211 protein-coding genes, 1 tRNA gene and 3 pseudogenes (2 of these 215 only partly in view) are annotated in these 230,686 nt (G+C 62.3%); 114 read left to right on the forward strand and 101 right to left on the reverse strand.

What is annotated here, in order from left to right:
- From EP376_RS10480 to cysQ, 5 genes are all read right to left on the reverse strand, one after another.
- A protein-coding gene (locus tag EP376_RS10480) for a glycosyltransferase family 4 protein (RefSeq protein ID WP_127655481.1) crosses the window boundary here: on the reverse strand, positions 1–201 show its beginning. 987 nt of this gene lie to the left of the window's left edge; only the first 201 of its 1,188 coding nucleotides appear in the window; its start codon is at positions 199–201; its stop codon lies off the left edge, out of view.
- Positions 202–228: 27 nt separating this feature from the next.
- The gene (gene galU, locus EP376_RS10485) at positions 229–1,122 is read right to left on the reverse strand and encodes a UTP--glucose-1-phosphate uridylyltransferase GalU (protein ID WP_127655482.1); all 894 of its coding nucleotides are present in this window, start codon (positions 1,120–1,122) and stop codon (positions 229–231) included.
- Positions 1,123–1,261: 139 nt separating this feature from the next.
- Positions 1,262–2,482: a glycosyltransferase family 2 protein gene (locus EP376_RS10490; RefSeq protein ID WP_127655483.1), complete on the reverse strand. Its 1,221-nt coding sequence runs from the start codon at positions 2,480–2,482 to the stop codon at positions 1,262–1,264.
- The gene (locus EP376_RS10495; RefSeq protein WP_127655484.1) at positions 2,479–3,276 is read right to left on the reverse strand and encodes a 3-deoxy-manno-octulosonate cytidylyltransferase family protein; all 798 of its coding nucleotides are present in this window, start codon (positions 3,274–3,276) and stop codon (positions 2,479–2,481) included. The genes EP376_RS10490 and EP376_RS10495 overlap by 4 nt, the downstream gene beginning before the upstream one ends.
- 5 nt (positions 3,277–3,281) lie before the next feature.
- Positions 3,282–4,082 carry a 3'(2'),5'-bisphosphate nucleotidase CysQ gene (cysQ, locus tag EP376_RS10500; RefSeq protein WP_127655485.1) on the reverse strand — a complete coding sequence of 267 codons (801 nt, stop codon included), beginning with the start codon at positions 4,080–4,082 and terminating at the stop codon, positions 3,282–3,284.
- Positions 4,083–4,275: 193 nt separating this feature from the next.
- Between cysQ and EP376_RS10505 the strand changes: the two genes are divergently transcribed.
- The 4 genes from EP376_RS10505 to radC all read left to right on the forward strand — a co-directional run bounded on the left by EP376_RS10505 (position 4,276) and on the right by radC (position 9,413).
- A complete protein-coding gene (locus EP376_RS10505) occupies positions 4,276–5,097 on the forward strand; it encodes an ABC transporter permease (RefSeq protein WP_127655486.1) in 822 nt (273 codons plus the stop codon).
- Between the two features lie 315 nt (positions 5,098–5,412).
- The gene (dnaK, locus tag EP376_RS10510; protein WP_127655487.1) at positions 5,413–7,317 is read left to right on the forward strand and encodes a molecular chaperone DnaK; all 1,905 of its coding nucleotides are present in this window, start codon (positions 5,413–5,415) and stop codon (positions 7,315–7,317) included.
- A gap of 85 nt (positions 7,318–7,402) precedes the next feature.
- Positions 7,403–8,551, forward strand: a complete 1,149-nt coding sequence (gene dnaJ, locus EP376_RS10515) for a molecular chaperone DnaJ (protein WP_127655488.1) — start codon at positions 7,403–7,405, stop codon at positions 8,549–8,551.
- Between the two features lie 76 nt (positions 8,552–8,627).
- Positions 8,628–9,413 (forward strand): RadC family protein, encoded by a 786-nt coding sequence (gene radC, locus EP376_RS10520; RefSeq protein ID WP_127655489.1) that lies wholly within the window; start codon positions 8,628–8,630, stop codon positions 9,411–9,413.
- On the opposite strand, the gene EP376_RS10525 is transcribed toward radC, so the two are convergent.
- The 3 genes from EP376_RS10525 to secA form a co-directional block, all read right to left on the reverse strand.
- Entirely contained in the window at positions 9,404–10,996 is a 1,593-nt protein-coding gene (locus tag EP376_RS10525; protein ID WP_127655490.1) for a phosphate ABC transporter substrate-binding/OmpA family protein, read from the reverse strand. The genes radC and EP376_RS10525 overlap by 10 nt on opposite strands.
- Positions 10,993–11,844 carry a hypothetical protein gene (locus tag EP376_RS10530; RefSeq protein ID WP_127655491.1) on the reverse strand — a complete coding sequence of 284 codons (852 nt, stop codon included), beginning with the start codon at positions 11,842–11,844 and terminating at the stop codon, positions 10,993–10,995. The genes EP376_RS10525 and EP376_RS10530 overlap by 4 nt, the downstream gene beginning before the upstream one ends.
- Positions 11,845–12,156: 312 nt before the next feature.
- On the reverse strand, positions 12,157–14,880 hold the full coding sequence (secA, locus tag EP376_RS10535; protein WP_127655492.1) for a preprotein translocase subunit SecA: 2,724 nt from the start codon (positions 14,878–14,880) through the stop codon (positions 12,157–12,159).
- A 176-nt stretch (positions 14,881–15,056) separates the two neighbouring features.
- Here secA and EP376_RS10540 point away from each other — a divergent pair, with 176 nt between their 5' ends.
- The 4 genes from EP376_RS10540 to EP376_RS22980 all read left to right on the forward strand — a co-directional run bounded on the left by EP376_RS10540 (position 15,057) and on the right by EP376_RS22980 (position 17,807).
- Positions 15,057–15,908: a peptidylprolyl isomerase gene (locus EP376_RS10540; RefSeq protein ID WP_127655493.1), complete on the forward strand. Its 852-nt coding sequence runs from the start codon at positions 15,057–15,059 to the stop codon at positions 15,906–15,908.
- A gap of 4 nt (positions 15,909–15,912) precedes the next feature.
- Positions 15,913–17,130: a bifunctional glutamate N-acetyltransferase/amino-acid acetyltransferase ArgJ gene (gene argJ / locus EP376_RS10545; protein ID WP_127655494.1), complete on the forward strand. Its 1,218-nt coding sequence runs from the start codon at positions 15,913–15,915 to the stop codon at positions 17,128–17,130.
- 5 nt (positions 17,131–17,135) lie between these two features.
- Complete coding sequence (mutT, locus tag EP376_RS10550; protein ID WP_127655495.1) at positions 17,136–17,534, forward strand: 8-oxo-dGTP diphosphatase MutT; 399 nt, start codon at positions 17,136–17,138, stop codon at positions 17,532–17,534.
- Between the two features lie 123 nt (positions 17,535–17,657).
- Positions 17,658–17,807, forward strand: coding sequence for a hypothetical protein (locus EP376_RS22980; protein WP_164744906.1), 150 nt, complete (start codon positions 17,658–17,660; stop codon positions 17,805–17,807).
- Between the two features lie 95 nt (positions 17,808–17,902).
- Here the strand turns inward: EP376_RS22980 and infB are convergent, their stop codons facing one another.
- From infB to pip, 6 genes are all read right to left on the reverse strand, one after another.
- Positions 17,903–20,392, reverse strand: a complete 2,490-nt coding sequence (gene infB / locus EP376_RS10555) for a translation initiation factor IF-2 (RefSeq protein ID WP_127655496.1) — start codon at positions 20,390–20,392, stop codon at positions 17,903–17,905.
- Positions 20,389–21,018: an RNA-binding protein gene (locus tag EP376_RS10560; RefSeq protein ID WP_127655497.1), complete on the reverse strand. Its 630-nt coding sequence runs from the start codon at positions 21,016–21,018 to the stop codon at positions 20,389–20,391. Before EP376_RS10560 ends, infB begins: the two co-directional genes overlap by 4 nt.
- A gap of 24 nt (positions 21,019–21,042) precedes the next feature.
- Positions 21,043–22,659, reverse strand: a complete 1,617-nt coding sequence (gene nusA / locus EP376_RS10565) for a transcription termination factor NusA (protein ID WP_127655498.1) — start codon at positions 22,657–22,659, stop codon at positions 21,043–21,045.
- Positions 22,659–23,276 (reverse strand): ribosome maturation factor RimP, encoded by a 618-nt coding sequence (gene rimP, locus EP376_RS10570; RefSeq protein WP_127655934.1) that lies wholly within the window; start codon positions 23,274–23,276, stop codon positions 22,659–22,661. Before rimP ends, nusA begins: the two co-directional genes overlap by 1 nt.
- 188 nt (positions 23,277–23,464) lie before the next feature.
- On the reverse strand, positions 23,465–24,997 hold the full coding sequence (locus EP376_RS10575; protein WP_127655499.1) for an ABC transporter substrate-binding protein: 1,533 nt from the start codon (positions 24,995–24,997) through the stop codon (positions 23,465–23,467).
- Positions 24,998–25,127: 130 nt separating this feature from the next.
- The gene (gene pip / locus EP376_RS10580; protein ID WP_127655500.1) at positions 25,128–26,117 is read right to left on the reverse strand and encodes a prolyl aminopeptidase; all 990 of its coding nucleotides are present in this window, start codon (positions 26,115–26,117) and stop codon (positions 25,128–25,130) included.
- 64 nt (positions 26,118–26,181) lie between these two features.
- Here pip and ubiG point away from each other — a divergent pair, with 64 nt between their 5' ends.
- Complete coding sequence (gene ubiG, locus EP376_RS10585; RefSeq protein WP_127655501.1) at positions 26,182–26,928, forward strand: bifunctional 2-polyprenyl-6-hydroxyphenol methylase/3-demethylubiquinol 3-O-methyltransferase UbiG; 747 nt, start codon at positions 26,182–26,184, stop codon at positions 26,926–26,928.
- Positions 26,929–26,934: 6 nt separating this feature from the next.
- Here ubiG and EP376_RS10590 read toward each other — a convergent pair whose 3' ends face one another.
- Genes EP376_RS10590 through EP376_RS10605 form a run of 4 tightly spaced genes read right to left on the reverse strand, consistent with a single transcriptional unit; the run spans position 26,935 to position 29,211 of the window.
- Complete coding sequence (locus EP376_RS10590; RefSeq protein ID WP_127655502.1) at positions 26,935–27,378, reverse strand: MarR family winged helix-turn-helix transcriptional regulator; 444 nt, start codon at positions 27,376–27,378, stop codon at positions 26,935–26,937.
- Complete coding sequence (locus tag EP376_RS10595; protein WP_127655503.1) at positions 27,378–28,208, reverse strand: carbon-nitrogen hydrolase family protein; 831 nt, start codon at positions 28,206–28,208, stop codon at positions 27,378–27,380. Before EP376_RS10595 ends, EP376_RS10590 begins: the two co-directional genes overlap by 1 nt.
- Positions 28,205–28,462, reverse strand: coding sequence for a glutaredoxin 3 (grxC, locus tag EP376_RS10600; RefSeq protein WP_127655504.1), 258 nt, complete (start codon positions 28,460–28,462; stop codon positions 28,205–28,207). Before grxC ends, EP376_RS10595 begins: the two co-directional genes overlap by 4 nt.
- A gap of 32 nt (positions 28,463–28,494) precedes the next feature.
- The gene (locus EP376_RS10605; protein WP_127655505.1) at positions 28,495–29,211 is read right to left on the reverse strand and encodes a ComF family protein; all 717 of its coding nucleotides are present in this window, start codon (positions 29,209–29,211) and stop codon (positions 28,495–28,497) included.
- Between the two features lie 30 nt (positions 29,212–29,241).
- Between EP376_RS10605 and EP376_RS10610 the strand changes: the two genes are divergently transcribed.
- Positions 29,242–30,072 carry a methyltransferase domain-containing protein gene (locus EP376_RS10610; RefSeq protein WP_127655506.1) on the forward strand — a complete coding sequence of 277 codons (831 nt, stop codon included), beginning with the start codon at positions 29,242–29,244 and terminating at the stop codon, positions 30,070–30,072.
- Between the two features lie 64 nt (positions 30,073–30,136).
- Positions 30,137–31,216 (forward strand): ferrochelatase, encoded by a 1,080-nt coding sequence (hemH, locus tag EP376_RS10615; RefSeq protein ID WP_127655935.1) that lies wholly within the window; start codon positions 30,137–30,139, stop codon positions 31,214–31,216.
- 4 nt (positions 31,217–31,220) lie between these two features.
- On the opposite strand, the gene EP376_RS10620 is transcribed toward hemH, so the two are convergent.
- Positions 31,221–31,415 carry a hypothetical protein gene (locus EP376_RS10620; RefSeq protein ID WP_127655507.1) on the reverse strand — a complete coding sequence of 65 codons (195 nt, stop codon included), beginning with the start codon at positions 31,413–31,415 and terminating at the stop codon, positions 31,221–31,223.
- 85 nt (positions 31,416–31,500) lie between these two features.
- Positions 31,501–32,094, reverse strand: a complete 594-nt coding sequence (locus tag EP376_RS10625; protein ID WP_127655508.1) for a L,D-transpeptidase — start codon at positions 32,092–32,094, stop codon at positions 31,501–31,503.
- A 202-nt stretch (positions 32,095–32,296) separates the two neighbouring features.
- Here EP376_RS10625 and dalA point away from each other — a divergent pair, with 202 nt between their 5' ends.
- Positions 32,297–32,809, forward strand: a complete 513-nt coding sequence (gene dalA / locus EP376_RS10630; protein ID WP_127655509.1) for a divisome-associated lipoprotein DalA — start codon at positions 32,297–32,299, stop codon at positions 32,807–32,809.
- A gap of 2 nt (positions 32,810–32,811) precedes the next feature.
- Here dalA and EP376_RS10635 read toward each other — a convergent pair whose 3' ends face one another.
- From EP376_RS10635 to hslO, 8 genes are all read right to left on the reverse strand, one after another.
- Positions 32,812–33,303 (reverse strand): L,D-transpeptidase family protein, encoded by a 492-nt coding sequence (locus EP376_RS10635; RefSeq protein WP_127655936.1) that lies wholly within the window; start codon positions 33,301–33,303, stop codon positions 32,812–32,814.
- A 112-nt stretch (positions 33,304–33,415) separates the two neighbouring features.
- Positions 33,416–34,579, reverse strand: a complete 1,164-nt coding sequence (locus EP376_RS10640; RefSeq protein WP_127655937.1) for a class I SAM-dependent RNA methyltransferase — start codon at positions 34,577–34,579, stop codon at positions 33,416–33,418.
- 38 nt (positions 34,580–34,617) lie between these two features.
- Positions 34,618–36,468, reverse strand: a complete 1,851-nt coding sequence (locus EP376_RS10645) for an ABC transporter ATP-binding protein (protein WP_127655938.1) — start codon at positions 36,466–36,468, stop codon at positions 34,618–34,620.
- A gap of 5 nt (positions 36,469–36,473) precedes the next feature.
- The gene (locus EP376_RS10650) at positions 36,474–38,327 is read right to left on the reverse strand and encodes an ABC transporter ATP-binding protein (protein WP_127655510.1); all 1,854 of its coding nucleotides are present in this window, start codon (positions 38,325–38,327) and stop codon (positions 36,474–36,476) included.
- Between the two features lie 4 nt (positions 38,328–38,331).
- Positions 38,332–40,191, reverse strand: coding sequence for an ABC transporter ATP-binding protein (locus EP376_RS10655; RefSeq protein WP_127655511.1), 1,860 nt, complete (start codon positions 40,189–40,191; stop codon positions 38,332–38,334).
- 169 nt (positions 40,192–40,360) lie between these two features.
- Positions 40,361–41,467 (reverse strand): CCA tRNA nucleotidyltransferase, encoded by a 1,107-nt coding sequence (locus tag EP376_RS10660; RefSeq protein ID WP_127655939.1) that lies wholly within the window; start codon positions 41,465–41,467, stop codon positions 40,361–40,363.
- A 47-nt stretch (positions 41,468–41,514) separates the two neighbouring features.
- A complete protein-coding gene (locus EP376_RS10665; protein ID WP_127655512.1) occupies positions 41,515–42,117 on the reverse strand; it encodes a CoA pyrophosphatase in 603 nt (200 codons plus the stop codon).
- A gap of 2 nt (positions 42,118–42,119) precedes the next feature.
- Entirely contained in the window at positions 42,120–43,118 is a 999-nt protein-coding gene (hslO, locus tag EP376_RS10670; RefSeq protein WP_127655513.1) for an Hsp33 family molecular chaperone HslO, read from the reverse strand.
- 78 nt (positions 43,119–43,196) lie between these two features.
- Here hslO and EP376_RS10675 point away from each other — a divergent pair, with 78 nt between their 5' ends.
- A complete protein-coding gene (locus EP376_RS10675; protein ID WP_127655514.1) occupies positions 43,197–43,646 on the forward strand; it encodes an NUDIX hydrolase in 450 nt (149 codons plus the stop codon).
- On the opposite strand, the gene EP376_RS10680 is transcribed toward EP376_RS10675, so the two are convergent.
- A complete protein-coding gene (locus EP376_RS10680) occupies positions 43,625–44,377 on the reverse strand; it encodes a hypothetical protein (RefSeq protein ID WP_127655515.1) in 753 nt (250 codons plus the stop codon). The genes EP376_RS10675 and EP376_RS10680 overlap by 22 nt on opposite strands.
- Positions 44,378–44,508: 131 nt before the next feature.
- On the opposite strand from EP376_RS10680, the gene EP376_RS10685 reads away from it, so the two are divergent.
- Both EP376_RS10685 and EP376_RS10690 read left to right on the forward strand, forming a co-directional pair.
- A complete protein-coding gene (locus EP376_RS10685) occupies positions 44,509–45,738 on the forward strand; it encodes an argininosuccinate synthase (protein WP_127655516.1) in 1,230 nt (409 codons plus the stop codon).
- Positions 45,739–45,820: 82 nt separating this feature from the next.
- Positions 45,821–46,501 carry a DUF6629 family protein gene (locus tag EP376_RS10690; protein WP_127655517.1) on the forward strand — a complete coding sequence of 227 codons (681 nt, stop codon included), beginning with the start codon at positions 45,821–45,823 and terminating at the stop codon, positions 46,499–46,501.
- Here the strand turns inward: EP376_RS10690 and EP376_RS10695 are convergent.
- Together EP376_RS10695 and EP376_RS10700 are read right to left on the reverse strand one after the other, a co-directional pair.
- Complete coding sequence (locus EP376_RS10695; RefSeq protein WP_240652450.1) at positions 46,468–47,169, reverse strand: sulfotransferase; 702 nt, start codon at positions 47,167–47,169, stop codon at positions 46,468–46,470. The two genes, EP376_RS10690 and EP376_RS10695, sit on opposite strands and share 34 nt — an antisense overlap.
- A 2-nt stretch (positions 47,170–47,171) precedes the next feature.
- Positions 47,172–48,104 carry a D-amino acid aminotransferase gene (locus EP376_RS10700; protein ID WP_127655518.1) on the reverse strand — a complete coding sequence of 311 codons (933 nt, stop codon included), beginning with the start codon at positions 48,102–48,104 and terminating at the stop codon, positions 47,172–47,174.
- A gap of 133 nt (positions 48,105–48,237) precedes the next feature.
- On the opposite strand from EP376_RS10700, the gene EP376_RS22985 reads away from it, so the two are divergent.
- A complete protein-coding gene (locus EP376_RS22985) occupies positions 48,238–48,408 on the forward strand; it encodes a hypothetical protein (RefSeq protein ID WP_164744907.1) in 171 nt (56 codons plus the stop codon).
- Here EP376_RS22985 and EP376_RS10705 read toward each other — a convergent pair.
- A complete protein-coding gene (locus tag EP376_RS10705; protein ID WP_127655519.1) occupies positions 48,405–50,660 on the reverse strand; it encodes an NADP-dependent malic enzyme in 2,256 nt (751 codons plus the stop codon). The genes EP376_RS22985 and EP376_RS10705 overlap by 4 nt on opposite strands.
- A 170-nt stretch (positions 50,661–50,830) precedes the next feature.
- Here EP376_RS10705 and mutS point away from each other — a divergent pair, with 170 nt between their 5' ends.
- Complete coding sequence (gene mutS / locus EP376_RS10710; protein ID WP_127655941.1) at positions 50,831–53,452, forward strand: DNA mismatch repair protein MutS; 2,622 nt, start codon at positions 50,831–50,833, stop codon at positions 53,450–53,452.
- Positions 53,453–53,455: 3 nt separating this feature from the next.
- On the opposite strand, the gene EP376_RS10715 is transcribed toward mutS, so the two are convergent.
- Together EP376_RS10715 and hrcA are read right to left on the reverse strand one after the other, a co-directional pair.
- Complete coding sequence (locus EP376_RS10715; RefSeq protein WP_127655520.1) at positions 53,456–54,031, reverse strand: nucleotide exchange factor GrpE; 576 nt, start codon at positions 54,029–54,031, stop codon at positions 53,456–53,458.
- Positions 54,032–54,042: 11 nt separating this feature from the next.
- Positions 54,043–55,107, reverse strand: a complete 1,065-nt coding sequence (gene hrcA / locus EP376_RS10720) for a heat-inducible transcriptional repressor HrcA (RefSeq protein WP_127655521.1) — start codon at positions 55,105–55,107, stop codon at positions 54,043–54,045.
- Between the two features lie 165 nt (positions 55,108–55,272).
- Here hrcA and rph point away from each other — a divergent pair, with 165 nt between their 5' ends.
- Genes rph through hemW form a run of 3 tightly spaced genes read left to right on the forward strand, consistent with a single transcriptional unit; the run spans position 55,273 to position 57,741 of the window.
- Positions 55,273–55,983: a ribonuclease PH gene (gene rph, locus EP376_RS10725; RefSeq protein WP_127655522.1), complete on the forward strand. Its 711-nt coding sequence runs from the start codon at positions 55,273–55,275 to the stop codon at positions 55,981–55,983.
- On the forward strand, positions 55,980–56,591 hold the full coding sequence (gene rdgB, locus EP376_RS10730) for an RdgB/HAM1 family non-canonical purine NTP pyrophosphatase (protein ID WP_127655523.1): 612 nt from the start codon (positions 55,980–55,982) through the stop codon (positions 56,589–56,591). Before rph ends, rdgB begins: the two co-directional genes overlap by 4 nt.
- Positions 56,584–57,741: a radical SAM family heme chaperone HemW gene (hemW, locus tag EP376_RS10735; protein WP_127655524.1), complete on the forward strand. Its 1,158-nt coding sequence runs from the start codon at positions 56,584–56,586 to the stop codon at positions 57,739–57,741. The genes rdgB and hemW overlap by 8 nt, the downstream gene beginning before the upstream one ends.
- Here the strand turns inward: hemW and EP376_RS10740 are convergent.
- The 7 genes from EP376_RS10740 to hemJ all read right to left on the reverse strand — a co-directional run bounded on the left by EP376_RS10740 (position 57,738) and on the right by hemJ (position 65,079).
- A complete protein-coding gene (locus EP376_RS10740; protein ID WP_127655525.1) occupies positions 57,738–58,619 on the reverse strand; it encodes a ParB/RepB/Spo0J family partition protein in 882 nt (293 codons plus the stop codon). The genes hemW and EP376_RS10740 overlap by 4 nt on opposite strands.
- 16 nt (positions 58,620–58,635) lie before the next feature.
- Complete coding sequence (locus EP376_RS10745) at positions 58,636–59,433, reverse strand: ParA family protein (RefSeq protein ID WP_127655526.1); 798 nt, start codon at positions 59,431–59,433, stop codon at positions 58,636–58,638.
- Positions 59,426–60,049, reverse strand: a complete 624-nt coding sequence (gene rsmG / locus EP376_RS10750) for a 16S rRNA (guanine(527)-N(7))-methyltransferase RsmG (protein ID WP_127655527.1) — start codon at positions 60,047–60,049, stop codon at positions 59,426–59,428. Before rsmG ends, EP376_RS10745 begins: the two co-directional genes overlap by 8 nt.
- The gene (gene mnmG, locus EP376_RS10755) at positions 60,049–61,926 is read right to left on the reverse strand and encodes a tRNA uridine-5-carboxymethylaminomethyl(34) synthesis enzyme MnmG (protein WP_127655528.1); all 1,878 of its coding nucleotides are present in this window, start codon (positions 61,924–61,926) and stop codon (positions 60,049–60,051) included. The genes rsmG and mnmG overlap by 1 nt, the downstream gene beginning before the upstream one ends.
- A gap of 3 nt (positions 61,927–61,929) precedes the next feature.
- Positions 61,930–63,213, reverse strand: coding sequence for a tRNA uridine-5-carboxymethylaminomethyl(34) synthesis GTPase MnmE (gene mnmE, locus EP376_RS10760; RefSeq protein WP_127655529.1), 1,284 nt, complete (start codon positions 63,211–63,213; stop codon positions 61,930–61,932).
- Between the two features lie 25 nt (positions 63,214–63,238).
- Positions 63,239–64,510: a transcription termination factor Rho gene (gene rho, locus EP376_RS10765; protein WP_127655530.1), complete on the reverse strand. Its 1,272-nt coding sequence runs from the start codon at positions 64,508–64,510 to the stop codon at positions 63,239–63,241.
- 119 nt (positions 64,511–64,629) lie between these two features.
- On the reverse strand, positions 64,630–65,079 hold the full coding sequence (gene hemJ, locus EP376_RS10770; RefSeq protein ID WP_127655531.1) for a protoporphyrinogen oxidase HemJ: 450 nt from the start codon (positions 65,077–65,079) through the stop codon (positions 64,630–64,632).
- Between the two features lie 411 nt (positions 65,080–65,490).
- On the opposite strand from hemJ, the gene EP376_RS10775 reads away from it, so the two are divergent.
- The 4 genes from EP376_RS10775 to dnaQ are packed head-to-tail and all read left to right on the forward strand — an operon-like array spanning position 65,491 to position 68,198.
- A complete protein-coding gene (locus tag EP376_RS10775) occupies positions 65,491–66,090 on the forward strand; it encodes a Maf family protein (RefSeq protein ID WP_127655532.1) in 600 nt (199 codons plus the stop codon).
- Complete coding sequence (locus tag EP376_RS10780) at positions 66,087–66,920, forward strand: shikimate dehydrogenase (protein ID WP_127655533.1); 834 nt, start codon at positions 66,087–66,089, stop codon at positions 66,918–66,920. The genes EP376_RS10775 and EP376_RS10780 overlap by 4 nt, the downstream gene beginning before the upstream one ends.
- Positions 66,917–67,510, forward strand: coding sequence for a dephospho-CoA kinase (coaE, locus tag EP376_RS10785; protein ID WP_127655534.1), 594 nt, complete (start codon positions 66,917–66,919; stop codon positions 67,508–67,510). The genes EP376_RS10780 and coaE overlap by 4 nt, the downstream gene beginning before the upstream one ends.
- The gene (gene dnaQ, locus EP376_RS10790) at positions 67,503–68,198 is read left to right on the forward strand and encodes a DNA polymerase III subunit epsilon (RefSeq protein WP_127655535.1); all 696 of its coding nucleotides are present in this window, start codon (positions 67,503–67,505) and stop codon (positions 68,196–68,198) included. Before coaE ends, dnaQ begins: the two co-directional genes overlap by 8 nt.
- Before the next feature lie 3 nt (positions 68,199–68,201).
- Here dnaQ and secB read toward each other — a convergent pair whose 3' ends face one another.
- Entirely contained in the window at positions 68,202–68,741 is a 540-nt protein-coding gene (secB, locus tag EP376_RS10795) for a protein-export chaperone SecB (protein ID WP_127655536.1), read from the reverse strand.
- A 59-nt stretch (positions 68,742–68,800) separates the two neighbouring features.
- Positions 68,801–69,307: an FxsA family protein gene (locus EP376_RS10800; RefSeq protein WP_127655537.1), complete on the reverse strand. Its 507-nt coding sequence runs from the start codon at positions 69,305–69,307 to the stop codon at positions 68,801–68,803.
- A gap of 105 nt (positions 69,308–69,412) precedes the next feature.
- Between EP376_RS10800 and EP376_RS10805 the strand changes: the two genes are divergently transcribed.
- From EP376_RS10805 to EP376_RS10815, 3 genes are read left to right on the forward strand one after another with little or no spacing between them, the layout of a single operon-like run.
- A complete protein-coding gene (locus EP376_RS10805) occupies positions 69,413–70,075 on the forward strand; it encodes a Tim44/TimA family putative adaptor protein (protein WP_127655538.1) in 663 nt (220 codons plus the stop codon).
- Complete coding sequence (mltA, locus tag EP376_RS10810; RefSeq protein WP_420837122.1) at positions 70,072–71,118, forward strand: murein transglycosylase A; 1,047 nt, start codon at positions 70,072–70,074, stop codon at positions 71,116–71,118. The genes EP376_RS10805 and mltA overlap by 4 nt, the downstream gene beginning before the upstream one ends.
- Positions 71,118–71,726: a Smr/MutS family protein gene (locus EP376_RS10815; RefSeq protein ID WP_127655539.1), complete on the forward strand. Its 609-nt coding sequence runs from the start codon at positions 71,118–71,120 to the stop codon at positions 71,724–71,726. The genes mltA and EP376_RS10815 overlap by 1 nt, the downstream gene beginning before the upstream one ends.
- Here the strand turns inward: EP376_RS10815 and EP376_RS10820 are convergent.
- From EP376_RS10820 to regB, 12 genes are all read right to left on the reverse strand, one after another.
- Positions 71,709–72,929, reverse strand: a complete 1,221-nt coding sequence (locus EP376_RS10820) for an MFS transporter (RefSeq protein ID WP_127655540.1) — start codon at positions 72,927–72,929, stop codon at positions 71,709–71,711. The genes EP376_RS10815 and EP376_RS10820 overlap by 18 nt on opposite strands.
- Before the next feature lie 63 nt (positions 72,930–72,992).
- Positions 72,993–74,300 carry an ATP-dependent protease ATPase subunit HslU gene (hslU, locus tag EP376_RS10825; RefSeq protein WP_127655541.1) on the reverse strand — a complete coding sequence of 436 codons (1,308 nt, stop codon included), beginning with the start codon at positions 74,298–74,300 and terminating at the stop codon, positions 72,993–72,995.
- 10 nt (positions 74,301–74,310) lie between these two features.
- Positions 74,311–75,360 (reverse strand): hypothetical protein, encoded by a 1,050-nt coding sequence (locus EP376_RS10830; protein ID WP_127655542.1) that lies wholly within the window; start codon positions 75,358–75,360, stop codon positions 74,311–74,313.
- The gene (gene hslV / locus EP376_RS10835; RefSeq protein WP_127655543.1) at positions 75,357–75,914 is read right to left on the reverse strand and encodes an ATP-dependent protease subunit HslV; all 558 of its coding nucleotides are present in this window, start codon (positions 75,912–75,914) and stop codon (positions 75,357–75,359) included. Before hslV ends, EP376_RS10830 begins: the two co-directional genes overlap by 4 nt.
- 112 nt (positions 75,915–76,026) lie before the next feature.
- Positions 76,027–76,347, reverse strand: coding sequence for a thioredoxin (gene trxA, locus EP376_RS10840; protein WP_127655544.1), 321 nt, complete (start codon positions 76,345–76,347; stop codon positions 76,027–76,029).
- Positions 76,348–76,405: 58 nt separating this feature from the next.
- On the reverse strand, positions 76,406–79,804 hold the full coding sequence (gene addA / locus EP376_RS10845; protein ID WP_127655545.1) for a double-strand break repair helicase AddA: 3,399 nt from the start codon (positions 79,802–79,804) through the stop codon (positions 76,406–76,408).
- Entirely contained in the window at positions 79,801–82,746 is a 2,946-nt protein-coding gene (addB, locus tag EP376_RS10850; RefSeq protein WP_127655546.1) for a double-strand break repair protein AddB, read from the reverse strand. The genes addA and addB overlap by 4 nt, the downstream gene beginning before the upstream one ends.
- Positions 82,739–83,422 carry a nucleotidyltransferase family protein gene (locus tag EP376_RS10855; RefSeq protein WP_127655547.1) on the reverse strand — a complete coding sequence of 228 codons (684 nt, stop codon included), beginning with the start codon at positions 83,420–83,422 and terminating at the stop codon, positions 82,739–82,741. The genes addB and EP376_RS10855 overlap by 8 nt, the downstream gene beginning before the upstream one ends.
- Positions 83,419–84,366 carry a phosphotransferase gene (locus EP376_RS10860; protein WP_164744909.1) on the reverse strand — a complete coding sequence of 316 codons (948 nt, stop codon included), beginning with the start codon at positions 84,364–84,366 and terminating at the stop codon, positions 83,419–83,421. The genes EP376_RS10855 and EP376_RS10860 overlap by 4 nt, the downstream gene beginning before the upstream one ends.
- Entirely contained in the window at positions 84,353–84,820 is a 468-nt protein-coding gene (tsaE, locus tag EP376_RS10865) for a tRNA (adenosine(37)-N6)-threonylcarbamoyltransferase complex ATPase subunit type 1 TsaE (RefSeq protein WP_127655549.1), read from the reverse strand. The genes EP376_RS10860 and tsaE overlap by 14 nt, the downstream gene beginning before the upstream one ends.
- A 44-nt stretch (positions 84,821–84,864) precedes the next feature.
- A complete protein-coding gene (locus tag EP376_RS10870; RefSeq protein ID WP_127655550.1) occupies positions 84,865–86,484 on the reverse strand; it encodes a PAS-domain containing protein in 1,620 nt (539 codons plus the stop codon).
- 66 nt (positions 86,485–86,550) lie between these two features.
- Positions 86,551–87,921 (reverse strand): sensor histidine kinase RegB, encoded by a 1,371-nt coding sequence (gene regB, locus EP376_RS10875; protein ID WP_127655551.1) that lies wholly within the window; start codon positions 87,919–87,921, stop codon positions 86,551–86,553.
- A gap of 89 nt (positions 87,922–88,010) precedes the next feature.
- On the opposite strand from regB, the gene EP376_RS10880 reads away from it, so the two are divergent.
- On the forward strand, positions 88,011–88,640 hold the full coding sequence (locus tag EP376_RS10880) for an SCO family protein (RefSeq protein WP_127655552.1): 630 nt from the start codon (positions 88,011–88,013) through the stop codon (positions 88,638–88,640).
- Positions 88,641–88,680: 40 nt separating this feature from the next.
- The gene (locus EP376_RS10885) at positions 88,681–89,244 is read left to right on the forward strand and encodes an ActR/PrrA/RegA family redox response regulator transcription factor (protein ID WP_127655553.1); all 564 of its coding nucleotides are present in this window, start codon (positions 88,681–88,683) and stop codon (positions 89,242–89,244) included.
- Between the two features lie 14 nt (positions 89,245–89,258).
- Here EP376_RS10885 and EP376_RS10890 read toward each other — a convergent pair whose 3' ends face one another.
- Entirely contained in the window at positions 89,259–89,756 is a 498-nt protein-coding gene (locus tag EP376_RS10890) for a GNAT family N-acetyltransferase (RefSeq protein ID WP_127655554.1), read from the reverse strand.
- 139 nt (positions 89,757–89,895) lie between these two features.
- Entirely contained in the window at positions 89,896–90,480 is a 585-nt protein-coding gene (locus EP376_RS10895) for an HD domain-containing protein (protein ID WP_127655555.1), read from the reverse strand.
- Between the two features lie 229 nt (positions 90,481–90,709).
- On the opposite strand from EP376_RS10895, the gene ahcY reads away from it, so the two are divergent.
- Entirely contained in the window at positions 90,710–92,104 is a 1,395-nt protein-coding gene (gene ahcY, locus EP376_RS10900) for an adenosylhomocysteinase (RefSeq protein WP_127655556.1), read from the forward strand.
- Positions 92,105–92,291: 187 nt separating this feature from the next.
- Here the strand turns inward: ahcY and EP376_RS10905 are convergent, their stop codons facing one another.
- Together EP376_RS10905 and EP376_RS10910 are read right to left on the reverse strand one after the other, a co-directional pair.
- Positions 92,292–93,236, reverse strand: coding sequence for a LysR family transcriptional regulator (locus EP376_RS10905; RefSeq protein WP_127655557.1), 945 nt, complete (start codon positions 93,234–93,236; stop codon positions 92,292–92,294).
- A gap of 51 nt (positions 93,237–93,287) precedes the next feature.
- Entirely contained in the window at positions 93,288–93,869 is a 582-nt protein-coding gene (locus tag EP376_RS10910; RefSeq protein WP_127655943.1) for an HD domain-containing protein, read from the reverse strand.
- A 216-nt stretch (positions 93,870–94,085) separates the two neighbouring features.
- Between EP376_RS10910 and EP376_RS10915 the strand changes: the two genes are divergently transcribed.
- A complete protein-coding gene (locus tag EP376_RS10915; RefSeq protein ID WP_127655558.1) occupies positions 94,086–94,427 on the forward strand; it encodes a DUF2853 family protein in 342 nt (113 codons plus the stop codon).
- Positions 94,428–94,617: 190 nt separating this feature from the next.
- Here the strand turns inward: EP376_RS10915 and EP376_RS10920 are convergent, their stop codons facing one another.
- Genes EP376_RS10920 through tsaD form a run of 4 tightly spaced genes read right to left on the reverse strand, consistent with a single transcriptional unit; the run spans position 94,618 to position 97,555 of the window.
- A complete protein-coding gene (locus tag EP376_RS10920; RefSeq protein WP_127655559.1) occupies positions 94,618–95,013 on the reverse strand; it encodes a DUF1761 domain-containing protein in 396 nt (131 codons plus the stop codon).
- Between the two features lie 41 nt (positions 95,014–95,054).
- Positions 95,055–95,474, reverse strand: a complete 420-nt coding sequence (locus EP376_RS10925) for an EVE domain-containing protein (protein WP_127655944.1) — start codon at positions 95,472–95,474, stop codon at positions 95,055–95,057.
- Positions 95,475–95,501: 27 nt separating this feature from the next.
- Positions 95,502–96,464, reverse strand: coding sequence for an NAD(P)H-dependent glycerol-3-phosphate dehydrogenase (locus EP376_RS10930; protein WP_127655560.1), 963 nt, complete (start codon positions 96,462–96,464; stop codon positions 95,502–95,504).
- The gene (tsaD, locus tag EP376_RS10935) at positions 96,461–97,555 is read right to left on the reverse strand and encodes a tRNA (adenosine(37)-N6)-threonylcarbamoyltransferase complex transferase subunit TsaD (protein WP_127655561.1); all 1,095 of its coding nucleotides are present in this window, start codon (positions 97,553–97,555) and stop codon (positions 96,461–96,463) included. The genes EP376_RS10930 and tsaD overlap by 4 nt, the downstream gene beginning before the upstream one ends.
- Before the next feature lie 77 nt (positions 97,556–97,632).
- Here tsaD and EP376_RS10940 point away from each other — a divergent pair, with 77 nt between their 5' ends.
- The 4 genes from EP376_RS10940 (at position 97,633) to EP376_RS10955 (ending at position 101,618) form a co-directional block, all read left to right on the forward strand.
- Positions 97,633–98,358 (forward strand): uroporphyrinogen-III synthase, encoded by a 726-nt coding sequence (locus EP376_RS10940; protein WP_164744911.1) that lies wholly within the window; start codon positions 97,633–97,635, stop codon positions 98,356–98,358.
- A gap of 80 nt (positions 98,359–98,438) precedes the next feature.
- Complete coding sequence (locus tag EP376_RS10945) at positions 98,439–99,884, forward strand: hypothetical protein (RefSeq protein WP_127655563.1); 1,446 nt, start codon at positions 98,439–98,441, stop codon at positions 99,882–99,884.
- A gap of 11 nt (positions 99,885–99,895) precedes the next feature.
- Positions 99,896–101,365: a heme biosynthesis protein HemY gene (locus tag EP376_RS10950; protein WP_127655564.1), complete on the forward strand. Its 1,470-nt coding sequence runs from the start codon at positions 99,896–99,898 to the stop codon at positions 101,363–101,365.
- A 177-nt stretch (positions 101,366–101,542) separates the two neighbouring features.
- Positions 101,543–101,618, forward strand: a tRNA-Thr gene (locus EP376_RS10955).
- A gap of 176 nt (positions 101,619–101,794) precedes the next feature.
- Here the strand turns inward: EP376_RS10955 and EP376_RS10960 are convergent.
- Positions 101,795–102,028 (reverse strand): annotated as a pseudogene (locus EP376_RS10960) (IS6 family transposase); the annotation flags it as partial.
- Positions 102,029–102,360: 332 nt separating this feature from the next.
- The gene (locus EP376_RS10965) at positions 102,361–102,921 is read right to left on the reverse strand and encodes a hypothetical protein (RefSeq protein ID WP_127655565.1); all 561 of its coding nucleotides are present in this window, start codon (positions 102,919–102,921) and stop codon (positions 102,361–102,363) included.
- 652 nt (positions 102,922–103,573) lie between these two features.
- Between EP376_RS10965 and EP376_RS10970 the strand changes: the two genes are divergently transcribed.
- Positions 103,574–104,452: a PaaX family transcriptional regulator C-terminal domain-containing protein gene (locus EP376_RS10970; protein WP_164744912.1), complete on the forward strand. Its 879-nt coding sequence runs from the start codon at positions 103,574–103,576 to the stop codon at positions 104,450–104,452.
- On the opposite strand, the gene EP376_RS10975 is transcribed toward EP376_RS10970, so the two are convergent.
- Complete coding sequence (locus tag EP376_RS10975) at positions 104,372–104,884, reverse strand: MarR family winged helix-turn-helix transcriptional regulator (protein WP_338068394.1); 513 nt, start codon at positions 104,882–104,884, stop codon at positions 104,372–104,374. The two genes, EP376_RS10970 and EP376_RS10975, sit on opposite strands and share 81 nt — an antisense overlap.
- 50 nt (positions 104,885–104,934) lie before the next feature.
- Here EP376_RS10975 and EP376_RS10980 point away from each other — a divergent pair, with 50 nt between their 5' ends.
- The 18 genes from EP376_RS10980 (at position 104,935) to EP376_RS11060 (ending at position 124,987) form a co-directional block, all read left to right on the forward strand.
- Positions 104,935–105,963 carry a cupin domain-containing protein gene (locus EP376_RS10980; RefSeq protein ID WP_127655567.1) on the forward strand — a complete coding sequence of 343 codons (1,029 nt, stop codon included), beginning with the start codon at positions 104,935–104,937 and terminating at the stop codon, positions 105,961–105,963.
- The gene (locus EP376_RS10985; RefSeq protein ID WP_127655568.1) at positions 105,960–106,655 is read left to right on the forward strand and encodes a fumarylacetoacetate hydrolase family protein; all 696 of its coding nucleotides are present in this window, start codon (positions 105,960–105,962) and stop codon (positions 106,653–106,655) included. Before EP376_RS10980 ends, EP376_RS10985 begins: the two co-directional genes overlap by 4 nt.
- A 76-nt stretch (positions 106,656–106,731) precedes the next feature.
- Positions 106,732–107,958: a 3-hydroxybenzoate 6-monooxygenase gene (locus EP376_RS10990; RefSeq protein ID WP_127655569.1), complete on the forward strand. Its 1,227-nt coding sequence runs from the start codon at positions 106,732–106,734 to the stop codon at positions 107,956–107,958.
- Positions 107,959–108,129: 171 nt separating this feature from the next.
- Positions 108,130–109,164, forward strand: a complete 1,035-nt coding sequence (locus tag EP376_RS10995; RefSeq protein ID WP_127655570.1) for a TRAP transporter substrate-binding protein — start codon at positions 108,130–108,132, stop codon at positions 109,162–109,164.
- An 85-nt stretch (positions 109,165–109,249) separates the two neighbouring features.
- Entirely contained in the window at positions 109,250–109,834 is a 585-nt protein-coding gene (locus tag EP376_RS11000; protein ID WP_127655571.1) for a TRAP transporter small permease, read from the forward strand.
- Entirely contained in the window at positions 109,831–111,321 is a 1,491-nt protein-coding gene (locus EP376_RS11005) for a TRAP transporter large permease (RefSeq protein ID WP_127655572.1), read from the forward strand. Before EP376_RS11000 ends, EP376_RS11005 begins: the two co-directional genes overlap by 4 nt.
- An 18-nt stretch (positions 111,322–111,339) precedes the next feature.
- The gene (locus EP376_RS11010) at positions 111,340–111,798 is read left to right on the forward strand and encodes a MarR family winged helix-turn-helix transcriptional regulator (protein ID WP_127655573.1); all 459 of its coding nucleotides are present in this window, start codon (positions 111,340–111,342) and stop codon (positions 111,796–111,798) included.
- Positions 111,791–113,581, forward strand: coding sequence for a feruloyl-CoA synthase (locus EP376_RS11015; RefSeq protein ID WP_127655574.1), 1,791 nt, complete (start codon positions 111,791–111,793; stop codon positions 113,579–113,581). The genes EP376_RS11010 and EP376_RS11015 overlap by 8 nt, the downstream gene beginning before the upstream one ends.
- Before the next feature lie 129 nt (positions 113,582–113,710).
- On the forward strand, positions 113,711–115,252 hold the full coding sequence (locus tag EP376_RS11020; RefSeq protein WP_127655575.1) for a benzoate-CoA ligase family protein: 1,542 nt from the start codon (positions 113,711–113,713) through the stop codon (positions 115,250–115,252).
- Positions 115,252–116,061 carry an alpha/beta fold hydrolase gene (locus EP376_RS11025; protein ID WP_127655576.1) on the forward strand — a complete coding sequence of 270 codons (810 nt, stop codon included), beginning with the start codon at positions 115,252–115,254 and terminating at the stop codon, positions 116,059–116,061. Before EP376_RS11020 ends, EP376_RS11025 begins: the two co-directional genes overlap by 1 nt.
- Entirely contained in the window at positions 116,058–116,480 is a 423-nt protein-coding gene (locus EP376_RS11030) for a DUF309 domain-containing protein (protein WP_240652451.1), read from the forward strand. The genes EP376_RS11025 and EP376_RS11030 overlap by 4 nt, the downstream gene beginning before the upstream one ends.
- Positions 116,481–116,622: 142 nt before the next feature.
- Complete coding sequence (boxC, locus tag EP376_RS11035; RefSeq protein ID WP_127655578.1) at positions 116,623–118,281, forward strand: 2,3-epoxybenzoyl-CoA dihydrolase; 1,659 nt, start codon at positions 116,623–116,625, stop codon at positions 118,279–118,281.
- Positions 118,282–118,365: 84 nt separating this feature from the next.
- Positions 118,366–119,817 carry a benzoyl-CoA 2,3-epoxidase subunit BoxB gene (gene boxB / locus EP376_RS11040; RefSeq protein ID WP_127655579.1) on the forward strand — a complete coding sequence of 484 codons (1,452 nt, stop codon included), beginning with the start codon at positions 118,366–118,368 and terminating at the stop codon, positions 119,815–119,817.
- 145 nt (positions 119,818–119,962) lie between these two features.
- Positions 119,963–120,127, forward strand: a complete 165-nt coding sequence (locus tag EP376_RS22990) for a hypothetical protein (RefSeq protein WP_164744913.1) — start codon at positions 119,963–119,965, stop codon at positions 120,125–120,127.
- 90 nt (positions 120,128–120,217) lie between these two features.
- Positions 120,218–121,399 (forward strand): benzoyl-CoA 2,3-epoxidase subunit BoxA, encoded by a 1,182-nt coding sequence (gene boxA / locus EP376_RS11045; RefSeq protein WP_127655580.1) that lies wholly within the window; start codon positions 120,218–120,220, stop codon positions 121,397–121,399.
- A gap of 78 nt (positions 121,400–121,477) precedes the next feature.
- Entirely contained in the window at positions 121,478–121,915 is a 438-nt protein-coding gene (locus EP376_RS11050) for an acyl-CoA thioesterase (protein WP_127655581.1), read from the forward strand.
- 73 nt (positions 121,916–121,988) lie between these two features.
- The gene (locus EP376_RS11055; protein WP_127655582.1) at positions 121,989–122,873 is read left to right on the forward strand and encodes a helix-turn-helix transcriptional regulator; all 885 of its coding nucleotides are present in this window, start codon (positions 121,989–121,991) and stop codon (positions 122,871–122,873) included.
- Positions 122,874–122,923: 50 nt separating this feature from the next.
- Entirely contained in the window at positions 122,924–124,987 is a 2,064-nt protein-coding gene (locus EP376_RS11060; RefSeq protein ID WP_127655583.1) for a 3-hydroxyacyl-CoA dehydrogenase NAD-binding domain-containing protein, read from the forward strand.
- A gap of 235 nt (positions 124,988–125,222) precedes the next feature.
- Here EP376_RS11060 and denD read toward each other — a convergent pair whose 3' ends face one another.
- Positions 125,223–126,182 (reverse strand): D-erythronate dehydrogenase, encoded by a 960-nt coding sequence (gene denD / locus EP376_RS11065; RefSeq protein ID WP_127655584.1) that lies wholly within the window; start codon positions 126,180–126,182, stop codon positions 125,223–125,225.
- On the reverse strand, positions 126,179–127,597 hold the full coding sequence (locus tag EP376_RS11070) for an FAD-binding oxidoreductase (protein WP_127655585.1): 1,419 nt from the start codon (positions 127,595–127,597) through the stop codon (positions 126,179–126,181). The genes denD and EP376_RS11070 overlap by 4 nt, the downstream gene beginning before the upstream one ends.
- 456 nt (positions 127,598–128,053) lie before the next feature.
- Here EP376_RS11070 and EP376_RS11075 point away from each other — a divergent pair, with 456 nt between their 5' ends.
- The 4 genes from EP376_RS11075 (at position 128,054) to EP376_RS11090 (ending at position 132,087) form a co-directional block, all read left to right on the forward strand.
- A complete protein-coding gene (locus EP376_RS11075) occupies positions 128,054–128,593 on the forward strand; it encodes a GNAT family N-acetyltransferase (RefSeq protein WP_127655586.1) in 540 nt (179 codons plus the stop codon).
- Between the two features lie 179 nt (positions 128,594–128,772).
- Positions 128,773–130,554, forward strand: coding sequence for an IlvD/Edd family dehydratase (locus EP376_RS11080; protein WP_127655587.1), 1,782 nt, complete (start codon positions 128,773–128,775; stop codon positions 130,552–130,554).
- 11 nt (positions 130,555–130,565) lie between these two features.
- Complete coding sequence (locus tag EP376_RS11085) at positions 130,566–131,303, forward strand: SDR family oxidoreductase (RefSeq protein WP_127655588.1); 738 nt, start codon at positions 130,566–130,568, stop codon at positions 131,301–131,303.
- Complete coding sequence (locus EP376_RS11090; protein WP_127655589.1) at positions 131,296–132,087, forward strand: hydroxypyruvate isomerase family protein; 792 nt, start codon at positions 131,296–131,298, stop codon at positions 132,085–132,087. Before EP376_RS11085 ends, EP376_RS11090 begins: the two co-directional genes overlap by 8 nt.
- A 6-nt stretch (positions 132,088–132,093) precedes the next feature.
- Here EP376_RS11090 and EP376_RS11095 read toward each other — a convergent pair whose 3' ends face one another.
- The 3 genes from EP376_RS11095 to EP376_RS11105 all read right to left on the reverse strand — a co-directional run bounded on the left by EP376_RS11095 (position 132,094) and on the right by EP376_RS11105 (position 134,892).
- Positions 132,094–133,017, reverse strand: coding sequence for an NAD(P)-dependent oxidoreductase (locus EP376_RS11095; RefSeq protein ID WP_127655590.1), 924 nt, complete (start codon positions 133,015–133,017; stop codon positions 132,094–132,096).
- A complete protein-coding gene (locus EP376_RS11100; RefSeq protein WP_240652452.1) occupies positions 133,014–133,976 on the reverse strand; it encodes a 2-hydroxyacid dehydrogenase in 963 nt (320 codons plus the stop codon). The genes EP376_RS11095 and EP376_RS11100 overlap by 4 nt, the downstream gene beginning before the upstream one ends.
- A 79-nt stretch (positions 133,977–134,055) precedes the next feature.
- Entirely contained in the window at positions 134,056–134,892 is an 837-nt protein-coding gene (locus EP376_RS11105; RefSeq protein ID WP_127655591.1) for an SDR family NAD(P)-dependent oxidoreductase, read from the reverse strand.
- A 137-nt stretch (positions 134,893–135,029) separates the two neighbouring features.
- Between EP376_RS11105 and paaG the strand changes: the two genes are divergently transcribed.
- The 3 genes from paaG to paaK are packed head-to-tail and all read left to right on the forward strand — an operon-like array spanning position 135,030 to position 137,560.
- Positions 135,030–135,821, forward strand: a complete 792-nt coding sequence (paaG, locus tag EP376_RS11110) for a 2-(1,2-epoxy-1,2-dihydrophenyl)acetyl-CoA isomerase PaaG (protein ID WP_127655592.1) — start codon at positions 135,030–135,032, stop codon at positions 135,819–135,821.
- Positions 135,818–136,246 carry a hydroxyphenylacetyl-CoA thioesterase PaaI gene (gene paaI, locus EP376_RS11115; protein WP_127655593.1) on the forward strand — a complete coding sequence of 143 codons (429 nt, stop codon included), beginning with the start codon at positions 135,818–135,820 and terminating at the stop codon, positions 136,244–136,246. The genes paaG and paaI overlap by 4 nt, the downstream gene beginning before the upstream one ends.
- A gap of 3 nt (positions 136,247–136,249) precedes the next feature.
- Positions 136,250–137,560 (forward strand): phenylacetate--CoA ligase PaaK, encoded by a 1,311-nt coding sequence (paaK, locus tag EP376_RS11120; protein ID WP_127655594.1) that lies wholly within the window; start codon positions 136,250–136,252, stop codon positions 137,558–137,560.
- A gap of 96 nt (positions 137,561–137,656) precedes the next feature.
- Here paaK and EP376_RS11125 read toward each other — a convergent pair whose 3' ends face one another.
- From EP376_RS11125 to paaA, 7 genes are all read right to left on the reverse strand, one after another.
- A complete protein-coding gene (locus tag EP376_RS11125; RefSeq protein WP_127655595.1) occupies positions 137,657–138,859 on the reverse strand; it encodes a cytochrome P450 in 1,203 nt (400 codons plus the stop codon).
- Positions 138,856–140,901, reverse strand: coding sequence for a phenylacetic acid degradation bifunctional protein PaaZ (gene paaZ / locus EP376_RS11130; protein WP_127655596.1), 2,046 nt, complete (start codon positions 140,899–140,901; stop codon positions 138,856–138,858). The genes EP376_RS11125 and paaZ overlap by 4 nt, the downstream gene beginning before the upstream one ends.
- Positions 140,902–140,913: 12 nt before the next feature.
- Positions 140,914–141,984, reverse strand: coding sequence for a 2Fe-2S iron-sulfur cluster-binding protein (locus EP376_RS11135; RefSeq protein WP_127655597.1), 1,071 nt, complete (start codon positions 141,982–141,984; stop codon positions 140,914–140,916).
- Positions 141,985–141,991: 7 nt separating this feature from the next.
- Positions 141,992–142,483: a 1,2-phenylacetyl-CoA epoxidase subunit PaaD gene (gene paaD / locus EP376_RS11140; RefSeq protein WP_127655598.1), complete on the reverse strand. Its 492-nt coding sequence runs from the start codon at positions 142,481–142,483 to the stop codon at positions 141,992–141,994.
- Complete coding sequence (gene paaC, locus EP376_RS11145; protein WP_127655599.1) at positions 142,477–143,220, reverse strand: 1,2-phenylacetyl-CoA epoxidase subunit PaaC; 744 nt, start codon at positions 143,218–143,220, stop codon at positions 142,477–142,479. The genes paaD and paaC overlap by 7 nt, the downstream gene beginning before the upstream one ends.
- Positions 143,220–143,504, reverse strand: a complete 285-nt coding sequence (gene paaB / locus EP376_RS11150) for a 1,2-phenylacetyl-CoA epoxidase subunit PaaB (RefSeq protein ID WP_127655600.1) — start codon at positions 143,502–143,504, stop codon at positions 143,220–143,222. Before paaB ends, paaC begins: the two co-directional genes overlap by 1 nt.
- A gap of 196 nt (positions 143,505–143,700) precedes the next feature.
- Positions 143,701–144,687, reverse strand: coding sequence for a 1,2-phenylacetyl-CoA epoxidase subunit PaaA (paaA, locus tag EP376_RS11155; RefSeq protein WP_127655601.1), 987 nt, complete (start codon positions 144,685–144,687; stop codon positions 143,701–143,703).
- Positions 144,688–144,881: 194 nt separating this feature from the next.
- Between paaA and araD the strand changes: the two genes are divergently transcribed.
- On the forward strand, positions 144,882–146,615 hold the full coding sequence (gene araD / locus EP376_RS11160; RefSeq protein WP_127655602.1) for an L-arabinonate dehydratase: 1,734 nt from the start codon (positions 144,882–144,884) through the stop codon (positions 146,613–146,615).
- Positions 146,616–146,987: 372 nt separating this feature from the next.
- Positions 146,988–147,332 (forward strand): Hpt domain-containing protein, encoded by a 345-nt coding sequence (locus EP376_RS11165; protein WP_164744914.1) that lies wholly within the window; start codon positions 146,988–146,990, stop codon positions 147,330–147,332.
- A 127-nt stretch (positions 147,333–147,459) separates the two neighbouring features.
- On the opposite strand, the gene EP376_RS11170 is transcribed toward EP376_RS11165, so the two are convergent.
- From EP376_RS11170 to EP376_RS11180, 4 genes and pseudogenes are all read right to left on the reverse strand, one after another.
- Entirely contained in the window at positions 147,460–147,837 is a 378-nt protein-coding gene (locus EP376_RS11170) for a response regulator (protein ID WP_127655604.1), read from the reverse strand.
- A 532-nt stretch (positions 147,838–148,369) separates the two neighbouring features.
- A complete protein-coding gene (locus tag EP376_RS23620; RefSeq protein ID WP_420837129.1) occupies positions 148,370–150,796 on the reverse strand; it encodes a PAS domain-containing protein in 2,427 nt (808 codons plus the stop codon).
- A 492-nt stretch (positions 150,797–151,288) separates the two neighbouring features.
- Positions 151,289–152,647 (reverse strand): annotated as a pseudogene (locus EP376_RS23625) (CheR family methyltransferase); the annotation flags it as partial.
- Between the two features lie 698 nt (positions 152,648–153,345).
- Positions 153,346–153,968: pseudogene (locus tag EP376_RS11180) on the reverse strand (IS6 family transposase).
- A gap of 126 nt (positions 153,969–154,094) precedes the next feature.
- On the opposite strand from EP376_RS11180, the gene EP376_RS11185 reads away from it, so the two are divergent.
- The 7 genes from EP376_RS11185 to EP376_RS11215 all read left to right on the forward strand — a co-directional run bounded on the left by EP376_RS11185 (position 154,095) and on the right by EP376_RS11215 (position 162,056).
- Positions 154,095–154,679, forward strand: a complete 585-nt coding sequence (locus tag EP376_RS11185) for a P-loop NTPase family protein (RefSeq protein WP_338068397.1) — start codon at positions 154,095–154,097, stop codon at positions 154,677–154,679.
- Positions 154,680–154,924: 245 nt separating this feature from the next.
- Positions 154,925–156,502 carry an ABC transporter substrate-binding protein gene (locus EP376_RS11190; protein ID WP_127655607.1) on the forward strand — a complete coding sequence of 526 codons (1,578 nt, stop codon included), beginning with the start codon at positions 154,925–154,927 and terminating at the stop codon, positions 156,500–156,502.
- Positions 156,503–156,589: 87 nt separating this feature from the next.
- Entirely contained in the window at positions 156,590–158,137 is a 1,548-nt protein-coding gene (locus tag EP376_RS11195) for an ABC transporter substrate-binding protein (protein WP_127655608.1), read from the forward strand.
- A 4-nt stretch (positions 158,138–158,141) separates the two neighbouring features.
- A complete protein-coding gene (locus EP376_RS11200) occupies positions 158,142–159,125 on the forward strand; it encodes an ABC transporter permease (protein ID WP_127655609.1) in 984 nt (327 codons plus the stop codon).
- A gap of 1 nt (position 159,126) precedes the next feature.
- A complete protein-coding gene (locus EP376_RS11205; protein ID WP_127655610.1) occupies positions 159,127–160,086 on the forward strand; it encodes an ABC transporter permease in 960 nt (319 codons plus the stop codon).
- Positions 160,087–160,107: 21 nt separating this feature from the next.
- Positions 160,108–161,094, forward strand: a complete 987-nt coding sequence (locus EP376_RS11210) for an ABC transporter ATP-binding protein (RefSeq protein WP_127655611.1) — start codon at positions 160,108–160,110, stop codon at positions 161,092–161,094.
- Positions 161,091–162,056 (forward strand): ABC transporter ATP-binding protein, encoded by a 966-nt coding sequence (locus tag EP376_RS11215; RefSeq protein WP_127655612.1) that lies wholly within the window; start codon positions 161,091–161,093, stop codon positions 162,054–162,056. The genes EP376_RS11210 and EP376_RS11215 overlap by 4 nt, the downstream gene beginning before the upstream one ends.
- Before the next feature lie 24 nt (positions 162,057–162,080).
- Here EP376_RS11215 and EP376_RS11220 read toward each other — a convergent pair whose 3' ends face one another.
- Positions 162,081–163,598 carry a fumarate hydratase gene (locus EP376_RS11220; protein ID WP_276317302.1) on the reverse strand — a complete coding sequence of 506 codons (1,518 nt, stop codon included), beginning with the start codon at positions 163,596–163,598 and terminating at the stop codon, positions 162,081–162,083.
- Positions 163,599–163,794: 196 nt separating this feature from the next.
- Between EP376_RS11220 and EP376_RS11225 the strand changes: the two genes are divergently transcribed.
- Positions 163,795–166,977, forward strand: a complete 3,183-nt coding sequence (locus EP376_RS11225) for a reductive dehalogenase (protein WP_127655614.1) — start codon at positions 163,795–163,797, stop codon at positions 166,975–166,977.
- 64 nt (positions 166,978–167,041) lie between these two features.
- A complete protein-coding gene (locus EP376_RS11230; protein ID WP_127655615.1) occupies positions 167,042–168,565 on the forward strand; it encodes a malonate--CoA ligase in 1,524 nt (507 codons plus the stop codon).
- Here the strand turns inward: EP376_RS11230 and bchO are convergent.
- Genes bchO through crtA form a run of 4 tightly spaced genes read right to left on the reverse strand, consistent with a single transcriptional unit; the run spans position 168,519 to position 172,786 of the window.
- The gene (bchO, locus tag EP376_RS11235) at positions 168,519–169,394 is read right to left on the reverse strand and encodes an alpha/beta fold hydrolase BchO (RefSeq protein WP_127655616.1); all 876 of its coding nucleotides are present in this window, start codon (positions 169,392–169,394) and stop codon (positions 168,519–168,521) included. The genes EP376_RS11230 and bchO overlap by 47 nt on opposite strands.
- 5 nt (positions 169,395–169,399) lie before the next feature.
- On the reverse strand, positions 169,400–171,031 hold the full coding sequence (locus tag EP376_RS11240) for a magnesium chelatase subunit D (RefSeq protein ID WP_127655947.1): 1,632 nt from the start codon (positions 171,029–171,031) through the stop codon (positions 169,400–169,402).
- 34 nt (positions 171,032–171,065) lie between these two features.
- Positions 171,066–172,070: a magnesium chelatase ATPase subunit I gene (gene bchI, locus EP376_RS11245; protein ID WP_127655617.1), complete on the reverse strand. Its 1,005-nt coding sequence runs from the start codon at positions 172,068–172,070 to the stop codon at positions 171,066–171,068.
- Positions 172,067–172,786: a spheroidene monooxygenase gene (crtA, locus tag EP376_RS11250; protein WP_127655618.1), complete on the reverse strand. Its 720-nt coding sequence runs from the start codon at positions 172,784–172,786 to the stop codon at positions 172,067–172,069. Before crtA ends, bchI begins: the two co-directional genes overlap by 4 nt.
- A 121-nt stretch (positions 172,787–172,907) precedes the next feature.
- Here crtA and EP376_RS11255 point away from each other — a divergent pair, with 121 nt between their 5' ends.
- The 5 genes from EP376_RS11255 (at position 172,908) to EP376_RS11275 (ending at position 177,519) form a co-directional block, all read left to right on the forward strand.
- Positions 172,908–174,455, forward strand: a complete 1,548-nt coding sequence (locus EP376_RS11255; protein ID WP_127655619.1) for a phytoene desaturase — start codon at positions 172,908–172,910, stop codon at positions 174,453–174,455.
- Entirely contained in the window at positions 174,452–175,501 is a 1,050-nt protein-coding gene (gene crtB, locus EP376_RS11260) for a 15-cis-phytoene synthase (protein ID WP_127655620.1), read from the forward strand. Before EP376_RS11255 ends, crtB begins: the two co-directional genes overlap by 4 nt.
- 33 nt (positions 175,502–175,534) lie before the next feature.
- Positions 175,535–176,014, forward strand: a complete 480-nt coding sequence (gene tspO, locus EP376_RS11265) for a tryptophan-rich sensory protein TspO (protein ID WP_127655621.1) — start codon at positions 175,535–175,537, stop codon at positions 176,012–176,014.
- Between the two features lie 166 nt (positions 176,015–176,180).
- Positions 176,181–176,762, forward strand: coding sequence for a hypothetical protein (locus tag EP376_RS11270; protein ID WP_127655622.1), 582 nt, complete (start codon positions 176,181–176,183; stop codon positions 176,760–176,762).
- 211 nt (positions 176,763–176,973) lie between these two features.
- The gene (locus EP376_RS11275) at positions 176,974–177,519 is read left to right on the forward strand and encodes a transferrin-binding protein-like solute binding protein (protein WP_127655623.1); all 546 of its coding nucleotides are present in this window, start codon (positions 176,974–176,976) and stop codon (positions 177,517–177,519) included.
- A gap of 35 nt (positions 177,520–177,554) precedes the next feature.
- Here EP376_RS11275 and EP376_RS11280 read toward each other — a convergent pair whose 3' ends face one another.
- The 3 genes from EP376_RS11280 to crtD form a co-directional block, all read right to left on the reverse strand.
- A complete protein-coding gene (locus EP376_RS11280) occupies positions 177,555–178,613 on the reverse strand; it encodes a dipeptidase (protein ID WP_127655624.1) in 1,059 nt (352 codons plus the stop codon).
- A 69-nt stretch (positions 178,614–178,682) separates the two neighbouring features.
- Positions 178,683–179,567 carry a carotenoid 1,2-hydratase gene (crtC, locus tag EP376_RS11285; protein ID WP_127655948.1) on the reverse strand — a complete coding sequence of 295 codons (885 nt, stop codon included), beginning with the start codon at positions 179,565–179,567 and terminating at the stop codon, positions 178,683–178,685.
- Positions 179,531–181,132, reverse strand: a complete 1,602-nt coding sequence (gene crtD, locus EP376_RS11290) for a 1-hydroxycarotenoid 3,4-desaturase CrtD (RefSeq protein ID WP_127655625.1) — start codon at positions 181,130–181,132, stop codon at positions 179,531–179,533. The genes crtC and crtD overlap by 37 nt, the downstream gene beginning before the upstream one ends.
- 81 nt (positions 181,133–181,213) lie before the next feature.
- Here crtD and EP376_RS11295 point away from each other — a divergent pair, with 81 nt between their 5' ends.
- From EP376_RS11295 to dxs, 14 genes are all read left to right on the forward strand, one after another.
- The gene (locus EP376_RS11295) at positions 181,214–182,095 is read left to right on the forward strand and encodes a polyprenyl synthetase family protein (protein ID WP_127655626.1); all 882 of its coding nucleotides are present in this window, start codon (positions 181,214–181,216) and stop codon (positions 182,093–182,095) included.
- Positions 182,092–183,231 (forward strand): methyltransferase, encoded by a 1,140-nt coding sequence (locus EP376_RS11300; protein WP_127655627.1) that lies wholly within the window; start codon positions 182,092–182,094, stop codon positions 183,229–183,231. The genes EP376_RS11295 and EP376_RS11300 overlap by 4 nt, the downstream gene beginning before the upstream one ends.
- A 112-nt stretch (positions 183,232–183,343) precedes the next feature.
- On the forward strand, positions 183,344–184,285 hold the full coding sequence (gene bchC, locus EP376_RS11305) for a chlorophyll synthesis pathway protein BchC (RefSeq protein WP_127655628.1): 942 nt from the start codon (positions 183,344–183,346) through the stop codon (positions 184,283–184,285).
- Positions 184,282–185,283 carry a chlorophyllide a reductase iron protein subunit X gene (locus EP376_RS11310; RefSeq protein WP_127655629.1) on the forward strand — a complete coding sequence of 334 codons (1,002 nt, stop codon included), beginning with the start codon at positions 184,282–184,284 and terminating at the stop codon, positions 185,281–185,283. The genes bchC and EP376_RS11310 overlap by 4 nt, the downstream gene beginning before the upstream one ends.
- Positions 185,270–185,410: a hypothetical protein gene (locus EP376_RS22995; RefSeq protein ID WP_164744915.1), complete on the forward strand. Its 141-nt coding sequence runs from the start codon at positions 185,270–185,272 to the stop codon at positions 185,408–185,410. The genes EP376_RS11310 and EP376_RS22995 overlap by 14 nt, the downstream gene beginning before the upstream one ends.
- Positions 185,407–186,975: a chlorophyllide a reductase subunit Y gene (gene bchY / locus EP376_RS11315; protein ID WP_127655630.1), complete on the forward strand. Its 1,569-nt coding sequence runs from the start codon at positions 185,407–185,409 to the stop codon at positions 186,973–186,975. Before EP376_RS22995 ends, bchY begins: the two co-directional genes overlap by 4 nt.
- 73 nt (positions 186,976–187,048) lie before the next feature.
- The gene (gene bchZ / locus EP376_RS11320) at positions 187,049–188,515 is read left to right on the forward strand and encodes a chlorophyllide a reductase subunit Z (RefSeq protein ID WP_127655631.1); all 1,467 of its coding nucleotides are present in this window, start codon (positions 187,049–187,051) and stop codon (positions 188,513–188,515) included.
- A complete protein-coding gene (gene pufQ / locus EP376_RS11325; RefSeq protein ID WP_127655632.1) occupies positions 188,512–188,736 on the forward strand; it encodes a cytochrome PufQ in 225 nt (74 codons plus the stop codon). Before bchZ ends, pufQ begins: the two co-directional genes overlap by 4 nt.
- A 142-nt stretch (positions 188,737–188,878) precedes the next feature.
- Positions 188,879–189,034 carry a light-harvesting antenna LH1, beta subunit gene (gene pufB, locus EP376_RS11330; RefSeq protein ID WP_127655633.1) on the forward strand — a complete coding sequence of 52 codons (156 nt, stop codon included), beginning with the start codon at positions 188,879–188,881 and terminating at the stop codon, positions 189,032–189,034.
- A gap of 15 nt (positions 189,035–189,049) precedes the next feature.
- The gene (pufA, locus tag EP376_RS11335) at positions 189,050–189,208 is read left to right on the forward strand and encodes a light-harvesting antenna LH1, alpha subunit (RefSeq protein ID WP_127655634.1); all 159 of its coding nucleotides are present in this window, start codon (positions 189,050–189,052) and stop codon (positions 189,206–189,208) included.
- Positions 189,209–189,335: 127 nt separating this feature from the next.
- Complete coding sequence (gene pufL / locus EP376_RS11340) at positions 189,336–190,166, forward strand: photosynthetic reaction center subunit L (RefSeq protein WP_127655635.1); 831 nt, start codon at positions 189,336–189,338, stop codon at positions 190,164–190,166.
- Positions 190,167–190,180: 14 nt separating this feature from the next.
- Complete coding sequence (pufM, locus tag EP376_RS11345; RefSeq protein WP_127655636.1) at positions 190,181–191,107, forward strand: photosynthetic reaction center subunit M; 927 nt, start codon at positions 190,181–190,183, stop codon at positions 191,105–191,107.
- A 14-nt stretch (positions 191,108–191,121) separates the two neighbouring features.
- Positions 191,122–191,364 (forward strand): RC-LH1 core complex protein PufX, encoded by a 243-nt coding sequence (gene pufX / locus EP376_RS11350; protein WP_127655637.1) that lies wholly within the window; start codon positions 191,122–191,124, stop codon positions 191,362–191,364.
- 197 nt (positions 191,365–191,561) lie between these two features.
- Positions 191,562–193,496 carry a 1-deoxy-D-xylulose-5-phosphate synthase gene (gene dxs, locus EP376_RS11355; protein WP_127655638.1) on the forward strand — a complete coding sequence of 645 codons (1,935 nt, stop codon included), beginning with the start codon at positions 191,562–191,564 and terminating at the stop codon, positions 193,494–193,496.
- A 15-nt stretch (positions 193,497–193,511) separates the two neighbouring features.
- On the opposite strand, the gene idi is transcribed toward dxs, so the two are convergent.
- From idi to EP376_RS23190, 6 genes are all read right to left on the reverse strand, one after another.
- Complete coding sequence (idi, locus tag EP376_RS11360) at positions 193,512–194,045, reverse strand: isopentenyl-diphosphate Delta-isomerase (protein WP_127655639.1); 534 nt, start codon at positions 194,043–194,045, stop codon at positions 193,512–193,514.
- 16 nt (positions 194,046–194,061) lie between these two features.
- Positions 194,062–195,243, reverse strand: a complete 1,182-nt coding sequence (locus tag EP376_RS11365; RefSeq protein ID WP_127655949.1) for a geranylgeranyl diphosphate reductase — start codon at positions 195,241–195,243, stop codon at positions 194,062–194,064.
- Between the two features lie 2 nt (positions 195,244–195,245).
- Complete coding sequence (locus EP376_RS11370) at positions 195,246–196,529, reverse strand: BCD family MFS transporter (protein ID WP_127655640.1); 1,284 nt, start codon at positions 196,527–196,529, stop codon at positions 195,246–195,248.
- 1 nt (position 196,530) lies between these two features.
- Positions 196,531–197,445, reverse strand: coding sequence for a chlorophyll synthase ChlG (gene chlG / locus EP376_RS11375; RefSeq protein ID WP_127655641.1), 915 nt, complete (start codon positions 197,443–197,445; stop codon positions 196,531–196,533).
- A 113-nt stretch (positions 197,446–197,558) separates the two neighbouring features.
- The gene (gene ppsR / locus EP376_RS11380; RefSeq protein WP_127655642.1) at positions 197,559–198,986 is read right to left on the reverse strand and encodes a transcriptional regulator PpsR; all 1,428 of its coding nucleotides are present in this window, start codon (positions 198,984–198,986) and stop codon (positions 197,559–197,561) included.
- A 35-nt stretch (positions 198,987–199,021) separates the two neighbouring features.
- Entirely contained in the window at positions 199,022–199,846 is an 825-nt protein-coding gene (locus EP376_RS23190; protein ID WP_127655643.1) for a cobalamin B12-binding domain-containing protein, read from the reverse strand.
- A 285-nt stretch (positions 199,847–200,131) separates the two neighbouring features.
- Here EP376_RS23190 and bchF point away from each other — a divergent pair, with 285 nt between their 5' ends.
- From bchF to EP376_RS11460, 15 genes are all read left to right on the forward strand, one after another.
- The gene (gene bchF / locus EP376_RS11390) at positions 200,132–200,632 is read left to right on the forward strand and encodes a 2-vinyl bacteriochlorophyllide hydratase (protein ID WP_127655644.1); all 501 of its coding nucleotides are present in this window, start codon (positions 200,132–200,134) and stop codon (positions 200,630–200,632) included.
- A complete protein-coding gene (locus tag EP376_RS11395; protein ID WP_127655645.1) occupies positions 200,629–201,912 on the forward strand; it encodes a ferredoxin:protochlorophyllide reductase (ATP-dependent) subunit N in 1,284 nt (427 codons plus the stop codon). Before bchF ends, EP376_RS11395 begins: the two co-directional genes overlap by 4 nt.
- A gap of 46 nt (positions 201,913–201,958) precedes the next feature.
- The gene (gene bchB, locus EP376_RS11400; RefSeq protein ID WP_127655646.1) at positions 201,959–203,509 is read left to right on the forward strand and encodes a ferredoxin:protochlorophyllide reductase (ATP-dependent) subunit B; all 1,551 of its coding nucleotides are present in this window, start codon (positions 201,959–201,961) and stop codon (positions 203,507–203,509) included.
- Positions 203,499–207,050: a magnesium chelatase subunit H gene (locus tag EP376_RS11405; RefSeq protein WP_127655647.1), complete on the forward strand. Its 3,552-nt coding sequence runs from the start codon at positions 203,499–203,501 to the stop codon at positions 207,048–207,050. Before bchB ends, EP376_RS11405 begins: the two co-directional genes overlap by 11 nt.
- Positions 207,051–207,147: 97 nt before the next feature.
- The gene (bchL, locus tag EP376_RS11410; protein WP_127655648.1) at positions 207,148–208,044 is read left to right on the forward strand and encodes a ferredoxin:protochlorophyllide reductase (ATP-dependent) iron-sulfur ATP-binding protein; all 897 of its coding nucleotides are present in this window, start codon (positions 207,148–207,150) and stop codon (positions 208,042–208,044) included.
- Between the two features lie 2 nt (positions 208,045–208,046).
- Positions 208,047–208,739 carry a magnesium protoporphyrin IX methyltransferase gene (gene bchM, locus EP376_RS11415; protein WP_127655649.1) on the forward strand — a complete coding sequence of 231 codons (693 nt, stop codon included), beginning with the start codon at positions 208,047–208,049 and terminating at the stop codon, positions 208,737–208,739.
- Positions 208,736–210,166 carry a PucC family protein gene (locus EP376_RS11420; protein ID WP_127655650.1) on the forward strand — a complete coding sequence of 477 codons (1,431 nt, stop codon included), beginning with the start codon at positions 208,736–208,738 and terminating at the stop codon, positions 210,164–210,166. Before bchM ends, EP376_RS11420 begins: the two co-directional genes overlap by 4 nt.
- An 18-nt stretch (positions 210,167–210,184) precedes the next feature.
- Complete coding sequence (gene puhA / locus EP376_RS11425; protein WP_127655651.1) at positions 210,185–210,967, forward strand: photosynthetic reaction center subunit H; 783 nt, start codon at positions 210,185–210,187, stop codon at positions 210,965–210,967.
- A gap of 63 nt (positions 210,968–211,030) precedes the next feature.
- The gene (puhB, locus tag EP376_RS11430; protein ID WP_127655652.1) at positions 211,031–211,675 is read left to right on the forward strand and encodes a photosynthetic complex putative assembly protein PuhB; all 645 of its coding nucleotides are present in this window, start codon (positions 211,031–211,033) and stop codon (positions 211,673–211,675) included.
- Positions 211,676–211,732: 57 nt separating this feature from the next.
- The gene (puhC, locus tag EP376_RS11435) at positions 211,733–212,152 is read left to right on the forward strand and encodes a photosynthetic complex assembly protein PuhC (protein ID WP_238928857.1); all 420 of its coding nucleotides are present in this window, start codon (positions 211,733–211,735) and stop codon (positions 212,150–212,152) included.
- Between the two features lie 51 nt (positions 212,153–212,203).
- Positions 212,204–212,500 carry an LbetaH domain-containing protein gene (locus EP376_RS11440; protein ID WP_127655654.1) on the forward strand — a complete coding sequence of 99 codons (297 nt, stop codon included), beginning with the start codon at positions 212,204–212,206 and terminating at the stop codon, positions 212,498–212,500.
- Complete coding sequence (gene acsF / locus EP376_RS11445) at positions 212,497–213,624, forward strand: magnesium-protoporphyrin IX monomethyl ester (oxidative) cyclase (protein WP_127655655.1); 1,128 nt, start codon at positions 212,497–212,499, stop codon at positions 213,622–213,624. Before EP376_RS11440 ends, acsF begins: the two co-directional genes overlap by 4 nt.
- Before the next feature lie 58 nt (positions 213,625–213,682).
- Positions 213,683–214,501 carry a putative photosynthetic complex assembly protein PuhE gene (puhE, locus tag EP376_RS11450; protein ID WP_127655656.1) on the forward strand — a complete coding sequence of 273 codons (819 nt, stop codon included), beginning with the start codon at positions 213,683–213,685 and terminating at the stop codon, positions 214,499–214,501.
- A complete protein-coding gene (gene hemA, locus EP376_RS11455) occupies positions 214,491–215,705 on the forward strand; it encodes a 5-aminolevulinate synthase (RefSeq protein ID WP_127655657.1) in 1,215 nt (404 codons plus the stop codon). Before puhE ends, hemA begins: the two co-directional genes overlap by 11 nt.
- A gap of 116 nt (positions 215,706–215,821) precedes the next feature.
- A complete protein-coding gene (locus EP376_RS11460) occupies positions 215,822–216,262 on the forward strand; it encodes a c-type cytochrome (RefSeq protein WP_127655658.1) in 441 nt (146 codons plus the stop codon).
- Positions 216,263–216,321: 59 nt separating this feature from the next.
- On the opposite strand, the gene EP376_RS11465 is transcribed toward EP376_RS11460, so the two are convergent.
- Genes EP376_RS11465 through EP376_RS11475 form a run of 3 tightly spaced genes read right to left on the reverse strand, consistent with a single transcriptional unit; the run spans position 216,322 to position 219,590 of the window.
- On the reverse strand, positions 216,322–217,374 hold the full coding sequence (locus tag EP376_RS11465; protein ID WP_127655659.1) for an AbrB family transcriptional regulator: 1,053 nt from the start codon (positions 217,372–217,374) through the stop codon (positions 216,322–216,324).
- Entirely contained in the window at positions 217,371–218,309 is a 939-nt protein-coding gene (gene trhO / locus EP376_RS11470; protein WP_127655660.1) for an oxygen-dependent tRNA uridine(34) hydroxylase TrhO, read from the reverse strand. Before trhO ends, EP376_RS11465 begins: the two co-directional genes overlap by 4 nt.
- A gap of 42 nt (positions 218,310–218,351) precedes the next feature.
- Positions 218,352–219,590 carry an Hsp70 family protein gene (locus EP376_RS11475; RefSeq protein ID WP_127655661.1) on the reverse strand — a complete coding sequence of 413 codons (1,239 nt, stop codon included), beginning with the start codon at positions 219,588–219,590 and terminating at the stop codon, positions 218,352–218,354.
- Between the two features lie 126 nt (positions 219,591–219,716).
- On the opposite strand from EP376_RS11475, the gene pncA reads away from it, so the two are divergent.
- From pncA to EP376_RS11500, 5 genes are all read left to right on the forward strand, one after another.
- Complete coding sequence (gene pncA / locus EP376_RS11480) at positions 219,717–220,313, forward strand: bifunctional nicotinamidase/pyrazinamidase (RefSeq protein WP_127655662.1); 597 nt, start codon at positions 219,717–219,719, stop codon at positions 220,311–220,313.
- 479 nt (positions 220,314–220,792) lie between these two features.
- The gene (locus EP376_RS11485) at positions 220,793–222,400 is read left to right on the forward strand and encodes an ABC transporter substrate-binding protein (protein WP_127655663.1); all 1,608 of its coding nucleotides are present in this window, start codon (positions 220,793–220,795) and stop codon (positions 222,398–222,400) included.
- A 154-nt stretch (positions 222,401–222,554) separates the two neighbouring features.
- Entirely contained in the window at positions 222,555–223,511 is a 957-nt protein-coding gene (locus tag EP376_RS11490; protein WP_127655664.1) for an ABC transporter permease, read from the forward strand.
- A 12-nt stretch (positions 223,512–223,523) separates the two neighbouring features.
- Positions 223,524–224,588, forward strand: coding sequence for an ABC transporter permease (locus tag EP376_RS11495; RefSeq protein ID WP_127655665.1), 1,065 nt, complete (start codon positions 223,524–223,526; stop codon positions 224,586–224,588).
- 2 nt (positions 224,589–224,590) lie between these two features.
- On the forward strand, positions 224,591–226,243 hold the full coding sequence (locus tag EP376_RS11500; RefSeq protein ID WP_127655666.1) for an ABC transporter ATP-binding protein: 1,653 nt from the start codon (positions 224,591–224,593) through the stop codon (positions 226,241–226,243).
- Between the two features lie 66 nt (positions 226,244–226,309).
- Here the strand turns inward: EP376_RS11500 and EP376_RS23520 are convergent, their stop codons facing one another.
- Both EP376_RS23520 and EP376_RS23010 read right to left on the reverse strand, forming a co-directional pair.
- Positions 226,310–226,435 carry a hypothetical protein gene (locus EP376_RS23520; RefSeq protein WP_255519598.1) on the reverse strand — a complete coding sequence of 42 codons (126 nt, stop codon included), beginning with the start codon at positions 226,433–226,435 and terminating at the stop codon, positions 226,310–226,312.
- A gap of 162 nt (positions 226,436–226,597) precedes the next feature.
- Entirely contained in the window at positions 226,598–226,822 is a 225-nt protein-coding gene (locus EP376_RS23010) for a hypothetical protein (protein WP_164744918.1), read from the reverse strand.
- Between the two features lie 311 nt (positions 226,823–227,133).
- Here EP376_RS23010 and EP376_RS11510 point away from each other — a divergent pair, with 311 nt between their 5' ends.
- From EP376_RS11510 to EP376_RS11520, 3 genes are all read left to right on the forward strand, one after another.
- On the forward strand, positions 227,134–228,303 hold the full coding sequence (locus tag EP376_RS11510; RefSeq protein WP_127655668.1) for a pyridoxal phosphate-dependent aminotransferase: 1,170 nt from the start codon (positions 227,134–227,136) through the stop codon (positions 228,301–228,303).
- 76 nt (positions 228,304–228,379) lie between these two features.
- Positions 228,380–229,882 carry a UxaA family hydrolase gene (locus EP376_RS11515; RefSeq protein WP_127655669.1) on the forward strand — a complete coding sequence of 501 codons (1,503 nt, stop codon included), beginning with the start codon at positions 228,380–228,382 and terminating at the stop codon, positions 229,880–229,882.
- Between the two features lie 34 nt (positions 229,883–229,916).
- Positions 229,917–230,686, forward strand: the 5' portion of a protein-coding gene (locus EP376_RS11520; RefSeq protein WP_127655670.1) for an NAD(P)-dependent oxidoreductase. Its footprint extends 130 nt past the window's final position; the window shows 770 of its 900 coding nt (coding positions 1–770); it begins with the start codon at positions 229,917–229,919; its stop codon lies off the right edge, out of view.

Raw genomic sequence — 230,686 nt, forward strand, 5'->3', positions numbered from 1 at the left:
GGCAGCGACAACGGTGTCGAGACCTCGCCTGTCCAGAAGCAGAAATCCAAGGGACGTGCGGACAAGGGCCCAGATCGGGTCACCGCGGGCGGAAAGCGCTGTCGCATAGGCCAGCTCGACCCGATCCACCCCGGTAAGGCCCCGGCCGGACCGTGAGACAAGTCGTGTCAGATCAAGAAGACGGGGCCGCGCCTCCGACATTGTCAGACCGGCCGGGCAGGATGCGCTCTATTGCGCTGCATTCGGCAGGGCCGCCATTTCGGACAGATAATGCGAGAACTCGTCCCGAAGTTCGGGGCGCGCAAGTCCGAAGGCGACAGTCGCCTGAAGGAAGCCCGCCTTTGAGCCGCAATCGAAACGCTGTCCCCGGAAACGATATCCAAAGACGTCCCGCCCCTGGTTGATCTCTTCCGCGATGGCGTCGGTCAGCTGCAGCTCGTTGCCGGCCGAGGGCTTGATCTTGTTGAGATTGCGAAGGACCTGAGGGGTCAGGATATAGCGCCCGATCACGGCAAGGTTCGACGGCGCGGTTCCGGCCGGGGGCTTTTCGACCATCCCCTTGACCGAAACAACAGAGCCGTGATCCTCGTTCAGGTCGAGCACGCCGTAGGAAGAAACCTTGACGTCAGGAACCTCCATCGCGGCCACCATCGAGCCGCCGGTTTCGGCATGCGCCTCGACCATTTGCTGAAGGCAGGGTGTCTCGGCGGCGATCACGTCATCAGGCAGCATCACGGCGAAAGGCTCGTTCCCGATCAGCCGCCGGGCACACCAGACAGCATGGCCAAGCCCCAGCGGCTTGTGCTGGCGGATATAGGCGATGGCACCGCTGTCCATGTTGGTGGACCTCAGGGTCTCGAGAAGCTCTTCCTTGCCGTCCTGCCGGAGCTTGTTCTCAAGCTCGGGCGCGTGGTCGAAATAATCCTCGAGAGCAGATTTTCCGCGTGACGTGACGAAGATGAACTCCTTGATCCCGGCGGCGCGCGCCTCGTCAATGGCATATTGGATAAGCGGCCGATCGACGAGAGTCATGATTTCCTTGGGGACGGACTTTGTTGCCGGGAGAAACCGAGTCCCCATCCCCGCAACCGGAAAGATCGCTTTCGTAACTCTCTTGCGCATAAAAATTCCTCGCCAGACAATGCTTTCCGCGTAACGACCCTTACTGCTTGCCGCCTTGTCAGGCAATGCACGCGACGGCTCTGTTTTTGACTACGCGCAATTAATGGCCTTTCAATGCAACTTTGTTGCAAAAATCAGGTCACGGCTCGCGGATTTCGGCCACTCTTGCCACTTCGCGGTCGATCCGATCCTGGAACCGCCAGTAACGGAATGCCGGATCGCGTCTGTCGGATGCTCCGAACAATCCACCCGACTGAAGCCAGAACCCGTCGGAGTGAAACACCACCCTGTGCCTGCGGATCGTCGGCGACAGGACAAAGGCACTTACACGGTGACCCTGTCTGACAAGTGATCGCGCCTCGTCCAGGATACGGGCCGATTGCCATGACCGGCCAGAGACAACGCGGTGCCCTCGTGATGTTGAGGTCGAAAACGGAACAAACCCCGCGTCGCCCTCGGGGATGCTTTCGGGTCGGGTAAACGGGCGACCCAATCCTGCCTTGCAGCCTTCATCGAAGGATTTCAGAAGCCGACTGACGTCGCGGGGTTCAAGCCGCCCGTCGATCAGGTGACGATACAGGCGTTTCGACTGTCGCTCCCGCTCTGCGTCGATCAGGGAGGCGACCTGCGCTTGCTCTGAATGGCGACGCAGAAACGCCGCAACACTTGCCCCGATCTCGAACAGTGTCAGCGGGACCCGATCTGCCGTCCGGCGCTTGCTGGCGGTGAAGCCGTGATGCACGACGGCGCGTGGCACGATCGCGGTCACGGCATCCTGCGCCGCAAGTCGGAGATTGAGGTCGGTCTCGTCGAGATAGAACCGAAACACGGGGTCAAACCCCCCGTTCATAAGCAAAATGTCCTTGCGAAAGGCCATGTTCGTGCCTTCAGTCTTGATCGCCTGCCCGGCACTGCCGCGATGAAACTCGGGCTTCGATCCGGTGATCGGCAAGGGCTCTGACGTGGCATCCGCAAGGGCGACGCGGGCACCCCATTGCAACGAAATCCCGTTGCGGCCGATCACATAGCCGCCTGCCGCAACGGCTGGCGACGCGAAGACCCCGCACAGATGATCAAGCCATGTCGGTTCTGGCACCGCATCGTCATCGATGAACGCCACAATGTCGCCTGCCGCCTGCCGGATCCCCAGATTGCGGGCGGCGGAGATGTTCTCCTCGTCGTAGCGGACAAGCTTGATCCGCCCCGACCACGGTGCCAAGGCCGTCTGGCCTTCGCGATTGGTGACGACGATGATCTCGAAGGTCGGATAGACCAGCTGCGACAAGCCCGTCAGACAGCGCGTCAGTGCCTGCGGCCGCCCCTGGCTGACCACGACGACGCTGACTGGCGCCAGGGTCACGCGATCCCCATTTTCGCCATCATCTTTTCGAGCTTGGGCACGTCCTCGGGATTGTTCAACTCCCAGAACTGACGCCCGCGAGCATCCACCTCGACGCAAAGGACATCGAGACCATTTTCGAGAAACCGGAGCTGTTCCAGACCCTCAAGCCGTTCCAAGGGCCCCTGCGGAAGCGTCGCATAGGCGCTCAGGGCATCAGGACGATAGGCGTAAACACCGACATGGTGGAAGACAGGCGTGGCTTCCGCGTCGGCATAGCTCTGGCCCATGTAGGGGATGACCTCTTTCGAGAAATAGAGCGCTCGTCCCCCAGCGCCGAAGACCGCCGTCGTTCCGCCGACCCGGCCGGCACGCCGATCCTCGAGCAGCCCGTTGAGAGCGGCACCTTCGGTGCGCAGGACCGGTGTCGCCATCTGGGCATCGGACCGGCCCAGCGCCTCGATCAGGGCCTCGATGAACCATGGGGGCGTCAGGGGTGCATCGCCTTGCAGGTTGACGACCATGTCGAAATCGCCACCCAAAAGGCCCAGCGCTTCCGAGCAGCGTTCGGTCCCATTGCGACATTGATCAGAGGTCCGGATCACCTCGGCCCCGAACCCCTGACAATGCTGATCTATCCTGTCGTCATCCGTTGCGATCACGACACGGCTCACGCCCTGCACCTCTTGCGCGACGTTCCAGGTTCTCTGGATCAGGCTGAGCGCCACGCCCTGCGCGCCACGCAACTCGACCAGTGGTTTGCCGGGATACCTGACAGAGGCATACCTCGCGGGGATGACGATCAGAACAGACATCCGGGTCAGGCGGGCTTGAGCTCGACCCCGGGCGCATAGGCGATGAAGAACGGATTTGCGAACCCGTCCTTGCCGTATTGCAGGGGTGTGTGATCGTCGAAACGCACGACATGGCCACCGGCGCCACGCAGAACGGCGTCCGCAGCGGCGGTGTCCCATTCCATCGTCCGGCCGAGACGGGGATAAAGGTCCGCCTCACCTGCCGCGATCAGGCAGAATTTCATCGAGGAACCGGCGCTCGTCATATCCTTGACGCCATATTTCCCGATGTAATCGTCCGTCGCCTGATCCCGGTGGGATTTCGACGCCACGACCATCAGGGCCGCGTTGTCGGGCGCCGTGTTCACGCTGATCGGACGCTGTTCGCCGACGACATCAACGGACTGATCCCCGATCTCTTCGACGGTCTGACCATCGGGGAGGGTGTAGAACAACCGGTTCTTGGCCGGCGCGTAAACGACACCCCGTGTCGGAACGCCGTTCTCGACATAGGCGATGTTGACCGTGAAATCGCCGCGGCGCTGGATGAATTCCTTGGTGCCGTCGAGCGGATCCACAATCAGGAAGGTCGAGACGGCCTGTCCGTGGCTGTCGGCCTGTTCCTCGGTGACAAGGGCGACATCGGGAAATGCCGCGCGCAGACCAGCCGAAATAATGGCATCCGCCGCCTCGTCAGCCGCTGTCACGGGGCTTTCATCGCTCTTGACCTTCACGTCGAAATCATCGGCGTTGTAGATCTCCATGATCTTTTCGCCGCCAAGCAGCGCCAAATTCCGCAACACGTCCATCAAAGTGTCGTAATTCATCAATAACCTCTTTTAGATTTTGCCCGGTCAAGGCGAATTTGTTGATCTGTGGTTTCGCGCTCCTTATGGTGCGAGCTTGGTATTTCGGCAAGGAATTCATGCAAGACCGGGCTGCCGCACGGCGTATGCGTTGACCGATGCGGGGGATGAACGGGATGCGGCGCACTGATGCCGCGAAAACGGGCAGGTTGGAATGTTGGATCTTTCTGGCAGACAAAGGCGCAGGCGCGGTATTCTTCCGATCCTTGACCTGATCTACCACAGCACCGTCCGGAACATCCGCAAGACCCACCGAAATGCGCTGGCCGGTCTGTTTCTGGATATCCTTCAGACGCTGGTCTTTGTCGCCGCATTCTTCATGATGTTCTCGATCCTCGGAATGCGCGGAAGCGCGATCCGGGGCGATTTCATGCTTTACCTGATGTCGGGCATCTTCCTGTTTCTTCTGCATACAAAGACGGTCGCCGCCGTCGTCAGGGCAGAGGGTCCGACCTCGTCGATGATGCAGCATGCGCCGCTGAACACGATGATCACGATCAGTGCCGCTGCCCTTGGCACATTGTATCTTCAGCTGCTGTCGCTTTTCGTGATCCTGTTCTTCTACCATGTCATCGTCACGCCGATCGAAATCTACCACCCGATCGGTGCGATGGGCATGGTCCTTCTGGCATGGGTCTGCGGCATCGGGGTCGGCATGTTGTTCATGGCGATGCGGCCCTGGGCGCCCGATTTCGTCACGATCGCCACATCGATCTATTCGCGGGCCAACATGATCGCCTCGGGCAAGATGTTCGTGGCCAATTCGCTGCCGGGCTACATGCTGGTGATGTTCGCGTGGAACCCGCTGTTCCATATCATTGATCAGTGTCGCGGGTTCGTTTTTATAAACTACAACCCGCATTTCACGTCGATCAGCTATCCGATCTGGATGTCGCTGCTGTTCCTGATGCTTGGACTGATGGGCGAGTTCTACACCCGCAAACGCGCCTCGGCGAGCTGGGGCGCAACACGGTAATTGCCCAAAGGGCGATCCCACTGAAGAACATCCTGGCCCGCCTGATGATCCCGGGCAGACCAAACGCGATGGCACGCCCTTTCCTGACAAAAGAGGTCGAACCTGCCAGATGCCATCCCCGCTGCCGGCGTTTGTGGCAGATAGTCAAAAAGAGATTGGTTTTGCTGTCACGAGCCCTTTTCGTGCGCTTGCAGCGACTGGGACTGCTCCCTATATACCCAACGATCGGCGCTGAGGCGCCACATTGAAGCCATTGGATCGGATGCCGGAACGGGTCCGCTCCGCTCAAACCGCCTGAAGAGAGGGATTTGAACTATGGGAAAAGTAATCGGTATTGACCTTGGTACGACGAACTCCTGCGTCGCCATCATGGACGGCTCCAAGCCTCGGGTCATCGAGAACGCCGAAGGCGCCCGGACGACACCGTCCATCGTGGCCTTCACCGAAGAAGAGCGGCTTGTCGGCCAGCCTGCAAAACGTCAGGCCGTCACCAACCCGGACAACACGATCTTCGCAGTCAAGCGCCTGATCGGTCGCCGTTTCGACGACAGCGACATCGAGAAGGACAAGAAGAACCTTCCGTTTGACGTCATCAACGGCGGCAACGGCGACGCATGGGTCGAAGCCCGCGGGGAGAAATACAGCCCCAGCCAGATTTCCGCCTTCATCCTGCAAAAAATGAAGGAAACCGCCGAGAGCTATCTTGGCGAGGAGGTTACGCAGGCCGTCATCACCGTGCCTGCCTATTTCAACGACGCTCAGCGTCAGGCCACGAAAGATGCGGGCAAGATCGCCGGCCTCGAAGTTCTGCGGATCATCAACGAACCGACAGCAGCCGCGCTTGCCTATGGCCTCGACAAGAAAGACAGCAAGACCATTGCCGTCTATGACCTTGGCGGCGGCACTTTCGACGTCACGATCCTCGAGATCGACGACGGTCTGTTCGAAGTCAAATCCACCAACGGCGACACGTTCCTCGGCGGTGAAGACTTCGACATGCGGATCGTCAACTACCTCGCCGACGAGTTCAAGAAAGAGAACCAGGTCGATCTGACGAAGGACAAGATGGCCCTTCAGCGCCTGAAGGAAGCTGCCGAAAAGGCCAAGATCGAACTGTCGAGCTCGAGCCAGACCGAAATCAACCAGCCCTTCATCTCGATGGGGTCGAACGGGCAGCCGCTTCACCTCGTGATGAAGCTGACCCGCGCCAAGCTGGAAAGCCTGGTCGGCGATCTGATCAAGAATTCGATCGCACCGTGCAAGGCCGCCCTCAAGGATGCGGGCCTGTCGGTCGGTGACGTGGACGAGGTTGTCCTTGTCGGCGGCATGACCCGGATGCCCCGGGTCAAGGAAGAAGTCTCGAAGTTCTTCGGAAAAGAGCCCCATCAGGGCGTGAACCCCGATGAGGTCGTGGCTCTTGGTGCCGCCATTCAGGCAGGTGTCCTTCAGGGTGACGTGAAGGACGTTGTCCTTCTCGACGTGACGCCGCTGTCCCTTGGTATCGAGACGCTGGGTGGCGTGTTCACCCGCCTGATCGACCGCAACACGACGATCCCGACGAAGAAGAGCCAGATCTTCTCGACCGCCGAGGACAACCAGAACGCCGTGACGATCCGGGTGTTCCAGGGCGAACGCGAGATGGCGGCCGACAACAAGATGCTGGGTCAGTTCAACCTCGAAGACATCCCGCCGGCACCGCGCGGCATGCCCCAGATCGAGGTGACCTTCGACATCGATGCGAACGGCATCGTCTCTGTCGGCGCCAAGGACAAGGCGACCGGCAAGGAGCAGACGATCACGATCCAGGCGTCGGGCGGTCTGTCGGACGACGAGATCGACCAGATGGTCAAGGACGCCGAGGCCAACGCGGAAGCCGACAAGGCCCGCAAGGAGCTTGTCGAGGCACGGAACCAGGCCGAAAGCCTGATCCATTCCACAGAGAAGTCGATGGAAGAGCATGGCGACAAGGTCGATCCGTCGACGATCGAGGCGATCGAGCTTGCCATTGCAGCGCTGAAGGACGAGCTGGACGGCGACAATCCCGAGAAGATCAAATCGGGCATCCAGAACGTGACCGAAGCCGCGATGCGGCTTGGCGAAGCGATTTACAAGGCCAGCCAGGACGAGGGCGAAGAAGCGACGCCCGCGGACGAGCCCTCGGATGAAGATACGATCGTCGATGCCGATTTCGAGGATATCGATGACGACAAGCGGAGCTAAGCTCCGGGTGTAACCAAGAGACAGGCCGGCCCCGCCGCTGAAAGGTGTCTGGGCCGGCCTTTCCGTCTCGGAAGGGAATCCTCGCATGTCCAAACGCGATTATTACGAAGTTCTCGGAATTTCCAGGGGCGCGAATGCGGACGAGATCAAGAAGGCCTACCGCCAGAAGGCGAAAGAGCTTCACCCCGACCGCAACGCCGACAATCCCGAATCCGAGGCCCAGTTCAAAGAAGCGAACGAGGCCTACGAAGTTCTGAAAGATGCCGACAAGAAAGCGGCCTATGACCGCTTTGGTCATGCCGCTTTCGAAGGTGGCATGGGCGGCGGTGGACGACCGGGCGGCGGGTTCCGCGGCCAGGGCGATTTCGCCTCTGCCTTCTCTGATGTGTTCGACGACCTGTTCGGCGACATCATGGGCGGCGGACGCGGCGGCGGACGAAACCGTGCCTCGCGCGGCAGTGACCTGCGTTACAATCTGCGCATCACCCTCGAAGAGGCCTATGCAGGCCTCCACAAGACAATCAACGTCCCCTCCTCGGTCGCATGCACATCCTGTAGCGGAACCGGCGCAGAGGGCGGCGCAGAACCACAGACCTGCCCCACGTGCTCCGGCATGGGCAAGGTGCGGGCACAGCAGGGATTCTTTACCGTCGAGCGGACCTGCCCCACCTGCAACGGCATGGGCCAGACGATCAAGAACCCGTGCAAGGAATGCCACGGCGCAGGCCGGGTCGAAAAAGAGCGCGCTTTGTCGGTCAACATCCCCGCGGGCGTCGAAACCGGCACGCGGATCCGGCTCGCTGGCGAAGGCGAGGCCGGTATGCGCGGCGGGCCGTCGGGCGATCTCTATATCTTCATCGAGGTTCGCGAACACACCCTGTTCAAGCGGGATGGAACGAACCTCTTTTGCCGTGTCCCCGTTTCGATGGCATCGGCGGCCCTTGGCGGCGATATCGAAGTGCCCACGATCGATGGCGGCAAGAGCCGGGTGAAGATCCCCGAAGGAAGCCAGTCTGGTCGTCAGATGCGCTTGCGCGGCAAGGGCATGCCCGCGATCCGCAGTTCCGAGGTCGGTGACATGTTCATCGAGCTGGCAGTCGAGACTCCGGTCAATCTGACATCCCGGCAAAAAGAACTTCTGCGTGAATTCGAGGATCTGAGCGCCGAGAACAATCCGCAAAGCGCGGGCTTCTTTTCCTCGGTCAAGAATTTCTGGGATTCGATGAAGGGCTGACCTTATGGGACGGCGCACGCCGCGCGCCGGTCCGCCGTTAACCTTGCAGTAAACAGAATCGCGCAACGATCCCGGTATGCAGGATCAGTTGTCATTCTCCGACTTACCGACGAGGCCCTATACGCAGCCTCACAAGGTGCCGGGTCCGGACCCGGACGAAACACCCGTCATCGCGGGGCGCGGTCGTCTGCCTTCCTATATCTCGGATCACCGCAAACGACTGAGAGAGCGGTTCATGTCGGGCGGTGCCGATGCCCTGCCCGACTACGAGCTTCTGGAACTCGTCCTGTTCCGGGCAATTCCCCGGCAGGATGTCAAACCGCTTGCCCGGCGCATGATCGACAAGTTCGGTGACTACAATGCCGTCCTGTCCGCCAACCCCCGTGAGCTTTCAAAGCTTCACGGTGTCGGCAACGCTGTCATCGTCGAGCTGAAGATCATCGAAGCCGCCGCCCAACGGCTCGCCCGATCCCGGGTGATGGAACGCCATGCAGTCTCAAGCTGGGACGCGCTGATTGCCTATTGCCGCACGATCATGGCGCACCGCGAAGTCGAACAGTTCCGCATCCTGTTTCTTGATCGGCGCAATGTCCTGATCGCGGATGAAGAACAGGCCCGTGGAACCGTCGATCACGTTCCGGTCTACCCTCGCGAAGTGGTCAAACGCGCGCTCGAATTGAATGCCTCGGCCATCATCCTCGTGCACAATCACCCGTCTGGGGACCCCACACCTTCAGAGTCGGATATCGTGATGACCCGTAGGATCGACGAGGCCGCGACGACGCTCGGCATCACGGTTCATGACCACATCATCGTGGGGCGCTCGGGCGAGTTGAGCTTTCGGGCAACCGGTCATCTATAACGCTCAGAGGTGGCCCATAATTCGACCCGTCGATTGACCTGTTGGCCCCAGCTCGTCTCGTCACAGCTGACGGGCATGACCTCACCCAGCGGCACGATATCGAGAACCTGTCCCTCTGGCAGCTTTCCCCCCAATGCCTCGAGGATGGCCTCCCTGACGGCCTCCGCCCGGGCCTCGGACAGAACCAGGTTCGTGCTTGCAGGGCCCTGCCCATCACTGAACCCCGCCAGCAGAAGATCCCGTCCCGCATAGCGGCCCTCTGCGATCGCATGCGCGAGGGCCCTGACCCGTGCGAGGGACGATGGATCAAGCGTGCTGCGCCCGGGCTCAAACCGGAATGTCGGGGTCAGCCGTTCCCGGCCCTCGATCACATCGGCAAGCGACAGGAGAGGCCCGAGACCCAGCTCATCCCCTGCCCTCTGGATTGCGCTGACGATCCTGTCACCCTGCTGGCCAACGGGGATGGGAGAGGCAACCTCGCCCGGCACACCAATGCGCCGCATGATCCGCTGCGCCTCGGCCCCCGACAACCAATCGATGAAGTCCCGTCCGAACGGGCCCAGCCTCCAGGGTGGCAGATAAAGGTAAAGCGGGACAGTCAGCGGATAATCCCCGGTCTTGACCGAATTCAGCGTCGCCACATCGAGAAGACCGCAGCGCCCCTCAAGAGGAAGCGCAACGGCATTTCCAACCCTCTCGAACGAGACGATCCCCATCGCGTTCGGGTCCGTCATGACGGCGGCAACCACGTCCCTGTCGGTTGGGTGCAGCGTGACATCGTCCGTCAGTTCATACCCCATCGGCGCAAGTACCGTTTCGATGAAATAGGCTGCAAGCCCGGTCTCGGACGGGCCCAGATGCAACGCGATCCGCGCGTCCGGGCCTCCTAGCTCCGACCAGCGGATGATCTCTCCTGAGAATATCCCGGCCAACGCGGTCAACGAAACGGGTCCCGCATCCGCACCCGGCGAGACGATCGGCACGACAGCATCATAGGCCAGAAGCCGGATGTGCCGGGTCGCGTCCAAACCGGATGGCAGAGGGCCCGCCCGCCCCAGATCCTCGGACTGAACGGGCCGGGCAGCCATGGCGATATCCGCGTCGCCGCGTTCAAGTGCCGACAAGCCTGCCTCGGTCGTTGTGAGATGGAAACTGAGCCGGACCCCGGGCTCTTCGCCCCGCGCTGCCAATTCGTAGACAAAGCGCCTGTCACCGGCCTCCCGACGCTCGGCAAGCAAGGCGTTCGAACGGGCATATCCTTCGACCAATGCAGGTAAGATCAGATCGCCTATGCGGCTCGTGCCAGCAAAGCGGATCTCCTCGACGAAGGTGTCAGGATCAGGACAGGCCGCACCCGTGCAGGTCACCTCGCGGTAATCCAGGGTCAGCTCTCCGTGACGGGTCTCGAGGCGAAGGTATTCTCCATCAAACCCAAGAACACTGCCCTCGATCTCGAGGGCCCCTTGCCCGGTTCTGATCGTGACGTCTTGGGCATTGACGAGAGGCGCACAAACGAAAAGTGCGGCGAAAATCGCCGCACTTCGATAGGCCAGCCATGAAAACCCAAACCAATCGCGCGTCATCTCGACGCGAGTGTCAGACTCTCAAGCATATTTTTCAATACAAGAAACTCACCAACAGCCTCACAACCCGGGAGGGTCATCGTCAGATCAAGGGCATATGGCACCGACCCCGGGGCAAGCTGGATCGTCTGGGCGGAAATCTCGCGCCCGCAGGTCGTCGGCAGGATTTCCGCCTCAACCGAAATCTCGACCTCGCCGGAACCGGCCAGCATGCCCGAAGGGAATGTATAGACCTCGGCGTAATAGGCGTTGTCCACCCCATCAGCGCCAAGCGAGACAAGGAAACCACCCTCTCCGTTGATCGCGGCCTCAGGGCTCCGTGACGAGGCGGACCAGACGTGGCCATCTTCCTCGTAGGCAGCACCAAATTCCAGCGCATGGATCTGAAGACCCGTCTCACCCTGCCACTGAAGGACAGCACGGTCGTAATTGGCAAGGTCCGGCACGGTGACGATGGCCGCCGCACCCGACCCACCCGGAAGCTCTGCGATGAAGACGGCATTGTCGGCAAGCGCAGGAACCTCGATCGTCGCCAGACCCGTCTCGTCGACAAACGTCGAAAAGATCATGCCCTGGTGATGGATCGTCGCGACGCTATTGGCCGAGCAGGGCGCGTCAAGCACGAGTGATACCATCGCCGCGTCGATCACTTCGGCATTCAGATCGGGAACGCAGACAAGGCCGCTTTCGGCGACATCCGGCATCGCGTCGGTCATCACTTCGCTGTCGCTCTGCGCGGCATCAGCCGCAGCTAGATCGACGGTGGGCACGGGCACATCCTCCAGCTGGGGGACAGCCACGACCGGCGCGGCTTCGCTGTCGATTGCAGGAACGTTTGGAATCTTCACGGCAACACTGGCCTGTTGGGGAAACTGCATCGGAGGAACAGGCCCCTGGGCCCGTTCATCGTCGCCAACCATGCGAGACGCCAGGGCGTCGCCGTTTTGCATGACGAATCCGATCGCCATCGCGATCGAGAAGGTACTACCGGCAATTGCGTATTTGCGGACTCGGGACACGATTCCCTCCCACTCCATAATGGATCAGGAGGAAGGTGCCCCAGAATGATGGCCCGGAGACGACGTTAAATGGGTAAGATCCTGCCCCGAATCTGTCAGAAAAAGGGCATCGTAAACAATAGGTTAAGAATCAGAGAATTGTCAGAATTTGCCGTGACAATGCTTGAACTTCTTTCCCGATCCGCAGGGACAAAGGTCATTCCGTCCCGGATTGCCCCAAGTGGTCGGATCGTTTTCATCGAACCCCTCGGCTGCGCCCTCGGTGGGTGTCGTGCCTGCTGAGGCGGGCGCCGCTGCGGCCGCCCCGCCTGCGGTGGCCAGCGCGGGGTTGGCGCGCCGTTGCTGCTCCATCACCTGCTGAAGCATGGCCTTCTGCTCTTCTTCCGTCATGGGACGGATCTGCGCGAGCTTGAGAGTGACCTCGTTGCGAAGACTGTCCAGAAGCCCGCCGAACAGCTGGAAGCTTTCGGTCTTGTATTCGTTGAGGGGGTCGCGCTGCGCATAGCCACGGAACCCCACGACCGAGCGGAGATGTTCTAGGGTCAGCAGGTGTTCGCGCCACTTGGCATCAATCGTCTGAAGCAGGATCTGCTTTTCGATGTTGCGCATGACGTCGCTGCCGAACGTGTCGGCCTTCTCGGTCATCTTCTTGTCCGACGCCTCTTCAAGACGCTCGCGGATGTCGTTGTCATCGACGCCTTCCTCGGCGGCCCATTCCGCGATGGGCAGGTCGATGCCCAACTGATCCCGGATCGCCTGCTGAAGGCCATCGGTGTCCCACTGGTCAGCATAGCTCTTTTCAGGCATGTGAATCGAGACAAGGTCGTCGATCACCTGATGGCGCATGTCGCGTGTGATCTCGGAGACGTCTTCGGCCTCCATGATTTCGCGGCGCTGGCCGAAGATCACCTTGCGCTGCTCATTCATCACGTCATCGAACTTGAGAAGCTGCTTACGGATATCGAAGTTCCGCGCCTCGACCTTGGTTTGTGCCCGCTCGAGGGATTTGTTGACCCAGGCGTGTTCGATTGCCTCGCCGTCTTTCATGCCAAGCGATGAGAGAACCTTGTCCAGACGGTCAGACCCGAAGATGCGCATCAGGTCATCTTCGAGGCTTAGGAAAAAGACCGACCGCCCCGGATCGCCCTGCCGGCCCGAGCGGCCGCGCAGCTGGTTGTCGATTCGCCGGCTTTCGTGCCGTTCGGTCGCCAGAACGAACAGACCGCCCGCCTCGATGACCTTCTTCTTGTCCTCGGCGTGTTCAGCCTCGATCCGGCTCCTCACCTCTTCGGGATCAAGTTCCGGATCGGCGGCGATCGCCTCGAGAACCTGAAGTTCGACATTGCCGCCAAGCTGGATGTCGGTGCCGCGGCCCGCCATGTTGGTCGCGATGGTCACAGCGCCGGGCTTGCCGGCATCTGCCACGATCTTGGCCTCCTGTTCGTGCTGACGCGCGTTCAGGACGTTGTGCGGTATGCCTTCTTTCTCCAGAAGACCGGACAGGAATTCCGATTTCTCGATCGAGGTCGTGCCGACAAGGATCGGCTGACCCTTCTTGTGCGCCTCCTTGATCTCTTCGACGACGCCGTCGAATTTCTCGCGCGCGGTGCGGTAGACAAGGTCGTTCTGGTCGACGCGGGCGATGGGCCGGTTCGTCGGAACCTCGACGACACCAAGGCCATAGATCTCCATGAATTCGTCAGCCTCGGTCATGGCCGTGCCGGTCATGCCGCCCAGCTTTTCGTAGAGCCTGAAGTAATTCTGGAACGTCACGGAGGCGAGGGTCACGTTCTCGGGCTGGATCGCCACGCCTTCCTTGGCCTCGATCGCCTGATGCAACCCATCCGACAGGCGGCGCCCGGTCATCATCCGGCCGGTGAACTCATCGATCAGCACGACATTCCCGTCGCGCACGATGTAGTCCTTGTCCCGCGTGAAAAGCTTGTGCGCCCGCAAGCCCTGGTTCACGTGATGGACAATCGTCGTGCTTTCCGGATCGTACAGACTTTGACCCTCGGGAAGAAGTTCGGCCTCGCGCAGCCGGTTCTCGAGGAATTCGTTGCCATCATCGGTAAAGCTGACGTTCCGACTTTTCTCGTCGAGATCGAAATGCTCATCCGAAATTTCGGGGATGAGCTTGTCGATCGCGACGTAAAGCTGGGATCTGTCCTGGCTTGGCCCAGATATGATCAGCGGCGTCCGCGCCTCATCGACGAGGATTGAATCGACCTCGTCCACGATCGCGAAATAGTGACCGCGCTGGTTCATCTGGCCCAGCTCGGATTTCATGTTGTCGCGCAGATAATCAAAGCCCAGCTCGTTGTTGGTGGCATAGGTGATGTCTGCGGCGTAGGCCTCTTTCTTTTCGGCCTCGGGCTGCTGCGGATAGATGACACCGGTCTTGAGGCCAAGCATGCCATAGACCTTGCCCATCCATTCCGCGTCTCGCTTGGCAAGGTAGTCGTTCACCGTAACCACGTGCACGCCGCGGCCGGTCAGCGCGTTCAGATAAGCCGGGAAGGTCGCGACAAGGGTCTTGCCTTCGCCGGTCTTCATCTCCGCGATATTGCCCTGATGCAGGAAGATGCCGCCGATCAGCTGCACGTCAAAGGCGCGAAGGCCAAGGGCCCGCTTGGCCGCCTCGCGGCAATTGGCAAAGGCCTCGGGAAGAATGTTGTCCAGATCCTCGCCACCCATGGCGCGCTTGGCAAGTTCTTCGGTTTTTGCCTTGAGGCCCTCGTCCGACAGCTTTTCGAATTCGGGTTCCAGCGCATTGATCTTTTCGACAAGGGGTCGAGCAGCTTTGACCTTGCGGTCATTCGTGGTGCCGAACACCTTTTTCGCGATCGATCCAAGTCCAAGCATTATCTGTCTTCTCCGACATGCGGCAAGAATTGCTGAGGAGGTTGCTTGCTGCCCAGGGGCCCGGAGCCTAAGTAAGGGGCGGGTTGCGGCCCCCTCGGAGCCCTTTGGCGATGTAAGGGGGCGCTGCCTGAGTGTCAACGTTGCCGTCCCAAGCGACAGAAAGAGGAAATGATTTCATGCAAAGACTGACCGCATCCCTAACCGGCTCCGTGCTGGCCCTTTTCGTGGCCGGAGCTGTCGCGGCTCAGGATGCACCGAACGCATCCGACGTCGTCGCGACGGTGAACGGAACCCAGATCACTCTTGGCCAAATGATCATCACCCGGAGCCAGCTTCCGCCCCAGTATCAGCAGCTTCCCGATGAGGTTCTGTTCAACGGGGTTCTGGATCAGCTGATCCAGCAGCAGGTTCTGGCGGATACCCTCGACGAGGAGCCGCTTCGCGTGACGCTGGCATTGGAAAACGAGCGGCGATCCTTGCTGGCCGGTGAGGTCGTCAACCAGATCAACACCGATTCGGTGACCGAAGATGGTGTGATGGCCCTTTACGACGAGATGATCGCCGACATGGGCCCGGCCGTGGAATACAACGCGGCGCATATCCTCGTGGAAACCGAGGAAGAGGCGCTTGCCGTGATTTCCCGGCTCGAGGCTGGCGAGGATTTCGCCGAGCTGGCGCGTGAATTGTCCACGGACTTCGGATCAGGCGCGAATGGTGGCGATCTGGGTTGGTTCGGGACGGGTGTCATGGTGCCCCCCTTCGAAGAGGCGGTTCTTTCGCTTGAAGAGGGTGAGGTTTCGTCACCGGTCGAGACTCAGTTCGGCTTTCACATCGTGACGCTGAAGGAAACGCGCGATGTCACGCCCCCCGCACTTGATCAGGTTCGCGCCGAACTTGAAGCAGAGCTGCGTCAGCGCGCGATACAGGATCGTCTGGCGAGCCTTCTCGACAGCGCGGAAATCGCCCGGCCCGAGGCTGGTGCCTTTGATCCTGCGGTCCTTCAGGACCTGACCCTTCTCGAGGAATAAGAAGATGCCGCCTGTCTCGCCCCTTGCTCCGGCCGGATTTCCGGATCTGCCCGTCATCGCCGGTGTCCGGTTTGCGACGGCGCAGGCCGGTGTCCGCTACAAGGGGCGGACAGATGTCATGCTGGCCGAACTTGCGGAAGGGACGTCGATCGCAGGGGTCTATACCCGGTCGGGGACGCGCTCTGCCGCGGTTCTGGATTGCCAGTCAAAGACGGGCGGCCCCAATGACGGCCGGGCCGCGATCCTCGTGAATTCCGGAAATGCGAATGCATTCACCGGCAGGAATGGTCAGGCCTCTGTCGATGCGATCTGTGCGGCGGTTGCCGAGCGTCTGTCGATCGAGCCGACGCGTGTTTTCACCTCGTCCACCGGCGTCATCGGCGAGCCCCTGTCCCATGACAGGATCATCGCAAAGATCGATGAACTGGCCGGCGCGCTGTCCGAGACCGGAGCCGAGGCGGCGGCCCGCGCCATCATGACAACTGACACGTTCGCGAAAGGTGCCTTCGCCGAACTAGAGGTTGGCGGCCAAACCGTCCGGATTTCCGGCTTTGCGAAGGGATCGGGCATGATCGCGCCGGATATGGCCACGATGCTGGTCTATATCTTTACGGATGCCATCGTGGCTCAGCCCACGCTTCAAGGCCTTGTCTCCGATCTGACGAACACGACGTTCAATTGCATCACGGTCGACAGCGATACCTCGACCTCCGATACCCTGATCTGTGCTGCAACGGGTGCTTCGGGCGTGGATGCCTCGAACGATGACGGCTTTGCCGCCGCACTTGGGCAGGTGATGCGCGATCTGGCGCATCAGGTTGTCCGTGACGGTGAAGGCGCGACAAAGTTCGTCGAGGTTCAGGTGACCGGCGCACGATCCGATCAAGATGCCCACAAGGCCGCGATGGCGATCGCGAATTCACCTCTCGTCAAGACGGCGATCGCGGGCGAAGATCCCAACTGGGGCAGGATCGTCATGGCCGTCGGAAAATCCGGTGCCGAGGCCGATCGCGATCAGCTTGCCATCCGGTTCGGCGACATTCTTGTCGCCACGGAGGGTTGGGTTGCGCCCGGGTATCGCGAAGAAGATGGCGCCGCCTACATGAAACTGCAGGACCTTGTTCTGAGCATTGATCTGGGTATCGCGGAGGGCACGGCCACGGTCTGGACCTGTGACCTGACCCACGGCTACATCGAGATCAACGCCGACTACAGGTCGTGACGGGAATGAAGATCGTTCTTGTCTCTGCCGTCGCGCTTGTCGATCCGGACGGTCGTGTTCTTCTGGCCCAGCGCCCTGAAGGCAAATCGATGGCGGGTCTGTGGGAGTTTCCGGGCGGCAAGGTCGAACCGGGCGAAAGCCCGGAAGATGCTCTCATACGCGAACTTCACGAAGAACTCGGGATAGAGACGTGGAATTCCTGCCTCGCGCCTCTGACCTTCGCATCCCACGGATACGAGGATTTTCATCTGCTGATGCCTCTGTTCATCTGTCGGCGATGGGAAGGGACACCCATCGCGCAGGAAGGCCAGACCTTGAAATGGGTCCGAGGGAATGACCTGCGAAGCTACCCGATGCCGCCGGCCGACATTCCGCTGATCCCTATCCTTCGCGACTGGATCTGAAACAGTTCGCGCCTTGCTCGTAAGATAATTTCCAAATTGATGAATTCCTAATCGACATTTAACGAAATATTTCTGAATATTGCACTATGTGGGGACAGTAGCGGTTTTGGGGAGGCCTTTGGGATGCTTAGAACGATCACGATCGGAAGCTGCGTTTCAGTGCAGGGTCTTCTTGTGCGGCAACTGAAGGACGGTCAGATCGTCATCCGCGTTGGCGACAGGATGTATCAGGGCAAACCCGTCTCCACATCGGCCAAGCCGTCTCACAGTTAGGGATCGGCCGGCCAAGTCTCTGTCGGATCGATAGACAAAAAGAAACGGGCAGCCCTTTGGCTGCCCGTTCTTTGTTCTGGCATAGGGAACGCGCGTCAAAGTGAACGTTCGACCGATTCCCGCTCAAAGATCTCGATGACATCGCCTTCGCGGATATCCTCGTAATTCTCGAACGCCATCCCGCATTCCTGTCCGGATTGCACCTCGGCAACCTCGTCCTTGAAGCGTTTCAGCGTCTTCAGCGTGCCCTCGTGGATCACGACATCATCGCGCAGCAGGCGGACACCAGCCGACCGACGGGCAACCCCTTCGGTCACAAGGCAACCGGCGACCCGACCAACACCAGAGACCTTGAAGACCTCCTTGATCGAGGCATAGCCGATGAACTTTTCGCGAACCTCATCCGAAAGAAGACCGGAGGCCGCCGCTTTCACATCGTCCACCAGATCGTAGATGACGGAATAGTAGCGGATCTCCACACCCTTCTGGTTGGCCGAATTCCGCGCCGGAGCATTCGCCCGGACGTTGAACCCGATCACCGGCGCATTCGATGCCTCGGCAAGGCCGATATCGCTTTCGGTAATGGCACCGACGCCGGAGTGAAGGACGCGAACGCGAACCTCCTCGTTTCCGATCTTCTCCATCGCCTGAACGATTGCCTCGGCAGAACCCTGCACATCGGCTTTCACGAGGATCGGAAGTTCGGCGACATTCTGATCTGCCTTGGCCTTCGCCAGAAGCTGATCCAGCGTGGTTGCGGCACCGGCGGCGGCCCGCTTGTCCTTGGCGGCCTGCTCCCGGTATTCGGCGATCTCGCGGGCCTGACCCTCGGTCTCGACGACGTTGAGGATGTCGCCGGCCTCGGGTGTGCCGTTCAGGCCCAGAACCTCGACCGGAACCGACGGACCGGCTTCTGCAACCCGATCGCCCTTGTCGTTGATCAGCGCACGAACCTTGCCGTATTGCTCGCCAACGACGAAGATATCGCCTTGGCGCAGGGTGCCGTTCTGAACCAGAACGGTGGCGACCGGGCCCCGGCCCACGTCAAGCTGCGCCTCGATGACGGCACCGGATGCGGCGCGCTCGGGATTGGCTTTCAGCTCGAGGATCTCGGCCTGAAGCGCGATTGCCTCGAGAAGTTCATCAAGACCCTGCCCAGTGACTGCGGAGACCTCGACGTCCTGGACATCGCCGGACAGCTTCTCGACGATGACTTCATGCTGAAGCAGGTCCGTGCGGACCTTGTCGGGGTTCGCTGCCGGGCGGTCGATCTTGTTGATCGCGATGATCATCGGAACCTTGGCCGCCTTGGCATGATTGATCGCTTCGATGGTCTGCGGCATGACCGCATCATCGGCTGCAACCACCAGAACCACGATATCCGTCACCTGCGCACCGCGTGCGCGCATCGAGGTAAAGGCCGCGTGGCCGGGCGTGTCGAGGAAGCTCAGGACAGCGCCGCTTTCGGTTGTCACCTGATAGGCGCCGATATGCTGCGTGATCCCTCCCGCTTCTCCGGCAACGACGTTGGCCTTGCGCAGGGCATCCAGCAGCGAGGTCTTGCCGTGATCGACGTGGCCCATGATCGTGATGACCGGAGGCCGCGGCTTGAGGTCCTCGGGGTTGTCCTCGACCGAGTCGATAACGTCCTCGACATCCGCGTCAGAAACGCGAACAACCTTGTGTCCGAATTCCTCGATGATCAGCTCGGCGGTATCGGCGTCGATCGACTGATTCTGGGTTGCCATGATGCCGTTTTGCATCAGCGCCTTTACCACGTCGGCCACACGCTCGGCCATCCGGTTCGCCAGTTCGCTGACGACGATCGCTTCGGGGAGCTGGACGTCGCGGACAACCTTTTCCCGCTCGACCTGACCGCCCATCGCTTTCTGGCGGGCCCGCTCCTGCTTGCGCTTCATCGCGGCCATGGACCGCTGGCGCCCGCCTTCTCGACCCGACAGTGCGTCGTTCAGCGTCAGCTTGCCTGCGCGGCGCCCGCCGTCCGAACGGTCGGGTTTGGCTTTGGTCGGGCGTTCGGGACGAACATCGCGTTCACGGTCAGTCTTGCGGGCGGGCACGGCCCGGCCGGGGCCTGCGTCGACGGGCGGCGCGGCCTCTTGCGGCTCGGCGGGCTTGGCCGGTGCTGCCTTGGCGGCTGCGGCCTCTTCCTGCTTGCGGCGTTCTTCCTCGGCCTTGGCCTTCAGCGCCTCTTCGCGCTCACGCTCTTCGCGTTCTTTCGCTTCGGCCTCGGCCCGGCGGCGCTCACGCTCTTCGGCGCGGGCCTTTTCCTCGGCTTCGCGGGCCGCGGCTTCTTCGGATTCGCGGGCCTTGGCCATTGCCAAGGCCTTCATCCGGCGCTCGAGTTCGGCATCCGAAATACCAGCGGGGCGCTTCGACGGATCACCTTTGACCGCACCCCCAGTGGAACCAGCACCCGGCGCGGCGCCGGGCTTGGGAACAACCACGCGCTTGCGCTTGGTCTCAACCACGACGTTCTTCGTCCGGCCGTGGCTGAAGCTTTGCTTCACATTGCCCGGGCGGGCGCCACGCAGACCAAGAGGTTTTTTGCCGTCGGTATCGCTCATGAAACTTCTGTATCCTTCCCGGAAGAGCCATCTCCCCCGTCAAAATCCCGCAAACCACGCAGTTTCGCGGCCTCATCTACAACACGGTTGCTGAGTCCACCAGATGCAAGCGCGCCATGTATCACACTTTGCCGTCCGAATGCCAAACCCAATTCCTGCGAGGTCAGGCACCCGAAATACCGGGCGCCTGTTGGCGTCCAGAGTTTGGACTTTCCTCGTTCCGATCCGTCAGCCGCCTGAAGCAGGACCCGGACAGGCTCGGTCGAGAGCCATGCTTTTACCTTTTCGAACCCGCAAACCGCAAGACCCGCCTTTCGGGCCAGAGAAATCAGGTTGACGACCCGGCTGGCCAACTGACGCTCGACCTGTTCGATCAGGTCATCGGGAACCTTGACCCGTTCCTTGGCCGACCTTGAAAACTGGCCGGCCTTGGCCTTGTCCAGAATGGCACGGTCTGCGGTGACCCACATTCCCCGACCGGGAAGCTTCTCGAGGATATCGGGCACGACTTCGCCGTCAGGGCCGATCACGAACCGGATCAATCCCGCTTTTGGCTGCACCTCCCCCGTGACGATACATCGTCTTTCAGGGGCATCGGGCCGATTTTTGTTGCCGCCGCGGGTCATACCCAGCTTGCAGGAGGCCTGAGATCAGGCCTCCGCCTCCTCTTCGTCGGTCGCGTCGGCCTCTTCGGCCTCGGCTTCCAGTTCGGTGGGGTCGACCCAGCCCAGGGCAACCCTGGCGGTCATGATCAGGTCCTGTGCCTCCTCGAGGCTGATATCGAAGGGCTCGAGCAGCCCGTCATCCTTGTGACGCTCACCGTCGATGGTCGTCCATCCGCCGGCCAGTTCCCAGTCGGCGCAGGTCGCGAAATCCTCGAGCGTCTTGACCCCATCTTCGGCCAGCGCCTCGATCATCTGGGGCGTCAGCCCGGGGAAATCGACAAGGCTGTCTTCCACACCCAACTCGCGGGCATGTTCAAGCGCCTTGCGGTTCAGCGCTTCGAGATAGTCACGCGCACGGGCCTGAAGCTCGGCCGCCGTATCATCATCGACACCGTCGATCACCAGAAGCTCATCCAGTTCCACGTAGGCCACCTCTTCGAGGCTGGTGAAGCCTTCGGCAACCAGAAGCTGGGCAAAGAATTCGTCCAGGTCCAGCGTGGTAACGAACAGCTGGGTCCGCTCCTCGAATTCCTTCTGGCGGCGGGCGGATTCTTCTTCTTCCGTCATGATGTCGATATCGAGGCCGGTCAGCTGGCTTGCCAGACGCACATTCTGACCACGGCGGCCGATGGCCAGCGAAAGCTGCTCTTCAGGTACGACCACTTCGATCCGCTCTGCCTCTTCGTCAAGCACCACCTTCGAAACCTCGGCAGGCTGAAGCGCGTTCACGAGGAAGGTCGGCATATCCTCGTTCCACGGGATGATGTCGATCTTTTCACCCTGAAGTTCGTTGACGACGGCCTGAACACGGCTGCCGCGCATACCGACGCAGGCGCCGACGGGATCGATCGAGTTGTCATAGCTGATCACGGCGATCTTGGCACGGCTGCCCGGATCGCGGGCGACGGCCTTGATTTCGATGATGCCGTCATAGATTTCAGGCACTTCCATCTTGAACAGCTCGGCCATGAATTCCGGAGCGGTGCGAGACAGGAAGATCTGCGGCCCCCGCTGTTCACGGCGGACATCCTTGATGAAGCAGCGAATACGGTCGCCGGGACGATAAGCCTCGCGCCCAATCTTTTCGTTGCGGCGCAGGATCGCCTCGCCCGCGCCGACATCGACGATGACGTTGCCGTATTCCTCGCGCTTGACGGTGGCGTTGATGATCGTGCCGGCGCGATCCTTGAATTCTTCGTACTGGCGATCACGCTCCGCTTCGCGGACCTTTTGCAGGATGACCTGCTTGGCCGATTGCGCGGCGATCCGTCCCAGCTCCACCGGGGGAACCTCTTCGACGAACATGTCGCCCACCTTCGGATCGTCCAGATACTGCCTGGCGGTCTCGACCGTCATTTCGGCCTGGTAATTCTCAAGTTCGTCATCCTCGACGACGGTCCGGACGCGGGTAAAGGTCGCCCGACCCGTCTTGCGATCGATCGAGACCCGGATGTCCATCTCCGCGCCGTAGCGGGACTTGGCGGCACGGGCGAGGCTCTCCTCCATCGCTTCCACGACAAGGCCGGGATCGATCATCTTTTCCCGGGCCACGGCCTCGGCGGTCTGCAACAGCTCAAGCTGGTTTGCGGATGTGATTGCCATCAATGCATCTCCCCTTTGCGGGCGGGGCCCGCGTCATCGTCATCCCCGTCAATGACGGATTGTACTTCGTCGAATTGTTCCGGATCGATCTGGCCCTGATCCTTGCGGCCCTTCAGCACATCGCGAATCAGGTCATCGGTCAGGACAAGCTTGGCATCGCTCAGCCAGTCGAACTTCAGGCCGATTGTCAGAGGCTCGCCATGTTCCTCGATCTCGATGAGGATCTCGTCGTCCTCGATGCCCTGCAACTCGCCCTTGAACCGGCGGCGCCCGTCGATCAGTTCGACCGTCTCGATCTTGGCGATATAGCCGGACCATTGATCGAAATCCTTCAGGCGCGTCAGGGGCCTGTCGATACCCGGGGACGACACTTCAAGCGTATAGGCATCGAGGATCGGATCCTCGACATCGAACACGGCGGAAAGCGCGGTCGAGATATCGGCACAATCATTCACTTCGATCGTGCCATCGGGCTTTTGCGCCATGATCTGCAATGTCTGTTCCTTGCCAGACATCAGACGCACGCGCACGAGTTCGAACCCCATATCCTCGATTACGGGACGGGCGATTTCGGCGATGCGTCTGTCCATGGCCGCACGGGCCACAAGGTCATTGATCATGTCTGTCACTCAGGCACAAAAAAACGGGCGCGCGGCCCGTAGATGTTTCCCGGTGGGTGCCGGGGGTGGAGGCCGGCACGCCGCTGTTGAGTTGCATATAGACACACCCTTCGTCAGACGCAAGTCCTCGTACAAATGCGGGACGGCGGGCGGGGCGATGGCAAAGCCGAGCGTCGCGCGTCGTCTCAGGCAAACCACCAGCGTTCCGCCATGCGCATCCCGTCCATCCCGAACGTGTTGCCGATCACCCCGGCATGGGACAGCGCGCTGCTGTGCGCGTCGACGTGGTTTGCATAGGCGGGGATGACGGTGCTGCCTTCGCTGGCGAAAAGCTGCTGCATTTCCTCGTACATCTCGCGACGCCGGGAGGAATCGAACTCGGCCCGCGCCAACACGAGCAGGCGATCGAATCGCTCGGACGCCGGACCTGCTGAAAGGCCACCCGCGCCAAGGGACGAAAACATCCAGTCCTCGGTCGCCCGACCAGAGGAGGACGCAACGCGCCATCCCGCCTGGCCCCAGATTTCGGCCTGCAGGTCTTCGGCAGAGTAATCGTTCACCTCGATATCGATCCCGGCACTGCGGGCGGTATCGCGAAACCGGAACGCCGCTTCGACAGCGCCGGGAAATGCGACATCCGACGCCGCGAGGCCCAGAGAGATACCATCCAGACCTGCCTCCGACAGGATCGCCGCTGCACGGTCGGGATCATGGGCCACAGGTTCGAGGCCAGCATCGAAATACTGGTTCGCCGGGCCAATCGGATGATCCCGCGCGACCGAACCGTGGCCCCCAAGGACCTGCCCCACGATCACGTCACGGTCGACGGCATGTTTCAGCGCGCGTTGCAGCGCCCGGTTCTCATGCGGTGACAAGGTGGCGATCCATGGAAATCCAATGTGCTGGTTCCCCATGACCTCGGCAATTTCGATGCCGCGTTTCCCCCGAAGCCGGGCCCGGGAGCGGAAATCAACCCGGTTCGCTGCATGGACGCGCCCCGCCATCAGGGCCGACATCCGGGACGGCCCATCATTCATGGCCAGCATCTCGACGCTGTCGAACCAGCCGGAGCGGCCATCCTTGTAATGCCCGTCGACGCGCCGCGCGATCATCCGCTGACCCGGTTCGAAGGTCTCAACCCTGTAGAGCCCGGTGCCGTTGCCATCCCGGATCGCGCCTTCGATATCGCCGGCGGGATAGATCACAAGGTGGTGGTCGGACAGCAGGAACGGGAAATCCGCATTCCCGGAGGTGAGCGTCAGACGGATCTGATGATCCGTCAGTTTCTCCATCCCCGCGATGTTCGACACGATGGGCCCGCCACCGGAACGGACATCGGGATCGCCATGCATCGCAAGCGAGGCGATGACATCATCGGCCCCGAACGGCCGGCCATCGTGGAACGTGACGCCGCGCCTGAGGTTGAACGTCCACACCCGCGCATCGGCGCTTGCCTCCCAGCTTTCGGCAAGCTCGCCCGCCAATTCGCCACCGGAAGTGATCTCGGTCAGGCAATCGAAGACACAGCCATGCGCGGCCATGATCATGAAGCTGTCGTCATGCCCGCGCGCATCCCAAGTGTCGCGGATCGACGCGCCCGACACGCCAAGCTTCAGCGTGCCCCCACGGCTTTGTGCGCGGACAGGCAGGCCCGAAGCGGCAAGAACACTCGCCGCCGCGCCTGACTTCAGCAGTCCACGCCGTGTAATCCGTGTCATGGTCTTCGCTCCGGATATCGGGGCTGCGCGATCGGGCATACAGGCCACTTGCGCGATTCGCCGTGCATCCTAGCAATGAAACGGGGCAGAGAGATATCAACTCGTTTCATCAAGCCGGGATCAGGCAAATTCAGCGGCCCTGTATCGCGGGATCGCGGCCGAACCGATCCATGGCCCGCACCAGCTCGGCGCTGATCCCCGGCTCCGACAGGGCATGCCCGGCCTTTGCCACCATTTGCAGACGGGCCTTTGGCCAGGCTTCAGACAGCGCATGAGCCGAGGTCGGCGGGCAGATCATGTCATACCGCCCCTGAACGATGATGCCAGGAACATCGGCGATTCGGTCCATCCGGTTGAGGATCTGCTGATCCTCCGACAGGAAACCCCGGTTGATGAAATAATGGTTTTCCAGCCGGGCGAAGGCGCGGGCATAATCGGCGGGGCTTTCGCCCACGATCCCGTCATTCTCGATCGAGGCGAGCGCATTTTCCCATGCGGCCCATGCGCGGGCGAACCGCGTCTCGAGCATCATGTCTCCAGAGAACAGGCGCCTGTTATAGGCCGCGATCAGATCGTCGCGCTCATCCGCAGGGATGATGCTGGCAAATCGGGCCCAGAGATCGGGCCAGAATTGCGCGGCACCGCCGCCATAGAACCAGTCGAGTTCCGGCTGGGTCATCAGGAACACACCACGCAACGCCAGCGCGCGCACCCGTTTGGCATGTTCCTGCGCGTAGATCAGCGACAGCGTCGCCCCCCAGCTCCCGCCGAAGACGATCCAGCTGCCGATGCCCAGCGTTTCCCGGATCAGTTCAATATCGGCGACCAGATGCCACGTGGTGTTTGCCGTGACGCTGGCATGAGGCCTCGACCGGCCGCAGCCCCGCTGATCGAACAGGATCGCCCGGTAGATTTCGGGATCGAAATACCGGCGCATCGCCGGGCTGCACCCGCCGCCGGGCCCGCCATGCAGAACGACGACCGGTATTCCGTCGGGGTTTCCGGATTGCTCGACATAGAGCCTGTGGCCATCGCCGACATCCAGCATGCGCTGGTCAAACGGTTCGATGCCCGGATATAGATGCGCCGCCGCGCGCTTTTGACCTGAGACCTTGTCCATTCGAGTCCTATATAGCGCCTTAAGAACCGGGGCCATGCCTTGGGGTGCCAGATTGGAGGAATGGATGCAAACCGCAACGAATACCGTCGATCCGTCGGAGATCGCCAAATTCGAGGCGATGGCTGCCGAATGGTGGGATACCGAAGGCAAATTCAAGCCGCTGCACATGCTCAACCCCTGCCGGCTGGATTACATCACGACCCAGATTGCAGCCGAATTCGGGCGTGACCTGTCGACCGAAGCGCCCTTTGCCGGGTTGCGCATCCTCGATATCGGGTGCGGTGGCGGATTACTGTGCGAACCGATGGCGCGGCTGGGCGCCGACGTGGTGGGCGTCGATGCCGCCGCCCGGAACATCCCCGTGGCACAGGTTCATGCGGAACAATCCGGGCTGACTATCGATTACCGGGTCGGCACAGCCGAGGATATGGCCGCCGATGGCGAACAATTCGACGTCGTGCTGAACATGGAAGTGGTCGAACATGTGGCCGATCCGCTGGGATATCTCACCGCTTGCCAGCAGCTCCTGAAACCCGGCGGGCTGCACATCTGCTCGACCATCAACCGCAACGCCAAGAGTTTTGCCATGGCGATCGTGGGCGCGGAATATGTGATGCGGTGGTTGCCCAAGGGCACGCATGAATGGTCGAAGTTCATCACCCCCGATGAATTGTTCGACCTGCTGCGCAAGGCCGGCCTGACACCGGAGGATCGCAAGGGGTTCCAGTTCAACCCCGTGACATGGGGATGGCGGATTTCCGACCGAGATCTCTCGGTGAACTATGTCACGGCAGCCACGAAGCCCGTCTGAACGGCCTCAATCCGATCCTTCAAGCTGCTGACGCAATTCCCGAAGGACGGGCAGTGTCGCGCGCATCCTGTCTTCGCCGACCTTGGCCGACACCTCGTCGATGATCGGCGCGATGGCGGCTACGGCCGCGTTGCGCGCCGAAAGGCCTGCGGGGCTGATCGAGACCAGCTTGCGCCGTGCATCATCCCAATCGGGGCGGACGTGGATCCAGCCCGCCCATTCAAGCTTGCTCAAGGTATTGGTCATCGCGCCGCGGGTCAGGTGAAACGTGCGGGCCAGCTGGGCAGGGGTGCGTTCGGCGCCTGACCGGGCAAGGGAATTGAGCACGGAGAAATGCGACAATTCCATACCGCGCGGCAACGCCTTGGAGATCCGGTTGCGGGCCAGCTGGTCAATCGCAAGGATCTCGCCGAAGACGGCAATCGAGAGACTTGATGAAAAGTCGGTCATCAGGGGCCTGCGAAGGGGCGGAAATGGGTCAGCGACGGAACGCGCGCCCGCGACTTTGCCACTTCGTCGATATCAAGATCAACAATCGTGATCCCCACGTCATCCCCGCCATCGGCCAGCACCTCGCCCCAGGGCGAAACCGCAAGACTGTGCCCATGGGTCCGACGCTGACGGTCGGTCGAGGTCGGGTGTTCGCCCGTCTGGGCGGGCGCAAGGACGAATGCGCCGCATTCAATGGCACGTGCCCGCAAGAGCGGCTCCCAATGCGCCTGACCTGTTGGCCGGGCGAAAGCAGAGGGAACCGTGATGATCTGCGCGCCGGCACGCGCCAAAGCGGAAAAGAGATGCGCAAACCGCAGGTCATAGCAGATCGTCATCCCGATCTTGGCAAAGGGCGTGTGGGCCAGAACAGCCCGGTCACCCGGCTGATAGCCCGCCGATTCCCGATAGCTTTCGGTTTCCGAGATGGTGACGTCGAACATGTGCAACTTGTCATAGCGCGCCGCGATCGCCCCGTCCGGCCCGATCAGGAACGACCGGTTCACGAAAGGCGCGCCCGGGCGTTCGGCCTTGAGCGCAAGCGATCCGATCAAAAGCCATATGCCCAGCGTGCGGGCTTCGTCCTGCAGCGCGGGCAGGGTCCGATCCTCGGCTTCGGGCCGCAGAACCTCCAGCTGCCGATCCCGACTTCCCGAGACGCAGTTCGTGACCTCGGGCGTCAGGACAAAATCCGCCCCCTGCCCCGCCGCCTCACGGATCAGCCCGCGCGTGGCAACGAGGTTCTCGGACGGATCGTCGCCCGAACTCAGTTGAACGAGGCCAGCCCTCACGCCGACAGCATGGGATCGAGCTTGCCCGCGCGTTCCAGAGCGTGAAGCTCATCGCAGCCGCCGATATGCTCATCTCCGATGAAGATCTGCGGGACGGTCCGACCGCCGTTTGCCCGCTGGATCATCTCGGGCTTGCGTTCGGGCGCGGCCATCACGTCGATTTCGCTGAAGCACACGCCCTTTGCCGTCAGCAGACGCTTGGCCGCGTGGCAGTATCCGCAATACGGGGAGGTATAGATTTCGACGGGTTTCATGCTGGTTTCCTTCTTCAGGTGTCCAGCACTATCTAGGCTCCCTTGACGGCGCGGGCCAGATGCAGAACGCAAACCCGCTCTGCTCCGGCCAGATGGGCCGCCTCTGTTGCAGCCGCGGCAGTGGCGCCCGACGTCATCACATCGTCGACAAGGATGACCTGTTGTCCCGCGAGCCGGGCACCCCGTTTGGGATGCGGGCGGATCGCATCCGACACGGCGGCAAACCGTTCGTCCGGCGTCAAACCACCCAGCGACGCGGTGCGCCGGACACGGACCAGCGCATCGGGTTCGACCCTGTTGCCGGTCTCGCGACCCAGGTAGCGGGCCAGAACAGCAGATTGATTGTATTTGCGCCGGAAAAGCCGCGTCCAATGGAGCGGCACGGGCACGATAATCGCCCCCGGTTCGAGGAACGGCCTTCCGGCACGGGCCAGCCACTTTGCCGCCGCGCGCGCGATATCCGTCCGGTCGCCGTGCTTGACGCCCAGAACAAGCCGCCGCCCGTTATCACGGTAGATCAGCGCCGCACGACCCTGCTCCCACGGGCGGGCGATCACCATGCAATCGTCGCAGGTCTCGGTCGCGCCATCGCTTTCACCGGGTAAAGGAACACCGCACCCGCCGCAGACGAGGCCGTCGATGAACGGTGTCTCGCGCCAGCAGGCGCCGCAAAGGCCGAAATCCTGCTCCGTCATCGACGAACACAGCAGGCACCGCGCAGGGTAAATCAGGCTCAGAGCGCTTTGCATCGGGGATCAAACTCTCTTACATGGGGCGCCATGGATCAGCCGCCGCGCCTTACCGACCGACCCGCGCTTGAACGCAATCGTGCCCGTGCGGCACGAAACCCGGCGCTTTTCCTTCATGACTGGGTCGCCGACGAGATCGAGGAAAGGCTCAAAGAGGTTAACAGATCGTTCACAGAGACAGCCGTCGTCACGACGCAGCAGGGTGTCTGGGCCGATCGGATCCCCGCCGCGCGCCTGATCACGGATGACGAGACACTCGATGTTCAAACGGCCGCGCATGACCTTGTCATCCACTGCCTGTGCCTGCACTGGGCGAATGATCCGGTCGGTCAGATCGCCCAATCCCGGTTGGCCTTGCGTCCCGACGGTCTGTTTCTTGGCGCCTTGTTCGGCGGCCAGACATTGAACGAATTGCGGATCTGCCTGGCCGAGGCCGAAGCGTCGATCTCGGGGGGGCTTTCGCCGCGCGTGGCACCGATGGGCGAGATACGGGATTTGGGCGCCTTGCTGCAAAGGGCGGGCCTTGCTCTGCCCGTGGCCGACAGCCAGCCCCTGACTGTCAGCTACGAAAACGCCTTCGCCCTGATGAAGGATCTGCGCGCGATGGGCGAGTCGAACGCGATGGAACAGCGGTTGCGCCGGCCCACGGCCCGATCCGTGCTTGTCCGGGCCGCTGAACTCTATTCAACGAATTTCGCCCAACCCGACGGGCGCATTCGGGCGACGTTCGAAATCGTCTTCCTGACGGGATGGGCACCGTCGGAAAATCAGCCGAAACCGCTTCGTCCGGGCAGTGCGAAGGCACGGCTCGCGGATGCGTTGGGCACATCGGAAACACCTGTTGCCGGAAGTCGCGATTGACGCGCGGGCATTTCCTCTTATCTGGAACGACATTGCGATGACGATCGACCCGAAGGATCAGGACATGTTCGACGCTAAATCACCGACCAGGGCGGATGCGGTTGCCAGCTGCCCGGTTCATGCCCCTTCGGACCATCCGAAAATTCCTGCCGCCAAGGTCGGCATCCTTCTTGCCAATCTGGGCACTCCGGACGCGACGGATTACTGGTCCATGCGGCGGTATCTGAATGAATTCCTGTCCGACCGGCGCGTGATCGATTATTCGCCGTGGCTCTGGCAACCCCTGCTTCAACTGGTGATCCTGTCAAAGCGTCCGTTCTCGTCGGGCGCGGCCTATCGGTCGATCTGGAACACCGAGGCCAACGAATCGCCGTTGATGACGATCACCAAGGAACAGACCTCCGCGATCCACGATCAGCTGCACGAGACCTATGGCGACAGTGTCATGGTCGATTTCTGCATGCGTTACGGCAATCCGTCGACCAAGTCGAAGGTGCAGGCCATGGTCGAGGCCGGCTGCACACGCATCCTGTTCTTCCCGCTTTATCCGCATTACGCCGGTGCCACATCCGCCACGGCCTGCGATCAGTTCTTCCGCGCCCTGATGGAGGAGAAGTGGCAACCCGCAGCGCGCGTGGTGCAGCCCTATTTCGACGATCCGGCCTATATCGAGGCCTTGGCACAATCGATCGAACGCGCCTATGCGGCTAAGGAAGACAAGCCCGATGTTCTTGTCTGTTCCTATCACGGTGTGCCCGAGCGCTATCTTCGGGAAGGCGATCCCTACCATTGTCAGTGCCAAAAGACGACGCGCCTGCTGAAAGAACGGCTGGGTTGGGACGACACCCGCATCACCACGACCTTCCAGTCCCGGTTCGGGCCGGAAGAATGGCTAAAGCCCTATACGGTCGACGAGGTTGCCCGTCTTGCAGAAGCCGGAAAGAAGAAGATCGCCGTCTGCGCACCGGCCTTTTCCGCCGATTGCATCGAGACCCTGGAAGAGATCAACGAGGAAATCCGCGAAAGCTTTGAAGAGGCCGGCGGCGAAGATTTCACCTATATCCCGTGCCTCAACGCCGACGAGGCGCATATCGATGCGCTCTGCGGAACGATCAGGGCCAACCTGAAGGGTTGGCTCGACTGACGATCTATTTCGATACGACAAGATAGACAAAGAAGAGGCCCGCGCCGACGATTCCGGGCAGAACCAGATGCTGCGACGACGATCCGGCAGTCTCTTCGATCACGCGCTGGGGCACTTCGCGCTCGGGCTGCATTCCCTCTGCCAGTCCCGGTCCTGCGACAAGGCTGGCAAGGGCCGCGGCAGCGATCACTCGTTTCATGGCAGATCTCCGGTTCAGCATCACACAGGTCTGTCTAGCACGGGCAGCACGGCTGTCCGCAAGAGAAAGCGTGATGCATGCCAGCTCAAATCAACAGGACCTGGGTACCAACCTTGGCCAGATCGAACAGTTCGGTGATGTGCTCATTGTAAAGCCCGATGCAGCCGTTCGAAGACCGGCGCCCGATCTTGCGCGTGTCGTGGGTCCCGTGGATGCGGTAATATGTCCATGACAGGTACAGTGCGAGCGGGCCGAGCGGGTTCATCGGATCGCCGCCCTCGACAACGGCGGGCCATTCGGGATTGCGTTCCCGCATCGACGGGGTCGGGCGCCAGGTCGGGTTCACGACTTTCTGGATCACCTCGGTCCGGCCAAGGCGCGTCAGGTCCTCGGTCAGAGGGACCGAAGTCGGGAAAAGGCGATAGGTTCCACCATCCTCGGACCAGAAATGCAAAGCACGCGACTGGATGTCGCACAGGATCGCGCCGTTGTTGAGATTCGTGAAATAGGGCCGCCAGTCCAGCATCCGAAAGCTGGAGATATTTCTTTGAACCGCCGACGACAGATCCTCTTCGATCGCAGTCGAATTCTCCATCGCGCTGGACTGGGCCGCCGCATAGGACGCCAGAGATCCTCCAAGGGCAGCACTTCCCGCGGCTATGAAACGACGTCTGTTCATGAAGTCTCTCGCAATTGACATGACGAAACTGGAACCGAGCGACATGATAAGGTGCGTCGGAACCTCAGGGAAGATAGGCGTCTCTCGAGGGTTGTGCAAATCACAGCCGCGTAACTTTCATGGCACATGAAATGTTTCGGTATTTGAAGTGTATGCGTCTTGGTCTTAATGAGTGGCAGCCGAAAGCGTCAAAGGGTTTACCATGTTGAGACGAAATCTGCTTATCGGGATCGCATTGGGCGCCCTTTCGGCCTGCTCATCCGCGCCGCGCGGTGCCATCGGCCCCGATGGCCTGCCGGTTCAACAGGTCTACCGGATCACCGAGCAGGACGCGGCCGAGATTCCGTTTCGCGTCCTTGATGCGCTGAACACTCTGCGCGGCGCATCAGGCGCTGGGCCGCTTGTCCTGAATGCCGAGCTTACGGCGGCTGCGGCAACGCATTCCCGCGATATGGCGATCCAGAACCGGCCATGGCATTTCGGATCGGACGGGTCTTCGCCGGTGGATCGGCTGCGTCGCGTTGGCTATAACGGCCAGCTGATCGGCGAAGTCATCTCGGAGACCTTCGAGACCGAGCTCGAAACCTTGGGAGCCTGGATGCAAAAGCCCGATACGCGGGCCGTCCTTCTTGATCCGGCAGCAACGCAGATGGGCATTTCCTGGCTTCAGGAAGGCGGCGGCAAGATCTGGTGGACCCTCGTTCTGGGAAGCTGAGATCAGGGATAAAGCCAGATCGGCGTTCCAACCCTGACCATCGAATAGATCACCTCGATCTCGGAATTCGATACGGCGAGACATCCCCACGTCCAGTCGCGATCCCCCCGGAAAGCACGTGGCGTCCCATGGATAAAGATATCGCCACCTGGGGAATGGCCGATCGCTGCGGCGCGGGCCCTGTCCTCGGCATTGGGATAAGAGATGCCAACGGACAGATGGAACGACGAATTCGGGTTCTTCCTGTCGATGTAATACAGGCCCTCGGGTGTCTTGCCGTCGCCTTCGATCTGCTTGTGACCGACCGGCGCAAACCCAAGCTCGAAATCATAGGTCTTGAGGATTTCCGCCTCGTGCATGAGGTGGAGTTTCCGACGACCCTTGTAGACGACGATACTGGTCACGGCGGGGCCGTCATATGTCAGGAAACGAGGCCCGCCGCCGCAGGCCGCCAGAAGCGACACACCGCCAAGCAGGGCGGCGCGTCTTGTCATAACCGGAACGTTCATCGTTTGCCTCGATCAGATACTCGCGAAGACTAGAGCCATGCCTGCGTTTCCACCAATCAAATCGGCGGCAATAGGCCCGGCATACCGATAGTCGTTTCTAACGTGTGAAACCACAGCCGATCTCGAGGTGGGCCGACCAGCGAAACTGATCGACAAGCAGGGGTTTGCCCATCTCGTATCCCGCATTCACGAGCGTGCGCGCATCGCGCGCAAAGGTCACCGGATTGCAGGAAACCATCGCGATCACGCCCGGTCCGCCGATGGCAAGTTCGGCGATCTGAGCCTCGGCCCCGGCGCGTGGCGGATCGATTACCGCTGCGTCGAACGCCCGAAGCTCATCGGGCAGAAGCGGACGCCGAAACAAATCGCGCGTCTCGGTGGTTATGGTCTTGAGCCCTGTCGCGCCCCGCCACGCGCGATCCAGTGCGGAAAGGAGCCGTTCATCCCCCTCGACGGCATGAACAACCGCACCACGCGCAAGCGGCAGGCTGAACGTCCCGCAGCCGGAGAACAGATCCACCACGCGCGAGGCACCAGTCACGATCCGTTCCACCTCGGTTGCCAACACAGCCTCGGCATGACCGGTGGCCTGAAGGAATGCGGCCGGCGGGGGCTCGACCGGAAATCCCGACAGCCGCACGATCGGCGGCGCAAGCGTGGCCACCGGCTCCCCGTTCCAGGTGATCCGCGCGATCCCATGCTGCGACGCAATGGCGGGAAGCGTCTCTCGCAGTTCGCGGTCAAGCTCCCGCGGTGATGTGATCAAGACATCGGCGCCGGATTCGGTTTCCGTGACATACAACTCGGCATCCGTGGTCCGCGTCGCGGCTAGCCGGGCAAGGACCTCGAATCCGGGGAACCGGGCGCGCAATTCTGGGCTAAGTATCCGGCACTCGGGGATCGCGATCACGTCATCCGACCGCGCGGCGTGAAAGCCCACGAAAGCGCCTTTCTTCGTGCGACGGCCGGTCAGTTTTGCCCTGCGACGGGTTTCCGGCGGAGAGGTTTCGATCCGGTCTATCGCGGTGCCCAGACCCTGTGCCGACAGCGCGTATGACAGGATGCCCGCCTTCCAGCCCGACACGAATTCATCGCTTGCATGTTGCATCGCGCAGCCGCCGCAGCTTTTGAAATGCCGGCAGGGCGGCGCGACGCGATCGGGGCTTGGCGTGACGATCCGGACGCCACCATCGTCTTTCAGTTCGATCTCTTCTCCGGGCAAGACCCGCGCATGCAGGCTGCCATCAGAGGCGCGGCCCATGCCCGTCTGGGTCAGCGCATCGATCGTCAAGGTCTTGGTCACTCGGCGGCATCCTGCGTCTGGATGAAGCCTCCGGACTGACGGTTCCAGTACCGGGCATAGACACCGCCACTGGCCAGAAGGTCGTCATGGGTGCCTTGCTCGACGATCTGCCCCGCCTCGAGGACAACGATCCGGTCCATGCTGGAAATCGTCGAAAGCCGGTGGGCGATGGCGATCACGGTCTTGCCTTCCATCGCGGTTTCAAGCGCAGCCTGGATCGACGCCTCGACCTCGGAATCAAGCGCCGATGTCGCCTCGTCCAGAACAAGGATCGGCGCATCCTTCAGAAGCGCGCGGGCAAGGGCGATCCTCTGACGCTGACCGCCCGAAAGCTTCACACCGCGTTCGCCGAGGAAGGCATCGTAGCCTGACCGACCCCTGAAATCCCGCAATTCGGCGATGAATTCAGAGGCCTCGGCCTTGCGGGCAGCCTCCTCAACTTCGGCGTCTGTCGCGCCGGGCCGGCCATAGCGGATGTTGTCCCGGGCCGTTCGGTTGAACATCGCCGTTTCCTGCGTGACCATCCCGATGTTCCGGCGCAAACTATCCTGACTGACCTGACTGACATCGTGCCCGTCGATCACGACACGGCCTTCTTCGGGATCATAAAGCCGAAGGAGAAGCGCCACCAAGGTGGATTTCCCCGCCCCTGACGCGCCGACAACGCCCAGCTTTTCACCCGGCGAAATCGTCAAACCGACATGCGTGATACCGCCACTTCTGCGCCCGTACGCAAAACTCACATCCTCGAAGCGGATTTCACCCCTCGGCACCTCCAGCTCGGTTGCGCTGGGCGCATCGACAAGCTGATGCGGCGGCGTCAGGGTATTCATCCCGTCTTCGACTTCGCCGACATGGCTGTAGATCGCCATCAGGGTGAAGCTGATCCACCCCGACATCTGGGCAAGACGGATCGCCACGGCGCCGCTGGCCGCGATATCGCCGGGGCTGACCCCGGTATCGCGCAGCAGAAGCCCGGCTCCGACCAGCCCAACAGGCAGCAATCCCGACAACGCCATGAGCCCGAACCGGAACAGCGTCGAGATTTCGCCAAAGTAGACGGCCTCACTGCGGAGATCCTCCATCGCGCCGATGGCAACCTTGTCTTCATGTTCGCGCCCGGCGAAAAGCTTGACGGTGCGAATATTGGTGATCGTATCGACGACCTGCCCCGTGACCATGGCCTGTGCCGCGGCACGCGCCTTGGATCGCGACCTGATCTTGGGAAGCATGACCCTGAGGTAGAAGAAATACAGCGCTAGCCAGCCCAGCAGTATGAGCAGAAGCCGCCAGTCGATGGCGACGACAAGAATGGCCGCCCCCAGAACCGATGACAGGCCAAAGATGACCGCGTTGACCGTTTCGACGACAATTTCGGTCAGCGACCTGCTGGCCTGCATCTGTTTCTGCGCAAGCCTGCCGGCATAATCGTTGTCAAAGAACGTGATCGCCTGTCCCAGCGTCCAGCGGTGCAACCGGCCCAGCGCCAGCGTGAACACATTCGGCCCGATGACCACAGACTGAAACGCGGCATTCAGCCCGAACAGGATCGGACGCAGGCCAAGAACGAGAAAGGAGCCGAGGATCAGAAGGCCAAACGCCTCGCTCAGGGGGGCGCCGCTTCCCGCGATATCGACGATCCGGCCAAGAATATACATGGTCAGGACTTCGGACGCGCCGGTTGCAGCAGAAATCACCGCAGCGATCGCAAGGATCGGCCAGCTTCCTTCAAGGCACCAACGCATGAACGACCAGAGCGTGCGCGGCGGCGCACCGGGCGCGGCACGGTCGGTATCGATCAGCCCCGAAAGCCGTTCGATGAAGGTTGAAAAAAGCTGCTGTGCCATTGCGGTCAAACTACCGTCTCCGGACTGAGGAACCCGCCCGACTGACGGCTCCAGAATTGAGCATATAGCCCGCCCTGTTCCAAAAGCCCATCGTGGGTTCCATCCTCGACGATCCGCCCGTTCTGCATCACGATGATCCTGTCCATCTTCGCGATCGTCGAAAGCCGGTGCGCGATGGCGATGACGGTCTTGCCCTCCATTGCGGAATCGAGCGCGTTCTGGATGACGGATTCAACCTCGGAATCAAGCGCCGAAGTCGCCTCGTCCAGAACAAGGATCGGCGCATCGCGCAGCAGAACCCGCGCGAGGGCGATCCGCTGACGCTGCCCGCCCGACAGCTTGACCCCGCGTTCGCCCACATGAGCGTTGTAGCCCCTCCGTCCCTTGGGATCCTCCAGTCCGAGGATGAAATCATGGGCCTCCGCCTTTTTGGCAGCGCTGATCATCTGCTCTTCGGTGGCATCGGGTCGCCCATACAGCAGGTTCGCCCTGACCGACCGGTGCAGGAGGGATGAATCCTGCGTCACCATCCCGATCGCCCCGCGCAGCGTATCCTGCCGGACACCCGAGATATCCTGACCATCGATCAGGATGCGGCCGTCCTCGATATCACGGAAACGCAGGATCAGGTTCACCAATGACGATTTGCCTGCCCCGGATGGCCCGACCAGCCCGACCCGCTGACCACCCTCGATCACGAGGTTCACGTGATCGAGGCCACCCGCCTCCTTGCCATAGTGATGCGACACGCTCTCGACCCGGATTTCCCCCTTGTCGACTTTCAGCGCCGGCGCGTTCGGCACATCGGTGACGGTCTGTTTGACAGCAATACTTTGCAGCGACTCGGCCATGACGCCAAAATGCTCATAGGTCCGGATCGTCATCCACATGATCCATCCGGTCATCGTGTTGAGCCGGAGCGCCATGGCGATTGCCGCCGCCACCTCCCCGATGGAGAGTGCACCGCTCGACCATAGCCAAAGGGCCGGGCCGATCACCATGAGCATCGCTGCCGAGTTGAAGGCCGCCATCGCGCTTTGCTGAAAGGCAAACAACTGCATCAGCACCCCGAACCGAAGGCGCAGCCTGCGCAGGATCGACAGCGCATAAGCCTCTTCACGCCGGGCATCGGCGAACAGTTTGACCGTTTCGATGTTGCTATAGCTGTCGACGATCCGACCCGAGGTCTGTGAATTGACCTGGTTGAACTTTTCCGATGCCCGCTTGGTGGCGGGCGCGAACGTCACGACGAACAGGACGAAAAGCGCGATCCAAAGCGCGAGCGGCAGTGCCAGACGCCAATCCATCCCCAGAAGCAGAATCAGCGTCGCAATGGCAAATGCACCGGCCTGCCAGAACGCCTCGAACCCCAGAAAGACTGAATCCTCCACGGCGAACCCGATGTTCATCACCCGGTTCGACAGCCGTCCGGCGAAATCGCTTTGAAAGAAGTTGACCGGTTGACCCAGCATGTGCCGATGCGCCCGCCAGCGCACCTGGGGCATCATGTTCGTCGAGATACCGCAGAACAGGAGGGCCGAGTTGACCGCGATCGTCAGAGGTCTGAGCAGCAGGAACAGAACGGCGGCAAGGATCACCTCGCCCCCGTGTTCCTGCCAGAACCCCTCGGGGCCGTTCGCCATCAGATCGACCAGGCGGCCCGCATACCAGATCAACCCAAGCTCCAGCACCGCGACGGCGGTGCCGAGGATCGCGGCATAGATCAGGATCGTGCGATAGCTGCCGAGCTGATCCAGCAGGAACCTCATCGGTTGTGCGGGCGGCGTTTCCCCCCTTGGCCGTTCCTCGAAAGGGTCAGGCATATCCTCGATGCGGCGGACAAAGCTGCGGATACCCATCGCCCTATTCCGCCGCATCGTTGGCGGTGCCGACATCCTGCCCGATGAAACCGCCCGACTGACGCCGCCACAGACGCGCATAGATGCCGCCTTTGGCCAGAAGATCGGCGTGGCTTCCGTCCTCGACGATGCGGCCCTGATCCATCACGACGATCCGGTCCATCTGCGCAATGGTCGAAAGCCGGTGTGCAATGGCAATCACTGTCTTGCCTTCCATCATCCCGTAAAGGGTCGACTGGATCGCAGCCTCGACCTCGGAATCGAGCGCCGATGTCGCCTCGTCCAGAAGCAGGATCGGCGCATCCTTCAGGATCACCCGCGCCAGTGCGATGCGTTGACGCTGGCCGCCCGAAAGCTTGACCCCGCGTTCACCAACCCGCGCCTCATAGCCACGGCGCCCGTCACTATCTTCAAGCCCGACGATGAAATCATGCGCCTCTGCCTTGCGGGCGGCCTCCAGCATCGCGTCCTCCGATGCGTCGGGCGATCCGTACAGGATGTTTTCTCGTACCGACCGATGAAGCAGCGCGCTGTCTTGCTGAACCATGCCGATCTGAAGGCGCAGACTGTCCTGTGTGACGCGGGTGATATCCTGCCCGTCCAGCAGGATGCGCCCCTCTTCCGGGTCATAGAACCGCAGGATCAGCTTCACGAGTGTGGATTTACCCGCGCCCGATGCCCCGACGAGCCCCACCTTCTGCCCGGCCCCGATGACAAGCGATACGTCCCGAAGGCCACCAGCCTCGCGCCCGTAATGGTGGCTCAGATGCTCGATCCGGATTTCCCCCGGACCCGGGGACAGCGGTCTGGCATCCGGCCTGTCGACCAGCGTGATCGGCTGAGCGATCGTCTGCATTCCTTCGGCGACGACCCCAAGATTGCGGAAGAAGTTCGAAACGGCCCACATGATCCAGCCCGACATCGCATTCAGGCGCAGGGTCAGGGCGGTGGCCGCCGCGACGACCCCGACCGTCGCCGTCGCACCCAGCCAAAGCCAGATCGCATAGCCCACGACGCCGACGATCAGGACACCGTTCATCGTCACCAAAGCGACATCCATGATGGTATAGAGCCGCATTTCCACCTGGAATGTGCGGCGCGAATCCTCGATCGCCTCGCGGGCATAGTCGATCTCGCGATCATGGTGGGCGAACATCTTGACCGAATGGATGTTGGTATAGCTGTCGACCACCCGGCCCGTAACCGCGCTGCGCGCCGCAGAGGCCGCCTCCGACGCAGGGCCGATCCGTTTGATGACCCAGCGCACGAGAAAGATATAGGGGATCAGCCAGAGCATCATCGGCAGGATCAGACGGGGATCCGCATCACCCAGCAGCAACGCCGCGCCGATGATATAGGCCAGCGAAAAGGCGATCGCGTCGAACATCTGGAACACGGCTTCGCCGGCGGCGGGCGGGGTCTGCATGATGCGGTTGGCGATGCGGCCTGCGAAATCATTCTCGAACCAGCCGATGGATTGCCGCAACACGTGACGATGCGCGCGCCAGCGGACCAGAGTTCCGAAATTCGGCAGGATCGACTGGTTGAGAAGTGCGATCTGAAAGACATGCACCGCGGGACGGATCAAGAGCACGAACAGCGCGACAAGGATCAGCTCTGTTCCATGTGCGGCCCAGGCCTCCGCCGGCTCTGATCGCGACAGGAAATCGACCATCCGGCCAAGATAGTAGATCAGCCAGACTTCGGCAGCCGCGGCCAGAACCGCGCCGATTGCCGTGACGACAAAGACCCCGCGAAACGGTTCGGCATAGATCTTTAGGAACGGATAGAGCCGCCTCGGCGGCGTGTCGTTTTCGGGATAATCGACGTAAGGATCGACGAGATTTTCAAAGAAGCGGAACATGGGGGGCGCCCCTGAATGAGCGAATACAATCTGAAGACTTTGTGGCCGGATCGGGCCACCACGACGGGATCGGACCAATCACGATGTTGGTATACGGATCCCGTTCTTCATATTGCAGCCTCCCTTAAAGCCCCTTTCGATTACACAAAAGCTCGGCCTCTGTCATCCCTCAATCCGGCCCGGGCGCCAACAGGGCCTCTTTCGACATTTCGAACCCGGACGCGATCCAGCGCTCCTCAAGGGTTCTGAGCCTCTCTCCGAGGGCGGGACCACCATATTCGGGCATCAGGTCGCGGGCGCTGACCGGGAACGTCTGATCCGCGGCATCCCGCAGCGCCTCGATCTGCCCGGAAGTCAGGGCCTGCTGCATCAGCGCAGACCTCACAAGGGCCGCATCCTCGGCATCGGTCGCACCAAGACGGTATCCCATTTCAGCCATGCCCCAATCGCCCAGCGCGGCCTCCCGCAGAGTGGTAAGCCGGCGAGCATTGGCCTTGCTGAGCCGAAGACGTTCGGCAACATCTTCGCCGCCCAACGCCGCAAGCCGTCGAACCGCGTCGGGCTCGCGCCCCTCTTCGAGGTGAACGAGGATCGTCACGTATTCGGCGGATGCGCCCGGCAAGACCGTCGTCAGCACGTGGGAGGCCTGCATACTGGCCAGCGATGGCGCCGGGTCGGGCGCGGCGAGAAGCTTCATCATCTCGGCCCCGACCCTTTCGCGCGACAGGCGCGGCAGACCGTCAAGATGGGTGGTGCAGGCGGCGAGCCCCTCGGGATCGATGCCGCCCGACGGATCGCCGTAAATGGCGTGGAACCGAAAGAACCTGAGAATGCGAAGGTAGTCCTCTTCGATCCGCAGGGCAGGGTCCCCGATGAACCGGACCTTGCGCGCCTCGAGGTCCGGTAGCCCACCCACAGGATCGGCAAGCGTCCCATCAGGTGCGGCATAGATCGCGTTCATCGTGAAATCCCGGCGGGCCGCATCCTCGTCGATCGTGTCGGAAAAGGCGACGGTCGCGCGTCTGCCGTCGGTGGCCACATCGCGCCGGAAGGTCGTGATCTCGAACGGCATCCCGCCCGAGATGACGGTGATCGTGCCGTGATCGATACCGGTCGGCACCGCGCGAAGCCCCGCCTCATCGGCCAGTTCGATCACCCTTTCGGGAAGGGCGTCTGTCGTCACGTCAAGGTCGTTCACGGATCGGTCCATCAGGGCGTTGCGAACGCATCCACCTACGAACCACGCCTGATACCCGGCCTGCGTCAGCATCGACATGACGGCCTTGGCCGCTGGATCATCGAGGAATGGCGCCCGAAGGCGGGTCACCGGTCAATCCTCTCGGCCAGAGTGCGCAGGATACGGGCCGTGGCTCCCCAGATGTAATAGGGGCCATAGGGGACGGTGTAATAGTGACGGATACTCCCGCGCCATCGCCGCCCCTCGATCCGGAACCTGCCCGTGTCGGTCACATGCGACAGAGGCACGCGAAAGACCTCGTCGACCTCGCCCATTTCGGGTCGATCCTCGAACGGCGCGGTCACGCGGCCGATCACCGGCGTCACCATGAAGCCCGTTACCGTTTCATGGGCGGACATCATGCCCAGAACCTCGACCAAATCTCTGGGAAGGCCGATCTCTTCTTCGGCCTCGCGCAGGGCGGCGTCCACGGGATCGGCGTCGGTCTCGTCCTGCTTGCCACCCGGAAAGGCGATCTGCCCGGGGTGGTGTTTCAGCCGCGCGGAACGTTTGGTGAGGATGATCATCGGTCCTCGGGGATGATCCTCGATCGCGCAAAGAACACCGGCGTTCCGAAGCGTGCGGCCCGGCGGAAGCACCACCTCCGGGTTCAGATCGAAATCGGAAGACGTCGGCCCGGGCCCGTCAAGGGCCCGGACGATATCTTCGATCCGATCGGTTCCGGCCATGGCTATTCGTCTTCGTCCGGCGACTTCGTGGCCTCGAAGCCAAGGGTCGCCGGATCAAATTCGTAATGTGCGCCACAGAACTGGCAATCCGCGGTCACGATGCCCGTCTCGGTCGTCATGTGACCGATATCCCGCGCCGAATAGATCGACAGGCTTTGCCTGACCTTCTCGGCCGAACATGAACAGCCAAAGACCAGTGGCTGGGGATCATAGACCCTTGGCCCCTCTTCGTGGAACAGCCGGACCAGAAGATCGGTCATCTGGACGGACGGGCCGATCAGTTCCATGTCCTCGACCGTGTCGAGAAGCAGGTTGGCCCGGTTCCAGTCTTCACCCTCTTCCTTGTCGAGGATGTCTTCGGCCGCCATCAGGCCGTCTTCGCCCGATCCGCCATCCTGGGCAAAGGGCGACGCCTTGGGCATGTGCTGAAGCATCACGCCGCCTGCGCGCCACGATTCGCCCTCGCCGGCAAGGGTCGACCGCCCGAAGGACAAGGCGAACCGTGTCGGAAGCTGCTCTGATTGCGCGAAGTAGGTCTCTGCGCAGGACAGAAGCGATCCGCCCGCAATCGGGGTGATCCCCTGATAAGGTGTGGTGCCCTGACCCTGATCGATCAGGATCGCGAAATACCCTTTGCCGATCAGGCTGAACGGATCGGCATCCGGATCCAGACGATCCTCGTCAAAGCTGGCATAGGCCCGGATGCGCGCAGGCTCTCCTTCGTCGGTCGGGCCATAGTAATCGGTCGCGATCAGCCGCGCCGGGCCATCGCCCCGCACCTGAAGCGACAGTTTCCATCGCAATTTGACCGTTTGACCGATCAACGCGGTCAAGAGGGCCATTTCGGCGACAAGCGCTTCGATCTGGGGTGGATAATCATGCTGTTCAAGCACACGATCAAGCACCCCGTCGAGCCGCGCGATGCGGCCACGGATGTCGGATTTATCAAGCTGGAACGGCAGAATGGTGTCGTCCCAGGCAATACGGGCGCCAAGGGTCATGTGCTTTCCTTACTGGGTGGGAATCGGCATACCGCGTCGATATAGAACCGGCAAGCAAACGACCAAGGGTTGGCTGATATGACGAGACGGTATGGGCTCCCCCCGCGCAACGACAAACGCTACACCCGGCGACCGGGTGTCTATGCGATCCTGCCCCGGGGGGGCGATCTGCTGCTGACCCATCAGGCCGACCCGCATGACGAAATCCAGTTGCCCGGTGGCGGCATTGATCCGGGCGAACATCCGATCACCGCCCTGCATCGCGAAGTGTTCGAGGAAACCGGCTGGCGGATCGCCCCACCCCGACGGCTCGGTGCGTTCCGGCGGTTCACCTATATGCCGGAATACGATCTTTGGGCCGAGAAGGTCTGCCACATCTACGTGGCGCGCCCCGCCCGCAGGCACGGCCCGCCGATCGAGGCGGGTCACACCGCCCTCTGGCTTCCGGCGATGGAGGCCGTGTCGCTACTCGCCAACGAAGGTGATGCGGAATTCGTGTTGTCGCTTCAGACCAGCGGTCTGTTCTGAACGAGGTGGCCATATAGCGTGGTCAGGATGCTCGACCCGAGCATCAGGGTCATCCATCCCACGGCAAGGCTTACGATGACCGCGACAGCACCGGACGGGATCAGCGTTTGCTGGACCATGCCCACCATCAGGTTCAGGCCCACGAGGATCAGCGCCACGCCAAAGATTGCCCCGCTGCTCGGACCGGAGACAGTCCAGGCGTCACGCAGTTTCAACTCTTCGCCGACGGCGATTGCCGGCAGGATCAGGGCAGACCGAAGCCAGAAGTAGGTCAGCGCCGTTCCGATAAAGAGTGCAACAACGCCGACGGCTCCCTCTCCCGTCAGAGGCAGGATCATGCCCACGATGATCGACAGGAACGTCATCACCATGAACATCAGAAGGCCAAGGCCAAGGGTGCGCCAGACATAGGGCCATATCGGCCGGTCCGTGACCGCGGGAACGTATCCGGGATATTCCTCCAGCAGGACAAACCGGTGCCATGCCACCGCGATCCATGAAAACGTGAACAGCATCACGACGCCGATGAACAGGATCGCAAGCAGACCGTTCGGCGGCAGCCGCCCGGTGAACGACGCCATCGCGATCATGGCCGGCGTTACGCCCGACACCGAAAACGCCGCGATGCCGAGAAGAATCGCAAGGACCAGCGGTGCGACCGATACCTTCAGGGCTTCGGTGAAGTTCCGGAACAAGAGCCTGAAGCTGTGCAGAACCAGTCGAGCGCTCATTGATCATCCTTTTTTGCGATGCACAGGTCGTTGCATGTGGATCGTGGTATAGTCAACGTCGGGCTCGCTTGCCCCGGCGTCGATTTCCCGATAACGCGAGGCCGCTGACAGACCAGATGGAGTGAACAACGATGCCTGCCAAGGGTTCCGCACCGAAGAAAGTGGTCCTCGCCTATTCCGGCGGGCTCGACACGTCGATCATCCTGAAATGGCTGCAGACGGAATACGGCTGCGAAGTCGTGACCTTTACCGCCGATCTGGGCCAGGGCGAGGAGCTGGAGCCCGCCCGCAAGAAAGCCGAGATGATGGGCGCGTCCGAGATCTTCATCGAAGATGTCCGCGAAGAATTCGTCCGAGACTTCGTCTTTCCGATGTTCCGTGCCAATGCGCTCTACGAGGGTCTCTACCTTCTGGGAACCTCGATTGCCCGGCCCCTGATCTCCAAGCGACTGGTCGAGATCGCGGCCGAAACCGGTGCTGATGCCGTGGCACATGGCGCGACGGGCAAGGGCAACGATCAGGTCCGGTTCGAATTGTCGGCCTATGCGCTCAACCCCGATATCAAGGTGATCGCGCCCTGGCGCGAATGGGATCTCTCAAGCCGGACGAAGCTTCTGGATTTCGCCGAAAAGAACCAGATCCCGATTGCCAAGGACAAGCGCGGCGAGGCCCCGTTCTCGGTGGATGCGAACCTCTTGCACACCTCATCGGAAGGCAAGGTTCTGGAGGATCCGGCGGAAGAAGCGCCCGATTATGTGCTACAAAGGACCGTTCGGGTCGAAGATGCGCCCGATACGCCCGAGATGGTCGAAATCACCTTTGAACGCGGCGATGCGGTCGCGATCAACGGCGAAGCGATGTCGCCTGCCACGATCCTGACGCGTCTGAACGAACTGGGCGGCAAGCATGGTATCGGCGTGCTCGATCTTGTGGAAAATCGTTTCGTCGGCATGAAATCGCGGGGCGTCTATGAAACGCCCGGCGGCACGATCCTTCTCGAGGCGCATCGCGGCATCGAACAGATCACGCTCGACAGTGGTGCGGGCCACCTGAAGGATTCGATCATGCCCCGCTATGCGGAACTGATCTACAATGGCTTCTGGTTCTCCCCCGAGCGCGAGATGCTGCAGGCCCTGATCGACAAGAGCCAGGAACATGTCTCCGGTACCGTCCGGCTCAAGCTTTACAAGGGTTCGGCGCGGACCGTGGCCCGCTGGTCAAAGAATTCGCTGTATTCCGAAGCGCACGTCACCTTCGAAGAGGATGCCGGCGCTTACGATCAGACCGATGCACAGGGGTTCATCCAGCTGAACGCGCTGCGGCTGAAACTGCTGGCGGCGCGGAAACGACGGCTGGGCTGATCGGGCAGTTTTGCGAATCTCTCCGGCCGTCGTAAGGTAGGCGTCAGCGCGGATCGGTTTCCCGCGCTGACAGGAGAAGATCATGTGCTTTTCCGCAACTGCGAGTTTCGCCCTCGGCGGGGCATTGATACCGACCGGCGCCTTTGCCCTGTCGAAAGCCCGGCGATCAGAAAACAACTGGATGCCGTTCGCCGTCTATCCGATGGCCTTCGGGATACAGCAGGTTTTCGAAGGGTTCGTCTGGCTGGGGCTGACGACCGAGAACACTGCGATGACCGAACTCGCCGCGCGCGGGTTCATGTTCTTTTCGCATTTCTTCTGGCTCTTCTGGGTTCCCCTGTCGGTCTGGCTGATCGAGGATGATCGGATCAGATCGCGCATGATGGCCGTGCTTTGCGGTTTGGGCACGCTTCTGGGCCTGGCCATTTATCTGCCCGTGCTCGTTTTTCCAGAAAGCCTGACCGTATCGATCGTAAGCCGGTCGATCGACTATGATGTCGCCCTGAACATGAAAACCGAATTCAACGTGGGCGCGATCCGGTTGGCTTATGGCGCGATCATCATTGGCGCGTTGATCCTTTCATCTGACAGGCGGATCCAGATCTTTGGGGGTCTGGTCGCGGCCTCGCTGGTGGTGACCTCCCTTTTCTATGATTATGCGCTGATTTCCGTCTGGTGCTTCTTTGCCGCCGTTCTGTCGGGCTACCTCGTGCTGGTCATCGCGCAGGATCAGCGGAGCGTTCTGGCCGACAGTTCCTCGTAATAGGGCAAGGCCTGACGCACGAGGTCTGCCCCCGGGCCATCAAGCTCGGGCAGCGGGCCCTCCGCTGCGGCAAAACCCGTCGAACGATGCACCGCGCCATACCAATGTGGTGCCCAGACACCGTCGAAATCGCGTGGGCCGGCTTGCCATGACAGGATCGCCGGATCCCAATCAAGCCCAACCTCGGCGCACAGTTTCTTCAGCATGGTTTCCGGATCGCGCCTGATCAGCGCGCTGTCGATCACCGGCCCGGGAAAGCGGTGGTAGAACTCGACCTGCTGGCGAAACCCGATATCGTCAAACGCGGGGTTTTCGCGTTTCGCAAGATAGCTGGCCACAACACGGGCCGGGTGCCGGATCAGATGAACGTTCACGCAGCCCTCGGCCCAATCGAGCGAAAAGCCCGGCAGCATGTGAAACGTCATGTGTTTCATGTACCAATGCGCCTTTCCGTCGGGCACTGGCCCGGCACAAAGCCGGGCGATGACCTCGGGATCGGTTTCATAGGCGGCAAGAACCTCGTCCCGCATCGGGTGATCGATCCCCGATTGTGCAAGGTAGGCGGCATAGAAGGGCTCGTCCCACGCCGCGAAATCAGACCGGTTTCCGAAGGCATACAGCATCGCGGTCGACAGGTTCCGCGGGCCGGACCACATGGCGATCTTCACGATCAGCGCTCCGCCGGATTGCCGCGTCGGCCCGCATCTCTTGCGACAAGATCCTTGTAGAGGGCCCGGATATGTTCGGTGACGGGGCCAAGGGTGCCAGTCCCGATCTGGCGACCATCAATCTGGCCCACGGGGGTCTGGGCGCCGAAGGTGCCGGTCAGGAAGGCCTCGTCCGCGCCATAGGTATCGACAAGGGAATAATTGCGTTCGAACACAGGGATCCCGTCGGCACGGCAGACATCGATTACCTTCTGGCGGGTGATGCCGTTCATGCAATAATCGCCGGTCGACGTCCACACTTCGCCCTTTCGGACAATGAAGAAGTTGCAGGCATTCGTCGTGTTCACGAACCCATGCACATCCAGCATCAGGGCCTCGTCCGCGCCGGCCTTTTCGGCGGCGATGCACGCCAGGATGCAATTCAGTTTGGAATGGGAATTCAGCTTGGGATCCTGTGTCATCGGCAGGCCCCGCATGTGTGGCACCGTCGCAAGGCGGATCGGCCTTGGCAGAGACGGTTTCGAATGTTCGATGATGATCACGACGGTCGGCCCCTGGCGCGACAGGGCGGGATGCTGGAACGGGCGGGATTTGACCCCACGCGTCACCATCAACCGCGCATGGGCATCCGTGCGCATCCCGTTGGCGCGGCGGGTTCTTTCCAGGGCCTCGGTGATGGCGGCACGATCCATCCCGATTTCGAGGTCGATCGCCAGCGCCGCTTCGAACAGGCGATCGAGGTGTTCGCCGAGAAACGCCCAGCGCCCGTCGTAGAGACGAAGCCCTTCCCATACCCCGTCGCCAAGCATGAAGCCTGAATCATAGACGCTGACCAAAGCCTCTGCCTTGGGCTTCAGCTCGCCGTTGACCCAGATCAGGATCCGCTCGTTGCGGGCATCCTCTTCGGCCTGGTGCGTGGTGACGTGATCTTCCATTCGGAGGCTCCTTTTTCGGTCAGGCTAGGACCGGCGATCGATTGTTCCAAGGGGTAAACAGAGCGTGAACTATCCTCGGCATGAATTGCGCGGCGGCCGCCAAGGCACGATGCTGGGACCAAGGAGATGAACAATGACAGATTGCACCAAATCCTGCCGTGACAGCGCAAAGCTGACGACCCTCGCCATCGCGATCGCATTGGGCTTCGCGATCCAGACACACATGGTTCGCGCAGACGACCAGAAGGTCGCCTGCATCCAGTACCTGATGGAGACAGGCGAAGACGGGTCGATCTCGGCCTAGCGCAGGTTGCAGGCGGCCATGATCGCCATGTTCAGAATGTCGTTCGTCGTCGAGACGGTCGAACAGATCTGAATCGGCTTGTCGATGCCCGTGAGAATGGGGCCGATGACGGTTGCGCCTGCCATTTCCTGCATCAGCTTGACCGAGATCGATGCCGAATGCCGCGCCGGCACAACAAGAACATTCGCGGGCCCCGTCAGACGTGAAAACGGATAGTGATCCATCGCCTTGGGGTTCAGGGCCACATCGACCGTCATTTCTCCTTCGTACTCGAAATCGACCCCGCGCCGATCAAGCACGCTCGCCGCGCGGTGCATCTTTTCCGCGCGTTCCGACACCGGGTAGCCAAAGGTCGAGAATGACAGGAACGCAACCCGCGGCGTCAGACCAAGAAGCCGCGCCACGCCAACACCGCGTTCGGCGATGTCGGCCAGATCGTTCTCGTCTGGCCATTCATGCACCAGCGTGTCCGAGATCAGGACAATCCGCCCACGATGCATGACGACGGAGACACCCGCTGCGCCATCATGCGGCCCGGCGTCGAAGACATGGTTCACCAGTTCCAGAACATGCGCGGATTTTCGGGTGGCGCCCGTCACCATCCCGTCGCCATGGCCATGCGCCAGCATCAACGCGGCAAAGACATGCCGGTCACGCGCCGCAAGCCGGTGGATATCCTGATGGTCGTGCCCCTTGCGTTGCAACCTGTTGTAAAGGAACGACTTATAGGTCTCGAGATGTTCGGTATTCGCGGCGTTGACGACATGAAGTTCCCGAACGGCATCCTCCAACCCCTCGGCCGTCAGCTTGTCGGCCACATCGCTCTGACGCCCGACGACGAGGGCCCGCCCATATCCGGATCTCTGGTAGGCGACGGCCGCCCGCAGGACGCGGGGATCATCGCCTTCGGCGAAGATCATCGTCGATTGCGAAGACCGGGCCCGGGCATGAATGCCGCGCAGGATCGAGGCTGTCGGATCCATGCGGACCTTGAGCGCCTCTTCATACCCGTCCATGTCGATGATCGGACGTCGAGCAACTCCTGTCGCCATTCCGGCACGCGCCACCGACGGCGGAACGCGGTGGATCAGGCGAGGATCGAACGGCGTGGGGATGATATAGTCACGCCCGAATGTCAGTTTTCTGCCATAGGCCACCGCAACCTCATCAGGCACCTCTTCGCGTGCAAGTGCGGCAAGGGCCTCGGCACAGGCGATCTTCATCTCGTCGTTGATGGCGCGGGCGTGGATGTCGAGCGCGCCGCGAAAGAGGTAGGGAAATCCTAGGACGTTGTTCACCTGGTTGGGATAATCGCTCCGTCCGGTGGCAACGATCGCGTCGGGGCGAACTTCGTGCGCCTCTTCGGGGGTGATTTCTGGATCGGGGTTCGCCATGGCGAAGATGACCGGGTTGTCGGCCATGGCCTGAACCATCTCTTGGGTGACGGCACCCTTGGCCGACACGCCAAGAAACACATCCGCGCCTTTCATCGCCTCTTCCAGCGTCCTCAGGTCGGTTTTCACCGCATGAGCCGATTTCCATTGGTTCATGCCATCGGTGCGGCCCTGATAGATAACGCCCTTGGTATCGCAGGCGATACAATTCTCGTGCCGCGCGCCCATCGCCTTGAGAAGCTCGATACAGGCGATGCCCGCAGCACCAGCGCCGTTCAGGACGATGCGGCAGTCTTCGATCTTTTTCCCGGAAATATGCAGCGCGTTGATCAGACCCGCCGCACAGATCACGGCCGTTCCGTGCTGATCGTCATGAAAGACGGGGATGTCCATCTGCTCTTTCAGCGCCTGTTCGATGATAAAGCATTCGGGCGCCTTGATATCCTCGAGGTTCACGCCGCCGAAAGTCGGGCCCATCAGTCGAACGGCCTTGATGAATTCTTCGGGGTCTTCGGTGTCCAGTTCGATATCGATGGAGTTCACATCGGCGAACCGCTTGAACAGGACGGATTTGCCTTCCATCACCGGCTTGGAGCCCAGCGCGCCTAGATTTCCAAGCCCAAGAACAGCCGTCCCGTTCGAAATCACCGCAACAAGGTTGCCCTTGTTCGTATAATCATAGGCCGTTTCTGGGTTGGCCGCGATCTCTTCGCAGGGGATGGCGACGCCGGGAGAATACGCAAGGCTCAGATCGCGCTGTGTCGCCATAGGCACGGTGGCCTGAACCTCCCATTTTCCGGGTGTCGGCTCCATGTGAAAGGCAAGCGCATCTTCGCGCGTAAAGCGGGGTTTTGGCATCGGTTTCCTCCCTCGGCCGGCTTTTGTTCGCCGTCCGGCACGTTAGACGGAACTGCGAAGGTGATTTCAAGTCATGGAGCAGGTTTCATCGCCAGAATCGCGATGATACGGTCTGCCGGCGGGCATGGCTTGGGGGGCTTGACGTGACAAAGGCAGAGACCGTCACGCCGATGATGGCGCAGTATCTCGACATCAAGGCGGGGTATCCCGACGCGCTGTTGTTCTACCGTATGGGCGATTTCTACGAAATGTTCTTCGACGATGCCGTCGCGGCGGCCGAGGCGCTCGACATCGCGCTGACAAAGCGGGGCAAACATCTGGGCGACGATATCCCGATGTGCGGCGTCCCGGTGCATTCGGCAGAAGGCTATTTCCTGACGCTGATCCGCAAGGGATTTCGCGTGGCTGTCTGCGAACAGCTTGAAGATCCGTCAGAGGCGAAGAAGCGCGGATCAAAGGCCGTGGTCAAGCGTGATGTCGTGCGGCTGGTCACGCCGGGCACGCTGACCGAGGATTCGCTTCTTGATGCACGGCGGCACAATTTTCTGGCCAGCTATACGATGGTCCGCGACGCTGGCGCGTTGGCATGGGTCGATATCTCGACCGGGGCGGTGTCAGTACTGTCCTGCCCCCGTTTGCGGCTCGGGCCCGAACTGGCGCGTCTGGGCCCGCGCGAAATCATCGTGCCCGAGAGCCTCGAAGCCGAGCTTGCGGAGACGATATCGGATATGGGGGTCGCGCTGACGCCCCTTGGCCGGTCTGCATTCGACAGCACCAACGGCGAAAAGCGTCTGTGCGATCTGTATGGCGTGGCCTCACTCGAGGCGTTCGGCAGCTTTGGCCGGGCCGAGACCGGGGCGCTGTCCGGGCTGATCGAATATCTCGACATCACCCAGAAGGGAAAGTTGCCCCTCTTGCGGCCTCCGGTTCAGGAAACCGACAGTCCCGTGATTCAGATCGATGCCGCGACGCGCCGAAGCCTAGAGCTGACCCATGCGAACGCGGGCGGGCGGGCCGGATCACTTCTTGCCACGATCGACAGGACAGTGACGGCGACGGGCGCCCGGCTTCTGGAACTCCGGCTCGCGTCACCCTCCTGCCGGATCGCCGACATCTCATCACGGCAAGAGGCCGTCGGATTTTTCGTCGGGGATGACAGGTTCCGCGCGGATATCCGGTCCGCTTTGCGGGGCGCACATGACGTGGACAGGGCATTGTCCCGGTTGGGGCTGGATCGTGCGGGCCCCCGGGACATGGCCGCGATCCGCAACACGCTCGAAGTGGCCGAACAGATCGCCGGGATGTTCGACAGACGGGAACTTCCGACACTTCTGTCAGACGCCGCAAAGGACCTGTTGGGCCACGCTAGCCTTGTCGAGACACTGGAATCTGCTCTTGTCGCCGAACCGCCCCTTCTGACACGGGATGGCGGTTTCATCGCGCAGGGATTTGACCCCGAACTTGATGAGGCCCGCACCCTGCGCGACGAGGGGCGGGGCGTGATCGCGGGGATGCAGACAAAGTATGCCGAATTGTCGGGCGTCTCGTCGCTCAAGATCAAGCATAACAATGTGTTGGGCTATTTCATCGAAACAACGGCCACCCACGCGGCAAAGATGCTGGCTCCTCCTCTGAGCGAGACGTTCATCCATCGTCAGACGACGGCAAATCAGGTCCGGTTCACGACTGTCGATCTGAACGAACTGGAAACCCGGATCCTCAATGCCGGGTCTCGCGCGATCGAGATCGAAAAACGTCACTATTCCAGCCTGCGAGAGGCGATTATAGGGTCTGCCCCTGCCCTTTCGGCGCTTGCGCGCGCGCTGGCCGAGATCGATCTTGCCGCTGCCCTGGCCGAGATTGCCCGGGCCGAAAACTGGTGCCGGCCCGTGGTCGACGAAAGCCGCGACTTCGAAATCCTCGGTGGTCGTCATCCCGTCGTGGAAGAGGCGTTGCGGAAATCGGGCGAGGCGTTCGTTGCCAACGATTGTGATCTTGGTCCCGCCCCGATCTGGCTTTTGACCGGGCCGAACATGGCGGGCAAATCGACGTTTCTGAGGCAGAACGCCCTGATCGCGCTTCTGGCCCAGATGGGCGCCTATGTGCCGGCCAAATCCGCACGGATCGGGATCGTGAGCCAGATCTTCAGCCGCGTCGGGGCATCGGATGATCTGGCGCGCGGTCGTTCCACCTTCATGGTCGAGATGGTTGAAACCGCGGCGATCCTGAATCAGGCGGACGACCGTGCGCTCGTGATCCTCGACGAGATTGGGCGCGGGACGGCGACCTATGATGGCCTGTCCATCGCCTGGGCCACGCTGGAACATCTGGAGGCAGTCAATCGCTGCCGCGCGATCTTTGCGACGCATTACCACGAAATGGCAGGGCTGGCGTCGCGGCTGGATGGCGTCGACAACGCGACCGTCACCGTCAAGGAATGGGACGGGGAGGTCATATTCCTGCATGAGGTGCGGCGCGGCACCGCGGATCGGAGTTATGGTGTGCAGGTCGCCCGTCTGGCGGGGCTGCCCACATCGGTCGTCGAACGTGCGCGCGTCGTTCTTGAGGCGCTGGAAAAGGGCGAGCGCGAAGGCGGTCGCGCAAGGGAGGCCCTTGTTGACGATCTGCCCCTGTTCTCGGCCGCGCCACCGGTGCACGCGGCACCAGCGCCCGCACCGACCGCATCCGCGCTGGAAGAAAGACTTGGCGAGATCCTGCCTGACGAACTTACGCCGAGGCAGGCGCTGGAGCTGATCTATGAATTGAAGGGGCTGAGCGGCGCAGAAGAATAGGCGTCAGCCGGCCGGCGTCGACGACACTCCAACCTGCGCGGGCCGCAGAAGGCGATCATGCAGGTAGAAACCAACGGTCATCACCTGAATGATTTCACCAGCTTTCGTGCCGGGAACAGGGGCTTCAAACATTGCCTGATGCGCCTGCGGATCGAATTTTTCACCGACTTCTGGCGCAACAGCCTCGATTCCATGTTTCTTGAACACGTTGACAAGCTCTGACTTCGTCAGCTCGATCCCTTCGAGTAGGGCCTCGTTTCCGGCGCGCTGCTCCTCGGTGACCGATTGAAGCGCACGGTCGAGGTTGTCATAGACCGGCAGCAAATCACGCGCGAGCCGCGAGCCGCCGTAATTCTCGGCTTCGCGACGATCACGGTCGGCGCGTTTTCTTGTGTTCTCGGCATCCGCGAGGGCCCGCATGAAGCGGTCCTTGAATTCGTCGCGTTCTGCACGCAGGGCCTCAAGCTCGTCCTGATCGGCTGCGTCGAACCCGGACGGTTCTTCGCCAGCCGCCTCCATCGCGTCTGCTTCGGCGGCGAGTTCGTCAAGCGTTTGAGGTTGGGCTTTGGGGTCAGACATTTCGTTTCCCTTCAGGTGCGGTCAGTCAGCAATTTGCCGACCAGCTGCGCAGTGTAATCCACGATCGGCACGATGCGGCCATAGTTGAGCCGTGTCGGCCCGATGACGCCAACGGCGCCAATGATCTTACGGTCGGCGTTCATATATGGAGAAACCACCAAAGAGGAACCCGAAAGTGAAAAGAGTTTGTTCTCCGAGCCGATAAAAATGCGCACACCCTCGCCGGTTTCGGTCAATTCAAGAAACTGGGCAATGTCCCGCTTGCGTTCAAGGTCATCGAACAGGCTCCGGATGCGGTCAAGATCGATTTCGGCGCCATCCTCGGAGATCAGGTTGCCTCGGCCCCGCACGATAAGGCGTTCGCCGTCATCGCCCTTGTTCACCCAGGTCGCGAGACCGTTTTCGACCAGTTCGGCGGCAAGCTTGTCGACCTCTTGCCGGCGGGTCGCGATCTCAGACGTCACGACACCGGACAGCTCTGACAGGGTGCGTCCTTCGGCCACGGCATTGAGGAAATTCGCAGCCTCCCGCATCGAGGATGGGGTCTGACCCGGCGGCGGGGCAAAGATGCGATTCTCGACATGACCGTCGGCAAAGACCAGAACAACCAGCGCACGATCGGGGCTGAGCGAGACGAATTCGATGTGCCTGATCGGGGCCTCGTGCTTGGGCGTCAGGACAAGGCTTGCGCCGTGAGTGACACCCGAAAGCGCCGAGCCGACACGATCAAGAAGTGACGAAACATCGGAGGTGTTCGAACCCAGCGTCTCGTCGATGCGGGCGCGATCCGCCTGATCAAGATCTCCGACCTCCAGCAGGCCATCGACAAACATCCGCAAGCCAAGTTCGGTCGGGATACGCCCGGCACTGACATGAGGGCTGTCGAGCAGGCCGAGATACTCCAGATCCTGCATCACGTTACGAATGGTGGCGGCGCTGACCTGCTCGGACAATGTGCGGGTGAGCGTGCGGGATCCGACGGGCGATCCGGTTTCGAGATAGCCTTCGACGACCCGGCGAAAAACTTCGCGGGACCGTTCGTTCATTTCTTCGATCTTCGGTCGGTTTTCGGACATTTCTGATGCTCCGGAACGCGGCAATTAAAGCTATCCGTAAGGCGCCGTCAATCGCCGGTTCGTTGCTGCGCCACCCTTCAGACATGGCCATGGCGCTCGGGGTTGGCAAGTCAGTGGATGAAGCGTATTCCGCGACGAGGAATTCAGCGACCAAGGGAGACAGGCATGCGGCCTTCAGGACGTGATACCAACCAGATGCGGGACGTTTCGATCGAGATCGGCGTCAACCGCCACGCGGAGGGATCATGCCTGATCCGGATGGGTGACACACATGTGATCTGTACCGCGACGATCGATGAAAGGGTCCCTCCCTTTCTGAAGAATTCGGGTCTGGGATGGGTAACGGCCGAATACGGCATGTTGCCCCGCGCCACGCACAGCCGCATGCGCCGCGAGGCCAAGGCCGCGCAATCCGGCCGTACGCAGGAGATTCAGCGCCTGATCGGGCGGTCCCTTCGCGCCGGCGTCGACCGGTCTGCGCTGGGCGAACGGCAGATCACCGTGGACTGCGACGTGATCCAGGCCGATGGCGGAACCCGCTGTGCATCGATCACCGGTGGCTGGGTCGCGCTGAAACTTGCTGTGAACCAGCTTATGTCGGCGGGTCTTGTGACATCTGACCCGCTGGTGTCGCCGGTCTCGGCGATCAGCTGTGGGATTTATGCCGGGCAGCCGGTTCTGGATCTTGATTATCCCGAAGATAGCGAAGCGGGCGTCGACGGGAATTTCGTCATCACAGGCGGCAAGCTGGTCGAGGTTCAGATGTCGGCGGAAGGTTCGACATTCACCCGTAGTGAACTCGATGCGTTGGTCGATCTTGCGACGGAAGGCTGCGACACGCTTGCCGCAATGCAAATGGCCGCGTGCAGCACATGACCCGGCGCCTTGAGGAACGCGAAATCGTCGTCGCGACCCATAACAAGGGCAAGCTCGAAGAGATTACTGCACTTCTGGAACCATTCGGTGTGAGAGTGACGTCGAACGACGATCACGGCCTTCCTGAACCCGACGAGACGGAAGAAACCTTCATCGGCAATGCCCGGATCAAGGCACATGCCGCTACGAAGGCAACGGGCCTGCCCGCGCTGGCCGATGATTCCGGGATCGAGATCGAAGCTTTGGGCGGCAGGCCGGGCGTGCATACCGCTGACTGGGCGGAAACGCCGAATGGCCGAGACTTCGTCATGGCCATGGAGCGGGCATGGTCCGAGCTGGAGGCCGTAGACGCCCCTTCCCCACGTCAAGCGCGTTTCTGCTGCACTCTTGTCTTGGCGTGGCCGGATGGTCATGACGAGGTGTTCGAAGGCCGGATGGACGGACAGATCGTCTGGCCGATGCGAGGCGATCAGGGTCACGGCTATGACCCGATCTTTCAACCCGATGGCTATACCCAAACCTTTGGCGAGATGGACCGCTGGGAAAAGAACAAGATCAGCCACCGGGCGGATGCTTTTGCCAAATTCGTGAAGGGCTGCTTTGGCTGAGGATTGGCAAGAGGCGGGGTTTGGGCTGTATGTGCACTGGCCCTTCTGTCAGGCGAAATGCCCTTATTGCGATTTCAACAGCCATGTCGTCGCCAATGTCGATCAGTCGCGATGGGCCGATGCCTTTGAACGTGAGATCGCGCGCTACGCGGCCGAGACAGATGGCCGTGTCTTGCGCTCCATCTTCTTCGGGGGCGGCACGCCGAGCCTTATGCAACCCGAGACGGTCGCCCGGGTTCTGAATGCCGCGCGGGCCGCATGGCCGTTCGCGAATGATTGCGAGATTACACTTGAAGCGAACCCGACCAGCGTGGAGGCCGCTCGGTTTGGGGGGTATGCCGATGCAGGCATCAACCGCATATCGATGGGTATTCAGGCACTGAATGACGACGATCTCCGTCGGCTTGGCCGGCTCCATGACGTGGCTGATGCCATGGCTGCGTTCGACGTGGCCCGAACTCTGTTCGACCGGGTGAGTTTCGATCTGATCTATGCGCGGCAGGAACAGACCCTTCTGGGCTGGAAGGACGAGTTGCGACGAGCGCTGGACATGGCAGTCGATCATCTGTCGCTCTATCAGCTGACGATCGAGGAAGGCACAGCCTTTGGGGATCGTTACGCGGCCGGCCGTCTGCGTGGACTGCCGGATGAGGACCGCGCCGCCGATATGTGGGATGTGACGCAGGAGGTTACCAGCGAGGCGGGGTTTGCGGCGTATGAGGTTTCGAACCACGCCCGCCCGGGCGCCGAGAGCCGACACAATCTGCTCTATTGGAAAAGCGGCGACTATGTCGGCATTGGTCCGGGGGCACATGGAAGGCTGACGCTCGATGGTGCGCGTTGGGCGACAGAGACTCCCCTTGCGCCCGGGGCGTGGATCGAGAAGATCGAGACAACGGGATCAGGTGAGGCGCTGCGGGAGACGATCGATCATGCGGATCGATTGGCGGAGTTCCTTCTGATGGGCCTGCGTGTGACTGACGGGATCGACGAGATTCGGCTCAGTCGATTGGGTGGGGACGTTTTATTCAATAATATCAGTAAGTTGGTTTCGCTTGATCTGCTGGAAAGGCGGGATGGACACATCCGCGCAACGCCCCAAGGTCGAGCCGTCCTGAATTCAATCCTGCGGGAGATCCTGTCGGACTAACCGCCGGATAGTGCACGGAGCAAATCGTCCAGCTGTTCCAGATCGCGATAGCGCAAGGTCAGGGTTCCCCCCTCTTGGCCTGGCTTGTGGTCAATGCTGACACCCATTCCCAAGGTAGCAGCCAGTTCCTGTTCGATCTGAACAGTGTCCGCATCCTTCTCGGCCTTGGCAGGCGCGCTGGTTTTCCGGGGAGCGGCACCGGCTCGCGCAAGTTTTTCAGCCTCACGAACCGATAGGCCGCCCTTGATGATCCTGCGGGCAAGTTCGGCGGCGTCATCATGTCCGACAAGCGCACGGGCGTGACCCGCTGTCAGCCGACCGTCGATCAGAAACGCCATCACTTCATCGGGCAACGTCAGCAGCCGCAAGAGATTGGCGATATGGCTCCGGCTCTTGCCAAGAACGGTGGCCAATTGTTCCTGGGTATGACCAAAGCGATCCATGAGCTGCCTATAGCCGGCGGCCTCGTCAATCGGGTTGAGATCAGACCGCTGGATGTTCTCGATGATCGCGACTTCGAGAACCTCGGTATCGGTGTAGTCACGAACAAGCGCCGGGACTTCGTGCAATTGCGCAATCTGGGCCGCGCGCCACCGGCGTTCACCGGCGACGATCTGGAACATGCCGGCATCGCTGGGATCGGGCCGCACGATAAGGGGCTGGATAATGCCCCGTTCCTTGATCGAGGACGCGAGTTCGGACAATGCTGTTTCGTCGAACTGGCGCCGCGGCTGGTCGGGATTCGGCTGAATCGTCTCGATCGCGATCAATCTGTCCGCGGCCCGCGGTGCAGAACGGTCGTCGGCCGGCGCAACATCGGCCATCAGAGCAGAGAGACCGCGCCCGAGACCCCGGGATCGCGTTGTCTTGTCAGCCATGGTTCATTCCTCCTGCCTAGCGCTCCCGCGCCGTGATTTCCTGTGCAAGCGCCCGATAGGCGGCACTCCCTGTCGATCCGCTGTCATAATCAAGGACCGGCATCGCGAATGACGGCGCCTCGCTGACGCGCACGTTTCGGGGGATCAGGGTCTTGAACACCAGTTCCCCCAGAGTGTTGCGGGCATCCGCCTCAACCTGATGGGACAGCTTGTTGCGCCTGTCGTGCATCGTCAGGGCGATGCCTTCGATCCGCAAGTTGGGATTGGCGGCCTCCCGCACTTCGCGGATCGTCAGCATCAGTTGAGATAGCCCCTCAAGCGCAAAGAATTCGGACTGAAGGGGCACCACGACAGAATGGGCTGAGACAAGCGCATTCACCGTAAGGATGCTCAGAGACGGGGGGCAATCGATCAGGATGTAATCGAATTCCAATTGTGCCAAGGCGGGATCGCGCAGCGCATCATAGAGAAGAAAGCTTCTTTTTTCGTTTGATATCAATTCGATATCAGCCGAGCTGAGGTCAGTCGTCGCCGGGATAATAAACAGATTCTCAACATCTGTTTCGTGGATCGCCTCTTTGGCCTTGGCATCGCCCAGAATGAAATCATAGGTCGTGACTTCGCGCTGTTCCGGCCCAATGCCAAGCCCGGTCGAAGCGTTTCCCTGCGGATCGAGGTCGACCAGAAGGACCCGACGACCAATCTCGGCCAAAGCAGCGCTCAGATTGATCGCGGTCGTTGTCTTTCCAACACCGCCCTTCTGATTTGCGACAGCAATGATTTTCGCAGGGCGCGGTGAGATCAGGTCAGGCACGTTCGAGTCCTTTGATTTCCAGGATGCTGGCGCTGGGGTCTGTCATGCTCGTATGGGAGGTGCATTCGAAGATCCAGTCTTGGCGTGCATCCAGGACCTCGGTCTTCGCCGCCTGCCCTTTCTGTAGAAGGGCTGTGCCGTCTTCGTCCATATGCCTTTGGACATAGCCGAGCAACGCGGGCAGCGGAGCCAGAGCGCGCGCCGTCAAGATCTGCGCTCCGAGGGGCGGAATATTTTCGATGCGGTCAGAGATGACATGAGTGGTCAGATTGAGTTCGCGAACAGCGGTGCGCAGGAACGTTGCCTTGCGCGTATCGGACTCGACCAGTGTGACCTTTGTTGCCGGAGAACTCTCGGCAAGGACAACCGCGATCACGATACCGGGCAGGCCCCCTCCACTCCCCAGATCAGCCCAGGATCGAGGTGTCGAAGGCGCAATTGGAATAATCTGCGCGGAATCGAGGATATGGCGGTTCCAGATATCCTGTACGGTCGACGGGGATACAAGGTTGATAGCCTTGTTCCATTTGACGAGCAGATTCTCGAACTGATGTAGACGGTCAAATGCTTCACGTGAAACATCAAGGCCCGCCACAAGCTGATCGGAACGAACCATCACGCTGACTTTGCCGTAACTGTCTTCCGAAGCCGAGCCCGAATGAGAAGAAGCGCCGACGGCGTCATGCCATCAATACGAGCCGCATGTCCGAGTGTAACCGGACGGGTTTGCCCAAGTTTGGACCGCAATTCAGCAGACAATCCCTCTATCAGCGTATAGTCGAAATCACCCGGAATCGGATAGGATTCTTCTCGCTGGATTGCCTCGGCATCCCGGGTCTGACGGTCCATATACGTTGAATACTGGGCCTCGCGCTTGATCTGTTGCTGAACATCTTCTGGGATTTCTGCAAGATCAGGCGCCAAGGTAAGAAGGCTGCCAAAGTCCACGTCTTGCAGGCTGAGCGCAGACAGGCCATCCCGCGTTGGTTTGTCCGGGTTGATGTTGACGCCCAGCCCAGCAAGATCCCGTGCGGTGAACTCCTTTTCCGAGAGCAATGAGCGCGCCTTATCCAATGCTTCGCACTTTGACAGAAAGGCGGACCACCGGTTTTCGCCCACCAATCCGGCCTCTCGCCCCATTGGGGTAAGTCTTTGGTCTGCGTTGTCAGCACGGAGCGTCAGACGGTATTCCGCCCTCGACGTGAACATGCGATACGGCTCGCTCACCCCTCGAGAGATAAGGTCGTCGACCATAACGCCGATGTACGATGTTGTTCGGCTGAAAAACACCGGATCCTCGCCTTGGGCACGTCTTGCCGCATTCAGCCCCGCCACAAGTCCCTGTGCGGCCGCCTCTTCATAGCCCGTCGTGCCGTTTATCTGGCCCGCGAGGTAAAGACCGGGAAGGTCTTTCAGCGCCAATGTCGGATCCAAGGCCCGGGGATCAACATAGTCATATTCGATCGCATATCCCAATTGGAGGATCTTCGCCTCTTCCAAACCCGCGATCGAATGAACGTATTCTTCCTGAACGTCCTGCGGAAGTGATGTCGAGATACCGTTTGGATAAACCGTATCCGTATCAAGCCCCTCCGGCTCCAGGAAAATCTGATGCGACGTCTTGTCGGCAAACCGGACAATCTTGTCCTCGATCGATGGGCAATAGCGGGGCCCTATCCCCTCGATATGTCCACCATACATCGCTGACCGATCGAGGTTCTTGCGTATGATATCATGCGTTCGTTCGTTGGTATGCGTAATGCCACAGCTGATCTGCCGAGCTGCAAGTCTGTCGGTCAGGAAGGAGAAGAAGGTCGGATCTTCATCACCCGGCTGTGATTCAAGACGAGTCCAATTGATTGTCCGGCCATCCAGTCGTGGCGGCGTACCGGTCTTCAACCGACCCAGCGGCAGAGACAAGTCGTACAACCGTTCGGCCATACGCGTCGACGCCGCTTCGCCCATTCGACCGCCCGAGTAATTGTGATCCCCGATATGAATGACGCCGCGTAGAAAAGTGCCAGTTGTCAGGACCACCGCCTCGGCACGAAACAGGTTTCCATCCTTCAGTTCAATTCCGACGACACGACCACTCTCGAGGATCAGATCCACTGCTTCGCCTTCGATAATCGCCAGACCGGTCTGATTCTCTGTCAGCTGCGTCATCATTGAACGATAACGGGCACGATCTGCTTGGGCCCTTGGGCCCTGAACTGCAGGACCTTTCCGGCGATTGAGCAGACGAAACTGGATCCCCGCATGATCCGCGACCCGGCTCATGACGCCGTCGAGCGCATCGATCTCGCGGACCAGGTGGCCTTTCCCCAGACCGCCGATCGCGGGGTTGCACGACATCACGCCGATATTCTCTCGCGAGATTGTCACGAGAGCTGTGCGTGCTCCGGCACGTGCCGAGGCATGAGCAGCTTCGGCGCCCGCATGTCCGCCGCCGATTACAATGACGTCGAAGTCCCGATGTTTCACGTGAAACAATTCCTACTTTCCGATACAGAAGCTCGAGAAGATCTCGCCCAGAAGGTCATCCACGTCAACGCGCCCCACGATGCCATCAACGGCCCGGGTCGCATGTCGAAGATCCTCAGCCAGAAGATCGGGCATTTCCGAAGCGGTGTCCAATCTTTCCAGCACTCCGTCGATGTGGGGTATCGCCGCATTCATCGCAATGCGATGCCGTTCACGAATCGCGACCCCTGCCCCGACTGCGCGTTTTGACAAGACATGGGCCAGCCGGGCGATCAGCTCATCTACTCCATGTCCTGTTTCGCCCGATATGCCCTCTTTGCCAAGTCGTCCGTCGTCATCCTTGGCAACAAGAACGACATCACCTGCCTGCACATCAAGTTCCGGCTTTGCGCCATCCGTCAAAAGGTGGACACGAATATCTGCCGCCAACGCGCGCTCTACCCCTCGCTTGATGCCAATCTGCTCCACGTCATCCTGCGCTTCGCGAATTCCAGCTGTGTCGAGAACCGTCACCGGTAACCCGCCCAAATCCATCCGAACCTCAAGAACGTCCCGGGTTGTGCCTGCATGATGAGAGGTGATCGCAGCGTCACGCCCGGCCAAGCGATTGAGAAGCGTTGATTTCCCGGCGTTCGGAGGCCCCACGATCGCAACCTCAAAGCCGGAACGGATACGCTCGGCTATCCCCGAGCCTTTGATCTCGGCCGCCATCTCTTCGCGAACCTGCGTCAGCAATTCCCAAACTTCGGGCGTCACATCAACCGGAACCTCCTCATCCGCAAAGTCTATGGTCGCCTCGAGTAAAGCAGCAGCTCGGATCAGACGCATTCTCCAGCCATCGGCCTTTGCGCCCAACCCACCTGTCATCACCCGAACAGCCTGGCGCTGTTGCGCAAGCGTCTCGGCATCGATCAAGTCCGCAAGACCTTCAACCTGTGTCAGATCAAGGCGACCGTTCTCCAGCGCGCGACGCGTGAATTCGCCAGCCTCCGCCTCTCTCACTCCATCAAATGAGCGCAACTCCGAAAGAAGAAAGTCGATGACGGCGACGCTTCCATGGACCTGGAACTCGACCACATCTTCTCCGGTAAAGCTTTCCCCCGCCCGAAAGGTCAGGATCAGACCTTCATCGATAAGCTCAGCAGAGCGGGAACTGATCTTGCGAAGAGATCGCCCGCTTTCCGGCAACTCTCCACAAATTTCACCAGATACTTTCCGCGCCAACGGGCCGGATACTCGGATAACCGCAATACCGGCGCGACCGCGGGCCGTCGCCAGTGCAAAGATCGTATCCATACCTAACTCAATGATTTTAATAAGTTTAGGTGTTCATCGAGTCGAAGAAATCAGCGTTCGTCTTGGTCTGTTTCAGCTTAGAGATCAGGAATTCGATCGCATCCGTTGTTCCCATCGGGTTGAGGATCCGACGCAAGACATAGGTCTTGGCAAGATCACCCTTGTCGACCAGAAGCTCTTCTTTCCGGGTACCGGACTTGAGGATGTCCATCGCCGGGAAGACCCGCTTGTCTGCAACCTTGCGGTCCAGAACGATCTCAGAGTTACCCGTGCCCTTGAATTCTTCGAAGATCACCTCGTCCATCCGGCTTCCGGTGTCGATAAGAGCCGTGGCGATGATCGTCAGGCTGCCACCCTCTTCGATATTCCGGGCGGCACCGAAGAACCGCTTGGGGCGTTGCAGCGCGTTTGCATCGACACCGCCGGTCAGAACCTTGCCCGACGACGGGACGGTCGTGTTGAACGCGCGGCCAAGTCGGGTGATGGAATCCAGCAGGATAACGACATCGCGTTTGTGCTCGACCAGACGCTTGGCCTTTTCGATCACCATCTCGGATACGGCGACGTGGCGTGTTGCGGGCTCGTCAAAGGTAGAGCTGACAACCTCCCCTTTCACGGACCGTTGCATGTCCGTGACTTCCTCGGGGCGTTCGTCGATCAACAGGACGATCAGATAGCACTCAGGATGGTTCTTCTCGATCGAATTGGCGATGTTCTGCAAGAGAACCGTCTTACCCGTTCTGGGCGGCGCGACGATAAGCGACCGCTGACCTTTACCGATCGGCGACACAAGATCTATGATCCGGGCCGATCTGTCCTTCGTAGCGGGTTCGTCGGTTTCCATCTTCAGCCGCTCATCTGGATACAGCGGCGTCAGGTTATCGAACGCGACCTTGTGCTTTGCCTTTTCAGGGTCCTCGAAGTTGATCGATTCCACCGTGATCAGGGCAAAGTACCGTTCGTTGTCGTTCGGCTCCTTGATGACGCCCTGAACGGTATCCCCCGTCCGAAGAGAATATTGGCGGATCATGTCCGGGCTGACGTATATGTCATCCGGGCCGGGAAGGTAATTCGCCTCGGGTGACCGAAGAAACCCGAAACCGTCCTGAAGAACCTCCAGCACGCCGTCGCCACCGATCACCCAATCTTCGTCAGCCCGCTCCCGAAGAATGGCGAACATCATGTCGCCTTTCCTCATGGTCGAGGCATTCTCGATCTCAAGCTCTTCGGCCAGGGCCAAAAGGTCCTTGGGGCTTTGCGCCTTGAGATCGGCGAGGTTCAGACGGTCTTGTGACATGGGTCATCCTGTTGCAGCCCGGAACAGGCTGGCTTCGACGGCAATGATTCAGAAAACGCCATCCCGGACGGGACGCATCGGTCTCTTAGGCCTGCTTAGTCAACGAGTCAATCGGGCGGCTAGAATGGCTTGACGATCACCGCGACCACGATCACCAGCATCAGGATCGTCGGAACCTCGTTCATCAGACGATAGGTCCGCCCGGACCGCGTGTTCCGACCTGCGGCAAAATCCTTGCGTCGCGCCGCCAGCCAGCCATGGGCTCCCGTCATCCCGATCACGCCAAGCAGCTTGGCCCAGGCCCAGACAGAGCCCCAGTCGAACGCGCCCAGCGCGATCATCAGAAGACCGAAGACCCAGCTTGCAATCATTGCAGGGTTCATGATCAGCCGAAGAAGCTTGTCCTCCATGATCTGGAACGTGCGATCGAGTTCTGATCCTGTCTCAGCCTTCTCTGCATGATAGACATACAGTCTAGGCAGATAGAACATGCCCGCCATCCACGAGATAATAGAGACCACATGCAGGGCCTTGATCCAGTCATAAGCAGGGTACAGGAAATCGAACATCTTAGCCTCCAGGTGGATGCTCCCCTCCTATTATAAAGATTATATAGAAAGGAAGATGGTGATTTAGTGCGGTGGATGACTCATGCTTTTCACTTCGTCCGCAGACTTATCCCCATAGAGCTGGCTGTCACAGAACCGCCACAATCACCTTTGAAAGAATTTAAGTATCTGATTATATGTAGAAAATATTATTGAAACTTGGCCAAGAACCCACGCTTACCACTTGACCTACGAAGAACACGAAATCGATCCACAGAACCGAGTCGTCCTTTTTCCCCGTGGGTAACCTCTTGTTAACTTCCTCACTTATCCAACCGCTACGCTGACGCAGTACAGGTCGAACAGCTTGCCTCGGAAAACATCCCGCTTCATACCGGTTCTGCCCCTGTCCTTCACCACAGATTTATCCACATGGCCGACCACATCATCCTCGCGTCGCAATCCGAGATCAGGGCCCAGCTCCTGAGGAATGCAGGCATTGAATTCGAGGTCGTTCCAGCGCGCATGGATGAGGCGGCCATCCTCGATGCCTTGCTTGTCGAAGGCGCCTCACCGCGCGATATTGCCGATACTTTGGCCGAACTCAAGGCAGCCAAGATCTCTTCCAAACGGCCTGAAGCTCTCGTTATCGGTTGCGATCAGGTCCTCGATCTTTCGGGCGAAATCCTGATGAAGCCCGCCGAACCAGAAGACGCCAAGACGCAGCTTCACAAGATGCGGGGCACGACGCACAAGCTGCTTTCGGCAGTGGTTCTTTATCAGGCCGGAAAGCCGCTTTGGCGTCACATCGGGCAGGTCCGACTGTCGATGCATGATGTTTCCGATGCTTGGCTCGATGATTACATCGCCCGCAACTGGGACAGCATTCGCAACAGCGTCGGTGCATACAAGCTCGAGGAAGAGGGCGTCCGACTATTCTCCCGGGTCGAAGGCGATTATTTCACGGTTCTCGGTTTGCCGCTTCTCGACCTCTTGTCTTATCTCAGGTTGCGCGGGACAATTCCCTCATGACAGATCATGCATTTCCGCTTGCCGGCGTGATCGGCTATCCGATCGGCCATTCGAAATCCCCAAGGCTTCACCGCTACTGGCTGGGCCGCTATGGGATCGCGGGTGACTATGTTCCTTTGCCCGTGTCGGACGACAATCTGCGACATGTCCTTCACACCCTTCCAAGGATGGGGTTCGTCGGAGTGAACATCACCATCCCCCACAAGGTCACCGTGATGAGCATCGCGGACCAGGTCACCGACAGGGCCACGCTGATCGGCGCGGCGAATACCCTGATCTTTGGTTCCGATGGCCGAATTTATGCCGATAATACAGACGGTTACGGATTCATCGCCAATCTGAAGCAGGGTGCGCCAGACTGGGATCCGTCGCTTGGCCCGGCCACTGTTCTGGGGGCCGGTGGTGCTGCGCGCGCGGTCATATCCTCGCTTATCGATGCAGGTGTTCCGCATATCTTTCTGAGTAACCGGACACGGCCAAAGGCCGAAACGCTCAAGCAGGATTTCGGCTCCCGGATCGAGGTCGTTGATTGGGTCAAGGCTGGAAATGTCATCGAAGACAGCACCACGCTTGTGAACACCACCTCTCTCGGTATGCAGGGTGCAGCTGAATTCCGGGTGCCGCTTGATGGTCTTCGCCCCGGGACGCTTGTCACCGATCTCGTCTACGCGCCGCTTCGCACCAAACTCCTCGAAACCGCCGAAGCCATGGGCTGCCAGACGGTGGACGGCCTTGGTATGCTCTTGCATCAGGCTGTGCCTGCGTTCGAACGCTGGTTCGGCCGACGGCCAGAGGTTGACGACGCGACGCGGAATGCCATCCTCTCATGAGCCTCAAGCTCGGGCTGACCGGTTCGATCGGGATGGGCAAATCGACGACGGCCCAGATGTTCGCGAAAGAAGGCATCCCGGTCTGGGATGCTGATGCCGCCGTGCATCGTCTTTATGCGGTTGGTGGCCCGGCGGTCCGGCCGATGGCGGAGGCGTTCCCTGACGCAATCGTGGATGGCGCGATTTCGCGCGATCGGTTGAAGTCGATCATCAGCGCGGATCCAACTGCCCTCGCCCGTATCGAGGCCATCGTTCATCCGCTCGTCGCGCAGGATCGGTCAGATTTCCTTGACCGGCATGATGCGGATATCATCCTCTTCGACATTCCGCTTCTCTATGAGACAGGTGCCGATCGCTGGCTTGATGCCGTCGTTGTCGTCACAGCGCCACCCGAGGTCCAGAAAGCGCGGGTCCTTGAACGTCCGGGCATGACCGAAGAGCAGTTCGATCTGATTGTGGCTAGACAGATGCCTGACGCGGAAAAGCGGCGTCGCGCCGACTATGTCATCGAGACGCTGACACTGGACGCTGCCCGCGATGACGTGCGAAAACTCATTGAGCAGTTGCGGGGGGCAAAGCCAGATGCGTGAGATTGTTCTCGACACCGAGACCACGGGATTCGAGCCCGAAGACGGGGATCGCATCGTTGAAATTGGCGCGGTCGAACTCTTCAACCACGTCCCGACCGGCCGGACCTATCATCAATACATCAATCCCCAGCGGTCCATGCCGCAAGAAGCCTTCGAAGTGCATGGGCTGGGCGATGAATTCCTTGCCGACAAGCCCCTCTTCGCGGCGATCGCGGACGCGTTCCTTGAGTTCGTGGGGGATGCAAAGCTGATCATCCACAACGCGACATTCGACATGAAGTTCCTGAATGCCGAACTGCGTTGGATAAACAAGCCGCTCCTGCCCGCGGATCAGGCAATCGACACGCTCGCCATCGCCCGACGCCGGTTTCCCGGGTCGCCGGCATCGCTGGATGCCTTGTGCCGCCGGTTTGGCATCGACAATTCCAGTCGAACGCTGCACGGCGCGCTTCTCGACAGTGAAATCCTCGCAGAGGTGTATCTCGAGCTGATCGGCGGCCGACAGCCCGATTTCGGCCTGTCCACGACCGGCCAAAGTGATCAGGGCCTATCGACGGCCGACACCCAATGGCGGCCCCGCCCCCGGCCCCAGCCTTTGCAGCCACGCCTTACAGAAGAAGAAAAGGCCGCGCATGCGGCCTTTGTCTCAAAGCTTGAAAATGGGGGTCTTTGGCCGAAAGCCGGCTGAAGATCAGGCCGATGCCGGCGTTTCCCCGCCCTGCCCCGCCTGATTGGCCTGGGCGCGGCGTGCCAGTTCGCTACGGTAAAGCTGGAGGAAATCGATCGTCTCGAGATTCAGCGGCGCAAACCCGCCGTCGCGCGTCACGTCGCTGACGATCCGGCGCAGGAACGGGAAAGTAATCCGCGGGCATTCAATCAGAAGATAGGGGTGCATCTGCTCTTCCGGCACGCCTTCGATCTGGAACACACCAGCGTATTCCACCTCCATCACGAAAAGTGGGTCGCCGCTTTCCTTGGTCTTGGAGGTGATGTTTAGCTTGGTGATCACTTCATACTGGTTTTCCGTCCCGCGCTTGCGGGCGTCCAGATTGACCTGAACCTGGATTTCGGGCTGAACCTCGCCCTTGGCGCCCTTCTGAGCCAGGATGTTTTCGAACGACATGTCGCGAATATACTGAGCAATCACACGCTGTGTGATCTTGGGCGCCTGGGCGGCGGCATTGCCCGTCGCGGGATTGGCGGCCCCGTTCGTTTCTGGCGTATCAGCCATTTTTCGTCTCCGTCAGGTGAACTGGTTGGACGTGTTCCTAGCAGGATGACACGGGGGCCTCAATGGCGCGTCCACCCCGACGGCTCATGGGTCGGTTTCTTGTCGGGCGTGACATCGGTGTATTCACCCTCGACCACCCGGTCTCTGCGCCGGCGGTCATGAGGCCCCCGATCTGCATGAGGCGGAACGGGACCGTCGGGCCCGACCGTAAAGGTCTGAACATTCATTCTCTTGCGGGCCTGCTTCATCACCCAGACACGAAAACCGGGCACCAGAAGGAGAAATCCGACCGCATCCGTGAAAAAGCCGGGCGTCAGAAGAAGGGCCCCGGATACGAGGATCATCGCGCCATGGGCAAGATGGACGGTCGGATCATCAAGCTCTGACAACGAACGGCGGAGCGACTGTATCGCCTGAAATCCCTGTGTACGCACAAGAAACGTGCCCGCAATCGCCGTCAGAATGACGATCAGAAGCGTCGGCCACAGCCCGATCAGACCGCCGACTTGTATGAACAGCGCGATCTCGATCAGCGGGACCATCAGAAAAGCGAGAAACAGCCACATATTGCCTCCGGTCAAGTCTGTGGAGCGATGGTGGACTTGCCCGCTCCCACACCCTACATAAGGATCGATTGTCACGTTTCCTATGCCTGCGAGAAAGAGGATTTAATGAACTCCCCGATCATCCAGTTGCTCGTGCTTGCCGGGATCGCCGTCTTCCTCATTCTGCGGTTGCGGAATGTGCTGGGAACGCGTGAAGGTTTCGAAAAACCGCCCGCCGCCATTCCGAAAGAGGAAAAGCGTCGAACGCGGCCCGATCTCGAGGTCATCGAAGGTGGCCCTGATCGCGATATCACCGACTACGTCGCCGAAGACAGCGATGCCGCCAAAGCTTTCGTGGGCATGAAAGCCGTTGATACGCAATTCAACCTCGGGGAATTTCTTCAGGGCGCCCGCGGCGCCTACGAGATGATCCTCATGGCATTCGAGAACGGCGATCTGGCCACCGTTCAGCCCTTTATCTCCGAAGAGGTCTATGAGGCGATGGCCACTGTCGTCGAAGATCGCAAAGAGAAGGGCCTGAACGTCGAGGCCACCTTTGTCGGGATCAGCGAAGTGTCTGTTCGTGAAGCGACCTTCGATCGGCAGAGTCGAGAGGCCGAGATTTCTGTGCGCTTCACCGGCGAACTGACCGAGGTTGTTCGCGACAATGCCGGCGATATCGTCAGTGGTGATCCGAACGCGATCAAGCGTCAGCGTGACGTCTGGACATTTGCACGTGTCATGGGCAGCGACGACCCTAACTGGATGCTTGTCGCGACAGGTGAATGAAGGCGTGGTTCAGGATTGTCGCCGTGTGTTGCGCGGTGCTGTCCGGCCCTGAGGTCATGGCTCAGCAGCGGATCACGCTTCTTGAGTTCGACGATCTGACCGACTGGTCTGTCGATGATCATGGCGCTGCGCTCGACACCTTTCGTGTGACCTGTGGCGATTTGGATGGCGCCGATTGGCAGGCATTGTGCGCCGTTGCGCGCGAGACCGATGATGCCCGGTCTTTCTTCGAACTCTTCTTTCTGCCCGTCCTGATCGAAGACGGGGATCCGGGACTGTTTACCGGGTATTTCGAACCCGAACTGCGCGGATCGCGCCGGCCCTATCCCGGTTATGATTATCCGATCTACGCGGTTCCCGATGATCTGCCCCAGAACCAACCGTGGTACACACGCCGGGAAATCGAGGAAGGGGCCCTGTCGGATCGCGGCCTCGAGCTTGCCTGGCTGAGTGATCCGGTCGATCTGTTCTTCCTCCAGGTCCAGGGATCGGGCCGCATCCGTCTCCCTGACGGATCGCTGATGCGCGTGGGCTATGGCGGGTTCAATGGCCACAACTATTCATCGATCGGGCGGGAACTGGTGTCACGCGGGATCTATGAGCCGCATCAGGTCTCGGCCGACGTGATCCGATCCTGGGTTGGCCGGAACCCCGACGAAGGACGGGAGCTTCTCTGGACGAACAGATCCTATGTCTTTTTCCGCGAAGTGTCCGAAGTGCCGCCGGATCGTGGCCCGCTTGGCGCGATGAACAGGTCCATCACCGCGATGCGGACGATCGCCGTTGATCCGGACTATGTGCCGCTTGGCGCGCCGGTCTGGATCGAAAGCCGTGGGGCGGATCCATTGAACCGGCTCATGATCGCGCAGGACACGGGTTCTGCGATCAAGGGCGCCCAGCGCGCCGACATTTTCGTGGGAACCGGACGCCAGGCCGGACGCGAGGCTGGCCGGATGATGGATCCCGGCCGAATGATCGTTCTGATGCCCATTCAGCGCGCTTTCGCGATGATCCCTGATACGATTCGTGTCGCAAGCAACTGATGACCCGGCGAAACCGACATCTGAGTGCCGAGGAAAAGGCGATCTGGGAGACGATTGCCCGTCAGACCAGACCATTGGGCCCCCGGTCAGGCACGGACGCCACTGTGCGCCCCAAGTCGAAATCCCAACCCGATCCATCGCCCCGCCAACCCGAAGCCCGACAAACCCCGATCAGCCCTTTCAAGGTTGGCGAGCAGGTCGATCACAGCCGGTCGAACGATCTGATCCCTGGATTGGGTCAACAGATGAACAAGACCACGGTTCGCATGGATTCCAAATCCTTTGGTCGGCTCAAACGGGGCAAGCTCAAACCGGACGCCCGGATCGATCTGCATGGCATGACCCAGGCCGAGGCGCACCCGGCGCTGATCGGATTCATCCTGCGATGCCAGGCCGAGGGAAAACGCCTTGTTCTGGTCATCACCGGAAAGGGCAAACTGCGCGACGAGGCCCCGCCTTTGCCGGTCAGGCACGGCGTCTTGCGGCATAACGTGCCGCAATGGCTGAGGATGGCGCCGGTCGGGCAGCATGTCTTGCAGGTGACGCCCGCGCATATCCGCCATGGGGGCGAAGGCGCCTATTACGTCTACCTACGTCGGGCGCGGTAGGGGCCCGACCCGTCGCAGTCCGATCCAGGCCAGCAGACCAGACAAAACGTAATAGATCGCGATTGGCCACATCTGCGAGGGGAAATCGATGCCCAGATCGATGAGCCAGCCCGTGATACCGGGACCGGCGGCCGATCCGAAGACCATGATCGCGACCGCGGCGGCCTTGATCGATCCGACGTGGCGCGTTCCGTAATATTCGGCCCAGAAGGCGCCGGGGACAGTGGCCTGCATGCCTGCGCTGATGCCAAAGATCACAAGCGCCACACCCGCGCCAAGGATCGTCTCGGCGCCGGCCATCAATGCGAATGCGACGGCGGCGGGCAATGGATAGAACGGCAGCAGTTTTCCGGTTCCCAGCTTGTCCACCAGCGCGCCCGAAGCGAATGTCGACACCGTCGCCGCAAGGATCAAGATCGGGTTCAGCGCCACGTAGGAGGCCAGCGACCATCCCTTGACCTCGGTCAGGTGAACCTGCTGAAAGAACAGCGCCGTTCCCCATGCAGGTGGTCCGAACAAAAGCGGGATCACGAACCAGAACAGGGGATGCCGGAGCATGTCGCTCCGCTTCCAGTGTTGGCCGTTCATGCCAAGCGACTGGCTATCCTTCGCAATTGCCTGTGGCGTTCGTTCCAGACGCAGAAGATAGGCAATCACCGGGATGATCACGACGACGAGGCCCGCCGCCACGATCCAGAGGATCCGCCAGTCCACGATCGCCAGCAGCGCGACAAAGATGATCGGCAGGATCGCCTGACCCAGCCCGAACCCCATCGCCGATATCGAAAGCGCCGTGCCACGGGTGGCCACGAACCACCGCGCCATCGCGACGACGGCCAGATGGCTCAGCATCCCCTGACCGAAGAATCGCAGCGCGAAGATCACGGCAATCAGGAATGCGGGTCCCGGAACCCCGGCCATCGCAAGACAGGCCAGCATCAGCCCGATCAGGACAAGGGGCGTGATGGCCCGGACGCGAAACCTGTCGGTCAGGCCACCAACCCATACCATGACCAGCGCCGATGCCGTCGTGCCCAGAGTATAGATGCCGCCCCACTGACCATCGGTCAGATCAAAGGTCGCCATGATCTCGCCCGCGAAGAGCGAGATGAAATAGGTCTGCCCATAGGACGACGTGAATGAGAGAAGAACCCCGGCCAGAAGAAAGGCCCAGTTCTCCAGAACGAACCGAATGAACCGCATGCCATACCGGTTTCATTCTAAGTCGGGAAAGGGAAGGCCAAAAATCGGCCCTCCGCATCAATCCTAGAGAACGTATCTCGACAGGTCTGTCGAACGGCTCAGTTCGCCAAGATGTTTCTCGACGAAATCCGCGTCGACCGTGACGCTTTCCCCCGCCTTGTCGGGGGCCGAGAAAGACAGGTCTTCGAACACCCGTTCCATCACTGTATAGAGCCGCCTTGCCCCGATATTCTCCACCGCTTCGTTCACCTCGGCGGCGATCCGGGCCAGCGCGGAGATGCCGTCATCGGTGAACGAGACAGTGACCTCTTCGGTTCCCATGAGCGCGGTGTACTGCCGCGTCAGTGCGTTGTCGGTCTCTGTCAGGATGCGGACGAAATCCTCCTCGGTCAGGGCGCGTAGTTCGACCCGGATCGGCAGACGACCCTGAAGTTCGGGCAGCAGATCCGATGGCTTGGCCACGTGGAACGCGCCCGATGCGATGAACAGGATATGATCCGTCTTGATCGGCCCGTGCTTTGTACTGACGGTCGTGCCTTCGATCAGGGGAAGCAGATCACGCTGCACGCCTTCGCGGCTGACATCGGCGCCACGCGCATCGGCGCGGGCGCAGACCTTGTCGATTTCATCCAGAAAGACGATGCCGTTCTGCTCGACCGCCTCGAGGGCGGCCTTGGTGACCTTTTCGTCATCCAGCAGCTTGTCCGCCTCGTCGGCCAGCAGAAGTTCATAACTTTCGGCGACGGTGACCCGTTTCGTCACGGTGCGTCCGCCCATTGCTTTTCCGAACAGATCGCCGAGGTTCATCATTCCGCCCATGCCGCCGGGTTGCCCGGGGATTTCGAACCCGCCCAGCGGGTTCGAGCTGTCGGCAACCTCGATATCGATCAGCGTATCGTCCAGTTCGCCGGACTTGAGTTTGCGGCGGAACATCTCGCGTGTCTGGTCGCGGGCATCGGTTCCGGCGATGGCCGAAATCACCCGATCTTCCGCAGCCTGAAGGGCAGCTGTGCGCACGTCGTCGCGCATGTAATCCCGGGCCTCGACGATGGCGAGCTCGATCAGATCACGGATAATCTGTTCCACATCGCGCCCGACATAGCCCACTTCGGTAAACTTCGTCGCCTCGACCTTGATAAAGGGCGCACGCGCCAGCTTGGCCAGACGGCGGCTGATCTCTGTCTTTCCGACGCCGGTGGGCCCGATCATCAGGATGTTCTTGGGATACACCTCGTCTCGCAGATCGGCGCCCAGCTGCTTGCGCCGCCAGCGATTGCGCAGGGCCACGGCCACGGCGCGTTTCGCGTCTTTCTGGCCAATGATGAAACGGTCGAGTTCCGAGACGATTTCTCGGGGGGTCAGGTCTGTCATGACAGTCCTTTCAAACGGAAGGAGGAAGACGGGAGAGTGGCAGAACGGGACCAAGCAGACGAAGCAGGCGGCTCCGAAGTTTTTCCCAGAATGCACCCAGCAAGAGTAGGGCAAGCCCCAAGGCAAAGATCGTGAACGCCCCGCCATCGCCGCCAAAGACGGTAAAGGCCAGCGTCACGCAGTATCCGACGGCCGTGATCAGGAACGACCGGCGGTCGATAACGACGGCGATCAGGGCAAAGATGCCAAGCACGATCGCCAGCAGGGCAAAGGCATCGCCCGTCAGAAGCGTCAGCGCGAGTGTATTCACCAATGCCGGTGCCGCCACGACATGGAGCCAGAACCCATTGGCCGAACGACGCGTCACCCGGTGCGGATCCGACATGTCGAACGCCATTGCCACACCGAAGACGATCAAACCGATCAGAAGCGTGATCCACGCGAACCGGCCGCCGGCGGACAACAGGAACAGATCTTCGAACGAGTCCGGTGATCCGCCCGTCGTCGATGCCCAGACCAGGGCCACGCCGAACGCGCCCAGCGCGATCATCGCCATGGCAAACGGCACCCGGAACCGGAACCAATAGACAACCAGCGACAGCGTGGTCAGCGCAAGCGGCAACGGCAGGCTCGAGAAATCCTGCTGCGCGACCATGAAGGGCTGCGAAAACTCGGCCGAGAACCCGGCGCTTGCATTGATCGACCACAGGATCGAGAGCGTGATCGCGGGTGCCACCATGCGGCGTCGGCGGATGAAATATTCCGACAGCAGCCAGACCAGAACGGCGCCGGCGACTGCGAAGGCGACGGTTCGGGAAAAGTAGTTTCCGCCTTCGATGAAGAGAACGCCTATGGCGCCCCATCCGATGGCAAGGATCACCATGCCGACCACGATGAAGATCTCGTTGAACCCACGGAACAATTCGAACGGCTCGTCTCCGGCGGCAAGATCCTGTCGGGCCCCTCTGCGGCTGTCTGCAAGACTGGCAAGTCCGGCAGCCTGCGCTTCGGAAATCAGGCCCGACCCGACCGCAGCCTTCAGATCGTCCCGTTCGATCATGCAGACAGGCTTTCGACGGTCAGATTGCCGTTCGTGTAGACGCAGATGTCGGCCGCGATCGCCATGGCACGGCGGGCGATCTCTTCGGCGGTCAAATCCGTGGTCATCAGCGCCCGCCCGGCGGCAAGAGCATAGTTCCCGCCCGATCCGATCGCCGTTACGTCATGTTCGGGCTCCAGCACATCGCCGGACCCGGTGATCACGAACAGCTCCTTGCCGTCGGACACGATCAGCATCGCCTCGAGCTTCTGAAGGTATTTGTCGGTGCGCCAGTCCTTGGCCAGTTCGACACTGGCCCGGGCCAACTGCCCCGGCGTCGCCTCGAGTTTCTTCTCGAGCCGTTCAAGAAGGGTGAAGGCATCCGCCGTCGATCCGGCAAAGCCCGCGATCACGTCATTACCGCCCGGAGACAGCCTGCGCACCTTGCGTGCCGTTCCCTTGATCACCGTCTGGCCAAGGCTCACCTGTCCATCGCCCGCGATGACAACTTCGCCACCCTTGCGAACGGCGACGATCGTGGTGCCGTGCCAGCCGGGAAAGTCTTCTTTCGACATGGGGCTCTCCGTCTCGTTTCCCGGTTTATATGCGGCCCTGTCGGGCCGACTGCAACGTCTGCAACGAAAAAGGCGCCCGCGAGGGGCGCCCTTTCCGGTAATCCGTCGATGCTCAGATCGAATCCTTGATCCAGCTTTCCAGCGTCGCCTTGGGCGCGGCCCCCGCACGATTGGACACGACCTCGCCATCCTTGAAGATGAACAACGCGGGGATACCGCGCACGCCCATCTGTGTCGGCGTGTTCATGTTTTCGTCGACATTGACCTTCACGATCTTGATCTGACCGTCGTATTCGTTGCTCAGCTCTTCGAGAGCGGGGCCGATCTGCTTGCACGGGCCGCACCATTCGGCCCAGAAATCCACCACGACGGGGATCGGGGATTGGCGCACTTCGGCGTCAAAGGTTGCATCGGTGACTGCTACGGTTGCCATCAGGTCTCTCCTTGGCACAATATCTGGATCGCGAACCTAGGGATCGCGCCAGCATTGGTCAAGGCACGGTCACGCGACCGAGAGCCTCGGTCACCTGGTGGGCTGGCAGCGGCATCAATGACGCGGTGCTTGTCCACAAAAGTGCGACGCGCCGTTCCTTGTCGGGCCAGATCTCCTGCATCAAAGCCATATAGGCGCCCATCTGGCGCAAGAGACCCTCTGGCACGTCTTCTGGCCGTTCCGGCACGAGACGGTTGGACTTGTAATCGATCGCCGTGACGGTATCGCCTTCGACGATCAGCCTGTCGACGGTGCCATGAAGGCGCGCGCCAAGGGCCGGGATCCATGCCGTCAGATCAACCTCCGACATAGTTCCGGCGGCAAACAGAGGGGCAAGCGCCTCGGTCCGCAGGATCCGGTCTGCATCGGCAATCAGGCCCTGGGTGTCGAGGCCCGTCGCATCCGGATCTTCTGACACGAGGCGGTTCGCCAGATCGGCGCGATCCTCGGGGTCCGTATCGGGAAGGTATTCCAACAGCCGATGCAAGAGCCGCCCTCGGGCCAGTGCGATTTCCTTTTCCGCTTCGTCCGTTTCGCCGGGCAGAACCTTGGCGCCCCCAAGATCGGACGGTGACAGCGTTCCACCCGATCTCCTGACCGGCGGGGCAGGGGGCAAAGGGTCGAGCGCAGGGACAATCGTGGACGCCGTGTCTTTCGACGGTGACAGGGGCAACCCCTCCCAATCCCCGCTGTGGTGGCGTTTGCCCGGGCCCGTTGGCGTGTCGATATCTTCGGCCCGCGCGGCATCCAGTCCGGCGGATACCATGCTGTGCCAGCTGTCGGTTTCTTCGCCTGTTTCACCGGCCGCGCAGACGATCAGCCAGGTTTTTGCCCGTGTCATCGCGACATAAAGAAGGCGTCGGTCTTCCTGCCGGTCGGCCTCGTCGCGTTCAGCCTTGAGCTGGACCTGCAGGGGCGGGGCTGCATCGGAGGGCGTCTTCCAGATCACGTGATCGCCTGCCGAATAGATGACCGCGCCATCCTTCGGGCTTCGTTTCGCCGTTTCCGGCAGGATGACGACCGGAGCCTCGAGGCCCTTTGCCCCGTGGACCGTCATCACGCGAAGATGGTTGCCCGTGCTGTCCAGCTGACGCTTGATCTCGAGGTTGTCGCCGGCAAGCCATTCCAGAAAACCGGTCAGCCCCGGCACCTCGGAGCGTTCATACCCAAGGGCCTGACCAAGCAGAGCGTCAATGCCATCCTCGGCCTCCTGTCCCAATCGCGACAGAAGCCGCCGCCTGCCGTCATGCCGGGTCAGAAGCCGGTTGATCAGGTCATAGGGCCTGAGAAAATCGGCCTCTTTGCGCAAGTCCCTGAGGATTTTCATGGTTTCGGCATGAGCGTCTGCCGCATCGCGAAGCGCGGGCCAAAGCCGTTTACCGCCCCTTGGATGGGCAAGCGAGAACAGGTCCTGTTCCGACCACCCGAACAACGGAGACCGCAACGCGGTCGCCAGCGAAAGATCGTCTTCCGGCAGGGCGAGAAACCGCAGAAGCGCCTCGATATCCCGCACCGCAAGCTCTGCCCCGACGCGCAACCTGTCCGAGCCCGCGACGCTGAGCCCGGCCTTCTTGCAGGCACGGATGATCTCGGCATGAAGGGAAACGACGGCCTTCTGCCCCCGACCGCGCAGAAGGATAAGGATGTCGCCCTCGGTGACGGGGCGCCTGTGACCTGAATTTTCTGGATCGGGGATGGTCTCCCCGTCGGAGATCATGCGGGAGATCTCGGCCGCGATCGTTCGGGCGAGTTTCTTGGCGTGATGCTCGTCGCTCGTGGAATCGACCGGGGCAAACCAGTCGCCGGTATCCTTTTCCTTCTCGATCTTGGGCAAGGCAGGCCAAAGATCGACGCGGCCGGGCATCGCCTCGTGGAAAGCAAGGTGACGCGGTGCATCCTTTCCAAGGCCAACGCCCGCCTCGCCCTGAAAGGTGAAATCGACGACTTCGAGCACGGCGGTCGATGACCGGAAGGAATAAAGCAATTCCTCTCTTTCGAACGGCTTTTCGACCTGCCTCAAGGCATCTTCGAAATGGTCTGCCATCCGGTCGAAGCCTTCGGGATCGGCACCTTGGAAGGAATAGATCGACTGCTTCTTGTCACCGACGACAAAGATCGTCCGTTCCCGATCGGCCCGCGCGCCGATGCCAGCCGCAAATTCGCTGGCCAGTGACCGGATCACATCCCATTGCGCGGGGCTGGTATCCTGAGCCTCGTCGACCAGAATGTGATCGATCCCGCCGTCCAGCCGGAACAACACCCATTGCGCCACGCGAGGATCAAGAAGAAGCGCGCGCGCCTTCGCGATCTGGTCCTCGAAATCCAGCTGGCCGCGCGCCAGCTTGGCCGCCTCGTAGCGGCGGGTGAACTCCCCGGCGAAGGCATAAAGGGTCTCTGTCCTCGCGATGGCGTCGCAGGTCTTCAGGTGATCTAGCGCTGCTTCGGTGCGATCCATCCAGTCGAAGACGTCGTCCTTGATCGGTTCCATCGCCTCAATGGCCCGACAGTGGTTGGATTGCGGATACTGCCCGGATTTCGACCGGCCCGCCCTGTCCCCCGACTTGAACAGAAACAGGTCGAACAGCGTCTCGAGGTCTTTCTGGCCCGGATTCTCGAAATCAACGGAGGCGATTTGCGCGGCGAATTTCTTGTATGTCGCCGACTGGTCGGCAAAGACGTCTGACAATTGTTCCGATATCGCCCGTTCGCCGCCCGTAAAGGCAAGTCCGATCGCGTCGTCCGGGTGCGATAACGGCGTCAGGCCAAATGCCTCTCGCAAGGTTTTGGGCGCATCGGGATCAAGAAACGCGCTGCGATTGGCAATCACCGCCTTGAGGAAATCATCGAAACTGCCGGCGGTGATGTGGCGCGCCACGCGATCGACCAGATCGGGCCGCGCCAGGGAGACGTCCTCCAGAACCTCTCCGGCAAGGATCCTGGCCGCGGCTTCTTCCATCTCAGTGAATTGCGGGCTGACACCGGCCTCCAGCGGAAAACGCCGCAGAAGCCCCGCGCAGAACGAATGGATCGTCTGGATCCGAAGGCCGCCGGGCGTCTCGATCGCCCGGGCGAACAGCGTGCGGGCGCGCGACAGGTCCACATTTCCCAAACTGCCTTCGACGCCAAGGTCGCTCAACCGTGCGGACAGTTTTGCATCGGCCATCATGGCCCACTGGCCGAGGGTGGCGAAAAGCCGGTTCTGCATCTCGCTTGCGGCGGCCTTGGTATAGGTCAGGCACAGGATGTTCTGCGGTTCGACCCCGTTGAACAGAAGCCGGGCGACCCTGTCTGTCAGAACGCGCGTCTTGCCCGATCCTGCATTGGCCGAAAGCCAGGTCGAGTTGCGCGGATCAGCTGCGCGGACCTGCGCCAATGTCGCGTCGTTACGGACGGTCATGACAGGTCCTCCGGTTGCGGAGTGTCCGTATCGTCCCATTCCCCCCGCCGTGCGAGATGATCATAGTCGCCATCATAGGTGATGCGTTCCGGCGCCATGCGCGCGGTATAGCCCTGCTCCTGAACCTGCCAGGACGACATCAGTTCGCACAATTCCGCCCAGACCTTTTCGGGCGTTTCGGTATCAAGCGGGGCCTTCACGATCTTGGGGTTGGATCCGACCCCGATGTATTCGGCATCCTCGACCCGCCGTGACGGCACCTTGTCGAATGCCCCGCGTTCGACCATCGCTGCCTCGAGAAGAAGTTGTTTCTCGAATGCGGCCTGTTGCTTCACCGACGGCGGATCTCCCGTCTTGTAATCATAGATGAGGGCCGATCCGTCAGGCGTCGTGTCGACCCGGTCGGCCTTTGCCTTGAGGGTGAAGGGTGGCGCGTTCGATGATGCCTGACCCTGAAGTTCGAACAGCCCCGGCGTCCCACGTTCCTGCCTGTCGGCCTCGGTCGCGAGGAACCAATCGGCCACCCGCTCGATCTGGGCAAGCCAAAGGTGCCGCATCGTCGGCCATGGGCATTCTTCTTCCAGCACCTGGCTGGCCGCCGCAAGAAGCTGGTCCCGTGCATCCGGGCCCGAAGTATCCGTTCCCGCGCGCAGGAAATTCTCGAAAATCTTGTGGATCACCGTGCCCTTGAACCTTGCATCCGGCTCGGGCGTGAGCGGCTCAAGCGATCGCAGACCAAGAACCTTTTTGGCATAGATGGCATAGGGGTCGCGAATGAGGGTCGCGATGTCCGTGACCGAGAATTCTGTCGGCCGCGCCGCGACGGGAGGCCGGGGGGACGGCCGGGGTGCGGGCTGGGCATCGCCCACTTCGGACAAGGCCTCGGCCGATCTGATCCACAGTTTTGCCCGATCCCGCATTTGCGCAAGAAGCGCGTCGCCGCCTGCCTCCGTCAACCCGCCCAGAAGGTTGGTCAGTCGGTTGATCCATCGCGACGGGACGGTATCGGCCTCTTCATTGCGAAGCGACCTCGTGATCCAGACCTCGCGGCCTGCAACGGCCTGGCTGTAGTCATGTGCCGAAAGGCCGATACGCCGTTCCGGCAGCAGAAGCCCGGCTGCCTTGCGCATCCGGCGGTTCAGCCATGGATCGGGCGCCGGTGCCCCGGGCCATGTGCCTTCGTTCATACCGGCGAGGATCGTCAGATCGACCGTCTGCACCCGCGCCTCCAAAGTGCCCCAGATCAGGATCTGCGGATGCCCGGCATCGCGGTTTCTGACCTCGCCTCCGGCCAGAACGTTCGACAGGAGTGCCGCATAATCCCGTGCAGTGACGTTTCCGCCGGCATCGGCATGGTCCGAAATCTGGTTGCAGGCGGCCTTGGCCTCCCGGCCTGCCGCCTCGTCCCACAGGTCTCCGGACCCGTCGGCTCCGGGCCCTGTGGCAAGTGCTTCGGCCAGCTTCATAACCCGGTCGTGAACTTCCGGCAGGTGGCCGTCGCTGGCCTTGCCCATCGCGTCAAGACAGCCACCCAGCCAGTGCGCCCAAGCCAAACGACCCGGATCGCTTTCGCCCGTCTTTTCGGCCCAGCGGACCAAGTCGGCGGCCATCGGAAAGGCAGGCCCCTTGCGGCGCAGGGAAAGCTCAAGTTCCCGGGCGCGCAGAAGGTGCGTGCCACGGTCATCGCGGCCGGAATGGCACAGGGGATGTTTCAGCAGGGCTAGCAGATGCGCAGGGCCGATCCTCTGGTCGCAAAGATCGGCCACCTGCCGCAGAAACCGGCCTGGGGGCGACAGGGCAAGCGGCAGGCCCGCGCTGTCATCCGGGACGATATCCCACCTGTCCAATGCCGAGGCTACCTGACGTGTCAGCATCCGGTCGGGCGTGATCAGCGCCGCGGTGATCCCCTCCTCGACTGCGTGGCGCAGTCGCAAGGCGATGGCCTCGGCCTCGATCCGGGGGGAGGGCGCCTCGAGAAGGGTCAGGCCCCGCGTCGCATCTTCCAGCCCGCACAGCGCGGGACCCTCGGAAAGCCATTCGTCCGTCACGGGCGCAGGGCGAAGCGAAAGGGACAGAAGGGCATTTCGGGCGGCAGAAGCCGGTTCGGCAGTCGTCCAGCGGGCAACCTGATCGGATGAAAGCCCGAGGCGATCCATCAAAGCCCGAAAGCGAAATTGCGGATGATCTTCGCCGGTCAGCGCATCGTCGAGCCTGTCCCAGACGCGCTGGGGCATGTCGAAATCAAAGCCGGGCAGGATCACAGCGCCCTGCGGCAATCTGGCGACAGCCTCCATCAGGAGGGCGGTTGCGCCGCGCGACCCCGTCGATCCTGCGACGATCACCGGATTCTCAGGCGGCGTATCGGCCCATTTTCGTGCAAGCGCCTCGATGACAGCGCGCTGCCTTTGCTCGCCACCGGGCGCGTCGGCGGCCGCGTCGAAATAGGGCTGCACGATCCGGAAGAACGACAGCGATCTTGCCCAATGGCCGGATTCGTCCGTCACATCGAGCGCGCTTATATCCTCTGGTGTTACGCCTTCGCCGTGCATTTCGTCCATCAGCGCGACAAGGCTTTCGGCCAGGTCGAACACGGCACTTTGCGGTGCGAAATCAGGTTCGGCCTCAAGCAGGCCATGGACCAGCTGGGCAACCTCAAGCCTGCGCCTGAGCGGTGCGGCCGGAGGCGGCATGTCGCTTGCGCCCGGGTCAAGCGCGAGGTCCGTCACCAGCCGGATCCGAGGCAGGGCCCGGGCCGGCCCGGTATCGAAGGCCTCCCTGATCCGACGCTGCATCCGCCGGGTGTTCACGAAAATCGTGACGCGGGCCCAATCCTCGGGACGGGCACTGCCAAGCCGCGCCTGGATCCCGTTCACCAGCTCCTGTGCAAAATCCACACCGGGCGGCAGGGCAAACAATCGGGGATCGGGGCAGGGGTCAAACATCGGCGCTCTTCAACAGGTTTTCGGCAAGCATGATGCCGTAGGGGCGTCCAACGTCGCACCATTGACCGTCATAGACCACCCCGTGCAGCCGCCCTCGTTTCAGGTGAAGATCCCAAAGCCGGTTCACCGAAAAGGCGGCGTCTGCGATCGTATCCAATAGGGCTGTGTTCACGATCTGCGCGCCGGTATAGACCAGACCCGGCCCACGTTCGAGCGTGCCATCCTCGGCCCGATGGAAATCGCCCATCCCCTGATGTCCAAGCGCATCCTCCGGCGACAGCAGGAGCAAGAGCGCGTCCATCCGCTCTGGATTCCAGGCGCGCGCCAGGGCATCGAGCGGATTTGGCCCGGACCAGACGGCATCGCTGTTCAGGGTGAAAACCGTGCCCCGGTTCAGCAGGGGAAGGGCCTTGCGCAAGCCTCCGCCCGTCTCGAGAAGGGCGTCGCTTTCGTCCGATATCCGGACGTCGCTTCCTCCAAGGTGAGTTCGCAACATGTCCGCATGATGATGGACATTGACGACCTTGCGCAGCGCTCGCCCTTCGGTCAGCCTGAGCGCGTGGTCGATCAGCGCTCGGCCATTGACCTTGATCAGAGGCTTGGGCCTGTCGTCGGTCAGCGCGCCCATGCGTGTCCCGCGACCGGCCGCGAAGATCATGATTGCATCCGGGGTCATGTCTTCAGATACCGCATGAGCCGTTCCACTGGACCGGCGAGCGGTGCAAGCGCCGGGTGGGCAGCGTCCTCGCGGATCAACCGTGCGGTTCGCAGAAGAAAGGCAAGGTAGCGGGTCTTGCCTGTCTTCTCTGCTAGCCGCGAGAAAATGCCATGGATCCGCAGGTTGCGCTGAACGGCGAGGGTGGCGCAGGCGGCGGAAACGGCGCTCAGGCTCTTGCCGAACAGGGTCGCAAAACGAGCAAGGCTCAGGTCGTGCGCCTCTGCGCTGACGTCTCGCCGCACATTGCGAAGCAGCGATGCAAGATCGTATTCCCCAGGTGCGATGAACGCCTCCTGAAGACCCAGAAGACCGAACCTGTTGGACCCGGTTTCGTCGGCCCTCCAGATGACGTTCTCGGCATGGAAATCGCGAAGCGAGAGGGAGGTTGGTGCATCGCAAGACCTGTTCATCGCGTCCCCGATCCGCGAACGGATTTCCATTTGCAGATCTGCAAGCACCGTGATCGCGGCAGTCTCGAACATGGGTGAAACGAGCGCGGAGCCGTGGTCCGGCGTCAAGACTGCAAGACCCGGAGGAGGCGACGTCCGACCAAGACGAGGCTGGACATCGAGAAGTGATGCAAGAAGGGCGGGCTGATCCAGACGATTCATGCGCATATGCTCTGTCAGCTTGACGGCAAAGCACCTGTCGCAGGAGACATGCACAATCCGAGGGGCGATCAGCCCGAGATCGGACAAGTGGCGTGACATCGTCTCGAAAGCTGGAAAGCCATTCCCGTCGGGCGACCCACTATCCATGAGGATCGCAGTGCGGCCCGCATCGTCGACAAGCCGCCAATACCTTCGCGATGAAGCGTCGCCAGCCATCGCGCGGGGCGTCCAGCCGGAATTGAGGGATTGCTCCAAAGCGCCAGCCGGGCACAGCGGTTCAACCAAGGACATCGTCCAGCCTTCCTTGCCAGACATCTGGTCCTGAAAAGACAGCCAGATGCCCGGCCGGAGTTGCCGCCAGCCGCAGGTTGAGAGCCCCTTCGGGCCGTACCTCGCCCAGACGATCCGGCCATTCGATGAGGCAGATCGCTTCAACGAAGGCCTCTTCAAGGCCCAGTTCCGCGATCTCTTCGCTGCCACCGAGCCGATAGAGGTCGCAATGCCAGATATCGCCCCTGGCATCGGGATAGGTCTGGACGATGGTGAAGGTGGGCGAGGGCACATCTTCGCCGGGGTTGCCCAGACGGTGCCTGATCAGGGCGCGCGCAAAGTGGGATTTGCCCGATCCGATAGGGCCATGAAGCAGGATCGTATCGCCAGGTTCGAGCAGATCCGCGATCCGCATTGCGAGCGCATCTGTATCCGCCTCGTCGGGCAAAGCGATTTCTCGGGAGGTGAACGTCATGGGCGCAGATTAGGCAGGGGCACCGTCCCTGCAAGACCAAAGGCTCAGGCAATCTGCGCCTTTGCCTCCTCCGAGATGATCTTTGACGGTTTGGTTTCCTTGCCAACCTCGGTCAACGGGGTGAAGCCCACCATGCTTGCTCCGCCCGGCAATGGCATGAACCTGCACGAAAGCGCCCGGCCATCACGGCGGCGGATATCCCCTTCCACAAGAAACCTGTCGTTCAGCCGCGTTGCGAATTTGCGGGCCTCTTTCCAGATCGGCCCGGGGGCTGATCGTTCCTGCCAAAGGTCGATCGCGTCTCGAAATCCGACTTCGTCCATCGCTTCGGCCGAGTGGCCCCAACAGGCCCCATAGGCCGCATTGCTGATCCAGAGCGTGCCTGCCGGGGAAAAGACGGCGATCGCCTCGTCGAGTGTATCGAGGACATTTTGCGCAATCTCGAGTTCAGACCGGAAACTCCGGGTCAGCGAAATCTCGGCAGTGATATCCTCGAACGTAAGCGCGATGGCGCCGTCTGGATGTGGCCGTCCGGTGACGCGATAGGTCTGCCCGTTGGTGAGAGACCAGCTTTCCCGGTAGGAACCGCGTTCGGCCGCCACCTCGAGCGCCGCGACCTCCTCGCGCCATGTTCGGTAGTTCGAAGGCTCGGGGATCATGTTACCTTCGCGCAGACGATCAAGAAACGCGCGGATCGGAGGCTGGCCGCTAAGAAAGGAAATCGGCAGCCCGGTCAGATCAAGTAGGGCGGGATTGAAGATCACCAGCCGCCGTTTGCGATCAAATATCGCAAGCCCGATGGACAGCTGAGCGAAAGTCTTTGTCATTGTTTGCAGAAACTGACGGTTCTGAGTCTCGGCGCTCACGACCTCTCCGATATCGGAGGCAAAGTTCAGCGTCCCCGCGCCGCGTTTGCGGCTCTTGATCTCGAACCAGCGCTCGGACTGGTTTCCCTGCATGGTGATGCACAGGCGCGCTGTGGCGACGTCATCTTCGCCCGTGGTGGGGGGCAGGTTCGCGAACAGCTGCGCGGGCGGCCAGACGGTCGCCTGCCCCGGGTGCGCGGGATTGAGTTGGTCGGCCAGCTGGACATAGGCCTTGTTGGCCCATGTGATCGCGCCGCGCGAATCCTCCTGCCAGATAAGCAGGGGCGCCGCCTCGCTGATTTCTCGAAGTGTTTCGATCTCGCGTTCCATTGCCTCGACGGCTCCGGGATGAAGGCTCAGCCGGTCATCCGTTTCAGAAAGGATGGCTAGCCGGGTCATGTTTCCCCATCGTTCGATGTCGAGCCGCGCATCGTCGGAAGGCCTGTCCGAAAGGTATTGTCCCGCATCCGGGGCGGCGGCGGATATCTCCGAAAGGCCCGGAAACCGGCCGGCAAGGTGATCGAGCAGGCGCGGAAGATCACCGGCCGAGATGCCGGCCGACCGAAGGATACGGTGGCCCGATGGCGTTGCGTCGACAAGGTCGGCGCCGTCGAACAGGAAGGTGGGTGGCGATTCATCCCGGCTCTGGGTGGTCTGCATGCGAGAGGCAGAGCCGGTTTGCCGCAGGATGATCAGGCCGATGACGACTGCCGCGCTTGCCGACACCAGTGCAAGCAAGGCGGCGACGCCATTTCGGGCGGCACCCTCGGCCAGGATTTCTAACAGGTCTGTGACCATCGGGCAGATCCATTCTTGGAACCGTCCCAGATTGCACCCGACAGGGTTAAAGCGGAGTTAACCGGATCAGGCCCGGATCGGCACGTTCTGCCCAAGCGAATCGCTCACCTTGCTTTCGATCCGATCCCGCGGCCAGGACACCATCACGACAGCACCGCCATCCTTGCCATCCATCGCCGCCGCATTGGCAAAGCTGATTGATGCGCCGGACCGTTCCAACAGCGTCTTTGCGATGAACAGGCCAAGCCCCATGCCTTCGTAGCCGGGTCTGCGACGCTGATCTTCGCCTTGTCTGCGACTGCGCACGAACGGATCACCGATCCGCCCGAAGACCGATTGCGGATAGCCCGTTCCATCATCTTCGATCCGGATTGTGATGGTATTAGCTGACCACAGGACTTCGACCTCGACGGACTGGTCGGCGAAATCGACGGCGTTCTGGATCAGGTTTCGCAGCCCATGGACGATCTCGGGTCGGCGAAAGATTTCCGGCTGCCGCGGATCGGAATCCGCCGCGGGTGCGACCTCGAATATGACGGTCTTTCCCCTGTCGACATGGGGTTCGGCCGCCTCTCTGACCACGGCCTCGACCGGTGCCTTGCGCAGGTGAAGATCCTCTTTTCCCGCGCGGCCCATGGACCTCAGGATATCGCGGCACCTGTCCGACTGATCGCGGATCAGCGTGACATCCTCGACAAGGTCTGGCCTGTCCCCCAGCTCCTCGAGCAATTCGCCCGAAACCAGCTTGATCGTGGCCAGAGGGGTGCCCAGTTCATGCGCCGCCGCCGCAACGACGCCGCCAAGATCGGTCAGCTTCTGTTCCCGTGACAAGGCGAGCTGCGTCGCCAAGAGCGCCTCGTTCATCATGTGCATTTCGTTCGTCACCCGGCGGGCATAGGCCGCCAGGAACACAACGCCGATCACCAGCGCGATCCAGAAGCCGAATACGAAGATGTCAGGAAGAACGAGCGTCTCGCCCGACCCGAGGATCAAAGGAAGATTGAACCTTGCAAGGAAACTGATCACGAGGATCGACAGACCCGCCAGAAGCGTCATGCTTGCCAGTCTAAGCACCGATGCCGCAATGGAGACCGGTGCCAGAAGCAACAGCGCGAAGGGATTGGTCAGCCCGCCCGTGATGTAAAGCAAGAGGCCCAGCTGAAGGATGTCGAAGACGATCATCAGCATCGCCTCGTGTTCCGCCAACCGTTTGTTGCCGGGATAGACCACGGTGAAGATCAGGTTGCCGATGACGGAGGCACCCACTGTCATGACAGCCAGACCGATGTCGAAACGTATGTCGAAATGGAAATAGGCGACGAGGATCGCGCCCATCTGGCCCGCGATGGCAAACCAGCGCAGGATCACAAGGGTGCGAAGGCGGACCCAGTTGTTCCGCTTTGTATCGCGCAGCATCTCGATTTCATTGGGGGACATGGCGATCTCGCGGATGTGTTAAACCGTCTCATTGTTATTTGGCCCAAGACCCCCGATCAATGCGCGCAAACGAAGCGGAGCAAGAACAGATGAAACGCAATCCAGCCCTGGCCTCTGCCGGTGTCGCGATCGTGGCTGTCGGCGGTATCCTGATCTACACGACGATGATGGGTCCCTCGGGCCCCTCGGGTTTCGAAGACTGCCGGCAGGGCGCGGTGGCCGGCGATATCGGCGGACCCTTCGAACTGGTCGATGAGACCGGGGCAATCGTCACGGATGCCGATGTCATCACCGAACCGACGATCCTGTATTTCGGATATACCTTCTGCCCTGACGTGTGCCCGCTTGATACGATGCGCAACGCGCAGGCCGTTGATATCCTTGCCGAACGCGGGATTGAGGCAACCCCGGTGTTCATTAGCATCGATCCCGAACGCGACACGCCCGAAGTGGTGGGCCGGTTTGCCGACAACTTCCACGACAAGATGATCGGCCTGACCGGCAGTGCGGAACAGGTGTCAGCCGCGTCGCAGGCTTACCGGACATTCTATCGCAAGGTCGAAGAAGAGGGGGATGAGGAATATTACCTCATGGACCACTCGACCTTCACCTATCTTGTCTTGCCCGGTTACGGCTTCGTCGATTTCGTGCGAAGGGAGGATAGCCCCGAGAATATTGCAGACAGGCTGGCCTGTTTCGTGGAGGCTGCTGAAAATTGACCGGGGGGCCTTGTCGGGCTAACTGACGGTCATGAACAGAATGGTGCGCGTAGTGACGACCGAAAAGATGACCCTCGGGGACGATCCCTCCCTCCTTCTCGTCGATGATGACGAGGCATTTCTCAAGCGTTTGGGAAAGGCGATGGAAAAGCGGGGGTTCGATGTCGAGATGGCGTCGAGTGTCGCGGCCGGCAAGGCCATCGCGACCGCCAGGCCCCCGGCCTATGCGGTTGTTGACCTCAGGCTCGAGGACGGTAACGGGCTCGATGTGGTCGAGACCTTGCGCGAACGACGTCCCGACAGCCGGATCGTCGTTTTGACGGGTTATGGCGCAATCGCGACGGCGGTGGCCGCCGTGAAGATCGGAGCCACGGATTATCTTTCTAAGCCTGCAGACGCGGCAGATATCATCAACGCGCTCGTCGCGCAGGACGATGCGCTTCCGCCGCCGCCCGAAAATCCCATGAGCGCGGATCGCGTTCGCTGGGAACATATCCAGCGCGTCTACGAGCTTTGTGATCGCAACGTCAGCGAAACGGCGCGGCGCCTGAACATGCACAGGCGAACCTTGCAGCGGATCCTTGCCAAGCGAAGCCCGAAGTAGCGGTCAGCGGCCGGTCACAGATCGTACCGTTTGCGGATCCTGTCGACCAGTGTGCCATCCCTGAGCGGGACCGCGTGCAGGACGTCGTAATCCCGAAACCCCATCGCCTCATAATACCTCAGACCGGACACGTTGTCAGAGCGGATGGTCGCGTCGATCACGCTGACACCGGATGCCTCTGCGACAGCCTTGGTGGCGTCGAACAGTTTCCGGCCGATTCCCGATCCGCTTGCATCGGGGCTGACGAAGCTGGCGATGATGGCCCAGCCTTCGGGGAATGGATCGCCGTCGTCATCAGGCCAGACAAGGGTCTGAAAACCGATGGGAATTCCGTCGCGTTCTGCCACTTGGCAGCTGATCAATTGGGGGGGAGCGATGTAATGGCGCAGAAGCCGGCTTGCATCGAAAGGTGTCTGATGCGCGGTTGTCCCGCCTGCTGCGATGATCGGATTGACGACCTGCGTCAAAGCCTGTGCATCGTCATTCTTGGCGGGCCGTATCCTGAGGGCCATTCTTAACCTGTTATATTTGTTCGGATAACGACTTTAGCCGGTTGGATTTCCAGTGCAAGCGCGCGTTTCGAATGGTTTCACCGTCGCGATTTCGACAATCCAATCGGCATCGACAAGTCCAACAGGACCGATCGACACGCTACATTGCAGCAAGAAGAACATTGTGCCGGGCCGTAAAGGCCCGACGCACCTCTGCAGGGGGGCGCAGCTTGATTTCCAGACCCTGTGCCAGTTCGGGATCCGGTTTTCCGAAGAACCGGTCAGCCTCGGCTTCGGTAAAGCCTGCGATCTGGGTCGCCTCGAGCCATGCGCTGATCCGGTCGGCCTTCTTGATCTGTCGCTTGATCGTCTGAGGTATGGCCGCGGGCAGGCCGAAGCGGATATGCACCGCCGCGGCCAGCCGTTCATCCAGCGCGCCATAGCCCGGTCCAACGGCAGCCTTGACCGGAGAAATCATGTCGCCGATCACATATTCCGGCGCATCATGCAGAAGGGCTGCCAGCCGCCATTTGATCGGCGAGGCCGGAGCGATGCGGCCAAAGATCTCTTCGACGAGAAGGGAGTGCTCGGCCACGGAATAGGCGAAATCTCCGCGTGTCTGACCGTTCCATCGGGCGACGAAGGCGAGGCCATGGGCGATGTCCTCGATCTCCACGTCGACGGGCGTCGGATCAAGAAGATCAAGCCGCCGTCCCGACAGCATCCGTTGCCAGGCGCGCGTCATCTGGTGGTGTCCGCGCTTGCGGACCGCAAGACCCGACCGGTCGGAAGTAGGAAACTATGCATCGTCAGCCATATGCGAACAGAGTTCCGGACGCCTAGCATGTGGGCATATGCCGGATCAATCAGCCGGATAAGGGGATGTGGCGACTGCGCGGATTGCCCATGACCGCTCCCGGTGCTATCTGCCCTCGCAATAGACGCGAACAGCATCATCCGAGGAGCTTCGGCCAATGGCCAAGGATTACATTGTAAAAGACATTTCGCTCGCCGCTTATGGCCGCAAGGAACTGGATATCGCCGAAACCGAGATGCCGGGCCTGATGGCCCTGCGCAAGGAATATGGCGAGAGCAAACCCCTGAAGGGAGCCCGGATCGCCGGCTCTCTACACATGACGATCCAGACCGCCGTTCTGATCGAAACGCTGGTCGAACTTGGCGCCGATGTGCGCTGGGCGTCGTGCAACATCTTCTCCACCCAGGATCACGCGGCCGCCGCCATTGCCGAAAGCGGGACACCCGTTTTCGCCATCAAGGGCGAAACGCTTGAGGAATACTGGGATTACGCCGACCGGATCTTCCAGTTCGAAGAGGGCGGTTGCAACATGATCCTCGACGATGGCGGTGACGCCACGCTCTATATCCTGATGGGCGCCCGCGTCGAAGAAGGCGAAGAAGACCTGATCGCCGTGCCCACCTCGGAAGAGGAAGAGGCGCTTTTCGCCCAGATCCGCAAGCGGATGAAGGAAAGCCCCGGCTGGTTCGTCAAGCAGCGCCACATGATCCAGGGCGTATCCGAGGAAACGACGACCGGTGTTCACCGTCTCTACAAGATGATGGAAAAGGGCCATTTGCCGTTCCCCGCCATCAACGTGAACGACAGCGTCACCAAGTCGAAATTCGACAACAAGTATGGCTGTAAAGAAAGCCTTGTTGACGGCATCCGCCGCGCCACCGACACCATGATGGCTGGCAAGGTCGCGGTTGTCTGCGGCTATGGCGATGTGGGCAAGGGCTCGGCCGCGTCGCTGCGCGGTGCCGGTGCGCGGGTCAAGGTGACCGAGGTCGATCCGATCTGCGCGCTACAGGCCGCGATGGACGGTTTCGAAGTCGTCCTTCTGGAAGACGAGGTGGCAAGCGCCGACATCTTCATCACCACGACCGGCAACAAGGACGTCATCCGCATCGAGCATATGCGCGAGATGAAGGACATGGCGATCGTCGGCAACATCGGTCACTTCGACAACGAGATCCAGGTGGCCAGCCTCAAGAACCACAAGTGGACGAACATCAAGGAACAGGTGGACATGATCGAAATGCCCTCGGGCAATCGGATCATCCTTCTGTCCGAAGGCCGTCTTCTGAACCTTGGCAATGCGACGGGTCACCCGTCCTTCGTGATGTCGGCCAGCTTTACCAACCAGGTTCTTGCGCAGATCGAGCTCTGGACGAAGGGCGACCAATACAAGAACGAGGTCTATGTCCTGCCCAAGCATCTGGATGAAAAGGTGGCATGGCTTCACCTTGCCAAGGTCGGCGCCAAGCTGACCCCTCTGGATCCCGAGCAGGCCGCTTATATCGGCGTCGCGCCCGAGGGCCCGTTCAAGCCCGAGCATTACCGCTATTGATCAGGCCAAGAGCCTGCGAGAACCAAAGCCGCCGGGTCGTTCCGGCGGCTTTTTCAATGGCAGTGGCAGAAACCCAACGACCATTTGACGCGATCACCGATGAACGGGTCTTGGCCGGTGATGGAGCTCGCGCCGACATGATCGTCCTGTCACCCGTTCAGGCAGCCTCGGACAGAGGCGCAATCGGTCACGTTGCCGCTTCATCCAGCGGCGCAAGAAGTTCGGCAATCTGGTGGCGCATCCAATTGTGCGCGGGGCTCGCTGAGAACCGGCGATGCCAGATCAGGTTGATATGGGCTGTCGGCACCGGCATGGGCGGGCGGAACACCTCCAACCCCGCGGCATCGGCGATATGACGGGCCAGGGCGCTGGGCAGGAGCGCGACAAGATCCGATCCGGCGACCGCACGATAAACCCCGGAAAAGACCGGCATCGTCATCACGACGCGGCGTTCGCGGCCCAGCTTGGCCAATGCTGCGTCGCCCATGGCGCGGCTGTTGCCCTCTGGTGAAAACAGAACGTGACCCAGATCGCAGAACAGATCGAGCGGCACGACATCGCCGGGCGCCAGCCCGGCGCGCGATAGCCGGGGGTGGCCTGCGCGCGCGATGACAAGAAAGCCCGATTGAAAGACGGACGCCGACTCGATCCAGTCAGGCAGGTCGATGCGCGGGATCAGCGCGAAATCGACTTCGTAGCGGTCAAGCGTATCAACGTAGCTGTCAGGCACGAGATCAACCAGATGAACCCGCATCGCCGGTGCATGCTTCTGCAGCCGTTCGGCAAGCTGTGGCATCAGCAGCTCGGCAAAGAAATCGCTGCCCGAAATGCGAAAGCTGGCATCCGAGGTTTCCGGCGTGAAATCCCCGGGTCCGCCGATCAGTGTTTCGATCCCGGCCATTATCTCTCTGAGCGGTTCTTGCAAGGACCGGGCATATTGCGTCGGCTCGAGCCCCTGCCCACGACGAAAGAACAACTCGTCCCCCAGCGATGCCCGCAGCCGCGAGAGAGCCGCCGAAACAGCGGGTTGCGACAGGCCGACCCGCTCCCCCGCCCGAACCGTCGAGTTTTCCTTCAGAAGCACATCGAGAACGCGAAGCAGATTCAGATCGAAGCTTGCCAAATTCGCCATGTGAATGACGATACGCAAATCAATCAAACAGGAAAATAGCCTAGTCGTAGATCAGGCATTTGCCCCCATCAGGGAAGAGACATGGCCTTCGCGGATCACGTCCGGATCATAGGCCTTTCGGCCAAATACCTTGCGGACGAGGGGTTCGAAATGCGCTAGCGGAAGGGTGTCGTAGTCGGGGTCAAAGCTTGACTGATCCCAGCGTTCGCAAAATGCAGCGCAGCTGTCGAAACAGGGATGATCGCGATAGCGGTCCCTGGCGTTGCGATCCCATCCGTAGTGATGGCCATAGTACAGCATCTGGAAGATGCCGTGATGCTCGACCACCCAGGCGACATCCCAGCGCACAAAGGGCCGGATGACCTCGGCCGACATGCGATCGTGGTTCTGCGGGGCCAGCCCGTCGCCGATATCGTGAAGCAACGCACCGACGATCCAGTCGATATCGGCGCCGTCTCGCTCTGCCCGCGTGGCCGATTGCAGGCCGTGCTGAAGCCGGGAAATGCGATAGCCTTCAAGCGTCTCCTCGCCCGCGCGTTCCAGTTCCCTGAGGATCCTGTCCGCCGTCATGGCAACAAACGGTTTCTCAAGCTCGGCGAGAAGAAGGTACTCCTCACGCGTGCCGTACTTCATCGCTGTGAAATCGACGAGATCTTTCTTGGTCATCGGGGAGTTCCGTTCCGAACAAGCGGGTTTGGGGAAGAAACGTAGGAAGATTGGAGGGCAAGATCAAACCCGGTTTCCCCCTAAAAAACCTTGGTTGGACGTGCCGATCATGCGTAAGTTGCAGCGGAGCCCGGATGCCGGGCCAGAAAACAAGAGTTCAAGATCATTAGTTGGAGAAGCCGAATGGGCAAGAGGGACGATCTGATCGCGCAATATGCCGATGACCTGAAGAACAAGTGCGGCATGACACCGGACATGGACCTTCTGACGAAGGTGACCATCGGTTGCGGCCCGTCGATCTATGACGCCGATGCCTCGACTGTCGCTGGCAGCCAGCCAAGCGAACTCGAGACCGTGAAGAAGAATTTCCTGATGAAGAAGCTTGGCCTGAAGGACGGACCCGAGCTGATGGACGCAATCGACAGCGTAATCGAGACCTATGGCAAATCCGAGCGCAACAAGTATCGCGCCGTCGTCTATTACATGCTGACGAAGCATTTCGGCAAGGAATCGGTCTACGGCTGAGAGTCCGTTCCGCAGGATTTGCCTTGAAATTTAAGGGTATACCTGTTGATCAGCGCGAGACTGGCGGCTTAGGTTGGTCATATGGCCAGGATGGCCAACCGATCGATCTTGACGTGCAGGGAGTGCACGGGTGAGTTGGGGAGGTTGGCCTGCGTGCCTGCCTCCCTTCTTTTCATTTAGGCTGCCCAGATCAGAACAAGGTCAGGACTGCTCCGATGATCGCGCACCCGAACACGGAATAGCCGCCATCGATGATCGTCAGCCTGTAGGGTCGGCCCGCATAGGCATAGTTGATCATGACCCATGGGGTAATGAAAAACAGCCCGACGCCAAGGCCCGCGACCAGACCCTTGCCCACTGTGTCGATCCCCGAGAGGGCGAACATGTGCCGCATCATGCCTGCCACGATCACCATCGCGACCGCAGACAAGATGAACGGCGTCGCGTCGAATCCGCCTGCCGGCCTGCCATGCTCGTCGCGCTCGATGCCGGCCGCATCCATCCATGGTTTTGACAAGAGCATGTACCAGACCGCGCCAAAGAGCCAGGCACCGGCGGCTGCCACAAGAACGTTGATGAATTCCATTCTCTCCTCCCCGATTGTATCAACGCACCATGGCGCAGAACTCAGGGAGCTGTCTCGCCCATTTCGCAGATGATCTGCCATTCCTCTTCGGTGACGGGCTGCACCGAGAGCCTTGAGTTGCGCACGAGAACCATGTCGGCCAGCCTTGGATCGGCCTTGATCTCGGCCATCGTCACGGGGCGATTCATGGGCCGGACGGCCCGGATGTCCACACAATCCCAGCGCGGATCGTCGGTGGTGCTGTCGGGATGGCTTTCTTTGCAGACCTCTACGATTCCTACGATCTCAAGCCCCGAACGGGAATGGTAGAAGAAGCCCTGATCCCCGATCTTCATCTCGCGCATGTTGTTGCGCGCCTGATAGTTGCGGATGCCGTCCCATTCCTCCCCGGCGTCGCCCCGCGCGACCTGATCGTCCCAACCCCAGACATCGGGTTCCGATTTGAAGAGCCAGTATGCCATGTCATGCCCTCGTGTTTCGGTCATGTCCTACTCGGCGCGCAATGGCCGGGCAAGAAGTTGATCCATCGCCCGCGCGACCGTGATCCGCCCGTCGACCAACCCGTCAACGGCCGCCATCACCGGCAGGTCGATATTGATCTGGCGGGCCAGCTGCGCAATCGCACGGGCGGTGTGGCGCCCCTCGACGGTCGTGTTTTCATCTGGTGCCGTTCCGCTGCCGATCGACATCCCGTATCGGTAATTGCGCGACAGATCAGAGGTGCAGGTCAGCGCCAGATCGCCGAGGCCCGACAGGCCGGTCAGGGTTTCCGGCTGCGCGCCAAGCCGCCCGGCAATGCGCTGCATCTCGGAAAAGCCGCGCGTCATCAGGGCCGCGCGCGCACTGTCGCCAAGGCCCGCGCCGATGCAGGCGCCGCAGGCGATCGCAACCACGTTCTTGAGCGCGCCGCCAAGCTCTGCCCCCAGGGGATCCTCGCTGCGGTATAGCCGCAAGGTCGGTGTCGACAGAGCATCCTGGAGCCGAGCGCCGAGCGCCGGGTCCGCACAGGCGAGCGTCAGGGCCGTTGGCAGGCCCTTCGCGATATCGGCTGCAAAACTCGGACCCGTCAGTATCGAGGGGCTTTGCCCCCCGATCGCCGAAGAGATGACCCCCGTCGGACCGGTCAGAGTTCTGAGGTCGATGCCCTTGCAGCAGGCGACAAGGGCGGGGTGTTCGAGGCTGATCCGATGATCATCAAGGAATTGCGCAAGGGCCTGAGCCGGCACACATAGCAGGACGATGGCAGCATCGCGCATGACATTCGGATCGGCGGTCAGGATCAGCCGCTCGGGGAGGACGCAGCCTTCGGGCCGGGGCAGGGTGCGCGATCGTTGTGCCGCCTTCATCGCCTGTTCGTCGCGGCCCAGAAGCGTCACGTCCGCTCCGCCATTGGCAAGTGCGATCGCCATCCCGGTTCCAAAGGCCCCGGCCCCGGCGACGACGATCCTCATGCCTTGGCTCCTTTGCGGCCCGATCCCAGCTGGGGTGCCGCGGTATCATCCAGCGGCCAGCGGGGCCGGGCCGACAATGCCATGTCGTCGAGCAAGCCCAGCCTGAACCTTTCGATCCCGGCATAGGCGATCATGGCGCCGTTATCGGTGCAAAGCGCAAGAGGTGGGGCTACGAAGGCCACGCCTGCCTTGTCACAAAGCGCCTTCAGCCCCGCCCGGATTTCCATGTTCGCCGCCACGCCACCAGCAACTGCAAAGGCAGGTTCATCAGGCTGCAGATCGAGGTAAAGCGCGATGGCGCGGCGGGATTTCTCGGTCAGAACGTCGCAGACGGCTGACTGGAACGACGCCGACAGATCTGCCTGATCCTGCCGGGTCAGCCCCCCTTGCTGAGCAACAAGGCCGTCGCGCGCCCGCAGCAACGCGGTTTTCAGCCCCGAGAACGACAAATCACAACCCGGCCTGTCCAACAGCGGCCGGGGCAGCGCGAACCTGTCAGGATCGCCCGCCTTAGCCGCCTGCTCGATCTCGGGGCCGCCGGGCTGGTTCAGGCCAAGCAGCCGGGCCGCCTTGTCGAATGCCTCGCCGGGCGCATCATCGATCGTGCCGCCGATCCGTCGATAATCCGTCGCGCCATTGACGATCAGGAACTGGCAATGACCGCCGGAGACAAGGAGCAACAGGTAAGGGAATTTCAGACCGTCGGTCAGCCGGGGCGTCAGTGCGTGGCCCGCAAGATGGTTCACACCGACAAACGGCAGGCCTGTTCCGGCAGACAGGCCCTTGGCGCACATCACCCCCGACAGGACCCCGCCGATCAGGCCCGGACCTGCCGTCACCGCGATACCATCGAGATCGGACAGTCCGACCCCCGCCTCGGCCAGTGCCTGTTCGACGCAGTGATCCAACCTCTCGGCATGGGCGCGGGCGGCGATTTCGGGGACGACACCCCCGAACCCGGCATGAAGCCGTGTCTGGCCCTGCACGACGCTGGACAGGATCGCCGGCCCATCGGACCCATCGCGGACGACCGCTGCCGCCGTGTCATCACAGCTCGATTCTATACCGAGGAATGTTAGTGTTTCGGGCATGGGCGTTCCGGTTGCGCAGGGTTGCTTTGCAGGTAACACTCGGGTGCTTGCGGAACAATGGCGCGGAGACGGCATCCATGGCGGACCCATCGCCTGTCCTGATCATCACGCGGCCCGGGGGTGCGGGCCAAAGGTTTGCGGATCGCGTGCGCGACGCCTTTGGCGGACCGGTCGAGATAATCCTGTCGCCCCTGATGCGGATCGAGCCCTGCGCCACGGATCTGCCCGATGTCGCCCCGTCCGGTGTCATCCTGACATCCGCCAACGCCGTGCCGGCCGTCGCACGGCTGGGCATCCCGAAAGGGACAGTGGCCTGGTGCGTCGGAAGCCACACGGCGCGCGCCGCGCAAGACGCGGGTCTGGAAATTCGTGACGCGGGAGGTGATGCAGAGGCGCTGGTGGAGATGATTCTCGCCCATCGTCCAGCTGGCAGGCTTCTGCACCTGAGGGGAGAAGTCAGCCGTGGGGATGTGGCCGATCGTCTCAGCGCGGGCGGAATCCCCTGTGATGAGCGGGTCGTTTATCGACAGATTGCCCAAGACCTGAGCAACAGGGCCAAGGAGGCGTTATCTGGGGGCCGCCCTGTCGTAATACCGCTTTTTTCGCCAAGAACAGCCGATATTCTTTGTGAACAAGGCCCTTTCCGGGCTCCTGTCCATATCATCGCCATGAGCGGTGCCGTCGCTGCAAGGCTTGACCCTTTGGGTGTCTCGGGCCTTGCCATGGTAGACAGGCCGGATCTGGAAGCCATGTTGATGCAAACTGTCACGACGCTACGGAAGCTTTCGCCCGGGGCAGCTTGAGGGTCCTGTATCGACAGGATAGGCTCTAGCTGATGTCGTGGTTGGCGGCTCGTCAGAGCAAGGTCCTCAAGGGGGTAGATGTGGCAAAGTCTGGGAAATCTCGCTCCAAAAAGGATGAAATACCCGAGTCGACCGAGACGATCGACGACGCCGTGATTCTCCCGCAGGATGAAGAGCCGCCCCTGCCAGACGCATCTGATCGCGACACTGCGTTTTCCGAGGATGACCAAACCTCCGAGGAGCAAGTGGGTTCGGACGAAGGCCCTGATGCTCTTGGTGATGATGAAGAAGTCACCGACCCCGCCGAAGACGACCGGTCCGACGACACCGCCCATGATGACATCGAAGAAGATCCCGACGCCGATGAAGACGTGGCCGAGGATGAATACGACGACGTCGGAAACGATGATCTGGACGAATACCAAGACGAATCCGTCAGTGAGACCGAAGAGACCGATTCCGATTATGTGGAGGATGACTTCGAGGCCCCGGCGCAGGAACCTGCCCCGACCCGCGAGGTTGTCGTTCAGAAGGTCGGCTTCATTCCGCTTCTGCTTGGTGGTGCGATCGCTGCCGGCCTCGGCTATGTTTTGGCCTTTTTCTATTACGGTCAGCCCGGCGCGGATTTCGAGGCGATGATCGCGGCACAGACCGACCGCATCTCCGAGCTGGAGGCGCAGGTCGCCTCGCTTCCGACCGAGCAGCCAGATCTGTCTCCGATTGCGGCACGTATCGATGATGCCCAGTCCACGCAGACCGCTCTGGCCGAACGGCTCGAGACCGTCTCGAGCGATGTTGCCGCGCAAATCTCTGCTTTCGACGAACGTCTGAACGCGCTCGAGCGTGCCCCGGCCGAGGATGGCACGCTAGCCGAAACGGCGATCGCCTCCTGGGAGCGTGAGCTTGATGCCTTGAGAGAGCAATTCGTTGCGCAAGAAGCGGAAATGGAGGCTCTCACCGCGCAGGCCCAGGCCGATCTCGAAGCTGCCCGCGCCGAGGCGCAGGAAGTCGAACAATCGGCAGCGCAGGCGGCGCAGGCCGCGATCAGCCGGGCCGCATTGTCTCGCGTGCAGGCCGCACTTGATTCGGGCAGCGCTTTCGACGCCGCTCTTGCCGACCTGCAGTCCGCCGGCACCGAGGTTCCCCCGGAACTTGCCGCTGTTGCCGCAGAGGGCGTGCCTGCCATTACCGCCCTGCGGGACACCTTTCCCGCAGCCGCGAGGTCCGCGCTTGCCGCTGCCCGGTCCGAGGGGCTGGCGGATGATGGTGCCAATCCCCTGACCGCATTTTTTCGCGAACAACTTGACGTTCGGTCAGTCGAGCCGCGTGAGGGCGACGATCCCGATGCCATCCTGTCGCGGGCCGAAGCTGCGCTTGCCGACGACCGTCTGACCGATGCCCTCGCCGAAATAGAGGCTCTTCCCGAAGTCGCCCGTGCTGAAATGTCGGGCTGGATCGAACAGGCAACGGCGCGCGCCGCCGCGTTGGCTGCTGCCGAAACCATCGACCAGTCCCTGTCCAACTGAAGGCTCCGAGTATGCTGCTGTCCCTGATCAAGATCCTAGCGTTTGTGGCCGTTGTGACCGCTGCCACATTCGGTGCAGCGCGCCTGATGGAAGTTTCGGGTGGTGCGGAAATAACCGTGGCCGGCGTCGAACTGACGCTCAGCCCGCTGGAGCTGACAATCGGGTTCATCGTTCTGATCGTCCTCGTCTGGCTTGTGCTCAAGCTGCTGGGATTGTTGATTGCAACGCTGCGCTTCATCAACGGGGATGAAACGGCCATCTCGCGGTATTTCAACAGAAACCGCGAACGGAAGGGATTCGAGGCGCTGTCACAGGGGATGATGGCGCTTGCGTCCGGGGAAGGTCATCTTGCGATGGCCAAGGCATCGCGGGCCGAGCGCTATCTTGACCGGCCCGATCTGACGAACCTGCTTACGGCTCAGGCGGCAGAACTTGCCGGGGATCGCAAGAAGGCCGAAGAAACCTACAAGAAGCTGCTTCAGGACGACCGGACCCGCTTTGTCGGTGTGCGCGGCATCATGAAACAGCGGCTCGCCGACGGCGATACGGAAACGGCGCTTCAATTGGCCAAGAAAGCCTTCGAACTCAAGCCCAAGCACGAAGAGACACAGGATGTCCTGCTGCGCCTTCAGGCCGAGAGCCATGATTGGGCCGGCGCTCGCAAGACACTGGGCCAGAAGCTGAAATCCGGCCATTTGCCCCGAGACGTGCACAAGCGGCGCGATGCGGTCCTTGCCCTGTCCGAGGCCAAGGACATTCTTGATGAGAATAAGACGATCGAAGCGCGCGAAGCGGCGATCGAGGCCAATCGCCTGTCGCCCGACCTGATCCCCGCCGCCGCAATGGCCGCCCGCGGTTATATCGAGGCGGGCAACCCGCGCTACGCCACCCGCGTGATCAAGAAAGCCTGGAGCGTCGAGCCCCATCCCGACCTTGCCTCTGCATTTGCCGAGATCGCCCCAGACGAAGGCCCGAAAGACCGGATCAAGCGGTTCTCGGTGCTGACGCGGATGCATCCCGATCATCCCGAAACCAAGATGCTGCTGACCGAGCTGCACCTTGCCGCCGAGGATTTCCCCGCCGCCCGCCGCGCGCTGGGCAAACTGGCCGAGGAGGCGCCGACCGCGCGGTCGCTGACGCTGATGGCTGCGATCGAACGCGGCGAGGGTTCCGACGACGGTGTCGTTCGTGCCTGGCTGACCAAGGCCCTGACGGCGCCAAGGGGGCCGCAATGGGTCTGCGACAATTGCCAGCATATCCACGCGAACTGGGATCCGGTCTGCGGGAATTGTCATGGCTTTGACACGCTCAGCTGGCGCACGCCTCCCAATGCCGAGGTCGCAATGCCCGGCGGCACAGAGATGCTTCCGCTGATCGTCGGCCCCAAGCCTGCCGAAGACGCCGGTGCCCTCGCCATCGTGACCGAGACGGCCGAGGTCGGGGAGGATACCGATGACAGCAAGAAAGAAGAGGCAAAATAGGCCTTTTCCAGCCTGTTCCCCGGTGCTAAGGAGCGCGCCAAGGCCGCTGTAGCTCAGCTGGTAGAGCACGTCATTCCTAGTTAGCGGGTCCGCTCGAAAACTACGTTTGAGACCAGTTTGTTGGGCGCGGCGCGTTGTAACTAGGAGGGCCATAGTAGGGCCGCGACAGAGAAGGATGCCGGTGTAGCTCAGCTGGTAGAGCACGTCATTCGTAATGATGGGGTCGGGGGTTCGAGTCCCTTCACCGGCACCATCCTTCTCTCCGCCGACCAATCTACGCGCTGCCGATTAGGCCGCAGGTGGGATCTTCGACCTCACGAACTTGAAGACTGGGCGAAACGGCATTGCCAAGTTTTCATCCGGCCGAAAGCAGCCTGCCCCAAGCTCCTCAGGCGGTCCTCTCACGGGTATAGCTGGTTCACAGGCTGACGCATCGGTCCTTGCATGACGATAGGATTTGGCGGCGAGGTGATAGCGGCGTGGTTTGAAGACGGCGTTGATCTGGTCATGGGCGGCAAGGAAGCGTTGCGCCTGTCTTGGTGACTTGAACCGCGCCATGATTATTTCCCGCGGCCGTGTCGGTCTGTGGCGGCCCTTAATCGTGTAGTTGAGCCCCTCGTGGGCCCGGTGATCGGCATCTGGTGCCTGATTTGTGATCGGCTTGGGTGAGACCGAATTCGAACCGCTGGAAGCAACTTGGCAATGCCCTTCGAGGGTATCGATCCCGTCACCACCATCGATCTGGTCGTTGACGTTGATTCCGTCTTCAAGCCGGATCGTGCCGTCGCCGCCGAGGGCATAGACCGCCACGCTGACCGTGTCGGCAAGGGCATTGTCGGTGTCGATGACGTCGTCGCCCGCGCTGCCGAACAGCACGTTATCGCCTGTGCTGCCTTCGACCCTGCCGCTCCCGGATCCGCTTTCGGCAGCGGCATACATCTGAACGTTGTCTATCGATGCGGCCATGCCGTCGGCGTTGCCTGCGCCAGCAAAGGTCAGCGTGCCTGCGCCGTCCCCGCGCCACCCGTTACGTAGAACGTATAGGTCGTCCAGGAACCGTCGCTGGGATCGATCGTGGCGACGACATTGCCTTTCCAGATCACTTGGAACTTGTTGTCGAGCGCAGTGCCGTCATCGGCATTCGACAGATCGTCCGCATCAAAGGTCAAGATGTGGGTCTGACCGTCGACGAGGCCGGCGATGCTCTGGCTGATGGCGGAGTTCTGACCGAGGGATACCTCCAGATCGAGCCAGTTCGCGCCATCCGTCGCATCGAGCCCGCCGCTCCCGTCATTTTGGAATTCGACGGCAAAACCGGTGGCATCGGTCCAGCCCGGTGCGACACCCCCCGTGCCCGAGACCCCCCAGCTCGGCGTCGGGTCCATTTTCGTGGTGTCCTCGAAAGACCCATCGACTTCACCGTTGCCCGAAGGGACGGCCACCGAATAGGCGCCGAAGGCGTCGTAATCGTGGTCGAGGCAGGAAAAGACCGGGTCGCCGGACTGGTTGTCCGGCTTGGTATCGTATTCCAGCGTTTCATAGGTCCGGCAGGCCACGGTAGGGATTTCAGACAGGATGTAGAAGACCGCCGCATCGCCGAATTTGACCTTGAACTGAACGTCCTGGAACAGCTCGCGGTTAACGGCGTCACGCAGGGTCCAGACCGCCTTGGTGTCGAAGATCGTTGCATTGCCATCTGGGGCCGATGACGCAGACCACGCGGACGTTCCGCCGATAGCGGTCGAGAACGTGCCTGCCGGGTTGAGCGTTTAGAACAGGAGTTCGGAAGAGACTCTCATGGCCCAGCCCGTGTGCCCGGCCGGGAGGATCTCGCGGTCGCGGTCCTGCCGACCCTGTCGTGCCCTTGGTCATCCCGTACCTCCGCCGTCTGGCCGTTGTCACGCGTGCAGTGAAGATGGGTGCGGGTAGGGCCGAAGTCTCCCGGGCGCGGCCCGCTTCGACGCCGGACCTGGCGCAGCGGCATTAAGGCGCGGTTACCCTTGCTGCGCCCCCTTGCCGGCCTCCTGGCCGACAGAGCGGCGGATCAAGCGGTTGTCCATGCATTGCGCGTGTCTTCGGGAATTTCCCATAAGGCGGCAGCGCTCTGCAAATGCGGTGACCGGGCGTCTGGACCGCGATGGGCGGGTCGGGTTAGGTGTGTCGCCGTCCGGGACGCGCCTGTCCCGTGGCCGTGCGACGGGATCGATGATGACCAGGGCCGATTTTTCACCAGCCGAGCCGCCGCGAGCGGGCGCCTTCATCGTCACAATCTATGGCGACGTGGTGGAGCCGCGTGGCGGCGTTCTCTGGATGGGGTCGCTGATCGCGATCTGCGCCGAGGCTGGCCTGAGCGAGAGCCTTGTGCGCACCGCCGTGTCGCGGCTGGTGAGCGCGGGTCAGCTGGACGGGGCGCGATCGGGGCGGCGCAGCTATTACCGCCTGACCGAGGCCGCGCGCGGGGATTTCGCCGCCGCCTCCGACGTGATCTTTGCCGCGCCGGGGCAGGGGCCCCGGGGTTGGATCTGGGTCGAGGACCCGGCGGAGCCCGAGGCGATGGCTGGCCACGGCATGGCCGAGGTGGCGCCCGGCCTGTGGCTCGGCCCCGATCACGGGCAGGACATGGCCGCACGGGCGATCATGCGGTCGCCGGTTGGCACGGGCGACTGGTCCGCGCTGGCCATGCGGCTTTGGCCCCTGGCCGAGCAGGCGGCGGCCTATGGGTCGGTGATCCGGGCCTGCGCCGCGGGTGATCCGGTTCCGGATGATCCGGCCCGGGCGCTGATCGCGCGGCTCCGGCTCGTTCACCTGTTCCGGCTGGCGGTTCTGCGTGATCCCGGTCTGCCGCCGGAGGCGCTTCCCGACGACTGGCCGGGCGAGGCCGCGCGGCGCGCCTTTGCGCGGGCCTATCTCGCGCTCAGCCCGGGGGCCGAGGCGCGGATCTCGGCTGAGTTTCATTCCCGGAAGGGGCCCTTTGCGGCGCAAAGCGCGGCAAGCGAGGCGCGGCGTTCACGCCTCGCTCTCTGGCTCGGGGAGGACGAGGGGCGCACGGCTGAGATGGTTCCCGGCGGCGGCGGCGCGATAGGCTAGGTCGAGGAACGTCGCGCCTTCGTCGCTCGACAGGCCCGGAAGCATGTCGGCCTGCGCCTCGGTCACCAGCGGGGTCGCGGTTGCCAGCAGGTCACGACCCGCCGACGTAAGTGAGACGATCCGTGCGCGGCGGTCGCGGGGGCTGATCTCGCGGGCAACGAGACCCTTCGCCTCGAGTCGGTCGACGACGCCGCCGATCGTGGCCCTGTCATAGGCGATCAGGCCCGCCAGCGTGGCCTGGTCGCACTGGTCATGATCGCGCAGCGCGGAGAGCGCCGCGAATTGCACGGGCGTCAGATCCAGCCCCGCGGATTTCATCCTGTCCTGAAAGACGGAGACCCCGATCTGGTGAAGCCGCCGGATCAGGTGGCCGGGCATATGGTGAAAGTCGGTCATGCTGCCCATGATGAAGGGTCGGGAGTGATTTGACAAGTATACTTATCATAAGTACACATTGTATTAACGTGAGAGGGAGGATCGCGATGAGCACGCAACTGGGAACGCTGGAGGAGCTTCCGGCCGACTATCGCCGCGCGATGGACGAGGCCGGCGTCGCGCCGCTTTGGCCGATGATGCGCAACGTCCTGCCGCATGGTGCGCCGAACCCCGTCACGAAGCCGAGCCACTGGGCCTATGAGGCGGTGCGGCCCCTGCTGATCCGTGCGGGGGAGCTGACCCCGGTGGAAAAGGCGGAACGGCGGGTTCTTGTCCTGTCGGATCAGGGGCGCGGCGTGGGCGCGATGCAGGCGACGGCGTCGATCTACCTCGGGCTGCAGCTTCTGTTGCCGGGAGAGACGGCACCGGCGCATGTGCATACGCCCTCGGCGGTGCGGATCGTCGTAGAAGGGCAGGGGGGCTATACCGTCGTCGACGGGGAGAAGCTGCCGATGGAGGAAGGGGACCTCGTCCTGACGCCCGGCGGCGAATGGCACGATCACGGGCATGAGGGCACGGAGCCTGTCGTCTGGCTCGATGCGCTGGATCTGCCGGTCTTCGTCTATCTGGAAGGCTCCTACGCGACGGAAGGCCCGCTTCAGCCGCAGCGCAACCGCCCCGATGCGAGCGAGGTGGAATATCGCGCGGCGGGGCTGGCGCCGTCGCGGTCGGCCATGCGGGCGCGGCGGTATCCGATGATGCGCTATCCCTGGGCCAAGACCGAGGCCGCGTTGCGGGCCATGGCGGCCCATGGCGAGAGCGCCGAACTTGATTTCATCAACCCCGAAACCGGCGAGGACGTGTTGCCGACGATGGGGTTCACCGCGATGATGATGCACGCGGGTGAGGTGGCAAAGCCGCCGTTGCGTTCGGCGTCGTCGGCGTTTCACGTGGTGCAGGGCAGGGGCCACAGCCGCATCAACGGCGAAAAGATCGAATGGGGCCCGAAGGACACCTTCACCGCGCCCGTCTTTGCCCAGATCGACCATTATGCCGAGGAGGAAAGCTTTCTCATTCGGATCCATGACCGCCCGCTTCAGGACAAGCTGGGCTATTACGAGGAGCGCGTGAGATGAGCACCCTATTCCCGGCCCCGGATGTCCGGACGATCTCCGTCAGGGGGGAAGATGCGACCTATCCGATTCACCGGATTTTCTGCGTGGGGCGCAACTATGCCGCCCATGCCGAGGAGATGGGATACGAGGTCGACCGCGAGGCGCCGTTCTTTTTCACCAAGGCGGCGCTGCACGCCGTGCCGACGGGCACGACCCAGCCCTATCCGCCGGGGACGGAGAACTACCATTTCGAGATGGAGCTGGCCGTGGCGCTGGGGGCGCCGATCTTCCGGGGCGACCGGGAGGCGGCGGAAGCGACGGTCTATGCCTATGGCTGCGCGCTCGACATGACGCGGCGCGATTTGCAGGTGAATTCGCGAAACGTGAAACGGCCGTGGGATTTCGGGAAGGATGTCGAGGGCTCGGCCGTTTTTTCCCCGATGACGAAGGCGGGCGATTTCGGCGCGGTCGCGGGGCAGTGCATCTGGCTGAAGGTCAATGGCGAGACGAAACAGGATTCGACGCTCGATCTGCTGATCCACGATGTGCCGGCGGTGATCTCATACCTGTCGGGCTATTACCACCTTGGGCCGGGCGACGTGATCCTGACGGGCACGCCCGAAGGCGTGGGGCCGGTCGTTGCCGGAGACCGGATCAAGGGCGGTATCGACGGGCTGGACCCGATCAGCCTGACCATCGGACCTGCAGAATGAGGGTGGGGCCAAAATTCGCGAATTTTGGCGCACCAAAATTTGAAAATTTTGGTCTGCACGGCAGGAGGGGCGGGGCATGACGCGCCCGGTTCTGATTGCGGGCGGGGGGATTGGCGGGCTGGCCGCGGCCATCGGCCTGGCGCGCAGGGGCATCGCCTCGATCGTTCTGGAAAAGGCGGCTCACCTTGGCGAGATCGGGGCCGGGATCCAGCTGGGCCCGAATGCCTTTCACGCATTCGACTATCTTGGCGTGGGGGATGCGGCCCGGGACATGGCCGTCTATATCGACAACCTGCGCCTGATGGATGCGATCGGCGGCGAGGAGATCACCCGTATCCCGCTGGACGCCGCCTTCCGCACCCGGTTCGGCAACCCCTATGCCGTCGTCCATCGGGGCGATCTGCACGGCGTGTTCCTGAAGGCCTGCATGGATGATCCGCTGGTCGAGCTGCGCACGTCATCGGCCGTGGCATCCTACGAACAGGACGACGGGGCGGTGACCGCGATCCTGGCCGATGGCGTGCGCGTGACGGGGTCGGTTCTGATCGGTGCAGACGGGTTGAGGTCGAAGGTGCGCGGGCAACTCGTGGGTGACGGCGCGCCGCGCGTGTCGGGCCACACGACCTATCGCAGCGTGATCCCGGTCGAGGAGATGCCCGAGGATCTGCGCTGGAACGCGGCCACGCTCTGGGCCGGGCCGAAATGCCATATCGTCCATTATCCGCTGTCGGGGTGGAAGCTGTTCAACCTTGTCGTGACCTATCACAACGATGCGCCCGACCCTGTCGCAGGCCAGCCCGTCGGCCATGACGAGGTGCGCCGCGGGTTCGAGCATGTGGCGCCGATCGCGCGGCAGATCATCGACAAGGGCCGGGACTGGAAACTCTGGGTTCTATGTGACCGGGATCCGGTCATGACCTGGACCGAAGGGCGCGTCGCGCTTCTGGGGGATGCGGCGCACCCGATGCTGCAATATTTCGCGCAAGGAGCCTGTATGGCCATGGAGGATGCCGTGGCCCTTTCGGCCGAGCTGGACGGGGCGCAGGACATTCCGGCGGCACTTGCCCGCTATGCCGTGCGGCGGCAGTTGCGCACGGCGCGGGTGCAGCTGCAAAGCCGTGCCATCGGCGAACACATCTATCACCCCGAGGGCGCCCATGCCGCGTTGCGCAACGCGGTGATGTCGCAGCGCCGGCCCGAGGAATGGTACGATCAGGTCGACTGGCTGTATGGCTCGACCGGGCTGGAGGGTGCGGTCTCGGCCGAGACCCTGACACGGCCGATGGACTTCGTCACGGCGTGAATCCGTGCTTGAATATCGGAGCGGGAAGTGGCTCTGATTTCACAACCAGGTCGAGCGTCGATAAATGGTGACAGATCATAATAGATATGTATCATAGCTTTTGATACGACGTTTGATCCGAAGGGGAGAGACGGTCAGGCGTGTCGGAGGACTGGTCACAGGGAGGATATCATGACCACGAGAAGAACGATCATCGGTGCGATGGGTGGCGTTGCCATCGCCGCGCTCACGGCATCGGGCGCGCTGGCGCAGGAGGTCACGCTGCGGCTGCACCAGTTCCTGCCGGCGCAGGCGAATGTGCCCCAGCTTGTTCTGGACGTCTGGGCGGATAATGTCGAAGAGGCATCCGGAGGCCGGATCGAGGTCGAGCGGTATGCGGCCATGGCGCTTGGCGGGACCCCGCCCGAGCTGATGGACCAGGCAATCGACGGGATCGCCGATGTCGTCTGGACAGTGGTCGGCTATACGCCGGGCCGGTTCCCGACGACCGAGGTGTTCGAGCTTCCGTTCATGGTGGAAGATGCCCGCGCGGCGTCGTCGGCCTATTGGCAGATGTTCGAGACCCATATGAAGGATGGTGAATTTGCCGATGTTCACATGCTTGGCACCTGGGTGCACGGACCGGGCCTGTTCCACACCGATACCCCGGTCGAGAGCCCGGCCGATCTCGAGGGGATGAAAATCCGCGGCGGTTCGCGTCTTGTGAATCAGCTTCTCGAGCTTCTGGGCGCCGAGCCCGTGGGCATGCCTGTCCCGGCCGTGTCGGAGGCGCTGTCGAAAGGAGTGATCAACGGCACGACGATCCCGTGGGAGGTTACGACCTCGCTTCGCGTGTCCGAGCTGGTGGACAATCATACCGAGTTCGAAGGTCCCGCACTTTACAATCTGACCTTCGTTCTTGCGATGAACAAGGACACCTACGAAGGGCTGCCCGACGATCTCAAGCAGGTGATCGACGACAATTCCGGTCTGGAGTTCTCGATCTTCGCCGGCGGCACGCAGGCGGATGCCGACGGGCCAGCGCGCCAGATCGCGGTCGATAACGGCAACAACATCATCACCATTTCCGAAGAGGACGCCGACGAATGGCGCGCGATCGCCGAGCCGATCTATGAAAGCTGGATCGCGGATATGGACGCGCGCGGTATCGACGGGCAGGCCCTGATCGATGAAGCTCGCGCCCTGATGGACGCCTACGACGGCTGAGCCATAGGGGTCGCGTCCCGCGGGGCGCGACCCATTTCCCTGCCGAAAAACTGTGCCGGGCCCGTCGAGGCCCGAGGGGGACGTGATGCATCGGCTTTTCCTGACACTTTCGCGGGTGATGGCGATCCTCGGCGGCTTTGTCCTGTCGATCCTGATCCTGATCGTGTGCCTGTCGATCATCGGCCGGTCTGCGAATTCGTTTCTGCATACCGACGTGGCCCAATCCTTGTTCCCGGGCCTTGCCCAGTGGCTGATCGATGCGGGTGTCGGGGCCATCCGGGGTGATTTCGAACTTGTCGAGGCGGGCATGGCATTCTCGATCTTCGCCTTCCTTCCGCTGACACAGGTGACGGTCGGCCATGCCACGGTCGATATCTTCACGTCGTGGATGCCGGAAAGGGCGCTGCGGATCCTCCGCGCGTTGATCGAAGTTCTGTTCGCGGTGGTGCTGATCGTGATCGCGGTTCAGCTTTTCTCGGGCATGCAAAGCAAGATCCGGTCAGGCCAGACGACGCTGCTTTTGCAGTTTCCGGTCTGGTGGGCCTATGCTGGCAGTGTTCTGGGAGCCGGCGTTGCGGCCGTTGTCGCCGTCTACATGGCGCTGGCCCGGGTTGCCGAAGCCACGACCGGACGCAGCATCGTCACCGACGAATTGGGAGCCGAGCATTGAGCAACCTTGAAATCGGGATCTATTCGTTTCCGGCGCTGCTGATCCTGATTTTCCTGCGAGTGCCGATCGGACTGGCGATGTTCACGACCGGTTTCGTCGGGCTGTGGCTGGTTCAGGGCACGGCGGATATCGCGCTCGCCCGGCTCAAGAGCGAGACCTACACCACCTTTTCCAACTATTCCCTGTCGATCGTTCCGATGTTCCTTCTGATGGGGCATTTCGCAACCCTTGGCGGCATGAGCCAGGCCCTGTTCAAGGCGGCCGAAGGATGGCTTGGCCACCGCAAGGGCGGCGTGGCGATGGCCGCGGTCGGGGCCTGCGGTGGCTTTGGCGCGATCTGCGGATCGTCGCTGGCGACGGCGGCGACCATGGGGCGCGTGGCCCTGCCGGAGCTGCGCCAATACGGCTATGCGGGCGGGTTTTCCACCGCGACGCTGGCGGCGGGCGGCACGCTGGGCATCCTGATCCCGCCTTCGGTGGTTCTGGTGATCTATGCGATCCTGGCCGAGCAGAACATCGCCAAGCTGTTCCTCGCCGCGATCATCCCCGGCATCATGGCGGCGATCGGATACATGATCGCGATCTCGATCTATGTGCGGATCTATCCTGAACGCGCGGGCGTGCGGGATCGGGTGCCCTATGCCGAACGGTTCCGCGCGCTTGGCGCGGTCTGGCCCGTTCTTCTGGTCTTTGTCGCGGTTGTGGGCGGCATCTATGGCGGCATCTTCACTCCGACCGAGGGCGCGGCGGTCGGCGCGCTTGGCACCGGTTTGATCGCCTGGGCCAATGGCGGGCTGAACCGGTCGACATTGTTCGAGAGCTTCACAGTCACGGCGCGGTCGACGGCGATGATCTTTTTCATCGTGCTGGGTGCCGCGTTCTATAACGGGTTCCTTGCGTTGACGCAGGTCCCGCAGGAGATGTCGGCCTGGGTGGTGGATCAGGGCTTCAGCCCGTGGACGGTGCTGATCATCATCCTGTGCTTCTACCTGATCTTTGGCTGCGTCATGGACAGCCTGTCGATGATCCTGCTGACGGTTCCGATCTTCTTCCCGGTGATCTCGATCCTCGATTTCGGACTGGTCGACCTGATCGCGATGCAGCACGAAGCCGCGCGGGAGGCGCTGGCAACCGTCACCGATCTTGCGCCCGAGATGCGCGCCCAGATCGAGGCGGCGATCGCCGCGGGGGCGGAGATCACCCGCGACATGCAGCGCGCGCTGGATATCCGGGTGACCTCTGGCATGGCCAACGCCCTGGCCGAGGAGCGCACGGCGATCTGGTTCGGCATCCTTGTGCTGATCGTGGTGGAGGTGGGCCTGATCACGCCGCCGGTGGGGATGAATCTGTTCATCATCAATGCGCTGGATCGCACGACATCGATGCTCGAGACCTACAAGGCGGTTCTGTTCTTCGTGGCCTCGGACCTGATCCGGGTTGCGATCCTCGTCGCGTTCCCGGCGATCACGTTGTTTCTGCTGGTCTAGGATGGGAGGCGGGCGCGGATGACCATCGTCAAGGACCCTTCGGATGCGCCGCTTCGGGCCTATCTGGGCTATGGGCTCAAGCGCGCGTTCAACACGATCCAGACCGATCTGAATGAGACGCTGCGGCCCCATGGGCTGCGCATGATCTCGTTCTCGGCGCTGTCACTGATCGGCGCGCATGAGCGGCTTCGTCAAAGCAAGCTGGCCGAATTGCTGACGATCGAGCCGCCGAACCTTGTCGTGATCCTCGACGAGCTGGAACGGGCCGGGCTGATCGAGAAGACGCGGGCCATGGCCGACAGGCGCGCCTACGAGATTAGCCTGACGGCCGAAGGCACCAAGGTTCTGGCTCGGGCGCGCAAGGACGTCGAGGGGCATGACCGGCGCATGACCCGGGCCATAAACGCCGAAGACCGTGCAGCGCTTGTCCGGATGCTGGAACAGGTAGAACGGCAGGGGAGCCGCGAGCATGACTGAGACCCTGTACCGCCGCCATTCCGTCACCCGGCAGGACCGGCCCGACGGCGCGATCCTGATGACATCGAATGTGCCGCTTGGCCCGGTGGTCGACCGCACGACCGACTGGCTGCATCACTGGGCGGAGGCGACGCCGGAGGCGATCTTTCTTGCCGAACGGTCCGGCCCGGGCTGGCGCGAGGTGAGCTATGCCGCGGCGCTCGAGATGGTGCGCGCCATCGCGGCACGTCTTCTGGATCGGGGCATGGGGGCGACAACGCCTGTTCTGATCATTTCGGGCAACGGGGTCGACCACGCGCTGTTGTCGTTCGCCGCGCAATATGTGGGCGTGCCCGTCGTGCCGGTGGCTGAGCAATATGCCCTCATCCCCGATGCCCGCAAACAGCTGGATCATGTCGCCGGTCTGGTGCGGCCGGGCATGGTGTTCGCGGCCGATGGCGGGCCCTATGGCGCGGCGCTGACCCTGCCCGGCTTTGACGGGCTGGAAAAGGTGGCGAGCGTCAATGTGCCCGAGGGTGTCACCCCGTTTTCCGACCTTCTGGCAGGGCAGGGGGATGTGTCGGCGGCCAATGCCGCCGTTGGCCCCGATGCGGTGGCCAAGATCCTGATGACATCCGGGTCGACTTCGGCGCCCAAGGGGGTGCTGACGACGCACCGGATGATGTGCACCAACCAGGCTCAGCTTGCCGCGACGTTGCCCTTTGTCGCCGAACGGCCGCCGCGGATCGTCGACTGGCTGCCGTGGAACCACGTCTTTGGCGGGTCGCATAACGTGAACATGATGCTGGCCAACGGCGGCGCGCTGTATATCGACGATGGCAAGCCCTCGCCGCAGCTGGCCCCGCGCACGATCGAAAACCAGAGGCTGATCACCGGCACCATCGCCTTCAACGTGCCGGTGGGATTTGCCCAGATCCGCGACGCGATGCGCGAGGATGCGGACCTGAAGCAGCGCTATTTCGAGAACCTCGACATGCTGTTCTATGCCGGCGCGTCGCTGCCGCAGGATGTCTGGACCGATCTCGAGGATATGGCCCGCGAGGTGCGGGGGGACATGCCGCTTTTCACCTCGTCATGGGGCCTGACGGAAACGGCGCCCGCGGCGATCATCCAGCATGAGCCGACCACGCGGTCGGGGATCGTCGGCGTTCCGGTCCCGGGGCTCGAGGTCAAGCTGATCCCGGATGACGAGAACAGGTACGAGGTTCGGGTCAGGGGTCCGACGATCACGCGAGGCTATTTCAACGATCCCGAAAAGACCGAAGCCGCCTTTGACGAGGAGGGCTTCTTCATCACAGGCGATGCGATGGCCTTTGTCGAGCCCGGCAATGACGCGATGGGCCTGCGCTTTGACGGCCGCATCGCGGAGGAGTTCAAGCTGTCGTCCGGCACATGGGTGCGGGCCGCGAACCTGCGGCTTGATATCCTGATCGCGCTCAGGGGGTTGGCGATGGACGTGATCCTGACCGGGGTGAATCGCAATGAGGTGGGCCTGTTGATCGTGCCGGCGCCATCCCTGCGCGACGGCGCCGAAGAGGATGACGGCGTGCTGATCGTCGATGGGGCCGAGATCCTGTCCCGATTGAAATCCGAGAACGCGGGCAAGGGATCGTCGGCCCGGATCACGCGCGTTCAGGTGCTGGCCGAGCCGCCGTCGATCGCGGAGGGCGAGGTCACCGCCAAGGGCAATATCAATTTCCGGAAGATCCTGTCGCGCCGCGCCGCGCTTGTCGACAGGCTCTATGACGATGCCGACAGGGGGACGCTTCTCGTCGGCTCGTAACTTGCAGGATAATGCACAAAATGGCCGCGACATGCGACAAAACCTCGCATCATGACCGGCCGGTTGCATTATAGAGCATAACGATTCGGATGTTGGGAGGCATCCGGATACGGCCCGAGGGAGGATCGGATGACGACGAACGAAAACGCGGCCCTGTGGTTCGTGGACCGGCACGTCACGGAAGGCCGGGGCGACAAGACAGCCTTTCGCGAGGCCGGGGGCGCGGGTCGCAGCCTGAGCTATGGCGCACTGGCAGAGGGGTCGTCGCGGGTCGCGGGGGCGCTGTTGCGGGCCGGATTGCGGCGCGAGGAACGCGCGGCGATGATCCTGCTGGACCAGATCGAATTCCCGCAGCTGTTCTTCGGCGCGATGAAGGCGGGCGTGATCCCGATCCCGATCAATACGCTTCTGGCGACGCAGGTCTATGAGGTCATCCTCAGGGACAGCCGCGCCGCGATCCTGTTCGTGTCGGCCGAGTTGCTGGATACCGTCCTGCCCGCCGCGCGGGCCTGCCCCGATCTGCGCGAGATCGTTGTGGTCGGCGGCGAGGCGCCCGAGGGCATGGCCAGCCTTGACGCCTTTGTCGAGGGGGCCGAGCCGGTCGCCGCCGTCCCCGCCTGCGCCGACGAGACGGCGTTCTGGCTGTATTCGTCAGGCTCCACCGGGCAGCCAAAGGGCGTGCGCCATGTGCATGGGTCGATGCGCGCCACCTGCGAAACCTATGCCGCGCAGGTTCTGGGGATCCGCGAAGAGGATATCGTCTATTCCGCGGCCAAGTTCTTTTTCGCCTATGGGCTCGGCAATGCGTTGTCCTTTCCGCTGTCGGTCGGGGCCACCACGGTGATCTTCCACGGCAGACCCACGCCCGATACGGTGAGCGACATCCTCGAAACCGAGAAGCCCACGATATTCTGCGGGGTGCCGACGCTGTTCGCAGCGCTGATCCACAAATGGGAAAGCGAGGGACGTCACCCGCAGGCGCCGCTGCGCACGTCGATCTCGGCGGGCGAGGCGCTGCCGGAAGAGGTGGGCAAACGCTGGCACGCGATCTGGGGGATCGACATCCTCGACGGCGTGGGCTCGACCGAGATGCTGCACATCTTCCTCAGCAATGCGCCGGGCGACGTGGTTTATGGGACGTCGGGCGTCGCGGTGCCCGGCTATGACCTGCGCCTTGTCGACGAAGCGGGCAGCGAGGTGCCCCCCGGCGAGGTGGGCGAATTGCTGGTGCGCGGGGCGTCGTCTGCCGATGGATACTGGAACCAGCGCGGCAAGAGCCGGACGACATTCGAGGGAGAATGGACACGAACCGGCGACAAATATGAACGCCGCGCCGATGGCCGCTATGTCTATTGCGGGCGGACGGACGACATGTTCAAGGTCTCGGGCATCTGGGTCAGCCCCTTCGAGGTGGAACAGGCCCTGATCGCGCATCCGGCGGTTCTGGAGGCCGCCGTTGTCGCACGGCCCGATGACGATGGGCTGGACAAGCCGCAGGCCTTCGTCGTGCTCAAGCCCGGGCAGGAGCCGCCCACGGCGGAGGCGCTGAAAGACATGGTCAAGACCACGATCGGCAAGTGGAAATATCCCCGCTGGATCGAGTTTGTGGACGACCTGCCCAAGACGGCGACTGGAAAGATCCAGCGGTTCAAACTGCGCGAGGGCGCCTGATGGCCCGGTGGGGGCAGGGGCGGCTGACTGCCGGGGGCAAGTCGCTGGAATATGCCTGCCGGGGCCGGGAGCCAGGGGCCGCGCCGACGATCGTTCTTCTGCACGAAGGGTTGGGCTGTCTCGCGCTGTGGCGCGACTTTCCCGAACGTCTGGCACAGGCGACGGGGCTGGGCGTCGTGGCGTTCAGCCGGGCGGGCTATGGCCAGTCGGACCCAGCCGATCTGCCCCGTCCTCTGGATTACATGACCCGCGAGGCGATCGAGGTTCTGCCGCAGGTGATCGAGGCGCTGGGGCTGGAGCGGGTGATCCTGATGGGCCATTCCGACGGGGCCACGATCGCCGCCGAATATGCCGGCCGGGTGGAGGATTTCCGGGTCCGCGGGTTGATCCTGATGGCGCCGCATTTCTTTACCGAGCCGATGGGCCTGGCCGAGATCGCGAAGGCGCGCGATGCCTTTGACGCGGGCCTGCGTGACCGGATGGCCAAGTATCACCGCGATCCGGACAATGCGTTCCTCGGCTGGAACGAGGCCTGGCTCGACCCCGGGTTCCGGGACTGGGACGTGTCGGAGGTGATCGATTACATCCGCGTGCCCGTACTGGCGATGCAGGGGCGCGACGACCAATACGGCACGCTGGCCCAGATCGAAGAGATCGAGGGCCGGTCCTATGCGCCGGTCGATGTGGCGATCCTCGACGAATGTCGTCATGCGCCTCATGTCGAACAGCCCGAAATCGTGCTGGATGCGGTGGCCGCGTTCACCGACAGGCTCACCCGGATCGAGGCTGCGCGGGTCGAGGTGGTGTGAGGCATCCGCCCCATGCCTATGTCCCCGGCCGGACCGCGCGTCACCCCGAGGGTGCCTTCGATCCGATCCGCGACAGCGTGGCGCCCGGCGTGCCCGCGGAGGAACTGGCCGTCTCGGACGCCTTCGTCACCGGTCTGCGGTTCCTTGACGAGGGCTTCTACTGGGAGGCGCATGAAGTGCTGGAGCCGGTCTGGATGGCCTGCCCCGATCCGTCGCCCGAACGCGAGGCGGTGCAGGCGCTGATCCAGGTCGCCAATGCCGGGGTCAAGGCCCGGATGGGCCGGCCGCGCGCGGTGGCGCGGATCGCGGCGCTGGTCGAGGATCATCTGGACCGGGTCGGTGCGGACATGGTCCTGGGTCAGAGCATCGAGGGGATTCGGGCCCGGCTTGAGCGGGTCCGGCGGAATAGTGCAATATAGTGCATAAATTGGTGTGTAGGCCGGGGTGAATACGCAGAATGTCGGGAATTGATCGGAATATCGGTGGCACTATGTTGCATAAATTCGTTTACCTCTCCGTGCCGATACCCTATCCTTCCGGGATCAGAACAGGGATTGCCCAATGACCAAGGCCATCGATTTTCAGACCGATCCGTCGAAGTATCGCCATTGGCGGGTTGAATATGACGGGCCGGTCGCGAACCTGTTCATGGATGTGGACGAGGATGGCGGGCTGTTCGATGGGTATCAGCTGAAGCTGAATTCCTATGATCTGGGCGTCGATATCGAACTGTCGGATATCGTGCAGCGGATGCGGTTCGAACATCCCGAGGTCAAGGTTGTCGTGATGCAATCGGGCAAGGACAGGGTCTTTTGCGCGGGCGCCAACATCCGGATGCTGGGCGGCGCGGCGCACAGTCACAAGGTCAATTTCTGCAAATTCACCAACGAGACGCGGAACACCTTCGAAGCGGCCGAGGCCGACAGCGGGCAGAAATACATCGCCGCTGTCAAGGGCGCCTGCGCGGGGGGCGGATACGAGCTGGCTCTGGCGTGCAACCACATCATGCTGACCGATGACAGCTCGTCCTCGGTGGCGCTGCCCGAGGTGCCGCTTCTGGCGGTTCTGCCGGGCACGGGCGGCCTGACCCGCGTCACCGACAAACGCCGTGTGCGGCGCGATCTGGCCGATGTGTTCTGCTCGATGGAAGAAGGTGTGCGGGGCAAGCGGGCGCAGGATTGGCGGTTGGTGGACGAGGTGATCCCGAATTCGAAATTCGATGAAACGGTCGCCCGACGCGCCCGCGAATTCGCGGCGCAATCGCCCAAGGCCGACGTGACGCAGGGCATCACGCTTGGCCCGATAAGCCGAACGATCACGGATGATGCGATCACCTACAGTCTGGTCGAGGTGGCGCTGGATCGGGCGGGCCGCAAGGCCACGATCACGATCCACGGCCCCGATGAACCCGCACCTGAGAGCGCCGATGCGCTCGTGGCGCAGGGGGATCAGGGCTACATGCTGCGTCTGGCGCGCGAGCTGGATGACGCGATCCTGCACCTGCGGCTGAACGAGATGACGCTGGGCAACTGGGTGTTCCGCAGCCAGGGCGATCCGGAGGCGGTGCTGGAGCATGAGGCACTGATCCTGGACCACCGCGATCACTGGCTGGCCAATGAGATCGCGCAATACTGGAAACGCGTGCTCAAGCGGATCGACGTGACCTCGCGCAGCCTTGTCGCGCTGGTCGAACATGGGTCGTGTTTTGCGGGAATGCTGGCCGAGATCCTCTGGGCCGTCGACCGCAGCTACATGATGGAAGACGAGTTCGAGGGCGACAACCGCGCGCTTGCCGCGATCCACCTGAGCGACGGCAATTTCGGCGCCTACCCGATGGGCAACGACCTGACCCGTCTGCAGACGCGGTTCTATGGCACGCCCGAGGCGGTCGGGACGGCGAAGGAGGCGATCGGCGAAGCGATCGAGGCCGAGCGCGCCGAGGAGCTGGGCCTTGTGACCTATATCTACGACGACATCGACTGGGAGGACGAGATCCGCATCTTCCTCGAGGAACGGGCGAGCTTTTCGCCCGATGCGATGACGGGGATGGAGGCCAATCTGCGCTTTGCCGGCCCCGAAACGATGGAGACGCGGATATTCGGGCGGCTGACCGCCTGGCAGAACTGGATTTTCAACCGGCCCAACGCGGTGGGCCCGAACGGTGCGCTGCAACGCTATGGCACGGGCCAGCGCGGCGATTATGACATGGAACGCGTGTGACGCCTGGCGCACGCGGTTTCTTTGAAAGAAACCGGTTCGGAAACTTTGAAAGTTTCCGGGCGACAACGGAGAGGACAGCCCAAGATGCTCGACCTGATCAATGTCAGCTATGACACGCAGATCCCCAACAACGTGGGGCTCAGTTCGGACCGCAAGGTGCTCAAGGCGCTGGAGCGCTGGCACCCCGGCTATATCAACTGGTGGAACGACCTGATCCCCGAGAATTTCCAGAAATCCGACGTCTACCTGCGCACCGCCGTGAGCGTCGATCCCAAGGGCTGGGCCAAGTTCGACTACGTCAAGATGCCGGAATACCGCTGGGGCGTCCTGCTGGCGCCGCAGGTCGAGGACCGGACCGTGCCGTGTGGTGAGCATTACGGCCAGCCAGCCTGGCAGGAAGTTCCGGGCGAATACCGTAACATGCTCAAGCGGCTGATCGTGATCCAGGGCGATACCGAGCCGGGCTCGGTCGAGCAGCAGCGTTTCCTGGGCAAGACGGCGCCCTCGCTTTACGATCTGCGCAACCTCTTTCAGGTCAATGTCGAGGAGGGCCGCCACCTCTGGGCGATGGTCTATCTGCTGTTCAAGTATTTCGGCCGTGACGGCCGCGAAGAGGCTGACGATCTGCTGCGCCGGTCGTCCGGGTCGGAAGAGGCCCCGCGCATGCTGGGCGCCTTCAACGAAGAGACGCCCGACTGGCTGTCGTTCTTCATGTTCACCTATTTCACCGACCGCGACGGCAAGATGCAGCTGGAAAGCCTTGCGCAATCGGGTTTCGACCCGTTGTCACGCACCTGCCGCTTCATGCTGACCGAAGAGGCGCACCACATGTTCGTGGGCGAAACCGGCGTCGGCCGCATCGTCGAGCGCACGTGTCAGGCAATGAAGGAGGCCGGAATTTCCGACCCCTATGACATCGACAAGATCCGCGATCTGGGCGTGATCGACCTGCCGACCATCCAGAAAAAGCTGAACCTGCATTATTCGCTGTCGCTCGATCTGTTCGGGCAGGAGGTCTCGACCAATGCGGCGAACGCCTTCAACGCCGGCATCAAGGGCCGCTACATGGAACAGCGGATCGACGACGACCACCGCCTGACCGGCGACACCTATGTCGTCCGGTCCGTCAGGGATGGCACCATCGTGACCGAGGATGTGCCGGCGCTGACGGCGATCAACATGCGCCTGCGCGACGATTACGTCCGCGACGCCTCGGGCGGCGTCGGCCGCTGGAACAAGGCCATCGCCAAGGCTGGCGTGGATTTCGAACTGAAGCTGCCGCACGAGGGCTTTCACCGTCAGATCGGCGTTTTCTCGAGCGTCAATGTCGACCCGGAGGGCAAGATCCTGTCCAGGGAAGAGTGGGAGGCGAAGTCGAAGGACTGGCTGCCCACGAAAGCCGACGGCGATTTCATCCAGTCGCTGATGGTGCCCTGCTACGAGCCCGGCCAGTTTGCCAGCTGGATCGCCCCGCCCAAGGTGGGCATCGACAACAAGCCGGGCGATTTCGAATATGTGAAACTGCACATGGCGTAAGGGTTTGCGCGGCTGGTCCGGCGCCCACGCGGGCGCCCGATCAGCCGTGAGACGGTGAGAGCGACTTGATCTGGCGCAAGGACGCCCGGCGATGAGGGCCTATCGTGCCTGTTCATCGCCACCGGGAGGCAGAGGGAGACCCGAGATGATGACAGAGCGACAGATCGGCCACGCGCCGCGCACGCAAGCGCTGGGAAAAGAGATCATGTCGGTTCAGGGCCCCTGCATCGGCTGCAAGGGATGCACCGGCCTGTGCGCTGCCCTGATCGAGGCTCTCAGCCTTCCGGACGTGGTTCTGAACCGCGGCTGACGCGGGCCTCCCTGCACCCCGACCCCACGCCATCGCACCAACGACCAGACCGGGCACGCGCAGGCTTTGCCCGACAGCGAAGGAAACGCGATGACACTGCCGATGAAACAGCACCTGATCGATCCCGAGATCTGCATCCGCTGCTATACCTGCGAGATGTCGTGCCCGGTGGGCGCGATCGAGCATGACGACAACAATGTCGTGGTAAATGCCGACAGCTGTGATGAATGCATGGCCTGCATCCCGGTCTGCCCCACCGGATCGATCGACAACTGGCGTATCGTGGCAGAGCCCTACAGCCTCGAGGAGCAATATGGCTGGGAGGAACTGCCCGAGCAGGAAGACATCGCCCTTGCCGCGGGCGGCGATACGGATGACGACGATCCGATCGCGGCCCTTCTGGCCGAAGCGCACAAGGGCGCAGGTGGCAGGCCCGTGGCCCCCGCGAGCGCGGCCAGGCCCAGTGTCAACCTTTATCCGCTGTCCAAGCCGGTCGCGGCGATCGTGCAGGGCAATTACAGGCTGACCGACGATCCCGATCACGACGTGCGCCACATCATCCTCGATTTCGGGGGGCAAAGCTTTCCGGTGCTGGAGGGCCAGTCGATCGGCATCCTGCCACCGGGCGAGGATGCCGAGGGCCGGGCCCATCTGCCACGGCTTTATTCGGTCTCGTCGCCCCGCGACGGGGAGAGGCCGAATTTCCACAATGTCTCGCTCACGGTGAAGCGGGAACCGGGGGGCGTCTGCTCGACCTATCTGTGCGATCTGGAACAGGGCGCAGAGGTGCGGGTCACGGGGCCGTGGGGCCAGACCTTCCTGATGCCGCAGGATCCGGATGCGCGGCTTCTGATGATTTGCACCGGGACGGGATCGGCGCCGATGCGCGCCTTCACCATGCACCGGCAGCGCGCGATGGCGGGCGGCGACGGGGACATGGTCCTGTTCTTCGGCGCGCGCACGCCCGAAAGCCTGCCCTATTTCGGACCGCTCAAGAAGGTGCCGGACACCATGCTGAAGAAACACCTCGTGTTCAGCCGGATCGAGGGGCAGCCCAAGGAATACGTGCAGGACAGGCTGATCGCGGCACAAGATGACGTGGCCGCCATGCTGAGCGATCCCGCGACCCACATCTATATCTGCGGCCTGCGCGGCATGGAGGAGGGCGTGGAGCGCGCCTTTACCAGCATCGCCGAAAGCATCGGCGAACACTGGGCTGCGCTGCGCGACAAGATGCGCGACGATGGCCGCTACCACGTCGAAACCTATTGACCCGGCCGGGGCAGGGGCGACCAAATTTAGCTAAATTTGGTGCCCCCCGCCCTTGGCCGACCGCGAGGCAGAAACACAATGCCCGATCCCTATATCCACGAGATCCGCGTGAGCTGGGGCGATTGCGACCCGGCGCGCATTGCCTATACCGGCCGTCTGCCGGCCTTCGCCCTCGAGGCGATCAACGGCTGGTGGGAACATGTGCTGGGCGGCGACGGCTGGTTCCAGATGGAGATGGACCGCAATCTCGGCACGCCCTTCGTCAGCCTGTCGATGGATTTCCGCCGCCCCGTCACGCCCCGTCACCGGCTGTTGTGCGATGTGCGGCCTGTCCGCCTGGGCGGGACCTCGATCACGTTCGAAGTGACCGGCCGGCAGGATGGGGAAATCTGTTTCGACGGGCGGTTCACCTGCGTGTTCATCGTGGCCGATGCCTTCCGCAAGCAATCGCCGCCGCCCGAGATCCGGGCGATGATCGCGGAATGGCTGCCCCGCGATACGGGGGCCGGGGATTGATGCGCCAAGGGGCGGACCATAGGGTCGGGGTCGGGCCATGACACTCGCCCGGACAGGAAAGGCGCCGACGGCCATGACTGACGCCCCGAACACCGGTGAGGCGACCGAGGCGCTGATGGCGCAAATCGGCGACCGGGTGCGCCGCGCGCGTCAGAGGCAGGGGATCCCGCGGCGCGTTCTGTCGGAGCTGTCGGGCGTCTCGCCCCGCTACCTCGCCAATCTTGAAACCGGGCAGGGCAATGTCTCGGTCGGGGTGCTGTTGCGCGTGGCCGACGCCCTGGGCGAACGGGTGGAGCATCTTCTGGCCGATGACGAGGCGCCCGAGGCCCGCCGGATCGCCGATCTGTTCCGCGCCGCCGATGCGCCGACCCGCGCCCGCGTGCGCGAGATACTCGCCCCCGAGGAAAGCGGCGCGGCGCGGGGCCGGCGGATTGCGCTGATCGGGCTGCGCGGGGCGGGCAAATCCACGCTGGGTCGCAAGCTGGGCACCCGGCTGGATCTGCCCTTCGTCGAGCTGAACGCCGAGATCGAGGCGCAATCGGGCATGCCGGTGACCGAGCTGATCGCGCTTTACGGGCAGGAGGGTTATCGCCGGCTCGAGGCCAGCGCGATCGGCCGGATCGCGGATGGCCACGAGGCGATGGTTCTGGCCGTGGCGGGCGGAATCGTGTCGGAGCCCGAAACCTACGAGATGCTTCTGGCCCGGTTCCACACGATCTGGCTGCGGGCGTCGCCTGCCGAACACATGGAGCGGGTGCGCGCGCAGGGCGACATGCGGCCGATGGCGGGCAACCCGGCGGCGATGGATCAGCTGCGCTCGATCCTGACAAGCCGCGAGGCGCAATACGCGCGCGCCGGTGCCACGCTCGACACCAGCGGCCGGGGGATCGAGCAATCGCTGTCGGACCTTGTCGTTCTGGTGACGGAGCAGGGCTTTCTGACCGGAGGGCCGGGCTAGCAAAGCCGGGGCCGGGCGTGCCCGGCGCGAATGAAACGGAGGGGATGGGGATGAGTGTCGAGTATCGCCGGGACGGGCGGGTGGTCCATGTCGTGCTGAATGCGCCGCCGGTCAATGCGATCGGCCATGCGATGCGGGCCGGGCTGATGGACGCGCTCGACCGGATTGAGGCCGAGGGCGACGTCGAGCGGGTGATCCTTTCGGGCGCGGGCCGGGCCTTTGCCGCGGGCGCCGATGCGCGCGAATTCGACAGCGATCCCGAACCGCCGCATCTGCCGGATGTCAGCGACCGGATCGCCCGCTGCGATGTGCCCTGGATTGCCGCGATCCACGGCGCGGCGCTTGGCGGCGGGGCGGAGCTGGCGCTGGCCTGCCGCTACCGGATCGCGCGGGCCGACGCGGTGATCGGCCTGCCGGAGGTCACGCTGGGCGTGGTTCCAGGCGCGGGCGGCACGCAGCGTCTGCCCCGGCTGATCGGGATCGACCGGGCGCTTGACCTGATCCCCGCCGGCAAGACCCTCTCGGGCCGTGCCGCGCGGGAGATCGGCCTGATCGACGAGGTCGACGACGATCCCGTCGGTTTCGCCGAGATGACGAATGCCGAATGGCTGGGCATGGCCGTACCGTTGCACGAGCTGAATTCCGGAGAGGCCGCGCCGGAGGTGTTCGAGGCCGCCCGCGCGCAGGCCCGCGCCAAGATGTGCGGACAGGACGCGCCCCTGCGCGCCATCAACCTGATCGAACGGTCGATGACAGCGCCTTTCGAGGACGGCATGGCAGAGGAGCGGGCCACATTCCTCGCACTGCGTCAGTCCGATCAGGCGCGCGCGCTGCGGCATATCTTCTTCGCCGAACGGGCCGCCAAGGCGCCCGCCGATCTGCCACGTGTCGACCTGCCCGAACATGTGGCGGTTGTCGGTGGCGGCACGATGGGGGCGGGGATCGCCTATGCGCTCTTGAACGCGGGGCTCCGCGTCACGGTGATCGAAACCGATGCAGACGGCGTGGAGCGCGCGCGGGCCAATGTCGAAAAGATCATCGACGCAAGCCAGAGGCGCGGGTTGATCGACGAGGCCGGCGCGGCGGCGCGGCGCAACGCGCTGACACTGACGACGGATTATGCCGATGCCGCGGGCGCGGGCCTTGCCATCGAGGCCGCATTCGAGGCGATGGAGGTGAAACGCCAGGTCTTTGCCGCGCTGGAGGCCGCCTTGCCGGCCGATGCGATCCTTGCCAGCAACACATCCTATCTTGATCTGAACGAGGTCGGCGGCGCGCTTGCCGATCCGTCCCGGCTCGTGGGTCTGCATTTCTTTGCCCCCGCCCATATCATGAAACTGCTTGAGATCGTGCGCGGGGCGGAGACGTCCGACCGGGCGCTTGCCCTTGGCTTTGCGCTGGCAAAGCGGCTGCGCAAGGTGCCGGTCGTGGCGGGTGTCTGCGACGGGTTCATCGGCAACCGCATCCTCGCCCGTTATCGCGAGGCGGCGGATACGGTGTTCATGGACGGCTCCACCCCGTGGGAGGTCGATGAGGCGATGGTCGAATTCGGATATGCGATGGGCCCTTACGAGGCGCAGGATCTGTCAGGTCTCGACATCGCCCATGCCAATCGCCGTCGGCAGGACGCGACCCGCGATCCGGCCCGCCGCTATATCCCGATTGCCGACCGGATGGTCGAACTGGGCAAGCTGGGCCGCAAGACGGGGGCGGGCTGGTATCGCTATCCCGGTGGGAATGGCAAGGTCGAGGATCCGATCGTGGCCGACCTCGCGCTGGAAGAGGCGCATTTCGCGGGCATCACCCGGACGGATTACGACGCCGACGAGATCCGCCACCGCCTGATCCTCGCCATGATCAACGAGGCGGCCGATATCCTGGCCGAGGGCATCGCCGAGACGGCCGCCGACATCGATCTCGTCACCGTGTTTGGCTATGGTTTCCCGCGGTGGCGGGGCGGGTTGATGCACCATGCCGATACGCTGGGCGCCGCTGCCGTGCTCGACGGGCTTGCCACACTCGCCAAGGAAGATCCCGTCGCCTGGCGCCCCAGCCCGATGATCGAAGACTGCGCCCGCCGCGGGATCAGGTTTTCCGATTGGCGGAGGGCGTGACCATCGGCCCCAAGGTAAAGGCGTGAAATAGAGATTACGTTGCATTTTGCCGTTTGCGGTAATCTGTCTTCATGACACTGGCCGGCCACCGACCAAGGAAGACCGGCGTCCGCCGGCAAGCGTGTCACCACAAGCACCGCCGCTCTTCCGGGTCGTCAAACAAGGCGCGCGCCTTGGGGGCTCTTGGCCGTTCTCCTCGGGACAACGACTGCAACCGGGGAGACAGATGACAGCCCTAGCCCCGGTCATCCTCGATGTAATACCGGATATTGTCCTCAAAGCTGTCATCGGCGATCAGGCCAAGGCCAAGGGCGCGGTCGGCGCGGATGTCAAAGCGCCAGCCGCCGACGATCTTCAGGAGCGCCTCGTCCTTCTCCCAACGGATCAGGCGGGCGGGATCCGGGCCCGCGACAGCGGTCATCGCGTCGATCATCTGGCGGATCGACCAGGTGCGTCCGGGCATCTGCAGAACCCGGTTCATCCCCAGCGCGCCTGCCTCGATCTCGGCGGTGCGCACGAGGTTTTCGGCACAGAGCCGGGGGCTGAGGTAGTAGTGCAGGAACTCCTCTCCCACCGGGCAGACCGCCTCCTGCCCGTTCAATGGCTCCCGCAGGATCGACGACATGAAGCCCGAGGCGGCGCGGTTCGGCTTGCCCGGCCGAACCGAAATCGTGGGCAGGCGCACGGCGCGGCCATCGACAAATCCCTTGCGGGAATAGTCGTTCACCATCAGCTCTCCCACGGCCTTCTGCATTCCGTAGGAGGTTTGGGGGTTGAGGAACGACTGCTCCCCCACAGGGTCGGGCACATCGCCGCCATAGACGGCGATCGACGAGGTAAAGACGACAACCGGCGCGGTGCCCAGCGTGCGGCACCGTTCGAGGATGTTTCGCGTGCCGTCGAGGTTGATCTTCATCCCGGCCTCGAAGTCCTCTTCCGCATGGGCAGAGACGACGGCGGCAAGGTGATAGATGACATCCGTCTCGGGCGTGATCGCCTCGGAGACCGAGGCCGGGTCGGTGATGTCGCAGGCCAGCCCGGTGATATGAACGCTGCCCGCCTTCAGCTCCGGATCCGCGATGTCTGCCAGCGTGATCTTGGTGATGTCGCGGCCCATCAGGTGACCACGGTCCACCAGGGCCGAGGCCAGCTTGCGGCCGACAACGCCACCGCCGCCGATGATCAGGATGTTCATGAAAGGGTCTCCTTGGCAGATGCGGGTGGCAAAAGCTTGCCGGGGTTGAGGATGCCGTTCGGGTCGAAGGCGGCCTTGATGCTGCGCATATAGGCCAGCGCGGGCCCGTGTTCGCGGCTCATCAGGTCCAGCTTGCCCAGCCCGATCCCGTGCTCGCCCGAGACCGTACCGCCGAGATCGAGCGCAAGATGCGCGATGGTGTGGCTGAACTCCGCCACCTGCGCGACCGAGGCCGGATCGGTTGGGTCGACCACCACGCCGCAGTGGAAATTGCCGTCGCCCACATGGCCCACGATGGTAGCGGTCAGCCCGCCGTCGCGCGCCAGGCGCTGCGCCGTGGTCACCGCCTCGGCAAGGCGCGAGATCGGCACGCAGACATCCGTCGACCGGATCCGCCGCCCCGGCCCCGCAAGCGCCTGACAGGCATAATGCGCATTGTGCCGCATCGACCAGAGCGCGTTGCGATCCTCGGTCTTGGTGGCGCTCGACCAGCCGTCGACGCTGAACTCGCCGGCGATCTCTTCGAAGAGGGCTGTCTGTTCGGCCACGCTCGCCGGTGTGCCCGTGAATTCGAGGAACAGGTGCGGCTTTTCCGGCAGGCCTGCATCGGAATAAAGGTTGAAACCCTGAACCATCACCTCGTCGACCAGCTCGATCCGGGCCATGGGCAGGCCCGACTGAACAGTCAGGATCACGCAATTCACCGCGTCCTCGACAGTGTCGAACCGGCAGGTCGCCGCCGTCACCGCCTCGGGGATGCCCTGCAGTTTCAGCGTCAGTTCCGTGATGACGCCCAACGTGCCTTCCGATCCGATCAGAAGGTGGGTCAGGTCATAGCCGGTCGAGGACTTGCGCGCCCGGGATCCGCTGCGGATCACGGTGCCATCGGCCATTACCGCCTCCAGCGCGAGGATATTGTCGCGCATCGTGCCATAGCGCACCGCCGTGGTGCCGCTGGCGCGGGTCGCGGCCATCCCGCCAAGCGAGGCATCGGCGCCGGGATCGACAGGGAAGAACAGGCCCGTCGCGCGGAGTTCTTCGTTCAGGGCGACGCGGCGCAGGCCTGGCTGGATGACCACGTTCAGATCCTCGGGATTCACCGCCAGAACCTGGTTCATCCGCGACAGATCAAGGCTGATGCCCCCCGCCTGCGCAAGGTGCTGCCCCTCAAGCGCGCTGCCCGCGCCGAACGGTGTCACAGGGCAGCCCGCCGCGTTGCAGATCGCAAGGATGCGCGAGACCTCTTCCGTCGTCTCGGGATAGGCGACGGCATCGGGCAGGGTTTCGGGAAAATCAGTCTCGTTCTGGCCGTGATGGGCACGATCCGCCGCCGAGGTCACCAGCCGCGCGCCCAACATCTCTGCGATGCGCGCAATCGCATCGTCATGGGTCTGCCTCGTCACTCCATCCGCCATCGCGACATCTCCCGTCCTCCTTCGCCTTATCCCGCGCAAGGAACCGTCCCGCAAGGGGCGGCCGATCGCAAGATCGGTCGAAACAGGCGACTTCGAAGTGGCTTGCCCTGCTTTATGATCGCGCCTAATTTCTGAAAGGAGCATGGGGCGATGTCCTCATGACATGGAGATTTTATGAAAGAGCCCCGGGCATAAGCCCGTTCCCGATCCAGTAGTTCGGGAACGCCAGAAACCAGAAGGACACTCACGCGCGATGCTGAGTGGCCTGTTTTCTGACATCTCATGAAATCGAGACACTCCATTGAACATCTCAAAACACGAACAGCGTGTCTTGCGCGTCCACGACCTTTCTGGAGCAATCCACCATCAACGGTGCGATAGCGGCAAGCCCGAACAGGCCGGCCGGCAAGACATCAACATCCTGCGCGCACAGCCCGACGACAAAAGGAGCAAGACATGGACCTCATAACGACCGACGCGCAACGAAAGAACGAAATCGCCGACCTGTTCCGATCGACCTTCACCGAGTCCGAAGGCGTGGCGGAAGGGGACCTGATCGGCAACCTGGTTGAGCGAATGCTGGCGACGGTGGACGCGGCGGACATGTTCGTCTTCTCCGCGGTCGAGGGGGATGATCTTGCGGGAACGGCGATCTTTACACGCATGACCTATCCCGAGGATGAGCGGATGGTCTTCATCCTGTCGCCGATGGCCGTGGCCCCGGGGCATCAGGGCAGGGGGGTCGGACAGAAGCTGCTGACGTTCGGCCTGAACGCGTTGCGCCGGAACGGTGTCGGCGTCGCGCTGACCTACGGCGACATCAACTTCTACTCCAAAGTCGGGTTCAGGCAGATTTCCGAATCTGTCGCGCCGCCGCCCCTGTCGCTGGGTTATCCCGAAGGCTGGCTTGGGCAGTCGCTGACAAGCCGGCCGCTCGACCCGCTGAAAGGTGCATCGACCTGCGTCGACGCCCTTAACGATCCGGCCATTTGGTGATCCGGTAGCTCATGAGGAAAGGCATCCGGGCCGCTGCCCGGGTGCCTTTTCCCAAGATCGAAACGCATGCGGTTGGCGGCATGGCGCAACCTGCCCCTTGCATTCCACTCCGCCAAAATCGACACTCTGACCCGCGGGCGCCCGGTGTCACCCCGGCGCGCCGCATCAGGGAGGATCAGATGTCAGATACACGTGCGAACCGTCGGTTCCGCAGCCAGGAATGGTTCGACAATCCCAACAACCCCGGGATGACCGCAATTTACCTGGAGCGGTACCAGAACCAGGCCTTCACTTTGAACGAATTGCGCAGCGGCAAGCCCGTGATCGGCATCGCCAATTCGGGCTCGGACCTCGCACCCTGCAACAAGATCCATATCTTCTTGATGGACCGGATCAAGGCGGGCATCCGCGAGGCAGGCGGCATTCCCATGGAGTTTCCGGTTCATCCGATCCAGGAATCGGGGAAACGGCCCACTGCGGCTCTGGACCGCAACCTCGCCTATCTCGGGCTGGTCGAACTTCTTTACGGTTATCCGATTGACGGGGTGGTTCTGACCACCGGTTGCGACAAGACGACGCCCGCGATGCTGATGGGTGCCGCCACCGTCGACCTGCCCGCCATCGCGCTGAATGGTGGACCGATGAATGACGGCTGGTGGAAGGGAAAACGTGCAGGCTCTGGCACGATCATCTGGGAATCGCGCCGCCTTCTGGCCGAGGGCAAGATCGACTACGACGAATTCATCGCCCGTGTCTGTGCCTCTGCACCGTCGCTGGGCCATTGCAACACGATGGGCACGGCTTCGACCATGAACGCAATGGCCGAGGCGCTTGGCATGACGCTGACCGGCAATGCCGCGATCCCGGCCACGTTCCGCGAACGCATGGCCATGGCCTATGAAACGGGACGTCGGATCGTGGGCATGGTGATGGAGGATCTTAAACCCTCCGACATCCTGACGCGCGAGGCGTTCGAAAACGCGATCCGCGTCAACACCGCCATCGGCGGATCCACCAATGCGCCGCCCCATCTTCAGGCCATCGCCCGCCATGCGGGGGTGGAACTGGCGGTCGAGGATTGGCAGACTGTCGGCTTTGACGAGCCGCTCCTCGTCAACATGCAGCCTGCCGGCGAATTCCTGGGCGAAAGTTTCTTCCGGGCGGGGGGCGTTCCTGCCGTTATGGCCGAACTGCACGGCGCGGGCCGTATTCACGCCGATTGCATGACAGCCACGGGCCGCACGATGGGCGAGAACCTTGACGGTCTAGGTTCGCTTGATCGGGACGTGATCCGGCCCTATGACGATCCGCTCCGCGAAAAGGCGGGCTTCATCGTCATGTCCGGCAACCTCTTCGACAGTGCGTTGATGAAGACCTCCGTCATCTCGCCCGATTTCCAGGACCGCTACCTCTCCAACCCCGGGCAGGAAGGCATCTTCGAGGCCCGCGCCGTCGTTTTCGAAGGGCCCGAGGATTATCACGACCGGATCAACGATCCCGCGCTTGAAATCGACGATCAGACGATCCTGTTCATTCGCGGCGTGGGCTGCGTCGGCTATCCCGGTTCGGCCGAGGTGGTGAACATGCAGCCGCCGGATGCACTTATCAAACAGGGCATCAATCATCTGCCGACAGTGGGCGATGGCCGTCAATCCGGCACATCGGAAAGCCCCTCGATCCTCAACGCCTCGCCCGAGGCGGTTGTGGGCGGCGGGCTTGCCTTCCTGCGCACCGGCGACCGTGTCCGGCTCGACCTGAACGCCGCCACGATGAACGCACTTGTGCCGGACGAGGAATGGGAGGCCCGCAAGGCCGCCTGGACCCCGCCTGAGATCGTCAGCCACACCCCCTGGCAGGAAATCTACCGCAGACATGTGGGCCAGCTCGCACAAGGCGGTTGCCTCGAGCTTGCCACCGCCTATCAGCGCGTGGCCCGCACTCTGCCCCGCGACAACCACTGACCGGAGGCCCCATGTCTCAGACCATTCTCATCACCGGCGCGGCCCGCGGCATCGGCCGCGCCTGCGCCGAGACCTTTCTCGACGCGGGCTGGCGCGTGGGAATCATGGGCCGCACACCCGAAACGGTCGAGACCGTGGCGGCGACCCATGACGCGGCGTTGGCCCTGCCCTGCGACGTGACCGACGAGGCCGCCGTTGACGTCGCGTTCGACACCGCGATGTCCGAATGGGGACGGATCGATGTGCTGTTCAACAACGCCGGGATCTCCGCCCTCGGCGCGACGATCGACGAGATCGACGTCGAGACATGGCGCCGCTGCATCGACATCAACGTCACCGGCTCGTTCATCTGCGCGCGCGCCGCCTTTGCCCGGATGCGCGCGCAGGATCCACAAGGCGGGCGGATCATCAACAATGGCTCCGTCTCTGCGCAGGTGCCGCGCTGGGGCTCCGCGCCCTACACCTCATCGAAACATGCGATCACGGGCCTGACGCGGTCGATCTCGCTGGACGGGCGGCCCTACAACATCGCCTGCGGGCAGATCGATATCGGCAACGCGCTGACCGACATGGCCGCCAAGATGACAACGGGTATGCCGCAGGCCGATGGCTCCATCGCGGTGGAGCCGGTGATGGACGTGGCCCATGTCGCCAGTTCCGTGTTGCACATGGCCTCCCTTCCGCTTGAGGCCAACGTCCAGTTCATGACGGTCATGGCCAGCGCCATGGCCTATATCGGTCGTGGCTAGCACCGGCCGAACCGGCCCGCGCTTTTCCGCAAATCTGGGCTTTCTCTGGTCCGACCTGCCCCTGCCCGACGCGATCCGCGCCGCGGCGCGCGCCGGCTTTGACGCGGTCGAATTGCATTGGCCCTATGACGTGCCTTCGGGCGACGTGGCTTCCGCCCTGGCAGAGACCGGCCTGCCCTGCCTTGGCCTGAACACCAGCCGGGGCGGGCCGGGCGATTTCGGCCTTGCCGCGCTGCCCGGTCGCGAGGCCGAGGCCCGCGACGCGACCCGCGCGGCCCTGACCTATGCCGCCGATATCGGGGCCCGGCATGTCCATGTCATGGCCGGTCTGACCTCGGGGGAAAAGGCGCGTGCCACCTATCTGGATCATCTCAACTGGGCGAGCGGCGCGGCGCAGGAGGCCGGGCTGATCATCCTGATCGAGCCGATCAACCCCGGCGACGCGCCGGGCTATTTCCTCTCTGATCCAGACGAGGCCGCCCGGATCGTGACAGAGGTCGGCGCCCCGAACCTGCGGATCATGTTCGACTGCTACCACGCACAGCTGACCGGTGGTGATCTCAGCCGCCGCATCTCGAGCCTGCTGCCGCTGATCGGGCATGTGCAGTTCGCCTCGGTTCCCGATCGCGGCCCGCCCGATGAGGGCGAGGTGAACTATGCCCACATCTTCGCGCTGCTGGCGGATCTGGGCTGGACGATCCCGCTGGGCGCGGAATACCGGCCCCCCGGTCCGACGGGCGACAGCCTCGGCTGGCTTCGCCGCGCGCGCGAGGCCGGTCTCTGACGCCCCTCAGCCCTTGCCCTTCTCGACCTCGGCCGGAAGATCGAGGCCGTTCATCGCGGCCACCTGGTCGGCAAGGAACGGGACGTAATCGCCCCCCTTCCCCTGCGCCTGGGCCAGCGCAAAGGCATTGCGCACCGCCGATGACATCGGGTTGGCCATGCCCGCATCCATCGCCATCGCCGCGACATAGCCGATATCCTTGGAGGCGTTGTCGATGCTGAACTTGTGGGCGTCGCGGTCGCGGTCCACCATGCCCTTGGTAAACGTCTCGAAGAAGCCACACCCCATCCGGCTTCCGCCGATGATGCCGCGCACGGCCTGCGGGCTCAGCCCGACCTTGGCGGCCATCGTGAAGGCCTCGGCGTAAAGCGAGGCATAGCCGAGGCTGAGAAAGTTCATCACCAGCTTCATCTTGTGGCCCGATCCGACCGGGCCCAGATGCGTGATCGTTCCGGCCCAGCAATCGATGACCGGGCGCACCACTTCGAACGTCGCATCATCGGCGCCGACCATCGCGTCCAGCGTGCCGGCCTCGGCCTCCACCGGCGTCCGGCCCAGCGGCGCATCGACAAGGGTCATCCCCGCGGCCTCCAGATCGGCGGCCAGCGCCATGGTCGACACCGGGTTCGACGTGGTCGTATCCACCACGATCAGCCCCGTCTTGCCGGAGGCGAGGATCCCGTCTTCGCCACGGATCACCGCCTCGACCTGGGGGCTGTTCGACAGGCAGAGAAAGATGATGTCACAGGCCTCGGCCATGGCCTTCGGGCTTGCGGCCTCCGCCGCGCCCATGCCCAGAAGGCTGTCGACCGGCGCGCGGTTGCGGTTGCCCTTGACCTGCATCTCGTAGCCGGCCTTGCGGATGTTCCTGGCCATGCCGTGGCCCATGAAGCCAAGGCCAATGAAACCGATGGTCGGTTTGTCGCTCATGTCGCGTCTCCTGTGCGGGTCAGATCGTTGACCGGGGTCAGCACGGGCCGCCCGGCCAGAAAAGCCGTGATGTTGTCGCGTTGAAGTCGGGCCATCTCGGCCCGCGTGGCCTGCGTGGCCGAGCCGATATGCGGTTGAAGAACCACGTTGTCGAGCGCGGAAAACCGCGGATCGATCTTCGGCTCGTTCAGGAACACATCGAGCCCCGCGCCCGCAAGCCGCCCGTCTTCCAGCCGATCCAGCATCGCGCCCTCGTCGATCGTTGTCCCGCGCGAGATGTTGACGACGATGCCGTCGGGCCCCAGCGCGTCCAGCACCTCGGCCGAAACGATGCCTTTCGTCTCTTCACCGCCCACGACCGCGACGATCAGATAATCGACCGCGGACGCCAAGGCGACAGGATCCCCATGATAGGTCCAGCCCGGTGCCTCTTTCTCGCGGCGTGACCAGTAGTGAATATCCATGTCGAAGGCCGCGAGCCTGCGCGCGATGTCGAACCCGATCCGGCCCAGCCCGAGGATGCCCGCGCGCCCGCCCGAGATCTTGCGGGCCAGCGGGAATTCCCCCTTCTGCCCCCAGTCGCCCGAACGAGCATAGGCCTCGGCCTGCACCAGTCGCCGTCCCTGCATCAGAAGCATCGCGACGGCCAGGTCGGCCACGTCGTCGTTCAGCACATCGGGCGTATTGGTGACCTGGATGCCCGCTCCGGTCGCCGCGTCGATGTCGATCGCGTCGAACCCGACCCCGAAATTCGAAATCAGGCCAAGCCCCGGAAAGGCCGCCATCTGCGCCGCGCCGAACGGTGTGCCGGACTTGTAGGCGATGGCCCGGGCCCCGGCGCGATCCGGCTCGGGCAGGGCGATCGCCGTGGCCATGTCGGCCACGATCTTCGCGCCCATGGCCCCGAGCGCGTCATGCTCGGCCGAGGTGAAATTACCGATGGCCAGAATGTCAGTCACGTTGTCGTCCTTTCGCAGTCTTGTTGCGCCCGCTGTCACGGGCACCCTCCAATTTTGTTCTCGAACAAAATTGGCCCCCTCACCCGGATTTCAGAAACTCCGCAAAGGCATCCCCGTAGTCGGGATGCCAGCGCGACAGGGGCGGGCGGTTCTCGATGATATCGCCAACGGCCCAGGCCATGCGCTTTTCGTCCGTGGCCCGGTCGACATCGTTGTCGGGGCACAGGATGTAGAAATCTCCCCGCTCGAGCGAGGTCATCATGAAATCCGCCGTTTGCTCCGGGGTCCAGGCCCCCGACGGCTTTTCCGTCCGGTCATGCCGTGTCAGATCGGTGAAGACGAAACCGGGGATCAGCAGATGCACGCTCACATGCGGCGCGCTGTTGCGCATTTCGTGGGCCAGCGCCTCGGCAAAGGCCTTCACCCCCGCCTTTGCGGTGTTGTAGGCCGGATCGCCGGGCGGCGTCGTGATCCCCTGTTTCGATCCGGTGACGATGATCGTCGCGGGCCTGCCGCGTGCGACCATGCCGGGGCCGAACACCTGCGCCGTGTTGACGACGCCACCGAGGTTCACCGCCAGTATCTGCGCCCAGGTGCCCTTGTCGTCGAAGATGTCGCTTCCGGGCTGGATGCCGGCGTTGCACATAATCAGATCCGCCCCGCCGAAGGCCTCCGTCACCTCCGCCTCCAGCGCCGTCACGGCGGCCCGATCCGACACGTCGACCTTGCGGCACATCACCTCTGCGGCGCCCGCGGCGCGCAGGCCCTGTTCCGCGGCGCCAAACAATTCGTCGCGCCAGTCGACCACCACCACGTTCATCCCGGCCGCCGCGAAACGGGTGGCCGAGGCCAGCCCGATCCCCGATGCGCCGCCCGTGACAACGGCTGTCCGTCCCGGTCCCATGCTCTCGATCATCTCTGCTCTCCCTTGTCTCCCGGGCCCACTCTGCACCATGCTGACGGGCCATGCCAGAGACCGCGAACACGACGTTCCCAGCCGCTCGCGGATTGACCTCTCCCCGACCCCATGCTCCCATCCGGATCGGAGGAGCCATGACCGAACACCCCCTGATCACCGAGTTGTCCGACGGTGTGCTGACGCTGACGCTCAATCGCCCGGACAAGCTGAATTCCTTCAACGAGGCCATGCACATGGCCCTTCGCGCCGGGATCGAGCGCGCCCATGAGGAGAGTGCCGTCCGCGCTGTCCTGATCACCGGTGCCGGACGGGCCTTTTGTGCCGGCCAGGACCTGGGCGATCGCGATCCGCGCAAGATGGATGGCCCGCCCGATCTGGGCCACACGCTCGAGACGTTCTACAACCCCACGCTCCGCCTGATCCGATCGCTGGAAAAGCCTGTGATCGCCGCCGTCAACGGCGTGGCCGCCGGGGCGGGCGCGAATGTGGCGCTGGCCTGCGATATCGTTCTGGCCGCACGCTCCGCCCGGTTCATCCAGGCCTTTTCGAAGATCGGTCTCACCCCGGATGCCGGGGGCTCGTGGTCGCTCTCCCGGCTGGTGGGGGAGGCGCGGGCCAAGGGCCTCGCCCTGACGGCCGAGCCACTCCCGGCCGACCGCGCCGCCGACTGGGGCCTGATCTGGAAGGCGCTTGACGATGACGACCTGATGCCCGAGGCGCGGGCCTTTGCCGCGAAATTCGCGGCCGGCCCGACACGGGGCCTTGGCCTGACCAAGATGTCGATCCAGTCCGCCGCGACCCAAAGCTTTTCTGACCAGCTCGATATCGAGGCGGGCTTTCAGCGCGAGGCGGGCCGCACCGCGGATTACGCCGAAGGCGTTTCCGCCTTCCTCGACAAACGCAACCCGGAGTTCCGCGGCCAATGACACCCGAAGACACAGCCCGCGCCTGCGCCCAGGCCATGTGGGCCGACGACCGGGCCAGCCAGGCGCTGGGGATGGAGATGACGCACATCGCCCCCGGCACCGCCACCCTCACCATGACGGTGACAGAGCCCATGACCAATGGTCACGGCACCTGTCACGGCGGCTACCTTTTCACGCTGGCCGACAGCGCCTTTGCCTTTGCCTGCAACAGCCACGGCCCCCGGGTTGTGGCGCAGGGCGCCTCGATCAGCTTTCTTGCCCCCGGCCAGCTGGGAGACCGGCTCACCGCCACCGCGCGCGAGGTGCATCGCGCCGGCCGTTCGGGCCTCTATGACGTGACCGTCACCCGCGAGGACGGCACCGTGATCGCAGAGTTTCGCGGCCAGTCCCGCACCATTCGCGGCCACCATCTCGAGACGGAGTAGACCATGGAAAACCTCGCCCCCCGGCCCGGCGATCTGGAGCCCATCGAAACAGCCAGCCGCGACGAGATCGCAGACCTTCAGATGAACCGCATGGCATGGTCGCTCCGCCACGCCTATGACAACTCGCCCTTCTACCGGGCCCGGTTCGACGACGCCGGCGTCCACCCGGATGACCTGACGACGCTGTCCGATCTGGCGAAATTCCCCTTCACCACCAAGGCGGACCTCCGCGACAACTATCCCTTCGGCCTTTTCGCGGTGCCCCGCGACAAGATCGCGCGCATCCACGCGTCATCCGGCACGACGGGCAAGCCAACCGTCGTCGGCTACACCCGGGCCGATATCGACATGTGGGCCGACATGGTCGCCCGGTCGATCCGTGCCTCCGGAGGGCGCGCAGGCGATGTGATCCACGTGGCCTATGGCTATGGCCTGTTCACCGGCGGGCTTGGCGCGCATTACGGCGCCGAACGGCTGGGCGCGACCGTGGTGCCCGCGTCGGGCGGGATGACCGAACGGCAGGTCACCCTGATCGAGGATTTCGGCGCACGGGTGATCATGGTCACGCCGTCCTACATGCTCTCGATCCTCGACGAATACCGCCGTCAGGGCCGTGACCCGCGGCAGAGCCCTCTGGCCGTCGGCATCTTCGGGGCCGAGCCCTGGACGAACGCCATGCGCGCCGAGATCGAACAGGCCTTCGACATCCATGCCGTCGATATCTACGGGTTGTCCGAGGTGCTGGGGCCCGGCGTCGCCAATGAATGCGTCGAGACGAAGGATGGCCTCCATATCTGGGAGGATCATTTCTACCCCGAGATCATCGACCCGGATACGGGCGAGGTCCTGCCCGATGGCGAACTGGGGGAACTGGTCTTCACAACTCTCACCAAGGAAGGCCTGCCCATCATCCGCTACCGCACCCGCGACCTGACGCGCCTTCTGCCCGGGACGGCGCGGTCGATGCGGCGGATGGAAAAGATCACCGGGCGGTCGGACGACATGATCATCCTGCGCGGCGTCAACGTCTTTCCGACCCAGGTCGAGGAACAGCTGATGAAGGTCGAGGGGCTCGCGCCGCATTTCCAGATCCGCCTCACCCGGCCCGGCCGGATGGACGAGATGGAAATCATTGTCGAAGCGATGGAGCACGCCGCCGGCGACGACGCGCGTGCGGCCAGCGCGAGGACCCTCTCGCATCACATCAAGTCCGTGATCGGCATCTCCGCCCGGATCGAAGTGGGCCTGCCCGGCACCGCGCCGCGCTCCGAAGGCAAGGCCCGCCGCGTCGTCGACGACCGCCCGCGGGACTGACCAGCGCCTCGACCAGGGCGCTTTCGCTTCACAGAGGCCGACCCCAAATTTCCAGAAATTTGGGTGCCGCCAAAATTCGCGAATTTTGGCCGCGCGTCAGGATAGCCGCACCGGCAGCCGGCTCCAGCCGCGGAACCGGGCAAGGGGGAGGCGGTCCCCCGGCCCGTTCGGGGCAAGGGCCGGAAAGCGGGTGACGAGGCCGCCTATGGCGATGCGGCCCTCGATCCGGCTGAGCGTGGCGCCCAGGCAGACATGGATGCCGGTCACGAAGGCCAGGTGCCGGTTCGGGCTGCGGCCCAGATTCACCTCGTGCGGCGCGTCGAAGACGCGGGGGTCGCGGTTCGCGCCCGCGACCGAGAGGTGAACATAGGCGCCCTTCGGGAGGGTGCCCGAGGGCAGTTCCACATTCTCTCCCGCGGTCCGGTTCCCGATCTGGAGCGGGCTTTCCAGCCGGAGGAATTCCTCGACGGCCGTGTCGATCAGCCCGGGATCCTCTCGCAGCGCCCGGTGCGCGCCGGGCGCCTCAAGCAGCGTGCCCACCGCGTTGGCCACGAGGCTCGTCGTCGTCTCGTGGCCTGCGTTCAGAAGGAAGATGCAGTTCTGGATCAGCTCCTTCTCGGTCAGACGCCGCCCGTCATGTTCGCCGAAGATCAGCGCCTCGAGCACTTCGCCCTCGCCTCCCTGCCCCGGATTGCGCCGCCTGTGGGCGATGATCTCCGACAGAAGCGCCGAGAATTCCTCGACTGCCCGGTTCCCCGCCTCCAGCCGCTCGGCCGAGACAACGGGATCGAGCGCGCCGAGGATCGAGAGCGAATAGCCGCGCAGCCGGAGCCGCATCGCCTCCGGCACGCCCAGCATGACCGAGATGATCTCGGTCGGCAGCACCTTGGCGAAATCCTCCACGATATCCGCCTCGCCCATCTCCTCCAGCCGGTCCAGAAGCCGGGCGACGATCCGCGCGATCAGCGGCTCGAACTCGGCCAGTTTGCGCGGTGTGAAGGCCTCCGCCAGCAGCTTGCGCACCGTGGTGTGATAGGGCGGGTCGTTGAAGACGAGGCTGGTCGTGTGATGCTCCTTCAGGGGGCATTCGCCGAACTTCGCGGTGAAGGCCTCGGTCTTGTCCGACAGCATCGCGCGGGATTGATAGACCGCCCGGCAATCCTCGTATCGGGTGAGCAGGATCGATCCGTCGGGATTGCGATGGAGCGGCCGCTCCTTGCGGAGCGCATCGAGCACGGGGTGGGGGTCGGCGATGAACTCCGGCCCGATCGCGTTCAGATCGAACGCCGCGAGGCTCACCCCTGCCCCTTCGCGACCATGGTCAGCACGTCATAGGTGGCGGCCACCTCGCCCTCCTGCGTGGTGACCTGCGCGTCCCAGCGCACCTCGCCATGATCGGCCGTCGCGCGCGGGTTGATCTCTTTCACCGTGAGCCGGACCTTGATCCTGTCGCCCGGGTAGACCGGCGTCAGGAAACGCAGGTTGTCGATCCCGTAATTGGCGAGAACCGGGCCCGGATCGGGATCGACGAAGAGCCCCGCGGCAAAGCTGATGATCCCGTATCCATGCGCCACGCGACCGTCAAAGAACGGGTTCGCCGCGGCCTGTTCCTCGTTCATATGGGCATAGAAGGTGTCGCCCGTCAGCGCGGCGAAGGCCTCGATATCGGCGATCGTGATCTCGCGTTCGCCCGTCTCGATCCGGTCGCCGATCCGCAGCTGCTCGAGCGTCTTGCGGAAGGGTCTCGCCTCGGGATCCGCGCTCGCCCCCTCGATCCAGCGGCCCACCACCGGGGCGAGCATCCGCGGCGCCCCCTGCACCGCCGTGCGCTGCATGTAATGCTTCACGCCCCGGATCCCGCCCAGCTCCTCGCCGCCACCGGCGCGGCCCGGTCCGCCGTGCACCAGCCCCGGCATGGGCGATCCATGCCCGGTGGAGGATTTGGCGCTGTCACGGTTGCCGATCAGGATGCGCCCGTGATGGGGCGCCATGCCGATCACCACCTCCCGCGCGAAATCGGCATCATCGGTAAAGACCGAGGCGGCCAGCGATCCCTTGCCCATCGCGGCCAGCGCGACCGCCTCCTCTGCCCCGTCATAGGCCATGATCGTGGCGACCGGGCCGAAGGCTTCGACGTCATGCACCGCCGAGGCGCCCATCGCATCGGCACAATGCAGCAGGACCGGGTTCAGAAACGCCCCCGCTTCGGCATCGCCCGAACTCAGGCGCACATCGTCCGGATCGCCCGACACGATGTCCGCGTCGGCGGCCAGATCGGCGATCCGGGCGCGCACCTCGTCGCGTTGGGCAAGGCTTGCCAATGCGCCCATGCGCGTGGCCTCGTCCGAGGGCAGGCCCACGGCGGTCCTGGCCAGCCGTGCCGACAGCGCCTCGATCACCGCGTCTTCGCGGCCCCTGGGAACGAAGGCGCGCCGGATCGCGGTGCATTTCTGCCCCGCCTTTACGGTCATCTCGCGATGGACCTCCTTGATGAACAGGTCGAACTCCGGGCTTCCGGGGTCGGCATCGGGGCCAAGGATCGCGCTATTCAGGCTGTCGGCCTCCATCGAGAATCGGGTCGATTCCGCCACGATCCGGGGATGAGCCTTCAGCATCCGACCCGTGGTGGCCGATCCGGTGAACGTCACCACATCCTGCCCCGTCACGTGATCCAGCATATCGCCGACCCCGCCGCAGACGATTTGCAACGCCCCTTCGGGCAGGATGCCGCTGTCGATCATAACGCGGGCGACCATCTCGGTCAGGTAGGCGGTCTGGCTCGCCGGTTTCACGATCGCGGGCATGCCGGCCAACAGGTTCGGCGCCAGCTTTTCCAGCATCCCCCAGACCGGAAAGTTGAACGCGTTGATATGCAGCGCGACACCCGTCAGCGGTGTCATCACATGCTGCGCGGAAAAGCTGTTGTCCTTCGACAGCCCCTCGGGCGGTCCGTCCAGCAGCAGGGTCGCGTTCGGCAATTCCCGCCGCCCCTTCGAGGCATAGACGAACAGCGTCCCGATGCCGCCGTCGATATCGACCATGGAATCGATCTTCGTGGCCCCGGTGCGGAAGCTTTCGGCGTAGAACGCCTCCTTGTGCTTGCCCAGTTCCAGCGCCAGCGCCTTGAGCATCAGCGCCCGCTCATGAAACGTCATCGCGCGCAGCGCCGCACCTCCGGCCCGCCGCCCGTAATCCAGCGCACCTGCCAGATCGAGCCCGCCCGAGCCCACATGCGCCACGACCTCCCCCGTCGCGGCATCGCGCAGCGCCGTGCCTTCGCCCTGCCCCGCCTGCCAATGGCCGGCAAGATAGCTCTGCAATCGGCGCGGTTGCTCGGTCATGGGTCGGTTCCTTCAGATGTCATAGGTGACGGCGATCTTGTCCGTCAGGGGCAGGCACTGGCAGGTCAGGACATAGCCGTCCCTGACCTCGTGATCCTCAAGCGCGTTGTTGTTCATCATCTCGGCCTCGCCCTCGGTGATCCGGGCGCGGCAGGTGGAACAGACACCAGCCTTGCAGGAGAACGGTGCATCGATGTCATGGGCCCGCGCCGCATCCAGAAGCGGCACGCCGCGCGCCATTCGGAAGGTCTGGGTCCGCCCGTCCAGCGTGACGGAGGCTTCGATTTCCGCCGTGTCAGAGCCTGTTCTGGCCAACATGGCCTGCGCCAGCCGCCCCGGCTGATCCGATTTGAACAGCTCGAGCCGGATCCGGCTTTCCTCCATCCTGCGCGCGCGCAGCGCGTCCCGGATAGTGATCATCATCGGTTCGGGTCCGCAGATATAGACGCGGTCGATCCCTTCCGCGTCGATCCATCCCGAGAACAGGCCATCGAGCTTTTCCGCGTCGATCCGGCCGGTGAAGAGGTCGATCTCCTGCGCTTCGGTCTCGAGGATATGCAGGATCGACAGGCGGCCCAGATAGCTGTTCTTGAGGTCTTCCAGTTCCTCGCGGAACATGATCGTGCTGACGGCCCGGTTTGCATAGACCAGCGTGCACCGGCTGTCGGGATCACGGGCCAGCGTCGTGCGGATGATCGACAGGATCGGCGTGATCCCGGATCCGCCGGCAAAGGCCAGGTAATGGGCACCCGAATCAGGCTCTGTTTCACCATAGAACCGCCCCTGAGGCGGCATCGCCTCCATCACGTCCCCGGGTTTGACATTGTCGTTGGCCCAGTTCGAAAAGGCCCCACCCTCGACCCGCTTGATACCCACCCGCAGCGTCCCGTCATCAAGGCCGGAACAGATCGAATAGCAGCGGCGCAGCTCCTGACCGTCGAAATCGCGGCGGAAGGTCAGGTATTGGCCCTGAATAAAATCGAACGCGGGGCGATCGTCATCCCCGGGCGCCAGCGTCACGACAATGGCATCGCGGGTTTCGCGGCGGACATCGGTGACGGTCAGGGGGTGAAAACGGCTCATCCGGGCCTCAATGGCATTTGAAATAGTCGAACGGCTCGGCGCAGCTTTTGCAGCGCCACGCGGCCTTGCAGGGTGTGGAGCCAAAGCGGCTGACCTCTTCGGTCTCGGTCGATCCGCAGCGGGGGCAGGCAACGGTAAAATTGCCGCCGACCATCCGCGCAACGCGGCGGCCTGTGGGCGCTGTTCCGTCGACCGGCGGCGCGATCCCGTAGGCGCGCAGCTTGTCGCGGCCCTCCGCGGTGATCCAGTCGGTCGTCCATGGCGGCGCGATGCGGGTCTCGATCCTGGGCGTGATCCCCTGCCGGCGCAGCGCGGCGTCGATCTCGAATGTGATCACACTCGTCGCGGGGCAGCCGGAATAGGTCGGCGTCACGGTCACCGTGACCTCCTCGCCCACCGAAACCTCTCGAACGATCCCCAGATCGACGACCGAGATCACCGGGATCTCCGGGTCTGGCACCTCGGCCAGCCAGCCCCAGACCTGCGCCTCGGTCACCATGTCGCCCCGGGATAGGCGCGCTGAAGAAACTGCATCTCGGCCAGCAGGTGCCCGAGGTGTTCGGTATGCCGCCCCTGTTTGCCACCCAGCTGGGCGAAGTCTGACTCAGGCCGGATCAGGGTCGATTCCGCGAGGACCTCGTCCATCGTCGCGTCCCACTCCGCCCGAAGGCTCTCGGGCGCGGGCGCGATCCCTGCCCCGGCCAGTTCCGCATCCGTCGCGTCGCCGGTGAACATCTCGCCCACCCAGGGCCACAGCGCATCGAGCGCGGCCTGCATCCGGGCGTGGCTTTCCCCGGTGCCGTCGCCCAGCCGGATCACAAGGTCCGAGGATCGTTCGAAATGATAGGCCACCTCGCGTTCGGCCTTGGCCGCGATCTCGGCCACGCGCGGCTCGGACGATCCGATCAGACGGCGCAGCATCGCCAGATGCCAGCCATCGAACAGGCATTGCCGCATCAGCGTATGGCCGAAATCGCCGTTCGGCCGCTCGCAGATCAGAAGGTTCCGGAACGCACCTGCATCGCGCAGAAAGGCCAGCTGATCGGCACTCCGTCCGAGGGTCTCACCCGCGAGGCCCAGCCACATCTGCGCCTGCCCGATCAGGTCGAGCGCGATATTGGCCAGCGCGATATCCTCTTCGAGGATCGGCGCATGTCCACACCATTCCGAGACGCGATGACCGAGGATCAGGGTCGAATCCCCCATCCTCAGCGCCAGATCGGCCGCATCCGCCATCACATGTGCCCCACGTCGTCGGGGATCTCATAGAACGTCGGGTGGCGGTAAATCTTGGATTGGGACGGCTCGAACATCGGGCCCTTTTCGCCGGGCACGCTTGCCGTGATATCGGCCGATTTCACGACCCAGATCGACACGCCCTCGTTCCGCCGCGAATAGACGTCGCGGGCATTCTTCACGGCCATTTCGGCATCCGGCGCATGAAGGCTGCCCACGTGACGGTGGCTCAGCCCGTTCTGGCCTCGGATGAAGATTTCCCACAGGGGCCATTCGTTGCTCATGTCCCGTCTCCCGAAATGGCGCGGGACATCAACCATCCCGCGAAAACCGGCGCGGATGCGCCATGCCCGACCTTCCCCCCGGGAGGGCATTCGTTGATCGAGCGCAGCAAGAGCGGCGATGGGGCTTTGAAGTGCAACTGCCCCAGAAGTGTCGGGGTCCTCCCGAGGTCGGGCATGGCACCTCCCCGCCGGCCCATCATTCCGCCGCGACCCGGCGCGCGTGCTTCTCCGCATGGGCCATCAGCCCCTCGCGGACCCAGGCGCCGTCGTCCCAGGCCTTCTGCCGCGCACCGATCCGTTCCGCGTTGCAGGGGCCGTTGCCGCGCAACACCTGGTAGAACTCGTCCCAGTCGGGTTCGGAAAAGTCATAGCCGCCCTTTTCCTCGTTCCAGCGCAATTCCGGATCCGGGACGGTCAGGCCCAGGTATTCCGCCTGAGGCACGGTCTGATCGACGAACTTCTGGCGCAACTCGTCATTGGAATTCATCTTGATCTTCCACGCCATGCTTTGCGCGGAATGGACGCTGTCCTTGTCGGAGGGGCCGAACATCATCAGCGACGGATACCAGAACCGGTTCAGCGCATCCTGCGCCATCTCGCGCTGTTCCGGCGTGCCGTTCACCATCTTCATCATGATGGAATAGCCCTGCCGCTGGTGAAAGCTTTCTTCCTTGCAGATCCGCACCATGGCCCGGGCATAGGGCCCGTAGGATGTCCGCTGAAGCGGCACCTGGTTCATGATCGCGGCCCCGTCGACAAGCCAGCCCACGGCGCCGATATCGGCCCATGTCAGTGTCGGGTAATTGAAGATCGAGGAATATTTCATCCGACCGGCCAGCAGGTCTTCTGTCAGCTCGTCCCGGCTCACGCCCAGCGTTTCGGCCGCGCAATAGAGGTAAAGCCCGTGGCCCGCCTCGTCCTGCACCTTGGCGATAAGGATTTGCTTGCGTTCCAGCGTGGGCGCGCGCGTGATCCAGTTGCCCTCGGGCAGCTGACCCACGATTTCCGAATGGGCGTGCTGGCCGATCTGGCGGATCAGCGTCTTGCGATAGCCCTCGGGCATCCAGTCCTGCGGTTCGATCTTGTCGCCCGCGTCGACACGGTCCTGAAACGCAGCCTCCTGCGGCGACATGTCTTCACGAGACATCAGCGTCCCGGTGGATTTCACCATCTGGGCATACATCGGCCAGTCCTCCCTCTCATGGCAAAGACTAGCAGAGGTAGTGTCACAGGCAAAGTGATTTTCTGTCGTTTCGTGTGATGCTTTTGGCGGCGTGTCCGCCCGATCCTCTGGCCCCGGCTGCGGTTCTTGAGCTTGTCGAGCCGGCATCCCACTCGCTATGCAGGGGCATGGAGTGACAGGAGCACGCGAGCCCGATGAGCCGGAAGACACCTGACAAGCTGCGCAGCGGGCGCTGGTTCGCCACGGACGATCTGCGGGGGTTCGGGCATCGGTCCCGGATGATGCAGCTGGGCTATGCCGAGGAAGATTTCATTGGCAAGCCGGTGATCGGCATCCTCAACACCTGGTCCGAGATCAACTCCTGCCATGGCCATTTCCCCGAACGCGCCGCCGAGGCAAAGCGCGGGGTGTTTCAGGCGGGTGGCTTCGCGCTCGAGATCCCGGTGATGTCGCTCGATGAGCAATTCCTGAAGCCCACCTCGATGCTCTATCGCAACATGCTCGCCATGGAGACGGAAGAGACGATCCGCGCCCACCCCCTCGATGGGGTCGTCCTGATGGGTGGCTGCGACAAGACAACGCCGGGCCTGATCATGGGCGCACTCAGCGCGGGCGTGCCGTTCATCTACCTGCCTGCCGGGCCGATGCTGCGCGGCAATTACGCCGGAAAGACGCTGGGATCGGGATCGGACACATGGAAATACTGGGATGAACGCCGCGCCGGCAATGTGACCGATGCGGAATGGCGCGGGATACAGGGCGGCATCGCGCGCAGTCACGGCACCTGCATGACCATGGGCACGGCGGCCACGATGATGTCGATCGCCGACGCGCTGGGGGTGACGCTGCCCGGTGCCTCGTCCATTCCTGCCGTCGATGCCAACCATTCGCGCATGGCAAGCGCCTGCGGGCGCCGCATCGTCGACATGGTCTGGGAGGATCTGACGCCCGACCGGATCGTGACCCCGGCCGCCGTGCGCAATGCGGCCGTCGTCGCCATGGCCACGGGCTGTTCCACGAACGCCGTGATCCACCTGATCGCAATTGCCCGGCGCGCCGGTCTCGACCTTTGTCTTGACGATCTGGATGCACTGGGGCGCACGACACCGCTTGTCGCCAATATCCGGCCGTCGGGGGCGGATTACCTGATGGAGGATTTCTTCTATGCCGGCGGTTTGCTGGCGTTGATGAAACAGATCGAAGCCATGCTCGAGACCGACGCCCTGACCGTCGCGGGCACCACCGTGGCCGAGAACATCCGCGATGCGATCGTGCACAACGACGACGTGATCCGCCCGCTTTCGAACCCGGTCTATCCCGAAGGCTCGCTTGCCGTGCTGCGCGGCAACCTTTGCCCCGACGGCGCGGTGATCAAGCCCGCGGCCTGCGATCCGAAATACTATGACCACGAAGGCCCGGCGCTGGTGTTCGACAGCTATCCCGAGATGAAGGCCGCGATCGATGACGAGGATCTCGACGTGACGCCCGATACCGTGCTTGTCCTGCGCAATGCCGGGCCACAGGGCGGGCCGGGAATGCCGGAATGGGGGATGCTGCCGATCCCCAAGGCGCTGATCCGTCGGGGCCACCGCGACATGCTGCGCATCTCGGACGCGCGGATGTCGGGCACCTCCTACGGCGCCTGCGTTCTGCATGTGGCACCCGAGAGCTTTGTCGGCGGGCCGCTGGCGCTCTTGCGGACGGGCGACATCATCCGGCTCGATCTCGCGAACCGGCGTCTCGATATGCTTGTCTCCGACGCCGAGCTTGCCGCCCGCCGCGCCGAGTGGAGCCCGCCCGAGCCCCGGTTCCAGCGCGGTTGGGGCTGGATGTTCTCGCGCCACGTGGGCCAAGCCGATACCGGCTGCGATTTCGACTACCTGACCACCGCGCACGGAAGCGGCCCGGGCGAGCCTGACATCTTCTGAACCGGCGAGACAGATCACCACGACGGGCCCGCTTGCCCTGGGAGTCAAGTTTGGCCACTTGATCGGATGTTCCTGACAGGCGCCCTCCATCGCCCGATCGACTTTGCCACCGACCGTACGATCAGCATGCCGCCACCCCCCGACGGGCGACTGATGGCAAACCCGGGCGTTCGTCAGCCCGGCAGTCCACCCCGACAATTCTCGCCGACCCGCCCCTGCGCTGCTGCAGGGCACCAGCATGGATTTCATCGCTGTCCGGCGCTTCAACCGGTGGCCGTCAAATCATCCCTTCCATCGTTCACATGACCGTGTCGTCACCGGTATTGACAAGCATGAGGCTCGGGTTAATTCCCGCGGATGACTGAACAACCATTGATCGATCTCGAGAAACTCGTGCAGTTCGGGCCGCTTCTACAGAGCGGCCTTATTGATCATTTCAAAGCAGACTTGAGTGACGAAATCTCTGCAATTCGTGCTGCTTTGGCATCTTCGCAGTTTGAAGCGGTCTCCTCGATTGCACACCGGGCGGTTGGCCTATGCCAAGTAGTGGGCGCGGATTCCCTCATTACGAGAATGCGATTGATCGAACACGCGTCGTTGGAGTCAAATATCGAGGAAATCCGTTTACATACCCGTGAACTTGACGATTTGCTGGAACGGACGGTCAGCGCAATGAAGACTTGCACGGGTGAGAGCAGGACTTCGGGTCAGGAGTAGAATGACCCTATCGGCAAGAGTAATCACACGACCTGCTCCGCTGTCCGGATGGAACGCCGTTTTCAATTCATGTCTTGAGTATCTGCGGCCGACCTGAATTCTTGCCGACCTGTCTTCTTCGAATGGCTCAGGTCTGAGCGTTGAAATCGATAGGGCCTGCGCCAAGGATCGCTTTGACTTCTTGAGAAAACTTCACTTTTCCAATTATCTGTACATCGTCAAGTTCCGGAGGAATACCGAGCATGTCCAAAGACTGCTTGGAATACGATGTCAGGAAGGCGAATTCTACGCCTTGCAACAGCAGCCATTCAGCAAACGAGAAACTTGTATGATCCCCAAGATTTACGTCCAAAAAGGCCAAATCGGGTAGCTCAAGTTGTGCCCTCGCCTTCGCCGCCGAGGCCGATTTGAACATCTCCACAGATCGATCATCGTATTTCGCAATCTCCAGTCGCATCAATTCGGCAATAAGCGACTGGTCTTCCAGGATCATAATATACCCCAAGCCGCACTCCCGTATACGAACCGAGGATCAATGGTCCTAGCTTCGACTAAAATTGCTGCGAATAGTATCACAAGTTTTACCTTTAGTAAAGTTCATCAAACTTTAGTGAAGAACGCACTTCGCCCCACGATCCCGCAGTCCAGCCGGTGTCATGAGATGATTTAACCAGTTTCATCAGGGTCTTGTGCCTGACGAAGATGCTTGAATTTTCCCGATTGTCGACACTACGTCAAGACCCAACGCTCGGCCAAACGTCGCAGCGCAATGGAACCTCTCGCCGGGAGAGCCGTTGATCCGACCGAAACGGGCCTCTGGAAACCGAGCCTGCGGCACCTGGTGCGCCTTTGAAACATCGCTCCATCAGGTGGACCCTACCTTTGAGGCAATACTTACGGCCGCAAGAAAAACCGAGGTCAATAACGTGTCGATGATCTGACTGGTGTCTATTCTTTCCGCGTTTCAGAATTCAGTTTTCACTTTCGAAATCAACCACAGAGCGAAACTCATTCCCACATCTCAATCGAGCGACACGTCATGAGGGCCGAAATAGTTCGTATGTCATGCCATCATTTTGAAACTCCATCGCCACCGAGCTTTCGAGTTCACTAGGCAGGATTGACATCAAGAGGAGAGTTCCAAAACCTTGGCGACGAGACTCCTCCAATTCCGGGCCACCAACCTCTCTCCACTTCAAACTGGAGAGTACGCCATCCTTGGCCTTGACCGTTATCAGCACCTTGCCGTCAATGTTGGAAAGCGAACCGTATTTCACGGCATTGGTAAGCAATTCGTGAATTGCCAAGCCAATCAGCATTGATGAACTGGCAGAGAGAGTCAGCTTGTCGCCTTCGAGGAAAACGCGTTCACGTTGGGAATCGGCATAGGCATCAAGCTCAAGATCCAAGAGTTCCTGAAACGATTGGCTGCTCCAGCCACACGTCGTCAGTTTCGCATGGGTTCGCGCCATCGCAGAGAGCCGTTCATTCAAGTCTTCAACCATGGAATCGATGTCAAGCGCACTTGCCGCCGTGAACTGCGTCACAGCCTGAATGGTTGCGATGACATTCTTGACCCGATGCTCCAACTCCGCGACCAAGATATCCTTTCGCTGGTTCGCCTCCAGCAGGGGCGTTTGGTCTGTTATCGCAATAACGATCTCTCGAACCTTGCTTAAGTTCAGCTGGTTGGTGATGATCGGCTTTACATACACGATGACTCGGCGAAGCTCATCTTCATCAGATACCCTGATTTGATCTTCATACTCGTGCTCTTTGCCTTTCACCGCCATTTCCACGGCGACGCGCAATCGGGCCAATGACTCCGTCGACATTTCATCGGCCAAGATCTCAAACACGTCGTGATGGCGAATCTCAAACGAGCTCCTTCCGGCGATCCGTGAGAATTCTTTGTTTACTGTCAGAACCGCCGAAGTCGAATCCACAAGAGCGATCTGGGAATCCAATGCATCGATAATGTTTCCAAGCCTCACGGATTGCTTTGCATTGGCGTCGCGCATCGCAACAAGCTGAGAAATATCCAAGGTCATTGATATGACGCCATCCGTCTTCCCGGTCGCATCGCGATAGGGCTGAATAATCCGCCGGAAGACGCCTTCGACCTTGTCGCCGCTCGCGTTGATCGTGTCGACGAATGCCTCATCTTCGACCTGGGTTCTCCCGGTCCGGTATACGGCGTCGTACAATGGTTTGAGGGCGTCGTAGTGGTCCGGGAAGAAGGCGCTTGGCATCTTCCCGGTTGGGTCTTTCGATCCAAGAAATGCCCGCGCCGATTCGTTTGCGTGCACAATGACGTGATCGGGCCCGCGGTGGATCGTGATGCCGATTGGCGCAAGTTCGAAATTCCCCAGAATCCGTTCGCCCGCGTTCTCAAGGTCAGACTTCTTTTGCTTCACGGCCTGCTCGAGCTGTTTGAGTTCTGTGACCTCCAGCGCCGTTACTCCGATACCGATGATCGTTCCGTCATCGGTAATGACGGGGAAGTAATTCGCGATCCACGTCCGGATCTGACTGTCTCTTGCCCTGGCAGGCGCCGTGACTTCCACATCCAGAACGGCCTCGCCCGTTTCCATGATCCGCGAGAAAATCGGTTCAACAATTTCCCAGATCTCTGGCACCACATCGGCAGGGTGTCTTCCGATGATCTTGTTGACGGGGTGGCCAATGGTTTCAGCCAGCGCGCTGTTTACGCGCACATAGCGCATATCAGCGCCGTGCAATCCAACCCCAATGGGCGATCGTTCATAGAATGCTTCCAGCTCGGCGAGACGCCTTTCAAGTTGCCGCCCCGTCTCCGCCAACTGGATTTGCTGCAAACGCTGCTCGGTAATTTCGATGAATGATACGACGGACCCGTCGATCTTGTCGTGGATATCCCGGTAGGGTTTCAACCTGACAATGAAATGCCGCCGACCGTCATCGCCCATCACCTCGCGCGAGAAGGGTTTGAGGCTACTGGCCAGGCGATCAAGGTCCTCCCGCAGGTCCGGGTAGTCCAGGATCGTCCTCAGATCAAATATGGACCGCCCGAGATCACGATCCTGAATTGCGAACAGATCCTTGCTCAGTGGCGTGAACAGCTTGAGCAAGCCATCGCTATCAATGAACAATGTCGCAATATCAGTGCTTTCCAAAAGATTCTGCAGGTTGCTGTTCGCAACCCCCAGTTCCTTGTTGTTGGCGATGAGTTCGGTATTTATCGTCTCCAACTCTTCATTGACGGCCTGCAATTCTTCCCTGGACGTCTCCAGTTCTTCGTTCGAGCTCTGCAACTCCTCGTTCATTGTCAGAAGCTCTTCATTATTGGCCCTAAGCTCCTGCTCGGCCATCTCAAAATCTCGTTCTCGCGCAGCCAGCATTTTGCGCGCTGTTCCAAGCTCGCTCTCGTAGGCTTGTTCCGTGTCACTCCGGGAAGAGAAAAACTCTGGCGGCTTATCCCGCATGCGGACAGGCTGAAATGCGATCAGGATGGATTTGACCTCCTCATCCATTGGTCTGGCCAGAAGATCAAAGACTTCACTCTCTCCGTTGACCTCGACAACAATATCCGAAATCTCACTCACCGACTTGCTCTCGCGCACAGCCTTGAGGATCATTCTCAAAGGCATCCGCAGGCCTTCGATGAAATAATCATCCAGAACCGCACTCGGAACGCCTTTGGCGGGACGCAGAAATTGACGGATATTCTCAGAGGCGTAAATCACCTCATCATGCTGACTTATCCGCACAAAGGGTGGGGAAAAGTTTGAAAGAAACGCCTGTTCCGTCTCGGTTTCGATATCGATGCTGAGTCTATTTTTCCGGGGTTGCGCCAGATCGGGAATGGTCCTCTTTGGAAGTTGGGCCACTGTCGGAACGCCATGACTGGTGAAAGGTGCCGTGAGCGAAGCGATCGCATCTTCTCGTCTGAACACACGGGCAGAGCGAGAGAGCGTCTCGAAAAGGCGGGCGTTCCCGAACAGGTTTTCTGATGGTCCGAGCCAGAGGATACCCTTTGGATTCAAGGCATAGTGAAACCTTGAAATGATCTCCTCCTGGGCATCCTGATTTATGTAGATCATGAGATTTCGGCAGCAAATCAGATCGATCTTGGAAAAGGGTGGATCAGACAGAACATTGTGAGGCGCAAAGATGCACAGGCTGCGAATTGAATTCGATGCCGTGAACGATCCGCGATCATCCTGAAAGAATGCCCTCCTGCGTGCCATGGTCAACTTATCGACCGAGGCTTGATCATAGGTCGCACGACGTGCGTCCGCGAGAGCATCAAGATCGATGTCGGTGCCAAATATCTTCCAAGGCCGTTGGTCGCCCGTCTTGCTTTGTAGTTCACGAACAAGGATTGCCAAGGAATAGACTTCTTCACCCGTCGAACAGCCGGGGCACCACACTCGGAATTCTTCCTGATCCCGTTTGAGCAACTCGGGCAGGACGTGTTGCTCGATGTAGTCAAACATCTCGGGATTGCGGAAGAACTGTGTCACACCGATCAGGAAATCACGAACGAGTGCCACCTGCTCGGATTCGGACGATCGAAGTTCATCAAGGTAGGTATCAACATCGGAAATATGATTTATGAGCATTCGCCGCAATGTTCGGCGCACCAGGGTTCCGGGCTTGTATTTGGAAAAGCTCGATGAATCGTTTTTCTTGAGGGCCTGCAATATCTGCGGCAGCTTCTTTTCAATCTCAGCGATAAGCTCATTGTTCTGATTGCCTACGGCCTGATTGCGAAATCGTTCCAACTCGATCAACTTGGCCGGTATCTCACTCGGCCGAAGCAGAAAATCGATCAGGCCGGTGGCAGCCGCACTATCCGGCATTCCGCTGAACTTGGCACTGTCCGCACGTTGGGCGATCGTGACACCACCGCCGCCCTTGACGGCACTCACTCCGATCGTACCGTCCGAACCGGTTCCTGACAGCACAAGTGCGTAGGCGTCACTCTCCTGATCATCAGCCAGAGATTTGAAGAATAGATCAATCGGTGTGCGCAGTTGTTGATCATCTGCCATTGGCGTCAGCGCGAGCACGCCTTCGTACATGGTCACGTAATATCCCGGCACGATGACATAGACGGTGTTCGGCGCAGGGATTTCGCCAGACTTGATCGGCTTGACCGGCATGGCCGTGTGCTTTGCCAACAGGTCGACCATCATGGACGGCCCGGTCCGGGACATGTGCTGGACGATAACAAACGCGAGCCCAGTGTCATGCGGCATCGCCTCGAGAAGTTCCGTCAGAGCTTCCAATCCGCCCGCTGAAGAACCGATCCCAACTATCCTGGTATTCATGGCTGTCCTCGTAGGCGATGGCTGTCGATACGAAGCTGAACCTGCAAACAATACCTTTCACAATTTCTTGTTATCTAAAGTATATTCCCATCCGTGCATCTGGCAAGTCGCCTGATATATCTTTCGGTCGACAGATGCCTGGGTCAGACGAAAGACGCAAGTTTTCCTACAAAACGGACACCGGTCATATTTTATTATTGGATTTTGATTTTCTATCGATCAGAATTCGACGTTTTCAGAAATTCGGATGGAGGGTCGACTTCGGGAGGATGGAAATATCTTTATGAGACATATCGAAGCACGGCTGACGCGGGGATAGCCGAATCGATTCGCGTCTTGGAACCTATTGATAGGGTAAGTTCCTGGATGCGCGTCGGGTTGGGGTCAGGCGCCGAATATTTTTTCTGCCGACAGACTTCCTTGTGCGAAAAAATAGCTGTGACTTGTGTGTTTTCGTCTGACTGACCGATGCGCATATTGCTCGACCCGAGCCTGTTCCCGAAGCTCGACGGTACCGGGTTACTGGCAACACGTCTGGTGGGTGTTCGATGCCCGCGATCAGCAGGACTTTCTTTCCAAGACCGCAGGCATGGATCTGGCTGGCCAGATTGCGATGATCCGTGTGCCCTTTCTCGTGACGCACCGGCAGATCGGTCTGGACGGCATTGCCAAGTTGCTTTCAGCGGCTCGAAAGTCGTCTAACCCAAGCCGGTCCTCTCACGGGTATAGCTGGTCCAGAGGCTGACGCATCCGTCCTTGCATGACGATAGCAGTTGGCGGTGAGGCGATAGCGGCGTGGTTTGAAGACGGCGTTGATCTGGTCATGGGCGGCAAGGAAGCGTTGCGCCTGTCTTGGTGACTTGAACCGCGCCATGATTATTTCCCGCCGCCGTGTCGGTCTGTGGCTGCCCTCGATCCTGTTGTTGAGCCCCTCGTGTGCCCGGTGATCGGCACCTGGTGCCTGACTTATGATCGGCTTGATATCGCTGCGTAGCTTGTCAGTGATGACGACCCTTGGCTGGCCGATCGCGTTGCGGCGTGTCTGAACCAGGATGTCGAGCGTGTCGTCATTGGCGTCGACCGCCCGCCACAGCCAGTGCGTCACGCCATTGATCGCGATCACAACCTCGTCCATGGGCCACTTGTCGTTTGGACGAGGTCGGTCCGGGCGGATACAAGCGGCGAAATGCGCGCCAAACCAGTTGACTCAAAGGCGAATGGCTTCGCGGCTGACGACCACACCGCGTTCGGGGAGAAGATCTTCGACATCTGCGCTACTCAGAGCAAACCGATAATAGGCCCACACGGCATATACGATCACCGCACGCGGGTAACGGAAGCCTTTGAGGCGCGGGAGAGAGGCTGGTGCTTTCGTTTCCGCCTGCTACCCTCAACCGCGCCCGCCAACAACTTGGCAATGCCCGCTCGAGTCCACGCGATCGGCGCCATGTTTGATCAGGTGCTCGAGGCGGCGAATATGAGGCTCGACCCTATGACATGTGCGCGCTACCGGCGATCGGGCGGTCTCGAAATTGAGGTCTTCGACATCAAGACCGGCAAGGCGCGCCCGACGGTGATCCTTTCCGGGGGCGAGACCTTCATCGCGGCACTGGCTCTGGCGCCTGTGGTCGAAAGCCTGTCGGGTAAGATCCGGATGGACACGATCTTTATTGATGAGGGTTTCGGCAGCCTCGATACCGAGAACGGGGCGGGCACGTTGGACATGGTGATTCAGGTTCTTGCGGCGCTGATTGAAGGCAGCCGAGCGGTAGCCGGGTCGAGGAAAGAAAGGGGCTGGGATGACAGAGGGGTGGGAATACCGCGAGACAGACTCGCGCCGGACAGCCTCTGTCCGCGGCGGGGTGCGCCCGATTGGTCGGGGATTAGTAAGGAATGTACGTCAAACTTTCTCGCGCTAGGTCCGGTGCCGTCCAAGAACGCCGTTGAAAATATTGTCTTAATCGTAATGGGTTGTACGGCTCTGGCGGTTATTGTCAGGTCTGGTCCAACACATGGACGGCAAAATTCGTAATGATGGGGTAGGGGGGCGAGTCCCTTCAGCGGCACCACAATCACAAAATCCAGCTTCCCTCGGGTGGTATCTCGACTGTCGATATCCGGCTGTTGATGCGATAGCCTGCAGGTGGACGGCAACGCCATGTCGCCCCTGGCGACCCGGATTTCTCGAATCGTTGAGTTGATGCCGGGGCCAAGTTGGCTAATAGTTTCTCGATAACGATCCGGAGACATGCTCCGGACACAACTCAGGGAGTTCACATGAAAAAGACTGGTATCCTTGCTGCGGCGCTTCTGGCGAGCACGTCGATCGGCGCTTCGGCCGAAACGATCCGCTGGGCGCGTGTGGGCGATGCGTTGACGCTCGATCCGCATTCCCAGAACGAAGGCCCGAGCCATACGATGCGTCACCAGATGTACGAGCCGCTTATCATTCGTGATATGTCCGGCGCGTTCCAGGGCGCTCTGGCGACGGATTGGGCTCCGTCTGAAAGCGATCCGAATGTCTGGACGTTCACGCTGCGCGAAGGCGTCAAGTTCCACGACGGCGCCGACTTCACCGCCGAAGACGTGGTCTTCTCATTCGAACGCGCGATGACGCCCACCTCCGACATGAAGGAACTCCTGTCCTCGATTGTCGAAGTTCGTGCCGTGGACGACTACACCGTCGAATTCGTCACGGACGGCCCGAACCCGATCCTGCCGTCGAATTTCACGAACCTGTTCATCATGGACAAGGACTGGACGGAGGCGAACAACACCGTCGAAGTTCAGGACTTCGAAGGCGGCGAAATCACCTATGCCACCGTCAACGCCAACGGAACCGGGCCCTATCGTCTTGTCAGCCGCGAACCCGAAGTGCGCACGGTTCTGTCGATCAACGAAGATTACTGGGGCGCGGACGAGTTCCCGCTGGAAGTGACCGAGATCGTCTTCACCCCGATCCAGAATGCCGCGACCCGCGTTGCAGCCCTGCTTTCGGGTGAGGTCGACTTCATTCAGGATGTCCCGGTGCAGGATCTCTCGCGTGTGTCCGAGACTGATGGCCTTCGGGTCGAAACCGCGCCTCAGAACCGGGTCATCTTCTTCGGGATCAACATGGGCGCAGACGATATCGAGGCTGACAACGTCGAAGGAGCCAATCCCTTCGCCGATGTCCGGGTTCGGCAGGCGATGAACATGGCGATCAACCGTGATGCGATCCAGCAGGTCGTGATGCGCGGTCAGTCGCAGCCCGCCGGCATGATCGCTCCGCCCTTCGTCAACGGCTGGACGGAAGAGCTCGACACCGCGATGACGGATGTCGAGGCGGCCAAGGCCCTGATGGAAGAGGCCGGCTATGGCGATGGGTTCTCGGTCCGGCTCGACTGCCCGAACGACCGCTACATCAATGACGAGGCCATCTGCCAGGCCGTTGTCGGGATGATGGCGCAGATCGGAATCACAGTGAACCTCGACGCAAAATCGCGGGCCCTGCACTTCCCGCTGATCACCGACGGGCTCACGGACTTCTACATGCTGGGCTGGGGCGTTCCGACCTATGATTCGGAATACATCTTCAACTTCCTTCTCCACACCCGGACAGGCGATCGTGGAAGCTGGAACGGAACCGGATTCTCAAACGCCGAGGTTGACGAGATGATCGTTTCGCTTGCCTCCGAGACCGATCTCGATGTCCGCAACGAGACCATCGCGACGATCTGGGATGTGGTCCAGACCGAGACGATGTACCTGCCGGTCCATCACCAGGTTCTGAACTGGGGTCTGGCGGACGGCGTCGGTATTCCGCAGGTCGATCCGGAAGACCAGCCTAAGTTCAAGTTCTTCACGATGAACTGATAAAGGCGACCCGGCGTTTTCTTGCCGGGTCCATGAGACCGGGCGCCTCTCTGGCGCCCGGCTCTTCCTTTTTTTCCGGAGTCCGTCATGAAACCTGCACTCTTGCTTGCAGTGGCCTGTGCGATTGCCACGCCCGCCGTATCCGAAACCTTCCATTGGGCCGGCACGACAGACCCCAACACGATGGACCCGCATGCCGGCAACTCGGCGCCGGTTCTGGGATTTCTCAATAACATCTACGAAGGCCTCGTCCGTCGGGGTACCGACATGGCCATAGAGCCGTCGCTGGCCACCTCGTGGGAGCCGATCGGCAACGGGGAAGGCTGGCGTTTCATTCTGCGCGAAGGCGTGACCTTCCACGACGGTTCGGATTTCAATGCCGAAGACGTTGTGTTCAGCTACCAACGCGCCGCATCCGAGGCATCGGATGTGCGCAGCTGGTTTGCCTCGGTGACCGATGTCGTGGCCGTTGATGACTATACCGTCGATATCCTGACCTCCAATCCGCAGCCGATCTTTCCCGACAGCATCGCCAACTGGATGATGATGGATTCAGGCTGGACGATGGCGAGTAGCGCAGACCTGCCCGCGCCCGGCGAAGGCAACTTCGCCACGCTCAATGCCAACGGAACCGGGCCCTATGTTCTGGCAGAGCGCCAGCCGGGTCTGGAAACCGTGCTCGAGCCGTTCGAGGGCTGGTGGGGAGAAGAGCGCGGGAATGTGACCCGCGGTATCTTTACCCCGATCGACAATTCCGCGACCGCCGTCGCCGCGCTTCTGGCCGGTGACGTCGACATGATCAACCCGGTGCCAGTTCAGGATGCCGACCGTCTGGACGGTGTCGACGGTGTCCGCCTGATCCGCGGCACTGAGGCGCGCGTCATCATGTTTGGCTTCAGCCAGGACAAGGACACCCTGTTCGGGACCGACGACGCCAATCCCTTCCTCGATGTCCGCGTCCGTCAGGCCGTGGCCCATGCGATCAACGTGCCGGCCATCCTTCAGACGATCATGCGCGGATCAGCCGAACCAGCGGCACAGCTTGTCGGTGCCGAAATGAACGGCTTTTCCGAAGGCCTCGCCATGCGCCCCGGGCTTGATCTCGATCGGGCCCGCGCCCTTCTGACCGACGCTGGTTATCCGGACGGGTTCTCGTTCCTGCTCAAGTGTCCGAACGACCGCTACATCAACGACGAAAGCGTCTGTCAGGCCACCGTCGCGATGCTGGCCCAGATCGGCCTCGACGCGCAGTTGGACGCGATCCCGGTCAGCAACTACTGGCCCGAGCTTCGCGAAGACAATTACGACATGTATCTTCTGGGCTGGTCGCCCGGCACCTTCGATGCGGAGCATCCGTTCCGGTTCCTCGTCCACACACCGCAGGACAATATCGGCACCTGGAATTTCGGCGGCTATTCCAACGCCCGCGTCGATGAGCTGATCCCGGCGATCCAGTCCGAGATCGACCCCGTCGCCCGCCAGGCCATGCTCGATGAAGTCGCGGCAACGGTTCAGGACGATGTTGTCTATGTTCCGCTTTACATCCAGCCCCTGCTTTGGGGTGCGGCCGACAATATCGAACTGACACAGCGGGTGGACAATTTCTTCATCCTCCGCTGGGTCACGGTGGAATAAGCGCATGCTGGCCTACACCATCCGCCGGATCGCGCAATCGATCTTCGTTCTTTTCGTCGTGGGACTGGTCGCGTTTTCCATGTTCCGCTTTGTCGGAGATCCGGTGGACAACATGCTGGGTCAGGAGCGCACCCAGGAAGATGTGGAACGGCTGCGCGAACAGCTTGGCCTCGATCAGCCCTTCATCGTGCAATACTTCCGGTTCCTCGAACAGGCCGCCCAGGGGAACTTCGGACTGAGTTACCGTCAGGGCCGGCCGGTGGCCGAGATCCTTCTGGAACGCGCGCCTGCAACCCTGGAACTGGCATTCGTCTCGGGCATGATGGCGCTTGCGGGTGGCATCGCGCTGGGCATCTTTACCGCGATCCGAAGGCGGGGCTTTGGCGCGAATGTCGTCATGACCCTGTCCCTGATCGGGGTGTCGTTACCGACATTCCTGATCGGCATTCTGCTGATCTACCTGTTCTCGGTCGAATTGGGCTGGCTGCCCAGTTTCGGCCGTGGCGAGGTGGTGGAGGTGGGCGGCTGGACCACCGGGTTTCTGACGGCCAGCGGGCTCAAGGCATTGATCCTGCCGTCGATCACACTCGGTCTGTACCAGATGACCCTGATCATGCGGCTTGTCCGGACCGAGATGCTCGAGGTTCTGCGCATGGATTACATCCGATTTGCCCGGGCCCGTGGCCTTCGCGAGAAATCGATCAATTTCCGTCACGCGCTCAAGAACACTCTGGTGCCGGTCATCACCATCACCGGGCTTCAGCTTGGCAGCATCATCGCCTTCGCCATCATCACCGAGACGGTGTTTCAATGGCCCGGCGTGGGGCTTTTGTTCATTAACGCGATCCAGTTTGTCGATATCCCCGTGATGGCGGCCTACCTGATGCTGATCTCGGTCATGTTCGTGGGCATCAACCTGATCGTCGACATGCTCTATTTCGCGATCGATCCGCGCCTTCGCGCCGATCGCACTTCCGGAGGGCACTGAGATGACCCAGACCGAAACACCACCGACCCCCGCACCGGTCAAGGCGCCGTCCCGGCTAAGCCGTGCGTGGCACAGCGATCTGGCATGGTCGTTCCGGCGCGCGCCGGTGGCCATGATCTCGGCCTTCGTGGTGATCGTGCTTGTCCTTTCGGCGGTCCTTGCGCCGCTGATCGCACCGCATGATCCGTTCAATCCCGCCACGCTGAACCTGATGAACGGCTTCACCCCGCCGGGCGAGGCCAATGCCTTTACCGGGGATTTCTTTTTCCTTGGCACTGACGATCAGGGCCGCGACGTATTCTCGACCATCCTGTACGGGATGCGGATCTCGTTGTTCGTCGGGTTTGCCGCGGTGATGCTGGCCATGGTTCTGGGTGTGATCCTCGGGCTTCTGGCCGGGTATCTGGGCGGCTGGACCGAAACCATCATTATGCGGGTCGCGGATGTGCAGCTGACCTTCCCCGCGATCCTCGTCGCAATGCTGATCTTTGGCATCGCCAAGGGGATCACACCGCCCGAATACCGCGATCAGATGGCGATCTGGGTTCTGATCCTCGCCATCGGTCTGTCGGACTGGGTCCAGTTCGCACGCGTCGTGCGGGGGGCCACGCTGGTCGAGAAGAGCCGCGAATACGTGCAGGCAGCCAAGCTGATTGGCCGGTCGCCATTGTCGATCATGTTGCGGCACATCCTGCCCAACGTTCTGAACCCGGTTCTGGTGATCGCGACGATCTCTCTCGCGCTTGCGATCATCGCGGAGGCGACGTTGTCGTTCCTCGGGGTCGGCGCGCCGCCCACGAAACCCAGCCTTGGTACGCTGATCCGCATCGGGCAGGAATTCATGTTCTCGGGCGAATGGTGGATCCTGTTCTTCCCCGCCGTCACACTTCTGGCGCTTGCGCTGTCGATCAACCTTCTGGGCGACTGGTTGCGCGACGCGCTGAACCCGAAGCTTCGCTGACCGCATGACGAGGGCAAGAAAATGAGCAATCCCGTTCTCTCGGTCCGCGACCTCGTCGTGGAGATACCGACGCGCAATGGCATCCTGCGTCCCGTCGACAATGTCAGTTACGACATCGCGGCTGGCGAGATCCTTGGCGTCGTCGGTGAATCCGGTGCCGGCAAATCCATGACCGGCAACGCGGTGATCGGGCTTCTGGATCCGCCGGCGCGGATCGCCTCGGGCGAGGTTCTTCTGGACGGCAAGCCGATTCAGGGCCTCAAGGGGGAGGCGCTGCGCCGACTGCGCGGCAAGAAGATGGGCATGATCTTTCAGGATCCGCTGACCTCGCTGAACCCGCTTCTGACCGTTGGCGAACAGCTTGAGGAAACGATCCTCGAGCACCTGCCGATCAGCGCGGCGGAGGCGCGCAAACGGGCCGTCGAGGCGCTGGAAGAAGTGGGCATCCCCGCAGCGGCCCAACGGATCGGAAGCTATCCGCACGAGTTTTCGGGCGGGATGCGGCAGCGTGTCGTGATCGCGCTGGCGCTGTGTGCCGAACCCGATCTCGTGATCGCGGACGAGCCGACGACAGCCCTCGATGTGAGTGTTCAGGCCCAGATCGTCGCGCTTCTGAAACGGCTCTGCCGGGAACGCGGCGTCGCGGTCATGCTGGTGACCCATGACATGGGCGTCATCGCCGAGGCGGCCGACCGTGTGGCCGTGATGTATGCCGGCCGTCTGGCCGAGCTTGGCCCCGTGCGCGACGTTCTGACGAATGCGCGTCATCCCTATACGGCGGGGCTGATGGGGTCGACGCCGCTTGCCAGCCAGGGCCAAAGACGACTGCGCCAGATCCCGGGCGCGATGCCGCGACTGGGTGCGCTGCCGCAGGGTTGCGCCTTTCATCCGCGATGCGACCGCGCCGAAGACCGCTGCCGCGCCGAACCGGGGCCCACCATCTCTGCCTGTGACGGTCGGGCGGCGTGCTGGTTCCCGCTGGGCTATCCGCAGGAGGCTACGGGATGAGCGCGCTGATCAAGGTCAAGGGACTGACCCGCATCTTCGACGTATCGAAACCCTGGCTGAACCGGGTGATCGAACGTCTGCCAAAGGCATTGCTGACCGCCGTCAGCGACGTGAGCTTCGAGGTCGAGGAAAACTCGGTCTACGCGCTGGTGGGCGAAAGCGGCTCTGGCAAATCGACGATCGGAAAGATCGTCGTGGGCCTTGTTCCGCCGTCGCAAGGGTCGGTCATGATCAACGATGTCGACCTTGCGACCGAGACCGATGCCGCCAAGGTCGAGGCGGTTCGTGCCGATATCCAGATGATCTTTCAGGACCCTTACGCCTCGCTCAACCCGCGATGGCGCGTGCGCGAGATCATCGCCGAACCTGTCGCCGCCAAGGGGGGCAACACCACCGGTCTGGCAGAGCGTCTTCTGGAACAGGTGGGTCTTTCGGCGGCGGATGCCGTCAAGTATCCGCATGAATTCTCCGGCGGTCAGCGGCAGCGGATCTGCATCGCCCGGGCGCTTGCTTCGGAACCCAAGGTCATCGTTTGCGATGAGCCGACCTCGGCATTGGATGTCTCGGTGCAGGCGCAGGTTCTGAACCTGATGTCCGACCTGCGCGAAGAATTCGGGCTGACCTATCTCTTCATCAGCCATGACCTGACCGTGGTTCAGCACATGGCCGACAGGATCGGCGTTCTCTATCTCGGTCGGCTGGTGGAAGAGGCGCCCCGCGATATCCTTTTCGAGGATCCCAAGCATCCCTACACGAGGATGCTGTTCGATGCCGCGCCCCGGATGGATGGCTTTGGCCGCGAGGTCGACCCTCCGAAGGGCGAGATCCCCGATGCGATCAACCCGCCGAAAGGTTGCGCCTTCCACCCGCGCTGCCCGATCGCTGTCGAGAGGTGCAGCCGCGAAAGGCCCGAGATGCGCGATGTCCGTGGTGCGCGGGTGGCCTGCCACCTGGCGGAGTGACATCCCCGCCAGGCGTCATTTGTCTCAGGCCAGAACCGGAACGGCCTTGCCCTTCCACATCTGTGGACCGGTGACGTGAATCGAGGTGCCGGCCGCGTCGACCGCGACGGTGACCGGCATGTCCTCGACCTCGAATTCGCGAATCGCCTCCATCCCCAGATCCTCGAACGCAATGAGCCGTGACGACCGGATCGCCTTTGACACCAGAACCGCGGCCCCGCCGACGGCGATCAGGTAAGTCGCCTTGTGCCGCGCGATATCCTCGACAGTCTTGGGCCCGCGCTCGGCCTTGCCGATCATCGAGACGATCCCCTGATCCAGCATCATGTCGGTGAACTTGTCCATCCGGGTGGAGGTCGTGGGGCCGGCGGGGCCGACCGCTTCGTTCCCAACCGGGTCGACGGGTCCAACGTAATAGATCACCCGACCCTTCAGATCGACGGGCAGGCTTTCGCCGCGGGCCAGAATATCGGCGATCCGCTTGTGCGCCGCATCGCGCCCGGTAAGGATCCTGCCCGACAAAAGAAGCGTTTCGCCGGTCTTCCAGCTGGCCATTTCTTCCGGTGTCATCGTATCGACATTGACCCTGCGGAACTGACCCGAACTTGCCGATCCGTCGATCACCGGCCAGGCCGACAGGTTCGGCGGATCGAGGAAGGCCGGGCCGCTGCCGTCCAGCGTGATCTTTGCATGCCGGTTGGCGGCACATTGCGGCATGATCGCCACCGGCTTTGACGCCGCGTGGGTCGGATAGGTCGCGACCTTCACGTCCACCACCGTCGTCAGGCCGCCAAGTCCCTGGGCCCCGATTCCGAGGTTGTTGATCCGCTCGTACAGTTCGATCCGAAGTTCTTCGATCTTGTCCCGGGGGCCGCGGGCCAGAAGATCGCTCATGTCGATTTCGCCCATGCAGGCCTTCTTGGCCATCTGCATCGCCTTTTCCGCCGTGCCGCCGACGCCGACGCCGATCACGCCCGGGGGGCACCAGCCCGCGCCCAGCGTTTCCACCGTCTCGACCACCCAGTCGGCAACCGAGGTCGACGGGTTCAGGTTGGCAAAGCGCGCCTTGTTTTCCGACCCTCCGCCCTTGGCTGCGACAAGGATCTCAAGCGTGTTGCCCAGACCCACGTCGATATGGGTGATCGCCGGCGTGTTGTCGCGGGTGTTCTTCCGTTCATAGATCGGATCGTCGACCATCGAGGCGCGCAACGGATTTCCGGCATCCATGTAGGCAAGGCGCGTGCCTTCGTTGATCAGTTCGGCGAGGCTCTTGTCGGATTTGATGACACAGGATTGGCCCAGCCGCGCAAAGACGGTGACCATCCCGGTATCCTGGCACATCGGGCGCTGACCCGTGGCCGCAAGGCGGGAGCTTTCGAGGATCTGCCCGATAGCGGCCTTTGCCGAGGCGCTTTGCTCACGCTCATAGGCGGCAGCCAGATGGCTCAAGTAGTCGGGCGTATGGTAATAAGAGATGTATTGCAGTGCCGCACGAACGGACTCGACAATATCCTCTCCGGAAATCTCAACGATGTCGGCCACGATGGGCTCCTTTTCAGTATGCAGTTGCATACCTGATAGCCCATTCCCTCTGCAGGCTCCAAGATCAAGAATGCCGAAGAATGGCGAAAGTCGCCCCGGTTTTGCCCTTGGATCACGATCAGACCGACCCCGCTGTGCGAGACCCGACACCCAAAAACACTTTCACAGGGCAGGGGGCCCGTGAAAGGATGCCAGGATGGGCAAGCTTTTCTCATATCGGAACCGGGCGTTCCATTACGGGCCATACCCTCTGGAAAAACTTCCACGTCGGTCGGGGCCGGTTGATCTGAGCCGTATCGCACCGATGGAGGGCCTGTCCTTCCGAAGGCCCGATGATCCCCTGTCGATCGTGAACGCGATGCAGGATTATCAGGCGATGCTCGATGCGACCCGCGACGGGCTTGTGAAACGCGAATTGGCCGAGATACCCGACGATCCGGTCGAACAGGCCAATCACCTGAAATCATTTGGCTATTATTGCGATGCCTCCATGGTCGGCATTTGCGAGATCCCATCCGAGGCCTGGTTGGAGGATCAGCTCCGCAATCCCGATGTGGGTCGGCTCGCGGAAAAGCTCGAGACGATGCAGACCAAGACCCTTGCCGCCGGGATCGACGTGATCATGGCCGGGTTGAAGGAGTCGATGCGCGCCCCGCCGGCGGAATGCCGGCATCACAGCCATGCAATCGTGTTCCTTTACGATATGCCGCGTGATCCACGCCCGGGCGAGAAAGGCTGCGACTGGATCGCCGATGCCCAGGCCCAGCGCGCCTGCCTGCGCGGCATGGAAACCGCCGTGACGCTTGCCAATTACATCCGACTTTTGGGGCGTGATGCGCGGGCGCATTCACAGGCGGCATCCGACATCCACCTGGGCAAGCTGGCGGTCGCGGCCGGGCTGGTGGATGAAGACGGGATCAATCCCTTCCTTGGGCGCCGCTACGGGCTTGCGGTAATCACCACAACGCTCGCGCCCCGGCCCGACAGGCCCCTTGCCCGGGGTGGCGCTGGGCTGGCCTGGACGATCGGCGCTGGATCGAATGCGAAGAACGCGCTGAACCGCGATCCCTTTGCAAGGCGGGAGTTTCGGCAGGGGCCGCATCCGTTCGAAACGCTCAGGCGGGTGGCCGAACCCACGACCTATATCGATGCACCCAATGTGGCGCGGGTCCCGAAACGGGCCAACATGTTCGCCCGCAGCCTGTTCGGTGATCTTGGCAAGGCCACGCAGGAGGCGACGAAGAACGGCAACTATGTTCGCAAGTCCGCTTCTGCCTTTGCGTTCCGCCCCTCGCTGGGTGCCTTCTGCCTTCTTCAGGATGGCGAAGCAGCGGGCATCCATCCGTCGACCGAAGATCCCCTGCGCAATGCGCGCAACATCAAGGCCGCGTCCTATTTCCTGGGCGTGGATGCGGTGGGCCTGTCGGCCTGCCCGGACTGGGCCTACTACAGCCACGATGCCGGCGGCCAGCCGATCACTCCCTATCATGGCAACGCCATCTCGATGATCATCGATCAGGGTCACGAGACGATGGAAGGCGCCTCCGGCGATGACTGGATCGCCTGTGCCCAATCCATGCGGGCCTATCTGCGCTTTTCGCTTCTGGGTGGAGTGCTGGCCCAGCATATCCGCAACCTTGGCTATACCGCGCGGGTCCATACGGTCATGGACGACGAGGTTCTGCATCCGCCGCTCTTGTTGCTGTCCGGTCTGGGCGAGGTCAGCCGCATCGGCGAGGTGATCCTGAACCCGTTCCTTGGCCCTCGGCTGAAATCCGGGGTGGTCACGACGAACATGCCCATGACCCACGACAAGCCCATCGACTTCGGGCTTCAGCGGTTTTGCGAGGCCTGCAACAAATGCGCCCGCGAATGCCCCTCGGGCGCGATCACCGCGGGCCCCAAGCTGATGTTCAACGGCTATGAGATCTGGAAATCAGACAGCCAGAAATGCACCACTTATCGCGTCAGCCAGAAGAATGGCGCCATGTGCGGCCGCTGCATGAAGACCTGTCCGTGGAACCTCGAAGGTCTGTTCGCCGAGGCGCCGTTCCGTTGGGCTGCGATGAATTTTCCCGGTGCGGCCAAAGCACTGGCCCGGCTTGATGACGTGGCCGGCAACGGGGAAATCAACCGGACCAAGACGTGGTGGTGGGATCTCGAGATGGTGGATGACGGGGCCTACCGCCCTCCGTCGGAACCCCCGAACGCGCGGCGCCTGTCGAAATCGCTCGACTTGAAATTCGAGGATCAGACCCTTGCCGTCTATCCCGCGCCCCTTGCGCCACCGCCCTATGCCTACCCGTTTCCTATGGATCGAGAGGCGGGCATCCGCGCCTATCAGGAGATGATCACGGCCGAGGAGCACAAGGCTCGTCGCGCGCGCGGCGAACCGCCCGAACATCTCTATACCGCTGATCAGGGCGAAAGCCCGGTGATGCAGGTCGTCGTTTCCCAGGTCGACAGGATGACGCCCGATGTGACGAAATACGAATTCTCGATGCCGGATGGATCGGACATGCCGCCATTCGAGGCGGGTGCGCATATCGATGTGGTCGTGGCGCCGGAATTCCTTAGGCAATACTCGCTTTCCGGCAATCCGGCGGACCGGACGAAATACCAGATCGCGGTTCTGCGCGAGGACAGGGGCCGCGGCGGATCAAGGCTGATGTCCCGTATCTTCGAGCCGGGTCGGCGCGTTTTCATCTCGCGCCCGATCAACCATTTTCCCCTCAGTGAAGACGCGCGTTTCACCTACCTGATGGGGGGCGGGATCGGCGTCACGCCGATGATCGCGATGGCCCACAGGCTTCATGCGATCGGTGCCGATTTCGTTCTGCACTATTCCTGTTCAAGACGGGCGGACGCCGGGTTCCTAGACGATCTGGCTGCGGTGCCATGGGCCGACAAGGTTCGTTATCACGTCTCGGACGAAGGCACGCGCTGCGATCTGTCGAAGACGCTCGTCCATCGTGACGGGGCCCATGTCTATACCTGTGGACCAGAGGCTTACATGGAGGATGTCATCCGTCAGGCAACGGCCAACGGCTTTAAGGACGAGGCGCTGCATCTGGAATATTTCTCTGTTCCCGAACAGCCTGAGTATGAGAACCATCCCTTCACGCTTCGCCTTGCCCGATCGGGCAGGACGGTCGAGGTCGCCGCTGACCAGGCCGCCACAGACGCACTTCTGGCGGCAGGCGTCCATGTCGACGTGAAATGCTCCGATGGTCTGTGCGGGGTCTGCAAATGCACCGTCCTGTCAGGCACGGTCGAGCATCGGGACTTTGTCCTGTCGAACAAGGATCGCGCCTCGGCCATGATCCTGTGCCAGAGCCGGGCGGCCGACCCCAACGGAACCCTCGAGATCGATCTTTGAGGACGGGCTTGAACCCAAACGCCTGTCGGCCGAAAAACGGGCACAACGATTACGGGGCGGCACGATGACAAACCCACTTTATGATGAATTGTTCGGCATCCATGCCGGGAAAGACACGCCCTTCCTGCATCTGGCAGATGGGGAGGTCATCTCGCATTCGGCGTTCCTCGCGCAGGCCGGACAATTCGCCAATCTGCTGGATCAGGAAAGCATCGCGCCCGGTGACCGCATCGCTGTGCAGGTCGAAAAATGCCCCGAGATGCTTGCGCTCTATGCCGCCTGCGCTCAGCGCGGGGCGATCTTTCTGCCGCTCAATACCGGCTATTCGGGGGAGGAGCTGTCCTATTTCCTCGACAACAGCGGGGCGCGGCTGCTGGTCTGCGATCCCGCGAAGGAGGAGGCCCTGCGGCCACATGCCGATGCATCGGGCGCCATGATCCTGACGATGGCTGCCGGGCAGGGCAGTTTTCTTGATGCCGCTGCCCAGCTTCCGGCCGAGGCCAAGACGATTGACCGCAGCCCCGAAGATCTGGCGGCATTCCTGTATACCTCGGGCACGACGGGGCGGTCGAAGGGGGCGATGCTGACACAGGAGAACCTGCTGTCGAACGCGCGCACTCTGGCCGAATACTGGCGGTTCGGGCCTCAGGACGTGCTTCTCCATGCGTTGCCGATCTTTCATACCCACGGGCTTTTCGTGGCGACGAATGTCGTTCTGCTGACCGGGGGATCGATGATCTTTCTTCCGAAGTTCGATGTCGATGCGATGATCGGGGGGCTGCCCGCTGCGACCACGATGATGGGCGTGCCGACCTTCTATACGCGACTGCTGGATGATCCGCGCTTCACCGGCGATCTGGTCGCGCATATGCGGCTTTTCGTGTCGGGCTCCGCCCCGCTTCTGGCCGAAACGCATACCGCATTCGAGGCGCGCACCGGGCACCGGATCCTTGAACGCTATGGCATGACCGAAACCAACATGAACACGTCGAACCCCTACGACGGCGAACGGCGCGCCGGCACGGTGGGCTTTCCTCTTCCCGGGGTCGAGCTGAAGGTGACCGATCCGCAAACAGGTGAAGCCGTCCCGCAGGGCGAGGTCGGCATGATCGAGGTGCGCGGGCCGAATGTCTTCAAGGGCTATTGGGGGATGCCCGAAAAGACGGCCGAAGAGCTGCGCGCGGACGGCTTCTTCATCACCGGCGATCTGGGCCGTGTCGATGAGGACGGCTATGTCCATATCGTGGGCCGCAACAAGGATCTGATCATCGCGGGCGGGTTCAACATCTATCCCAAGGAAGTCGAGGATGTTCTCGATCAGCAGCCGGGGGTTCTGGAATCCGCAGTGATCGGTGTGCCACACGCCGACATGGGCGAAGGCATCGTCGCCGTTCTGGTGCCCAAGGCCGGCGAATCACCCGATATCGAGGCGATCAAGGCGGCGCTCGGCGATGTGCTGGCCCGGTTCAAGCATCCCCGCCATTTCGAGGTTCTGGATGCTCTGCCCCGTAACACGATGGGCAAGGTCCAGAAGGCCGCCCTCAGAGAGCGGTTTGACGGGGTGTTTGCCGATCGAGCCACGACATGATCTCGGCGGCGATCCGTTCGGGCGCTTCTTCATGGGCCAGATGCCCCAGCCCGTCGAGATCGAGGACCGTGGCCTGCGGCAGATCCCGCGCAGCCTGAACGCTGGTTTCTGGCGGCACGGCCGTATCGCGGCCCCCCGTGATCAACAACACAGGCACATCGATCGTGGGCAACGCAGCCAGCAAATCGTCAAGGTCCCATTGCGCCATCATCGACAGCGTTGCGTCGACATGCCCACGATCCTGCGCAAGCCGCAGATAAAGCGCCTCACCCTCCGGATCGAGGGTCGAGCCCGTGCCCTTGAGCAGCTTTCCGACCGATGCGGGGGTCGCCGTCGCGGTAAACATGTTCGCACTGAACGGATTGAAAGCCAGAACCTTTGCCATCAACGGGAAAAGCCACCCGGCCACGCCGCGAAACTTGCCCAGCGCGGCGTTTATGCCGATCACCCCGCCTGGGGGGGGATCCTCCATCGCCATGCGCAGCGCGATCGCGGCCCCCGCGGAATGGCCGATGATCGCCTGTGGCCGCCAGCCTTCCTGCGCCAGCAGTTTGCCGATGTCCTCGGCCATCGTATCGAGGCCAAGCCGCTGACGCCCGCCGATCCGGGTAAAGCCCTGTCCGGGCAGGTCGATCGCCACGACACGATGGTGCCGTGCGAGTATCGGAAACAGGCCGCGGAAACTTTGGGTCGCGCCGCCCGCCCCGTGGATCAGCAGTAACAGTGGCCCTTGCCCCGCCACCTGAACATGCCAGCGATGCGGACGGCACAGGATGATCCGGGAATGCTCTGTCAGGGGCCAATTTGTCGCGTCTTCGGGAAACCGCACCGGGATTACTCCAGCGCCGCTGAAACCGCCTCGGACAGTCGTTCGGCATTGGCGCGTGGAAGCGGCAGGTAGGTGCCGTCGAGTATCTCGCTCAAGGTGCGGAGCTGTTTTTCGGGACGGTTGCCCGTATCGATCACGATGCTGTCCATGCCACCCATCCTGAGACTTCGGGCGACACGCTGCGCATCTTCGGCGGCGGCGGCGCGGTTCGCCTCACCGTTCAGCGCGATGTTGGCGCGGCCATCGGTCAACAGGGCCATCGTCGGTGTCAGGCCGCGACGCCGGGCATGATCGGCCAGTTCCATGGCGGCCTGAAGACCGGCGGCCAGCGGCGTTCCGCCTCCGCCAGGCAGGGCGGCCAATTGTTTCTTGGTGCGCACAAGGCTGCGCGTGGGTGACAGCAGAAGTTCCGCCTTGTCACCACGAAACGCGATCAGGGCCACGTGATCCCGGCGCGCATAGGCCTGACCCAGCAGCAGTTCGACCGCACCTTTCGCCTCGGCCAGCCGTGCGATCGCGGACGAGCCCGACGCATCGACAGCAAAGACCAGAAGCCTGTCGGACCTGTCTTCGTAGCGTTTGACCCGGATATCGGACATCCGCACATGAATGCCGGCGCGATCGGGCTGGGCCATCTTGCGGATCGTCTGCCAAGGCGCCGCGGCGCGCAGCGTGGCCACCAGATCGACCCGCGCACCGCCATCGACCCGCCCGGGACGGGACGGCAGAGGCCGGCCACGCCGATTGCCACGGACACGCGCGCCCGCGCCGCTGCCCCGCACCGCACGTGCGCGGGCCGCGCTCAGCCTGGCGAGCAGGTCATCGGGGATCAGCGCGCGCACTGCCTCCAGGAGGAGTTCATCCGGGATGGTCAGTTCACCCTGATCCGGGTCGTCCTGTTCCGCCTGATCCTGTGGCGGTTCGGGCGGCTGTTCGTCCTGCTCGGGCTCTTCGGGGGCGGGCACATGGGTCGCGCGATGGGCAAGCGTCAGCGCGGCGGCGGTTTCGATATCCTGGTCGACGACACAGTCGCGCCCATCCAGCGCCGCAAGGGCAACGGCTGCCCGCTTGGCGAACATCGGCGCGCGGGCCGAGTCGATGCCGAGTGTAAGACACAGCACGCCAAGCGCGCGATAGGCGTCGTCGCCGAACCGCATGGAAGAAAGCCTGTCGCGGGCCGCTTCGATCCGCTGGCTCTCATCTGACCAGACCGGGACGGAGCGCCAGGCGACATCCGAGAGATCAATGGCGAATGCCAACCTTTCGGCCAGCGATGCCGGCAGCGCCTCGTCGGGTTCCGCCCCTTCGTCGAGGGCCACGAGACAGGGCCCCTGACCCTCATCAAGCCGCATCGCAATGCGGGCGGCAAGGCGGGGTGTCGTGCGTTCCGCCATGGCAAGGACAAGGCTGCGCGTCGTCTCGATCAGTCCCTGACGATAGACAGGACTGCCTGCCGACAAGGTCGCCGCGACATCGAGCCCGCCAAAGAGCGCGTCATCCGGCACCGTCGGGGAAATGCGCTGGGCAGGCTGGGCAAGCCGTCCGACAAGATCGAGGCAATGTTCCCGGACCGGCCCGGCACGGGACCGGATCGTGATGCCTCCCAGCCCGCCGGGATCGACGGCCAGAAGTGACATCGCGAGGCCAAACCTCTGGCACGGGTCGGACAGGTCAGCCAAGGACCTCCTCCACAACGCGGCCCACGCGGGCCCCGCTTCCTGCCTCGTCAAGCGGATCGCGCCGCAACCGGTGCCGAAGCGACGTCGCCGCCACTTTGCGCACATGGTCCGTTCTGGGTGCGCCGTCGCCCTGCCACGCGGCATAGGCGCGGGCCGCCTTGAGAAGGGTCAGTTCCCCGCGTAGCCCGTCCGAGCCCAGCGCGAGGCACAGTTCGGCTACTTCGCGCAGCGTCTCTTCGGGGACGACGACATCGCCCAGCGCCTTGCGCGCGGCCACGATCCGTTCGCGGATCGTCGCATCTTCGGCCTGCCAACGCAGCATGAAGGCGGCGTTGTCGGTCTCATAGGCGTCGCGGCGTCGGATTACCTCGATCCGTTCGTCGATATCGGTGGGTGAGGCCACCTCGACCGACAGACCGAACCGATCCAGAAGCTGGGGCCGGAGTTCGCCCTCTTCGGGGTTGCCGGAGCCCACAAGGACGAACCGTGCCGGGTGCCGGATGCTCAGACCCTCGCGTTCGACGACGTTCTGGCCGGATTGGGCTACGTCAAGCAGCAGGTCCACGATGTGATCCTCTAGAAGGTTCACCTCGTCGATATAAAGATATCCACGGTTGGCCCGGGCCAGAAGGCCCGGCTGGAACGCCTTTTCGCCCTTGGTCAGGGCGCGTTCGATGTCCAGCGCGCCCGTCACGCGATCTTCGGTCACGCCAAGCGGCAGATCAACGACGGGGGTCGGACGGCTGACCGTCCGGCCGGTTGCACCGACCGCCCAATCGGGCACGTCATCGGCGCGCGCCGAATTGACGGGGCATCCGTCGATCACGGAAATTTCGGGCAGGAGCGCCGCAAGGGCGCGAACGGCTGTGGATTTGCCTGTGCCGCGATCCCCGAAGACGAGAACGCCGCCGATGCTCGGGTCGATGGCGGTCAGGATCATGGCGAGTTTCATCTCGCTCTGACCGACAATCGCGGAAAAGGGGAAGGGGGTTGTCATGCGGCCTCCGGAAGTCGGCTGAGGGGGGATGTGCCATTCCACGTTCCGTCGTCGGACAGAACGGTGAACCGGGCATAAAGCTCTTCGCTGAACCAGCCATTCTCGCGCACGGCGCGGATGGCTTCGGCATGGGCTCCGGTTCTGGCAAAAGCGGCCATGTCATCGACATTGGGCCAGATCGAGAATGTCACCTGATGAAAGAGGGGCATCTCTCCGATGCCGATCTTGAAAACGACGTTCGGGTCGGCTCCGACCCGCTCGGAGATGGCGGGAACGCGATCCCAGAACCGGGCGGCCTTTGCGGGACGGATGTTTGCCCGGGTCAGCGCGGCCACCGGGCCGGTCGTTTGCGCCCTATCCTGCGTAATCTCGAACGGCTCGACGCCGGACCAATTGCCACGAACCGACCGCGTTCCAAGAAAGACGCTCCAGTGTTCATCGGACTTGCGGCGGAAGGATTTGAAGACCCGGTTTTCCCGGGTTCCATGCCGTGCGGCCTCTTCGTCTTGCCAGGTGGCGACGATGGCAAAGACCCTGGGCAGGGCCACCGGAGAGAAGCCTTCGCCCCAGTTGGAGCCCGATCCGCACAGCTTCCAGAACCCGATGTCGCGGCTGAGGCTAAGACCGATCCGTGCAAAGCCCATCTGCCCGAAGGCCCAGAGCCGCGCCGGAACGGTTCCGAATCGAAAGAAGGAAAGGCTGACGGTTTGGCTCACGACTGACTCGTTGTTAGTGTCAACTTATCCTGACACACATGAACTTCATTGAAAAGAGAAAGGAGTCTTGTCTCGGTAGTGATTGTCAATTTAAGTTTACATATCTAAGGTCGGAGTCGTGATGAACACTGATGCAAACTCATCCCTGTCGAACAGGGCCATAGTTGTCGGAGCGGGGCTTGGCGGTCTGGCTGCGGCGATGAGGCTTGGCGCCAAGGGTTACCGCGTGACGGTGGTTGACCGCCTCGATCGCGTTGGCGGGCGCGGCTCTTCGATCAGCGAGAGCGGTTACCGGTTCGATCTCGGGCCGACCATTGTCACGGTTCCCGCGGTCTTCGAAGAGCTGTGGGCCGAATGCGGCGAAGACTTTCACAAGGATGTCGATCTCATCCCGCTTGATCCGTTCTACGAGATCAGGTGGCCCGATGGCAGCCACTTTGCGGCCTGTGGCGATACCGACCGCATGATCGCGGAAGTGGAGCGTCTGTCTCCACGCGATGTGAAGGGATACCTGAGGTTCCTCAAGGATGCCTATCGCCGCTACGTGGTGGGTTTCGAAGGCATGGTCGCCAAGCCGATGCACAAGGCGTGGGAGACGATCAAGGTCCTGCCCGAATTCGCGCGGCTGCGGGCCGACCGGTCGATCCTCGGCCTTGCGCGGGCGCGGGTGAAAGACGAACGCCTGCGGATGGCGCTGTCATTCCATCCGCTGTTCATCGGGGGCGATCCGATGAACGTCACCTCGATGTATGCGCTGGTCAGTCACCTCGAGAAGGAATTCGGCGTCCACTATGCGATCGGCGGCGTGCAGGCGATCGCGGATGCGATGGCCGACGTCGTGCGCAAGCAGGGCGGCACGATCCGGCTCGAAGAGGATGTCGACGAGATCCTCGTGGATCACGGCAAGGCCTGCGGCATCCGGCTGGGATCGGGTGAAGTGATCCGGGCGCCGCTTGTCGTGTCGAACGCCGATGCGGGCCACACCTATGACACGCTCCTTCGCAATCAGCGCAAGTCGCGCTGGACCGAACGCAAGATGGCCTCGCGCCGTTGGTCGATGGGCCTGTATGTCTGGTATTTTGGAACCAAGGGTACGGCCGGGATGTGGCCCGATGTGGGCCACCACACGATCCTGAGCGGCCCGCGCTATGAAGGCCTGCTGAAGGACATCTTCATCAACGGAACGCTCTCCGACGACATGAGCCTTTATGTTCACCGGCCCTCGGTGTCCGACCCGGATGTCGCCCCGGATGGTGACGACACGTTCTATGTCCTGTCGCCGGTGCCGCATCTGGGCCATGACAACGGCGTCGACTGGACGCAGGAAGAGGCAGCCTACCGCGAAAAGGTCGCCCGCGTTCTTGAGCAGACCATCCCCGGTTTTCAGGATCACATCGCAGCCTCGCTCATCTTTACGCCCGAGGATTTCAGGACAAGGTATCTGTCGCCGCATGGATGCGGATTCTCGATCGAGCCGCGAATCCTGCAATCCGCTTGGTTCCGGCCCCACAACAAGAGCGAGGAAGTCGAGGGCCTGTATCTGACGGGCGCGGGCACCCATCCCGGCGCCGGCCTGCCTGGCGTGGTCTCAAGCGCCAAGGTCATCGCGCAGCTGATCCCCGATGCGCCCCAATCGTCGAGCACGACCATGCCGCTGGCTGCCGAATGACCGCGTCTCACGGGATATCGCCGGCCGATCTGGAGCATTGCCGCGCCGCGATCCGGACAGGGTCGCTTAGCTTTCATTCGGCCTCGAAGATGTTGCCTGGCCGGGTCCGTGATCCGGCGCTGGCGCTTTATGCCTTTTGCCGGCTCGCCGATGACGAGGTCGACGAGGGCGATGCCAAGGAACGCGCGGTCCTCAAGCTTCAGGAACGGCTTGATCTGGCCTATCGCGGCATGCCGAGGAACGCGCCCGAAGATCGTGCTTTTGCCGCGATCATCGACCGGTTCGAGATGCCCCGCGACCTTCCCGAGGCGCTTCTGGAAGGGCTTGCCTGGGATTCGCTTGAACGGCGATACCAGACCCTGTCGGATGTCCGGTCCTATTCCGCTCGTGTCGCAAGCGCCGTCGGCGCCATGATGTGCGTCCTGATGGAGATGCGCGACCCAAACGCCTTGGCGCGGGCCTGCGATCTGGGCGTGGCGATGCAGCTGACCAACATCGCCCGTGACGTGGGCGAAGATGCCCGCGCGGGGCGACTTTACCTGCCGCTGGACTGGTTCGAGGATGCGGGCGTTGATCCCGACGCGTTTCTTGACGCGCCCGAGCCCACCCGCGAAATCAAGCGTATGGTCTCGCGCCTGCTGGCCGAGGCCGAGCGGCTTTACCTGCGGTCCGAGGCCGGAATCCGCGCGCTGCCGCGCGATGCGCGGATGGGGATCTGGGCCGCGCGCCTGATCTATGCCGGCATCGGCCGCGAGGTGCGCCGCAACGGGTTCGACAGCGTGACCCGCCGGGCACATACGACGATGCGTCAGAAACTGGGTTGGATGGCCCAGGCATCGGGACGGGCTGCGATCGGCATGGTGATGCCGCGATCCGCCGTGATCTATGCGCCCTGCCTCGAAGAGACGGCCTACCTTGTCTCGGCCGCGGGCCGGACCGACAGGGTCCCGGGACGGGCGCAGGCGATTGTCGATCTTCTGGCCGAAATCCGGCTGCGTGACGCGCGGATGCAGGAGCAGGTTGGAAAAGGGTTCTCGGGGGTCTAGGTTAGCCATGGGCTGACCTTGAAAGGATCGCCGATGGACCCCCTGATTTTCGTTGTCCTGCTTGCCGCCTGTTTCGCCGCCGGAACCACCGGCGCCATGTTCCCCACGGGGCCCTGGTACGAACGCCTTGAAAAGCCGTCATGGGTGCCGCCCAACTGGCTGTTCCCCGTCGCATGGACGACGATCTATTTTCTGATCGCCTTTGCCGGCGCGCGCGCCGCCCCCATGGAGGGGAGCCATTATGCGATGGCCTTCTGGGCGCTGCAGATCGCGCTGAACACGCTCTGGACGCCGATCTTCTTTGGTCTCAGGCGGCTCAAGGGTTCGCTCCCGGTGATGGCTCTGCTCTGGATGTCGGTCGCGGGCTGCACCTATACCCATTTCCAGCTGGATTTCTGGGCAGGTCTTGCCTTCGTGCCGTACCTGACATGGGTGACGGTGGCCTCTGCGCTGAACCTCTCGGTCGCGCGCCTCAACCCCGACGAAAAGCCGGTTCAGCCATCTCAGCTGTGACAGGCGACTGTGCCGATGTTACAACGCTGGCGAAACTCTGCCGTATGACGGCGGTGTTCCCATCAATGCAGTGATAGGCATTCGCGACCCCGGTAGTATGAACGGGTATCCCGTTTGCGAAGGGGCTGTTCGCGGCGGTCCGGAACTGAACTTGCGAGGATATGCAATGCTACAGATGATTTCCAAGTCCGTGCTTCTGATCGGTCTCAGCACCGCTCTGAGCGGGTGCCTCCTGACCCGCAACCCGGATTTCAACGATGCGGCCCGAGACGCGGCGACCCTGTTCGATGACATTTCCGCCGTGCCGGAGCTGGAGGCGGATGAATTGCCGTCATCCGGCGAAGCGCGATATGTCGGGATCGCCGCGCTCAACTATGAAGAGCGGCTCGACATCGGGAGCGAGAATAACGACTACCTTGCAGATATCTCCTTTGACGTCAGCTTCGAAGAAGACGGTGAGGTCGAAGGCCAGATATCCAATGTTCAGAGCCCGGACGGAGCCGTTGGCGGCACGCTCGATCTGCAGGATGGAGAGATCTTCGCAAATGGCGTGAATGGCGACTTTGTCGGTGAGCTTGATGACGACGGAACGTCGATCTTCATCAGCATGGACGTCAACAGCGATTTCCACGGGGACGGAACCGGAGAGCCCTCCGGTCTGCTTGGCACGTTCAGCGGTGAATATGAATCCGACACCGAAGAAGGCGACATACTCGGCTCATTCGCGGCAGAATTCGAAAGGCCCTGATCGGGATTCTGGCGCAGGCGGCTTTGTGCCCGTCTGCGCCAGCTCACGTGCATCGGGATTGCCCGAGACCGGATTGCCGGACATACTTAGTAATAGAGAGGCCCAAGAAGGGCCCACATCGAGAGGCGAGCAGATGAAGATTTCCCATGTCGGGCGTGTAGCCCTTTTGTGTGCTGTGTCGGCTGTGGCTGGATGCAGCAGCATCGAAGACTTGTTCACCAGCGATAACGAGACCGAGACCACGAACGAACCGGTCGAGACGTTCTCGAGTTTCGATGGGCAGATCGTCGAGGGTCTGGATTACATCAGGTTGGCCGACGATCTCGATCCCACCGAGGTGGATGACATCCCCGGCTCGGGTTCGGTCGCCTACGAAGGTGTTGCCGGTTTCGCCTATGATGAGGCGCCCGGTGGCAACGCCGCCAATTACGAGATCATGGCCGACGTTTCCCTAGAGGCGGATTTCGATGATGGCGATGTCATCGGAACCTTCGACAATTTCAACACGGTGGATGACGTCCAGCTGGATGGTAGTCTGACGGTCACCGAAGGCGAAATCAGCGATCAGGTCGTGACTGGCAATGCCATCGGTGATTTCGTCGACGGAGACGACGCGGTGATCTGGAACCTTGATATCGTTGGCGAGTTCTATGGCGATGAGGGCGAATACATTTATGGCCTGGCAAACGGAACCGCTGACAACGGCGGTTCGGAAGTGACAGATGTCTTCGGTGAATTCGCGGTCGGGCAGGATTAGACAAAGTCTGCACGGCCCCGGCGGGCGCGGGCGGGTTATTCTCCCCAGGTCTTGCGAAGGACGGACAACCAGTTGCGATGCGCCAGCTTTTCGATCAGCGGCGCGTCGTAACCATGCGAGGCCATTGCCTCGAGCAAGTCGGGAAGGCCCGACACGTCGCCGAGGCATTCGGGGATGTTCGCGCCGTCGAAATCCGATCCAAGGCCCACATGATCTTCGCCCAGCTTCTCGATCAGGTGATCGAGGTGGCGCAGCATGATATCCCAACCGGTGTCGGGGTTCAGGCTCCCGTCTTCGCGCAGGAACATGGTCGCGTAATTCAGGCCGACGATACCGCCGCTGTCGCGGATCATGTCGAGTTGCCGGTCCGTCAGGTTGCGAGGTGATTGGCAGATGGCATGGGCGTTCGAATGGCTCGCGATCAGGGGCGCGTTGCTTGTGGCCGCAACGTCATCCATGCCCTGCTCGGTGATATGCGACAGATCGATCGCGATTTTCAGGTCATTGCAGGCGCGGACGAGCCTCTTGCCCGACTCTGTCAGGCCCGGGCCGGTATCGGGGGAACCGGGAAACCGGAACGGAACACCGTGGCCGAACACGTTCGTGCGCGACCAGACCGGCCCGAGTGACCGAAGCCCCATCGAATGAAACAGGTAGAGCGCGTCGAGATCGGGATCGATCGCCTCGACGCCTTCCATGTGCATCACGCAGGCGATGCGTCCCGAGGCCATCGCCGCCTCAATGTCGTGGACGGACAGGCAAAGCGCAAACTCATCCGGCCATTCCCGGCACATCGCAACAAGGTGCCCGGCCATCGACATCGCGGCGGGAAGCGCGGCAATGTGGTCGATCTCTTGCGGCAGCGGGATATCGTAGGGCGGGGCCGTCATGATCTCCTGCACCTCGGCAAAGGGGATCTCCATCGGCGACGGAACGAAGATCGCAAACAGGCCACCGGCAAATCCACCGTCCCGCATGCGCCCGATATCCATATGGCCGCCCCCGGCCGTTCCCTCGACAAGCTCGGACCGCGAGGCGCCGTGCATCCAGACGCGGAGCAGAAAATCATTGTGGCCGTCGAAGACAGGAATCATCAGAGGTCCTTTCGAAAGCCCGATGATGAGGTGGGCGCATGCCCCGCGCAAGAACCGTTTCCGATGATGTCAGGTCGCGGGGGTGTCGAAGTCCCAACCCGGCCGGCGCGGCACCCTCACGGCGAGCATCGGCTTGAGAAGCGGCGAGGCGAACCGATCCAGATCCAGCGCCTCGTGAACTCCGGTCACCTCTTCTCCGTTGATCTGCGTTCGGACGACCGACCTAGAATAGAAAGGGGCATCAAGCATCGGCAGAACCTGACGCGGCACGACACCGGGATCGGCGCGCGTCTCGCGGCGGACAAGCCAGTTGGTGCGCCGGAACCGGGTGCGCGGCGGGGCCTGCGTCAGCCGGGCCTGACCATCTATGTCAAAGGCGATCGCCGTTTCCAGATGCGTCCCGTCCCGCCGTTCCGCATCATAGAAACAGGTGGCGCCTGTCCCGGTCGGAAACCGGCCCCATGTCCAGAACCGAAAATCCTGCTCAAGCGCGCGATCCCCGAAATTCGAGTCGAAATAGCCGTGCCCGTCCCATTTCCAGCCCGGGGCGTCCAGTTCGACGCGGATGTCCGAGATGGGCGCAAACGGCCTCCAGATATGGCCACCATCGCTGTCGAGGACCAGTTCTACATCGGAGATCGCTCGGGGCATGACAGTGATCCGACCACGCACCCGGCTGACAAGGGGCGGGCTGGAAATCTCGTCGATATCGATGATGAGCTTGCCATCCGACCAGCGCATCCGGCTCGGGCCTACCTCGAATTCGGTGTCACTGCGCCGAAGTGCGGCACGGCCCCGATCGGTCATGGTGAACCGCCCGCCCGGACCATAGGTCGCGACATTGATGCAGACATGATTCTCGGGATCCTTGCGGCCCGACCACGCATACCATGGGGAAAAGACCGACCCGATGAACCCTATGACCGAGACTGCGCGCTGGCCGTCATCCGAGATCCCGTCGACATACCACCAGGCATAGCCGTTGGGCGCGACTTCGACAGAGAAGCAAGGTCCGCCCCGATCGCCTCGGCCGCGTGCCGTCCGGAGAGTGTCGCCATCGGGACGCCCGCCCCCGGATGGGCCCCGCCCCCGCACAGATACAGCCCCTGTATCGTCGTCCGCGCGCGGGGCCGCTTCAGCCCCGCTGTCAAACCGTGCGGACTTCTGCCGTAGAGAGATCCCTTGCTGGCCGGAAAGAGCCGGGCGAACTCCGTCGGGCTGCTCAGCGTCTGCGGCCCCGGAACCGGATCGAAGGTCAGGCCAAATGCCGCCAGCCTGTCGAAGACCTGTTTCTGACATGCGCGCACCTCTTCCTCGGTTTCGGCGATGGCGTTGCTGGGAACGCCGTTCAATATGATTTCAAACCGCTCCGGCCCGTCCGGCCGCGCCGCGGTGGCCCGATCCTGCGCACAGACATAAAGGGTTGCGTCAGACGGATGCTGGCCCCGGTCAAGCCGGACGAATTCCGCGTTGGGTTCCGATCCGAAGAACACGGTATGATAGGCCAGATCGGGGCCCGTCGGTCGTGCCGCGAAGGCATGCACCCAGGCCGACAGGCTTCGCGGTTCCACCGCAGCCGCAGGCACGGCATTCCTGGCGTCGTCACCCATAAGGCCGCCATGGATTGCACGCGGGTCACCGTTGAACACGACCGCATCCGCGCTGATCCGGCCTGTGCCTGTTACGATCCCCGTTGCCCGACCGTCACGTATTTCGATCGACTGGACCTCTGTTCCGAACAGGAATCTGGCTCCCTTGGCGCGGGCCAGTTCGGCGATTGTACGTGCCAGTTCCCCCATGCCGCCCTCGACCGACCAAACGCCCCGCGCCTCGGCTTCGGAGATCAGCGCCAGAAGCGCAGGGGAACCTTGCGGCGATCCACCGACATAGGTGGCATAGCGCCCGAACAATTGTGCGAGCCGCCGGTCGGTAAAGGCCCCGTCCAGCATCCGCGCCAGCGACGCCAGCGGTGCCATATCCAGGATCAGTCGGGGTGACTTTGCCACGACGGCCGCCATCGACAGGGACGACGGATCGGCCGCTTTCATCATCGGCGCGTCGAAGGCTTCGAACAGGCGGGCCGCGCGGCTCGTGACCTGTTCGAATTCCGCAACCGCGTTGGAGCCAAAGGCCGCGCGGACGTTCGACACGGTCTCTGCACGGTCAGAGGTCAGGTCGAACTGCGTCCCGTCTTCCCAATAGTGGCGGGCGATGACGGACAATTCGTGCAAGGTCAGATGATCATCCAGCCGTTCGCCTGCATCCGCGAACAGCGCCTCGAAGACCGGCTTCATCGTTAGGACAGTCGGGCCGGTATCAACGGGGCCTGCCGCGCTTGGCAAGGTCCGGATCTTGCCGCCGGGATGATCGGCGGACTCGACCACGGTCACGGCATATCCCGCCGCCGCAAGCCGGAGCGCTGTCGCCAGTCCGCCGATGCCCGCGCCGATGATGGCCACGTGAAACTGTTCCGATCGCTGATCGATGATGTCGACCTCCTCAGAGGATTGTTGACTCATTCCCCTAAAGTGTCCAGTCTAATTGACATATGCTATGTCTAGCTAAGATGACATATGAACCACGCCTGAGGAGAGCGAAGCATGCTACTTGCCGAACGGATCGATGAGGCGGTGCGCAAAGCGGTCAGATCCGCGCGGACGGGAGTGACCCCGCCCAGGCTTGCCTCGGCGCTGGAATATGCCGTAACGCCGGGCGGTGCGCGGATCCGACCAACGATCCTTCTTTCGGTCGCCTGTGCCTGCGGCGACGACAGGCCCGCGCTTTCCGATGCGGCAGCCGCCGCGCTCGAGGTTCTGCATTGCGCAAGCCTTGTGCACGACGATCTGCCGATGTTCGACGATGCCGCCATGCGCCGGGGCAAGCCTTCGGTCCATCGGGCCTATAGCGAACCGCTGTCCCTGCTGACGGGCGACAGCCTGATCATTCTCGCGTTCGGCCTGCTGGCCCGCGCAGCCCCCGATGCCCCTGAAAGGGCCATGGCCCTTGTCGATATTCTTTCGCGCCGGTCTGGGATGCCCGACGGCATCTGCGCCGGTCAGGGTTGGGAGAGCGAGGCAGACATCGACCTTTCGGCCTATCACCGGTCGAAGACAGGTGCGCTGTTCGTGGCGGCGACCCAAATGGGCGCTGTGGCTGCGGGGCAGGACCCCGAGCCGTGGGAAGAGCTTGGCGCACGGATCGGCGAAGCGTTTCAGGTCGCCGATGACCTGCGCGACGCGCTCTGCGGTGAAGATGAGCTTGGCAAGCCAGTCGGGCAGGACGATCTGCACGGCCGCCCGAACGCCGTGAGCGTTCTTGGTGTGCGCGGCGCGGTCAGCAGGCTGGACGATATCCTTGCCGGTGCGATCTCGTCGATCCCGGCCTGCCCCGGCGAGGCCGCTCTTGCCAAGATGGTGCGCGCCTATGCCGACAAGATCGTTCCAAGTGCCGCGAGGCAACGGACAAGCGTTCCGGGCGAATGACCGAACTGACCGGCAACCCGCCCGATGGCAAAAGGCCCGCCCCCGCAACACAGGGCCCCGGGCTGATCAACAGGCTTGTCGCGTCCCGATCGTTTCAAAGCTGGGCGGCCCGCTTTCCCCTGACGCGCCGCATCGTGCGCCGTGAGGGAGAAGAGATGTTCGATCTGGTCGCGGGGTTCTGCCACAGCCAGATCCTGTCGGCGCTTGTCGGTCTGGGCATTCTCGATCTTTTGTCCGACGGCCCCAGGGAGGCTGGCCAGATCGGCCATGTCTGCTCCGTGCCGAAGGACCGGCTCGATATCCTTCTCAGGGCCGGTGAGTCGCTTGGCCTTCTGAAGTCGCAGCGCGGCAAAGTCCGGCTGACGCGGCGCGCGGCGGCATTGTCCGGTGTTCCCGGACTGCCCGAGATGATCCGCCATCACGAAGTGCTGTATCGTGATCTGGCCGACCCGGTCGGATTTTTCCGCGGCACCACCGAGACGGAGCTGGCGCGTTTCTGGCCCTATGTCTTTGGCGCTGGTGCCGCCGAGGACCCGGGCACGGCACAAAGATATTCCGAGCTGATGGCCGATTCGCAGGCGCTGGTTGCTGAAGACACTCTGGCTTCCGTCGATCTGTCATCGGTGCGCCACCTGATGGATGTCGGTGGTGGGACCGGCGCGTTTCTTGCCGCCGTTGCAAAGCAGGAACCGCGCCTCGATCTGACCCTTTTCGATCTTCCTGCCGTCGTCGGCGCCGCTCATCAAAGATTCGAAGACCTCGGCGTTACGGCGCGAATCGTTCCGGGCTCGTTTCGTGACGATCCGTTGCCGGATGGTGCTGATGCGATCAGCCTTGTTCGGGTTCTTTACGATCATCAGGACGACACTGTCCTGCAACTGTTGAGATCGGTCCATGACGCGCTGCCCGTCGGTGGCCGGCTGATCGTGTCGGAACCGATGACAGGATCCCGCCACCCCGAACGCGCCGGAGACGCCTATTTCGCTCTGTATTGCCTGGCGATGCAGACAGGTCGGGCCCGCTCTGCGAGCGAGATCGCGGAACTCGTCACGAAAGCGGGATTCGGCAACGTCCGGATCCCTGCATCGAGGCGGCCTTTCATAACCAGTGTCGTCGAAGCTGTCAGACAAACCTGACACTTCGATTGTCTAAACCAGTTGACACTTTGAGATGTCAGCTTAAACTGACACGTAACGCAAATGCCTGGTTCGGAACCAACGACCCAAGCGCAAACCGATAGGGGACGACGTGGACACAGCAGCCGTAATCCTGAAAGCTCCGGGGCAGATCGCGCTTGATCGCGTGACCCTGATCGAGCCGACGGCTGCCGATATCGTCGTCGAAATCTCGCATTCCGGAATCTCGACCGGCACGGAAAAGCTGTTCTGGTCCGGTGAGATGCCGCCATTTCCCGGCATGGGGTATCCGCTTGTCCCAGGCTATGAGGCCACGGGCGAAGTCGTCGAAGCCGGTCCGGATGCCAACATTCCGGTCGGCGCGCGGGTCTTCGTGCCGGGCGCATCATGCTATGAGGGCGCACACGGTCTTTTCGGAGGTTCTGCCCGCCGAATCGTCACCGCCGCGAGTCGCGTCACCCGGATCGATTCGGGCCTCGGTGCCTCTGGTGCGCTTCTGGCGCTTGCGGCGACGGCGCGCCACGCGATGGCCGGCCCGGACAAGACCGCGCCCGACCTGATCGTGGGCCACGGTGTTCTCGGTCGGCTTCTGGCGCGGCTGACGATTGCAGCCGGTTGCCCCGCTCCGACAGTCTGGGAGATCGATCCCGAACGGATGAGCGGTGCGAGCGGATATGAGGTCACGACGCCGGATGCCGATACACGCCGCGACTATCGCGCAATCTACGATGCATCGGGCCAGGGCGCGCTCCTGAATGATTTTGTTGGCCGCCTGACCCGCGGTGGCGAGGTTGTTCTGGCGGGCTTCTATACCCAGCCGCTCAGTTTCGCATTTCCGCCGGCCTTCATGAAAGAAGCCCGGTTCCGGATCGCCGCCGAATGGGCGCCCGACGACATGATCGCAACGCGGTCGCTTGTCGAAAGCGGGACCCTGCGGCTCGACGACCTGATCACCCACACGATGGCAGCCTCGGATGCGTCCGAAGCTTACCGGACGGCCTTTGGCGATCCGGCCTGCCTCAAGATGATCCTCGACTGGAAAGGTGCCTCATGAAGGACGACGTTCCGAATCTTAAGGACTACGACGCCAATCTTCGTGATGAAGCGGCGGAACCATCGCTTGAGGTCCCGCAGGGCGAGCCCACATCCAAGACGCAGATCATCGCGATCTATGGTAAGGGTGGCATTGGCAAAAGCTTCACGCTGGCCAACCTCAGCCACATGATGGCCGAGCAGGGCAAACGCGTTCTTCTGATCGGTTGCGATCCGAAATCCGACACGACGTCGCTGCTGTTCGGCGGCAAGGCGTGCCCGACCATCATCGACACCTCGTCGCAGAAAAAGATCGCCGGCGAAGAGGTCAAGATCGGGGATGTCTGCTTCAAGCGGGGCGGTGTCTTCGCGATGGAACTGGGCGGACCGGAGGTTGGCCGCGGTTGCGGTGGGCGCGGCATCATCCACGGTTTCGAACTTCTCGAGAAGCTGGGCTTCCATGACTGGGACTTCGACTATGTCCTTCTGGATTTCCTCGGTGACGTGGTCTGCGGCGGGTTCGGCCTTCCGATCGCGCGGGACATGGCGCAGAAAGTGATCCTCGTCGCCTCGAATGACCTGCAGTCGCTGTACGTCGCCAACAACGTGTGCTCGGCGGTGGAATATTTCCGCAAGTTGGGCGGCAATGTCGGCGTCGCGGGCCTCGTGATCAACAAGGATGACCATTCCGGCGAGGCGCAGGCCTTTGCCAAGGCGGTCAACATCCCGGTTTTGGCCGCGATCCCGCAGGACGATGACCTGCGCAAGAAATCCGCCAATTACCAGATCGTCGGCACGATGGAGAGCCCCTGGGGCCCCCTCTTTGCCGAGCTGGGAATGAACGTGGCAGAGGCGCCGCCGATCCGGCCCGCGCCTCTGGATCAGGACGGCCTGCTTGGCCTGTTCGACAGCAAGGATACCGGCGGCGACGTCGTGCTTGAGCCTGCGACCGATGCCGACATGCGCGGCAAGAACGCCAAGCCCATGGAAAGCCTCGAGGTGATCTATGACGACGCCTGATCCGAAAACGCAAACCGACCCGAACGACCTTCTTCAACAGGCAAGCCGCGAACAGCTGCTTCGGCTGCTGGAGGATATCCGCAAGGTCAAACCATGGTACGACCGGGAGCCGATGGGGCGGGCATGAGTGACGAAGTCAAATATGACGACGCCGCCGAGGCTCCTGTCCTGACGGGAACGCCGAGGGAGGCCGTCGAGGTCCTGCCTGAAGGCACGCCGCCGGGCCTGGGCTGCCATTCCGGATCCGAGATGAAGGACGCCGCCCGCATGGCCGGCCAGTCCGAACTGCTTGACCAATTCGCGAAAGACTATCCGCAGGGCCCCCACGATCAGCCGCAAAGCATGTGTCCGGCATTCGGATCGCTGCGCGTCGGCCTTCGGATGAAGCGGGTTGCAACCGTCCTGTCGGGTTCCGCCTGCTGCGTCTACGGCCTGACGTTCGTGTCGCATTTCTACGGTGCGCGCCGCTCGGTCGGTTATGTTCCGTTCAATTCCGAGACGCTGGTCACCGGCAAGCTGTTCGAGGACATCCGCGAAAGCGTTCACGACCTTGCCGATCCAGATCTTTATGACGCCATCGTCGTGACGAACCTTTGCGTGCCGACCGCATCCGGTGTGCCGCTGAGGCTCCTGCCCGAAGAGATCAATGGTGTCCGGATCGTAGGCATCGACGTGCCCGGATTCGGTGTCCCGACCCATGCTGAAGCAAAAGACGTCCTTGCGGGTGCGATGCTCTCTTATGCCCGCAAGGAGGCCAAGGCCGGTCCGGTCCAGGCCCCTGCATCGGGCAAGTCGGACCGGCCGACGGTCACGCTTCTTGGCGAGATGTTCCCGGCCGACCCGGTGATGATCGGCGCGATGCTTGCACCGCTTGGCCTTGCGGCGGGACCGGTTGTCCCCGCGCGCGAATGGCGCGAGCTTTATGCCGCGCTTGATTGCGGCGCGGTTGCAGCGATCCACCCGTTCTATACCGCCTCGATCCGCGAATTTACCAATGCCGGTCGTCCGGTTGTCGGATCTGCCCCTGTCGGCCACGATGGTACCGCCGCCTGGCTTTCTGCCATCGGCGACGCCTTCGGCTTGCCGGCAGACCAGGTCGCCGCTGCACAAAACGCTTTCCTTCCCGCGATCAAGGGAGCGCTTGCCAGCGCGCCCATCGACGGCACGATCACGCTGTCGGGCTATGAAGGGTCAGAGCTTCTGGTCGCGCGCCTTCTGATCGAAAGCGGCGCCAAGGTTCCCTACGTGGGCACCGCCTGCCCGCGCACCGAATGGTCCCGCCCCGATGCCGAATGGCTCGAGGCGAAGGGCGTGAAGATCAAGTATCGCGCCTCTCTCGAAGATGATCTCGCCGCGATGGAGGCGATCCGCCCCGACCTTGCCATCGGCACGACACCGGTTGTCCAGAAGGCCAAGGAAATGGGTGTGCCCGCGCTCTATTTCACGAACCTTATCTCGGCCCGCCCCCTTATGGGCCCGGCAGGTGCGGGAAGCCTCGGACAGGTCGTGAATGCCGCGATCGCCGGGAAAGAGCGGATGGACCGGATGCGCGACTTCTTCGAAGGGGTCGGTCATGGCGATACGGCGGGCGTCTGGGAAGGCAGCCCGAACCTGCGCCCCGACTTCCGTGCGCAGCACCAGAAGAAACTCGACAAGCTGGCCCGTGCCGCCAAAGCGCAGGAGATGATCTGATGGCCACGATCCATCATATCACAGCCCGTCGGGAAGCGGCACATCCTGCCCCTCGGACAAAGGGGGGCCCGGCATGCTAGTCACGGATCATGACCGCGCAGGCGGCTATTGGGGATCGGTCTACGCGTTCACCGCGGTGAAGGGCCTTCAGGTCGTGATCGACGGCCCCGTCGGCTGCGAAAACCTGCCCGTCACCAGTGTTCTGCATTACACGGACGGATTGCCGCCCCACGAATTGCCGATCGTCGTCACCGGCCTTGGCGAAACCGAGATGGGTGCCGGCACCGAAGAGGCGATGAAACGCGCCTGGGATACGCTTGATCCCGCGCTTCCCGCCGTTGTCGTGACCGGATCGATCGCCGAGATGATCGGCGGCGGCGTGACGCCGCAAGGCACCAACATTCAGCGGTTCCTTCCGCGCACCATCGACGAAGATCAGTGGGAAAGCGCGGATCGCGCTATGACCTGGCTGTTCACCGAATTTGGCATGACCAAGGGTCGGATGCCTCCCGAGAAGAAACGCGAAGAGGGCGACGCCCCCCGCGTGAACATCCTCGGGCCGATGTATGGCGTGTTCAACATGCCCTCCGATCTGGCCGAGATACGCCGCCTGGTCGAAGGGATCGGCGCCGAGGTCAACATGGTCATGCCGCTGGGCAGCCACCTGGCCGAGATGCGCAACCTCGTGAATGCGGATGTGAACATCTGCATGTATCGCGAATTCGGCCGCGGGCTGTGCGAAGTGCTTGGCAAGCCGTATCTGCAGGCGCCCTTCGGGATCGACAGCACGACACGGTTCCTGCGCAAGCTCGGCGAATTGCTGGGCCTTGATCCCGAACCGTTCATCGAGCGGGAAAAGCATTCGACGATCAAACCGGTCTGGGATCTGTGGCGCTCTGTCACGCAGGATTTCTACGCGACCGCCGAATTCGCCATTGTCGCGAACGAGACCTATGCTCGCGGTGTGCGCCACTACCTCGAGGGTGATCTGGGCTTCCCCTGCGCCTTTGCCGTGGCACGCGTCCGGGGCAAGAAGACCAACAACGAAGAAGTTCGCGCGATGATGGCCGAGAAGCGGCCGCTTATCGTGATGGGGTCCATCAACGAAAAGATGTATCTCGCCGAGCTGAAGGGCGGACACGGGCCAAGCCCCGCGTTCATTCCCGCCTCGTTCCCCGGCGCTGCGATCCGCCGCGCCACCGGCACGCCCTTCATGGGCTATGCCGGGGCGACCTACATTCTGCAGGAAGTGTGCAACGGGCTTTTCGATGCGCTGTTCCACATCCTGCCTCTGGGCACCGAGATGGACGCGGGCGATGCCACGCTTACACCTCTGCGCCGAGATTTCCCATGGGATGCCGATGCGCAGGCCCGCCTCGACGAGATCGTGGCCACGCATCCCATTCTGACACGCATTTCCGCCGCGAAATCCCTTCGGGATGCGGCGGAACGCGCCGCGCTCGATGCCGGCGCCGAACGAGTGGTCCTCGAGACAGTCGAGAGCCTCGAAAAGTCACCCTCAGGAGGAGGCCGGACATGACCGACTTTACAACGGACGCCCCGATCGTACGCGAGCGCCATGCGCCGCCCCGGCGGGAATTCTACGCGTATTTCGCGATCATCTTCCTCGCGGCATTGCCGCTCGCCCTGCTGACATGGGCGCTTGGCGCCGCGCGCCGGATGGAGCTGCCCGAAAAGGGCCCCGTCTCCCGCGCCTGGACGCAGGCAAGGATCATCACGCCGCACATCTTCTCGGCGTAACGGAACAGCGCCCGGGAAACCGGGACACGAATTCGCCAAGGCCTCCTCATGGAGGTGTGGCGGAAAAGAGGACGGAGGACTAGCCTCCGTCGGCCCCAGCCGCGGGGTGTGCGGCGTCAGTACATTTTTCGAAAGGGAAAACATGGCTGACAATTCCGACCTGTCCTTCACGGGTCTGACCGACGAACAGGCGCAGGAACTGCACTCGGTGTATATGAGCGGGCTGTGGATCTTCACGATCGTGGCCGTCGTCGCTCATATCCTGACGTACATCAAACTGCCCTGGTTCAGCTGGTAAGGAGGAAGAGGCACAATGGCACAGTTCTACAAGATCTGGCTCATCTTCGACCCCCGCCGCGTGTTCGTGGCGCAGGGCGTATTTCTCTTCCTGCTGGCGGCGATGATTCACCTCGTCCTGCTCAGCAATCCGGAGACAAACTGGTTCCAGCTCGCCTTTGCAGGCGACATGTAACCGGACCTGCCAGAGTCCAAGATACCGCTGCGGGCGGGGCCTCTTCGCCCGCAGCAGACCAACCTAATGAGACGATGACAACTGACCCCGGCGGCCAGCCCTTGTCATCCAGTAACGGAGACGGAAGATGGCTCAGCTCAGCTTCGAAAGAAAGTACCGCATACGAGGCGGTACGCTGGTTGGCGGAGATCTGTTCGACTTCTGGGTGGGGCCTTTCTATGTGGGCTTCTTCGGAGTCACGACATTCTTCTTCGCTGCCCTCGGCACGATCCTGATTTTCTACGGAACGGCGATGGAAGGAGTCTGGAACCCCTGGCTGATCTCCATTGACCCTCCGGCGCTTGAAGTCGGGCTTGGTGCCGCGCCGCTCCTGGAGGGCGGCCTCTGGCAGATCATCACCATTTGCGCGATCGGGGCTTTCACCTCGTGGATGATGCGCGAGGTGGAGATTTGCCGAAAACTGGGGATCGGATATCACGTTCCCTTCGCATTCGGTGTGGCGATCCTTGCCTATGTCACGCTTGTCGTGATCCGGCCGGTTCTGCTGGGCGCCTGGGGGCACGCGTTTCCCTATGGCATCTGGAGCCACCTCGATTGGGTGAACAACGTGGGCTATGCCTACGGGAACTTTCACTACAATCCGGCGCATATGATCGCGATCACGTTCTTCTTCACGAACGCGCTTGCGCTCGCCCTGCACGGCTCTCTGGTTCTGTCCGCGGTGAACCCTTCCAAAGGCACCGAGGTCAAGACACCGGATCATGAAGACACTTATTTCCGTGATCTCATCGGCTATTCCATCGGGCCGCTTGGTATCCACCGTCTGGGCCTGTTCCTGGCGCTGAATGCCGGCCTGTGGAGCGCGATCTGCATCGTCATTTCCGGCACGATCTGGTTCGACGAATGGATCGTCTGGTGGGATTGGTATTATGAGCTGCCCTGGTGGGTGGACCTTTAAGGAGGAGATGACCAATGGCTGAATATCAGAACATCTTCACCCAGGTGCAGGTTCAGGGCCCGCCAGAGATGGGTATGGACAACGAGAACAACCTTGCCGAAGGACGTTTCGGCAAGCCAGGGTTCTCCTCGCTGTTCGGTGCCTTCGGCAACGCCCAGCTTGGCCCCATCTACCTCGGCCCGTTCGGGGTGGTGAGCCTGGCTACCGGCTTCCTGTGGTTCTTCATTGTCGGCATGTCCTTCTGGGCGCAGGTCGATTATTCGCCCGCCGTGTTCCTTCGGGATCTGTTCTGGCTTGCGCTGGAACCCCCGGGTCCGGAATACGGGCTGGGCTTTGCCCCGCTTGACGAGGGCGGTTGGTGGCTTATCGCCAGCTTCTTCCTGCTGATCAGCGTGATCAGCTGGTGGATCCGCACCTACCTGCGGGCCGAAGAACTGGGCATGGGCAAGCATGTCGCATGGGCATTCGCCTCCGCGATCTGGCTGTTCCTCGTCCTGGGCCTCATCCGGCCTGTCCTCATGGGCAGCTGGTCCGAGGCGGTGCCTTACGGCATCTTCCCGCACCTCGACTGGACCAACCTGTTCTCCATCATCCACGGGAACCTGTTCTACAATCCGTTCCACGCGCTTTCGATCGTGTTCCTTTATGGCTCGGCCCTGCTGTTCGCCATGCACGGGGCGACGATCCTCGCCGTCAGCCGCTTTGGCGGTGAGCGCGAGATCGAACAGATCGTCGATCGCGGAACGGCCTCCGAACGGGCGGCGCTCTTCTGGCGCTGGACCATGGGCTTCAACGCCACGATGGAGGGCATTCACCGCTGGGCCTGGTGGTTCGCAGTTCTCACGACGCTGACTGGCGGGATCGGTATCCTGCTGTCGGGAACCGTTGTCGATAACTGGTACGTCTGGGCGCAGCAGCATGGCTACGCGCCGATGAACTGAAAGGAGTGATAGTCATGAGCGACGACCATCAATATCTCGAAATGACGCGCCGCGGACGACTGGTAGCGGATGTCACCTTCCTGATGCTCAAGGGCGCAGGCTACGCAGCACTCTTCGTCTTCGTGATCTGGCTGGCAATCGCCGTCATCGCGGCAGTGGGCGACGCACTCCCCGACAGGAGCCGCGAAACCCCGGACCCGATCAACAGGTCCGAGATCGTGCTGCCCTACGAACCTTCGGTGAGCCAGCTCACCTGAGAAAAGGCCGGGGCGGACCAGCCGTTCGCCCCGCCTCTCGGATCGGGCCACTCCCTCCCGGTTTTGGTCCGATACTTGGGGTCGACGTCGAACGCGAAGATCCCAGTTCCCTTCCTGTTGGCTACAGGAGACTGGCGTCACGAGGGGCAAAACCTTTCGTGACGCCTTTTTCGTCCAGGCTTCCAAGGAGCGCCAAGATGACCGGATCCGATAATCACAGCCCTGCAACGCCGCTGCTCGACCGGGTGCGATACCCTGCCGACATCCGGCATCTCACGGATCAGGAGCTTACCCGGCTTGCAGATGAACTGCGGTCCGAAACGGTCGCGGCGGTCAGCCGGACCGGCGGGCACCTCGGATCGTCACTTGGCGTGGTGGAACTGAGCGTGGCGATCCACGCGGTCTTCGACACCCCGCGAGACAAGCTGATCTGGGATGTCGGGCACCAGTGTTATCCCCATAAGATCCTGACCGGCAGGCGCGACCGTATGGGAACGCTGCGCCAGGAAGGCGGCCTTTCGGGCTTCACCAAACGCGCAGAGAGCGACTATGACCCTTTTGGCGCGGCGCATAGTTCAACCTCGATCTCGGCGGCCCTCGGATTTGCGACGGGGCGCGATCTGGGCATGGATACCGGGGACGCGATCGCCGTGATCGGCGACGGATCGATCAGCGCCGGCATGGCCTACGAGGCGCTCAACAACGCGGGGCACGAAGGGCGGCGGCTGTTCGTGATCCTGAATGACAACGAAATGTCGATCGCTCCCCCGGTCGGAGCGATGTCGAAATACCTCTCCGGCCTCTATGCGTCGCCCCTGGGCGAGATGCATCGCATGGCCGAAGGCTTCGAGGCTGCTTTGCCCGGGCCCCTGCGCGACCACGCGCGCCGCGCGCGGCAGATCGTCATGGGCATGCCCGGCGGTCAGGGCACGATCTTCGAGAATCTCGGTTTTTCCTACGTGGGCCCGATCGACGGGCACGACATGGCACAGCTGATGCCGGTGCTGCGCGCTGCGCGCACCCGGGCGACGGGGCCGGTCCTGATCCATTGCTGCACGGTCAAGGGCAAGGGCTATGCCCCGGCCGAAAGATCAGCTGACAAGTATCATGGCGTTTCAAAGTTCGACGTGGGCACGGGCACGCAGGCCAAGTCGCTGCCGAACGCGCCGTCCTACACCAAGGTCTTCGGCCAGGCATTGACCCGTGAGGCTGAACGCGACAGCCGGGTCGTCGCGGTGACCGCCGCGATGCCATCGGGGACGGGCGTCGACATCATGTCGAAAAGGTTCCCGTCACGCGTCTTTGACGTGGGGATCGCCGAACAGCATGCGGTGACGTTCAGTGCCGGCATGGCCGCAAGCGGGCTGAAACCGTTCTGTGCGATCTATTCCACATTCCTTCAGCGCGGCTATGACCAGATCGTCCATGACGTGGCGCTGCAATCGCTTCCTGTCAGGTTCCCGATCGACAGGGCCGGCCTTGTCGGCGCCGACGGGCCCACCCATGCCGGTGCCTTCGACATCGGATACCTTGCCGCATTGCCCAACATGGTGGTCATGGGGGCCTCGGACGAGGCAGAGCTTGTTCACATGATCCGGACAGCCGTCGATTATGACGAGGGGCCCATTGCCTTCCGCTATCCCCGCGGCGAAGGCGAGGGGGTGGAGATGCCCGAAACGGGAACCGCATTGGAGATCGGCAGGGGCAGGATCGTGTCCGAGGGATCGGACATCGCGATCCTGTCGTTCGGCGCCCATCTTGGCGTGTGCCGCAGGGCCAAGACATTACTCGAGGCCAACGGGCTGAGCGTGACGCTGGCCGATGCCCGGTTCGCCAAGCCGCTGGATCACGCGTTGATCCGGCAGCTCGTCTCTCACCACAAGGCCCTGATCACCGTGGAACAGGGGGCCCGGGGCGGCTTTGGCGCGATGGTCCTGCATTATCTGGCCAATGACGGCCTTCTGGGGCGGGCCTGCCAGGTGCGCACCATGACCTTGCCTGACCGGTTCATCGATCAGGCCGCACCCGATGCGATGTATGCCGACGCCGGGCTGACGCCCGTCGACATCGCCGCAACGGCACTCGAGGCGGCCGGGATAGAACCGGCGTCGGTATCCTTGGGATTGGTCTGAGAACACGGCCCGGGTTCAGACCCGGGCGGCCATCTCTCCGAAGATCTTCTCGGAATGCTCGGCAAGATAGATGCGGAGCCAGGGCGTGAACTCCCACGGCCTGCGGCGGACCTGAACCTTCAGCTCATAAAGATCGACCCAGCGCGTCTCCATCACCTCATCGGGGTTTGGCGTGATCACGAGGTCATCGGGCGCATTGGCGATGAAGATATCGACGACCTCGTGTTCGGTCAGGTTGCCGCCGACATTGGCGCGATATTCGACCCTGTCCCGGAATGACGGGTAAAGCCCGGTGATCCCGAGCTCTTCGCCCAGCCGGCGCACCGCGCAATCGGCAGGGGATTCGTCCCATTCCGGATGGGTGCAACAGGTGTTCGCCCAAAGGCCGGGCGTGTGATATTTGCCCATCGCACGCTGCTGGATCAGCACCCGCCCCTGATTGAGGACAAATATGCTCACCGCCTTGTGCCTGAGGCCCAGTTGGTGAACCTCGAGCTTTTCAACCGGGACGAGCGTTCCGTCCCGCCAGGCGGGGATCATGTCCTTCATGGGGCTCTCCACGTCTTCAGGTTCTGAGCGGGGAAACAAGACCCCAGAGATGCGCGATGTTCTTAGCGCCAATCTTGAGGTGAGCCAATGGGCGCGACCTCACGAGTTCCTTGTTCATATAGGCCTCGAAGGTCAGCTTCTGAACATCGATATCGTGACACAGGGAAACGAACCGTTCGCGACGTTCGTCGCTGCGGTAATAGGCGTTCTGCATGGCGCCAAGGATCCGGAAGACCGCGCCGTGTTCTTTCAGGAACAGCTTGCGCGCCAGTTGCAGATCTTTCACGCGGCCCGTGGCGAGGCAGGCGGCCGCCGCTGTCGCCGCGACCCGGCCGCCGACCATGGCGTAGAAGATACCCTCGCCCGAGGAGGGCGCCACGACGCCCGCGGCATCGCCGGCGAGAACCACGTCGCGGCCATTGTCCCACCGATCAAGCGGTTTGAGAGGGATAGGTGCCCCTTCCTTGCGGATCGTCTTGCAGCCATCAAGACCCGAGGCCAGCCGAAGGGCGGCCGTCGCAGCCTTGAGGTTCACGCCGTCAAGCCCGGTGCCCATTCCAACCGAGGCCTGCGGGCCATGCGGAAAGACCCAGCCATAGAAATCCGGGCTGATCGAGCCGTCATAGATCACGTCGCATCTGTCGGGGCGGTATTCGCCCACGGCGCCCGGCGCCTCGATGATCTCGTGATAGGCGATGACGTAAGGGATCTTGTCCCCGCCCGGCACCTCGTCGCGGGCCACGTCGGACCTTGCGCCATCGGCGCCGATCACAAGACGGGCGTCGAGGGCCTTTTCCACGCCGCTGGCCTTTTCGCGGTAGATGACCCGGGGATGCCCGGCATCGCGTTCGATCCGCAGATAGGTGCCCGTCACGCGTTCGGCCCCGGCTTCGGCGGCACGGTTGCGCAGGAACTCGTCGAAATGCTCGCGGTCGACCATGCCGACAAAGCCGTCCTCGATCGGTATATCGACCTTTCGCCCGGTGGGAGAGATCATGCGCGCCGTGCTGATCCGGGCCACGATCTGATCGTCGGGGATGTTGAAGTCGCGGATAAGCCGCGGCGGAACCGCACCACCGCAGGGCTTGATCCGACCCGCACGATCCAGGAGTGCGACGGTCTTGCCCGAACGGACAAGATCCTCGGCGGCGGTAGCACCTGACGGCCCTCCACCCACGACCACGACATCATATTGCATCATCATTCTCCCGGGACCATCGCGGCCGATTGCCGGCTTCGGTCCATGATCTGTGCGGCCATCAGGGCCGCCGCGACAAAGATTGCGGCCTCGAAGAGGAAGACCGCGCCAAAAGCTTGTTCATCCGTCACAAGCCGACGCATCACATCGACAAGCGCGGTGCCCATCAGGCCACCGAACCCCGCTGCTACAGCTTGCGCTGCGCCCCAAAGGCCCATCCGCGTGCCTTCGCGTCTGTCACGGCCTTCGCCGGCCAGAGCCATCATCGAACCGATGGCGGCGACCGCGAACATGCCGTTGAAGAAGCCGAGCGAGACGACTGCCGGCACAAGCGGCGCGCCGGGGCCAAGCGATCCCAGTGACGAGATCGCGGCAAGAGAGACGGCCGAGCCAAGGCAACCGACGATCACCCATGACCGAAGAACTCCGATCCGCAGACCGGTGGCCGCGATGCCAACCGCCAGCATCCCGAGGAATACGCCGCCGTTCTGCGCGCCCGACAGCTGGGTCGATTGCCCCGGCGTGAAGTTGAAGACGATCCCGGCATAGGGCTCGAGGATCAGTTCCTGCATGAAATAGGCGGTCATCGACAGGAACACGAACAGCGTGAAATTGCGCGCACGGCGTTCGCCCCAGACTTCGGCAAGGCCTTCGCGGAACGGGGCGCTTTCCGGCTCGCGCACGGCGCGGACCGAACGTTCGATGCCCCAGACCGCGACGATGGTCAGCAGGACCGCGCCGCCTGTCACGATACCCACGATCTTCATCAGGAGCGCATGGGAATAAGGGTCGAGCTGGCCGCCCGCGATGCCCGCCGTCATGGCGATGCCGAAGATCATCATCAGCCAGGTGATCGTCGCCGCGGCCGGACGACGGCGATGAGAGGTCGCGGTCGCCAGCAAAGCCAGAAGCGAGGTGCCCGAGGCACCGACGCCAAGTCCGATCAGCGCGTAGGACAGGATCGACAGGACAAGGCCCGGCAACAGCGCGGTTTCAAGGACCATGATGCCGAACGCGGCACCTAGTGCGCCGACCGCCAGAATGGCCATCCCCCCGATGATCCAGCGTGTCCGGTGACCGCCGGCATCAGAGGCGAAACCCCAGCTGGGCCGGGTGATCTGGATGCCGTAGTGCAAGGCGACCAGCGCGCCCGGCAGAACCGCCGGCAGCGCAAGTTCCACCACCATCAACCGGTTGAGCGTCGATGTGGTCAGGACAACAATCGCGCCAAGCGCCATCTGGACAAGGCCAAGCCGAAAAATCTGGACCCAGGACAACGTCTTCATGTCAGACTGCTCCGATGCTGCGCAGTGCGAAGGCCGCGGCCAGCATGCCAAGGATGTAGGGGCCGATGCCGGTCCCGTTGAACCAGGGCGCCTTGCCCTTTGGATCGGTGAGCCAGACCCGCATCGCCCAGAACTGCACCAGCAACAGGGCCGCCACGATCCCGGCATGGACCGGCTTGCCCCAGGCAAAAAGGAGAGCGATGACGCCAAGCTGCGGCACCGTCATGACGACACAGGCGACGCGCGCGGCCCGTTCCGGGCCAAGCATCACGGGCAGGGAGTTCACACCCATCTGCCTGTCGCCTTCGAGCGCCTTGAAATCATTGATCGTCATCAGGCCATGCGCGCCGAGCCCGTAAAGAACGGCGATCATGATGACGTCCAATCCCGGTGCGCCAGCTGCCACGACGGCGGCCCCGGTGACCCACGGCAACGTCTCATAACTCAGCCCGACAAGGCCGGGGCCCCAGATGCCCGAGCGCTTGAGCCGGACCGGTTCCGCGGAATAGGCCCATGCAGCGAGAACGCCCAGAACCGTCGCGCCAAAGCCCCATGGGCCCAGCTGCCAGCCGATGATCAGCGACAGTACGGACATGGCCAAGGCGATCCATAGACCCCAGCGCCCGGGAATTCGTCCCGAAGGGATCGGCCGGTCGGGTTCGTTGATGGCGTCGACGTGCCGGTCGCACCAATCGTTGGCGGCCTGACTCATGCCGCAGACGATCGGACCGGCGAGGATGACGCCCAGAAGGATAAGACCCCATTGCCCCTCAGCCGATGCGCCGACCGATACCGCGCCACACAGATAGGCCCACATCGGTGGAAACCATGTGATTGGCTTGATCAGTCGAAGGGCTGCGCGGGGCTCGGGCCAGCGGCGGTCAGGCAGGGCAGGGGAGGTGGATGTGACACTCATACTGTCAGCTTAGGCTGACACAACTAGAGTCGGCAAGTGTAAACCTACATAGACATCATGACGCAGGCTCGCGAAATGCGCGCCTGACCGACCCGGGTTGTCAGGGAAGTGTGTCAGTCGTCGTTGGCCGACCTGGACAGAAGCCCGTATTTCCGCAGCTTCACATAAAGCGACTGCCGCGACAGGCCCAGCATCTCGGCCGCAGCCACTCGGTTGTTCATCGTCAGTTCGACCGCTGTTTCGATGCACATGCGTTCGACGACATTCGTCGTCTCGGCCACGATTTCCTTCAGCGTCGCATTCCCGACCAGCTCCATCACCGAACGGACGTTGTCATCCGTAACGGGTGTTCCGCCGACAGGACGAACCTGCTCGATCCGGCTTGCGTCGCGCATCAGGAAGCCGAAGATCCGTTTGTCATTCGCGTCGAGTGCCGTGATCGCGATCTCCACCGGACGCGGGCTTCCGTAGTCGCCCGAGATCTTCGTCGGATAAAGCCGCATGCGCCCCGTTCGGCTGGCATTCTCGGTCTGAACCTTCAGATCGACGGACCCCCGGAGGAAGTAGTCCGCAAGGTTGCGCCCCTTGACGTTGATGTCATGGGCGGCGTTGATCAGATCGAGAAAGCCCTCGTTCGCCGAAAGGATCGTTCCGTCCTCTGCGGCAAAGACGATCGCGTCAGGCCCCTGCATGTAAAGCGCGTCAAGGTTGCGGCCAAGGGCATCCGCCTGAGCTGCGACCCCTTCGTCCGGATCGATCCTGCAGAGCAGAAGACGCTCGCCGCCGGCGCGGAACAGCGTCGGCATGATCTTGACCGTCGCACCGTTCCTGTTCAGCTTTGCCGTCACCGGCCCTGACCGTTCGGTGATCGCCTGCGTGTTCAGCGTCTCGAGCAGATCGCCGCGTTTCACCATCTCGAATTCCGACGAGAACGGCGTGCTTGTCAGGTCGTCTTTCTGCTTGCCCAGCAGACCGGCGGCAACCGAATTGGCATCGGTGATCCGCCCCGTCGCCATCGACACGAAGACAAAGGCCTCGGTCGTCGATTCCATGACAACCCTGAACCGCGTGTCGGATTCACGCTGAAGTTCGAAATCCTGTTCAAGGGCGAGTTGTGCTCGAACCAGTTCCTGCTGCATCTCCGCAATCGGTCGAAGGTCTCGGCCAAGCATCAGGATCGCCCCGTCGGGCCCGATCCGGTGCAATGTATAGCGGATCGGAAAGCTCCACCGGCCCGACGAATCCTGATGGTTCAGCTCGATTGGCCGGCTTTCGTATTCACCCTCGAGGTATTCCTTGAAACGAACCTCGAATTTCCGGACGCTTTCCTCGGTGAGAGCGGCGTTGATATCCTGCCCCTCAAGGCTTTCAAGCGAACGAAACCTGTCCTGAGTCGGGTTGACCAGAACGGATAGAATCTTGCCCTTTTCGGAAACCACGATCGACAGGTCCGCGATCTCTGCGATGATGTCGCCAAGCATCTCGGGCGCGATCAGGGGTATGGCGCCGCTGTCCCAGTATCTTGTGCCGCGGGTCGTCATGCGGGCCCGGTCCGTTGCTGAGGCTGTGCCAGCATCTAAACCCTCCCCTCCGACCCAAGCGTCTCTTTCGGAGAGTTGACGCTTTGCAAGCTCGTTTTTTTGCAACGTCGAAGAGCCTCACTCAAGTCGTTCGTCACCAGGTCTGCCCCGGTTCTTGACTTGATCCGGTGCTCGATTGCCCCGCCGTCCCTCAGGATTGTTCCGCCGATCGCGATGCAAGTCCTTTCAGGTGAAGACGTTTTTGCAATTGTCACAAGTTCGGCCAACTTATCAAGACTTTCGCTTCCCGAAGCGGAAATCAAAACAAGATCGAATGACCATTCCGACACTGAATCGGAGATCGTCTCAATATTTTCGCCCATTATTGACCGCACATCATAGCCCAACCGTCGCAGCTTGCCGGTCAAGACAAGACCGCCAAGAGTATGGTTCCCGCCATCGGGGACGATCAGAAGAATGCGAAGGCGCGGCTCTTCCTCGGGCTGGGCGCCATACCAATCCGGGCCAAGGCTCCGAAGAAGCCGCTGGAGTCGTGCGCATCCGATCGTGACATGCGCGAAGCCCAGATTGTCGTCGCACCACCGATCGCCCAGCTCGTGCGCCACGTGGGGAACAAGCGTTTCCGCGATGGTTCGTGCGGACAGACCGGATGCGCGCAGGATCCCGACCTCGTCGAAAAGGGCGTCCTGATCCGATGCGAGGCAGGCGGTCGCAAGACGATAGACGATCGCATCGAACGCAACCTCTCCCGGAACGCCCTCTTTCGGGCCATTGCGGTTCAGCTGCGCCACCAGCGCCGACACGGGCTCCACTCCGGGAGCGTCCGAACGTGATCTCTTTATCTGGTCGTGATCGGGCAAAGCGCCGTTCCTTGAGATCGTAGACGATTCTGTCGGTGTCAGTCGTAGAAGACACCATGCTCTAACGCATTGTCATATGAGCGCAATGTAAGTGTCAAAGAAAACTGACATTTTTCTTACAGCCATCGCAGAATAGATCAAAAAACTATTAAAAACAGTGACTTGTCTGGATAACTGGTGATAGTTTCAATGCGATTATCGGCGTTTCATTATGTAAGTTAAAGTTGACACACCCTGCATTGCGGCCCTAGTCTTGACGCAATCGAACTGCCGGGGAACGCTTTCATGACGGCCAACACCTTACCAGACGTGCGCACACCGGTCGCGCCGACAGGGCTCTATACGCCCGAGGAAAGGCAGCGCCGTGATGCCACCAAGTGGACTCTCGTTCAGGGCGTTCTCGCGCCGCTGCAATTCGTCGTATTTCTCGTCTCGCTGACCCTCGTTGTCCGCTACCTCTGGACGGGTGAAGGTTACGTCGCAGCCAATGTGTCGATCGTGGCCAAGACAGCGGTCCTCTACCTGATAATGGTGACCGGCGCGATCTGGGAGAAAGTGGTCTTCGGCCAGTATCTTTTCGCCCCGGCGTTCTTCTGGGAAGACGTGTTCAGCTTTGTCGTAATCGCCCTTCATACCGCTTATATATATGCCCTATTTACAGGCGCGCTTGAGCCCTCCGCGCTCATGGCTGTCGCTCTGGCGGCCTATGCGACCTATGTCGTGAACGCAGGACAGTTCCTCTGGAAGCTGCGACAGGCACGCCTTCAGTCGGAGGGGCGGGCATGAACGCCCCGGCCAATCCCGCCGGCGGTGGCTGCCGCAATGCACCGATCCTGAAGGAACGCGGTCAGCGCGAAGTCTTCTGCGGCTTGACCGGGATCATCTGGCTGCACCGCAAGATGCAGGACGCCTTCTTCCTCGTGATCGGGTCGCGCACCTGCGCGCATCTTCTGCAATCGGCCGCGGGTGTCATGATCTTTGCCGAACCACGATTCGCGACGGCGATCCTCGAAGAGACCGATCTGGCCGGCATGGCCGATTCCCAGGCCGAGGTTGACAGCGTGGTCGCGCGCCTTCTGGAGCGGCGCCCCGACATTCGTCAGCTTTTCCTTGTCGGATCCTGCCCCTCCGAAGTGATCAAGATCGATCTGGCCAAGGCCGCTGAACGGCTCAGCGCCAAACATGCGCCGCGCGTCCGGGTCTTGAATTATTCCGGCTCTGGCATCGAGACGACCTTTACCCAGGGCGAAGATGCGGCACTGGCCGCGATGGTGCCCGTTCTGCCCGAAACGACAGAGCGCGAGCTTCTGGTCGTAGGTGCGCTCCCTGACGTTGTCGAAGACCAGATGGTCGATCTTCTCGACAAGCTGGGTGTCGGCCCCGTGCGGCTTCTGCCATCGCGCAATATCGATTCCGAGACGGGGATCGGGCCGAACACCGTTTTCGCGCTGGCCCAGCCGTTTCTGGGTGATACGCATGCCGCTCTCGAACGACGCGGCGCCCGGCACCTTCCTGCGCCCTTCCCCTTCGGTGAAGAGGGCACGACGGAATGGCTTCGTGTCATTGCCAATGAGTTCGGTGTCGACCCTGCCCATTTCGACGCGGTGACAGAGGCCCCGCGCGCCCGCGCCCGCAAGGCCGTGGCCGCCGCCACCGAAACGCTCGGCGGCAAGAGCCTGTTCTTCTTCCCCGATAGCCAGCTGGAAATCCCGCTGGCCCGGTTCCTGACTCGTGAATGCGGGATGACGGCGATCGAGGTCGGCAGCCCCTATATTCACGACGCGATCCACGGCCCTGATCTCGAGCTTCTGCCCGCCGGTCCCACGATCAGCGAAGGTCAGGATGTCGACAAGCAGCTGGAACGCGCCCGTGCCGCCCGGCCCGATCTGACGGTCTGTGGTCTTGGCCTTGCCAACCCCCTCGAGGCCGAAGGTCTCGCGACAAAATGGGCGATCGAGCTCGTGTTCACCCCGGTTCATTTCTACGAACAGGCCGGGGACCTTGCCGGTCTTTTCTCCCGTCCGCTGCGTCGCAAGGGCCTTCTGAAGCTGGAGGCCGCGGAATGATCTCGGGTCTCATCCTGCCGAAGTCTGCCTGTGTCGGAGGCGTGTCATGAAGCTGACGGTCTGGACATACGAAGGGCCGCCCCATGTCGGCGCGATGCGTGTCGCAACTGCGATGAAGGGCCTGCACTACGTGCTGCACGCCCCGCAGGGCGATACCTATGCCGATCTGTTGTTCACCATGATCGAGCGACGCAACCACCGCCCGCCGGTCACCTACACCACGTTTCAGGCGCGCGATCTGGGTGCCGACACGGCCAACCTGTTCAAGTCCGCCTGCCAGGAAGCCGTCGATCGGTTCGATCCGCAGGCGATCATCGTCGGCGCCTCCTGCACAGCCGAACTGATCCAGGACGATCCCGGCGGCATGGCCGAGACGATGGATCTGGGCATCCCGGTGATCCCGCTGGAGCTGCCGTCCTATCAGCGCAAGGAAAACTTCGGTGCGGACGAGACGTTCTACCAGATCGTCAAGGCGCTGTCGCAGCCGCAGGACAAGACGCCCCGCATCACCTGCAATCTCCTCGGGCCGACGGCGCTGGGCTTTCGCGCCCGCGACAATATCGAAGAGATCACCGGCCTTCTTGCCGATCTGGGGATCGAGGTGAACGTCGTGGCCCCCTTCGACGCCACGCCTGATGACATCGCGCGCCTGCCGGCTGCGCATTTCAACGTTCTGCTCTACCCCGAAACTGGCGAGGCTGCGGCCCGCTGGCTCGAAAAGACGCACGGACAGCCCTATACCAAGACGCTCCCCATCGGCGTCGGCGCGACCCGCGATTTCGTGGCCGAGATCGCGGCGATCACCGGCCGGGATCTCAAGGCCGATGAAAGCCGCCTTCGCCTTCCCTGGTGGTCGTCGTCGGTCGACTCGACCTATCTGACCGGCAAGCGCGTGTTCTTGTTCGGCGATGGCAGCCACGTCATGGCTATGGCCCGCGTCGCCCGCGACGAGATGGGTTTCGAGGTTGTGGGGATGGGTTGCTACAACCGCGAGATGGCCCGGCCGCTGCGCGCGCTGGCCCGTGAATACGGCGTCGAGGCGTTGATCACCGACGATTACCTCGAGGTTGAGCAGACGATCGAGGCCGTGGCGCCGGAGATGATCCTCGGCACCCAGATGGAGCGTCACATCGGCAAACGCCTTGGCATTCCCTGCGCCGTGATCTCCGCCCCCGTGCATGTGCAGGATTTCCCGGCCCGCTATTCCCCGGTCATGGGGTTCGAGGGCGCGAATGTCCTGTTCGATACGCTCATCCATCCGCTGGTCATGGGTCTGGAAGAGCATCTTCTGACGATGTTCCGCGAGGATTTCGAGTTTCACGACGACGCCGGCCCCTCGCATCACGGCGGCAAGGCGACCGCGCGCAAGGACCCGTCCGAGACCGTCGAGGCCCCTGTCGCCGCGACCGTCGCGCCGGCACCCGAAAGCACGTTCGAGATCGTCTGGCTGAACGACGCCGAGCGCGAGTTGAAGAAGATCCCCTTCTTCGTGCGCGGCAAGGCGCGCCGAAACACCGAAGCATTCGCTGCCGAAAAGGGCCTGCAGGAAATCTCGATCGACACGCTTTATGAGGCAAAGGCACATTATGCGCGATGAGGTGATGCATAAACCTTATCGCGTGGCGATCGTCACGCTCGACAGCCACGCGGCTGGGCCGGTCGCGCGCGTCGCGCCGCGCCTTGCCGCCGAGTTCCCCGGTCTCGAGGTCGAGGTTCATGCAGCTGGTGAATGGTCCGACTGCCCCGGTGCCCGCGAGGCCGCCCAGGCCGCTGTCGCGCGTGCCGATCTGATCGTCGCGAACCTTCTGTTCCTCGAAGAGCATCTCGACGCCATCGTTCCCACGATCGAGGCTCGCCGCGACAGCTGCGATGCGGTGGTTGGGCTGATCTCGGACTCCAAGGTCGTCAAGCTGACCCGGATGGGCGATCTTGACATGGGCAAGCCGCAATCCTCGGCGATGCGCATTCTCAAGTCGCTGCGCGGCGCGTCCAAACCCTCGGCGGCCTCTGGCGAAAAGCAGATGAAGATGCTGCGCCGCCTGCCAAAGATCCTTCGGCTGATCCCGGGCAAGGCGCAGGACCTGCGGGCCTGGTTCCTGTCGATGCAGTACTGGCTCAGCGGGTCGGACGAGAACGTCGAACAGATGTTGCGGTTCCTCTTGTCCCGCTACGCGAGCCGGACCGACTGGATGCCGTCCAAGGCCGCCGCCCCGATCGATTACCCGGAGCTGGGCCTCTATCATCCCGATCTGCCCGGTCACCACATCACCACCGATCCCGCCGACATCCCCGGCCCCGAGGCGCCGGTCGGAACCATCGGGCTCCTGATGCTGCGGTCGTATATCCTTGCCGGGGATACGGCCCATTACGACGCGGTCATTCGGGCGTTCGAGGCCAAGGGCCTGCGGGTCCTGCCCGCCTTCGCCGGCGGTCTGAACGGCAAGCCGGCGATCGACGAATTCTTCATGGGTCAGATCGATACGATGGTGTCGCTTACCGGGTTCAGCCTGATCGGCGGTCCGGCCTATAATGACAGCGATACGGCTGTCGCGATGCTCAAGGCGCTTGATGTGCCGTATCTCGCCGCCCAGCCTCTGGAATTCCAGACACTGGGCCAGTGGTCGGCCTGCGGTCAGGGTCTTGGTCCGATCGAAACGACCATGCTGATCGCCCTGCCCGAGCTTGATGGTGCGACGAACCCGACGGTCTTTGCCGGACGGCACGGTGCCGACGGCTGCAAGGGCTGTCACAACGGTTGCACAGGATCATCCGATCACAAGGCGATGGCGCCCTGCACCGAACGGATCGAAAGCCTTGCTGAAAAGGCGCTGCGCATGGCGCGTCTGCGCCGCAAGCGCAATGCCGACAAGAAGCTGGGGATCGTTCTTTTCGGCTTCCCGCCCAATGCGGGGGCTGTCGGCACGGCGGCCTATCTCAGTGTCTTTGAATCGCTCTTCAACACGCTTCATCGCCTGAAAAGAGAGGGCTATGATCTCGAGCCGCCGGAAACGGTGGATGAATTGCGCACCATCGTCCTGAAGGGCAATGCCGCGCAGTTCGGGCAAGAGGCCAATGTCGCCGATCACGTCAGCGCCGAGGATATCGTCCGCGGCACACCGCCCCTCAAGGCGATCGAGGCGGTCTGGGGGCCGGCACCGGGCCGCATCCAGTCTGACGGACGGGGCGTGTTCATCCTCGGCGCGCATTTCGGCAAGGTCTTTGTCGGTGTGCAGCCCACCTTCGGCTACGAGGGCGATCCGATGCGCCTTCTGTTCGAGAGGGGCTTTGCGCCCACCCACGCCTTCGCCACGTTCTATCTCTGGCTGCGCAACCGGTTTCAGGCCGATGCCGTGCTGCATTTCGGTATGCATGGCGCGCTGGAATTCATGCCGGGCAAGCAGGCCGGTCTGGGTGCGCGCGATTGGCCTGACAGGCTGATCGGCGAGATGCCGAACGTCTATCTCTATGCCGCCAACAACCCGTCCGAGGCGACGCTGGCCAAGCGCCGGTCCGGTGCCATCACCATCACGCACCTGACCCCGCCGCTTCAGAAGGCTGGCCTCTACAAGGGCCTGGCGGAACTGAAAGACACGCTGACCCGCTACCGCAGCCTGAAGTCCGGCGATCCCGAACGTGCCGAACTTGAAGACCTGATCTCGGTTCAGGCCGAAGCCGTCGATCTGGCAGGCCACGCCGCCGACGACCTGTGGCAACTGGTGCAAGAGACCGAGGGTGCCCTGATCCCCGACGGCCTGCACATCATGGGCCGGCCGATGGACGCGGCCAAGCGGGCCGAGTTCCTCGACATGATGGAATTCGAGACCGAAGGCGCACGTGCCGAGGCCGAGGCGCATCTGGCGTCGGATGCCGAATTGACCGGCCTGATGAAGGCCCTGTCGGCCCGGTATGTTGCGCCGGTTCCGGGCGGCGACATCATCCGCGCGCCCCAGATCCTGCCCACCGGCCGCAATATCCATGCCTTCGATCCGTTCCGGATGCCGACCGCCTATGCCATGGCCGATGGCGCCCGGCAGGCGAACGCGCTTCTGGCGACGCACAAGAAGATGCCGCGCTCCATCGCGCTGGTCCTGTGGGGGTCCGACAGCATCAAGTCAGATGGCGGCCCGGTTGCACAGGCGCTGAGCCTGATGGGCGCCGTCCCGCGCTTTGACAGCTATGGCCGGCTGTGCGGTGCCGATCTTGTTCCGCTGGAAGAGCTGGGCCGGCCGCGCATCGACGTGATCATGACGCTGTCCGGCATCTTCCGCGATCTTCTGCCGTTGCAGACCCGGATGCTGGCCGAAGCGGCGCTGAAGGCGGCGCAGGCAGACGAGCCCGCCGAGATGAACTTCATCCGCGCCCATGCGCTTGTTTATGCGGCCGAGATGGGATGCAGCCTCGAAGAGGCGTCGCTCAGGGTCTTCTCGAATGCCGAAGGCGCCTATGGCTCGAACGTCAACCAGCTGGTCGACAGCTCGGCCTTTGGCGACGAGGATGAACTGGCCGATGCCTATCAGGCGCGCAAGAGCTTTGCCTATTCCGCCTCTGGCAGTGTGCAGGCCAATCCTGGTCTTCTGGAAAAGACTCTTCGCGACGTCGACATCGCCTATCAGAACCTCGAATCCGTCGAGCTGGGCGTCACGACCGTCGATCATTACTTCGACACGCTGGGCGGCATCGCCCGCGCCGTGAAACGGGCCAAGGGCGGCCAGTCTGCCGCGGTCTATATCGGCGATCAGACCCGCGGCGGAAACAAGGTCCGGACGCTGGCGGAACAGGTCTCTCTCGAGACCCGGTCGCGCAGCCTCAACCCGCGCTTCTACGAGGCCCTGCTTGAACACGGCCACGAAGGCGTTCGCCAGATCGAGGCGCAGATCACCAACACGATGGGCTGGTCGGCCACGACCGGCGAGGTTCAGCCCTGGGTCTATCAGCGGCTGAGCGAGACTTTCGTCCTTGATCAGGGGATGCGCGACAGGTTGTCGGCGCTCAATCCCCAGGCGTCGATGCGGATGGCCAACCGGCTGCTCGAGGCATCGGACCGCGATTACTGGACCCCCGACGAGGCGACCCTTGCCGCTTTGCAGGACGCCGCAGACGCAATCGAAGACCGGATGGAAGGAGTTGCCGCCGAATGACGACGTTCGACGCTCGCCCTTCGGGCATCGCCCCGCCCGCCGCCCCATTGGCGCCCAAGACTGACAGGGCCCTCGCCCAAACCGAAAGGAGGCTCGCATGAGCCCGAGAGACGAAGTTCCGAACCTGAAAGGCCTTGACGGAGAAGGCTCGGTTCAGGTGCATCAGGACCCGGAGATGAAGATCGAAGGGGCCAAGGTCTTTTCCGTCTACGGGAAGGGCGGGATCGGGAAATCGACAACCTCGTCCAACCTGTCTGCGGCCTTTGCCAGCATGGGAAAGCGCGTTCTTCAGATCGGCTGTGATCCGAAACATGACAGCACCTTCACCCTGACTGGCCAGTTGCAGCCCACCGTGATCGACATCCTCAAGGAGGTCGATTTCCATTCCGAGGAACTGCGGCCCGAGGATTTCGTGACCGAAGGCTGGGGCGGTGTTCAATGCGTCGAGGCCGGCGGTCCGCCTGCGGGCACCGGGTGCGGCGGATATGTCGTGGGTCAGACGGTGAAGCTTCTCAAGCAGCATCACATGCTCGAGGAGACCGACGTCGTCATCTTCGATGTTCTCGGCGATGTCGTCTGCGGTGGCTTTGCCGCCCCGCTTCAGCATGCCGACCGCGCCGTGATCGTCACCGCGAACGATTTCGACAGCATTTATGCCATGAACCGGATCATCGCCGCGGTTCAGGCCAAATCGGCCAATTACAAGGTCCGGCTGGCGGGCTGCGTTGCCAACCGGTCCCGCGATACCGACGAGGTTGATCGCTACTGCGAAAAGGTCGGGTTCAACCGCATCGCGCATATGCCCGATTTCGACGCCATCCGCCGGTCACGCCTCAAGAAGAAGACACTCTTCGAGATGCCCGACGAGGAAGACATCCTGACGGCACGCGCCGAATATGTCCGCCTGGCCGAAAGCCTCTGGCGCGGCTCCGATCCGCTGATGCCGGAATCCCTGCCGGATCGGGAAATCTTTGAACTGCTGGGGTTTGACTGAGAATGACCGCCTATTCCGCCACGCGTGACAGGGTCGAACATTATTTCGACCGCAGCGCCACCAAGGTCTGGGAGCGTCTGACTTCGGACGCCCCCGTGTCGGGTGTGCGCGCGACCGTTCGGGCGGGCCGCGACCGGATGCGCGATCTGATGCTGGCACAGTTGCCGGCCGATCTGTCGGGCGCCCGGGTTCTGGACGCCGGTTGCGGCACGGGTGCGATGGCTGTCGCGCTTGCCGAACGCGGGGCCGAGGTCACGGCGATCGATATCTCGCCCGCGCTGATCGAGATCGCCCGCGACAGGGTGCCTGCCAATGTTGCGCAGCGGATCGATTTTCGTTCGGGCGACATGACGGATGCGGCGCTGGGCCGGTTCGATCATGCGCTGGCGATGGATTCGATGATCTATTACGGGCCCGAAGATATTGCCGGCATCGTGAGCGCGATCGCGCCGCGACTGTCGGGCAAGTTCGTCTTCACCTTGCCGCCAAAGACCACGCTTCTGATGGCGATGTGGCGTCTGGGCAAGCTGTTTCCGCGCTCTGACAGATCACCGGTCATGGTTCCGCACAGCTCCCGCGGTGTGGCGCAGGCGCTGCGCGCCGCCGGTCTTCCCGGCCGCCTGAGCGAGATCGACCGGGTCACATCGGGTTTCTACATCTCGACGGCACTTTGCTACGAGGAGAATCAGTCGTGATCTTCAAGGCCAACTTCCTCAAGACGCTGACCATGCGCACCCTGCCTTTTGCGGATGCCGCAAGCGAGGGACTGCCGATCGGGCAATTGCTGCGTCTGTCGCTGTTCCAGATCAGTGTCGGCATGGCGACGGTGCTGCTCCTGGGTACCTTGAACCGCGTCATGATCGTCGAGCTTTCGCTCAGCGCCATGATCGTCGCCGCGATGATCGCGATTCCGGTTCTGGTGGCGCCGTTCCGCGCGCTTCTGGGGTTCCGGTCCGATACATATCGCTCCGCCATCGGGTGGAAGCGCGTTCCCTATCTGTGGTTCGGCACGCTCTATCAGTTTGGCGGGCTCGCCATCATGCCGATGGCGCTTCTGGTGCTGTCGGGTGACCGGACACTGGATGCCGGCTGGGCCGGTCAGGTGGGGGCCGCGCTGGCCTTCCTGCTGACAGGCCTTGGCATGCACATGACGCAGACCGCCGGTCTTGCCCTTGCGGCCGACCGCGCCGACGAAGAGACCCGTCCCAAGGTCGTGGCGCTGCTTTATGTCATGTTCCTGATCGGCATGGCCCTGTCTGCCATCGTGATCGGCACGCTCTTGCGCGATTTCTCGGCGCTGCGGCTGGTGCAGGTTGTTCAGGGTACGGCAGTCGTGACGATTTCGCTCAACCTGATCGCCCTGTGGAAGCAGGAAAAGATGTCTCCGATGAGCCGCGCCGAACGCGAGGCACCGCGCCCGCTGTTCCGCGATGCCTGGCGGGACTTCGCCGCCGGTGGTGATGCCGGTCGTCTGGTTGTTGTCGTCCTCTTGGGGACGATGGCGTTCAACATGCAGGATGTGCTGCTCGAACCCTACGGGGGCGAGATCCTGGGAATGTCGGTGTCGTCCACCACGCTACTGACCGCGATGTGGGCCGGCGGCGCGCTTCTGGGGTTTGGCCTTGCCGCCAAGTGGCTGTCGCAAGGGATCAACGTCTACCGGATGGGCGCGCGCGGGATCCTCGTGGGTCTTGCCGCCTTCTCCGCCGTCATCTTCGCAGCACCGATCGGTTCACCCGCGCTGTTCTTTACGGGTGCGTTCCTGATCGGAATGGGCGGCGGCCTGTTTTCCGTGGCCACGCTGACAGCGGCCATGACGATGCCCACCCGCGGTGCCGCGGGCCGGGGCCTTGCCCTTGGTGCATGGGGGGCCGCGCAGGCCACCGGCGCTGGGCTTTCGATCTTCATCGGGGGCACGATCCGTGACCTCGTGAATCACGCCGCCGGGAACGGCGTGCTCGGAGAGGCGCTCGCCACGCCTGCCACCGGCTACTCGGTCGTCTATCACACCGAGATCGGCCTTTTGTTCATCACACTCATCGTGCTCGGTCCGCTCGCGCGGCATCGGGCGCGTCGCCACGAGGATTCGGCAGGGCTTCGGCTCACCGAATTCCCGACCTGATCCAAGGAGGAACACACCATGGTCGGTACAACATTCTTCGGCGATTTCGATCTGGCGAGCGCTGCGATCTGGCTCTTCTGGATCTTTTTCGCCGGGCTGATCTACTACATCCAGACTGAAAACATGCGTGAAGGCTATCCGCTTCAGGACGATGACGGAAACCTCGCGCCGAACCAGGGCCCGTTTCCCGTTCCCAAGCCCAAGACGTTCAAGCTGCCCCACGGGCGCGGCGAACTGACCGTCCCTAGCGAAGAGAACGAGGCCGCACATGCACGGACCGATCTCGCGCTCGAGCGCACGGCCAAGTCGGCAGGTTCGCCTTACGAGCCCACCGGTGATCCGATGGTTGACGGCGTCGGCCCGGCTGCCTGGGCGCCGCGCCGCGACGAGCCCGAGCTTGATGGCCACGGCCATGTGAAGATCCGCCCGCTTTCCCAGCTTGAGGACTTCAAGGTTTCGGCCGGTCGTGACCCGCGCGGACTTGCCGTCGTTGCCGGCGACAAGGAAGTCGTCGGCCGCGTGGTCGATATGCTGGTCGACGTGCCCGAGAGCCTTGTCCGGTTCCTCGTGATGGACCTCAATCCCGAGGGCAACGGTCAGCACCGGATCATCCCGATCAACATGTGCCGGATCAAATCCGACCGTGTCGCTGTCCGGTCGCTCTATGGGCACAATTTCGAAGGGATCCCGCAGCCGAAATCCGCGGATCAGATCACCCTTCTCGAAGAAGAAAAGATCATGGCCTGGTTTGCCGGTGGGACGCTGTTCGCCGATCCCGCGCGTCGCGCGACCCAGCTCTAAGACTGCAAGGCGGGGCCGGTCAGCCACTGGCCCCGCATGACAACCCGAACCGGGAGAGACGACATGAGCCACCACGACGATTTCAACTTTGAGCCGGTCAGGGGATTGCCGGGCAAGCTTCCGGAGGACGAACATATCCTCTGGCAAGGCAGCCCCAATCCCCGGCGGCTTGCACGCGAGGCCCTTGGCCTGCGCTGGGTGGCCGGCTATTTCGCGGTTCTCACGATCTGGCGCGTCGGTGTGTCCAGCGCCGAATTCACGCTTGCCGAGTCGATCATGCACGCGGTGCCGTTCGTTCTGGCCGGCGTCATTGCCTGCGCGATCCTTTACGGCATTGCCTATGTGCAGGCCCGCTCGACCGTTTATACCCTGACGAACAAACGGGTCGCGATGCGGATCGGCGCCGCCCTGACGATGACGCTGAACCTGCCCTACGTCTGCATCGGCACTGCCAAGCTTGATGCGCGCAAGGATGGCACCGGCACCATCGCGATGGAACTGATCGGCGACGACCGGCTCAGCTATCTGATGACCTGGCCCCATGTTCGGCCGTGGTACATGGCCCGGACCCAGCCTGCGCTGCGCTGCATCCCCGATGCCGAGAAGGTGGCCGGCATCCTTGCCGACGCCGCCGAAACGCGGATCAACCAGCCCCAAGTCGCGAAAGTCTCGACGCCTGCCAATGGCAGTGCCGTGGCCGCCGAATAACCGGGAGACAGATCAATGACAGATCTTCAGCAACAAATGCGGAACCGGGACAAGGAAATGGTCCCGCGTATCCTGGTTCAGGCCATGTTCGGCCTGATGATCGCCTCGGTCGCGCTGGTCGCGTTCGCCCAGCTGACCGATCGCCCGCAGGTGGGTGTCCTCATCGAGGCCCCGATCGTTCAGGAACGGTCGATCCACCTTTCGGGCGACCGGACGGGCAACTACGTCGCAACCGACGCGCTGACCGGCGAGGTTCTGGTCAACTCGGCCCAGAACAAGAACGGTTTCGTCGGCGTGATCGGCCGCGTGATGGATCGCGAAAGGATGCTGCACAACGTCTCTTCGTCCGAGCCGTTTCGCATCGTTCTGCGCGACAACGGGCATATCGCCATTATCGACGACAGCACTGACAACGTGATCGAGCTTATCGGCTATGGGGCGGACAACGTCGCCTCCTTTGCCCGGCTTATGAACTAGGACCCAAGGTCCGGCCTCGCCAGCCGGATCCAGCATGAAAGGGAACACATCATGGGACTGATTACCAAGGAAACGGAGACCGCGCCCTGCACGGTCACCATCAGCCATCGCTTCGAGGAGCTATCGGCGCATGTCCGGTTCGATGACGGCACCGTCATCCACCCCGGGGATACCGTTCTGGTCGAAGGACCGGAGATCATGGCGCCCTATGGCGAGATCGTAGAAGAAAAGCGGCTTGCCCGGATCACCCGCGCCAGCCGTCTCGAGCAGCTTTGGACACGGGCCACCGGAGATTTCGAGTTCATGGAACTTTGCGAATTCTCATTCTCCGGGGAGGCACTGTCATGAACATGCAATCCTCGACCCATTCCGCCGACGCCGCGACCGCCGAAGAGGGTCTTGCCGCGCAGAACATGTCGGCGCCCGTCGACAGCAAAGCGGCCACCGCCGTCGCGATGCAGAACACGCTTCTGACGCCGCGGTTCTATACCACCGATTTCGACGAGATGGATGCCATCGACGTCAGCCCCGTCCGCGAAGACTGGGACAAGCTGATCGCTGCGATGAAGGCCGATCCCAATAAGGGCCACTTCAAGAAGAACGAAGACTGGGATCACATCGACTGGGACGGGATGGACCCGGAACTGCGCGGTGAATTCATCGACTTCCTGATCTCGAGCTGCACCGCCGAATTCTCGGGCTGCGTCCTCTATAAGGAGATGAAGCGCCGGGGATCGAATTCCGACATCACGACCCTGTTCCAGCTGATGGCCCGCGACGAGGCCCGGCATGCCGGTTTCATCAACGATGCGCTGCGCGAGGCAGGGATCGCCGTGAATCTCGGGTTTCTCACGCAGGCGAAGAAGTACACCTACTTCCGGCCGAAGTTCATCTATTACGCGACCTATCTGTCCGAAAAGATCGGCTATGCGCGGTATATCACCATCTATCGCCATCTCGAGGCCAATCCCGAGCTTCGGTTCCACCCGATCTTCAAGTGGTTCAAGGAATGGTGCAACGACGAGTTCAGCCATGGCGAAGCGTTCGCCCTGCTGATGAAGACCGATCCCAAGCTGACCACCGGCGTCAACAAGCTGTGGATCAAGTTCTTCTTGACGGCTGTCTTCTCCACCATGTGGGTGCGCGATCACCAGCGCCCGGCCTTCCACAAGGCGCTTGGCGTCGATCCGGTGTGGTATGGTCAGGAGGTCTTCCGCAAGACATCCGAGATCAGCCGCCAGGTGTTTCCGCTGACGCTGGACATCGACCATCCGCGCTGGCGGCGCGGGCTCGACCGGCTGGAGGCCGCCAACCGTCAGATCACCGCGGCCAAGAAGGCCGGTGGCGTGGCCGGGAAGCTGTCGCAGCTGGCCGGATCGGCCAAGGCGGGCCTTGCCTTCCTGTCGCTTCTGACGATCCCGTCGGTCAAGAACGACGTTCCCGTCGATACGCGTCTGGAACCGGCATATTGACCCAGCGTGCCATCATAGGATGCCGGCATGACGCCGCGAAAACGGGAGGGGCTTTGACATGACCTCTCCGTGGATCGCGGCGGCATTGGCGGTGTTCGTATGGTGGTTCGCCACGGGGGTGATCCTCGTGGCGGTGCGCTGGGCCGACAGACAGGCGGACGGCCGTCAGAACGCGGCCCATGGGCTCGCGCTTTTTGGTGCGGTCCCGCTTCTGGCCCTCGGGGCTGCGGGGGTCATTGCCTCACTCAATGATCCGGGGCTGGGCGGTGTCTATGCCGGGTTCCTTGGTGCGCTGGCCATCTGGGGCTGGATCGAGATGGCCTTCCTGACGGGGATCATCACAGGCCCGGAACGAGAGGATTGCCCCCCCGGTCTGACCGGCGCTGCGCGATTCTTCCGGGCGTGGAACACCGTGGCCCATCACGAGATCGCCCTGACGCTTGGCCTTCTGGCGATCGTGGTGGTCAGCGCGTCGGATACCGGCGGCACCGCGCTCTGGACCTATCTGGTGCTCTACGTGGCGCGCATCTCGGCGAAGCTGAACCTGTTTCTCGGCGCCCCCCGGATAAATCTGGAATTCGTCCCGGCCCGGCTCGTTCATCTGAAAAGCTATTTCCGCCGTGGTCCCGTAACGCTGATGTTCCCGGCGTCGATCACGGCGCTGACTTTTGCGGTCGGCTGTTTCACGGAACGGCTGATCGCTGCCGACACCGTTGCGAACCAGGTGCATTTCATGCTGCTGGCGGTCCTCTCCGGACTCGCGCTCCTTGAACACTGGCTGATGGTGGTGCCGCTGCCTGATGCGAAACTCTGGCGCTGGATGCTTCCTTCGCCCAAAACAATCCGAGAAGACGAAGGACAAAAAGATGGACTTTGATGCCCTATTCAACGAGCAACTCGACAGGCTCAAAGCCGATGGCAACTATCGCTATTTCGCCGAGCTGGAGCGCAAGTGTGGCAAGTTTCCCCGCGCGGCAAGCCACGACGACAACGGTGTGCGCGACGTCACCGTCTGGTGTTCCAACGATTATCTCGGAATGGGCCAGCATCCCAAGGTAATCGACGCGATGTGCGAGGCGGTGCGCAATTCCGGCACCGGTGCCGGTGGCACGCGCAACATCTCGGGCACCAATCACGATCACCTGCGGCTCGAAGAAGAGCTGGCCGACCTGCACGGCAAGGAGGCGGCCCTTCTGTTCACCTCGGGCTACGTGTCGAACTGGTCGGCTTTGTCCTGCCTCGGGTCGCGGCTCGAGAATTGCGTGATCCTGTCGGATTCGGGAAACCACGCCTCGATGATCGAGGGCATCCGCCATTCCAAGGCGCACAAGATCATCTGGAAGCATAATGACGTCGCCGACTTGCGGTCGCATCTGGCGCGTCTGCCTGCCGATATCCCCAAGATCGTCGCCTTCGAGTCGGTCTATTCGATGGATGGCGACATCGCGCCGATCCGCGAGATCGTCGAGGCCGCCGAGGAATTCGGCGCCATGACCTATATCGACGAGGTTCACGCGGTGGGCATGTATGGCCCGCGCGGTGGCGGCGTCGCCGAGCGCGAAGGGCTGATGGACCGGATCACCCTGATCGAGGGCACGCTGGGCAAGGCCTATGGCTGCGTCGGCGGATACATCACCGGATCGGCCGCATTGTGCGATTTCATCCGCTCGTTCGCCAGCGGGTTCATCTTTACCACGGCGCTTCCGCCGGCTGTCGCCGTCGCGGCCCGGACCTCGATCGCGCATCTGAAATCCAGTGAAATGGAACGTGCCGGTCAGCGGAGGCAGGTCGCACGCCTTCGTGCGGCACTCGACCGTGAAGGCATCCCGCACATGAAGAACGACAGCCATATCGTTCCGGTCATGATCGGCGATCCGGTCAAGACCCGGATGCTGGCCGATTACCTGATGGATCAATGGGGCATCTACGTGCAGCCGATCAACTATCCGACCGTCCCCAAGGGCACGGAGCGGCTGCGATTCACTCCGTCCCCGTTGCATACGGATGAGGATATCGATTACCTCGTCTCGGCCCTCAGCGTTCTGTGGCGACAATGTGCACTTGCGCATGCCGTCGCATAAGATCGGCAAGAATTCGTTCAAAATAAAGTGCTATGGGCTTTACCCTGCCACTGCGCCTTCTATGTTGGAGAGGACTGGGGCTTTCGGTCGTACCAGAAAATGAAAGGGAGAGACCTATGAAACATTTCGGATTTGCAGCCGCCTTGGCGCTGCTCTCCGCACCGGCCTTTGCCGGCGGTCATGCCTCCGGCGATGCAGCTGCCGGTGAGGAAGCTTTCAACCGCCAGTGTGTCGCGTGCCACGTCGTCGTGAACGACGCAGGCGAAACGCTTGCCGGTCGCAACGCCCAAACGGGCCCGAACCTCTACAACGTCACCGCTCGCGGCATCGGCACGGTCGAGGATTTCCGCTACTCCGACGGGCTCGTCGAGCTGGGTGAAGCGGGCGAGATGTGGACCGAGGAGCACTTCGTCGGCTACGTTCAGGACCCGACCGGCTGGCTGCGCGAAACGCTCGACGATCGTCGCGCCCGCGGCAAGATGGCCTTCCAGGTTCGCAGCGAAGAAGATGCGCTGAACCTTTATGCCTACCTCGCCACGTTCGAGGCTGCCGAGTAATCGTCTCGGACAAGACATTCAAAAGGGGCCACCGGATATCCGGCGGCCCCTTTTTCGTTTCAGCGGGACATGCGCCGGATCACCCGAAATGCCGGTGCTGCCAGCGCGATGACGAGCGAGATGCGGATGATGTGGATCGTCGAGACATAGACAACGTCCTGGCCCATCGCCAGCGCCAGAAGGCTCATCTCGGTCAGCCCGCCCGGCGATAGCGCAAGAAAGCTCAGTTCCAGCGGATCACCCGACATCACGCTCAGCCCCAGCGCAAAGACAATGGCCACACCGATCATGACCAGCGTTGAGCCGCCCCCCAGAAGAACCTCGCGCCCGATCTCCTGAACTGTCGCCCCAAGAAACCGGCAGCCGACGACAGTCCCCACGACGATCTGTGCCACGATCACAAGGATCGTGGGCGGAGCCACGTGAACCAGCCCGACACCATGCGCCACGCCGCTCAGGATCATCGGTCCCACGATCTGCGGCGCCGGCATGTCAAGCCGTGTCGCCAGCGGCGCGCCGATCGCGGCACAGGCCCCGAGGATGATCCAGTCCGAAGGGGTCAGCAGCGTCAGGGGAACGAACCGCCCACCGGACCCGGAATCCGACTCCACCCCAAGGAAGAACCCGTAGAACAGAACAACGAAGGTAATCACCACGAGAATCCGCGTGGCATGGGCCAATGCGATCCTTCGGGAATTTCCGCCTGCCTGTTCGCCGAGGATCATCATGTCGTTCAGACCGCCCGGCATTGCGCAGAAGAAGGCCGTGACCGGATCGAACCGACCAAGATATCGATAGACGACGTAGGATGCCGCCGCCGAAACCGCGAGAAACGGCACCAGCAGCACGAGCGCGGGCCAGAATTCCAGCATGCGTTGGAGGATGTCCGAGGTCACCCCCGATCCCAGCATGACGCCGATGACGGGGATCACGAATGGCCGGAGCTTGTTGGGCCCACGGATCGGCGCGCCGGCGACTGCCCCGACGGTCGTTCCTATCATCGCGCCCAGAAGCCACGGCAGGGGCAAACCGGTAAACGAGGCCGCCAGTCCGGACACCGACCCGAGCCCCAGGGCAAGCACCTGGCTGACAAGTGGCCTTGGCTGGCTCACGCCGATGAGGCCTTGTCCTGCCCGGCAGGGACCGACCTGCCCAGATGTTCCTCACCCCGGGTGCGCGCCAGTACGATCTGGCGCTGCCGTTCGCGAAACCGGGCCTTGTCGGCCTCGGTGGTCTCGTCGTGGCAGCGGTGGCAGGATACGCCCTCTTCGAAGGTGTTTCTGTCCCTGTCTTCGGGCCGGAGCGGTCGGCGACAGGCATGGCACAACATGTGCTCTCCCTCCCGCAGGCCGTGGCCCACGGACACGCGTCCGTCGAACACGAAACATTCGCCGTTCCACAGGCTTCGTTCTTCGGGCACCTCTTCGAGGTATTTCAGGATACCGCCCTTGAGGTGGTAGACCTCTTCCACCCCTTTCGAGAGCAGGAAGTTCGTCGACTTCTCGCACCGGATGCCGCCGGTGCAGAACATCGCGATCTTCTTGCCGCGAAAGGTGTCGGCGTTGCGGTCCCACCATTCGGGAAATTCGCCGAAGCTGCTGGTTTGCGGATCGATCGCGCCCCGAAACGTTCCGATCTCGACTTCGTAATCGTTGCGTGTGTCGATGACGGCGACATCTGGATCGCTGATCAAGTCGTTCCAGTCGGCAGAATCGACATAATGCCCGGTGCCCGCGCGCGGATCGACGGTCGGGACGCCCATCGTCACGATCTCTTTCTTCAGGCGCACCCGCAACCTGCCGAATGGCCGTTCGCTCGCGTGGCTTGTCTTCCAGTCCAGCCCGTCACAGCCGGGCAGGGCGGCAAGCCATGCCATCATGCCGTCGATGCTGTCCTCTTCGCCCGCGATGGTGCCGTTCAGCCCTTCGGTGGCCACAAGAATTGTGCCGAGGATCTGCCTCGCCCGCGCTGCCGCTTCGATCTTTTGGCGAATGGCGGCGGGATCCCCGATGGGGGTAAAGTGATAAAAGGCAGAAACTTTGAACATGTCCCGCAGATACGCCCAGCCGGTCAGGCTGTGCAAGGGTGGTCAGGTCTGGGCGGTGGCCAGAGCAAGGCCGGCGATGATCGCGGTAAAGGCATTTCCCCGTTCGATCCGGGCCGCGGGAAGCGCTTCGGCGACGGCGTCGGAGACCCCGTTCATGAGGCTCGATCCGCCGACAAGGACAACGCGGCCAACCTCATCCCGATCGATCCCGGCCTCTTCGATGCAGGTCAGGGCCGCCGTGGCGATCTCGGAGGCGCCTATCGACAGGGATCTCGCCATCGCCTGCCCACTGAGGGGGGCCGACAGGGATCGCTCGACCATTCCAAGGTCGATCGACGTGTCAGCCTCGCTGCCGTTCGCAGCGATCTTGCCGCGTTCGACGGCGAACGCCACGTCATGGCCCAGTTCATCCTCGAGAACTGTCGCAAGGCGGCGCATCTTGTCCGGCTCCACTGCGACCTTGACCATCCGCGCCACATCCCGCCGGGTTTGGGGAGAATACAGAAACGGGATGCGGGCCCATGTCGAAAGATCGTGAAAGATCGCATTGGGTGCGGCGTGCCGCGCGGGCCCCATTTCCGCGCGCAGATCCGTTCCTTTCCCCAGCAATGGCATCACATGATCAAGGCTGAGGGACCTGTCAAAATCCGTTCCGCCCAGCCGGATGCCGTGGCTTGCGAGGATACTGAATCCGCCGTCGGTTCGCCGAAAGACCGAGAAATCCGACGTCCCGCCTCCGATATCCACGATCAGCGCTGTCCCCGGTTCATCTCCGGCCACCGCCAGCGCCGCGGCCTCGGGCTCGAACATGAAGGTGATCTCGTCAAACCCGGCCTCGCGCAAACAAGCCTCGAGATCCTCTTCGGCGCGGGCATTGCGCGCTGCGTCACGATGATGAAACCGGACGGGCCGTCCGGCGCGAATGCGGTGCAACGGCTGGCCGGTGGCGACTTCGGCGCGATGCCGGATCTTGGCGATGAATTCCGTCACGATCTCCGACAGGGTGCGCCTTTCGTTCAGGAACTGCCGTTTTTCATGGAACAGCGGTGTTCCCAAAACGCTCTTGAGGGCGCGCATGAAGCGCCCCTCCTGACCACTGACAAGGGCCGCGATCGCGGCCTCGCCCAAAAGCATCTCGCGGCTGTCGAAATCGAGAAAGATTGCGCTGGGCAGCGTCTCGGACGCGGACTCGAGCGGGATGATCCGTGCCTTGCCATCCTCTAGGATGGCGGCCGCGGAATTCGAGGTTCCGAAATCGAGGGCGAGGATCGGATCGGGCATGGTGTGCGGCTCCGGCAGGGAAGGCGCGGGGATAGGTCGACCGGAGGCGCTGGTCAACACCGGTGAACCGCTTGCCACGATGACGGTCGGATGGAATACCTTGAAGGACAAATCTCGGAGGCCGGAATGACGCATGCGCTGTTGGTGATCGATGTCCAGAACGACTTCTGCCCGGGAGGCGCGTTGGCCGTTCCCGACGGCGACAGCATCGTGCCGGGGATCAATTCGCTCATGGCGGACGCCCCGGCCGTTATCCTGACGCAGGACTGGCACCCGGCGGGCCATTCGTCATTTGCCTCGGCGCATCCCGGCAAATCGCCGATGGAACTGACCGAGATGCCCTATGGGCCTCAGGTCCTCTGGCCGGATCACTGCATACAGGGCAGCCCCGGTGCCGCCTTTCATTCCGATCTGCATATCGATCGCGCCGATTTGATCATCCGGAAAGGTTTCAACCCGGCAATCGACAGCTATTCCGCCTTTTTCGAAAATGACCGGACCACGCCAACGGGTCTTGAAGGATATCTCAGAACCCGGGGGATCGAAACTCTCACGCTGGTCGGCCTCGCGACGGATTTCTGCGTCAACTACTCTGCCCTTGATGCCGCGCGCCTCGGGTTTCAGGTCACTGTCCGGACCGATCTGTGCCGCGCGATCGACTTTGACGGATCGCTTGATGCGGCGCTCGACGGAATGCGGAATTCCGGCATCACTCTCGCCTGACTGGCGCCCGGCGCCTCGAGGATTGACGACACAATTCCCGGTTCCGCGCCGGGACGGTGCAATCGGGATCGACGGGATTTGCCTTCCGCCGACACGGGGCATCATGCCGCGATCAGAAAGATGTGAGGCCTTTCCGGCGGAAATCGCCCCGATTTTTCAGTTGTGCCGGAAATCCTTGCAGACCCGCCGGATGTCGGTCATCCGTTTGGGAATGAGCCGAATTGCCATCAAAGAAACGATTAAATCGTAAGCGTTTGGGCAAAAAATTGGCGCTTGTCGCGCTGCATTCCTAAACCAGCCGAATCCTATATCGAACCATATCTGGGCCGGGATGCAACCGGAAATACCCGGGATTTTGGGTAGATACCTGCGAACGTTCGTGTTTTCATAAGGAGCGTTTGCGGTTTACCGCTTAAATTCGGGAAACGCCGAGGTCACTCCTTCGGCGAAGAAGTACCAAAAAAAGGTCAGGAGGACTCATGACCAGAAAAGATCAAATCCTTATCGACAAGCTAGCCGACGAAGCCCGCAAGGGCCGCATCTCTCGTCGAAGCTTCATGAACTATTCGGTGGCTGCCGGTCTGTCGACGTCTGCTGCGACGGGTTTGTGGACGACACAAGCAGCGGCACAGCCAAGTCGGGGTGGCACGTTCCGCTGGGGTATCCATGACGGCAATACGTCCGACACCCATGATCCAGGCACCTACGTGACCCGGACGATGATCTTCCTCGGCCACACCCATCGTTCCTATATGACGATGATCAACGGCGACGGCTCGCTCGGGCCCGACATTGCCGACAGCTGGGAAGCATCGGCCGACGCATCCGAGTGGACGTTCGAGCTTAACCGGAACGCCAGTTTCCATTCCGGCCGGCCTGTCACCGCCGATGACGTGATCGCGTCCTTCAACCACCACCGCGGCGAGGGCACCACCTCGGCGGCAGCAGCGCTCCTGTCGGACGTCGAGGACATCGTCAAGGACGGCGATCACACCGTCCGCTTTGTCCTGGCGGGTGGCAATGCCGACCTGCCGTGGCTGATGACCGACTATCACTTTGCGATCTGCCCGGCGAATGACGATGGCACGATCGACTGGCAGTCCGGCGACGGCTCTGGCCCCTACAAGATCGAGGACGGCCAGTTCGGTGTCCGCTTCTACCTGACGCGGCATGAAGGCTGGCACGGTGAAGGCGCCTATTTCGACGCGGTCGAGATGATCACGCTGAACGACCCGAACGCACGCCAGACAGCGCTTCTGACCGGCGACGTCGATGCCGTGTCGCTGATCGAGCTGCGGACCATGTCGCTTCTGGCGCGTGATCCGAACATCACGATCCACAACATCCCGTCCGCCGGTGCGATCACGATGCCGATGCATTGCGATACTGCGCCGTTTGACAACCCGGATGTGCGCAACGCGCTCAAGCTGTCGATCGACCGCGATGACATCATCGAGAAAATCACCTTCGGCGCCGCGACCAAGGCGAACGATTTCCACCATTCGCCCGCCCAGCCCTATTGGCCCGACGATATCCCGCAGCGGGAATATGATCCGGATCAGGCCAAGTCGCTTCTGGCCCGTGCCGGCATGGAAGGCCTGACGGTCAACCTGTCGACCGCCGATAGCGTTTATGCCGGTGCTGTCGACATGGCCGTTCTTTATGCCGAACATGCCAAGGCTGCCGGGATCAACATCAACGTCGTGCGGGAGCCGAACGACGGTTACTACTCCGATGTCTGGCTGGTGAAGCCCTTCACGCTGGTTTCCTGGGGTGCGCGTCCGACGCCGGACGTCATGTACACGCTGGCCTACAAGTCCGACGCGGCCTGGAACGAAAGCCGGTGGCAGAACGAGCGGTTCAATGAACTGCTGATCCAGGCGAAGGCGGAACTGGACGACACCCGTCGCGCCGAGATGTATCGCGAAATGGGCATGCTTGCCCGTGATGACGGCGGCACCGTCATCCCGTTCTTCAACAACTTCGTCTATGCCAACCGCTCCAACGTCGGCACGCCCGACCAGTTGGCTGCGAGCTGGGAGAACGACGGTGCTCGTGCCGCCAGCCGCTGGTGGTTCACGTCGTAACAGACCCATGACGGGGCGCATCGCTCCGGCAAGATCACGGCGCATCCCTTCGGGGGTGCGCCAATCGCGCAACCGCGGCGTGACAAGAACAACATCGCGGTAAGAATAAACAGCGCAGGCGGCTTGGCCGACCCTGCGAGAGCTGGAGGGCGACATGGGGGACATCCTGTCATTGGTGCTCAAGCGATTGGGCTACGGCCTGATTACCTTGCTTGTGATCTCCGTTATTATCTTTTTCATGGTGGAACTGCTTCCGGGCGATATTGCGCAAGCGGTTCTGGGGCAAGGCGCGACAGAGGAAAACCTCGCCGCCTTGCGCGAACAGATGGGTCTGAACGACCCCGCCCCGGTCCGATATTTCGAATGGCTCCTTGGCGCCATTCAGGGTGACTTCGGGGCCTCCATCATCTCGGGCGAGCGCGTGTCGTCGGTGATCGGAGAACGGTTCATGAATACGCTGTTCCTCGCGGCCTATGCCGCGGTGATCGCTGTTCCCTTCGCGATCACGCTGGGGATCATCGTTGCACTTCTGCGCAACACGCTTTTCGACCGGGTGGCCAACGTCCTGACGCTGACCTCGATTTCCAGCCCGGAATTCTTTCTGGGCTACATCCTGATCCTGTATTTCTCGGTCAAGTGGGGCATGTTCCCGGCGATCGCGAGCCTCAGTCAGGACATGACCATCATGGAGCTGCTTGAGCGCACGTTCCTGCCGGCGCTGACGCTGGTTCTGGTCGTGACGGCGCACATGATGCGCATGACAAGGGCGGCGATCATCAACCTTCTCGCCTCTCCCTATATCGAGATGGCCCGCCTCAAGGGCACGCCACCGTGGAAGGTGATCGTTCGGCACGCGCTTCCGAATGCCTGGGCCCCGATCATCAACGTCGTGGCGCTGAACCTCGCTTACCTGATCACGGGTGTCGTCCTCGTCGAGGTGGTGTTCGTCTATCCCGGCATCGGACAGGCGCTTGTCGACGCGGTGTCGAAGCGCGACTTCCCGATCGTTCAGGCCTGCTGCCTGATCTTCGCCGGGACATTCATCCTTCTGAACCTTGCTGCCGATGTCGGCGCAATTCTGACAAACCCGCGCCTGCGGCATCCGAAGTAAGGGAACAGAGATATGAGCGTTTTCGTAATCACCTACTTCGGTCTTCTGATCGCGACATCCTGTGCCGCGGCCTACTGGAACCAGAGGGGGCCGTTTCTCACCCTTTTCAGCCTGACCCTCGTGTCCTTTGTTCTGGGCATCGTGGGCGGGGCTGGCGCACTTAGGTTCGTGGCAATCGCCGCGGGCATGATCGCCTTTGCGGCCGGCATTTCCTATGCCTTCCGCGAGTTCCTCGTGCTGATCACGTCTCACAACCTGTCGAAAGAGATCAAGACGGCGCCCCTGACCGCTTCTTTCGGGATGTTTGTCATCTTCACCTACGCGGTCGCCGGCATCTTTGCGCCTTGGATCGCGCCCTATGGCGAATCCGAGGTCATCTCTTCGGCCTTTGCCCCAGCGGATGAAAACATGCTTCTGGGCGCGGATCAGCTTGGCAGGGACATGTTCAGCCGGATCATCTATGGCGCGCGAAACACCGTCGGCCTTGCCCTTCTGGCTACGGTCGCGGCGTTCCTGATGGGTGCGTTTGCCGGCCTGCTGGCCGCCACGAAGGGGGGCTGGTTCGACCAGGTCCTTGGGCGGATCGCAGATATCATCATGTCGATCCCTTCGCTGATCTTCGCGCTCCTGATGCTGTCGATCTTCGGGCCGCAGGTCATCGTGATCATCGTCGCGGTTGCGATCATCTATGCGCCGAGGGTTTTTCGCCTGACGCGCGCCGTGGCCGGCAACGTTGTCGTCATGGATTACATCGAGGCCGCGAAACTGCGCGGTGAGAAGACATGGTATCTGATCCGCAGGGAAATCCTTCCCAACTCGACGGCCCCGCTGATCGCCGAATTCGGGTTGGAATTCTGCTTTGTCTTCCTGCTTGTCGCCGGTCTTTCGTTCCTTGGCCTTGGTGTCCAGCCGCCCACGGCGGACTGGGGATCGATGGTGCGGGAGAATGCGACGCTGATCTCGTTCGGTGAGATTACCCCGCTCATCCCGGCGGCGGCCATCGCGCTGCTGACGGTTGCGGTCAACTTTGTCGTCGACTGGATGCTGTTCCGGTCCTCTGGTCTGAAGGAGCAATAAGAATGGCTGACAAGAAGAAATCCGTCCTGCTCGAAATCAAGGACCTCAAGATCGAGGGCTATACCGGCGAAGAGTGGGTTCCGATCATCAAGGGCGTCGACCTCACCCTGCACAAGGGTGAGGTGATGGGCCTGATCGGGGAGTCGGGGGCCGGCAAATCGACGATCGGCGCCGCCGCCATGGGCTATGCCCGTGACGGGACCCGGATATCCGGCGGCTCGATCGAGTTCGACGGGATGGAGCTGACGACCGCCTCGGAATCCGAAAGGCGCGCCCTGCGCGGCAAGCGGATCGCCTATGTCGCGCAATCGGCGGCGGCGTCGTTCAACCCGGCGCACAAGATCATCGATCAGCATACTGAGGCACCCCTTCACTACCGCATCCAGAAACGGCTGGAGGCGCAGGAAGACGCGATGGAGCTGTATGAACGGCTCCGTCTGCCTAACCCCAAGGAGATCGGGTTCCGTTATCCGCACCAGGTTTCGGGTGGTCAGCTTCAGCGCGCGATGACGGCCATGGCCATGGCGTGTCGTCCGGACCTGATCATCTTTGACGAGCCCACGACCGCGCTGGACGTGACGACCCAGATCGAGGTTCTCGCGGCGATCCGCGACATCGTCGATCAGTTCGACACCGCCGCGATCTATATTACCCATGACCTTGCCGTCGTCGCGCAGATGGCCGACACGATCAAGGTCCTGCTCAAGGGGGATGAAGTCGAAGAAGCCCCGACAGAGGAAATGCTGTCGAACCCGAAAGAGGATTACACCAAGTCTCTCTGGGCGGTGCGCAGTTTCCAAAGGCCGCAAAAGGCGCGTCCGAAGGATGCCACCCCCCTGATCTCGGTGCAGAATGTTGACGCGGCCTATACCGGCGGGGTCAAGGTTCTCGATGACGTGTCGTTCGACATTTACGAAGGCATGACAGTCGCCGTCGTGGGCGAATCCGGGTCAGGCAAATCAACGACCGCACGGGTGATCACCGGGCTTCTGCCTCCGTCGAACGGGCAGGTCCTGTTCAAGGGGGAGCCCTTGCCGGCCAGCTATCTGGACAGATCAAAGGATCAGCTGCGCCAGTCGCAGATGATCTACCAGATGGCCGATACGGCGCTGAACCCGAAGGTGCGGATCGCTGATATCATCGGGCGTCCGGCCCAGTTCTACTCCGGTCTGGAGGGCGCCGCTCTCAAGGCGCGGGTCGACGAACTGCTCGATCTGATCGAGCTCGAGCCGTCGCAATACTACAACCGCTATCCGCCGGAATTGTCGGGCGGCCAGAAGCAGCGGATCGGGATCGCGCGGGCCTTGGCCGCCGAGCCCACCTTCATCATCTGCGACGAGGTTACCTCGGCATTGGACCAGCTGGTGGCCGAAGGAATCCTCAGGCTGCTGGACCGGCTTCAGAACGAACTGAACCTTGCCTACATGTTCATCACCCACGACCTTGCGACGGTCAGGTCGATCGCCGACGAGGTGGTCGTGATGCAACACGGCAAGGTCGTCGAACAGGGTCCGAAGGACGTGATGTTCAAGCCGCCGCACCATCCCTACACGGACCTGCTTCTCAGCTCCGTGCCAGAAATGGACCCGAACTGGCTGACCACGCTTCTCGAGGAGCGCGGCGTCGACAATGTCGGTGAATCTGCGGATGTGTGATCTTCGCTAGCGCGGAGTATCGGAAATCGAGGGGCCCCCGGAAGATTTTTCGGGGGCTTCCTGCTTTCAGACGACCCCGTATGCCGTGCCGAGCATCGTGCCGACAAGCAGGGCATACATGACCAGAAGACCGGGCAGATTGCCCCGGCGGACGCGCATTTCGTATTCGCGGATCAGACTGTCTTTGGTCAACATAGCACCCTCGCGCCAGCAGAAAATCTGAGCGTCTGTTTGACTGCTCTACTGATCCGGCACCTAAGCCGGTCAATTGAGTCGTTCAAGGATGGAATTTCCAAAATCAATGCAATTTTTGCATGGCAGATCAGACCTGTGTTCATAGCTGTGACGGACTGTTCAGAACGCGACATCCGGCTGTCGAAAATAGGAAATTCGGGGCTGCGACGTGCGCGGGATCGCCCAACGTTTTAGGTGCGAACGCGCAAGATTCATCTGCGGATCACGTCGCAAGACGGTGACATGATCCTTGTCGCATGCGCCATGGAAGGGGTTACCATTGCCAACCAGGTCACGAATGCACGATTCTTCGGGCACACGGCTCACGAGGATGTGGCCGATCACGTGATCCGCGCCTTGAACACGACGGTTGCAGGTCGATCGCGTCGGGTTGGAGATGCGGAGCCTTCTCCTGCCCCCCCGGGACGGCGGATGCGATCCGGCCCGGTGCGCCGGGCTGCGACTGGCAGGATGGCTCGGGGATCGTCGACTACTTCATCTTGAACACCGTTCTTCTGACACAGACAGGTGCCGAGGTGCTCACCCGCCAGACACCCGAAACCCTGATCCTGCGCTGAGGGGACGCGCCTTTCGACTGGTGGTCGCGGCCGAATTGTCGGATGACTCACCCAAACATGCCGATAGGGGGAGGACACATGACCGATCTGCATTTCGCCGAAAGCCTGTCACGGCTTGGCACCGAATCCGCGTTTGTCGTTCTTGCCCGTGCCGGACAGCTGGCCGCCGAGGGGCGTGACATCATCAACCTTGGCATCGGACAGCCCGATTTCCGCACGCCGGAACATATCGTGGAGGCGGGGGTCAAGGCGCTGCGCGATGGCCATCACGGATATACGCCGGCCAACGGCCTGCCCGTCCTGCGCGAGGCGGTCGCCGCCGATCTGAACACGCGTCACGGCGTCGAGGTGAATCCCGACAACGTCGTGGTCGTGCCCGGTGGCAAACCGACGATGTTTTTTGCCGTCATGATGTTCGGGGAGCCGGGCGCCGAGATCATGTATCCGAACCCGGGGTTCCCGATCTACGAATCGGTCATCCGCTATTCCGGCGCGACGCCCGTGCCGATCGCCCTGAAAGAAGAGAACGGCTTTGCCTTCTCTGCCGAAGAGGTTCTGGCACAGATCACGCCCCGCACCCGGCTGATCATCATAAATTCGCCCGCGAACCCGACCGGTGGCGTCACCCCGAAAGACGAGATCGACAAATTCGTCGCGGGCCTTGCCGATCATCCGCATGTGGCCGTCATGTCCGACGAGATCTATTCCCAGATGCTCTACGGCGGGCGCGATCATGTCTCGCTCCTGCAATATCCCGAGATCCGGGATCGTCTCATCATGCTCGATGGCTGGTCGAAGACCTATGCCATGACAGGGTGGCGGCTGGGCTATGCTGTCTGGCCCGATGCCTGCGTCGATCATGTGACCCGGCTGTGTATCAACGATCATTCCTGTGTGAATGCATCCGCCCAATACGCCGGGCTTGCGGCGCTGACCGGCCCGCAGGACGAGGTCCGCGACATGGTGGCCCAATTCGACAAGCGGCGAGAGATCATCGTGCGCGAGCTGAACTCGCTTCCCGGCGTGCGCTGTGCCGATGCGGCGGGTGCCTTCTATGCCTTTCCCAATATTGAATGCACCGGCATGACGGCGATGGAGGCGCAGAACCGGTTCCTTGACGAGGCGGGTGTCGCCACCGTGGCAGGCACGTCCTTTGGTCGCTTTGGCGAGGGATATGTCCGGTTTTCCTATGCCAACTCGGCCGAGAACATCCTGCGCGCGATCGAGAGGATAAGGGCAATCCTCTGACACAGCGCAGAGTGATCTGGCAATCGCCGTCGGATCACGTCATGATGCCAACTGACATGTTAGTGTGGTAGATGCCATGAGCCTCCTTCGACTCGACCCCAATGATACCGTTGCCGTCGCCCGCGAGGCGTTGACGCCCGGTGCGGTGTATGACGACGTGACCGCCGTGGACGCGGTTCCGCGCGGCCACAAGATGGCGCTTCGGGATATCGCGACGGGGGAACCCGTCCTCAAATTCGCGCAGGTCATCGGGGTCGCATCGCAGGACATTGCGGCCGGCACCCATGTGCATACCCATAATCTTGCGTTCCAGCCCGTCGCTGGCCGCTATGAGTTCAGCACCAATCTTCGACCGGCCACACCGGCCCCGACCACGGACACCTTCATGGGGTACCGGCGTGAGAATGGCAGTGTGGGCACCCGCAACTACATCGCGATCGTCACATCGGTGAATTGTTCGGCCACCGCGGCCCGGATGATCGCTGCGCATTTCACCCCGGAGCGATTGGCCGAATATCCCAACGTCGATGGCGTCGCCGCATTCGTCCATGGCACGGGCTGTGGAATGGCCGGCGACGGTGACGGGTTCGAAGCGCTCCAGAGGGTCATGTGGGGCTATGCCAAGCACCCAAATCACGCGGGCGTCCTGATGGTCGGGCTGGGCTGCGAGATGAACCAGATCGACTGGCTTCTCGAGGCCTACGGGCTCAAGCAGGGCCCCTTGTTCCAGACGATGAACATCCAGAACGTCGCAGGTCTGCGCAAGACGGTTGAGCTGGGCATTCGCAAGATCGAGGAGATGCTCCCCCTCGCCAATCAGGCCGAACGGGAGCCGTGCCCGGCCTCCGAACTCAGGGTCGCCCTGCAATGCGGCGGATCGGACGCCTGGTCCGGCATCACCGCGAACCCGGCGCTGGGCAACGCCTGTGACAGGCTTGTGGCGCAGGGTGGCACCGGGGTTCTTGCCGAAACGCCCGAGATCTATGGCGCCGAACACCTGCTAACCGAACGGGCCGCCGACACGGCGACGGGCGAAAGACTCGTCTCTCTGATCAAGTGGTGGGAGGATTACACGGCCCGCAACAAAGGCACGATGGACAACAATCCGAGCCCCGGAAACAAGGCCGGTGGCCTGACGACGATCCTCGAGAAATCGCTTGGCGCGGCGGCCAAGGGCGGCACGACGCCGTTGGTCGGTGTCTATAAGTATGCCGAAGAGGTGCGCGCCCGCGGGTTCACCTTCATGGACAGCCCGGGCTATGATCCTGCATCGGTGACGGGCCAGATCGCGGGCGGCTGCAACCTTGTCTGTTTCACCACCGGCCGGGGGTCGGCCTTCGGGTCGAAGCCTGCGCCCACGATCAAGGTCGCAACCAATTCCGAGATGGCTGCCCGGATGAGCGAGGACATGGATATCGACGCAGGCCGCATCCTGAGCGAGGGGCTGGGCGTCGAAGAGATGGGCCGCGAGATCTACGAGATGTTCCTGCGCGTCGCGAGCGGCGAAAAGACGAAGTCCGAGGCTCAGGGTCTCGGGGATTATGAATTCGTGCCGTGGCAGATCGGCGCGGTGATGTAGACCCAGCCGTACCGGCGGGGAAAGGATGGCGGACATGACCAAACCAGCGATCGGTTTCATCGGGCTGGGCCTCATGGGAAGCGCGATGGTAGGGCGTCTTCTTGATTGCGGCTATCCCCTGACGGTGATGGCGAACAGGTCGCGCGCGAATGTCGACGCCGCGGTGGCGCGAGGCGCCACCGAAGTTGCCACCGCCCGTGAAGTCGCTGCCGCATCGGACATCGTCATGCTGTGTATGGATACCAGCGCCAGCGTCGAGTCGCGGATGCGCGGCCCCGATGGTGTGATCGCGGGTGTCAGGCCCAGGGCTTGCGTGATCGATTTCGGTACGTCCCTGCCGCTTTCTACGCGAACGCTTGGCGCCGAGGTCGAGGCCGCGGGCGCAAGCTACCTCGATGCACCACTGGGCCGGACGCCGGCCCATGCAAAGGATGGCAAGCTCAACATCATGGCCGCCGGTGATGTGGCCGCGTTCGCCAGCGTCGAGCCGGTTCTGCAGGATCTGGGCGAGAACGTCTTTCACCTCGGGGCGCTGGGCGCGGGTCACACGGTCAAGCTGATCAACAACTTCTTCGGCATGACCGTCGCCAACTCGATGGCAGAGGCGTTCGGGATGGCCGATGTCGCCGGGATCGACCGAAAGGCCCTGTACGACGTGATGGCGGCCGGGCCGCTGCGATCGGGCATGATGGATTTCATGGCCGCCTATGCGATCGACGGAATTCCCGACCAGCTTGCCTTTTCCATCCAGAACGCGGCCAAGGACGTGGGCTATTACGACCAGATGGTGCGCGACAACGGATC

The sequence above is a fragment of the Alexandriicola marinus genome (assembly GCF_004000435.1).
Classification (GTDB): domain Bacteria; phylum Pseudomonadota; class Alphaproteobacteria; order Rhodobacterales; family Rhodobacteraceae; genus Alexandriicola; species Alexandriicola marinus.

Coding starts and splice junctions, on each gene's coding strand:
- galU (WP_127655482.1), bottom strand. CDS start 1,122: ATGCGCAAGAGAGTTACGAAAGCGATCTTTCCGGTTGCGGGGATGGGG.
- EP376_RS10495 (WP_127655484.1), bottom strand. CDS start 3,276: ATGTCTGTTCTGATCGTCATCCCCGCGAGGTATGCCTCTGTCAGGTAT.
- cysQ (WP_127655485.1), bottom strand. CDS start 4,082: ATGAATTACGACACTTTGATGGACGTGTTGCGGAATTTGGCGCTGCTT.
- EP376_RS10505 (WP_127655486.1), top strand. CDS start 4,276: ATGTTGGATCTTTCTGGCAGACAAAGGCGCAGGCGCGGTATTCTTCCG.
- dnaK (WP_127655487.1), top strand. CDS start 5,413: ATGGGAAAAGTAATCGGTATTGACCTTGGTACGACGAACTCCTGCGTC.
- dnaJ (WP_127655488.1), top strand. CDS start 7,403: ATGTCCAAACGCGATTATTACGAAGTTCTCGGAATTTCCAGGGGCGCG.
- radC (WP_127655489.1), top strand. CDS start 8,628: ATGCAGGATCAGTTGTCATTCTCCGACTTACCGACGAGGCCCTATACG.
- EP376_RS10525 (WP_127655490.1), bottom strand. CDS start 10,996: ATGACGCGCGATTGGTTTGGGTTTTCATGGCTGGCCTATCGAAGTGCG.
- secA (WP_127655492.1), bottom strand. CDS start 14,880: ATGCTTGGACTTGGATCGATCGCGAAAAAGGTGTTCGGCACCACGAAT.
- EP376_RS10540 (WP_127655493.1), top strand. CDS start 15,057: ATGCAAAGACTGACCGCATCCCTAACCGGCTCCGTGCTGGCCCTTTTC.
- argJ (WP_127655494.1), top strand. CDS start 15,913: ATGCCGCCTGTCTCGCCCCTTGCTCCGGCCGGATTTCCGGATCTGCCC.
- mutT (WP_127655495.1), top strand. CDS start 17,136: ATGAAGATCGTTCTTGTCTCTGCCGTCGCGCTTGTCGATCCGGACGGT.
- EP376_RS22980 (WP_164744906.1), top strand. CDS start 17,658: ATGCTTAGAACGATCACGATCGGAAGCTGCGTTTCAGTGCAGGGTCTT.
- infB (WP_127655496.1), bottom strand. CDS start 20,392: ATGAGCGATACCGACGGCAAAAAACCTCTTGGTCTGCGTGGCGCCCGC.
- EP376_RS10560 (WP_127655497.1), bottom strand. CDS start 21,018: ATGACCCGCGGCGGCAACAAAAATCGGCCCGATGCCCCTGAAAGACGA.
- nusA (WP_127655498.1), bottom strand. CDS start 22,659: ATGGCAATCACATCCGCAAACCAGCTTGAGCTGTTGCAGACCGCCGAG.
- EP376_RS10575 (WP_127655499.1), bottom strand. CDS start 24,997: ATGACACGGATTACACGGCGTGGACTGCTGAAGTCAGGCGCGGCGGCG.
- pip (WP_127655500.1), bottom strand. CDS start 26,117: ATGGACAAGGTCTCAGGTCAAAAGCGCGCGGCGGCGCATCTATATCCG.
- ubiG (WP_127655501.1), top strand. CDS start 26,182: ATGCAAACCGCAACGAATACCGTCGATCCGTCGGAGATCGCCAAATTC.
- EP376_RS10590 (WP_127655502.1), bottom strand. CDS start 27,378: ATGACCGACTTTTCATCAAGTCTCTCGATTGCCGTCTTCGGCGAGATC.
- grxC (WP_127655504.1), bottom strand. CDS start 28,462: ATGAAACCCGTCGAAATCTATACCTCCCCGTATTGCGGATACTGCCAC.
- EP376_RS10605 (WP_127655505.1), bottom strand. CDS start 29,211: ATGCAAAGCGCTCTGAGCCTGATTTACCCTGCGCGGTGCCTGCTGTGT.
- EP376_RS10610 (WP_127655506.1), top strand. CDS start 29,242: ATGGATCAGCCGCCGCGCCTTACCGACCGACCCGCGCTTGAACGCAAT.
- hemH (WP_127655935.1), top strand. CDS start 30,137: ATGTTCGACGCTAAATCACCGACCAGGGCGGATGCGGTTGCCAGCTGC.
- EP376_RS10620 (WP_127655507.1), bottom strand. CDS start 31,415: ATGAAACGAGTGATCGCTGCCGCGGCCCTTGCCAGCCTTGTCGCAGGA.
- EP376_RS10625 (WP_127655508.1), bottom strand. CDS start 32,094: ATGAACAGACGTCGTTTCATAGCCGCGGGAAGTGCTGCCCTTGGAGGA.
- dalA (WP_127655509.1), top strand. CDS start 32,297: ATGTTGAGACGAAATCTGCTTATCGGGATCGCATTGGGCGCCCTTTCG.
- EP376_RS10635 (WP_127655936.1), bottom strand. CDS start 33,303: ATGACAAGACGCGCCGCCCTGCTTGGCGGTGTGTCGCTTCTGGCGGCC.
- EP376_RS10640 (WP_127655937.1), bottom strand. CDS start 34,579: ATGGGCCGCGCCTCTGATGGCAGCCTGCATGCGCGGGTCTTGCCCGGA.
- EP376_RS10645 (WP_127655938.1), bottom strand. CDS start 36,468: ATGGCACAGCAGCTTTTTTCAACCTTCATCGAACGGCTTTCGGGGCTG.
- EP376_RS10650 (WP_127655510.1), bottom strand. CDS start 38,327: ATGGGTATCCGCAGCTTTGTCCGCCGCATCGAGGATATGCCTGACCCT.
- EP376_RS10655 (WP_127655511.1), bottom strand. CDS start 40,191: ATGTTCCGCTTCTTTGAAAATCTCGTCGATCCTTACGTCGATTATCCC.
- EP376_RS10660 (WP_127655939.1), bottom strand. CDS start 41,467: ATGTCGATGCTGACGCAGGCCGGGTATCAGGCGTGGTTCGTAGGTGGA.
- EP376_RS10665 (WP_127655512.1), bottom strand. CDS start 42,117: ATGGCCGGAACCGATCGGATCGAAGATATCGTCCGGGCCCTTGACGGG.
- hslO (WP_127655513.1), bottom strand. CDS start 43,118: ATGACCCTTGGCGCCCGTATTGCCTGGGACGACACCATTCTGCCGTTC.
- EP376_RS10675 (WP_127655514.1), top strand. CDS start 43,197: ATGACGAGACGGTATGGGCTCCCCCCGCGCAACGACAAACGCTACACC.
- EP376_RS10680 (WP_127655515.1), bottom strand. CDS start 44,377: ATGAGCGCTCGACTGGTTCTGCACAGCTTCAGGCTCTTGTTCCGGAAC.
- EP376_RS10685 (WP_127655516.1), top strand. CDS start 44,509: ATGCCTGCCAAGGGTTCCGCACCGAAGAAAGTGGTCCTCGCCTATTCC.
- EP376_RS10690 (WP_127655517.1), top strand. CDS start 45,821: ATGTGCTTTTCCGCAACTGCGAGTTTCGCCCTCGGCGGGGCATTGATA.
- EP376_RS10700 (WP_127655518.1), bottom strand. CDS start 48,104: ATGGAAGATCACGTCACCACGCACCAGGCCGAAGAGGATGCCCGCAAC.
- EP376_RS22985 (WP_164744907.1), top strand. CDS start 48,238: ATGACAGATTGCACCAAATCCTGCCGTGACAGCGCAAAGCTGACGACC.
- EP376_RS10705 (WP_127655519.1), bottom strand. CDS start 50,660: ATGCCAAAACCCCGCTTTACGCGCGAAGATGCGCTTGCCTTTCACATG.
- mutS (WP_127655941.1), top strand. CDS start 50,831: ATGATGGCGCAGTATCTCGACATCAAGGCGGGGTATCCCGACGCGCTG.
- EP376_RS10715 (WP_127655520.1), bottom strand. CDS start 54,031: ATGTCTGACCCCAAAGCCCAACCTCAAACGCTTGACGAACTCGCCGCC.
- hrcA (WP_127655521.1), bottom strand. CDS start 55,107: ATGTCCGAAAACCGACCGAAGATCGAAGAAATGAACGAACGGTCCCGC.
- rph (WP_127655522.1), top strand. CDS start 55,273: ATGCGGCCTTCAGGACGTGATACCAACCAGATGCGGGACGTTTCGATC.
- rdgB (WP_127655523.1), top strand. CDS start 55,980: ATGACCCGGCGCCTTGAGGAACGCGAAATCGTCGTCGCGACCCATAAC.
- EP376_RS10740 (WP_127655525.1), bottom strand. CDS start 58,619: ATGGCTGACAAGACAACGCGATCCCGGGGTCTCGGGCGCGGTCTCTCT.
- rsmG (WP_127655527.1), bottom strand. CDS start 60,049: ATGGTTCGTTCCGATCAGCTTGTGGCGGGCCTTGATGTTTCACGTGAA.
- mnmE (WP_127655529.1), bottom strand. CDS start 63,213: ATGGATACGATCTTTGCACTGGCGACGGCCCGCGGTCGCGCCGGTATT.
- rho (WP_127655530.1), bottom strand. CDS start 64,510: ATGTCACAAGACCGTCTGAACCTCGCCGATCTCAAGGCGCAAAGCCCC.
- hemJ (WP_127655531.1), bottom strand. CDS start 65,079: ATGTTCGATTTCCTGTACCCTGCTTATGACTGGATCAAGGCCCTGCAT.
- EP376_RS10775 (WP_127655532.1), top strand. CDS start 65,491: ATGGCCGACCACATCATCCTCGCGTCGCAATCCGAGATCAGGGCCCAG.
- EP376_RS10780 (WP_127655533.1), top strand. CDS start 66,087: ATGACAGATCATGCATTTCCGCTTGCCGGCGTGATCGGCTATCCGATC.
- coaE (WP_127655534.1), top strand. CDS start 66,917: ATGAGCCTCAAGCTCGGGCTGACCGGTTCGATCGGGATGGGCAAATCG.
- dnaQ (WP_127655535.1), top strand. CDS start 67,503: ATGCGTGAGATTGTTCTCGACACCGAGACCACGGGATTCGAGCCCGAA.
- secB (WP_127655536.1), bottom strand. CDS start 68,741: ATGGCTGATACGCCAGAAACGAACGGGGCCGCCAATCCCGCGACGGGC.
- EP376_RS10800 (WP_127655537.1), bottom strand. CDS start 69,307: ATGTGGCTGTTTCTCGCTTTTCTGATGGTCCCGCTGATCGAGATCGCG.
- EP376_RS10805 (WP_127655538.1), top strand. CDS start 69,413: ATGAACTCCCCGATCATCCAGTTGCTCGTGCTTGCCGGGATCGCCGTC.
- mltA (WP_420837122.1), top strand. CDS start 70,072: ATGAAGGCGTGGTTCAGGATTGTCGCCGTGTGTTGCGCGGTGCTGTCC.
- EP376_RS10815 (WP_127655539.1), top strand. CDS start 71,118: ATGACCCGGCGAAACCGACATCTGAGTGCCGAGGAAAAGGCGATCTGG.
- EP376_RS10820 (WP_127655540.1), bottom strand. CDS start 72,929: ATGCGGTTCATTCGGTTCGTTCTGGAGAACTGGGCCTTTCTTCTGGCC.
- hslU (WP_127655541.1), bottom strand. CDS start 74,300: ATGACAGACCTGACCCCCCGAGAAATCGTCTCGGAACTCGACCGTTTC.
- EP376_RS10830 (WP_127655542.1), bottom strand. CDS start 75,360: ATGATCGAACGGGACGATCTGAAGGCTGCGGTCGGGTCGGGCCTGATT.
- hslV (WP_127655543.1), bottom strand. CDS start 75,914: ATGTCGAAAGAAGACTTTCCCGGCTGGCACGGCACCACGATCGTCGCC.
- trxA (WP_127655544.1), bottom strand. CDS start 76,347: ATGGCAACCGTAGCAGTCACCGATGCAACCTTTGACGCCGAAGTGCGC.
- addA (WP_127655545.1), bottom strand. CDS start 79,804: ATGACCGTCCGTAACGACGCGACATTGGCGCAGGTCCGCGCAGCTGAT.
- addB (WP_127655546.1), bottom strand. CDS start 82,746: ATGTTTGACCCCTGCCCCGATCCCCGATTGTTTGCCCTGCCGCCCGGT.
- EP376_RS10855 (WP_127655547.1), bottom strand. CDS start 83,422: ATGACCCCGGATGCAATCATGATCTTCGCGGCCGGTCGCGGGACACGC.
- EP376_RS10860 (WP_164744909.1), bottom strand. CDS start 84,366: ATGTCCTTGGTTGAACCGCTGTGCCCGGCTGGCGCTTTGGAGCAATCC.
- tsaE (WP_127655549.1), bottom strand. CDS start 84,820: ATGACGTTCACCTCCCGAGAAATCGCTTTGCCCGACGAGGCGGATACA.
- EP376_RS10870 (WP_127655550.1), bottom strand. CDS start 86,484: ATGGTCACAGACCTGTTAGAAATCCTGGCCGAGGGTGCCGCCCGAAAT.
- regB (WP_127655551.1), bottom strand. CDS start 87,921: ATGTCCCCCAATGAAATCGAGATGCTGCGCGATACAAAGCGGAACAAC.
- EP376_RS10880 (WP_127655552.1), top strand. CDS start 88,011: ATGAAACGCAATCCAGCCCTGGCCTCTGCCGGTGTCGCGATCGTGGCT.
- EP376_RS10885 (WP_127655553.1), top strand. CDS start 88,681: ATGGTGCGCGTAGTGACGACCGAAAAGATGACCCTCGGGGACGATCCC.
- EP376_RS10890 (WP_127655554.1), bottom strand. CDS start 89,756: ATGGCCCTCAGGATACGGCCCGCCAAGAATGACGATGCACAGGCTTTG.
- EP376_RS10895 (WP_127655555.1), bottom strand. CDS start 90,480: ATGACGCGCGCCTGGCAACGGATGCTGTCGGGACGGCGGCTTGATCTT.
- ahcY (WP_127655556.1), top strand. CDS start 90,710: ATGGCCAAGGATTACATTGTAAAAGACATTTCGCTCGCCGCTTATGGC.
- EP376_RS10905 (WP_127655557.1), bottom strand. CDS start 93,236: ATGGCGAATTTGGCAAGCTTCGATCTGAATCTGCTTCGCGTTCTCGAT.
- EP376_RS10910 (WP_127655943.1), bottom strand. CDS start 93,869: ATGAAGTACGGCACGCGTGAGGAGTACCTTCTTCTCGCCGAGCTTGAG.
- EP376_RS10915 (WP_127655558.1), top strand. CDS start 94,086: ATGGGCAAGAGGGACGATCTGATCGCGCAATATGCCGATGACCTGAAG.
- EP376_RS10920 (WP_127655559.1), bottom strand. CDS start 95,013: ATGGAATTCATCAACGTTCTTGTGGCAGCCGCCGGTGCCTGGCTCTTT.
- EP376_RS10925 (WP_127655944.1), bottom strand. CDS start 95,474: ATGGCATACTGGCTCTTCAAATCGGAACCCGATGTCTGGGGTTGGGAC.
- EP376_RS10930 (WP_127655560.1), bottom strand. CDS start 96,464: ATGAGGATCGTCGTCGCCGGGGCCGGGGCCTTTGGAACCGGGATGGCG.
- tsaD (WP_127655561.1), bottom strand. CDS start 97,555: ATGCCCGAAACACTAACATTCCTCGGTATAGAATCGAGCTGTGATGAC.
- EP376_RS10940 (WP_164744911.1), top strand. CDS start 97,633: ATGGCGGACCCATCGCCTGTCCTGATCATCACGCGGCCCGGGGGTGCG.
- EP376_RS10950 (WP_127655564.1), top strand. CDS start 99,896: ATGCTGCTGTCCCTGATCAAGATCCTAGCGTTTGTGGCCGTTGTGACC.
- EP376_RS10970 (WP_164744912.1), top strand. CDS start 103,574: ATGACCAGGGCCGATTTTTCACCAGCCGAGCCGCCGCGAGCGGGCGCC.
- EP376_RS10980 (WP_127655567.1), top strand. CDS start 104,935: ATGAGCACGCAACTGGGAACGCTGGAGGAGCTTCCGGCCGACTATCGC.
- EP376_RS10985 (WP_127655568.1), top strand. CDS start 105,960: ATGAGCACCCTATTCCCGGCCCCGGATGTCCGGACGATCTCCGTCAGG.
- EP376_RS10990 (WP_127655569.1), top strand. CDS start 106,732: ATGACGCGCCCGGTTCTGATTGCGGGCGGGGGGATTGGCGGGCTGGCC.
- EP376_RS10995 (WP_127655570.1), top strand. CDS start 108,130: ATGACCACGAGAAGAACGATCATCGGTGCGATGGGTGGCGTTGCCATC.
- EP376_RS11000 (WP_127655571.1), top strand. CDS start 109,250: ATGCATCGGCTTTTCCTGACACTTTCGCGGGTGATGGCGATCCTCGGC.
- EP376_RS11010 (WP_127655573.1), top strand. CDS start 111,340: ATGACCATCGTCAAGGACCCTTCGGATGCGCCGCTTCGGGCCTATCTG.
- EP376_RS11015 (WP_127655574.1), top strand. CDS start 111,791: ATGACTGAGACCCTGTACCGCCGCCATTCCGTCACCCGGCAGGACCGG.
- EP376_RS11020 (WP_127655575.1), top strand. CDS start 113,711: ATGACGACGAACGAAAACGCGGCCCTGTGGTTCGTGGACCGGCACGTC.
- EP376_RS11025 (WP_127655576.1), top strand. CDS start 115,252: ATGGCCCGGTGGGGGCAGGGGCGGCTGACTGCCGGGGGCAAGTCGCTG.
- boxC (WP_127655578.1), top strand. CDS start 116,623: ATGACCAAGGCCATCGATTTTCAGACCGATCCGTCGAAGTATCGCCAT.
- boxB (WP_127655579.1), top strand. CDS start 118,366: ATGCTCGACCTGATCAATGTCAGCTATGACACGCAGATCCCCAACAAC.
- EP376_RS22990 (WP_164744913.1), top strand. CDS start 119,963: ATGATGACAGAGCGACAGATCGGCCACGCGCCGCGCACGCAAGCGCTG.
- boxA (WP_127655580.1), top strand. CDS start 120,218: ATGACACTGCCGATGAAACAGCACCTGATCGATCCCGAGATCTGCATC.
- EP376_RS11050 (WP_127655581.1), top strand. CDS start 121,478: ATGCCCGATCCCTATATCCACGAGATCCGCGTGAGCTGGGGCGATTGC.
- EP376_RS11055 (WP_127655582.1), top strand. CDS start 121,989: ATGACTGACGCCCCGAACACCGGTGAGGCGACCGAGGCGCTGATGGCG.
- EP376_RS11060 (WP_127655583.1), top strand. CDS start 122,924: ATGAGTGTCGAGTATCGCCGGGACGGGCGGGTGGTCCATGTCGTGCTG.
- denD (WP_127655584.1), bottom strand. CDS start 126,182: ATGAACATCCTGATCATCGGCGGCGGTGGCGTTGTCGGCCGCAAGCTG.
- EP376_RS11070 (WP_127655585.1), bottom strand. CDS start 127,597: ATGGCGGATGGAGTGACGAGGCAGACCCATGACGATGCGATTGCGCGC.
- EP376_RS11075 (WP_127655586.1), top strand. CDS start 128,054: ATGGACCTCATAACGACCGACGCGCAACGAAAGAACGAAATCGCCGAC.
- EP376_RS11080 (WP_127655587.1), top strand. CDS start 128,773: ATGTCAGATACACGTGCGAACCGTCGGTTCCGCAGCCAGGAATGGTTC.
- EP376_RS11085 (WP_127655588.1), top strand. CDS start 130,566: ATGTCTCAGACCATTCTCATCACCGGCGCGGCCCGCGGCATCGGCCGC.
- EP376_RS11095 (WP_127655590.1), bottom strand. CDS start 133,017: ATGAGCGACAAACCGACCATCGGTTTCATTGGCCTTGGCTTCATGGGC.
- EP376_RS11105 (WP_127655591.1), bottom strand. CDS start 134,892: ATGATCGAGAGCATGGGACCGGGACGGACAGCCGTTGTCACGGGCGGC.
- paaG (WP_127655592.1), top strand. CDS start 135,030: ATGACCGAACACCCCCTGATCACCGAGTTGTCCGACGGTGTGCTGACG.
- paaI (WP_127655593.1), top strand. CDS start 135,818: ATGACACCCGAAGACACAGCCCGCGCCTGCGCCCAGGCCATGTGGGCC.
- paaK (WP_127655594.1), top strand. CDS start 136,250: ATGGAAAACCTCGCCCCCCGGCCCGGCGATCTGGAGCCCATCGAAACA.
- paaZ (WP_127655596.1), bottom strand. CDS start 140,901: ATGACCGAGCAACCGCGCCGATTGCAGAGCTATCTTGCCGGCCATTGG.
- EP376_RS11135 (WP_127655597.1), bottom strand. CDS start 141,984: ATGAGCCGTTTTCACCCCCTGACCGTCACCGATGTCCGCCGCGAAACC.
- paaD (WP_127655598.1), bottom strand. CDS start 142,483: ATGGTGACCGAGGCGCAGGTCTGGGGCTGGCTGGCCGAGGTGCCAGAC.
- paaC (WP_127655599.1), bottom strand. CDS start 143,220: ATGGCGGATGCGGCCGATCTGGCGCTGAGGATGGGGGATTCGACCCTG.
- paaB (WP_127655600.1), bottom strand. CDS start 143,504: ATGAGCAACGAATGGCCCCTGTGGGAAATCTTCATCCGAGGCCAGAAC.
- paaA (WP_127655601.1), bottom strand. CDS start 144,687: ATGTATGCCCAGATGGTGAAATCCACCGGGACGCTGATGTCTCGTGAA.
- araD (WP_127655602.1), top strand. CDS start 144,882: ATGAGCCGGAAGACACCTGACAAGCTGCGCAGCGGGCGCTGGTTCGCC.
- EP376_RS23620 (WP_420837129.1), bottom strand. CDS start 150,796: ATGCGGGATAAGCCGCCAGAGTTTTTCTCTTCCCGGAGTGACACGGAA.
- EP376_RS11185 (WP_338068397.1), top strand. CDS start 154,095: ATGTTTGATCAGGTGCTCGAGGCGGCGAATATGAGGCTCGACCCTATG.
- EP376_RS11190 (WP_127655607.1), top strand. CDS start 154,925: ATGAAAAAGACTGGTATCCTTGCTGCGGCGCTTCTGGCGAGCACGTCG.
- EP376_RS11195 (WP_127655608.1), top strand. CDS start 156,590: ATGAAACCTGCACTCTTGCTTGCAGTGGCCTGTGCGATTGCCACGCCC.
- EP376_RS11200 (WP_127655609.1), top strand. CDS start 158,142: ATGCTGGCCTACACCATCCGCCGGATCGCGCAATCGATCTTCGTTCTT.
- EP376_RS11205 (WP_127655610.1), top strand. CDS start 159,127: ATGACCCAGACCGAAACACCACCGACCCCCGCACCGGTCAAGGCGCCG.
- EP376_RS11210 (WP_127655611.1), top strand. CDS start 160,108: ATGAGCAATCCCGTTCTCTCGGTCCGCGACCTCGTCGTGGAGATACCG.
- EP376_RS11215 (WP_127655612.1), top strand. CDS start 161,091: ATGAGCGCGCTGATCAAGGTCAAGGGACTGACCCGCATCTTCGACGTA.
- EP376_RS11225 (WP_127655614.1), top strand. CDS start 163,795: ATGGGCAAGCTTTTCTCATATCGGAACCGGGCGTTCCATTACGGGCCA.
- EP376_RS11230 (WP_127655615.1), top strand. CDS start 167,042: ATGACAAACCCACTTTATGATGAATTGTTCGGCATCCATGCCGGGAAA.
- EP376_RS11240 (WP_127655947.1), bottom strand. CDS start 171,031: ATGTCACTTCTGGCCGTCGATCCCGGCGGGCTGGGAGGCATCACGATC.
- bchI (WP_127655617.1), bottom strand. CDS start 172,070: ATGACAACCCCCTTCCCCTTTTCCGCGATTGTCGGTCAGAGCGAGATG.
- EP376_RS11255 (WP_127655619.1), top strand. CDS start 172,908: ATGAACACTGATGCAAACTCATCCCTGTCGAACAGGGCCATAGTTGTC.
- crtB (WP_127655620.1), top strand. CDS start 174,452: ATGACCGCGTCTCACGGGATATCGCCGGCCGATCTGGAGCATTGCCGC.
- tspO (WP_127655621.1), top strand. CDS start 175,535: ATGGACCCCCTGATTTTCGTTGTCCTGCTTGCCGCCTGTTTCGCCGCC.
- EP376_RS11270 (WP_127655622.1), top strand. CDS start 176,181: ATGCTACAGATGATTTCCAAGTCCGTGCTTCTGATCGGTCTCAGCACC.
- EP376_RS11280 (WP_127655624.1), bottom strand. CDS start 178,613: ATGATTCCTGTCTTCGACGGCCACAATGATTTTCTGCTCCGCGTCTGG.
- crtD (WP_127655625.1), bottom strand. CDS start 181,132: ATGAGTCAACAATCCTCTGAGGAGGTCGACATCATCGATCAGCGATCG.
- EP376_RS11295 (WP_127655626.1), top strand. CDS start 181,214: ATGCTACTTGCCGAACGGATCGATGAGGCGGTGCGCAAAGCGGTCAGA.
- EP376_RS11300 (WP_127655627.1), top strand. CDS start 182,092: ATGACCGAACTGACCGGCAACCCGCCCGATGGCAAAAGGCCCGCCCCC.
- EP376_RS11310 (WP_127655629.1), top strand. CDS start 184,282: ATGAAGGACGACGTTCCGAATCTTAAGGACTACGACGCCAATCTTCGT.
- EP376_RS22995 (WP_164744915.1), top strand. CDS start 185,270: ATGACGACGCCTGATCCGAAAACGCAAACCGACCCGAACGACCTTCTT.
- bchY (WP_127655630.1), top strand. CDS start 185,407: ATGAGTGACGAAGTCAAATATGACGACGCCGCCGAGGCTCCTGTCCTG.
- bchZ (WP_127655631.1), top strand. CDS start 187,049: ATGCTAGTCACGGATCATGACCGCGCAGGCGGCTATTGGGGATCGGTC.
- pufQ (WP_127655632.1), top strand. CDS start 188,512: ATGACCGACTTTACAACGGACGCCCCGATCGTACGCGAGCGCCATGCG.
- pufB (WP_127655633.1), top strand. CDS start 188,879: ATGGCTGACAATTCCGACCTGTCCTTCACGGGTCTGACCGACGAACAG.
- pufA (WP_127655634.1), top strand. CDS start 189,050: ATGGCACAGTTCTACAAGATCTGGCTCATCTTCGACCCCCGCCGCGTG.
- pufL (WP_127655635.1), top strand. CDS start 189,336: ATGGCTCAGCTCAGCTTCGAAAGAAAGTACCGCATACGAGGCGGTACG.
- pufM (WP_127655636.1), top strand. CDS start 190,181: ATGGCTGAATATCAGAACATCTTCACCCAGGTGCAGGTTCAGGGCCCG.
- pufX (WP_127655637.1), top strand. CDS start 191,122: ATGAGCGACGACCATCAATATCTCGAAATGACGCGCCGCGGACGACTG.
- dxs (WP_127655638.1), top strand. CDS start 191,562: ATGACCGGATCCGATAATCACAGCCCTGCAACGCCGCTGCTCGACCGG.
- idi (WP_127655639.1), bottom strand. CDS start 194,045: ATGAAGGACATGATCCCCGCCTGGCGGGACGGAACGCTCGTCCCGGTT.
- EP376_RS11365 (WP_127655949.1), bottom strand. CDS start 195,243: ATGCAATATGATGTCGTGGTCGTGGGTGGAGGGCCGTCAGGTGCTACC.
- EP376_RS11370 (WP_127655640.1), bottom strand. CDS start 196,529: ATGAAGACGTTGTCCTGGGTCCAGATTTTTCGGCTTGGCCTTGTCCAG.
- chlG (WP_127655641.1), bottom strand. CDS start 197,445: ATGAGTGTCACATCCACCTCCCCTGCCCTGCCTGACCGCCGCTGGCCC.
- ppsR (WP_127655642.1), bottom strand. CDS start 198,986: ATGACGACCCGCGGCACAAGATACTGGGACAGCGGCGCCATACCCCTG.
- bchF (WP_127655644.1), top strand. CDS start 200,132: ATGACGGCCAACACCTTACCAGACGTGCGCACACCGGTCGCGCCGACA.
- EP376_RS11395 (WP_127655645.1), top strand. CDS start 200,629: ATGAACGCCCCGGCCAATCCCGCCGGCGGTGGCTGCCGCAATGCACCG.
- bchB (WP_127655646.1), top strand. CDS start 201,959: ATGAAGCTGACGGTCTGGACATACGAAGGGCCGCCCCATGTCGGCGCG.
- EP376_RS11405 (WP_127655647.1), top strand. CDS start 203,499: ATGCGCGATGAGGTGATGCATAAACCTTATCGCGTGGCGATCGTCACG.
- bchL (WP_127655648.1), top strand. CDS start 207,148: ATGAGCCCGAGAGACGAAGTTCCGAACCTGAAAGGCCTTGACGGAGAA.
- bchM (WP_127655649.1), top strand. CDS start 208,047: ATGACCGCCTATTCCGCCACGCGTGACAGGGTCGAACATTATTTCGAC.
- puhA (WP_127655651.1), top strand. CDS start 210,185: ATGGTCGGTACAACATTCTTCGGCGATTTCGATCTGGCGAGCGCTGCG.
- puhB (WP_127655652.1), top strand. CDS start 211,031: ATGAGCCACCACGACGATTTCAACTTTGAGCCGGTCAGGGGATTGCCG.
- puhC (WP_238928857.1), top strand. CDS start 211,733: ATGGTCCCGCGTATCCTGGTTCAGGCCATGTTCGGCCTGATGATCGCC.
- EP376_RS11440 (WP_127655654.1), top strand. CDS start 212,204: ATGGGACTGATTACCAAGGAAACGGAGACCGCGCCCTGCACGGTCACC.
- acsF (WP_127655655.1), top strand. CDS start 212,497: ATGAACATGCAATCCTCGACCCATTCCGCCGACGCCGCGACCGCCGAA.
- puhE (WP_127655656.1), top strand. CDS start 213,683: ATGACCTCTCCGTGGATCGCGGCGGCATTGGCGGTGTTCGTATGGTGG.
- hemA (WP_127655657.1), top strand. CDS start 214,491: ATGGACTTTGATGCCCTATTCAACGAGCAACTCGACAGGCTCAAAGCC.
- EP376_RS11460 (WP_127655658.1), top strand. CDS start 215,822: ATGAAACATTTCGGATTTGCAGCCGCCTTGGCGCTGCTCTCCGCACCG.
- trhO (WP_127655660.1), bottom strand. CDS start 218,309: ATGTTCAAAGTTTCTGCCTTTTATCACTTTACCCCCATCGGGGATCCC.
- EP376_RS11475 (WP_127655661.1), bottom strand. CDS start 219,590: ATGCCCGATCCGATCCTCGCCCTCGATTTCGGAACCTCGAATTCCGCG.
- pncA (WP_127655662.1), top strand. CDS start 219,717: ATGACGCATGCGCTGTTGGTGATCGATGTCCAGAACGACTTCTGCCCG.
- EP376_RS11485 (WP_127655663.1), top strand. CDS start 220,793: ATGACCAGAAAAGATCAAATCCTTATCGACAAGCTAGCCGACGAAGCC.
- EP376_RS11490 (WP_127655664.1), top strand. CDS start 222,555: ATGGGGGACATCCTGTCATTGGTGCTCAAGCGATTGGGCTACGGCCTG.
- EP376_RS11495 (WP_127655665.1), top strand. CDS start 223,524: ATGAGCGTTTTCGTAATCACCTACTTCGGTCTTCTGATCGCGACATCC.
- EP376_RS11500 (WP_127655666.1), top strand. CDS start 224,591: ATGGCTGACAAGAAGAAATCCGTCCTGCTCGAAATCAAGGACCTCAAG.
- EP376_RS11510 (WP_127655668.1), top strand. CDS start 227,134: ATGACCGATCTGCATTTCGCCGAAAGCCTGTCACGGCTTGGCACCGAA.
- EP376_RS11515 (WP_127655669.1), top strand. CDS start 228,380: ATGAGCCTCCTTCGACTCGACCCCAATGATACCGTTGCCGTCGCCCGC.